The 230686-nt window shown below is 61.1% G+C and carries 197 protein-coding genes (2 of these 197 cut by a window edge); 102 read left to right on the top strand and 95 right to left on the bottom strand.

Annotated features, from left to right (window positions below):
* From KI611_RS17095 to KI611_RS17040, 12 genes are all read left to right on the top strand, one after another.
* On the top strand, positions 1–199 hold the end of the coding sequence (locus tag KI611_RS17095) for a hypothetical protein (protein ID WP_226416855.1). Its footprint begins 290 nt before the window's first position; only the last 199 of its 489 coding nucleotides appear in the window; its start codon lies beyond the left edge, outside the window; its stop codon occupies positions 197–199.
* Positions 200–379: 180 nt separating this feature from the next.
* Entirely contained in the window at positions 380–997 is a 618-nt protein-coding gene (locus KI611_RS17090) for a hypothetical protein (RefSeq protein WP_226416854.1), read from the top strand.
* A gap of 179 nt (positions 998–1176) precedes the next feature.
* Positions 1177–1923 carry an SAM-dependent methyltransferase gene (locus KI611_RS17085; RefSeq protein WP_226416853.1) on the top strand — a complete coding sequence of 249 codons (747 nt, stop codon included), beginning with the start codon at positions 1177–1179 and terminating at the stop codon, positions 1921–1923.
* A 574-nt stretch (positions 1924–2497) separates the two neighbouring features.
* Positions 2498–4003 carry an aromatic/alkene/methane monooxygenase hydroxylase/oxygenase subunit alpha gene (locus KI611_RS17080; RefSeq protein WP_226416852.1) on the top strand — a complete coding sequence of 502 codons (1506 nt, stop codon included), beginning with the start codon at positions 2498–2500 and terminating at the stop codon, positions 4001–4003.
* Between the two features lie 65 nt (positions 4004–4068).
* Positions 4069–4335, top strand: a complete 267-nt coding sequence (locus tag KI611_RS17075; RefSeq protein WP_226416851.1) for a toluene-4-monooxygenase system B family protein — start codon at positions 4069–4071, stop codon at positions 4333–4335.
* A gap of 43 nt (positions 4336–4378) precedes the next feature.
* The gene (locus KI611_RS17070; protein ID WP_226416850.1) at positions 4379–4714 is read left to right on the top strand and encodes a Rieske 2Fe-2S domain-containing protein; all 336 of its coding nucleotides are present in this window, start codon (positions 4379–4381) and stop codon (positions 4712–4714) included.
* 21 nt (positions 4715–4735) lie between these two features.
* On the top strand, positions 4736–5050 hold the full coding sequence (locus tag KI611_RS17065; protein ID WP_226416849.1) for an MmoB/DmpM family protein: 315 nt from the start codon (positions 4736–4738) through the stop codon (positions 5048–5050).
* 57 nt (positions 5051–5107) lie between these two features.
* Positions 5108–6094 carry an aromatic/alkene monooxygenase hydroxylase subunit beta gene (locus KI611_RS17060; protein WP_226416848.1) on the top strand — a complete coding sequence of 329 codons (987 nt, stop codon included), beginning with the start codon at positions 5108–5110 and terminating at the stop codon, positions 6092–6094.
* A gap of 70 nt (positions 6095–6164) precedes the next feature.
* Positions 6165–7181: a 2Fe-2S iron-sulfur cluster-binding protein gene (locus tag KI611_RS17055; protein WP_226416847.1), complete on the top strand. Its 1017-nt coding sequence runs from the start codon at positions 6165–6167 to the stop codon at positions 7179–7181.
* Positions 7182–7251: 70 nt separating this feature from the next.
* Positions 7252–8628 (top strand): OmpP1/FadL family transporter, encoded by a 1377-nt coding sequence (locus tag KI611_RS17050; protein ID WP_226416846.1) that lies wholly within the window; start codon positions 7252–7254, stop codon positions 8626–8628.
* A gap of 185 nt (positions 8629–8813) precedes the next feature.
* Positions 8814–11687, top strand: coding sequence for an ATP-binding protein (locus KI611_RS17045; RefSeq protein WP_226416845.1), 2874 nt, complete (start codon positions 8814–8816; stop codon positions 11685–11687).
* Positions 11684–12310 carry a response regulator transcription factor gene (locus KI611_RS17040; protein WP_226416844.1) on the top strand — a complete coding sequence of 209 codons (627 nt, stop codon included), beginning with the start codon at positions 11684–11686 and terminating at the stop codon, positions 12308–12310. Before KI611_RS17045 ends, KI611_RS17040 begins: the two co-directional genes overlap by 4 nt.
* Positions 12311–12673: 363 nt before the next feature.
* On the opposite strand, the gene KI611_RS17035 is transcribed toward KI611_RS17040, so the two are convergent.
* The 3 genes from KI611_RS17035 to KI611_RS17025 all read right to left on the bottom strand — a co-directional run bounded on the left by KI611_RS17035 (position 12674) and on the right by KI611_RS17025 (position 17666).
* Entirely contained in the window at positions 12674–14632 is a 1959-nt protein-coding gene (locus KI611_RS17035) for a formylglycine-generating enzyme family protein (protein WP_226416843.1), read from the bottom strand.
* A 445-nt stretch (positions 14633–15077) separates the two neighbouring features.
* Complete coding sequence (locus KI611_RS17030) at positions 15078–15980, bottom strand: LysR substrate-binding domain-containing protein (RefSeq protein ID WP_226416842.1); 903 nt, start codon at positions 15978–15980, stop codon at positions 15078–15080.
* 9 nt (positions 15981–15989) lie between these two features.
* Positions 15990–17666, bottom strand: coding sequence for a sigma 54-interacting transcriptional regulator (locus KI611_RS17025; protein ID WP_226416841.1), 1677 nt, complete (start codon positions 17664–17666; stop codon positions 15990–15992).
* A 337-nt stretch (positions 17667–18003) separates the two neighbouring features.
* Between KI611_RS17025 and KI611_RS17020 the strand changes: the two genes are divergently transcribed.
* From KI611_RS17020 to KI611_RS16990, 7 genes are all read left to right on the top strand, one after another.
* Complete coding sequence (locus KI611_RS17020) at positions 18004–18279, top strand: phenol hydroxylase subunit (protein WP_226416840.1); 276 nt, start codon at positions 18004–18006, stop codon at positions 18277–18279.
* Between the two features lie 38 nt (positions 18280–18317).
* The gene (locus tag KI611_RS17015; protein WP_226416839.1) at positions 18318–19307 is read left to right on the top strand and encodes an aromatic/alkene monooxygenase hydroxylase subunit beta; all 990 of its coding nucleotides are present in this window, start codon (positions 18318–18320) and stop codon (positions 19305–19307) included.
* A gap of 8 nt (positions 19308–19315) precedes the next feature.
* Entirely contained in the window at positions 19316–19585 is a 270-nt protein-coding gene (locus KI611_RS17010) for an MmoB/DmpM family protein (RefSeq protein ID WP_226416838.1), read from the top strand.
* 13 nt (positions 19586–19598) lie between these two features.
* The gene (locus tag KI611_RS17005) at positions 19599–21152 is read left to right on the top strand and encodes an aromatic/alkene/methane monooxygenase hydroxylase/oxygenase subunit alpha (RefSeq protein WP_226416837.1); all 1554 of its coding nucleotides are present in this window, start codon (positions 19599–19601) and stop codon (positions 21150–21152) included.
* 96 nt (positions 21153–21248) lie between these two features.
* On the top strand, positions 21249–21605 hold the full coding sequence (locus tag KI611_RS17000; RefSeq protein ID WP_226416836.1) for a phenol hydroxylase subunit P4: 357 nt from the start codon (positions 21249–21251) through the stop codon (positions 21603–21605).
* A gap of 12 nt (positions 21606–21617) precedes the next feature.
* Positions 21618–22679 (top strand): NADH:ubiquinone reductase (Na(+)-transporting) subunit F, encoded by a 1062-nt coding sequence (locus KI611_RS16995; protein WP_226416835.1) that lies wholly within the window; start codon positions 21618–21620, stop codon positions 22677–22679.
* A 93-nt stretch (positions 22680–22772) separates the two neighbouring features.
* Positions 22773–23108: a 2Fe-2S iron-sulfur cluster-binding protein gene (locus tag KI611_RS16990; protein ID WP_226416834.1), complete on the top strand. Its 336-nt coding sequence runs from the start codon at positions 22773–22775 to the stop codon at positions 23106–23108.
* Here the strand turns inward: KI611_RS16990 and KI611_RS16985 are convergent, their stop codons facing one another.
* Positions 23109–23837: a GntR family transcriptional regulator gene (locus tag KI611_RS16985; protein ID WP_226416833.1), complete on the bottom strand. Its 729-nt coding sequence runs from the start codon at positions 23835–23837 to the stop codon at positions 23109–23111.
* Positions 23838–24031: 194 nt separating this feature from the next.
* Between KI611_RS16985 and KI611_RS16980 the strand changes: the two genes are divergently transcribed.
* The 14 genes from KI611_RS16980 (at position 24032) to KI611_RS16915 (ending at position 39329) form a co-directional block, all read left to right on the top strand.
* On the top strand, positions 24032–24961 hold the full coding sequence (locus tag KI611_RS16980; protein WP_226416832.1) for a catechol 2,3-dioxygenase: 930 nt from the start codon (positions 24032–24034) through the stop codon (positions 24959–24961).
* A complete protein-coding gene (locus KI611_RS16975) occupies positions 24961–25383 on the top strand; it encodes a GlcG/HbpS family heme-binding protein (RefSeq protein WP_226416831.1) in 423 nt (140 codons plus the stop codon). The genes KI611_RS16980 and KI611_RS16975 overlap by 1 nt, the downstream gene beginning before the upstream one ends.
* 30 nt (positions 25384–25413) lie before the next feature.
* Positions 25414–26868, top strand: a complete 1455-nt coding sequence (locus KI611_RS16970; protein WP_226416830.1) for a 2-hydroxymuconic semialdehyde dehydrogenase — start codon at positions 25414–25416, stop codon at positions 26866–26868.
* A gap of 13 nt (positions 26869–26881) precedes the next feature.
* Complete coding sequence (locus tag KI611_RS16965; RefSeq protein WP_226416829.1) at positions 26882–27706, top strand: alpha/beta fold hydrolase; 825 nt, start codon at positions 26882–26884, stop codon at positions 27704–27706.
* A gap of 25 nt (positions 27707–27731) precedes the next feature.
* Positions 27732–28514, top strand: a complete 783-nt coding sequence (gene dmpE, locus KI611_RS16960) for a 2-oxopent-4-enoate hydratase (protein ID WP_226416828.1) — start codon at positions 27732–27734, stop codon at positions 28512–28514.
* A gap of 10 nt (positions 28515–28524) precedes the next feature.
* A complete protein-coding gene (locus KI611_RS16955) occupies positions 28525–29319 on the top strand; it encodes an SDR family NAD(P)-dependent oxidoreductase (RefSeq protein ID WP_226416827.1) in 795 nt (264 codons plus the stop codon).
* Between the two features lie 24 nt (positions 29320–29343).
* Complete coding sequence (locus KI611_RS16950) at positions 29344–30273, top strand: acetaldehyde dehydrogenase (acetylating) (RefSeq protein WP_226416826.1); 930 nt, start codon at positions 29344–29346, stop codon at positions 30271–30273.
* A gap of 12 nt (positions 30274–30285) precedes the next feature.
* Entirely contained in the window at positions 30286–31317 is a 1032-nt protein-coding gene (gene dmpG, locus KI611_RS16945) for a 4-hydroxy-2-oxovalerate aldolase (protein ID WP_226416825.1), read from the top strand.
* Positions 31314–32102 (top strand): 2-oxo-3-hexenedioate decarboxylase, encoded by a 789-nt coding sequence (gene dmpH, locus KI611_RS16940; protein ID WP_226416824.1) that lies wholly within the window; start codon positions 31314–31316, stop codon positions 32100–32102. Before dmpG ends, dmpH begins: the two co-directional genes overlap by 4 nt.
* Before the next feature lie 18 nt (positions 32103–32120).
* Positions 32121–32312: a 2-hydroxymuconate tautomerase gene (locus KI611_RS16935; RefSeq protein ID WP_226416823.1), complete on the top strand. Its 192-nt coding sequence runs from the start codon at positions 32121–32123 to the stop codon at positions 32310–32312.
* A 271-nt stretch (positions 32313–32583) separates the two neighbouring features.
* On the top strand, positions 32584–33543 hold the full coding sequence (locus tag KI611_RS16930) for a WD40/YVTN/BNR-like repeat-containing protein (RefSeq protein WP_226416822.1): 960 nt from the start codon (positions 32584–32586) through the stop codon (positions 33541–33543).
* Between the two features lie 21 nt (positions 33544–33564).
* Positions 33565–35955 (top strand): efflux RND transporter permease subunit, encoded by a 2391-nt coding sequence (locus tag KI611_RS16925; RefSeq protein ID WP_226416821.1) that lies wholly within the window; start codon positions 33565–33567, stop codon positions 35953–35955.
* Between the two features lie 70 nt (positions 35956–36025).
* Positions 36026–37993 (top strand): DUF1302 family protein, encoded by a 1968-nt coding sequence (locus KI611_RS16920; RefSeq protein ID WP_226416820.1) that lies wholly within the window; start codon positions 36026–36028, stop codon positions 37991–37993.
* Positions 37994–38015: 22 nt separating this feature from the next.
* Positions 38016–39329, top strand: a complete 1314-nt coding sequence (locus KI611_RS16915; RefSeq protein ID WP_226416819.1) for a DUF1329 domain-containing protein — start codon at positions 38016–38018, stop codon at positions 39327–39329.
* A 198-nt stretch (positions 39330–39527) separates the two neighbouring features.
* On the opposite strand, the gene KI611_RS16910 is transcribed toward KI611_RS16915, so the two are convergent.
* The 14 genes from KI611_RS16910 to KI611_RS16845 all read right to left on the bottom strand — a co-directional run bounded on the left by KI611_RS16910 (position 39528) and on the right by KI611_RS16845 (position 58266).
* On the bottom strand, positions 39528–41906 hold the full coding sequence (locus KI611_RS16910; protein WP_226416818.1) for an efflux RND transporter permease subunit: 2379 nt from the start codon (positions 41904–41906) through the stop codon (positions 39528–39530).
* Positions 41907–41911: 5 nt separating this feature from the next.
* Positions 41912–42928 (bottom strand): WD40/YVTN/BNR-like repeat-containing protein, encoded by a 1017-nt coding sequence (locus KI611_RS16905; RefSeq protein ID WP_226416817.1) that lies wholly within the window; start codon positions 42926–42928, stop codon positions 41912–41914.
* 80 nt (positions 42929–43008) lie between these two features.
* A complete protein-coding gene (locus tag KI611_RS16900) occupies positions 43009–44373 on the bottom strand; it encodes a DUF1329 domain-containing protein (RefSeq protein WP_226416816.1) in 1365 nt (454 codons plus the stop codon).
* Between the two features lie 23 nt (positions 44374–44396).
* Positions 44397–46103, bottom strand: coding sequence for a DUF1302 domain-containing protein (locus KI611_RS16895; RefSeq protein WP_226419939.1), 1707 nt, complete (start codon positions 46101–46103; stop codon positions 44397–44399).
* Between the two features lie 252 nt (positions 46104–46355).
* Positions 46356–46814 carry a hotdog fold thioesterase gene (locus tag KI611_RS16890; protein WP_226416815.1) on the bottom strand — a complete coding sequence of 153 codons (459 nt, stop codon included), beginning with the start codon at positions 46812–46814 and terminating at the stop codon, positions 46356–46358.
* Between the two features lie 21 nt (positions 46815–46835).
* Positions 46836–47981, bottom strand: a complete 1146-nt coding sequence (locus tag KI611_RS16885) for a thiolase family protein (RefSeq protein ID WP_226416814.1) — start codon at positions 47979–47981, stop codon at positions 46836–46838.
* Positions 47969–48454 (bottom strand): Zn-ribbon domain-containing OB-fold protein, encoded by a 486-nt coding sequence (locus KI611_RS16880; protein ID WP_226416813.1) that lies wholly within the window; start codon positions 48452–48454, stop codon positions 47969–47971. The genes KI611_RS16885 and KI611_RS16880 overlap by 13 nt, the downstream gene beginning before the upstream one ends.
* Positions 48454–50082 (bottom strand): AMP-binding protein, encoded by a 1629-nt coding sequence (locus KI611_RS16875; RefSeq protein ID WP_226416812.1) that lies wholly within the window; start codon positions 50080–50082, stop codon positions 48454–48456. The genes KI611_RS16880 and KI611_RS16875 overlap by 1 nt, the downstream gene beginning before the upstream one ends.
* 11 nt (positions 50083–50093) lie before the next feature.
* The gene (locus KI611_RS16870) at positions 50094–52166 is read right to left on the bottom strand and encodes a hydantoinase B/oxoprolinase family protein (RefSeq protein WP_226416811.1); all 2073 of its coding nucleotides are present in this window, start codon (positions 52164–52166) and stop codon (positions 50094–50096) included.
* Between the two features lie 21 nt (positions 52167–52187).
* A complete protein-coding gene (locus tag KI611_RS16865) occupies positions 52188–54326 on the bottom strand; it encodes a hydantoinase/oxoprolinase family protein (protein WP_226416810.1) in 2139 nt (712 codons plus the stop codon).
* Positions 54327–54388: 62 nt separating this feature from the next.
* A complete protein-coding gene (locus KI611_RS16860; RefSeq protein ID WP_226416809.1) occupies positions 54389–55234 on the bottom strand; it encodes a hypothetical protein in 846 nt (281 codons plus the stop codon).
* A 9-nt stretch (positions 55235–55243) separates the two neighbouring features.
* Positions 55244–55573 carry an acetone carboxylase subunit gamma gene (locus tag KI611_RS16855; RefSeq protein ID WP_226416808.1) on the bottom strand — a complete coding sequence of 110 codons (330 nt, stop codon included), beginning with the start codon at positions 55571–55573 and terminating at the stop codon, positions 55244–55246.
* Positions 55574–57598, bottom strand: a complete 2025-nt coding sequence (locus KI611_RS16850; protein ID WP_226416807.1) for a hydantoinase/oxoprolinase family protein — start codon at positions 57596–57598, stop codon at positions 55574–55576.
* Between the two features lie 41 nt (positions 57599–57639).
* Positions 57640–58266 (bottom strand): TetR/AcrR family transcriptional regulator, encoded by a 627-nt coding sequence (locus KI611_RS16845; protein ID WP_226416806.1) that lies wholly within the window; start codon positions 58264–58266, stop codon positions 57640–57642.
* A 355-nt stretch (positions 58267–58621) separates the two neighbouring features.
* Here KI611_RS16845 and KI611_RS16840 point away from each other — a divergent pair, with 355 nt between their 5' ends.
* Positions 58622–59398 carry an SDR family NAD(P)-dependent oxidoreductase gene (locus KI611_RS16840; RefSeq protein ID WP_226416805.1) on the top strand — a complete coding sequence of 259 codons (777 nt, stop codon included), beginning with the start codon at positions 58622–58624 and terminating at the stop codon, positions 59396–59398.
* A 379-nt stretch (positions 59399–59777) separates the two neighbouring features.
* On the opposite strand, the gene KI611_RS16835 is transcribed toward KI611_RS16840, so the two are convergent.
* The gene (locus KI611_RS16835; RefSeq protein ID WP_226416804.1) at positions 59778–61079 is read right to left on the bottom strand and encodes a hypothetical protein; all 1302 of its coding nucleotides are present in this window, start codon (positions 61077–61079) and stop codon (positions 59778–59780) included.
* Positions 61080–61443: 364 nt separating this feature from the next.
* Between KI611_RS16835 and KI611_RS16830 the strand changes: the two genes are divergently transcribed.
* Complete coding sequence (locus tag KI611_RS16830; RefSeq protein ID WP_226416803.1) at positions 61444–62550, top strand: hypothetical protein; 1107 nt, start codon at positions 61444–61446, stop codon at positions 62548–62550.
* Between the two features lie 211 nt (positions 62551–62761).
* Here KI611_RS16830 and KI611_RS16825 read toward each other — a convergent pair whose 3' ends face one another.
* The 4 genes from KI611_RS16825 to KI611_RS16810 form a co-directional block, all read right to left on the bottom strand.
* Entirely contained in the window at positions 62762–63859 is a 1098-nt protein-coding gene (locus tag KI611_RS16825) for an HNH endonuclease (RefSeq protein ID WP_226416802.1), read from the bottom strand.
* Positions 63860–63963: 104 nt separating this feature from the next.
* Positions 63964–65382, bottom strand: coding sequence for a hypothetical protein (locus KI611_RS16820; RefSeq protein WP_226416801.1), 1419 nt, complete (start codon positions 65380–65382; stop codon positions 63964–63966).
* Positions 65382–66536: a UvrD-helicase domain-containing protein gene (locus KI611_RS16815; protein WP_226416800.1), complete on the bottom strand. Its 1155-nt coding sequence runs from the start codon at positions 66534–66536 to the stop codon at positions 65382–65384. The genes KI611_RS16820 and KI611_RS16815 overlap by 1 nt, the downstream gene beginning before the upstream one ends.
* Positions 66537–66539: 3 nt before the next feature.
* A complete protein-coding gene (locus KI611_RS16810; RefSeq protein WP_226416799.1) occupies positions 66540–67961 on the bottom strand; it encodes a serine/threonine protein kinase in 1422 nt (473 codons plus the stop codon).
* A 325-nt stretch (positions 67962–68286) separates the two neighbouring features.
* Between KI611_RS16810 and KI611_RS16805 the strand changes: the two genes are divergently transcribed.
* The 5 genes from KI611_RS16805 (at position 68287) to KI611_RS16785 (ending at position 75571) form a co-directional block, all read left to right on the top strand.
* Entirely contained in the window at positions 68287–68433 is a 147-nt protein-coding gene (locus KI611_RS16805; protein WP_226416798.1) for a hypothetical protein, read from the top strand.
* A 244-nt stretch (positions 68434–68677) separates the two neighbouring features.
* Positions 68678–71065: a TerB N-terminal domain-containing protein gene (locus KI611_RS16800; RefSeq protein ID WP_226416797.1), complete on the top strand. Its 2388-nt coding sequence runs from the start codon at positions 68678–68680 to the stop codon at positions 71063–71065.
* Positions 71062–72357 carry an ATP-binding protein gene (locus KI611_RS16795; protein ID WP_226416796.1) on the top strand — a complete coding sequence of 432 codons (1296 nt, stop codon included), beginning with the start codon at positions 71062–71064 and terminating at the stop codon, positions 72355–72357. Before KI611_RS16800 ends, KI611_RS16795 begins: the two co-directional genes overlap by 4 nt.
* On the top strand, positions 72326–74557 hold the full coding sequence (locus KI611_RS16790; RefSeq protein WP_226416795.1) for a DEAD/DEAH box helicase: 2232 nt from the start codon (positions 72326–72328) through the stop codon (positions 74555–74557). Before KI611_RS16795 ends, KI611_RS16790 begins: the two co-directional genes overlap by 32 nt.
* 114 nt (positions 74558–74671) lie before the next feature.
* Positions 74672–75571, top strand: coding sequence for a hypothetical protein (locus KI611_RS16785; RefSeq protein WP_226416794.1), 900 nt, complete (start codon positions 74672–74674; stop codon positions 75569–75571).
* Positions 75572–75774: 203 nt separating this feature from the next.
* Here the strand turns inward: KI611_RS16785 and KI611_RS16780 are convergent, their stop codons facing one another.
* Positions 75775–76554, bottom strand: coding sequence for a C1 family peptidase (locus KI611_RS16780; RefSeq protein ID WP_226416793.1), 780 nt, complete (start codon positions 76552–76554; stop codon positions 75775–75777).
* A complete protein-coding gene (locus tag KI611_RS16775) occupies positions 76554–77891 on the bottom strand; it encodes a hypothetical protein (RefSeq protein ID WP_226416792.1) in 1338 nt (445 codons plus the stop codon). Before KI611_RS16775 ends, KI611_RS16780 begins: the two co-directional genes overlap by 1 nt.
* 486 nt (positions 77892–78377) lie before the next feature.
* On the opposite strand from KI611_RS16775, the gene KI611_RS22210 reads away from it, so the two are divergent.
* A complete protein-coding gene (locus KI611_RS22210; RefSeq protein ID WP_226416791.1) occupies positions 78378–80555 on the top strand; it encodes a zinc-ribbon domain-containing protein in 2178 nt (725 codons plus the stop codon).
* Positions 80556–80698: 143 nt separating this feature from the next.
* Here the strand turns inward: KI611_RS22210 and KI611_RS16765 are convergent, their stop codons facing one another.
* Genes KI611_RS16765 through KI611_RS16745 form a run of 5 tightly spaced genes read right to left on the bottom strand, consistent with a single transcriptional unit; the run spans position 80699 to position 86919 of the window.
* The gene (locus tag KI611_RS16765) at positions 80699–81196 is read right to left on the bottom strand and encodes a 3'-5' exoribonuclease (RefSeq protein ID WP_226416790.1); all 498 of its coding nucleotides are present in this window, start codon (positions 81194–81196) and stop codon (positions 80699–80701) included.
* 46 nt (positions 81197–81242) lie between these two features.
* A complete protein-coding gene (locus KI611_RS16760; RefSeq protein ID WP_226416789.1) occupies positions 81243–83207 on the bottom strand; it encodes a TniQ family protein in 1965 nt (654 codons plus the stop codon).
* A gap of 3 nt (positions 83208–83210) precedes the next feature.
* Positions 83211–84245, bottom strand: a complete 1035-nt coding sequence (locus KI611_RS16755) for a TniB family NTP-binding protein (RefSeq protein ID WP_226416788.1) — start codon at positions 84243–84245, stop codon at positions 83211–83213.
* 23 nt (positions 84246–84268) lie between these two features.
* Positions 84269–86260 (bottom strand): DDE-type integrase/transposase/recombinase, encoded by a 1992-nt coding sequence (locus tag KI611_RS16750; protein WP_226416787.1) that lies wholly within the window; start codon positions 86258–86260, stop codon positions 84269–84271.
* Between the two features lie 2 nt (positions 86261–86262).
* Positions 86263–86919 (bottom strand): TnsA endonuclease N-terminal domain-containing protein, encoded by a 657-nt coding sequence (locus KI611_RS16745; protein WP_226416786.1) that lies wholly within the window; start codon positions 86917–86919, stop codon positions 86263–86265.
* 472 nt (positions 86920–87391) lie between these two features.
* Between KI611_RS16745 and KI611_RS16740 the strand changes: the two genes are divergently transcribed.
* Complete coding sequence (locus KI611_RS16740) at positions 87392–88048, top strand: hypothetical protein (RefSeq protein ID WP_226416785.1); 657 nt, start codon at positions 87392–87394, stop codon at positions 88046–88048.
* Here KI611_RS16740 and KI611_RS22205 read toward each other — a convergent pair.
* The 5 genes from KI611_RS22205 to KI611_RS16715 all read right to left on the bottom strand — a co-directional run bounded on the left by KI611_RS22205 (position 88045) and on the right by KI611_RS16715 (position 95013).
* Positions 88045–88488: a DUF2971 domain-containing protein gene (locus KI611_RS22205; RefSeq protein WP_226419938.1), complete on the bottom strand. Its 444-nt coding sequence runs from the start codon at positions 88486–88488 to the stop codon at positions 88045–88047. The two genes, KI611_RS16740 and KI611_RS22205, sit on opposite strands and share 4 nt — an antisense overlap.
* 526 nt (positions 88489–89014) lie before the next feature.
* Entirely contained in the window at positions 89015–89467 is a 453-nt protein-coding gene (locus KI611_RS16730; RefSeq protein ID WP_226416784.1) for a hypothetical protein, read from the bottom strand.
* Positions 89468–89784: 317 nt separating this feature from the next.
* Positions 89785–90042 (bottom strand): hypothetical protein, encoded by a 258-nt coding sequence (locus KI611_RS16725; protein ID WP_226416783.1) that lies wholly within the window; start codon positions 90040–90042, stop codon positions 89785–89787.
* Between the two features lie 681 nt (positions 90043–90723).
* Positions 90724–93630, bottom strand: a complete 2907-nt coding sequence (locus KI611_RS16720; RefSeq protein ID WP_226416782.1) for an adenosylcobalamin-dependent ribonucleoside-diphosphate reductase — start codon at positions 93628–93630, stop codon at positions 90724–90726.
* Positions 93631–94035: 405 nt separating this feature from the next.
* Positions 94036–95013: a helix-turn-helix domain-containing protein gene (locus tag KI611_RS16715; RefSeq protein WP_226416781.1), complete on the bottom strand. Its 978-nt coding sequence runs from the start codon at positions 95011–95013 to the stop codon at positions 94036–94038.
* Positions 95014–95658: 645 nt separating this feature from the next.
* On the opposite strand from KI611_RS16715, the gene KI611_RS16710 reads away from it, so the two are divergent.
* From KI611_RS16710 to KI611_RS16660, 11 genes are all read left to right on the top strand, one after another.
* Positions 95659–96804 carry an amine dehydrogenase large subunit gene (locus KI611_RS16710; protein ID WP_226416780.1) on the top strand — a complete coding sequence of 382 codons (1146 nt, stop codon included), beginning with the start codon at positions 95659–95661 and terminating at the stop codon, positions 96802–96804.
* Positions 96804–97355, top strand: coding sequence for a MauE/DoxX family redox-associated membrane protein (locus KI611_RS16705; protein WP_226416779.1), 552 nt, complete (start codon positions 96804–96806; stop codon positions 97353–97355). The genes KI611_RS16710 and KI611_RS16705 overlap by 1 nt, the downstream gene beginning before the upstream one ends.
* 10 nt (positions 97356–97365) lie before the next feature.
* Complete coding sequence (gene mauD / locus KI611_RS16700) at positions 97366–97956, top strand: methylamine dehydrogenase accessory protein MauD (protein ID WP_226416778.1); 591 nt, start codon at positions 97366–97368, stop codon at positions 97954–97956.
* 27 nt (positions 97957–97983) lie between these two features.
* A complete protein-coding gene (locus tag KI611_RS16695) occupies positions 97984–98511 on the top strand; it encodes a methylamine dehydrogenase light chain (RefSeq protein WP_226416777.1) in 528 nt (175 codons plus the stop codon).
* 4 nt (positions 98512–98515) lie between these two features.
* A complete protein-coding gene (locus KI611_RS16690; protein ID WP_226416776.1) occupies positions 98516–98974 on the top strand; it encodes a c-type cytochrome in 459 nt (152 codons plus the stop codon).
* A gap of 3 nt (positions 98975–98977) precedes the next feature.
* Positions 98978–99409 (top strand): c-type cytochrome, encoded by a 432-nt coding sequence (locus tag KI611_RS16685; protein WP_226416775.1) that lies wholly within the window; start codon positions 98978–98980, stop codon positions 99407–99409.
* Positions 99410–99464: 55 nt separating this feature from the next.
* Positions 99465–100835, top strand: a complete 1371-nt coding sequence (locus tag KI611_RS16680) for a DUF1329 domain-containing protein (protein WP_226416774.1) — start codon at positions 99465–99467, stop codon at positions 100833–100835.
* 32 nt (positions 100836–100867) lie between these two features.
* A complete protein-coding gene (locus KI611_RS16675) occupies positions 100868–102649 on the top strand; it encodes a DUF1302 domain-containing protein (RefSeq protein ID WP_226416773.1) in 1782 nt (593 codons plus the stop codon).
* Between the two features lie 100 nt (positions 102650–102749).
* The gene (locus KI611_RS16670; RefSeq protein WP_226416772.1) at positions 102750–105122 is read left to right on the top strand and encodes an efflux RND transporter permease subunit; all 2373 of its coding nucleotides are present in this window, start codon (positions 102750–102752) and stop codon (positions 105120–105122) included.
* A 20-nt stretch (positions 105123–105142) separates the two neighbouring features.
* The gene (locus KI611_RS16665) at positions 105143–106108 is read left to right on the top strand and encodes a WD40/YVTN/BNR-like repeat-containing protein (RefSeq protein WP_226419937.1); all 966 of its coding nucleotides are present in this window, start codon (positions 105143–105145) and stop codon (positions 106106–106108) included.
* Between the two features lie 81 nt (positions 106109–106189).
* Positions 106190–107695 carry an aldehyde dehydrogenase family protein gene (locus tag KI611_RS16660; protein WP_226416771.1) on the top strand — a complete coding sequence of 502 codons (1506 nt, stop codon included), beginning with the start codon at positions 106190–106192 and terminating at the stop codon, positions 107693–107695.
* Positions 107696–107777: 82 nt separating this feature from the next.
* On the opposite strand, the gene KI611_RS16655 is transcribed toward KI611_RS16660, so the two are convergent.
* Positions 107778–108959: an acetate/propionate family kinase gene (locus KI611_RS16655; RefSeq protein WP_226416770.1), complete on the bottom strand. Its 1182-nt coding sequence runs from the start codon at positions 108957–108959 to the stop codon at positions 107778–107780.
* Between the two features lies 1 nt (position 108960).
* Positions 108961–110379, bottom strand: coding sequence for a bifunctional enoyl-CoA hydratase/phosphate acetyltransferase (locus tag KI611_RS16650; RefSeq protein ID WP_226416769.1), 1419 nt, complete (start codon positions 110377–110379; stop codon positions 108961–108963).
* A gap of 235 nt (positions 110380–110614) precedes the next feature.
* Between KI611_RS16650 and fabI the strand changes: the two genes are divergently transcribed.
* From fabI to KI611_RS16585, 13 genes are all read left to right on the top strand, one after another.
* Positions 110615–111424 carry an enoyl-ACP reductase FabI gene (gene fabI / locus KI611_RS16645; RefSeq protein ID WP_226416768.1) on the top strand — a complete coding sequence of 270 codons (810 nt, stop codon included), beginning with the start codon at positions 110615–110617 and terminating at the stop codon, positions 111422–111424.
* A 59-nt stretch (positions 111425–111483) separates the two neighbouring features.
* Complete coding sequence (locus KI611_RS16640; RefSeq protein ID WP_226416767.1) at positions 111484–112062, top strand: hypothetical protein; 579 nt, start codon at positions 111484–111486, stop codon at positions 112060–112062.
* Between the two features lie 3 nt (positions 112063–112065).
* On the top strand, positions 112066–112593 hold the full coding sequence (locus tag KI611_RS16635) for a hypothetical protein (protein ID WP_226416766.1): 528 nt from the start codon (positions 112066–112068) through the stop codon (positions 112591–112593).
* Between the two features lie 71 nt (positions 112594–112664).
* Complete coding sequence (locus KI611_RS16630) at positions 112665–114569, top strand: NAD(P)H-dependent oxidoreductase subunit E (protein WP_226416765.1); 1905 nt, start codon at positions 112665–112667, stop codon at positions 114567–114569.
* Positions 114566–115276 carry a 2Fe-2S iron-sulfur cluster-binding protein gene (locus KI611_RS16625; protein WP_226416764.1) on the top strand — a complete coding sequence of 237 codons (711 nt, stop codon included), beginning with the start codon at positions 114566–114568 and terminating at the stop codon, positions 115274–115276. Before KI611_RS16630 ends, KI611_RS16625 begins: the two co-directional genes overlap by 4 nt.
* Position 115277: 1 nt before the next feature.
* Entirely contained in the window at positions 115278–115829 is a 552-nt protein-coding gene (locus tag KI611_RS16620) for an NADP oxidoreductase (protein WP_226416763.1), read from the top strand.
* Positions 115830–115883: 54 nt separating this feature from the next.
* Positions 115884–117347, top strand: coding sequence for a Ni/Fe hydrogenase subunit alpha (locus KI611_RS16615; RefSeq protein ID WP_319002305.1), 1464 nt, complete (start codon positions 115884–115886; stop codon positions 117345–117347).
* Positions 117344–117868 (top strand): hydrogenase maturation protease, encoded by a 525-nt coding sequence (locus tag KI611_RS16610; protein WP_226416762.1) that lies wholly within the window; start codon positions 117344–117346, stop codon positions 117866–117868. Before KI611_RS16615 ends, KI611_RS16610 begins: the two co-directional genes overlap by 4 nt.
* A 72-nt stretch (positions 117869–117940) precedes the next feature.
* A complete protein-coding gene (locus KI611_RS16605) occupies positions 117941–118432 on the top strand; it encodes a hypothetical protein (protein ID WP_226416761.1) in 492 nt (163 codons plus the stop codon).
* Positions 118433–118525: 93 nt separating this feature from the next.
* Positions 118526–119512, top strand: coding sequence for an HlyD family secretion protein (locus KI611_RS16600; RefSeq protein ID WP_226416760.1), 987 nt, complete (start codon positions 118526–118528; stop codon positions 119510–119512).
* 6 nt (positions 119513–119518) lie between these two features.
* Entirely contained in the window at positions 119519–122290 is a 2772-nt protein-coding gene (rbbA, locus tag KI611_RS16595) for a ribosome-associated ATPase/putative transporter RbbA (RefSeq protein ID WP_226416759.1), read from the top strand.
* 1 nt (position 122291) lies between these two features.
* The gene (locus KI611_RS16590) at positions 122292–123425 is read left to right on the top strand and encodes an ABC transporter permease (protein WP_226416758.1); all 1134 of its coding nucleotides are present in this window, start codon (positions 122292–122294) and stop codon (positions 123423–123425) included.
* A gap of 100 nt (positions 123426–123525) precedes the next feature.
* Positions 123526–124230, top strand: a complete 705-nt coding sequence (locus tag KI611_RS16585; RefSeq protein WP_226416757.1) for a hypothetical protein — start codon at positions 123526–123528, stop codon at positions 124228–124230.
* A gap of 3 nt (positions 124231–124233) precedes the next feature.
* On the opposite strand, the gene KI611_RS16580 is transcribed toward KI611_RS16585, so the two are convergent.
* Both KI611_RS16580 and KI611_RS16575 read right to left on the bottom strand, forming a co-directional pair.
* The gene (locus KI611_RS16580) at positions 124234–127755 is read right to left on the bottom strand and encodes a response regulator (RefSeq protein WP_226416756.1); all 3522 of its coding nucleotides are present in this window, start codon (positions 127753–127755) and stop codon (positions 124234–124236) included.
* Positions 127756–127873: 118 nt separating this feature from the next.
* Complete coding sequence (locus tag KI611_RS16575) at positions 127874–128317, bottom strand: universal stress protein (protein WP_226416755.1); 444 nt, start codon at positions 128315–128317, stop codon at positions 127874–127876.
* 86 nt (positions 128318–128403) lie between these two features.
* Between KI611_RS16575 and KI611_RS16570 the strand changes: the two genes are divergently transcribed.
* The 8 genes from KI611_RS16570 to KI611_RS16535 all read left to right on the top strand — a co-directional run bounded on the left by KI611_RS16570 (position 128404) and on the right by KI611_RS16535 (position 135488).
* Complete coding sequence (locus KI611_RS16570; protein ID WP_226416754.1) at positions 128404–129816, top strand: MBL fold metallo-hydrolase RNA specificity domain-containing protein; 1413 nt, start codon at positions 128404–128406, stop codon at positions 129814–129816.
* A gap of 35 nt (positions 129817–129851) precedes the next feature.
* Positions 129852–131600 (top strand): PHA/PHB synthase family protein, encoded by a 1749-nt coding sequence (locus KI611_RS16565; RefSeq protein WP_226416753.1) that lies wholly within the window; start codon positions 129852–129854, stop codon positions 131598–131600.
* Between the two features lie 48 nt (positions 131601–131648).
* Entirely contained in the window at positions 131649–132284 is a 636-nt protein-coding gene (locus tag KI611_RS16560; RefSeq protein WP_226416752.1) for a chemotaxis protein, read from the top strand.
* Positions 132285–132293: 9 nt separating this feature from the next.
* Positions 132294–133034: an MBL fold metallo-hydrolase gene (locus KI611_RS16555; RefSeq protein ID WP_226416751.1), complete on the top strand. Its 741-nt coding sequence runs from the start codon at positions 132294–132296 to the stop codon at positions 133032–133034.
* Positions 133035–133116: 82 nt separating this feature from the next.
* A complete protein-coding gene (locus tag KI611_RS16550; RefSeq protein WP_226416750.1) occupies positions 133117–133563 on the top strand; it encodes a hemerythrin domain-containing protein in 447 nt (148 codons plus the stop codon).
* Positions 133560–133787, top strand: coding sequence for a DUF2249 domain-containing protein (locus KI611_RS16545; RefSeq protein WP_226416749.1), 228 nt, complete (start codon positions 133560–133562; stop codon positions 133785–133787). Before KI611_RS16550 ends, KI611_RS16545 begins: the two co-directional genes overlap by 4 nt.
* 13 nt (positions 133788–133800) lie before the next feature.
* Positions 133801–135111, top strand: a complete 1311-nt coding sequence (locus KI611_RS16540) for a hypothetical protein (RefSeq protein ID WP_226416748.1) — start codon at positions 133801–133803, stop codon at positions 135109–135111.
* Positions 135108–135488, top strand: a complete 381-nt coding sequence (locus KI611_RS16535; protein ID WP_226416747.1) for a SirB2 family protein — start codon at positions 135108–135110, stop codon at positions 135486–135488. Before KI611_RS16540 ends, KI611_RS16535 begins: the two co-directional genes overlap by 4 nt.
* Positions 135489–135511: 23 nt before the next feature.
* Here KI611_RS16535 and KI611_RS16530 read toward each other — a convergent pair whose 3' ends face one another.
* Together KI611_RS16530 and KI611_RS16525 are read right to left on the bottom strand one after the other, a co-directional pair.
* A complete protein-coding gene (locus KI611_RS16530; protein WP_226416746.1) occupies positions 135512–137161 on the bottom strand; it encodes a bifunctional diguanylate cyclase/phosphodiesterase in 1650 nt (549 codons plus the stop codon).
* 71 nt (positions 137162–137232) lie between these two features.
* Positions 137233–139173: a sigma-54-dependent Fis family transcriptional regulator gene (locus tag KI611_RS16525; protein ID WP_226416745.1), complete on the bottom strand. Its 1941-nt coding sequence runs from the start codon at positions 139171–139173 to the stop codon at positions 137233–137235.
* 255 nt (positions 139174–139428) lie between these two features.
* Here KI611_RS16525 and KI611_RS16520 point away from each other — a divergent pair, with 255 nt between their 5' ends.
* From KI611_RS16520 to KI611_RS16505, 4 genes are all read left to right on the top strand, one after another.
* On the top strand, positions 139429–140853 hold the full coding sequence (locus KI611_RS16520) for a DHA2 family efflux MFS transporter permease subunit (protein WP_226416744.1): 1425 nt from the start codon (positions 139429–139431) through the stop codon (positions 140851–140853).
* Between the two features lie 35 nt (positions 140854–140888).
* Positions 140889–141473 (top strand): TetR/AcrR family transcriptional regulator, encoded by a 585-nt coding sequence (locus KI611_RS16515; RefSeq protein ID WP_226416743.1) that lies wholly within the window; start codon positions 140889–140891, stop codon positions 141471–141473.
* A gap of 149 nt (positions 141474–141622) precedes the next feature.
* Positions 141623–142726 (top strand): alkene reductase, encoded by a 1104-nt coding sequence (locus KI611_RS16510; RefSeq protein WP_226416742.1) that lies wholly within the window; start codon positions 141623–141625, stop codon positions 142724–142726.
* A 90-nt stretch (positions 142727–142816) separates the two neighbouring features.
* A complete protein-coding gene (locus KI611_RS16505; protein ID WP_226416741.1) occupies positions 142817–143734 on the top strand; it encodes a DMT family transporter in 918 nt (305 codons plus the stop codon).
* On the opposite strand, the gene KI611_RS16500 is transcribed toward KI611_RS16505, so the two are convergent.
* The 5 genes from KI611_RS16500 to KI611_RS16480 all read right to left on the bottom strand — a co-directional run bounded on the left by KI611_RS16500 (position 143663) and on the right by KI611_RS16480 (position 148416).
* Entirely contained in the window at positions 143663–144313 is a 651-nt protein-coding gene (locus KI611_RS16500) for a low molecular weight protein-tyrosine-phosphatase (protein ID WP_226416740.1), read from the bottom strand. The genes KI611_RS16505 and KI611_RS16500 overlap by 72 nt on opposite strands.
* A gap of 33 nt (positions 144314–144346) precedes the next feature.
* On the bottom strand, positions 144347–144907 hold the full coding sequence (locus KI611_RS16495) for an HPP family protein (RefSeq protein WP_226416739.1): 561 nt from the start codon (positions 144905–144907) through the stop codon (positions 144347–144349).
* Positions 144904–145110: a hypothetical protein gene (locus tag KI611_RS16490; RefSeq protein WP_226416738.1), complete on the bottom strand. Its 207-nt coding sequence runs from the start codon at positions 145108–145110 to the stop codon at positions 144904–144906. Before KI611_RS16490 ends, KI611_RS16495 begins: the two co-directional genes overlap by 4 nt.
* Positions 145107–146594, bottom strand: a complete 1488-nt coding sequence (locus KI611_RS16485; protein WP_226416737.1) for a type IV pili methyl-accepting chemotaxis transducer N-terminal domain-containing protein — start codon at positions 146592–146594, stop codon at positions 145107–145109. The genes KI611_RS16490 and KI611_RS16485 overlap by 4 nt, the downstream gene beginning before the upstream one ends.
* A 91-nt stretch (positions 146595–146685) precedes the next feature.
* A complete protein-coding gene (locus KI611_RS16480; protein ID WP_319002304.1) occupies positions 146686–148416 on the bottom strand; it encodes a nitrite reductase in 1731 nt (576 codons plus the stop codon).
* Between the two features lie 295 nt (positions 148417–148711).
* On the opposite strand from KI611_RS16480, the gene KI611_RS16475 reads away from it, so the two are divergent.
* Positions 148712–149407: a Crp/Fnr family transcriptional regulator gene (locus KI611_RS16475; protein WP_226416736.1), complete on the top strand. Its 696-nt coding sequence runs from the start codon at positions 148712–148714 to the stop codon at positions 149405–149407.
* Between the two features lie 20 nt (positions 149408–149427).
* Here KI611_RS16475 and KI611_RS16470 read toward each other — a convergent pair whose 3' ends face one another.
* The 3 genes from KI611_RS16470 to KI611_RS16460 all read right to left on the bottom strand — a co-directional run bounded on the left by KI611_RS16470 (position 149428) and on the right by KI611_RS16460 (position 151991).
* Complete coding sequence (locus KI611_RS16470; protein ID WP_226416735.1) at positions 149428–150354, bottom strand: VTT domain-containing protein; 927 nt, start codon at positions 150352–150354, stop codon at positions 149428–149430.
* 85 nt (positions 150355–150439) lie between these two features.
* On the bottom strand, positions 150440–151324 hold the full coding sequence (locus KI611_RS16465) for a pirin family protein (RefSeq protein WP_226419934.1): 885 nt from the start codon (positions 151322–151324) through the stop codon (positions 150440–150442).
* 67 nt (positions 151325–151391) lie between these two features.
* Positions 151392–151991 (bottom strand): FMN-dependent NADH-azoreductase, encoded by a 600-nt coding sequence (locus KI611_RS16460; RefSeq protein ID WP_226416734.1) that lies wholly within the window; start codon positions 151989–151991, stop codon positions 151392–151394.
* Between the two features lie 139 nt (positions 151992–152130).
* On the opposite strand from KI611_RS16460, the gene KI611_RS16455 reads away from it, so the two are divergent.
* From KI611_RS16455 to KI611_RS16445, 3 genes are all read left to right on the top strand, one after another.
* Positions 152131–153033, top strand: coding sequence for a LysR family transcriptional regulator (locus KI611_RS16455; protein ID WP_226416733.1), 903 nt, complete (start codon positions 152131–152133; stop codon positions 153031–153033).
* Between the two features lie 109 nt (positions 153034–153142).
* On the top strand, positions 153143–153346 hold the full coding sequence (locus tag KI611_RS16450; protein WP_226416732.1) for a type II toxin-antitoxin system HicB family antitoxin: 204 nt from the start codon (positions 153143–153145) through the stop codon (positions 153344–153346).
* A gap of 210 nt (positions 153347–153556) precedes the next feature.
* The gene (locus tag KI611_RS16445) at positions 153557–155572 is read left to right on the top strand and encodes a methyl-accepting chemotaxis protein (protein WP_226416731.1); all 2016 of its coding nucleotides are present in this window, start codon (positions 153557–153559) and stop codon (positions 155570–155572) included.
* Positions 155573–155598: 26 nt separating this feature from the next.
* On the opposite strand, the gene KI611_RS16440 is transcribed toward KI611_RS16445, so the two are convergent.
* From KI611_RS16440 to fnr, 9 genes are all read right to left on the bottom strand, one after another.
* Complete coding sequence (locus tag KI611_RS16440) at positions 155599–156090, bottom strand: GFA family protein (protein ID WP_226416730.1); 492 nt, start codon at positions 156088–156090, stop codon at positions 155599–155601.
* Positions 156091–156092: 2 nt separating this feature from the next.
* Positions 156093–156536: a PaaI family thioesterase gene (locus KI611_RS16435; RefSeq protein WP_226416729.1), complete on the bottom strand. Its 444-nt coding sequence runs from the start codon at positions 156534–156536 to the stop codon at positions 156093–156095.
* A gap of 106 nt (positions 156537–156642) precedes the next feature.
* Positions 156643–158856, bottom strand: a complete 2214-nt coding sequence (locus KI611_RS16430) for an EAL domain-containing protein (protein ID WP_226416728.1) — start codon at positions 158854–158856, stop codon at positions 156643–156645.
* A 12-nt stretch (positions 158857–158868) separates the two neighbouring features.
* Positions 158869–161025 (bottom strand): PAS domain S-box protein, encoded by a 2157-nt coding sequence (locus tag KI611_RS16425; RefSeq protein WP_226416727.1) that lies wholly within the window; start codon positions 161023–161025, stop codon positions 158869–158871.
* A 180-nt stretch (positions 161026–161205) separates the two neighbouring features.
* On the bottom strand, positions 161206–161577 hold the full coding sequence (locus tag KI611_RS16420; protein ID WP_226416726.1) for a DUF779 domain-containing protein: 372 nt from the start codon (positions 161575–161577) through the stop codon (positions 161206–161208).
* A 94-nt stretch (positions 161578–161671) separates the two neighbouring features.
* Positions 161672–163192: an aldehyde dehydrogenase family protein gene (locus tag KI611_RS16415; RefSeq protein ID WP_226416725.1), complete on the bottom strand. Its 1521-nt coding sequence runs from the start codon at positions 163190–163192 to the stop codon at positions 161672–161674.
* Between the two features lie 317 nt (positions 163193–163509).
* A complete protein-coding gene (locus tag KI611_RS16410) occupies positions 163510–165354 on the bottom strand; it encodes a cache domain-containing protein (RefSeq protein WP_226416724.1) in 1845 nt (614 codons plus the stop codon).
* A 296-nt stretch (positions 165355–165650) separates the two neighbouring features.
* Complete coding sequence (locus KI611_RS16405) at positions 165651–166340, bottom strand: DUF3334 family protein (protein WP_226416723.1); 690 nt, start codon at positions 166338–166340, stop codon at positions 165651–165653.
* A 167-nt stretch (positions 166341–166507) separates the two neighbouring features.
* Positions 166508–167251, bottom strand: coding sequence for a fumarate/nitrate reduction transcriptional regulator Fnr (gene fnr, locus KI611_RS16400; RefSeq protein WP_226416722.1), 744 nt, complete (start codon positions 167249–167251; stop codon positions 166508–166510).
* A gap of 85 nt (positions 167252–167336) precedes the next feature.
* Here fnr and hemN point away from each other — a divergent pair, with 85 nt between their 5' ends.
* From hemN to KI611_RS16325, 15 genes are all read left to right on the top strand, one after another.
* Positions 167337–168740 (top strand): oxygen-independent coproporphyrinogen III oxidase, encoded by a 1404-nt coding sequence (gene hemN / locus KI611_RS16395; protein WP_226416721.1) that lies wholly within the window; start codon positions 167337–167339, stop codon positions 168738–168740.
* Between the two features lie 64 nt (positions 168741–168804).
* The gene (locus tag KI611_RS16390) at positions 168805–169476 is read left to right on the top strand and encodes a sulfite exporter TauE/SafE family protein (protein ID WP_226416720.1); all 672 of its coding nucleotides are present in this window, start codon (positions 168805–168807) and stop codon (positions 169474–169476) included.
* 13 nt (positions 169477–169489) lie between these two features.
* Positions 169490–169915: a universal stress protein gene (locus KI611_RS16385; RefSeq protein ID WP_226416719.1), complete on the top strand. Its 426-nt coding sequence runs from the start codon at positions 169490–169492 to the stop codon at positions 169913–169915.
* Positions 169912–172092, top strand: a complete 2181-nt coding sequence (locus KI611_RS16380) for a heavy metal translocating P-type ATPase (RefSeq protein ID WP_226416718.1) — start codon at positions 169912–169914, stop codon at positions 172090–172092. Before KI611_RS16385 ends, KI611_RS16380 begins: the two co-directional genes overlap by 4 nt.
* A 54-nt stretch (positions 172093–172146) precedes the next feature.
* A complete protein-coding gene (locus tag KI611_RS16375; protein ID WP_226416717.1) occupies positions 172147–173868 on the top strand; it encodes a putative bifunctional diguanylate cyclase/phosphodiesterase in 1722 nt (573 codons plus the stop codon).
* A gap of 2 nt (positions 173869–173870) precedes the next feature.
* The gene (locus tag KI611_RS16370; RefSeq protein WP_226416716.1) at positions 173871–174077 is read left to right on the top strand and encodes a heavy-metal-associated domain-containing protein; all 207 of its coding nucleotides are present in this window, start codon (positions 173871–173873) and stop codon (positions 174075–174077) included.
* Positions 174078–174099: 22 nt separating this feature from the next.
* Entirely contained in the window at positions 174100–175146 is a 1047-nt protein-coding gene (gene selD, locus KI611_RS16365) for a selenide, water dikinase SelD (RefSeq protein WP_226416715.1), read from the top strand.
* A 290-nt stretch (positions 175147–175436) separates the two neighbouring features.
* The gene (locus tag KI611_RS16360) at positions 175437–176063 is read left to right on the top strand and encodes a PepSY-associated TM helix domain-containing protein (RefSeq protein ID WP_226416714.1); all 627 of its coding nucleotides are present in this window, start codon (positions 175437–175439) and stop codon (positions 176061–176063) included.
* Positions 176064–176081: 18 nt separating this feature from the next.
* The gene (locus tag KI611_RS16355; RefSeq protein WP_226416713.1) at positions 176082–176597 is read left to right on the top strand and encodes a DUF2271 domain-containing protein; all 516 of its coding nucleotides are present in this window, start codon (positions 176082–176084) and stop codon (positions 176595–176597) included.
* Positions 176598–176615: 18 nt separating this feature from the next.
* The gene (locus KI611_RS16350) at positions 176616–177440 is read left to right on the top strand and encodes a DUF4198 domain-containing protein (protein WP_226416712.1); all 825 of its coding nucleotides are present in this window, start codon (positions 176616–176618) and stop codon (positions 177438–177440) included.
* A gap of 73 nt (positions 177441–177513) precedes the next feature.
* Positions 177514–178866: a sulfite reductase subunit alpha gene (locus KI611_RS16345; protein WP_226416711.1), complete on the top strand. Its 1353-nt coding sequence runs from the start codon at positions 177514–177516 to the stop codon at positions 178864–178866.
* A gap of 167 nt (positions 178867–179033) precedes the next feature.
* The gene (locus KI611_RS16340) at positions 179034–181316 is read left to right on the top strand and encodes a TonB-dependent receptor (RefSeq protein WP_226416710.1); all 2283 of its coding nucleotides are present in this window, start codon (positions 179034–179036) and stop codon (positions 181314–181316) included.
* A gap of 79 nt (positions 181317–181395) precedes the next feature.
* Positions 181396–182073 carry a Fe2+-dependent dioxygenase gene (locus KI611_RS16335; RefSeq protein WP_226416709.1) on the top strand — a complete coding sequence of 226 codons (678 nt, stop codon included), beginning with the start codon at positions 181396–181398 and terminating at the stop codon, positions 182071–182073.
* The gene (locus KI611_RS16330; RefSeq protein WP_226416708.1) at positions 182073–183188 is read left to right on the top strand and encodes an alpha-hydroxy acid oxidase; all 1116 of its coding nucleotides are present in this window, start codon (positions 182073–182075) and stop codon (positions 183186–183188) included. The genes KI611_RS16335 and KI611_RS16330 overlap by 1 nt, the downstream gene beginning before the upstream one ends.
* A 166-nt stretch (positions 183189–183354) precedes the next feature.
* The gene (locus KI611_RS16325) at positions 183355–185493 is read left to right on the top strand and encodes a TonB-dependent receptor plug domain-containing protein (RefSeq protein ID WP_226416707.1); all 2139 of its coding nucleotides are present in this window, start codon (positions 183355–183357) and stop codon (positions 185491–185493) included.
* Positions 185494–185559: 66 nt separating this feature from the next.
* On the opposite strand, the gene KI611_RS16320 is transcribed toward KI611_RS16325, so the two are convergent.
* Positions 185560–185763, bottom strand: coding sequence for a (2Fe-2S)-binding protein (locus KI611_RS16320; RefSeq protein WP_226416706.1), 204 nt, complete (start codon positions 185761–185763; stop codon positions 185560–185562).
* A gap of 304 nt (positions 185764–186067) precedes the next feature.
* On the opposite strand from KI611_RS16320, the gene KI611_RS16315 reads away from it, so the two are divergent.
* Genes KI611_RS16315 through KI611_RS16305 form a run of 3 tightly spaced genes read left to right on the top strand, consistent with a single transcriptional unit; the run spans position 186068 to position 191825 of the window.
* Positions 186068–189076, top strand: a complete 3009-nt coding sequence (locus KI611_RS16315) for a type VI secretion system Vgr family protein (RefSeq protein ID WP_226416705.1) — start codon at positions 186068–186070, stop codon at positions 189074–189076.
* Complete coding sequence (locus KI611_RS16310; protein WP_226416704.1) at positions 189073–190785, top strand: esterase/lipase family protein; 1713 nt, start codon at positions 189073–189075, stop codon at positions 190783–190785. Before KI611_RS16315 ends, KI611_RS16310 begins: the two co-directional genes overlap by 4 nt.
* On the top strand, positions 190782–191825 hold the full coding sequence (locus tag KI611_RS16305) for a T6SS immunity protein Tli4 family protein (protein WP_226416703.1): 1044 nt from the start codon (positions 190782–190784) through the stop codon (positions 191823–191825). The genes KI611_RS16310 and KI611_RS16305 overlap by 4 nt, the downstream gene beginning before the upstream one ends.
* A 114-nt stretch (positions 191826–191939) precedes the next feature.
* Here the strand turns inward: KI611_RS16305 and bfr (KI611_RS16300) are convergent, their stop codons facing one another.
* From bfr (KI611_RS16300) to KI611_RS16140, 33 genes are all read right to left on the bottom strand, one after another.
* Positions 191940–192422, bottom strand: coding sequence for a bacterioferritin (bfr, locus tag KI611_RS16300; RefSeq protein ID WP_226416702.1), 483 nt, complete (start codon positions 192420–192422; stop codon positions 191940–191942).
* A gap of 9 nt (positions 192423–192431) precedes the next feature.
* A complete protein-coding gene (gene bfr / locus KI611_RS16295; protein WP_226416701.1) occupies positions 192432–192917 on the bottom strand; it encodes a bacterioferritin in 486 nt (161 codons plus the stop codon).
* Positions 192918–192990: 73 nt separating this feature from the next.
* Positions 192991–193248 carry a ferrous iron transport protein A gene (locus KI611_RS16290; RefSeq protein ID WP_226416700.1) on the bottom strand — a complete coding sequence of 86 codons (258 nt, stop codon included), beginning with the start codon at positions 193246–193248 and terminating at the stop codon, positions 192991–192993.
* A 4-nt stretch (positions 193249–193252) separates the two neighbouring features.
* Positions 193253–195199, bottom strand: coding sequence for a ferrous iron transport protein B (gene feoB, locus KI611_RS16285; RefSeq protein ID WP_226416699.1), 1947 nt, complete (start codon positions 195197–195199; stop codon positions 193253–193255).
* A gap of 72 nt (positions 195200–195271) precedes the next feature.
* Positions 195272–196663 carry a 4Fe-4S binding protein gene (locus KI611_RS16280; RefSeq protein WP_226416698.1) on the bottom strand — a complete coding sequence of 464 codons (1392 nt, stop codon included), beginning with the start codon at positions 196661–196663 and terminating at the stop codon, positions 195272–195274.
* Positions 196656–197459, bottom strand: a complete 804-nt coding sequence (locus KI611_RS16275; RefSeq protein ID WP_226416697.1) for an FTR1 family iron permease — start codon at positions 197457–197459, stop codon at positions 196656–196658. Before KI611_RS16275 ends, KI611_RS16280 begins: the two co-directional genes overlap by 8 nt.
* A 77-nt stretch (positions 197460–197536) precedes the next feature.
* On the bottom strand, positions 197537–197881 hold the full coding sequence (locus tag KI611_RS16270; RefSeq protein WP_226416696.1) for a cupredoxin domain-containing protein: 345 nt from the start codon (positions 197879–197881) through the stop codon (positions 197537–197539).
* Positions 197882–197889: 8 nt separating this feature from the next.
* Positions 197890–199365 carry a carbohydrate porin gene (locus KI611_RS16265; RefSeq protein WP_226416695.1) on the bottom strand — a complete coding sequence of 492 codons (1476 nt, stop codon included), beginning with the start codon at positions 199363–199365 and terminating at the stop codon, positions 197890–197892.
* 2 nt (positions 199366–199367) lie between these two features.
* A complete protein-coding gene (locus KI611_RS16260) occupies positions 199368–199913 on the bottom strand; it encodes an iron transporter (RefSeq protein ID WP_226416694.1) in 546 nt (181 codons plus the stop codon).
* Between the two features lie 128 nt (positions 199914–200041).
* Positions 200042–200461 carry an ExbD/TolR family protein gene (locus tag KI611_RS16255; protein ID WP_226416693.1) on the bottom strand — a complete coding sequence of 140 codons (420 nt, stop codon included), beginning with the start codon at positions 200459–200461 and terminating at the stop codon, positions 200042–200044.
* Positions 200462–201205, bottom strand: coding sequence for a MotA/TolQ/ExbB proton channel family protein (locus KI611_RS16250; RefSeq protein WP_226416692.1), 744 nt, complete (start codon positions 201203–201205; stop codon positions 200462–200464). It lies immediately after the preceding gene.
* Between the two features lie 2 nt (positions 201206–201207).
* Positions 201208–201849, bottom strand: coding sequence for an energy transducer TonB (locus tag KI611_RS16245; RefSeq protein ID WP_226416691.1), 642 nt, complete (start codon positions 201847–201849; stop codon positions 201208–201210).
* A 104-nt stretch (positions 201850–201953) separates the two neighbouring features.
* Positions 201954–202130, bottom strand: coding sequence for a hemin uptake protein HemP (locus KI611_RS16240; protein ID WP_226416690.1), 177 nt, complete (start codon positions 202128–202130; stop codon positions 201954–201956).
* Positions 202131–202170: 40 nt separating this feature from the next.
* Positions 202171–203526 (bottom strand): DUF2325 domain-containing protein, encoded by a 1356-nt coding sequence (locus tag KI611_RS16235; protein ID WP_226416689.1) that lies wholly within the window; start codon positions 203524–203526, stop codon positions 202171–202173.
* Positions 203527–203604: 78 nt separating this feature from the next.
* Positions 203605–204081 (bottom strand): hypothetical protein, encoded by a 477-nt coding sequence (locus KI611_RS16230; protein WP_226416688.1) that lies wholly within the window; start codon positions 204079–204081, stop codon positions 203605–203607.
* Positions 204065–204280, bottom strand: coding sequence for a hypothetical protein (locus KI611_RS16225; protein WP_226416687.1), 216 nt, complete (start codon positions 204278–204280; stop codon positions 204065–204067). The genes KI611_RS16230 and KI611_RS16225 overlap by 17 nt, the downstream gene beginning before the upstream one ends.
* A gap of 255 nt (positions 204281–204535) precedes the next feature.
* Positions 204536–205747, bottom strand: coding sequence for an NnrS family protein (locus KI611_RS16220; protein WP_226416686.1), 1212 nt, complete (start codon positions 205745–205747; stop codon positions 204536–204538).
* Positions 205748–205782: 35 nt separating this feature from the next.
* Positions 205783–206571, bottom strand: a complete 789-nt coding sequence (locus tag KI611_RS16215) for an ABC transporter ATP-binding protein (RefSeq protein ID WP_226416685.1) — start codon at positions 206569–206571, stop codon at positions 205783–205785.
* The gene (locus KI611_RS16210) at positions 206541–207362 is read right to left on the bottom strand and encodes an ABC transporter permease (protein ID WP_226416684.1); all 822 of its coding nucleotides are present in this window, start codon (positions 207360–207362) and stop codon (positions 206541–206543) included. The genes KI611_RS16215 and KI611_RS16210 overlap by 31 nt, the downstream gene beginning before the upstream one ends.
* Positions 207359–208378, bottom strand: a complete 1020-nt coding sequence (locus tag KI611_RS16205; RefSeq protein ID WP_226416683.1) for an ABC transporter substrate-binding protein — start codon at positions 208376–208378, stop codon at positions 207359–207361. The genes KI611_RS16210 and KI611_RS16205 overlap by 4 nt, the downstream gene beginning before the upstream one ends.
* Positions 208378–210435, bottom strand: coding sequence for a TonB-dependent receptor (locus KI611_RS16200; protein ID WP_226416682.1), 2058 nt, complete (start codon positions 210433–210435; stop codon positions 208378–208380). The genes KI611_RS16205 and KI611_RS16200 overlap by 1 nt, the downstream gene beginning before the upstream one ends.
* Positions 210436–210659: 224 nt before the next feature.
* Positions 210660–212585 carry a TonB-dependent receptor plug domain-containing protein gene (locus KI611_RS16195; RefSeq protein ID WP_226416681.1) on the bottom strand — a complete coding sequence of 642 codons (1926 nt, stop codon included), beginning with the start codon at positions 212583–212585 and terminating at the stop codon, positions 210660–210662.
* Positions 212586–212795: 210 nt separating this feature from the next.
* Complete coding sequence (gene hemP, locus KI611_RS16190) at positions 212796–213014, bottom strand: hemin uptake protein HemP (protein WP_226416680.1); 219 nt, start codon at positions 213012–213014, stop codon at positions 212796–212798.
* Positions 213015–213036: 22 nt separating this feature from the next.
* On the bottom strand, positions 213037–213654 hold the full coding sequence (gene rpsD, locus KI611_RS16185; RefSeq protein WP_226416679.1) for a 30S ribosomal protein S4: 618 nt from the start codon (positions 213652–213654) through the stop codon (positions 213037–213039).
* Between the two features lie 21 nt (positions 213655–213675).
* Positions 213676–213927, bottom strand: a complete 252-nt coding sequence (locus KI611_RS16180) for a hypothetical protein (RefSeq protein WP_226416678.1) — start codon at positions 213925–213927, stop codon at positions 213676–213678.
* 18 nt (positions 213928–213945) lie between these two features.
* On the bottom strand, positions 213946–214275 hold the full coding sequence (locus tag KI611_RS16175; protein ID WP_226416677.1) for a DUF2149 domain-containing protein: 330 nt from the start codon (positions 214273–214275) through the stop codon (positions 213946–213948).
* On the bottom strand, positions 214272–214754 hold the full coding sequence (locus KI611_RS16170) for a MotA/TolQ/ExbB proton channel family protein (protein WP_226416676.1): 483 nt from the start codon (positions 214752–214754) through the stop codon (positions 214272–214274). Before KI611_RS16170 ends, KI611_RS16175 begins: the two co-directional genes overlap by 4 nt.
* A gap of 37 nt (positions 214755–214791) precedes the next feature.
* Positions 214792–215124 (bottom strand): hypothetical protein, encoded by a 333-nt coding sequence (locus KI611_RS16165; protein ID WP_226416675.1) that lies wholly within the window; start codon positions 215122–215124, stop codon positions 214792–214794.
* Positions 215121–219080 carry a cobaltochelatase subunit CobN gene (gene cobN / locus KI611_RS16160; protein ID WP_226416674.1) on the bottom strand — a complete coding sequence of 1320 codons (3960 nt, stop codon included), beginning with the start codon at positions 219078–219080 and terminating at the stop codon, positions 215121–215123. The genes KI611_RS16165 and cobN overlap by 4 nt, the downstream gene beginning before the upstream one ends.
* Positions 219081–219110: 30 nt before the next feature.
* Positions 219111–219368 carry a hypothetical protein gene (locus KI611_RS16155; RefSeq protein WP_226416673.1) on the bottom strand — a complete coding sequence of 86 codons (258 nt, stop codon included), beginning with the start codon at positions 219366–219368 and terminating at the stop codon, positions 219111–219113.
* Positions 219369–219460: 92 nt separating this feature from the next.
* The gene (locus KI611_RS16150) at positions 219461–220333 is read right to left on the bottom strand and encodes a ChaN family lipoprotein (RefSeq protein ID WP_226416672.1); all 873 of its coding nucleotides are present in this window, start codon (positions 220331–220333) and stop codon (positions 219461–219463) included.
* A 10-nt stretch (positions 220334–220343) separates the two neighbouring features.
* Entirely contained in the window at positions 220344–222599 is a 2256-nt protein-coding gene (locus KI611_RS16145) for a TonB-dependent hemoglobin/transferrin/lactoferrin family receptor (protein WP_226416671.1), read from the bottom strand.
* A 225-nt stretch (positions 222600–222824) separates the two neighbouring features.
* Positions 222825–224684, bottom strand: a complete 1860-nt coding sequence (locus KI611_RS16140; protein WP_226416670.1) for a DEAD/DEAH box helicase — start codon at positions 224682–224684, stop codon at positions 222825–222827.
* Positions 224685–225035: 351 nt separating this feature from the next.
* Between KI611_RS16140 and KI611_RS16135 the strand changes: the two genes are divergently transcribed.
* Positions 225036–227981: a response regulator gene (locus KI611_RS16135; RefSeq protein WP_226416669.1), complete on the top strand. Its 2946-nt coding sequence runs from the start codon at positions 225036–225038 to the stop codon at positions 227979–227981.
* On the opposite strand, the gene KI611_RS16130 is transcribed toward KI611_RS16135, so the two are convergent.
* Genes KI611_RS16130 through KI611_RS16120 form a run of 3 tightly spaced genes read right to left on the bottom strand, consistent with a single transcriptional unit; the run spans position 227886 to position 230107 of the window.
* Positions 227886–228704 carry a ferritin-like domain-containing protein gene (locus KI611_RS16130; protein ID WP_226416668.1) on the bottom strand — a complete coding sequence of 273 codons (819 nt, stop codon included), beginning with the start codon at positions 228702–228704 and terminating at the stop codon, positions 227886–227888. The genes KI611_RS16135 and KI611_RS16130 overlap by 96 nt on opposite strands.
* On the bottom strand, positions 228701–229747 hold the full coding sequence (locus tag KI611_RS16125; protein WP_226416667.1) for an aldo/keto reductase: 1047 nt from the start codon (positions 229745–229747) through the stop codon (positions 228701–228703). The genes KI611_RS16130 and KI611_RS16125 overlap by 4 nt, the downstream gene beginning before the upstream one ends.
* A gap of 27 nt (positions 229748–229774) precedes the next feature.
* Positions 229775–230107, bottom strand: coding sequence for a hypothetical protein (locus tag KI611_RS16120; RefSeq protein ID WP_226416666.1), 333 nt, complete (start codon positions 230105–230107; stop codon positions 229775–229777).
* Positions 230108–230212: 105 nt separating this feature from the next.
* On the opposite strand from KI611_RS16120, the gene KI611_RS16115 reads away from it, so the two are divergent.
* Positions 230213–230686 carry the 5' portion of a DUF47 domain-containing protein gene (locus KI611_RS16115; RefSeq protein WP_226416665.1) on the top strand. It continues 165 nt past the right edge of the window, so 474 of the gene's 639 nt are visible here — the first part of the coding sequence; it begins with the start codon at positions 230213–230215; the stop codon falls past the right edge of the window.

Below are 230686 nucleotides of genomic sequence, written 5' to 3'. Positions count from 1 at the left end.
TTGGATTGCTACCCCAAGCACAACTCAACGAGTGCCATTCGAGTTAAAGCCCGGCGTCGAATGGAGTGGCATGATTGAACAGAATGCAGAGTTGGAAACTTGGGCACATGATGGGTGGTTGTACGCAACTCTCTATCATTCGCACGATAAAAAACCAATACGTCACCGCATCGTCCTCGAAAAGCAGAAGACCGAATGATCAGTGTCGTTCTTTGTGTTTTTTGGCTCTCAAGAAACACCTCCCAAGTGATTGATTCAAATGACTGACTCAAGCGGGCTGTTCGGAAGCAACCAAACCCAAAGGGGTCAGAGTGATTTGGATTTTCAATTCACTCCAACCCCTTTGTCGCCTCTACGTTATGCCTCATAGGTACACGCCATGCGCCAAGCTGACATAGCTGTCATTCACCTCAAATCTATCCCTGCTGAGCTTTTTGCGGGCTTTGCCGAATCCGTTTCCTCTGAGAAGTTGAATCTTCAGATTCAGTCACGCGAAGATGGTGGTGCGTTTGCCGCCCTGGAGTGGCTTCTTCCCACGGCAGTTATCGTTTACATAGGTAAGTCGTATTTCGACGGCTTTCTGAAGGAAATGGGGAAAGATCATTACAGCCTACTGAAGGCTGGATTGAAGAAACTTCAAGCCAAGCTATTCGGGTCGTCTGCGCCCCAGATCACGTTGTTTGGTTCCGCCGGAAAGATATCTAAGGAGCAACCATATTCTCTTGTCTTCTCAATCGTCGCCGAAGCGGAGTCCGGCATCACGTTCAAGCTTCTCGTCCATGCCGACGTTTCAGAAGGGGAATACGAAGAGACTATTGCCGCGTTCTTGGAGTTCTTGGCTTCCTTCCATGCGAACTCGCTAGACGCGCCCATGGTCGAGAGCCTTAATGCGTCAAGGGTTGTCGGCCGCACGTTGCTACTTGCGTTCAACAGAGAAGCCAAGGCAATCGAACCAGTCGATCCCGTTCCCAAGAGAGGGCCACCAAATGAAGCATAAAACCAAAGGGTCAGAGTGATTTGGATTTCAATTTGCTCAGCTCCCTTTGTCGCCTTATTTTGGCGTTGCCTTCCGCATCCCGCCAAAGAGGAACTGAAAGCAAACTTTCTGAGAGAGTTTTTCTACACCTTCGTTAGGCCGTGACCGAATCTATCCACCTCGGTAAGGAAATTTTCACAATGGACATCCCCCGGATATTCAATATCACTGAGAGCGCTCACCGCATCCACAACCCGATCACACCCGAAAAGCTTGCCACTCTCGGCGCAGCGCTGCGTCTGGAATCGGGGGCGCGGGTGCTCGACTTCGGCAGCGGTTCGGGGGAGATGCTGTGCACCTGGGCACGCGATCACGGCGTCATCGGCACCGGCATCGACATGAGCCAGTTGTTCACCGAGCAAGCGAAACTCCGTGCTAAAGAACTCGGCGTCGCCGATCAAGTCAAGTTCATCCATGGCGATGCTACCGGCTACGTTTTTGACGAGAAGGTCAGTGTGGCCGCCTGTGTCGGTGCCACCTGGATTGCCGGTGGCGTCGCCGGCACTATCGAGCTTCTGGCGCGGAGCCTGCGCAGCGGCGGGATCATCCTCATCGGCGAGCCCTACTGGCGGCAGGTGCCGCCGACGGAAGAGGTTGCCAAGGGGTGTCTTGCCAACTCAGTCTCCGACTTTCTGATGCTTCCGGAACTTCTTGCGTCTTTCGGCCGCCTTGGCTGTGACGTCGTTGAAATGGTTCTGGCTGACCAAGACGGCTGGGACAGATACGAGGCGGCCAAATGGCTCACGATGCGTCGCTGGCTTGAAGCCAATCCCGACGACGAGTTGGTCGACGAGGTTCGCGCCCAACTGACCTCGGAACCCGAGCGCTACGCCGCTTACACGCGTGAATACCTGGGCTGGGGTGTGTTCGCGCTGATGCCGCGGTGAGGCGTTGGCGCATCCGGTAGATTGCCAACAGTTGGTGGCTCGGATGGGACTTCTGCTTCCGAACAGTCGGCTGGTCGATTAGCTGAGTATTTCTTCGACCGATTACCTTGGCCGATTTCCCAAAGAGGAAATTATTCAGCTGGATGATGCGCCGTCGCGGCTGGGTTTTTGGATTGAATTTCTCGGTCTGGCGCTGCTTGCTGTCAGCAAATTCTTGGTAACACAAACATGGCCGCGGCTACCTGACAAGGAGCGCGCTATTCGGCTTGTCCGCTCCATTTCAGCTTGATTCGCCGAGAACGTCCCGCCCTGTAGCCCCCGGGGAAATGCCCGAAGCCTGCACGATGATCAGTAAACCGACGGGTGTCGTCGCAATGCCTGGCTCCGGGCTGGGCGTCTAAACCAAAGTCTAATATCGACGCTCCGACATTCTCACTAATCTACGAACAACCAAAGTTTCTCGATATTTTTTCTGTCGAGTAGAGGTTGGCGACAGAGATCGCTCAGGGGGCTGCCAGCACTTAGTGGCCCAAGTAGTAGGGGAGGCTTTAGCCCCGTTCTGAAGGAGACATAAATGGCTTTATTGAATCGGATGGACTGGTATGACCTGGCCAGAACGACGAACTGGTCACCCAAGTACGTGACGGAAGACGAACTGTTTCCGCCGCTGATGTCGGGCGCTTTCGGCTTGCCGCAAAACGCCTGGGAAAAGTACGACGAGCCTTACAAGCAGACCTATCCGGAATATGTGAAAGTCCAGCGCGACAAGGATGCCGGGGCCTACTCGGTGAAGGCCGCCCTGGAACGTAGCCGCATTTTCGAAAACGCCGATCCGGGCTGGAAGTCGGTGATGAAGGCGCATTACGGCGCCATCGCCCGCGGCGAGTATGCCGCCGCCAGCGCCGAGGCCCGCATGATGCGCTTCTCCAAGGCGCCGGGGATGCGCAACATGTCCACGCTGGGTTGCCTGGACGAAGTCCGGCATGGCCAGATGCAGCTCTACTTCCCGCACGAGCACGTCGCCAAGGATCGCCAGATGGACTGGGCCTTCAAGGCCTACGACACCAACGAGTGGGCGATGATCGCGGCCCGCCATTTCTTCGACGACATCATGATGACGCGCGACGCGATCAGCGTTTCCATCATGCTGACCTTCAGCTTCGAGACCGGCTTCACCAACATGCAGTTCCTCGGCCTGGCAGCCGATGCCGCCGAGGCCGGCGACCATACTTTTGCCAACCTGATTTCCAGCATCCAGACCGACGAATCCCGGCACGCCCAGATCGGCGGCCCGGCGCTCAAGGTGCTGATCGAAAACGGCCAGAAGGCGGAAGCGCAGAAGCGCGTCGATATTGCCGTGTGGGGTGCCTGGAAGCTGTTCTCGGTGTTGACCGGCCCGATCATGGACTACTACACGCCGCTCGAGCACCGCAAGCAGTCGTTCAAGGAGTTCATGGAGGAATGGATCGTCGCCCAGTTCGAGCGCACCCTGACCGACATGGGCCTCGACCTGCCCTGGTACTGGGACATTTTCCTGAAAGACATCAGCCAGACCCACCACGGCATGCACCTGGGTTCCTATTTCTGGCGTCCGACGCTGTGGTGGAACCCGGCCGCCGGCGTCACGCCGGACGAGCGCGCCTGGCTCGAGGCAAAGTATCCCGGCTGGAACGAAACCTGGGGTGAGTGCTGGGATGTTTTCATCGACAACGTCGTCGACGGCAACATGGCCATGGCCTATCCGGAAACCCTGCCTTACGTCTGCAACATGTGCCAGTTGCCGATTCTCGGCACGCCGGGCAAAGGCTGGAACGTCAAGGACTACCCGCTCGAACACAACGGCCGCCTCTATCACTTCGGCTCCGAAGTGGATCGTTGGGTCTTCCAGCAGGAACCGGAGCGCTATGCCGGTCACCTCTCCATCGTCGACCGTTTCCTGGCCGGCATGATTCAGCCGATGAACCTGGAAGGCGCCCTCAACTACATGAACATAGCCCCGGGCGAGTGCGGCGACGATGCCCATAACTATGCCTGGGCCGAGATCTACCGTGCCCTGCGGGCGGCCAAGAAGGCCAGCTAAGCGTCGCGGCCATGCAAGTCGGCGCCTGCCGGCGCCGCTTCCCAAGAACATAGGAGATTGTAGAAATGGCGTTGTTTCCAATTACTTCCAACTTCGAAGGCGACTTCGTGCTGCAACTGGTTGCCGTCGACAGCGAGAACACCATGGACGAAGTGGCCGCCGCTGCCGCCGTGCATTCGGTCGGGCGGCGCGTCCGGGCGCGGCCGGGGCAGATCATGCGTGTCCGTCGGCAAGGGGCTGACGATTTTCTGCCCCGCACCATGCGGGTTTCCGAATCCGGCCTGAAGCCGACGGAAACCGTCGAGATCATCTGGGAGGCTCCGAAGCACTGAGTGCTTGCGGATGCGCTGCCGATAGAAAAGGACAGGAGCCGGAATGAGTTTCAAAAAAGTATGCACGCTCGACGACCTCTGGGAAGGGGAAATGGAGTCGTTCAACATCGAAGGCCAGGAAATTCTGCTGGTCTGTGCCGAAGGTGGCGACATCAAGGCGTTTCAGGGGATCTGTCCGCATCAGGACATCCCGCTGATTGAAGGCAAGTTCGATGGCCAGAAAATAATCTGCCGGGCGCACTTGTGGCAGTTCGATGCCTGCACGGGCAAGGGGATCAACCCTGACGACTGTGCACTGGCCGAGTATCCGGTCCGCATGGACGGCGACGATGTCCTGGTCGAAACGGAAGGCGTAGCGGCCCTGTTCGCCCATAGCTGAACAGAAAACAAGGAGAAAGCAATGAGCGTTACCAGTTCTGGGCAGGCCTATCACAACAATCTGGTCGGCCCGGTGATGCGGGCCGGCGACTTGGCCACGGCGATCATCGAGGCGGCAAAGCTCGACAACCCGGGCAAGGAAGTCTTTGTGGACGACAAGCGGGCCTACATCCGGATCCACACCGAACACGAGATGGTGCTGTACCGCGAAACCATCGAGGAAGAGTTGGGCCGTCCATTCAAGATGAACGATCTGGAAGTCGATCTGAGTTCCTTTGCGGGACAGATCGAAAGCGGTGACAACTCCATCCGCTTCTATTTTTCGAAGAAAGTCTAGGCCGCCCGGCAGCATCGCTCACCGGCCAGCCAATAGCAAAAAAACGAGGAGACAAGAATGTCCGAAACCCAAGTACTGAAGCCGCTCAAGACCTGGAGCCATCTCGCTGCCCGCCGCCGCAAGCCGAGCGAGTACGAGATCGTCAGCACCAACCTGCACTACAACGACAAGCGGCCCGACTCGCCGTATGAACTTGATCCCAACATGTTCATGAACACCTGGTACAAGAAGAACACTTTCGGTACCGCCCTCAAGCACCCGGACTGGAACGCCTTCCGCGATCCGGAGGAAGTGGTCTACCGCACCTACAACATGATGCAGGATGGCCAGGAAACGTACGTCTTCGGCCTCTTCGACCAGTTCAACCAGCGCGAACACGACACCGCCCTCGATCCGCGCTGGGCGGGTACCTTGGCGCGTTTCTACACGCCGTCCCGCTACCTGTTCCATACTGTTCAGATGGCCTCGGCCTATGTCGGCCAGGTCTCGCCGGCCAGCACGATTACCAACTGCAATTATTTCCAGATGGCCGACAGCTTCCGTTGGCTGAGCCACACCGCCTACCGCACCAAGGAGCTTTCAATCGCCTTTCCCGACAAGGGTTTCGCAGCAGATGAGCGCCTTTACTGGGAAAACGATCCGGTCTGGCAGGGCTTCCGCGAACTGATGGAGAAGGCGCTGACCGTCTGGGACTGGGGCGAGGCCATCGTCGTCATCAACCTGATCGCCAAGCCGGCGATCGACGAGGCGGTGTTGCGCAAACTGGGCGAATCCGCCCGGCACAACGGCGACACCCTGCTCGGACTGGTGACCGATGCCCAGCTGATCGATGCCGCCCGCCATCGCCGCTGGATTTCCGCGCTGGTCAGCATGGCGCTCGAAATCCCGGGCAACAAGGAACTGATCCAGGGCTGGATCGCCAAGTGGGAGCCGCTGGCCGACCGGGCCATCGATGACTACTGCACTGGCCTGCCGGACACTTCCGGCGGCGCTCAGGCGGCCAAGGCGGCAACGCGCGACTTCCGTCGTTCCCTCGGCTTGTAATCGTCCAGTAACCCGAAGTTTGGCCCGGGCCGGCAGGCCCTGGCCAAACTCGACCTAAATTTTGGCTGCCATGATCAAAACGATTATCCGCAACGAGAAAGACGGCGCCACCTGCGAGCAGCAGGATGGCGACACCATCCTGCGCGCGGCATTGCGGGCGGGCCAGGGGTTTTCCTACGAGTGCAATTCCGGCGGCTGCGGCGGCTGCAAGTTCGAGCTGATGGACGGCGAAATCGAGACGCTGTGGCCGGATGCGCCGGGGCTGACCGAGCGTGATCGCAAGCGCGGCCGCCACCTTGCCTGCCAATGCCGGGCACACGGTCCGGTGACGATCAAGGCGGCCACCGCCGCCGAATACCGGCCGAGGATCGTTCCCAAACGCCAGCGCGCCAGTCTGATCGGCATGCGGGATATCACGCACGACATCCGCGAGTTCCGTTTCCTCGCGAAAAGCGATGCCGACTTCCTGCCCGGCCAGTTCGCCATGCTGGATCTGCCCGGCCTTGCTTCCTCGCGGGCCTATTCCCTGGCCAATACGGCCAACGGGCAGCGCGAGTGGCATTTCCAGATCCGCCGCGTCCTGCACGGGCAAGGCACTCACACCCTTTTCGAAAAGCTGGCCGAAGGCGACGAAATCGGTCTCGATGGCCCCTATGGCGTGGCCTATCTGCGCACCGATTCGCCGCGCGACATCGTCTGCGTGGCGGGCGGCTCCGGCTTGGCGCCGATGCTTTCGATCGCTCGCGGCGCCGTTGAGGCTGGGCTGCTGGCTGACCGGAAACTGTATTTTTTCTACGGCGCCCGAACGCCACGCGACGTTTGCGGCGAAGAGATGTTGCGCACCCTCGCTGGTTTCGGCGACCGGATCATCTATGTCCCGGTGGTTTCGCTACCCGGCGACGACGGCGCCTGGAGTGGCGAAACCGGTTTCGTGCATGACGCGGTGGCGCATCGGCTGCCGGTCGAGTTGGCGAACTACGAGTTCTATTTCGCCGGGCCGCCACCGATGACGCAAGCCTTGCAGGAACTGCTGATGGTTGGCCATCGCGTGCCCTTCGAGCAGATTCATTTCGACCGCTTCTTTTGAAGCCGCTTTACCCAGCCGGCGCTGGAGAGTTCAAACGTTTCGCATGCCAACAACAGAGGAGATGACGGGGATGACCACAAGAAAAATCGTTGCATCGGCGCTGGTTTCGGCGCTGGCCGGTGGGGCGCAACTGGCCCAGGCGACCGATGTGTTCCGCCTGGAGGGTTACGGAGCCATATCGCGCGCCATGGGCGGCACGGCGGTGGCCCATGACGTCGGCCCGGCCGGCATGATGACCAATCCGGCAACGCTGTCGCTGATGGCGGACGGCGATCAGGCCATGCTCGGCCTGGATCTGGTGACGACGGATATCAAGGTCAAGAACAAGGCGACGGGCGAAAGCGTCTCCTCCGATACGCATGCCAATAACCGTGGCCCCTATCTGGCACCCGAGGCGGCGCTTACCAAACGGCTCGGCGCCTGGTCTTTCGGTGTCGGCGCTTTCGCTCAGGGCGGTCTGGGTACCGAATACGGCAATGGCAGCTTCTTGTCGCGCGCCGCCGGCGGTCTCGCTACCGGCCTCGACAATTCGAGCCGCTTGCTGGTGCTCAACATTCCTTTCGCGGCGAGTTTCCAGGTCACCGATAAACTGACCCTGGGCGGCAGCATCGATGCGATGTGGCAGGGCCTCAATCTCGACCTGCTGCTCGGTGCCGACCAGGTCGGCAGCCTGATCGGCGCCGGACGGGCCAGCGGTTCCCTGGTCGGTGCCCTGGGCGGCCTGCCGGACCTGCGCGGCGCCCACTTCAGCCTGACCAAGGACCAGTTCCTGGGCAGCGGTGTCGATGCCTGGGGCTATGGCGGCAAGTTGGGGATGCTTTATCGCGCCACTCCCGATACGACCTTGGGCGCTTCCTACACCTTCAAGAGCCGGATGGACGATATGGAGGGCCGGGCGACGCTGACGGCAATCGACGGTATCGCCGGTCAAATAGCCTTCAAGGGAAAAATCCAGATCAACGACTTCCAGATGCCCGCCCATGTCGACCTCGGCTTCAGCCACCACCTGACGCCGCAATGGACGGTCGCCGCCGACGTCTCGCGGGTCTTCTGGAGAGACGTGATGAAGGACATCAAAGTTGCTTTTACCGCCGACGCCGGGGGCGATATCAACATCCTCCTGCCCCAGGATTACAAGGACCAGACGATTGTCTCCCTGGGGGCTGCCTACCAGGTCAACGACAGCTTGACGGTCCGGGCCGGCGGACGTTTCGCCAGCCAGGCCTTGTCGTCATCCACGCTGTTTGCGGTGATACCGGCCACCCCGAGGAAACACCTGTCAGCCGGTTTGACCTATGCCTTCTCAAAGCAGAGCAAGCTTGATTTTGCCTATTCCCATGCATTCAAGGAGACGATGGACAACACCAGCCAGCCGAATACCTCTGCGCCGATCGAGGTTGCCCACGCGCAGAACAACGTAACCCTCAATTTCCGCTACAGCTTTTAACGGTTAACCATCCTCCGATGGCTTTTGGCGAGTTCCTGCTCGCCTTTTTTGCTTTCCGGAGTTTGCTCGTATAGTCGCAAAACAGGCCGCTACGGGATGTCCCGGCAGTCATGGATATTCATTTGGGCCGGCGGAACAAGGCACCAATTGGGCTTAATGGAGTGAGGATGACATCGGAATCGTGCTTGGCTGACAAGAAAATACAAGCCTCCGTCAAAGGAGTGGCCCTGGCTTCTGACGATACCGGCGAGGTTCGTCGGCAAAAGCTGGCCCGGATCATTCTTGACGCGATGTACCAGTTCCTCGGATTGCTCGACGTCGACGGTACGGTTCTCGAGATCAATCGCGCCGCCCTCGAAGGGGCCGGCATCTGTCTCGCTGATGTGATCGGCAAGCCGTTCTGGGAGGCGCGCTGGTGGGCGCTTTCCGAAGATGCGCGCAATCGGGTGCGGAGCATGGTGGAACAGGCGCGGCGTGGTGAATTCGTCCGTTGTGACATCGAGATTTTTGGTGACCTGCAGGGAAAGAAAACCATTTTTGTCGACTTTTCGCTGACGCCGATCCGCGATGACGAAGGGCGAGTCGCCTTTCTGCTTCCCGAAGGGCGGAATATCACCGAAAAAATCGCCATCGAGGCCGAACTGACGCGCAAGAATGGCGAATTGCAACTGGCCCTCGAAAAGCTGCGCGAAATCGACGGCTTCAAGACGAAATTTTTCGCCAATGTCAGCCACGAATTGCGGACTCCGCTGGCGCTGATCCTGGGGCCGGTCGATCAGCTTCTGCTCGAAGCCAAGGGGGCGAATGAGCGCGAGCGGTTCCGCCTGAAGACGATAAAGCGCAATGCGCAATCCCTCCTGCAGCAGGTCAATGATCTGCTCGACCTGGCGCGCATTGATGCGCAGCAGATGCCGCTGGCCTATGTCTGTGCCAACGTCGCCGCCTTGCTCCGGGACGTCGCCGCCAGTTTTGCCGCGGCCGCCGAGGAACGATCGATTTCTTTGCTGACCGAGGGGGCGAACGAGCTTTATGCCGATGTGGACCGCGCCAAGTTTGCGCGGATCCTGGCCAATCTGCTGTCCAATGCCTTCAAGTTCACCCCGGCCGGCGGACGTATCTGCTGCTCGATCGAACGGGTCGCCAATCGTCGATTCTTGCTGAGCGTGCAAGACAATGGCCCGGGCGTTCCGCCGCAAATGAAGGAGCATATTTTTTCCCGCTTTACGCAAGGCCAGGACGGGCTCTCGGGCAACGGCAGCGGATTGGGCCTGAACATCGTCAAGGAATTCGTCGAGCTGCACTCGGGAACGGTGGTCGCCCTCGATGCGCCAGGCGGGGGGGCGGTCTTCCAGGTGGAGATGCCGATGCGCGCCCCGAAAGGGGTATTCGTGCGCGAGAGCAATGAAGAGGAGCCGTTCTCCAACTACCGCAGCATCGACCTTCTCGAGCCGCAGAGCCAGCCGCTCCGCGATCACAAGCTGGGTAACAGCCGGATTCTCGTCGTCGAGGACAACCCCGATCTGCGCCATTTTCTCTATGACGTATTGATCGACGATTACAACGTTACGCTGGCGGCGAATGGCGCCATAGCGCTGGCATCGGCCCTTGAAGATCCCCCCGATCTGGTGATTACCGATCTGATGATGCCGCATTTCGACGGCGAGCAATTCGTTCGGGAACTGCGGGCCAGCGGCCGCTTCCCCAATCTTCCCGTGCTGGTTCTCTCGGCGCGGGCCGACGATGCGCTGCGCGAAACGCTGCTGGAAGACCTGGTCCAGGACTACCTGACGAAACCTTTCTCCCCGCAGGAACTGAGGGCGCGGGTCCGCAATCTGGTCATGGTCAAGCGCACCGTCGACCTTCTACAGAAGGAACTCAATTCGCAAGCCTCCGACGTTTGCGAATTGACGGCCGGGTTGGTGGCGAGTCGGAAATCATTGCAGGATGGTTTGGTCGCCTTGCAGATTTCGGAACGTCGCTGGCTGGGACTCTACAAAAACACGGCAGTCGGCATCGCGCTGGCTGACCGGGAAGGGCGGATATTGAAAGCCAATCCCGCCTTGCAGCAAATGCTCGGTTACGGCGAAGCCGACATCGTTGGCGTTTCGTTCATCGACATTACCGAAGAGTCCCAACGGGCGATGACCAAGCGCAATGTCCATGGCTTGTTCGACGGGGTGATCGACAACTATCACGTGCAGAAACGCTATGAAAAAAAGAATGGCGGATTGCTCTGGGCCAACGTCAGTGTTTCGCTGATTCCCGCCGTTGACCGGGAGGGACCGCGACTGGCGGTGATTGTTGAGGATGTCAGTTCGCGCAAGCAGGCGGAAAGTGCCCTTGCCGCGATACAAGCTGAGCTGGCGCGGGTTTCTCGTTTTACGACCATGGGGGAACTGGTCGCCTCGATCGCTCACGAAGTCAATCAACCGCTGTCCGCAATCGTCACCAATAGTCAGGCGGCCTTGCGCTGGCTGGCCCGGGATACGCCGGACCTGCATGAAGTCGTCGCGGCATTAAACCGGGTAAACCGGGATGCCAGTCTGGCTGGAGATGTCATCGCCCGTATTCGCAATTTTCTCAGCATGGGGGGGATCAAGCGCGAACCGGTCCAAGTCCGGCGCATTGTCGACGACCTGTTGCTGATGCTGCAAAGCGTGTTGCTGGAGTCCGGGGTTCAGGTCAAGGTTCGCATCGCGCCCGGCTTGCCGGAACTGCAGGCCGATCCAGTCCAGCTGCAGCAGGTCATGCTTAATCTGGTCATCAATGCGCTAGACGCGATGCGCGAGCAACTGCATCGCGATCGTATCTTGACTATTTCGGTGACGGCGGAAGCGCAGGAGGGGGTGCTTTTTTCGGTCAGCGATACCGGGCCGGGCATTTCGCCGAGCCTGGGAGGGAAGATATTCGATGCCCTGTTCTCAACCAAGAGCAATGGGCTCGGCATGGGATTGGCCATCAGTCGGTCGATCATCGAAAACCACGGGGGGCGATTGCGGCTGGAAGCGGCGGTTGGCACCGGGGCGAGTTTCATTTTTAACCTGCCGCTGAGCCAATGACAACCAACGCCCTTTCCTCAATTCCCACCGTCTATGTCGTTGATGACGACGCATCCATTCGCGAATCCTTGAGCAGTTTGCTTCGCTCAGCCGGCATGTCGGTGGAGGTATTTGCCTCCCCCTTCGATTTTCTCGCTTTAGACAAACTCAGTGACTTCTGCTGTGTCGTGTTGGACGTGCGTATGCCCGGCCTGGATGGGCTCGATCTGCAGGATAAAATCGTCGCGCTTGGCTGGGAGATCCCGATCATTTTCATCACCGGTCATGGCGATGTGCCGCAGGCGGTGCGCGCCATGAAGTCGGGGGCGATCGATTTCCTCAACAAACCGTTCGACGACACGGATCTGTTGAATGCCATCACCCTGGCCCTGTCGCGGGTGAGTGCAACCTCCCACGAACGGATGGAGCTGGCAAACCTGCGCCGGCGCTTTGACACCTTGACTCCGCGTGAAAAACAGATCATGTCCGCGGTTGCCGAAGGCAAACAGAACAAGCGCATTGCCTACGATCTATGCGTTACGGAAAGCACGGTAAAAGTCCATAAGCACAATGTGATGAGCAAGATGAACCTCCGGTCGATTGCCGAATTGACGCTGGCTATCCAGCGGCTGAAAAAACACTAGGATTCCGATATCGCTCGTGTCGCGGGGATCGTGCTGCTCGGGCAGCGCGCGAAATCACGTTGCGTTGACCGCTGAATCGCTTTGGCTGGAGCGGCTCCAATGTGCCCAAAAGAGACCTTCACCATTTCGGTGTTTCAATGGCGGGTTTCCGAGTCAAGCGGTCTGACACACAGGTGCTGATGAGAACATCTCGGTCTTTGCCGCACGCGAGCATGCGAGAGAAATCAATCAGCAATGCGCCTCTAAACCACTACTCAATGCCCGACTGTGATTATTGGTGGCTTTCGTCAACACAAAAGGAGGACACCCAACCGCCCGTTTGACGCAGAAGCAGACGCTCACCACCGCTTCAACCTAGTTAGTCTATGGAAGCATCCGGAAAAGCCTAAATCCAACATCTTCACCAGCACTAGCTTTCCCATAAAGATAAGAATCACTCACGCGAAGCGGATAATATTTGAAAGATCCACCTCGAACTATTCGTAAATCGCAATTATCTTTCCAGCAGTCATTTACCCACTCCCACACATTTCCACTCATGTCGTAGAGTCCAAAACTGTTAGGTTTCTTTTGCCCCACTGGACGAAGCTTAAATCGGCTATTGTCCTTGTACCAGGCCACTGCTTCTATACCATCTCCGCCACAGTAGTTGGTTTGCGTACCGCCATAACATGCATGCTCCCACTCGGCCTCCGTTGGTAAACGATAGTTTTTACCTGTAATTGCATTTAACCGAGAAATGAAAGTTTGGGTCTGCCTCCACGACAAATAAATTGCGGGCATATTGTCTCCATTTAAGCCATCCCTAGCATCACGGTTGTCCTTACCAATAATTAATTTCCACTCCGCTTGTGTAACTTCGTACTTTCCAATGGCGTAATTCTTACCCGGAATTGCAATCATTTCTGGGCAGCCAGGACAGTCACGAAAACTGGCAATAGCAGTTTGACCCATAGCACTAGATTTCTCTGCGTTAGTTTTCTGATCTATTGGTTGATCAATTTTTGAGCGTGAGTTATTTTGTAGCTGCCGGTTAAGGTCGGAAAGGTCGACTGAATAACTTTGTTGTCTGTTAATAGACCAGCCAATGTCCACGGGATCAGCCAAAACAATGTTGAGTCGGTCATCTGATAGAATTACCTGCCAGAGATCACCCCATCTGTTGCCAGATGCTACTTTTTCGACATCAGGAAGAAATATACGCAATGCTCCAAAAACCTCGCCCGAGTGCGAAAAATAATGAAGGAGAAGGGTGTCTTTATTTTCACGAGTAACTGTGTAAATTACTCGGTTTCCGCAGGATACAAGACTCGGGATCATCGGCGCTTTCGCCGACGAGGTTCCGGTATTCTGAAATGGGATCTCTTCGCCTGAACTTAGCAGAAGGCTAACCCCCGTAAGATTCCACGATCCATTCGCAGAATATGCACGAATTGGCGAAGTTTTCCGCACGATGTCCTTGCATTGATTCGCCAAATAGAGATTCCCAGTCCATGCGCCCTTGCCGGCAGAACGCTTCTCTGCTGAAGCCACTTCCGGTTCTGCCGAAAAAGACTCAATTCTTGCGTTTACGGTTTTGGCATTAACTCCTGCATCACTGATACGCTGTCTAGCGATTTCAAATTCCGGACTGGGTAAAGGTCGCACCGGGGGTGGCCGGCAGTCGTTTCCTCTGCGCTCGTATCGGTCACTTTCAAAGGTACCGTACCATTCGTCGTAATTTCTTGGAATCTTGGCTTGAAATCTACCACCAGACGAACCTTCGGCGCTTTGAATATCCCACTGAACCGCGCTCAGCGATGCGTGCCTATTTGAGTCAAGACTGACTTCCCTCAGTGAAAGATTAGCGTCTCGTAAAGCCGCAGGGGCCTGCGTGGCTGGGATCGGCACCCATTTCCCCAGCCATCCTTTTTGGTCATATTTTAGAAAAATATAGGGTAGTTCTGGGCAGCCATATTCCCCTTCTGTTTTCTTGTCTGGTCTTCCGTAGACCACGAGATATGGAATACCTTCAATAAATCCAAGTAATACCGGGTTGAAATACTGCTCACCCTGCCATTTGATAATCTCGCGAGTGTCCGGGTGTTCGAATTTGATCCAATGCTTATCAGGCCAACTCGCAAACAGTTTCGGACTTCCACCGTCGCCAGCAATAAATTGAAATGTTGCGCAAACTTCACGGCTTACATTAATTACCCTCCCGTCAAGCAGAAGAGCATCTTCAGTCCAGCTATCCGTTCGTGTACAAAATGCCGAGGCTTTTGTGGATAGTATTAGCAGCAGGCAAAAGATGGTGACACGGAAAACCCATTGATTTGCCAATTGCATACTCCAGGAAGTTACGAGTGGGAAAATATTGGATCAGGAAATTATGGCGACATCCAGTGGATACGGCAGCAATAGACATCTTCTCGTAGCTGATTGTATAGATTTGGCATTTTTTCGATAGCTACCGGCGCAGCTTAAAGAGAACAATCAAAATCCGATCAACAGCTAGGGGTCTGTGATGGAATGTTCATTCGCCAAAACCGAGCCTCAAGCTAAAGGTCATCTGGGCTATCCGGCAGGTTTCAGAGTGAATCGGCCACTTGAATGCCCCCCTATCGCAGGAAGTTACGTCTGCAATTGGCCGGCTGCCGTCTCATGACATTTCGCTGGTCTGCGAGTTGGCTTTCCCCGCTCTGATGTGGCCTGGCTTGACGGTCAACAGACTAAATATTCCGCGCATCGCGTGGCCGCGCCGAGCATGCAGCAGCCTCGATTATCCTCAATGCCGCCCCTCATTCCGTGACCGGAAATCCCGAATGGTCTGCAAAAACGCCTGCAGGATGGGCGAGGCGTCGTCGGTGCGGTAGATGCAGCTCAGGTCGATGACGGCATCGGGGGCGTTGGCCAGGCGGCGGTAGACGACGCCGGGGACGCTGAGGCTGGTGGCGGCTTCCGGGACCAGGCTGAGGCCGAAGCCGGCGGCGACCAGGGCGACGCTGGTTGGGGCGTCGCCGACTTCCTGGGCGACCTGCGGTTCGAAACCTTCGGCGGCGCACAGCGCCCAGATCTTGTCGATGAAGCTCGGGCGGGCGCCGCTCGGGAAGAGGATCAGCGGCTGGTTGGCCAGTTCCTTGAGCAGGATGGCCGGTTTGGCGGCGAGCGGGTGCCTTTCGCTGACGGCGACCATGATGCTTTCGATCATCACCAGTTCCGACGAGATATCGGGCAAGGGTGCCAGCATGCGGTTGAAGCCAACGCTGATGCGGTGCTGGCGCAAGGCTTCGATCTGTTCTTTCTTGGTCATCGTATGCAGCGCGATGCGCACGTTCGGGTGGCTGGCGCGGAAGGCGTGCAGGACTTTCGGGATGACGTCGAGTATGCCCGAGCCGAAGATACCGATATCCATCCGGCCCTGTTTGCCCTGGCCGGCCTCGCGGGCGCGTTCGCCGGCCTGTTCCATCAGGTCGCGGATGTTGCGGGCGTCGCGCAGGAAAGTCTCGCCGGCCTGGGTCAGCTCGACGCCGCGTGCCGTGCGCAGAAACAGCTGGGCACCGAATTCCTCCTCCAGTTGCTGGATCTGCCGGGTCAGCGGCGGCTGCGAGATGTGCAGGCGGGCGGCGGCGCGGCCGATGTTGAGTTCCTCGGCGACGGCGATGAAGTACTTGAGTTGGCGGAATTCCATGCCGCGCTCCTAGCCGCCGTCCTTCTTTTTCAGCCGGTATTGCAGCTGCGGCCGGGTGATGCCCAGCGTGCGCGCCGCGCTGGCCAGGTTGCCGTCGGCTCGCCGGACGGCTTCGTCGAGCAGGCGGCTTTCCAGGTCCTCGAGCGGAATGCCGCTGCCCAGGATGGCGTCGAGCAGGCTGGCGGTGTGGCTGGATTCGGGCTTGTTCTCCAGGTTGCCGGCCGGCGAGATCTGGCATTCCCAGTTGGCTACCTCGCCGACGTGGGTGAACAGGTGTTCGAGGTCGATCCAGCCGCCCGGCGGGGCGAGGATGACGCCGCGCTCGATCATGTTCTCCAGCTCGCGGATATTGCCCGGCCACTGATAGCGCTTGATCGCCTGCAGCGTTTTGTCGCTGACGCCGAGCAGCTTCTTTTCGTAGAGCGTGCAGAAGCGGGCGAGCATCGCTTCGACGAGCAGCGGGATGTCGGCGACCCGTTCGCGCAGCGCCGGAATCTGGATCGGGTAGACATTGAGCCGGTAGTAGAGGTCGGAGCGGAAACGTCCTTCCTTGACGGCATTCTGCAGATCGACATTGGTTGCCGCGACGACGCGGACGTTGATCTTGCGCACCCGGTCGTCACCCAGCCGTTCGATCTCGCCTTCCTGCAGCACGCGCAGCAGCTTGGCCTGGGCGGCGAGCGGCAGTTCGCCGATTTCGTCGAGAAAGATGGTGCCGCCGTCGGCCCGCTCGAACTTGCCGATGCGCGAAGTCTGGGCGCCGGTGAAGGCGCCTTTCTCTACGCCGAACAGTTCGGATTCGATCAGGTCGTTGGGCAACGCGGCGCAATTGATCGCGACGAACGGCCCTTGCTTGCGTTGGCTCAACTGGTGCAGGGTGCGCGCGAAGCGTTCCTTGCCGACGCCGGTTTCGCCGAGCAGCAGCACCGAAACCTGGGTGCCGGCGGCGCGCTGGACCAGGTCGTAAGCGTGCCGAAAACCGGTCGAATTGCCGACCAGGCTGGGCGTCGCCGTCTGCTGCGAGATGGTCGTGCGCAGGTAGTCGACCTGGTTACGCAACTCCAGCAGGTGGGTGAGCATCGAGTCGGATTCGAAGTAATTGGCGTGCTCGGCGGCGTCCTCCCATTCTTCCAGCGGCTTGCCGACGATGCGGCAGTTGTTGTGGCCGCAGGCGACGCACTCGACTTCCTTGAACAGGATGAAGCGGCCCATGAAGGCCGAGGTGTAGCCCGAGGCATAGCCGATCTGCGACCAGCAGACCGGTTCGTCCGACTGGCCGAACTCGCGGGTGTGCACTTCCTGTTCCCAGGAATTTTCCCAGAGAAATTCGCCGGCGAATTCGCCGCTCGCGAAGTCGGCTTTCAGATGGATCGGCGTGACGCGGACGACGCCTTCCAGCATGTGCAGTTGCGGCCCGGTGAAGAAAGCGTCGGTCAGCGACTGGCTGCCGCGGATGCGCTTGGCCAGTTCAGCATCGCGGACGCCGGCGGCGTAGCCCATGCGGGTCAGGACGCGCCGGGTGTGTTCCTTGCCGACCGAGCCGATCAGCTCCTTGCGCAAGGCGCCAAGGGCCGAGGTGTGCATCAGCACCATGCGGTGGTCGGCCAGCCAGATGGTGCCGTCCTTTTCGGAAAAGCGGACGAGCTCGCGCAGGTCGTTCGACGCCGGATACTGAATTGTCGTCATTTTGTCTCACTGTTTTATGTGCCGGCGTTGCTTGCCATCGTCCGGCTTTCTGGTCCGCCCATTCTACTGCCCATCGCCGCTACGTTGCTTTGCGAAATCTAGGCAGAAAATAAATTTATCGAGATTATTTGCTTGTTCGTAAATTTTAGCGGCAATTGATCAGTTGGTTAATTAGTAATGAATCGATTCATCAAATAGTAATTACCGGCGCCGCTGGCGGTTGTCGTGGAATTCATGTTTCTCAATAAAAACAGTTGCTTGGGCTGGTGGCACGCTCCTTGATTAAGGAATGTCCTCGACACCGTATCTGCGGGGTCGTCTTCAGGAGGAAGTCAGCATGGGACAACAGGAAACAAATCGGTCGGCCACCAATCTCGGCGCCATCCGGCGCTACGTCCGCGTTTGCCAGCGGCGCGCCGATGGCTTTGTCGAGTTCGAGTTCGCCATCGGCGATCCGGCGCTGGCTGTCGAGCTGATGCTTCCCGAAGCGGCTTTTCACGAGTTTTGCCTGACCAACGAAGTCATCGTGCTCGATCCCCTGCAGCCCGGTTCGGGCGACTGGGCGTCGCGCCTGAACGCGCTTTCGCGGCAGGAGATTTCAGACGCTGTTTGAACATCCCGGCAACGGGAATAAAAAAGAGGAGACATTACATGCAGATCGATCTGCGTACGGTGGCGATCAAGCCGCTGCGCAATACCTTCGACCACCTGGTGGAGCGTTTCGGCGACAAGCCGGCCAGCCGCTACCAGGAGGGCAGCTACAACATCCAGCAGGAACACATCTTCCACTACCGCCCGAGCTGGGATGCCGATCGGGTGCTGTTCGACAAGAAGCGCACCAAGATCCAGATGAAGGACTGGTACGCCTTGAAGGACCCGCGCCAGTTCTACTACGGCGCCTATACGATCACCCGGGCCCGGCAGCAGGAGGCCGCCGAGTCGAGCTTCGACATGATCGAGGAGCGCGGCCTGGCCGAGCTGATCCCGAACGAGCAGAAGCAGATCGCCCTCGATATCCTGTTGCCGCTGCGCCACGTCGAATGGGGCGGCAACATGGGCAATGCCTATATTTCCGCCTACGGCTACGGCACGGTGATGACCCAGGCCTGCCTCTACCACGCGATGGATCACCTCGGCGTCGCCCAGTACCTGACCCGCATCGGCCTCGTGCTCGACGGCCCGGATGCGCTCGACAAGGCCAAGGACGACTGGATGAGCGGCGCCCTGTGGCAGCCGATGCGCCGCCATGTCGAGAACCTGCTGGTGCTCGACGACTGGTTCGAGATTTTCGTCGCCCAGAACCTGGTCCTCGAAGGCCTCTCCTATCCGCTGTTCTACGACCACCTGGACAGCGAGTTCTCGGCCAACGGCGGCACGGCGATCTCGATGATGACCCGCTTCATGGGCGAGTGGGCCGGCGAAACCGCCAAGTGGATCGATGCCCAGATCAAGGTCGCCGCCGCCGAGTCGCCGGAAAACAAGGCCCTGCTCAGCGACTGGGTCAAACAGTACCGCGCCGTCACGCTCGACGCCCTGACGCCGCTCGCCAAGTGCGCCCTGGGCGACAAGGCGGCCGGCGTTCTCGAGGACGTCCTCACCGAATTCAACGCCCGCTGCGCCAAGCTCGGCCTGGCTGTCTAGGAGCCTACATGTCTACCGTTTTTATCGCCTTTCAAACCAACGAGGACACGCGTCCGATCGTTGAATCCATCCTCGCCGACAACCCGCACGCCAGCCTCGAAGAGCAGCCGGCCATGGTCAAGATCAATGCCGAAGACAAGCTGGTCATTCGTCGCGAATCCATCGAGGAGCGCATTGGCCGCCGTTTCGACCTGCAGGAACTGCAGGTCAACCTGATCACCATTTCCGGCCACCTGGACGAAGACGACGACACCTTCACCCTGGCCTGGGCAAACTGAGGAGTACACCGACATGGATATGCAAGCCACCAAGAAGAAACTGGGCCTCAAGGAAAAATACGCCCACATGACGCGCGGTCTGGATTGGGAAACCACCTACCAGCCGAAAGAAAAGGTATTCCCGCAAGCCACCTTCGAGGGCATCAAGGTGCATGACTGGGACAAGTGGGAAGACCCCTTCCGCCTGACCATGGACGCCTACTGGAAATACCAGGCCGAGAAGGAGCGCAAGCTGTACGCCGTGCTCGACGCCTTCGCCCAGAACAACGGCCACCTCGGCATTACCGATGCGCGCTACCTGAGCGCGGTCAAATTGTTTCTGACCGGCATTTCGCCGCTGGAATACATGGCCCACCGTGGTTTCGCTGCGGCCGGCCGCAATTTCCCTGGCGTCGGCCCGCGCGTTGCCTGCCTGATGCAGTCAATCGACGAAGTGCGTCATGCCCAGACCCAGATCCACGCCCTGTCGAACTACAACAAGTTCTACGAAGGCTTCCATGCTGGCGCAAGCCACCAGATCGAACGTCTCTGGTATTTGTCGGTACCCAAGTCCTTCTTCGATGATGCCTTCAGCGCCGGCCCCTTCGAATGGATGATCGCCATCGGCTTCAGCTTCGAATACGTGCTGACCAACCTGCTCTTCGTGCCCTTCATGTCCGGTGCCGCCTACAACGGCGACATGGCGACGGTGACCTTCGGTTTCTCGGCCCAGTCCGACGAAGCCCGCCACATGACGCTGGGTCTCGAGTGCATCAAGTTCATGCTCGAACAGGACCCGGACAACCTGCCCATCGTCCAGAAGTGGATCGACAAATGGGCCTGGCGCGGCATCCGCGTGCTGAGCCTGGTCTCCACGATGATGGACTACATGCTGCCGAAGCGCGTGATGAGCTGGAAGGAAGCCTGGGAGATCTACTTCGAGCAGAACGGCGGCGCGCTGTTCAACGACCTCGCCAAGTACGGCATCAAGGTGCCGGACTGCATCGCCCAATGCACGGTCGACAAGGAACATCAGTCGCACCAGCTGTGGCTGACCTTGTGCACCCACTCGCACGCCATGGGTCTGCACACCTGGCTGCCCGACGCCGAGGAGATGGACTGGTTGTCGGCCAAATACCCGAACACCTTCGACAAGTACTACCGTCCGCGTTTCGACGAGCTGCGCGAACGCGCCGACAAGGGCGAGCGCTTCTTCGCCAATACGCTGCCCATGCTGTGTCAGGTTTGCCAGATCCCGATGTTGTTCACGGAGCCGGACGACCCGACCAAGATTTGCTATCGCGAGTCGGAGTTCCAGGGCGAGAAGTACCACACCTGCTCGGACGGTTGTAAGCACATTTTCGACGACGAGCCGGAGAAGTACATCCAGGCCTGGTTGCCGGTATATCAGCTGTATCAGGGCAATTGCTGGCCGGAAGGCACCGATCCGACGGCCGAAGGTTTTAATCCGGTGGCCAAGTATCTCGAATGGTGCCACATCGACGCCAAGGACACCGGCGATTACGAAGGCTCGAGCGACCAGGAGAACTTTGCGGCCTGGCGTGGCGTGGCAACCCAGAACGTGTGAGGCGAGTTGCTAGTAGCTAGTTATTAGTTACTAGCAAAGCCAATGCAAACCCGCTAGCGAATAATGACTAGCGACTAACAACTATTGGAGACGAACATGGCTGTCACAGCCCTCTACGATTATCAATATCCTGCCGCAGATACTCAGGACAAATTTCATGGCAACCAACTGCTCTTCGTTGGTTGGGATGACCATTTCCTGTTTGTCGCGCCGCTCGCTTTTTCGGTGCCGCCGAGTACCAAGTTTTCCGATCTGGTCGAGAAGAACCTGACGTTTGCATACGGCCGTCACGCCGACTGGGCCAAGATCGATTTCAGCAAGGTGACTTGGCTCAAGTCCGGCAAGCCGTTCCAGCCGGATTTCAACAAGACGCTGGCCGAGCAGGGCATCAAGCACAAGGATGCGCTGCGCTTGCAAACCCCGGGCCTGAACGGCAACGGCACCTGTTTCTGAGCCGGGGGCGTCATGGCTTACGAACTGACCATTGAACCGCTCGGCCAGACCATTGAGGTCGAAGACGGGCAGACCATCCTCGACGCAGCGCTGCGGGCCGGCATCTACCTGCCGCACGCCTGCTGTCACGGCCTGTGCGCAACCTGCAAGGTGCAGGTGACGGACGGCGAGGTCGATCACGGGGAGGCGTCGACCTTTGCCCTGATGGACTTCGAACGCGAGGAAGGCAAATGCCTGGCCTGCTGCGCGCGTCTGGAATCCGACACGGTGATCGAAGCCGAGATCGAGGACGATCCCGACGCCGAAAACCTGCCGGTCGAGGATTACACCGGCGAAGTGGTCCGGATCGAAAGCCTGACGCCGACCATCAAGGGCATCTGGCTGAAGCTGGACCGGCCGATGCACTTCCAGGCCGGCCAGTACATCAACCTGGAGATCCCCGCCCTGGGCGGCCAGTCGCGGGCGTTTTCCCTGGCCAACGCGCCGCAGGCAGACAACATCGTCGAACTCAACGTCCGCATCGTGCCGGGCGGCCTGGTTACCACCTGGCTGCACGCCAATCTCGAGGTTGGCGAAACGCTGAAACTGACCGGGCCCTACGGCCGCTTCTTCGTGAAGAAATCGGCCAATCTGCCGCTCATCTTCATGGCCGGCGGCTCCGGTCTGTCTAGTCCGAAATCGATGATCGAGGACCTGCTGAACAACGACTGCGAACTGCCGATCACGCTGGTCTACGGCCAGCGCAATCGCGATGAGTTGTACTACCACGACGCCTTCACGGCCCTGGCCGACAAGTATCCGAATTTCTGCTACGTGCCGGCCCTCTCGCACGAAGCGGAAGGCTCGGGCTGGGACGGGGCGCGCGGTTTCGTGCATGAGGCGGCGAAGGCCCATTTCGGCAACGACTTCCGCGGCCACAAGGCCTACCTGTGCGGTCCGCCGGCAATGATCGAAGCCTGCATCTCGACCCTGATGCAGGGCCGGCTGTTCGAGCGCGACATCTACATGGAGAAATTCTTCTCCGCGGCCGATGCCTCGCAGCAGCTGAAAAGCCCGCTGTTTCGGAATATCTAGTCGGGAGTCGCTAGTAGTTAGTCGGCAGCAAAAACGAGGCACCGACAACCAGCTAGCGACTAATGACTAGCAACTAATAACTGGGTTCTAAAAATGATCTATTTCAACGTAGTCATCGAGGAAACCGGCGAGAGTTTTCGTTGCTCGCCGCAGGAGTCGCTGCTCGTCGGCATGGAACGGCTCGGCAAGAAGGGCATTCCGGTTGGTTGTCGGGGCGGTGGTTGCGGCGTCTGCAAGATCGAAATCACCGCCGGCAGTTTCCAGACGCGGGTCATGAGCCGGGAGTACGTCAGCCACGAGGATGAGGCAGCCGGGCGGTTGCTCGCCTGTCGGGTGATGCCGGCCAGTGATATCCGCCTGCGCGTCCTCGGCAAGATGAGCAAGAACGTCTGCCGGACGCCGCAGCCGGCGGCTGCGGCGCTGGCCTGATCAGGCGGCGCGCGGAGCGGTGGCGGGCGTCCCGTGCAGAAGTTCCTCGGGCAGCGCCTGGATCGAGCGGTAGGTCAGTTCGATGTGCTCGGCCATGATCGCGGCAGCCCGCTCGGCTTCGCGCGCCATCACCGCTTCGAACAGCGCTTCGTGTTCGGCGTGGACGTTGCGCGGGATCGGGTTGAAGGCCAGCGACAGATGACGATAACGGCCGGCCTGCTGGTAGAGGATGGAGAGGAAATGCTTGATCCAGCGCGACGGGCAGGCGGCGATCAGGACTTCGTGGAAGACCCGGTTGCGTTCTTCCCACTCCGCCTCGCCGGCCGCCTCGCCGAGTCGTTCCTCGGCCTTCGACAGGCGATGGAAGGCGACCATCAGTTCGCCCTCCCAGGCGTCGTCGCCGGCCGCGATCGATTGGCGCAGCGCTTCGCACTCGAGCATGACGCGGGTCCGGGTGATGTCGGCGAAATCGTCGAGCGATACCGGGGCGACGCGAAAGCCGCGCTGGCCCTGGCTGACCACCAGCGCGTCGGAGATGAGCAGGGAGAGCGCTTCGCGCAGCGTGCCGGCGCCGACGCCGTAGTCGTTCTTCAGGTGCTCGACGCGCAGCTTGGTACCCGGTCGCAGGCGGCACTCGATGATGTCCCGGCGCAGGGCCTGGTAGGCGGATTCGACCAGGGTCTTGGGTTCGGCGGCCTGGCCGTTGGCGGTAACGGTGTTCTTCTGCATGACGATCGGGTTTTGTGAAGTGGTTTGACCAGAGGAGGTAATTCTACCCGAGACGAAAAATTTTCACGATTTATTAAAATCTCGAGAATTTACGTTGACATCGAGATTGATTGTAAATATCGTTATGTTTAATCGGTTGCACAGATTCCGGATCTGATCAAACAGACCCGGCCAAAAATAAAGGAGACGAAAAAATGGCAATGACTGGAGTACTACGTCCGGGGCACGTGCAAATACGTGTTCTGGATCTCGAAGAAAGCATCAACTTTTACGCCAACGTGCTCGGCCTCGTCGAGACCGGGCGCGACGCGCAGGGCCGCGTCTATTTCAAGGCCTGGGACGAGCGCGACCACAACAGCGTGCTGATCCGCCAGGCCGATACCGCCGGCCTCGATTTCGTCGGCTTCAAGGTCGATAGCGTGGCGACGTTGAACAAGCTGGAAGCCGACCTCAAGGATTACGGCGTCAAGACCGAGCGCATCCCGGCTCGCGAGATGCTGGAAACCGGCGAACGCGTCCGCTTCCTGCTGCCCACCGGCCATACCTTCGAGCTGTATGCCGAGAAGACCGACATCGGCAACGGCCAGCCCTACATCAATCCGGAAGCCTGGATTCCGGCGGCCGAGCACGGCATCGCCCCGGTCCGCCTCGATCACCTGCTGTGCTACGGGCCGGACATCGAAAAGGCCCAGGCCATCCTGCAGGACGTGCTCGGTTTCTATCTGGTCGAGCACATCGAACTGGAGGACGGCAGCGGCGACCTGGCCATCTGGCTATCGACCTCGATCAAGGCGCACGACATCGCCTTCGTCCGCCATCCCGAGCCGGGCAAGCTGCACCACATTTCCTTCCTGCTCGATAGCTGGGAAAAGGTGCTGCGCGCCGCCGACCTGATGTCGATCAATCGCGTCTCCATTGATATCGGCCCGACCCGGCACGGCGTCACCCGCGGCACGACAATTTACGCCTTCGATCCGTCCGGCAACCGTTTCGAGACCTTCTGCGGCGGCTACCAGTCCTACCCGGACGGCAAGCCGATCAAGTGGACGATGGGCGATGTCGGGCGCGGGATTTTCTATCACGACCGCACGCTGAACGACAGCTTCCTGAGCGTGGTGACCTGATGCAGGTCGCCGCCACGCAACCCGGCATCACCGCGCAGGCCGCGGCTGCCGCCTGCGCGGCGGCGGTCGCCCACGCCGAGCAGAACTGCTGGAAGATCAATGTCGCCGTGGTCGATCGTGGCGGCAACCTGATGGCCTTCCTGCGCATGCCGGGTGCTTTCATCCACTCGATCGAGATCGCCATCGACAAGGCCTACACCTCGGCCAGCTTCGGCTTCCCGACCAAGGCCTGGATGGGCGCCATCGGCCACGACGACGGGATGAAATTCGGCTTCTCGGCACGGCCGCGACTGGTCGTCTTCGGTGGCGGCCTGCCGGTGGGCGAGGGCGACTGGCTCGGCGGCATCGGCGTCTCCGGTGCTTCCGAGGCCGAGGACGAGGAATGTGCAAGGGCCGGCTTGCGGGCCATCGGCCTGGCGTAAGAACAGCAAACCAAAAAAGGAAAATCAGCAATGAAGCAAATCCTCAACTTCATCAACGGCGAATTCGTTGCCACCGGCAAGCAGTTCGAGAAGCGCACGCCGCTCGACAATTCGGTGATCGGCCTGGTGCACGAAGCCGGCAAACGCGAAGTCGATGCCGCCGTCGCCGCCGCCCGCGCTGCCCTGGAAGGGCCGTGGGGCAAGATGACGGTGGTCGAACGGACCGACATCCTGAACAAGGTGGCCGACGAGATCACCCGTCGCTTCGACGAGTTCCTTGAAGCCGAGTGTGCCGACACCGGCAAGCCGAAGAGCCTTGCCAGCCACATCGACATTCCGCGCGGCGCGGCCAATTTCAAGATTTTCGCCGACGTCATCAAGAACGCGCCGACCGAGTTCTTCGAACTGGCGACGCCGGACGGCAAGGGCGCCATCAACTACGCCATGCGCCGCCCGGTCGGCGTGGTCGGCGTCGTCTGCCCGTGGAACCTGCCGCTGCTGCTGATGACCTGGAAGGTCGGCCCGGCGCTGGCCTGCGGTAATGCCGTGGTCGTCAAGCCGTCGGAAGAAACGCCGTCCACCGCGACGCTGCTCGGCGAAGTGATGAATGCCTGCGGCGTGCCGAAGGGCGTCTATAACGTCGTGCATGGCTTTGGCCCGAACTCGGCAGGCGAATTCCTGACCACCAACCAAGGCGTCAATGCCATCACCTTCACCGGCGAAACGCGCACCGGTGCGGCGATCATGAAGGCCGCCGCCGACGGCGCCCGCCCGGTATCGCTGGAAATGGGCGGCAAGAACCCGGCCATCGTCTTCGCCGATGCCGATCTCGACGTCGCCATCGAAGCCACGCTGCGTTCCTGCTTCTCCAACTGCGGCCAGGTCTGCCTCGGCACCGAGCGCGTCTATGTCGAGCGGCCGCTGTTCGACAAGTTCGTCGCCGCGCTGAAGGCCGGCGCCGAAAAGCTGAAGCTCGGCGTGCCCTCCGATCCGGCCAGCAACATGGGGCCGCTGGTCAGCCAGGAACACCGCGACAAGGTGCTCTCCTATTACAAAAAGGCAGTCGAGGAGGGCGCCACGGTCGTCACCGGCGGCGGCGTGCCCGACATGCCGGGCGAACTGGCCAACGGCGCCTGGGTGCAGCCGACCATCTGGACCGGCCTGGGTGACGATGCCGCGGTGGTGCGCGAGGAAATCTTCGGGCCCTGCACGACAGTGATGCCCTTCGACAGCGAGGAAGAAGTCGTCAAGCGCGCCAACAACACGAGCTACGGCCTGGCCGCCTCGGTCTACACCCAGGACGTCACCCGCGCCCACCGCGTCGCGGCGAAGATGGAAGTCGGCCTGGTCTGGGTCAACAGCTGGTTCCTGCGCGACCTGCGCACGCCGTTTGGCGGCGCCAAGCAGTCCGGTATCGGGCGCGAAGGCGGCGTCCATTCGCTTGAGTTCTACACCGAACTCAAGAACATTTGCATCAAGCTCTGAGGGCAATTTACCCATGACCACGACCAGCCCGGAAATCGGCCGCAACATCGTCGCCGCCGGCCTTGCCACCAACGTGCACGATCAGGGCACGGGGCAGCCGGTGATGCTGATCCACGGCTCCGGGCCGGGCGTCACGGCATGGGCCAACTGGCGTTTGGTGTTGCCGGACCTGGCTGTCTCGCGTCGGGTGATCGCGCCCGATATGCTGGGTTTTGGCTACACCGAACGGCCGGCCGGCGTTAGCTACTCGCTCGATGCCTGGGTGAATCACGCCGTTGGTGTGCTCGATGCGCTGGATATCGAGCAGACCGATCTGGTCGGCAACTCCTTCGGCGGCGCCATCGCGCTGGCCCTGGCCATCCGTCATCCGCAGCGGGTGCGCCGGCTGGTGCTGATGGGCAGCGTCGGCGTGCCGTTCGCCATCACGCCGGGACTGGATGCGGTCTGGGGTTACCAGCCGTCGCTGGCCGCCATGCGCGGCCTGCTCGACATTTTCGCCCACGACCGCAGCCTGGTCACCGACGAGCTGGCCGAACTGCGCTACCAGGCCAGCATCCGGCCGGGTTTCCAGGAATCCTTCGCGGCCATGTTCCCGGCCCCGCGCCAGCGCTGGGTCGATGCCATGGCCTGCAGCGAAGCGGATATCCGGGCCATCACGCACGACACGCTGATCGTCCACGGTCGCGACGACCTAGTCATCCCGCTCGCCAACTCGCTGACCCTGCACCACTGGATCAGCCGTTCGCAACTGCATGTTTTCGGGCAGTGCGGCCACTGGGCGCAGATCGAGCACAACCGCCGTTTCAATCAACTGGTCAGCAATTTCCTGGCCGAATAGAGAGCACAACAGAGGAAAAAGCGCGATGGAACAATCACAAATCAATGAACTGGGCGACGAGCTCTACGCAGCCCTCGCCAACTGCCGGACGATCAGCCCGCTGACCTCGCGCGGTTTCGAGATCACCGTCGAGGACGCCTATCACATCCAGCAGCGCATGCTGTCGCGTCGCCTGGAAAAGGGCGAGAAAGTCGTCGGCAAGAAAATCGGCGTGACCAGCAAGGCGGTGATGAACATGCTCGGCGTGCATCGTCCGGACTTCGGCTACCTGCTCGACGGCATGGTGTACAACGAAGGCGAGTCGATCCCGATGGATAAGCTGATCCAGCCCAAGGCCGAAGGCGAAATCGCCTTCCTGCTGAAAAAGGATCTGCTCGGGCCGGGCGTCACGGCGGCCGACGTGCTGGCGGCGACCGAAGGGGTGATGGCCTGCTTCGAGATCGTCGATTCGCGTATCCAGGACTGGAAGATCAAGATCCAGGATACCGTTGCCGACAATGCCTCCTGCGGCGTCTTCGTGCTCGGCGACAAGCTGGTGCCGATCGACCAGGTCGATCTGGCGCTGTGCGGCATGGTGCTCGAGAAGAACGGCGAGATCGTCGTCACCGGCGCCGGCGCCGCGACCATGGGCCACCCGGTCAACGCCATGGTCTGGCTGGCCAATACGCTGGGCAGCCTGGGCATTGCGCTGAAGGCCGGCGACATCGTGCTGTCCGGTGCGATGGGCGCCATGGTGCCGGTGGTCAAGGGCGACAGCCTGCGCGTCACGATCGGCGGCATCGGCGGCTGCTCGGTGAAGTTCGTCTAAGGCGCCGACCATGGATCTGCAAATTTCCGGCAAGCGCGCCCTGGTCAGCGGTTCGACCAAGGGCATCGGTTTCGCCATCGCCTGCGAACTGGCCCGCGAAGGGGCACGCGTCGTCGTCAACGGCCGTCAGCCGCAAGCCGTTGGCGAAGCCGTCGAACGCCTGCGCGGACTGGTCGCCGGTGCCGAAGTCGCAGGCGTTGCGGCCGACCTGTCCAACCCGGCTGGCATCGCTATCTTGACCGCCGCCGTGCCGCAGGTCGACATCCTGGTGAACAACCTCGGCATTTTCGATCCGGCGCCGTTCGCCGAGATTCCCGACAGCGAATGGCAGCGCTTCTTCGACACCAACGTGATGAGCGGTGTGCGTCTGGCGCGCCACTACCTGCCGGGCATGACGGCCGCCAACTGGGGGCGCATCGTCTTCATCTCCAGCGAATCCGGCATCAACACGCCGGGCGAGATGGTCCACTACGGCATGACCAAGTCGGCCCAGCTCGCAGTGTCGCGCGGTCTGGCGCAGAGCTGCGCCGGCACCGGCGTCACGGTCAATGCCGTATTGCCCGGCCCGACGCGCTCGGAAGGCGTCGGCGAATTCTTCGCCAAGCTGGCCGCCGAGCAGGGCATCCCCCTTGAAGAAATGGAGCGTCGTTTCTTCGCCGAAGGCCGCCCGACTTCCATCCTCAAACGCATGATCGATCCGGCCGAAGTCGCCGCGCTCGTCGCCTACGTGTGCAGCACCCGTGCTGCCGCGACCACCGGCGCCGCGCTGCGCGTCGAGGGCGGGATCGTTTCCACCATTTGTTGAACACTTTCCAACAAGGACTCCAACATGAGCAAGAAAATCAAATGCGCGCTGATCGGCCCGGGCAACATCGGGACCGATCTGCTCTACAAACTGAAGCGCAGCCCCTTCCTCGAACCGGCCTGGATGGTCGGCATCGACCCGGAATCGGAAGGCCTGAAACGGGCCGCCGAGCTCGGCCTGAAAGTCACCGCCGACGGCGTCGACGGCCTGCTGCCGCACGTCCTGGCCGACAACATCCAGATCGCCTTCGATGCGACTTCGGCTTACGTCCATGCCGAGAACAGCCGCAAGCTCAATGAGCTCGGCGTGCTGATGATCGACCTGACGCCGGCCGCCATCGGCCCCTACTGCGTGCCGCCGGTCAATCTCGTCGAGCATGTCGGCAAACGGGAAATGAACGTCAATATGGTCACCTGCGGCGGCCAGGCCACCATCCCGATGGTCGCTGCGGTGTCCCGCGTCCAGAAGGTGGCCTACGGCGAAATCGTCGCCACCGTCTCCTCGAAGAGCGCCGGTCCCGGCACCCGCAAGAACATCGACGAATTCACCCGGACCACTGCCGGGGCCGTCGAGAAAGTCGGCGGCGCCGCCAAGGGCAAGGCGATCATCATCATCAATCCGGCCGAACCGCCGCTGATCATGCGCGACACCGTGCATTGCCTGACCGAAACCGCCCCGGACCAGGCCGCCATCACCGAATCGATCCACGCGATGATCAAGGAAGTCCAGAAATACGTGCCGGGCTACCGCCTGGTCAACGGCCCGGTCTTCGACGGCAACCGCGTTTCGGTCTACCTCGAAGTACAGGGCCTTGGCGACTTCCTGCCGACCTACGCCGGCAATCTCGACATCATGACCGCCGCCGGCGCGCGGACGGCCGAGATGTTCGCCGAAGAAATGATCAAGGGCACGCTCAAGCTCGAGCCAATCAAAAACGCAAAAGCGGCAGCCTAAGGAGAATATGAAATGAGTTTGCGCGGCAAGAAAATCACCGTCCACGACATGACCCTGCGGGACGGCATGCACCCCAAGCGGCACCTGATGAGCCTCGACCAGATGATCGCCATCGCCACCGGCCTCGACGAAGCCGGTGTCCCGCTGATCGAAGTCACGCATGGCGACGGTCTGGGCGGCTCCTCGGTCAATTACGGCTTCCCGGCCCACACCGACGAGGAATACCTCGGCGCCGTCATCCCCCGGATGAAGCAGGCCAAGGTTTCGGCCCTGCTGCTGCCCGGCATCGGCACCGTCGACCACCTCAAGATGGCGCGCGACCTGGGTGTCAACACCATCCGCGTCGCCACCCACTGCACCGAAGCCGACGTTTCCGAGCAACACATCACGATGGCCCGCAAGCTGGAGATGGATACCGTCGGCTTCCTGATGATGGCCCACATGAACAGCGCCGAAGGCCTGGTCAAGCAGGCCAAGCTGATGGAAAGCTACGGCGCCAACTGCATCTACGTCACCGACTCGGCCGGCCATCTGCTGCCGGACGGCGTCAAGGAGCGCCTCGGCGCTGTGCGTGCGGCATTGAAGCCGGAAACCGAACTCGGTTTCCACGGCCACCACAATCTGGCGATGGGCATCGCCAACTCGATCGCTGCCATCGAAGTCGGCGCCAACCGCATCGACGCGGCGGCCGCCGGCCTCGGCGCGGGGGCAGGCAATACGCCGATGGAAGTCTTCATCGCCGTGTGCAGCCTGATGGGCATCGAAACCGGTGTCGATGTCGCCAAGATCACCGATGTCGCCGAAGACCTGGTCGTACCGATCATGGACTTCCCGATCCGCATCGACCGCGATGCGCTGACCCTCGGCTACGCCGGCGTCTACGGCTCCTTCCTGCTGTTCGCCAAGCGCGCCTCGGTGAAGTACGGCGTACCGGCCCGCGAAATTCTCGTCGAGCTGGGCCGCAGAGGCATGGTCGGCGGGCAGGAGGACATGATTGAAGACACCGCCATTACCATGGCTAGAGAACGGGGATTGATCGCATGAAACTCACCCAGCAAGTTATTGAGCAACTCGCCGAGCACCTCGAAAACGCCGAGTTGCAGGCGCATGACGTGGTGAAAATTACCGAGGCTCATCCCGAGATGGACTGGGATGACGCCTACGCCATCCAGGCCGAGATCCTGCGCCGCAAGCTGGCGCGCGGCAATCGCGTGGTCGGCCTGAAGTGCGGCCTGACCTCGCATGCCAAGATGAAGCAGATGGGCGTCGACACCCCGTGCTTCGGCTTCCTCGTTGATTATTTCAGCGTCGCCGACGGCGGCGAGATCAAGGTGGCCGAACTGGTCCATCCCAAGATCGAGCCGGAAATCGTCTTCGTGCTGAAAAAGGCCCTGAAGGGGCCTGGTTGCCACATCGGCAACGTGCTGGCAGCGACCGATTTCGTGATGCCCGGCCTCGAAATCATCGATTCGCGCTACCGCGACTTCAAGTTCGACCTGAAGAGCGTCATTGCCGACAACTGCTCGTCGTCGCGCTTCGTGCTCGGCGGCCAGGCGGTGCCGGTCGGCGAAGTCGACCTGCGCACGCTGGGTGTCGTCATGGAGAAGAACGGCGAAGCCGTGGCGATCGGCGCCGGGGCGGCCGTGCTCGGCCATCCGGCGGCGGCCATCGCGATGCTGGCCAACCATCTCGGGGCTCGCGGCGAAGAGATTCCGGCCGGCACGATGATTCTTTCCGGCGGCGTCACCGAAGCCGTCGCGGTGCAGGCCGGCGATCACGTCAATCTGCGGATCCAGGCGCTGGGCAGCGTCGGCGTGCGGTTCATTTAAATAGCGAAGGGAGACAGCATGCCATTTGCCCAGATCTACCTGATCGAAGGCCGCACCGAGGAGCAGAAGAAGGCGGTCATCGAGAAAGTCAGCGCCGCCCTGAGCGAAGCCGTCGGCGCGCCGCTGGAAAACGTTCGCGTCTGGATCCACGACGTGCCCAAGGCGCAATGGGGAATTGGCGGCAAGACCGCCAAGGACCTCGGGCGCTAGCGTCGCGTAAAGCCCGGCCGGGCTGAGCGGCCATCCCGAAAAGCAGGAAAAACCGCCCGTCAGGGCGGCGGGGCATTTTTTTGCCTGAAAAACCGTTGTTCATACCTGCAAGGTATTGATTGATATGGGAATTGGTATTGGACGGGGTTTCTCTCGGGAAGGCATAGTTCGCTTCAAGAAAAACAAGTAAATCAGTTTTCCTAATCGTAATTCTAGTGGGAAAACAAAAAGTACCGCCACAGGTACGAGACACCGGAGGAAGGGTATGAGCATGACCAGGAAAATTGCGTTGTTGCCGGTCTGGGGGGCACTTGCGGGTGGACTCCTGGCCGCTTGTTCGCCAGTGCCGGACATGTCCGGCATTGCCGCCGAACGCCAGCGTGCCGTGCATCGCTACGACATCGCCCAGGCGGTGGCGAGCAACGGCAAGGTCGTCGTGGTCGGCACCCAGGATGGTGCCGCGCTGGTTTCCGTCGATCAGGGCAAGAGCTGGCAGCGCCGCGCGCTCGGCAATGCGTCGCTGGTCGATATCGCGACTTGCGGCGACCAGGGCTTCGTTGCCGTCGATCATTACCACAAGGTGTGGTCGGCCGATGCCGACGGCGCCAACTGGCAATCGGTGCCGATCGAAGCGCCGCGCACGCCGCTGTCGGTGACCTGCGACAAGCAGGGCGGCTGGTGGGTCGCCGGCACCAACGCGGTGATCGCCGGCAGCAAGGACCGGGGCAAGACCTGGCAAAGCACCGATCTCGGTGAAGACACGCAGATCACCAGCCTGCAGTTTCTCGACGACCGGAACGCCATCGCGCTCGGCGAGTTCGGCCTGACGGTGTTTTCCGAGGACGGCGGGGCAAGCTGGAAGAAGGGCGCCAAGATTCCCGGCGATTTCTATCCCTACGCCGCCTTGTTCGCCAGCCGCAACGAAGGCTGGGTCAGCGGCATCGCCGGCCAGATGATGCATACGACGGATGGCGGCCGGAGCTGGCAGAAGCAGGTCAACGCGGCGCATGCCTCGCTCTACCGGCTGTTCCTGCATGACGGCGTGCCGGTCGGCGTCGGCTCGGGCGGCGTCATCGCCCGCCTCGACGGCGACACCTGGCGCGTCCTGCCCTATACCGATCCGCTGCCGGTCTTCCTTGGCGGCGGCGCTTCGCTGCCCGGCCAGTCGGCCGTCGTCATCGGCGGCCCCGGCGGTTTGCTGCGCGCCGTCAGCACCGTCGCCAAACAATAAGAGCCCGGAGAAAACCACGCCATGGTTAGCCAATTCCGCCACACCATCACCCATGCCCTGCATCGCGGCGAGGAATGGATTTTCCGCAATCCGAAGATCGTTCTGTCGCTGGTGCTCTTGATCACCTGCCTGTTCGGCGCGGCCCTGCCCAGCCTGCGGGTATTTACCGAATTCTCCGACCTGCTGCCGCAGAACCATCCCTACATCAAGGTTTACAACCGTCTGAAGGAAAATTTCGGCGGCGCCAACATGATCGTCATGTCGGTCGAGGTCGACAAGGGCTCCATCTTCAACGACGAAACCCTGAAGCTGATCCACGAAGCCACGCTGGGTGTGGACAACCTGCCCGGCGTCAATCACAACCTGGTGACCAGCCTGACCCACCGCACGGCGCGCAAGGTCTTCCTCGACGACCAGGGCGGCTTCGCTTCCGAGTCCTACTACGATCCGCTGCAGCCGACCCGGACGGTGGCCGAACTCGAGCAACTGAAAAACGACGTGATCGCCAACCCGACCATTTTCGGCCTGCTCGTTTCGCCGGACATGAAGGCGGCGCTGATCAAGGCGCAGCTCAACGAAGGCGACATCGACTATCCGGCGACCTTCGCCGCCTTGCAGAAGGTGCGAGCAAGCCTGGAAAAGCCGGGTCACCAGATCTACGTCACCGGCAATCCGGTGCTGACCGGCTGGGTCTATACCTACCTCAACCAGATCGTCGAGATCCTGGCGTGGACGCTGTTGTTGCTGTCGGCGCTGCTCATCCTCTATTTCCGCCGCTTCTACGGCATTGCGCTGCCGCTGCTCGGCATTGCGCTGTCGTCGATCTGGGGCCTGGGCTTCATGGCCTTCATGGGGATCAATCTCGAACCGTTGTCGCTGCCCATTCCCTTCCTCATCGCCGCCCGCGCCACCTCGCACGGCGTGCAGCTGGTGGTGCGCTACTACGAGGAACTGGCGATTGTCCATGACGGCCCGAAGGCCGCCCGCAATGCGCTCGACGCGCTGTTCCGGCCGGGTTCGCTGGCGATCATCGTCGATGCGCTGGGGATCGCCGTGCTGATGCTGGGCGCCGCGCCGTTCAATCACAAGCTCGGTCTGGCTGCCGGCTTCTGGGGCTTCTCGGTGATCTTCACGGTGCACTTCATGGTGCCGCTGGCTCTGACCATCCTGCCGGCCCCGAAAAAGCACGCCAACGGCAACGAGGGTATCCGCAACTTCCTCGGCAAGGCCATGGCGCTGACCGGCGGCACCGATGGCGGCGCGCGTTCGATCCTGATCCTGACGCTGATCGGGGCGATCGGCGGCATGTATTTCGTCAGCAAGGTGCAACTCGGCGAATCCGAGCCGGGCTCGCCGCTGCTCCACCTGAACCACGACTACAACGTGTCCACCAAGGCGATCAACACGCGCTTCCCGGGCTCCGAGGAACTGCACGTCGTGGCGCGTACCGACGTGCCGGGCGGCATCAAGCGGCCGGACGTGATGGCCGCCATCGAACGCTTTCAGGCGCACATGCTGAACGACCCGACGCTGGGCGGCACCAAGGCCATGCCGGGCGTCGTCCGCGTGGTCAACAAGCTGACCCACAACGACGATCCGCGCTGGATGCAACTGCCCGACACGGCCCGCGAAATCGGCGGCCTGATGTTCGCCTACATGGCTTCCAGCCCGATTCCCGGCGCCTTGAAGGAATTCGTCAATGCCGACGAGAGCGAAGCCAACATGGTCTTCTACTACAAGGACCACCAGGCCGGGACCATCAACCGCATCGTCGCGCTGGCCGAGGAGGGCATCAAGCAGATCGAGGCGGAAGTGCCCGGTCTGCACATCGAACTCGGCGGCGGCATCATCGGCGTCACGGCGGCCGGCAACCAGGCGCTGCATTCCGACCACATGATCATCATCCCGGCGGTCATGCTGCTCGCCTTCCTGATCGTGATGATCTACTACAGCTCCTTCCATGCCGGCTGGCTGATGGTGCTGCCGATGCTCTTCTCGACGCTGATGACCTACGCCTACATGGGGGCGCTCGACATCGGGATCAGCGTCAATACCGTGCCAGTGATCGCCGTCGGGGTCGGGGTCGGCATCGACTATGCGGTCTATTTCATGGACCGCATCCGCGAGGAATACGCCCACCTGCAGGACATCAAGAAGGCGGTGATCAATGCCGTCGCCACCACCGGCTATGCCGTCAGCTTCACCGCCGTGACGCTGATCGCCGGCGTCGTGATGTGGATCTTCATGTCCGACCTGCGCTTCCAGTCGGACGCCGCGATCCTTCTCTCCTTCATGCTCATCGTCAATGCGATCGCCGCCGTGCTGATCGTGCCGTCGTGGTGCGTCGTCTTCAAACCGAAGTTTGTGACGGCCGTCCATTACGACGAGGACGGGGTGCTCGAAAACGACTAACAAAACACTCCGGAAACCGGGGGGAACAGCAAAGCCATCCTTCTTGAACACACCAAGCGCTGGGGGAAACATGAGCGAGACAAAGCAATATCCAAAAATGCGGCTGAGCGTGCTGGGCATCGTCCTATGCACCAGCTTTGCCGGCCCGGTCCGGGCGGACGACTTGCCTTCGATGGGCGAGGATTCATCGCCCTGGCAGATCGACACGACTTACGAAAACCATACCGTGCGCCGGGAGAACGTCGGCCTGGCCAAGTTCCGCAACACCTTGCAGATGGAAGCGGACAAGCGGGTCGGTGACGGCTGGGGTATCCACGGTATCCTGCGCGGCAGCTGGGACGGTGTATACCGGATGAACAGCAACGAGTACGGCAAGAATGCCGGCGGTGCCGTGCAGCTGGAAAGCACCGGCGGGGGCGGCAGCGTTCCCTATGGCGGAGGCTTGGGCCATACCGCCGTTGCCGGCGCCTTCGGTCTGGTCAACAACAAGTTTGTCGACAGCTATCCGAACAGCCCGAACGAGGGCTTTCGCGTGCTCGGCGATCGCTGGCACCAGACCAACGGCGGTGTCGCCTTCGCCGTGCCGGTCCGGCCTTGCGATACCGACAACCGCGGTTGCCGCGACTTCGGCGGTTATGGCAACCAGAAGCTCAGCGAACTCGAAGCGCCCGAGTTCAACGACCGGCTCGACTTCGTCCGCGAGCTCTATGCCAAGAAGACCTTCAGTCTGGGTGATGGCAAGGATCTCTTCGTCAAGATCGGCAAGCAGCAGGTGGTCTGGGGGCGGACTGACCTGTTCCGGGTGCTCGACGTGATCAATCCGGTCGATTTCTCGCGCAACAATATCTACGACGAGTTGTCCGACATCCGCATTCCGATGTGGATCGCCCAGGCCGAGTACCGCATGGGGGCGAGCGACTCGATGCAGGATCGCAACTTCCAGTTGGTCTGGAACTTCGACAAGTTCCGCGCCAACAACCTCGGGCAGTGCGGCACGCCGAATGCGATCCTCGATGCCGGCTGTTTCTTCCGCGGCATGGCCAATCTCTGGGATAACGGCGGCACCGTCGCCAACTTCGCCGGCAACGGTACGCTGGCGACCAACTTCGGCGCGCACCAGATCGGTATCCGCAATGTCCATCTGCCGGACTGGTCGCTCGCCAATACCCAGCTTGGCGTCAAGTTTGAAGGCGTGACGGCGGGCGGGCTGTCGTTCTCTCTCAATGCCCTGACCTATCGTTCCCAGCTGCCGTCGCTGCATGCGATCAACGGGGCGGCCGGGGCGGTCAATCCCTTTACCGGAGGCAACGGCAATATTCCCGGCGTCGCGCCGGTCAGCGGCTTGATCGCCTTCGACATGCATTTTCCGCGGGTCAATCTGATCGGTGGTTCGATGGACTTCCAGCTGCCAGCGGTCGGCGCCTCGGTTCGTATGGAGGGCGCCTATACCAAGGGTGAGGAGTTCTCGAACACCGCACGCAGCGAGTTGTATTCGAAGAACGACGTGTTCCGCGCCGTCATCGGTGTCGATCGTCCGACCTTCATCCCCCTGATCAGCGAAACCTCGGCGACCCTGATATCCGGTCAGTTGTTCTACCAGCACATCTTCGACCACGAGTACCACCGAGCGGCCTTGGGCCCGGTCGGCATGCCCGACTGGAAGGACAACTTTATCGGCACGGTGTTGATCAAGGCCTTCCTGCGCAATGGTACGGTCAGCCCGCAACTGATCATTGCCCATGACTTCCGGGCCGTGGCAACGGCCGTGGCGCCACAACTGGAGTGGAACTACACCAACGACCTGAAACTGACCATCGGCGCCAATTACAAGATGGCCGAAGGGCGCGATCGCTGGAATTTCGACGATTGCCGTTCCTGCAATCCCTTTGCTCCCTTTACCAGCTACGACGGTAGCCAGGCGGTCGGCCAGTCCTGGGGCCTGGGTGGCATGGAGCCTCTCGGGCGTTTCCGGGCCGGCCCGATTGGTGCGGCCTTCAAGGAAAACGACCTGTTCGTCAAGCTGAACTACAAGTTCTGATTTAAAAAAGAGGAGACTAAACATGAAAAAACGTTTGATTGCATTGGTGCCGCTGCTTGCCGTCGGCATGGTCGGGGTGGCGCAGGCGGCCACCGAAGCGGATGTCGACAACTCGTTCAACCCCTACAAGGCGGGCATGCCGAGCTTTCCCGGCCTGACGGCGGGAACGGTGATCAACAAGAGCAACGTCGATCAGTTCAAGGACGTGCTGGGGGCGGGTGTCTACAAGCTGATCAAGGATGGCCTGTTTGAACTGAAGATTGGCGCAACGACTCAGTTCACCATCAACAAGGCCTACGTCGACGCGACCAGGGCCAATCTGAACAAGGCCAAGCTCGGCGCCAAGACCGGCGAACTGACCGGTTACGTAGCCGGCCGTCCGTTCCCGGAAGAGCCGGATGTCAAGGATCCGCACGCCGGCGACAAGCTGGCCTGGAATTACAAGTACGGGGTGAACTGGGGTGACGGGGCGATCATTTCCCCGTTCTACTGGAAGTACCGCAACATGCAGAGCGGCCAGGTGGAAAAGACCATCAAGTGGGACTTTCACTTCCTGAACTTCATGCATCGCACCAAGGATGCGCCGGTGCCGGAAATCACCCCGAATCCTTCGGGCATCTTCCGCGCCATCTATACCAAGGCACATGAGCCGGCCGACCTGAAGAATACCCAGTTGCTGATCCAGCGTTTCGAGGACGACAACAAGCTTGACGATGCCTATCTCTACCTCGGCTTCCAGCGCCGTGTCCGGCGTCTGGCGCAAGGCCAGGCGACCGACTCCTTCCTCGGTTCCGATCTGATGATCGAAGACTTCGAAGGCTACAACGGTCGCGTTTCCGACATGAAGTGGACCTACAAGGGCACCCGGAACGTGCTGCTGCCGATGTGGAACCATGATGAACTGAAGCTGGCGAGCGACATGCCGGCCGAAGCCGACGGCTACAAATACGTCGCCTTTGGCGGTCAGGGCGGTTGCTTCCACGAAGGAACCTGGCAGTTGCGCAAGGTTTACGTGCTCGAGGCGGCCCCGGTCAATGCCAATCATCCGGTCAGCAAGCGGGTCTTCTACATGGACGTGCAGCTCGGCAACCTGAACGGCGCCAACGAAATCTACGATCGCAAGGGCGAGCTATGGAAGGTCTTCATGGTCGGCAAGTCGCACGCCGACCGCCATCTGCCGGTCAACAAGGGGGCCGGCATCGGCATCGACGACGCCTTCTCGATGGTCGACCTGCAATCGAAACACTGCACCACCGGCCAGTTCAAGGGACAGGTCGATCCCAAGAAGAACCCGCCCGGACTCTTCCAGGTGCAAAACCTGCGCGGCGGCGACTGAGTCCCGACCATCTCCCACCCACCTCGGGTGACTGCGGTTGAGGGACCCCGTATGTCTCGGTCTCTCTCCTTCGGGGGGCGTAAGCCCCCCTTTTTTTGTTCACCAAAGACGGCTCGATCGATCCGCGAGGCGGCTCAGCAGGCCGCCGACGTCACCGGCGCCCCCGGGTGGCGATCTGTCCGGCGCGCCGACGATTCATCAAGACTTCCCGTTGCGCCAAAGAAACCCGGCCAGCGCGGGCGAGAGCACGATTGCCGCCAGGAGATTGACGACAAACATGAAGGCGAGCAGCAATCCCATGTCCGCCTGGAACTTCAGGTCGGAGAAGACCCAGGTGCCAACGCCAACAGCCATGGTCAAGGCCGTGAATACCGAGGCGGTTCCCCGTTGTTTCAGGGCATCGAGAAGCGCTGCCTGCAAACTTTTTCCCTCGTCATCCACCGCATGCTTGATCCGCTCGAAAAGGTAAATGCCGTAATCGACGCCGACCCCGACGCCCAGCGCGACCACCGGCAGCGTATTTACCTTCAATCCGATATCCAGCCAGGCCATGATGGCATTGCAGAAGACGGTGACGATCGCCAGCGGCAGGACGATGCACACCGTGATTCGAATTGAGCGGAAGGTCAGGAGGCACAACAGGCTGACCGAACCAAACAAGGCCAGATTCACCCACAAGTCGGCATCCGCCACCACTTCGTTGGTCGCCGCCATGATCCCTGCGCTACCGGTTGCCAGACGGAAACGGATACTGTCGTCGGTGAAGTTCTCCCGGTAACGTTTGATCTCGTCCACCACATGCGTCAGCGTGGTGGCCTGATGATCCTTCAGGTAAAGCAGGACCTGGGCGGTGTGGCAACCGAACAGGGCAAGATCCTTGTCCTTGGCGTTGGCATCGGTCATGTACTGGCCAAGCTGGGCACGGGTTTCCGGAATGCCATCCCATTTAATGTTTTCTTCGTTGTTGATCACATTCAGGGTTCGCACCGCGCCGCCCAGCCCTCGCACCGACTCGACCCCGGCCACCTGGCGCATGGCGAACTCGAAACGGTCAAGATGATCGACCATCGAGTATTCCAGACACGGCTCGCGCATGTTCCGGGGTTCAACGATGACCCCCAGCACATCGACACCGAGGGAGAAGTTCGCGGTAATGAACTCGGCATCCTGGTTATAGCGCGCCTCGGGGCGCAGTTCGGGAATGCCCTTGCCCAAATCGCCGACCTTCAGGTCGCGGGCGACCAGGGCGGCGCCCAGCAACAAGCCGAGGCCGCAGAGAATGGCTACCGTCGCCCATTTGCGCTGCACGACACAGCTCATCGCCCGCCACAGGCGGTCTGCCCCGGCCTCGTGGCCGGCATGGCTTGTTCCCCAGCTGCGACCGGCCTTCATGTACGACAACAGGATGGGCAGCAGCATCTTGTTGGTGGCGATCATGATCGACACGCCGATGGTGGCGGTGAAGACCAGATCCTGGACAATCTTGACCGGGACAAAGGCAATGGCCATGAAGCCCAGCGCATTGGCCAGCAAAGCAACGCTGCCCGGAATGAACAACTTGATGAAGCAATTGGTCGAGGCGGTCTGGCCATCGGCGCCCGTCATGACTTCCTGCTTCCAGGCGCTTGTCATCTGTACCGCGTGCGACACCCCGATGGCGAAAATCAGGAAGGGCAGCAGAATCGACAGCGGGTCGAGGGTCAATCCGACCAGCGGCATGATGCCGAGTAGCCAGACCACGGGAATCATCGCGGCGACCAGCGCCCAGGCGGTCAACATCCCGGAGCTGGAGTACCAGTAGAGCAACAGGGCCGTGACCAGGAAGGTCAGGGCGAAAAAGATGACGATACTGCCGGTGCCATTGACGATATCGCTGGTCGCCTTGGAAAAACCGATGATGTGAATGGCGACATCGTCGCCCTCCAGTTTGGCCCGGAGCTCTTCGAGCTTATTCCCGAAGTGATGGATGTTGAGGCTTTCCCCGGTTTCCGGGTCGGTTTCCATGAGCTCGGCCGAAATCATCGCCGACTTGAAATCGTTGGAGACGATCCGTCCAACCCAGTTGGACTTCGTGGTGTTTTCCTTGACCTTCTCGACCGCCAGGGGAGCCCCGTCGTAATCCGGCGCGATCAGCGGCCCGCCTTCGAAGCCGTTTTCGACGACCTGATAATGAACGACCTTGGGCGAGAAGATGGAAGTGACCGAAGCCCGTTCTACCCCGGGCAGATAAAACACCCCTTCATGTACGGACCGTAGCTTGGCCAGGAATTCCTTGGAGAAGATGTCTCCGTGCTTGTTGCTGACGGCGATCAATACCCGGTTTCCGCCGCCCAGTTCCTTCTGGTACTGCGTGAAGGTCTGGGTGTATTCATGGCCGAGCGGAATCATCTTGTTGAACTCGGCCTTCAATCCCAGGCGGCTAGCCGAGATGCCGAGCACCAGCGTGGTCAGGATGCCGATGAGCAAGAGGGGAAAGCGCTTGCTGAAGATCCAGAAGGCCACTGTGCCGATCAGGCCGGCCTGAAAATTCGTCCGGCGAAATGCCACCGTATCGATGCTTGGTTTTAGTTTGTCCATTCTCGTCACTTTTCCAGATCCTTCCACTGCATGTGCCGAATGCCGACATCCCCGAACAGGAGCAATTCGTCTTTTTGGCTTTCGACTATGCGCGATACGCTACGGCGATCCCGGGTATGCCTTGTCTCAACGGCCTGGCCATCGGCGGTGATCATGGCCAGAACGCCATCCTTGCCGCCGAGCAGCAGTCGCCCATCCCGCAACAGGGTTCCGGAGAAAAACGGCGACTTGGTACCGGACTCCAGTTCGCGCCAGTTCTGCCCCTGATCGAAAGAGCCGAGAATTTTTCCGCGCATGCCGTAGGCAATGAACACGCCGTTCGGCAGCGCCGCCACGCCGAAAAGCGAGCCGTGATAGGGCGACGGGACGATCTTCCAGGTCTTTCCCAAGTCGCTGGAGAGCGAAATCAATCCCGCCTCGCCGACCAGAACCAGAGATTGATCGCTCGCAGCTATCCCGTAGAAATGCTTGTCCATCTCCGCATCGAGGATGCTGCGTTGCTCCCATGTGCTCCCTCCGTCGCCTGATTCGAGCAAACTGGAATAGCCGCCAAAAGCCAATGTTCGGCCATCCGACAGCGCCAGCATGCCGAGCAGCGCTTCCTTCTGGCCAACGGGCACGGGCGACCGCGTCCAATTGTCGCCGCCATCGATGGACCGAAGGATCACCCCGCTGTGGCCTGCCGCAATCAGTACGCCTGCTCGCTGCACGATCACCGAGGTCAATGATTTTTCGCTTGCGGTCGGTCGCGCTGACCAGGTTTTCCCCTCGTCGTCAGAAACAAAAATCAGACTGCGTTCGCCCACCGCGACGATCCGTTTGCCGGAACGCACAGCATCGAGGATCGCCACCTTGTTGATGCCCGCTTTGGCTTTCAGGGCGAGCAGTGCCTGCGCCGCAGCTGGCTCGGCGGCAGCAGCCAGCTGCGGCTGGGCAAGCAGGGCCAGCGATGACAAGAGCAGAACAGTCCGGCGAATTCCAAATGAAATTCGACAGCCTGAGTTTCCGGCGTAATGGTGCATTTGACGTTTCCGAATCGGGGTGATGGATACAACGGGGGCGACTATGACTTCGCCCCCGGACAGGGATAAATAGTCTTTTGCTACTTCGTTCCCATGCGCTTCAACGCTTCGGCGCTGTGATCGGCCCAGCGGCTCTTGACGCCAAACTTGATCGGGCGCTTTTCCTCGTTGTCCATCCACTCTGCGATGTAAGCGCCGCTGTTCAAGTCGGCAATTGCCCAGGACTGGATGTAGGGAACAATGGCGTTGTAATACTGCATGGTGTAGACGTCATTCACCCGCCACAGTTGGCCGCGCGAATCGTAGGCATCGTCATGCAGCACGGTCCAGCTGTCTTCATCGACGTACCAGGTCCGCTTCGAGTAGATATGGCGCTGGTTGTCCCGCAGGCTGCCCTCGACGACCCAGACCCGGTGCTTCTCGAAACGCAGGTAGTCGGGATTGGGATGGTTCTTGGTCAATATCTGCTTGTACTTCAGGCTGCGATCGGCCAGCTTGTAGCTGTTGTAGGGAACGATGATTTCCTTCTTGCCGACCAGCTTGAAGTTGTAGGACACCAGCGAGCCAAAGAAGCCGTCGAACTGGTCCGCCGTCCGCAAGCCCTCCAGCGCATCGTCAAAGTAGTCATTGGGCGTTTCCGGCATCTTCCTGACCCGGCGCAAGCCGGCGTTGTAGAAGTAGAAATCGAGCGGGCGCGCCAGTGGATTCGAGTAGCTCTTGGCCACTCCGGCACGACCTTCCACCTGGGCCGGGGCGGTCTGAAAGAAGATGAACGAGCTGACCAGACCGGCCGGGACATTTTCCTTGTCAAGAAAATCGGTCGGCTGGGCCCAGATCATATGTGGCTTGTTGTAATAGAGGATGTTCCCGTCGGCGAGCACCGGAGCCGTTACCAGATCCCGCTCGACGCCGCCGCCACGATAGCGGTACAGATGATTCCACATGACCTGCCGACCGGTTTTCGGCGTCGGGAAAGGAATCACGCCGCATCCCGAGCAGGTGATTTCCTCGTCGCTCAGTTCGGCCGCGTTGCCGCCTTTTTTGATTGCATCGTAGATGTCGGGCGGGTAAGCCGCCGTGCGGTGCGTCGGATAGACGTTCATCTTGAAACTTGCATACTTCTTGAGCATCGCGTAATGCCCTTCGGTCAGCTTGTCCTTATGCTGATCGGCATTTGCCGCGGTAATCGTCACGACCGGTTTTTCGGCAGCAAACGGATCGATGTATCCCTTCCCGGCATCGAAGCCGGCCGGTGGCGTGGTTAGACCGCCGTTCCAGGCGGGAATGCTGCCATCTGCATTGCCCGCCTTTTCGGCGCCGACCGGCGTGAGATCCTTGCTCAAACGGGCAATCTCGTCCGGGGTCATCTTGGCGTGCGCGGTTCCCAATATCAGCAACGATGCAACGATGATGGAACGACTTAACCGCTTCGTATGATTTTTCATATTCATTCCTCCTCTGGTTGGTATCAGAACGTGTAGCCGAGGCTGAAGCCGTAGAAAGCGCGGTCCCGGCCATCGTCATATGTTGCATTCCTGTTGTAGCCGACATAAGAGGCTTCGGCCCAATAGGCCGCCCGCTCGAAGCGCAGCGAAAGACCGAGCATCCGGCGCTTCTCGTTGAGTTGGCCATCGACTGACCAGCCTTTCAAATCGTGCGCAAAATAGATCCCGGGTTTGACCGAAACGCCGATGTCGGTTGTGTAGTTGAGTTGGCCGTAGAGGCGATAGCCATAGGCGTTTTTCGTTGCATAGCCGTCGTTGCTGCATTGCCCGGGAACGGTCGACGGACAGATCGGGGCAAGATTGGCGCCGTAGTTGAAAGAGCGGCCGTAGCGCGTGGCGCCGGGCTGGTCGGGATCGTCGATGCTGGCGTGCTGATAGGCGAATTCGGCAATGAACATGCCGCCCGTTGCCCCCCACATTGGTGAAAGCAGCTTCAAGGTATTGACCAGAAACTGCGTCTGAGCCACCCGGTCATAGCCGCGCATGTAGGTGCCATCGGCCGCCCCGGCATACTTGCTGCCCAAGGGACCGAGACCGCTACCGACCGCGGCGTAGAACATATCCACCGCGCTGACCTGGACCGGCTGGTTGGGGGTGTGGCTCAACTCCATCCCCAAGGACCAGCCGCCTGGAATGTTGGTCGCGATGGTCGCGCCATAGCGCCGGACATCTTCCGGATATTCGAACATGTACTTCAGGTACTGCAATTGAGCCATGCCGTGAGTCGGGCTGGATGTGTAAGACGAAAAAATCGGAATGCCGGAATGAAGATTCATCGCATACAGGCCCACCTGGGTATCGACCGATTCGATGTTGTAGTGGGTTGCGAAGCCGTACTGCCCGGAATCCTTGGCCTTGCGGTTGCTACCGCGCTGCATGTAACCGACAGAACCATCGGGGAAGGCTATAGCCGGACCAAGGTTGGCGCTGGCGCCGCAACTGTTATCGACGCCGATGTCCGAGGTCGAGAAGAAGGTGCCGCAACCATCGACCACGAAAGGACGGAATTTCCATTCATAGAAGCCTTCGATGGACAGTGGTTGATCCCGGGGAGCCCAGCTGAAGTAAGCCGTTTCGACGGGGATCAGACCTTCCTTGACCTGGGCTCCCGGACGGCGGAGCGCCGGTATGTCGAGGGGACTCGTCTGGTTCAGCCCCTGAAAGAAAGTGGACTCGCCCCAGTTGAGGACTTGCTTGCCGACCCGTAGCGTCAAATCCGAATTGTTCAGGCGGAAGTTGCCGTAGGCGTAGGCATCGAGCAGCGATACCCCGGAGAACTGCGCTTCATTGACGAAGCCCTGGTCGCTCAGCGCCCCCCCGCCATATTGATTGACCGAACTGCCATGAGGGACGGTGTGGTTTTCCCAGTTCATGTCGTACCAGGCCTTGGCCCGGACCAGCGCCCCGTAGTTGTCCTTTTTCACTTCGAGGTCGGAGACCAGCTTGACCACCGACGAAACCTGGTCGCCTTTCTTGTAGTTCAGGTTTCCGTCGTCATTGGCCGAGGAGCCGGAAACCCCGCCGTAGGCCGGACCGATGAGCTCCTTCATCGGACTTGCCGCCCGCCATTGCGAGCCGTAGGAAATGTTGGTGGTGGAAATTATTTTTGTTCCATCCTCCAGCTCTGTCTGAAACCCAAGGGCATGGGCCGAAAACAGGGCGCCCGCCATCCATGGGATGGTTGACCGCGCGTGCCGATGGTAATTTTTTTTCGAATACTGCATCACGAACTCCTCCAGAAAATTTTTGAATGCCTCCTGCCGATTTGATGCTGTACTTCGCCCTCTGCTGCGTTGCTACAAGACCTCCTGCTCAACTGCCGATGCATTACTGCGGACTGCCTGGTTCTTGTTGTTGCCTACTTATCGAACGTTCGTTCTTTTTCAGGTCAAAAAATTTTCAACCGACTTGTGCCGACAGATTCATGGCGACAATGGGTCGGCAATCATCTGGCCCTTTACCGCGCGGCACTGCGCCTGGGCGACAGCCACCATCCGGCCGTCAGCGGCGCTAACGGTGATCTCGTAGGTCGCTGTCCGGCCGACCCGGGCGCTTTCCCGCGCTTCTGCCACGAGGGTTTCGCCCAGCGCGCCAGGGGTCAGGAAAACAATGTTCAGGGCCTGAGACAGGGCGTTCTGATTGTGTGAATTGCAGGCATAGGCACAGGCGGTGTCGGCCAGGGCAGAAGTGAAGCCGCCATGACAGATGTTGTGGCCGTTGATCATCTCCGCTGTAATCTGCATGGTGATCCGCGAATAGCCTGGCCGGATTTCATCCAGCCGCATGCCCAGGCGGTTTCCCACCTTGTCGAGGGAGGACATGAACCGGCCGACATTTCTGGCCAGTTCGTCGGGGTCCGGGTGTTTGCATTGCTGTGTCATGCCTTTTTTTCCTGTACAGAGTCAGACCGACAACACGATGGCGGTCATGGATTTGGTATCGGCAGCTTTGTCACCGCCCATGCAATGCGCGAGTCCTGTTCTTGCTCCGCTCACCTGGCGTTTTCCTGCCCGTCCCCGCAACTGCAGGCTCAGTTCAACAATCTGCTCGATACCGGTAGCGCCGACCGGATGGCCGCGCGATAACAAACCGCCGGAAACGTTGACTGGATGGGCGCCGCCCAGGGCCGCCGCGCCTGACTGGACAAACCGTCCGCCTTCTCCCGGCAGACATAGACCGAGGGCTTCGTAATGCATGATCTCGGCAATCGAGAAAGCGTCGTGGCATTCGACGACATCGAGATCGTCGGGGCCGATCCCGGCCTGCTCGTAGGCCGCCCGGGCGCCTTCGTAGTCGGTATGCCAACGGGCCAGATCCTGCGGGTTGGCATAGCCGCCGGTGCGCAAGACCGATGCCCGAACCCTGACGCGCGCATCGATCCGTCGCCCCAGCGCTTCGGAGCACAGGACGATGGCCGATGCGCCGTCGGCCATCGGACACGACTGGAGCCGCGTCAGTGGGTCGGCGATCAGCGGCGAGGCCAAGACCTCCTCGATGGTGACCGACTTGTTGAACTGGGCAATCGGATTCAACGCCGAATGCAGGCGGCTTTTGACCGACACCATCGCCATCTGCTCAAGCGTCGTGCCAAACTCCGTCATGTGGCGCCGTGCCCGCAGGGCGAAACTGGCCGGCGTTACCAGGCCGAGTAGCGTATCGATCTCGCTGTTTCCCGAACTAAGGAGGCCGATCTGCGGGACGCACATTTTTTCCGAGCCAATGACCATCGCGCAATCCACCTCGCCGGCGCGGATTGCCATGCAGGCCAGATAGAAGGCGGTGGAGCCCGAGGTACAGGCGTTCTCGACATTGATCACCGGGATGCTGGTCATGCCGAGATCGGCATAGACGTTCTGGCCGATGGTCAGGTCGCCGAAAAGTTTGCCGGCCAAGGCATTCGAAAAAACGCCCATCTGGATGTCCCGCGCTTGCAGCCCGGCATCCCTCAAGGCCCGCAGTCCAGCTTGGCTGCCCATCGACACCACGGATTGGTCAAGATGCTTGCCAAAGGGGATGTTGCCGGTCCCGGCGATCATTACTCCGCGCATGAGGCCTCCGTGCTGCCAGCGTCTTCCTGGCTCAGGCAGAACACCGGCCGCAGACAGGGCGTCGCCAACGCATTCTCGCCGAGCAGCATGGACTTGAGGGTCAGGCTGGCGCCGACCCGCAGATAAGGAATAGCCGCCGGGTCGAGCAGGGCGAAGACGCGCAGCGGCACGTCCTGCAGATCGACATAGCCGACCGCATAGGGTTCGGGCAGAGCAAACGGCGCCCTGGTGCGCACCACGGTGAAGCTGTAGAGGCGGCCGCGTTCCCCGAAGACCTGTCGTTGCAGCTTTCCGTAGCAGCCCGGACATTGCCCGGCGGTGGGGAAGAAATGCCGGTCACAGCTGGGGCAATAGCCGCCGACCAGGCCATGCCGTCCGGCATCGCCATCGAGGGCCTGAAACAGATCGGGAACAACCATTGGGGGCGGCTGATCAATCAACCGGTGGGCTGATGGCATGGTTTTGTCGATCATCAGACGGGTGCTCCCTGTCTGGCGACCGGCGTGCCGTGCCCGGCATCCTTTTCCCGATCCCAGGTATCGGCGGTAACGCCTTGGTCGCGAATGACGTACTTCTGGACTTTCTCGGTCGGCGTTCTGGGCAGGCCGGCAACGAAACGGACGTAGCGCGGCACCATGAATTTCGCCATCACCTGTTCGCAGTGAGCGATCAGCTCTTCCGCCGACAAACGCGCACCTTCGCGCAAAACCACCGTGATCATCACCTCGTCTTCACCGAGTTCCGATTTGACCGGCGTGGCGGCGGCTTCGAGGACCAGCGGATGGCTGGTCACCATGGTCTCGACTTCATAGGAGCTGATATTCTCGCCGCGGCGGCGAATCGCATCTTTCTTGCGGTCGACGAAGTGATAGAAGCCTTCGTCGTCCTGCAGCAAATAGTCGCCGGTATGGAACCAGAGACCTTGCCACGCTTCGACGGTCTTCTCCGGCATCCGGTAATACTCAAGGAGGGTTGTCCAGGGCTTTTTCGGTCTTACCAGCAATTCGCCCGGCACGCCCTCGGCTACCTCCTGTCCCTCGTCATCGACCACCATCACCTCGTAATCCGGGTGGGGCTTGCCACAGGTGCCGGGTTTGCAGGCTCCCGGGCGGCTCATCAGCGGCAGACCGATTTCGCTCATGCCGTAGCCTTCGATCAGCGAAACCCCGAAGCGCGCCTCGAATGCTTCATAGACCCCGGGCGTGGCGCCCGCGCCGAGCAACACCCGCAAGGAGTTTTCGCGGTCGTCCGGTTGCGGGTCGGCCTTGAGCAGGATCGAAAGAATGCTGCCGATGTAGTTGAATTCGGTGCACCGGTAGCGGGCGATATCGTCCCAGAACTGGCTGGCCGAAAAACGCTCGGCCAGCACCATGGTGGCGCCGGAATACAAGGCGGGCATGGTCGACAGCAACTTGGCATTGCCGTGAAACAGCGGCAATGCGTTGTACAGGCAGTCGTCCGGGCCGTAACCGGCGATTTCCGAAATTATCTCCGCCGTATGGATGGCGTAGTTCTGAGGAAGTACCGCGCCCTTGGACGGCCCGGTCGTTCCCGAAGTGAACATGATGCCGAGCGGATCGTTCCAATGGACGGATGCCGGCCGATAGTCTTCACCCCGGGCCACCAGGTCGGCGTAACGCTGCACCTCGATTCCGGGAAGTTCGGGCAAGGCCTCGTCCAGGTCGAGAACGACGACATGCCGCAAGCTGTCGAGATCCTTGCCGATGTCTTCGATGCAGGGCAGGAAAGACTTATCGACAATCAGCACGCTGCACTGCGCCTGGTTCAGCTGGTAGGACAACAGATAGCCGCGATGCGCGGTATTCAGCGCCACCTCAATAGCGCCGAGCTTGGCCAGACCGAACCACACGGCTAGAAACTCCGGCCGGTTGCCGAGCATCACGGCGACCCGGTCGCCCTTGGCCACGCCGATGTCCTGCAGCCCCTTGCTGACGCAGGACGCCATGCGATTCAGCCGTGCATAGCTGAATGCCTCATCCTTGAACCAGAAGAAGGTGGCCTCCTTCTGCAGTTCGGCCCGCCGCTCCAGTAGATGATGGATCGTACGTTCCGCTGGCGAGAACAGCTTTATTTGCCCCATCTCCGTTCTCCTCAGGCAGCCTTGCCGAGCTGGGCGGCGGGGTCCGGATAGGCGCCGTAGTAGCGCAGCACTTCCGGCTTCGGCCGCAACTCGGACCAGGTCTTGATGAATTCGGCGTAGGGCTTGCCGGCCCGCTTGCGCTCCTCTCTGGTCGCCAGGCGCAGGGCTTCGGTGCCGGCCTGGTCGATACGCAGGGTCTCCTTGTCGAAGGCCACTTTGTAGATGTTCGCCGCCGCCCAGGGGGTAACCAGATTGCGCTTGAGGTCTGCCGCCACCCTGGCCGGCTCACGCTCGAGGACATCACCATAGCCGGCCCCGCCGAGGACAGGGACGTAAAGCGTGTCGCCCTCGGCGAAGGCCTTCGGTGGCGAACTGACGTGACCCAGTGTTCGGTCCCCGGTTTCCACCGTGGCATTCTCGTAAAGCTCGCCCATATTGCGCGGCATATCCGAGTTGCCTTCGGCCAGCAGGGTTTTCATGTTGCTGCCATGGACGGACTGGACGAATACGGGGGGCGATGCCCGGCCGCCAAAAATGCCAAGCGTTGCCGGGAAGCGCGTGCCGAAACCCATGCCGCCGATGGCGACCCAGGGCACACCATGCACCATTACGCCATAGCCGACGCCGGAACCGCCGCGGAACTTGCCGTGGCCGTAGGAGGTATTGAAGAAATTGCGAAACAGATAAACGAAGGGACGATCGGCTTCCATCGACTCGATGTCGCCGCAGTCGCTCATGGTCGCAAAGAAGGCGCCGGCCGAATCGACGCCATCCATGTCCGGCCGGGCGCCGGCGCCGGTCGCATTGATTTCCGGCGTGATGTCGGCAATCGGCTCGCCCCATTGGTTGAAGCCGCCGAATGGCGTCACCGCGAACCCCGAGTACCAGCAGCCGACCGCCCGCAGCGGATCGATGGCGTACATCATGCGGGCGCCGCACATGAACATGCCCTGGGTGAAGGCCACCTGGGTCGCCGGCGCGTAGGAGACCGGCATGTCGCCCTTGGCATTGACGAAGGTGTCTTCCGGGAACTCCCACTCGATCGCTTCCAGCAGGCCGTTGTTGGCCGGCAGGTCATGGAAGAACCAGCCGCAGAAATAGACCATGGCCAGACCGATGATGCCCTGGAAGTAGCTGTTCACCGGGCGGTCGGGAATGGCCGGCGACGAGCCCTCGAAGCACAGCTTGATCTTGTCGCCCTTCTTGATCACCGTCAGATTGATCTTGAGCAGCGCGTCCTCGGGACCGGTGGTGTCCATGAAGCGCGGTTGCCGATAGACCCCGTCGTTGATCAGCGAGACCTTCTTGCGGGCTGCTTCGCCGGTCACCTGCAGCACCCGGCGTAGCGCGCCAACGTAGAAATCGGCCCCCTTCTCGACAATGATTTCCTTGACCCGACGCTCGGCGATGCGACAGGCGGCGAGACGGGCCTTGATGTCGAGCATCATGGTCCGTGGGTCGCGGGTCATGTTCGACAGCATGGCCAGCAGATCTTCCTTCAGGACAAAGTTCTCGCCGATCTTGATCGGCGGGACCAACAGACCTTCGTCATAGCGGGAGTGCGCCCCATTGACCATGCCGCCGGGTTCCGATCCACCGCATTCGCCGGTATGGACCGCGGCGCCGATAAAGCAGACCAGCTCGCCGTCCGCGAACACCGGGATGGCGAGGCCCATGTCGGCGTTGTGCACCCCGCCATAGAAGGGGTCGTTAAAGAAGAAGGAGTCGCCGTCATTCAGGCCGACCGATGGGTCGTCGCGCCAGTGTTTGACGATGTACTTGACGGGAATTTGCGAGAGTACGGCGTGGTGGTAGATGCCGGTGGCGCAGATGGCCAGATCGCCGCGCGCCGTGTAAATACCGAAAGCCACGTCGCCCCAGCGCATGGCGGTCGAGGCGCCGAGGCGCATGGTGGTTTCCTTGCCTTCCAGCGCGATCATGCTGGCTTTGTGCTGGAAGATTTCAAACTCCAGCCCCTCGATCAAGGCTTGGGCGTCCCGTTCCCGGTCGCTCATCGGTTCCGGGCGCAAGCGCTGGACGACTTCGAAATCGCGTCCATAGCGGAAAGTAGCAGGTGCATTCATTGTCTTTTCTCCAGTCGGGAATCAGCGGTTCTGCTGCAGGACGCCGTTGCGCCAGGCATCCATGGTGTAGGTCCAGCCGCGGTCGATGACATAGGTGGTTTCCGGGGCATCGATGAGGGCCGGTCCGTGGATGGTGTTTTCCGGTTGCAGCAGACGCCAGTCATAGACCGGCGTATCGACCAGACCCTGGGCCGGGTCGAAGCAAGCCGGGCGGGTGCCGAGGGCGGCGGCGGCGGGGGATGCCCCGGTTCCGACGCTTTGCTTGAAGGCGGCTTTTTCCTGGTTTACCGAAGCGGTCAGGTAGAAACCCTCGACGTTGATGCCGCCTACCGGGAAAGCTGCCTCCGGGGAGTAGATTTCCGAATAACGCTGGGTGAAGGCTTCGCATAGTTCCCGCGCGTCGTCCTCGCTGTGCAGCAACAGACGGGGCACCGGAATCTTGGTCAGGTTGTACTGGCTGCCATAGCGCATATCCAGTTCGAGGTGGAAATCCATCTGCTCTTCGCCAAAACCTTCCAGCTTCAGGTCGCGGATTGCCAGGCTCTTCAAGTCCTGGACAACCCGGTTGAAGGATTCCAGATCTTTCAGATAGGACTGTTTGTCCCAGTGGAAGAGCTTGAGCGAGCGCGAGACATCCCAGACCTGGCGGATCTCCATCGTCGACGCCCCGAAAGCGCCGAAGACCGAGGCCACGGCGGGGACGACGACGGTACGGGCGCCGATGTAGGGGGCAAAACCGCAGGCATGGGTGGCGCCGGCGCCGCCGCAGGCGAAGACGGCAAACTTGCGGGGATCATGGCCTTTGAGCGCCACTTCGTTGAAGACTTCCTGGCCCATGCGCGCATCGACCAGCCGGCGGATCCGGTAGGCCGCTTCGATGACGCTGATGCCGAGGGGCTTGGCGATCTTTTCGGCGATGACTTCGCGCGACAGTTCGACATCGAGATACATCTCGCCGGCCAGATAGTTGTCCGGATTGAGGTAACCGAGGACCAGGTCGGCATCGGTCACGGTGGGTTCCTGGCCGCCCTTGTCGTAGCAGGCCGGGCCGGGCATCGAGCCGGCGGATTGCGGACCGACTTCGACGGTCTTGCCCATCAGTTCGTTGATCCAGGCAATCGAGCCGCCGCCGGCACCGATCGACTTGACCTCGATGGCCGGAATGTTGGTGCGCCAGCGGTCGATCACCGGGATGAAGTCATGGGCGCGCAGTTCGCCATTGACGATGACGCCGATGTCGAAGGAAGTGCCACCCATGTCGGTGAAGACCACGTTGGGGTAGCCGGAGAGCGCGCCGACCGCGGCCGAGCCGTACATACCGGCGACCGGACCGGCATTGTGGGTGAGCACCGCCTTGGTACGGGAAACCTTCTTGGTCCCGCCGGTGTTGTGCACCAGGATCAGCGGCCGCTCGTAACCGCCATCGCGCAGCTCGTTGCCCAGGCGATTCAGGTTGTCGGCCATCAGCCCGTGAATGTAGGCATTGACCACCGTCGTCATGGTCCGGGTGTATTCGCCGGCCTTCGGCGAAATCTCGCTGGACAGGGTCACCGGCATGGCGCCGAGGTAATCCTCGGGGTATTCCTCCTCGATGATCTGCTTGATCATGCGCTCGTGCTCGGGATTGACGAAGGACCACATCAGGCTGACGACGAAGCCCATCGCCCCTTTGTCGACCAGGGCCTGCAGCTTGGCGAGGACGTCCTCACGGGAGAGCGGGCAGATGATTTTTCCGTTGCAATCGATACGCTCGCTGATCCCGGCGACCATGTCCGGATCGATCAGGGGGGCCGGCTTGGTGATCCGGGCCATGTCCTTGACCTCATGGAGCGGCAAGCCGTCGGCCCAGCTCCGGGAGCGCCCGATGAAGATGGTGTCCTCGAAGCCGGCCGTGGTGATCAGGGCCAGCTTGGGGCCGTTGCGCTCGATCAGGGCATTGGTGCCGACCGTCGTCGAATAGCGCAAGGCATGCACCTGGGACAGGTACTCCCGGCTGGCCAGTTCGGAGCGCTTGGCCAGTTCGCGCATGCCGCGCATGAAGCCGACCGACAGGTCGTAATGCGTGGTCGGTGTCTTGTAAACAATGATCTGCCCGTCGTCGCCGACCGAACAGAAATCGGTGAAGGTGCCGCCGATGTCGATCCCTACGTTGAATCCCATGTCTCGCTCCTTATAATTTTGGCAACTCAAACGCTCCGAGCTGCCTTGATATCGTTCGTCGATCAGGCCGCCAGGGCCTGTCCTGTCTTGCGTGCCAGCTCCAGATCGGTTTCCTGGTCAGGCGAGCACCAGTAGCCGGCAGGGTTCGATCGCGGCAGGGCGATTGCCTTGTCCGGGTCTGCCAGAGGCAGGCCCAGGCTTTGCCAGCCCTGACCGGCGGCTGCAGCGAGGGCCTCGGCCAGCGGGGGGTATCCCGTCGCCGCCTGACCGAGCAGCAGGTGATCCAGGCGCAGGGTGCGCAGGGCCTGGATCGTTACCGCCCCGTCGTCATAGCCGGCAACCCGCAGGCCGAGAGGAATGCCGAAATACTCGGTGACATTCTTCAGCGTGCTGCAGATCCGCCGATAGTCCGGCGTGGCCAGGAGGGCATCCGGCTCGCCCGACTCGTCGATGACGACCAGATCCGGCCGGCACTCGCAGGCCATTTCCAGCAGCTTCATCAGGCCGGGTTTGATGCGATCCAGGGATGCCCGGTCCAAGGGCCAGCCGAGACTGCGACAAATGCGCGCCGGTCCGGGCAGGGCGACCGCCAGCTCCCTTTCCGGGCGGACGGTTTCGGCCAGCCGGCGGATACATTCGAGCAAGGCAGCCAAGCTGTCGTGACGCCACGGTTCGTCGGGGATGGCGGAGAACGCCTCCAGGCAATGCTCGTTGAGAAACCCGACGGCCACGACCTTGGCCTCGACCAGCTTGGCAATGCGCGGCAGGGCGTTGGCCCAGCGCGTCGCATCGCCAAGCAGCGTCGGCACGTCGCAGCCTTCAACCTGGGCGGCGAGGGTTTCCAGAAACGGCAACCAGATCGCCCGCTCGGGAATCTCGCCCAGGGAAATTGTCCGAAAGTAACTCACCGGTTCTCCCTAGCGGACACCGTGGCGGGCCTTGAGCGCCGCGACGTCCAGTTCGATGTCATGGGTAATCGGGTGGCCGGGCGGGAGGTACTCGTTCTCCAGCGTGGTTCCGCAGCCCGGGCAATAGAATTCGAGAAGGCGGCAGAAATCCGGGTCCGGGGTGAAGGAGAAGGTCGACTCGGTCAGCGGCGGGTGCGCTGTCTCCATGGGAACCTCAGCGACCAGGCATCCGTGTTTGTAGTTGTTCGTTGCATCGGTCAACTCATGGCCGCAGGAATGGCAGTGCCATTTTTCGCGAGTCAGATCGATATCCAGATATTCGGTGATCCTGACCTTCATTTAATGCATCCTTTCGATCAGAGCGTTGTCGTAGCGATCCACCTTCAGCGACCAGCCTTGCGGGATCACCATGGTGGTTTGCCGGGATTCGACGATGACCGGCCCCGACACCTGGTGACCGTTGCCGAGCAGGTCCCGGTCATAAACATCAAGGGCAATGGCCGGGCCTTGGCGATGCAGGCTGACTTGGCGCTGGCCGCGCCGGGCGGCATGCACCGGCGCCTCGGCGGCCGGCACTTCGCGTGGCAGGTAATGGGCTACCGGCGCCTTGCCAAAGAGCCCCAGGGTGCACAGCGTCAGCGGCAAATCCCCGGCCGGGCCGAGCAAGGCCGTGGCTTTTTCGCGCACGGCCTGGAGTCCTTCAGGGCTATGGTGAAAATCGACCGGGGCCGCTATCTTGGCCTCGCTGCCGGCCGCCGAGCGGACGATCAACTCCAGCTCCCAGGTAATGCTGGCGGCGGAAAAACCTTCGCCGCGCATATCGGCCTCGGCCCGTTGGCGCAGTTCGCCGACGGCCTTGTCGACCAGAGACAGGTCGGCATGGCTGTGCAAAGGCAGATCCAGGCGCCGGTAGTAAAGGTGGCCGACATCCATCAGCGACGATGAATATGCCGAGAACACGGCGGAGAAGGGGGTGACGACCAGGGTCGAAATGCCAGAGGCATGGGCGATGGCGCAGCTATGCAGCGGACCGGCACCGCCATAGACGACCAGCAGCGGGTCGGGGTGCGGGCCCATGTCCTTGCGCAGGTCGCTGAGTTCGCGACCGACATCGGCCTCGACCGTTTCCTTGATCAACCAGGCGGCTTCCTCAACGGAAATCCCGAGTGGCTTGGCGACGTCCTGCTCAATCGCCGCGCTCGCTTTTTCGCGATCAAGTTTCTTGCTCCCACCCAGGAAATAGTCCGGATCGAGCCAGCCCAGCACGAGATTGGCATCCGTCACCGTCGCCCGCTTGCCACCCAGGCCGAAACAGGCCGGGCCGGGCAAGGCGCCGGCGGACTGCGGACCAACCCGCAAAACGCCATTGACCACCTCGGCTATCGACCCGCCGCCAGCGCCCAGGGCGCGAATAGCCAGCATCGGCAGGTTGCAACCGAAGCCTTCGACGTCCGGACGCAGCGCATAGCTCGGTTCGCCATCCACCACGAAGCCGATATCGAAGGAGGTGCCCCCCATGTCGCCCGACATGACGCAGCGCGCCCCGTAAAGCGCCCCGATTTCCTTGGCGCCCAGCAAGCCGGCGGCCGGCCCGGAGTTGTAGGTATTGATCGCCCGGGTTTTCGCCACACGGGCAACCGCACCGTTGTTGTGACCGATGAACAGGTGACCGCGATACTGCTGCCGCCGCAGATCTTCTCCCGCCTTGTAGAGCAGGCGGGTCAGCTTGCCGTGAATGTAGGCATTGAGCGATGCGGTATTGATGCGCTCCTGATAGCCGGGGCGCTGGACGATATCGCTGCTGAGGAATACCGGCACCGAACCGAGATAGTCGCGGGGATATTCCCGCTTGATGCTTTCCCGGACCACGCGCTCGTTCTCCGAATTGACGTCGGCGTGATTGAGCGCGATGACCAGGCAGCGGGCCCCCCGGTCAATCAGCGACTGCGCGGCGGCGAGGACCTGGTCTCGTTCCGGAACCCGATGAACGACACCCGCTTCGCTGGTTTCCTCGTTGACCGCCGCCACCATGCTGGCCTCGACCACGGGCCGCTTGCCATCGCCGGCATGGGTCGGGCACAGCCCTTCAAAACCGGCCGTGACAATCAGGCCGATCTTTGGACCATCGCGCTGGATGATCGAGTTGGTACCGATGGTGTTGGAAAACCGGATGATATCCGTGTCATAAAGAAAGTCGCCCAAAGGCACTGCGAAGGCCTTGGCGGATTCCTTGATGCATTCCATGAAACAAACGGTCAGATCGTGTGGCGTGGTGGGGGTTTTGACCGTCCGGAATTGATCACCCCGGGTGATGAAGCCATCGGTAAAAGTGCCGCCTGTATCGATATCGACTGTAAAGCCCATACACATTGTCTCCTTTATGATTTTTTTCGGGTTCAACTCGTTCAACTGCGTCCTGGCGGCACTCCTACTGCCCCGTAGAGGATGAAGGTGATCATTTCGTCATAGATTTGTTCGCTATCAAGCGGGCCATCCGGGCGATACCAGCGGAGTTGCCAATTCACGACGCCGAGGATGTTGAAGGCCAGAATCTTGGTGCTGCCGGTCTTCACCCACCCTTCCTGCTTCAGTTCATCGAGGATGCGTACGTAAATGCCGAGAATCCGTTTCTGGATTTCCTTGCTGGCCTTGTCGCCATCCACCGACATGCGATCGTGGCTGATCAGGAACATTTTTGATTCCTTGTGGTAATCGGCCGAAGCCACAAGGTGGGCCCGCAACAGGCGACGAAATCGTTCCAGGGCGTGACCGCCGCCAGCCAGGGCGGCTTCGAGTTTGCCCGGCAGAGCCTTGATCGAGTATTCAAGAATCTCCGACCAGAGGCCCTCCTTGTTCTGGAAGTAGTGATAGACCACCGAGACGCTCACCCCCAGCGTTTTGGCGATATCCCGAATCGAGGTTCCCTCGAAGCCATTCTCGGAAAAGAGATCCAAGGCAGCCTGCAAAAGCTCCTCTCGGCGCCCCGGCTTTTCCTTTTCCAGATCGACGGCACTTTCTTTGACGGTTCCCATATTTCACTTTCATACAAAAATTGTTTTCGCCCCGGCCTGACATCCAGCCTCGAGCACAAACCTTGACTGCCTAATTCCGACTAGAACAGTCGTTCTGTTTCGCATTCTATTTGACAAAACTTTCTTGTCAACACCAAAGCGTAAATATTTTGCAAGAAAACAAATTGCTTTCTAAGTCATTGTTTTAAATTGTTATTTAAAATTAAGCAAAAAATATTTCTGATGGATTTGAAAAAGAACGATTGTTCTATATACTTTTCGGTAAGTCACAATCTTGGGGCGAGCACAGGCCAACCCGGAGCGGATTGATCGTTCTGAAGGCCCATCCTTAAAACCAAAACAGAGGAGAAGTTAGATGAACAGAGTTGCTGGCAAGACCATCCTGATTACCGGTGCCGCCAATGGCTTGGGGCGCGAAACGGCAAAGCTCCTGGCTGCCGAAGGAGCTACCGTCTGGCTGACGGACATCGACGATGGCGGCGGCCGGGAGGTCGTTGCGGAGATCGCCGCAGCGGGCGGCAAGGCCGAATATCTGCATCACGACGTGAGTTCTCCCGAGGCCTGGGATGAGGTCTTTGCCACCATCAAGGGCCGGGCGAGCAAGCTGGATATTCTGGTCAACAATGCCGGCGGGGGAACCTACAACGACATCGAGACCGTCACCTTCGCAGAATGGCGGCGGATCATGTCGATCAACCTTGATGCCACCTTTCTTGGCACACAACTCGCCATCAAGTGGATGAAGACAACCGGCGGCGGCAGCATTGTCAATGTCAGCTCCGTGGCCGCCTTCTCCGGCGCGCCCAACCTGGCGGCATATTGCGCCGCCAAGGCAGGCATCCACATGCTATCCAAATCCGCCGCGGTGTATTCCGGGCAAAAGGGCTATCAGATTCGCGTTAACTCGATTCACCCGGGCTTGGTCGATACCAAGGCCGGCAGGGAAATGGCCATGTTGGCCACCGGCGCATCGGAAGAGCAGGCGATTGAGGCTTTCACCGCCCTCCATCCGATCGGCCGGATCGGCAAACCGATCGACATTGCCAACGGCATCCTCTACCTGGCATCCGATGAATCCAGCTTCGTCACCGGAACCCATCTGATCATTGACGGCGGCTTTACGGCCGTCTGATCAACGTGCCGGGAACGAGAGTTCGGACGCGCCACCCTCCCTTGGGAATGCCGTTGAAATAACGTGGAACGGTAGCGTCAAGCCCGTCCTGAAGTTTGTCTGGTTTGTCAGAGCAGAATTCTGCTCAAAAAAGAAGCCCCGGGATCGTTGATCCCGGGGCTTCTTGGTTTATCGCAACTCATGCTGTCACCCGCTTTTCGTGTGGGCACCACCTATAGACTGCAATTGCAATTCTCTACAAAACAACAGCTTGTCTTGGGCCCAGTACTCTAGGTCTGCAACTCCTAGCCCCCAAAGTTTGCAATAGCGTCTGTACTGGACACCATAGTCTGCAACAGCTTCGCCAAGCGCGCAGAAGTACATATGCCCGGTTTGCCACCTAGCCGCCATTTTGATTCTGGCGCGCAACAATTACCTCTACTAGGGCGGCGGCGCGATCAGGTATGACCTCGTGCGAACACTGGGGCCGGCTGCGAATGATGGACTGTAGTTCCACCGGAGAGACAAACTGGTAGCTGTTCTGAATGTCGTGGCCAATGCGGTCTTCCACTTCGTGTTTCAGAGCCAGCAAGACTGTCTTGCAGTGTCCGCAGATTCGCGTTGCACGTGCCCAGGCGCCTCGGCCCGAGGTTTCCGGCATGTTTGCCAGGACGTTTTGCTTATCGCCAATGTATACAACAGCGCTCTTGTCGCGGTTGCAGGTCGGGCAACGCCAGTTATCTGGTACAGAGTCCCACATGCGCGCTGAGCCTGGTGCCGAGCGGAGCAAGGCCACGTAATTCTGTGGCAGGGGTTTTCCGGACTTGGGTCGCGTCGTGCGCCATTTCGTGAGATTCGGTGCGGAAACCTTGGTCTTTGGGCCCAGCGCGCGTAGCGTTGTTTCGACACCGACCCATCGTTTGATCTCGCGGTCACCAAGCCTATAGCTGTCAGAGTCCAGGGTCGGCACAGGTGCCAGATTCGGAAATGACTCATGCCAGTGAGAATCGCTGGCAGCGGCGTGAGCGACTTGTTCGATTAAGGAAATTCGCAAACGGTAGGCTGGCTCAGCCTTGCGCCAAATGTCGGAAGCGATCGCGGCATTGATCTGATGCGGACGATGATTTCCGTACTGGATGAACTGATGCATCTGACCAATCGAGAAGGAGAATTCGCGAGGCACACCAGTCAGTTTCTTAGCCTCGCTGTCAGCGTGATTGCAGTCCTCGCAGATGAGGACCTCATCGTAGGCAGAAAACGCCCTTCCCATTCGTTCAACTAGACGCAGCCCCTCTTGTTGCGCGACCTGTGTGCCTCGTTCTACAAATGCGCGATTGAAAGCTTCCTCAAGCACCTGGCCCATGTGGTCGTGGTGAACCACCAGTTTGGCGAGAATCTGTCCCTTCTTCCCAATGCGAGATATTTGGAACTTAGAACGCCCGCAGCACGGGCATTTCCAATCTTGGTCGGTACCGATCCAGTTGCTGTTCATTTCAAACTGGGTCACGCCGTGATGGGCTTGGATACGCCTCGTAAGTGGCGAGTCGACGCCATCGATAGTAGTAATTTCGCCGAGTCTCACAGACTCAACAAGCAGATCAAGGGCTTCCTTTTGGAGGGCGGGTAAGCGCTCGAACTCGCGGTGAGTTTGCTCGGTAGCCCATGAGCCAAATTTGCTTGCTTTGAATTGGTCTGTGTTCATGCGTCTCTTCGCATACTGATGAGCTGAAAATACACTGCTTCACGAAAACGATAGGGTATGGCCTCTGTATCTTCCCCGGTTACATGCGAAATCAGGTTCTGCTGAGCACTGATTCGTATCCGACCTGAACGGCTCAAACGACCAGCACCTGCTATTAGTCGCCTTGGCCACCCAAAGGCAAGTAAGCGAGCGGAGTCGTTACCTGGCATCCCACTTCTTCAACGGATCGAATTGAACGCCTGCATTCTACGATTAGCCATATCCCACCTGCCATGGCTAGGGCAAACTACGATCATCAATTCGATAAACTAGTGAACACGCTGCTCTGCACAGGCAGCTCAAGATTGCGCCACAGGGAATTTAAATGATAACCATCTATCTCGATAGCCAGGATTTTTCTCATTTTTCGACCAAGCACAAGGACTATGCGAAGTATGCAGAACTCAAGGGGGAATTACTGCAACTGAAAAAAGCAGGCAAGGCACGCTTTGTTTTCAGTGACGTACACATCTACGAGGCGTACCCAAAGGACGGCAAGGCAACCGCAAATGGTCTTGAGCGAATTCGTACTGTAGCTGAATTCTGTGGTAGAGACAGCCTGCCGTCGTTCACTACGCTGTTAGAGCACGAAATTACAGTGGATCTCTGTAAAAGGCGTGGAGATCAGCCTCCTCCGCTCTCCACTAATTGGTTTCCTGATATTGGAATACGCAGCCAACCCCTGGATCGTCCTGAGCGAGGCAACCGCGCTGAAAGGCGTGGCTTGAATCGGACATTGCGCCGGAAAAAGAACATGGAAGCCGTAATGGCAGAGTTTCGCCAGACGTATCCCTTCCTTAAGGATACAGCGGTATTTTTGAAATACTACGGGCATCAAACGGAATGGGAGGATGTTGTCTGCATGGTTGAGGATAGTATTCAAGATATTGAGTCGTTCTCTTTATTCCTGACATCCAGTTCTGATAACGGATTAGATCTTCCGAACATACTTAGAAGCGGATATGAGTCTTATGTTAATGCGGTAACTGCGGTCAGGAGTGAAGTCGCATTGCGTGCCAGCGCCGCCCCGACTGGCGAACAAAAATCCGTGCTTACAGTTGAGATTAATCAGGAGTTGGATAGGCTGGTAAAGGAACTTCGCGGATCAATCGTTCCAAAATTGATGACCGATCTTAAAGATTTCGATCCAAATCGAGATGTGGTAACCGTCAGCGACACTATGCTTTCCTTTGATGCTCTCATCAGATACCTAGCGGAGCTCATTCGTAGATCTTCGCAGATCAGTACACCGCGCAAGCCCCTCGGTAGCGACCTTGCTGACGCATTTCACGTCACATACTTCCCTATTGTGGATGTATTTCGAACGGATGCGGCTGCTGCCGATGTGTTGGGGCGTCTGTATCCAGATCGCAAAGCAGACGTCATCGGAGATGTCTTTCAACTACCGACTCGGATCATGGCCACTACGTAACTTGCAGTGCGCTGGTCAGCTAGCCAATTCAGATTTTCCGAACTGGAGTGTCACGAAGTGGCCGTTGGCGATCTCAAGCAATTGGCTTGCTAAGGCCGTCGTCGCCGCTCGGTCACAGAGACTCGATGCTCTGATCCAGCTTGAAATCGGGTGACGCTGCAAGCCCCCCAATGGCCAGCTCGCGCGGCTGCGGGGGCAACGTCCGGGCCATTCAGCGCTGGAAGACGTTGTCGTGGTGGTATCTCAGATAAACGTCAACGCCCTTGGGAACGAAGCGCAGTGGCTGGGGCAATCCGAGCACTTCGCGATGGCGACCGTCCAACCGGGGGGAGAGGTGCATGTTTCCGTTGTCGTCAAAGGTGATAAGCCCCTTGTCGAAGAGCGCATCGAGGTTTGCCGACAACAAAAGCCCGTTGAGGCGATCGATCTTCTCCTTCGGCGTGGATGTTTTCCACGGCTTAATGTGTGAGGCGATGAGCAGTTCACGGCAATCGATCCCGCTGACCGCGCAAGCGCTGTTCCACACCCGCATGAGGTTCTCTCGAAACAGGCCCTGGCCTCGCCGTGCATTCGCTCGGATGAGCACGTCGGTAATCGGCTCCTCGCCATCGGGGCGGTCATCGGCGTCGAGGATATCCGTTGGCGCACTCTGCACCGCATCCGCGAGGCGCGCCCACTTTTCGGTTCGCTGATTCGGAGGAACAGAGTCGAGCACGCGACCAACGGTGGGCAGATCCCATTCCGTATAGCTGCCAAACATGCTCAGCAGCTTGCTCTTGCCGGTGATTACTTGTGCGTTGAGCGTAATCGGCGTATCGAGCCACCAATAGAAGTCGTCGGGGCAGATCCAGTTGGGGATCCAGTGCAAATCGCGTCGCCAACCCGTGAGGAAGCGGCGCAGGTTGCCGCCATATTGCTCTTGCACATTCTCGACTGCCCAAGCGTCCTCCCATAACTCGCCCAGGTGAAGCTCTTGAATGATCTCTTCGCGCTGCGCCTTATCGCGTTTTTGCGAGAGCCCGATCGCGTTACCTGCAATGCCGACGAGCTGCTGGACGCCATCATGTGAGACAGTCATAAAGACAAACGTCTGCCCCGCGTTTTCGTCGAGTGGTGCGGAGCCAATCTTTTCCGTGTGGAAGACTCGAAAATGCTCTCGGCCCCGCTTGAGCAGCAGTTGCGGCGAATTGTTCCACTCTTCGTGTCCATAGCCGCTCTCTCGTGGGTAACCACTTGTGGCGATCACGCCTGAGGGGCGTAGGTAGTGGTAGGTATTCCAGAGAATCGGTTTTTGGATGAACAGCGCCATTGCATTACTCTCATCTTTCCGAAATTGTTATTGGTGGCAGTCGCTTAGTATTGCAACGACCGTAGCCGATTAACCACCTTTTGCACTCACATGAACGGCTAAGGTTACTTCTCGGACGATTTTCGGGCGCGACTTTCTCTGCTGCGCTTTGGTTTTTGAGTTGTGGGCAATTCTTGCTCGACAAATAAGCCAAATTGTTTGTTTGCCTCTGGCACCTGCTTCTGCAGCAATTCTTGAGCCTGTCTAAGCATTTCCAACACCCGAGCAATCTCTTTGGTATTGTCTACGTTAGTAGGTTTAGCTGGCTCGGTTGGCGTTTTGGAAGCCTCGTTGCGCAGCTTGGCACCAAAATGATCTTCTAGTCTGAACTGGCAGATCACTCCAGGGAGTAATTCAATAGCCAATCCACTTGGGAAATTTCTGGGAAGCATGGAAAACGCCTCGGGTGAATCATACGTACGCGCAAGCCAATCATATTCGATCCAGCAAATGTCGGCTTGAACAGGTTCATCGAGGCGAAAGCATTGTCTCAATGTGCGTTCAACCCCCTTTACCTGTTGGCTCCATGCCTTATCCCAATACTGCTGGCCAACCATGCCAGCAAGTAGGCCATACCAAGGGAATGCATCAGGGAAGTCTTGTGCTACCGGTCCTAGTAATTGAATGTGGCTGGTTCCTCTTCCGGCTAATAGTGCAGCTACAGCAAAGCACAAAGCTGAATGGCTTCGGCTAATTCGATTATGTTTTGATTCCGCAAACAAATAATCAACTATCGAGTCAAATCCTTTAACCCGCTCCTCGGCCGAGTCGCTCAAAAGCAATTTATTGCTTTCGATTAATGCCAATACTTGAGGGGCGAGAATTTTTAATAGACCGAGAAGATAAGTAGCGAAATCGGATGATCCAATCGCTATACGTTCCACAGCAAATGCGGCAGACCAAATAGGCTTGAGTAGTGCTGTTGAGATGTTCTTGCGGCCAAAACGTGAGTTATTTTCCACAAAAGATAGGCGATCAGCACATTTATTTCTCAGCGTATCCCGATGTGGGTAGAGGAGAGTTGTACGCGCTATTGCAAAGGAAAAGCAAGCCGACGCTCTAGAAAGCGCAATAGTCGACACATCTTGATCGGAACTGACTTGCCCGAGCATTTCTCCCAACACTAATGATGACCATAAGGAATTTACTGGGCCGATCAGCTGTGAAGATGGTTGTTCAGAAGCAAGGTCCAACCAATCGTCGGTGGAGAGCACCCTACAAAATTGTGATAATGGAAACGCCTCTTCAGCGTACGTTGAAATCCATGCTAGGACTTCTTTTCTGGCCGATCCAACAAGCATTATGCTTGGAAAGGATGACTCAACAACCCCAGTCAGGTTCGCTATACCCAAGACAACATCCTTGGAGCTTGTAGCCAGAGGATTGGGTAGCGGAGAACCGGAAGGTTTCTCGATGCCCATCAGGATGGCCGGTAGCGATTGACGTTCTACTGGGTACCAATCGATCGTAATTGCAGTGCTCATTACAATAAGTCCGCAAGGGATGGTGGTGGGGTCTGCTTCGCAAATGCGGTTGCCACTGAACCGAGAATTTTGCCTGTATGGTACCCATCTAGAGCTGTCTTGGCTCTTGTAACGGCCATGAATATCAATTCTCGACGTACCTGAGGATACTTGAGTTCTTCGAGTCCGTAGAGATGTACGGCTCGGAATTCGGTTCCTTTTGCGGACTTGAATGGAAGTACATGGATGAGTTTTCCTGACTGAAACGAATGCTCAACTCCGTCTTCTGTGTGATAGGCAATAGATTTCGCTAATGGTGTTCGCTCGAATTTCTCTTGCAGTTCTGTCACCATGAATCGGCGAGGAACTAGGACTCCCAACCCCTCTCCGGGATAAGAGCGCAGTTGCAACTCCAAGGTCTTGTACATGGTTTCGAATTGAAGCTCACGACTGGCGCATTCATATAAGTTCGAACGAGATTTCAATTCTTCTTCATTGTATTGAGAGTTGGCACGTAGTTTTTGAGCATCCTCTGCAGGTTGCAGGGCTCGGTCTGCAACGTCTGCTACCGAGAGACCTATGCGGTAATGGTACTTTAATTCGGTCTTGATAAAGCCCAGAGGCTCAAGAGCATCAACGGTTTGGCCTGTCTCATAGATCATTTGCTTCGTATCGCCAGCTACCGTAATACGTTCTGAAAGTTGCATTAGCAGCTTGATTTCATCGAGTAGCAGATCTTGTACTTCATCGACTAAAACTGCGTCATATAGATTTTTCCCGCCGATTCTTTCGTTGGCAGTTTTCAAAATTTCCAGAAGTTGGTTTCTTTGGACGTCAAATGATGCATTTCTGTCGTAGCTCTTCATTAAATCAGGAGCATAGATGCCGCAATGAGTCAGAGCCCAAGATTTGAAGGTCTGAATTTGATCTGTACCAAGATACTTTCGTTCAGCGACGCCCGTGCGAATAAAATCCTGTAGCGCTCTTGTAAAGGTCAGCACTAAGACGTTTTTTAAACCATTCCCATAGATGTAGCGAGCTCTCATTACCAACAAATTCGTTTTTCCACATCCCGGGGGGCCAACCAAAAGGTGCTTGCCATCGGCATCGAATCCTACAAACCGTTTTTGGTCTGCGTCCATTTGTTCGAGTTTTGTCCACCAGCTATTTTGCATTTCTTACCTCTGATTTTGGTCTGGCTGCATCCAAGTTAACGAAACTAAGTCGGCTCCTTCAGAAATATTACCCGTCGCTGTAAGAGCGCTGTGCTTTATTAGAATTTCACTTACGGCATCAATCAGTAATTCAACTAACAGCACTTGACTGCTGCCATCCAGGTCATTCTCGCCAATGGCTTTACGCTTGCCACTGAGTTCAGTTCCATCGAGCTTAGCTGTCGCTATTGCTGCTAAATGTACCGACGCAAATTTTTCCCTTGTTCCTGATTCCCAGCTAAATTCAATAGCCAACGCAACTCCAAGAGGTTCGTCGGCTAACGATAAAACGATACTAGCTCGTCCTTCAGTAGTGGGAAGCTCTGAAATTCTTAACTGTGGTGAGTATTCGCTTACTAGTTTTTGGCGAAGCGATTGAATTAAATTTGCTGCGGAAGATTCACGAATACGGTGCAGCTCGTGAATACGTGTTTCATCGACAATTGCGCGATCAGTTCTTGCTCCACGAGCCGCTAATGTTCGTTTTAACTGATCTCTTGGCGATAAAGCTCCGCCTTTGAAGTCTGGCCAATCAACGATCTGTAAGCGAAGTGAACTGTCTTTCGTTAGACATCGTGCAGCCAAGGCTGCCCATTCTGCAACCTTGGGAGAAACGCCATCGAAATTTGCAGTTTCTCTCATGACTGACATTGCTAATGCATATTTATTGTCAGCTGCTACGGATTTTTCAAATAGTGGACGTTTGCACACTAAATCATGTAGGACGCCACCAACCTGATACAACGTGAGGGCTTTCCATAATTCCGCGGATGGCGGCTCTAGGCGGAAAAGATATTCTGGAGAGCTATATTGTGCAGTTGCGATGAATGGCCGTCGCTGACCATGGTCAGTGGCATCTGCTCTCTCTTCGTCGGTCGAGATTTCGCGAACAACACCTAAGTCCAGCAGTTTTAGTTGCGTGAAGTCTTCAGATACCAATATGTTTTCTGGTTTGATATCGCGGTGGACAAGCCCAAATTGTTCTAGAAAGAGTACTGCTTCGACTAATTGCGAAATTAATGAAGGTATGGATTCATCGGGGACCTTGCCGAGAACCTTCTTTAGTTCATGGCCGGCGAAATACTCCATTGTTAAAAAACATGTCCCAAGGTCTTCATCAACGGCAAGCGTATCGATCATGGAGGGGCAATGGTGCCCAATGAGTCGTTTTTGAAGACTCAAGCGATGTTGCTCTGCCTGGGCACCATCTGAGGCAAAAAATTTAGGATCGTATACCTTGAGTGCACGCACAACATTGGCTTGCTCTAACTTAAATACGACCGCAGATCCTCCGTCACCCAGTTGGGCGCTAATCTTCCCACCATCTCGTTGTGCAATGAATTCCTCTGCAAGAGTTCGGGCGTGTGCAATGTCATCAGCCTTCACGGAAAACCTCCTTGTTCGACTTCCCACTTTTTTGACCAAACACTCGTCCAAAGGTGATAACCGAATTAAATGAGTGTCGATTGCTGAAAGTTGTCAGCTATGCGGTTTTGATAGATTTAATCTTGAATTTTCGACTTTTGCTCTCATCGCTGCAATATGACGAAAGGCATGTCGATGGGTCTGTGGGTTCCTCCGTGGTGTGCCAAACGCCTAGTTGTGAAATCGCACTAAATTGATCGGCGACGCCTACATCAAGAACTGGGCACTCATCTAAGACAACCCGCTGCGTCCGCTGCTGGCGCCGGCCTATGATCTGGTGTCGACCGTGACCTACACCACTCACGACACTTCGGTGGCCTTCAACATAGCCGGGGTGAAGCTCTTCCGGGTCATTAAGCTCGACACCTTCGCCGAGTTGTTCAGCCGGATTGGTATCGTTGATCAGGTTCGGGAAGAGGTCATGGCAGATTAGCTCAGAAATGAGATTGAACGATCTGTCTGTGACTGCCGATGCCCATGTGGGTATCGGCGGTTTTTGTGTGGGTCGGGCTTCTTGCCTGAGGGAGCTCCAAAAAGCAGGACAACCCGATTGCGAATCGGTATTTTCAGATCGGTCTCTGTTAGAGCGATAATTATGAATATTGCCTAGTCATGCCAAGCGACATACGATCATGCCTGTGTGGAAGTGATAAGCTAATAGGAGGCGCGGACGCATCGTGGCGAAGAAGAGTTCAGCAGGGAGTGGATTGCTTGTAGGGGCGGCCCTCATCATCGGGCTCCTGGCCTCAGTCCCCAAAGAGATCTGGATCGGCCTCATTGTCTTGGCGATTGTCGTCTGGATCGTCCTGAAATTCACGAAAACCAAGGACACCGCCGTTCTGCCTAAGCCAGCGCCGGTTCAAGCCCGGACAACCACGCCTGCACGATCTGTTGCACCTCAAGCCGGAGCTTCCACCAACAGCGCCAAGCAATCCGAGGTATTTGCCACTGTTAGCCTTACCAGAACGTCTGGCAGCGATGAATACCGAATCCCGACGCCGCCGGCCGGTGCTCAGGCAAAAGCACGCTGGATCCCGGGTGGGGAAACCGTCACTGTCGCCGGAGTCACTATTCCGGGAGGAATGATCTATGTCGGCACCGGTCTGAAGTCGGGTTACTACGATGTCGATCCTGCCCTGATCAACCCGAGCCTCAAGGTCTCCACCGCTGATGTCGACATCAGTTTGGCGCTGACCGATTACTGGCCCAGCTACTCGAGCATTTCGCCGGATGCCCGAAAGGGCTATCTGCAGTGGCATTCCAGCGAACGCAATGCGCCGCAGGCCAACATCGGCTACGTCTTTCTCTTCTTCTATGGATTGGAACGCCGAGTCCTCTTGGATACGCAGACTGATCCTGTTGCCAAGGCGGATATCCCGGCCATTGCAGCCGAAGTTCAGGGGTTGTTGGATATCTACGGCGGCAATCACTCGTTCCGGAATTACGCGAGCCAATTCCTGAGCTATATAGTTTCCGACGGAGTCAGCGAAAGGTCGTATCTCGGACAGCCGCCAATCATCACGGAATACTCTTTTGTTCTTCCCTTGGCACTACGCGTTGGTCTCGGACAGCTGGCGGTCGACCAGAAGCCGGTACCCGCCGACTGGGCTTTGGCATGGGCACAGGCCGACCCGAACATCTCACGTCGGACGGCTGCGACCCGTTGCGCCGATCTGTTCGCCAGCTTGTTCAAGCAGAGGTACTCCGAGGTCTATGGCGAAGGCTTCATCCTCAAAGTTAATCGCACCAAGCTCAAGGTCGGCTACACACCGGCCTCGGCCGGTCTCCGCTCCTCCGATTTCACCCGCATGATCGCGGATTTACCTGACGTCTCAGCGGTGAAGACACCGGTCACTAAATTGCAGGAGTTGGTCAACGAATGCACGACCGCGCTCGATCCCTACAGCCGGTATATCGGCCGCCATCCCGACAAGGCGCAAGCGCTGGAGGGACTCCTGCAACTGCCTGCCGAACTCTGGCCGGCCCCCGTAAGGGCGGAACTCGATGATCTCAAAAAGCGAGTCGGTGATGGCCTGATTCTCATGAGCTTCGGCGAACTGTCCGGACGCTTGAAGAGCGCGGGTGGCTTGACGCGCGACAAGGTACTGGGCCTCGCCCGGGCGCTGGAGAGTCTTCACCTCGGCATGGAGCCAGACGTCTTGGCGGGCGCCAAGACACCGAAGGCAGAGGAAAAAGTCGCGTTGTTCGCCACCCACCCGGAGGATGGGGCAGTACGTACGGGGCCGGCCTATTCAGCGGCTGCGGTAACGCTCGACCTCGCCTGCGTGGCGGCGCTGGCCGATGGCGAGGCGTCGGCACACGAACTACTGCACATTTCGAAGCAGGTGGATTCCTGGGCGCATTTGAGCGAAGCGCACCGAAAACGCCTCAAAGCCCATCTACGGCTCGGAGTCGACCAGCCGGCCACCCTAGCGTCGCTCAAGAAAAAGCTGGAGCCTTTGCCGGCGGACGCCAAGCGCTCCATCGTCCGCTTCTTGGCGCATCTTACCCAGGCCGACGGCAAGGTCACTCCCGAGGAGGTGAAGTTCCTCGAGCGGGTCTACAAGATGCTGGGGATCGAAGCCCAACAGGTTTATTCCGACCTGCATGTCCAAGCTGCGACCGGGGCGTCCGTGGCTGCTCCAGCCATTGGTGCCTCCGTCGCACCGGCCGAGCCCCCGGGTTTTACTCTCGACGTCGAGCGTATTGCCCAGCTGCAGAAGGAAACAGAGGCGGTGTCCGCGCTGCTGGCGAATGTCTTTGCGGAGGAAGCGCCCGCCGAAGCGGCCGTCGACGAGGCTACATCGGCCGAAGATGCGCCCGAGATGGTGTCCGGGGTATTGGGCCTGGATCAAGACCATTCCGCCTTCCTGCGTCGATTGATTGGCCGGCACGTATGGTCCCGAGACGAGCTGGCCGACATGGCGGCCGACATGGAGTTGATGCTGGACGGAGCACTGGAGCATATCAACGAAACCATGCTGGATTCGTTCGAGGCGCCGCTTGCCGAAGGCGACGACCCCATCGAAATCAACCAAGAGCTTCTGGAGAAACTTCCCCTATGAGCACCATCCGCGCCAAAGACCGTGATGCCGTCATCCAATCCCTGAGAGCCGGCGTCGTGCCGCGCACGGGCCAGCACCTGATCCAGGTTGGTCGCGTCAAGGAGTTGGAGGCGCTGATGAAGGACGTGGAGCGCATCGCCGATAGTGGCTCCGGATTCCGGGTCGTCATCGGCGAGTATGGTTCCGGCAAGACCTTCTTCCTGAACCTCGTTCGCGCCATTGCGCTGGAGAAGAAGCTGGTCACGATGCACGCCGACCTCAATCCTGATCGCCGACTGCATGCCACCGGTGGCCAGGCACGCTCGCTCTACGCCGAGCTCACCAAAAACCTCGCCAGCCGCACCAAACCCGAGGGCGGTGCGCTGGCTGGCATCGTCGAAAAGTTCGTGGCGCAGGCGAAATCGGAGGCCAAGGCAGGCGGCATCACCACCGAGGCCGCAATCCGGCAACGGCTCGATCACCTGACCGAGATGGTCAATGGCTACGACTTTGCCGAAGTCATCGCCGCCTACTGCCGTGGCTTCGAAGAAGGTAACGAGCAACTCAAAGCCGACGCTATTCGCTGGCTGCGCGGCGAATTCACTACCAAGACCGATGCCCGGGCGGCGCTGGGCGTGCGGACCATCATCGACGATGCGTCCTTCTATGATCAGTTGAAGCTGCTGGCGCGCTTTGTCCGCCTGGCAGGCTACAGCGGCTTGATGGTCTGCCTCGATGAATTGGTCAATCTCTACAAGCTTTCGAACACTCAGGCCAGGAACTCCAATTACGAGCAGATCCTGCGCATCCTGAACGACTCACTGCAGGGCTCGGCCGAGGGCCTAGGGTTCGTGCTGGGGGGAACACCCGAGTTCCTCATGGACACGCGGCGCGGGCTCTACAGCTATGCCGCGCTGCAGTCCCGCTTGGCAGAAAACACCTTTGCTAAGGCCGGCATGGTTGACTATTCGGGTCCGGTGATGCGTTTGGCTAGTCTCACCCCGGAGGATTTCTTCGTCCTGCTGCAGAAACTGCGGCATGTCTATGCATCAGGTGAGGTCGCCCAATATCTCCTACCGGAGCCCGCCATTCCCGCCTTCATGGAGCATTGCGCCAAGCGGTTGGGAGATGCCTATTTCAGGACGCCGCGGACCACGATTACGGCCTTCATTAACCTATTGGCAGTACTCGAGCAGAACCCTGGCGCCGATTGGAAGGCACTCATTGGGGTTACTGAGGTGGTCGCTGACAGTGGCGGGACAGCCGACTTGGCGCTCGAGAATGATGACGAGTTCGCCAGCTTCCAGCTCTGATTCGCAAGGGTTCTCCCTGCTCGACGAGCGTATCCAACGCTGGATCTGGAGCGAAGGCTGGACCACGTTGCGGGATGCCCAGGAACAGGCGATTTCTGCCCTCATCGATGCCGACCGGGACGTGATTGTGGCAGCCGCTACGGCGGCAGGTAAAACAGAGGCGGCTTTTTTTCCGATTCTGACACATTTGCTGCGCGATGAGCCGGACATCGGCTCGGTCCTCTACATCAGCCCCCTGAAGGCATTGATCAACGACCAGTGGGGCCGGCTGAACAACCTGTGTGAGTCCTTAGAGGTGCCAGTCGTCGGTTGGCACGGCGATGTCGCGGCCAACCGCAAGCATCAATTTCTCAAGTATCCCCAGGGTATCCTGCTGATTACCCCGGAATCGCTCGAGGCCCTGTTCGTCATGCGCGGTTCGGCCATGCCCGGGCTTATGGCCGGGCTTCGATATATCGTGGTCGATGAGTTGCACGCCTTCATTGGATCGGAGCGTGGCAAGCAACTGCAGTCGTTGCTGCGTCGGGTCGAGCGGGTGGCGGGCCATCCAGTGCCTCGCGTGGGCTTGTCGGCCACCTTGGGTGACATGGGATTGGCAGCGAGCTTTCTGCGCCCGTCGGCCGGCGACAGAGTGCACTTGATCGTGTCCCAAAGCGGCGGCCAGGAACTGAAGATCTTGTTGAAAGGCTATACGGAAACACCGCCGCGGATCGAAAGCGAACCAGAGCTAGAGAATCCGGAGTTGGAAGACGTGGTGCCCGGCAGCGTGGTGGCGGTGGCGGCCCACCTCTACAAAGTGCTGCGCGCTTCGAACAACCTAGTGTTCCCCAACAGCCGGCGCTCGGTTGAGATTTACGCCGACTTGCTACGTCGTCACTGCGAACGGGAGAGCGTTCCCAATGAATTCTGGGCGCACCATGGCAGTTTGGCCAAGGATTATCGGGAGGAGGCGGAGCGGGCTTTGAAGGAAGGAACTCGCCCGGCGACGGCGATCTGCACGACGACCTTGGAGCTGGGAATCGATATCGGCTCGGTCAAGAGCATCTGCCAGGTCGGCCCGCCGCCGTCAGTCGCGAGCCTCCGGCAACGGCTCGGCCGATCGGGACGCCGAAAGGGAGAGCCTGCGATTCTCCGTAGCTACTGCATCGAACCTGCCCTGGGGCCGAAGTCCAGCATCTCGGATAGCCTGCGGGAAGGCTTGGTGCAATCGGTGGCCATGATCCGCTTGTTGATCGGCGGGTGGTTTGAACCCCCTCGGGTCGGCGGCATACATGGCTCAACCCTGGTCCAGCAAATACTCTCGATCATCGCTGAGCGTGGCGGTGCGCATGTCCGCGAACTATGGGGGACGTTGGCTGCTGAAGGGGGGGCGTTTGAGAGATTGTCGCGGGAAGATTTTCTTCTGCTATTGAAGCGTATGGGGGAACTGCGTCTTCTAATCCAGGACAGTTCCGGCCTTCTCCTGCATGGAGAGCTCGGTGAGAAGCTCGTCAATCACTACGAATTCTTTGCCGCATTCTCCAGCGATGAAGAGTTCCGCCTGGTCTGCGACGGCAAGGCGCTGGGCTCACTGCCCGTGAGCCGGCCTCTCGTGCCGGAACAGCGGATCATCTTTGCGGGCCGTCGTTGGCGGGTCTTGGAGGTGGACGGCGACAAGAAGCTCATTGTGGTCGCTCCGGACCAAGGTGGGGCGCCACCGGCCTTCGATGGCAGCGGAGCAATGGTGCATGACCGAGTCCGGCAGGAAATGCGGGCAGTCCTAGCGGCCGCTGATAAGGTGCCATTTCTCGATGAAGGAGCTCGGACGCTATTGGAGGAGGGGCAGAGCTATTATCAGCGTGCAGGACTGGATGCTAATCAAGCCTTGGAACAGGGTAACGAAGTTTGTCTGCTCACTTGGCGTGGCGACTGGGTTAATGACGCCTTGGGGTTGCTGCTCATTCGATCTGGTCTGCAGGCAAGCAACGAAGGGTTGGTGATTAACATCACGGGCAGTTCCAAGGGCCGCGTTCTGGATGCTCTGCGCGAAATCGCTGAACTAGAGAATATTGATCCTGATTTTCTGCTCACGGATGCCAAGAATATTCTGCGCGAAAAGTGGGATTGGGCGATGCCTGAGGCTATAGCGCGTCGCTCGTTTGCGTCGCTTTGTTTGGATTTTGTTGGCGCTAGGGATGTGGCACGCAGCATTGCGTGCTAGTGATTGCTTTCGTGATGCGCAACTCGACAGCAGACTGAGAGCGGATAATTCATAGCTCGGTCGAAAACACATAACTACCGAATCTAGCTACTCGCCGCATAGGAGGAAATCAACTTGGGTTTGACATACAAAAGCCGCACTATCGCTGACGCCAAAGTGTTGGATATCTTTGGTGTGCAGGGAGTCGGTTGTTACCAGCTCAACTTCAGTCTCGAATTTAATTTGCCGAATTGGGAACCTGCCGACGGGAAAGCAGTTCTGGGCAACCTGCGGGCGGACATCTCAGTCGGCGCTAATCGTGAAAATCTTAAGCGGATCGGCTATGCATTGCCTGAAACGCCTTTGCCGCTGGAGACAAAAGAGATTACCCAAAGGCAATGTATCCAATTTCTGCTTAATCTTAGCGAGCAGCAACTATTTGCTCTGGAGGCGCTTAGAAACGGCGGTGGTTTATATTTCCGCGTAACTGTCTCTGGCGAGGCGCGCGGAGAAAGAGATAGCCAGTGGGCTCGCGAGGATTTTTCTTATGAGGCCACTATCAGCGATTGGGCTCGGGTACTGCAGCAACTCGATTACGCGGATATCTTGGTTATCGGTGTTGAACTGCCAAAAGCGGAATTAGGACATAAATTGCGTCCCGTTACAGAACTTGTTCGGCACGCTCATGGGGATTTGCTGGGGGGGCGCTACGATAGCGTGGTAGCACGCTGCCGGCAGGCACTTGAGGGCGTTCGGAAGGTGCTTGGGCAGCAGGACAAGAGCTCAGGAGCGCTCGACAAATTCTGTAAGGCTGCCCGAAAAACCATGACAAAGCACGAGCGGGAATTGCTCGTGAGAGAGGCGGCATACCACTATGCTCATCTCGCGCACCATGTGGATCACGCTGGTGCACAGCAGTCATATAGCCGAGGCGACGCCATGTTTTTGCTTGCCGTGGCCTCGGCGGCCATATCGAGTGAAATCGCTGAAGCGTCAGCATATCCTCCACCGGTGGAGACGCACCAGGCTGAATAGCCGCTGTTGAAAAGCTTGAGAGGCTGAGTTAGCCCCGCTGCAGACACCTCGGTTGCCACGCGGCGGTCAGAGCAATGTCTCATCCTGGTCGAGCTGCGAAGAGAAGCACCTGTTTCACGCGGTCCCCATTTTCCGATCCGGAGAGCGCTTAAGGCGGTGCTCTGGCCTCTATATATCGTTTAAGGGAGGGGCTATCATGAACGCTAGAGGATCAGTTGCCAGCCACCCCGCTGATCCAGCAAGCCACCGGACCCGAATGCGATGCGGCCAAAGCCTGCATCCCCCCAGCGATTTCCGAAGCTATTGGCGATGATCCAGCAAGCTTGGGGCTGATCGTATCCGACGACGCATACGGTATGCAGCCGCGACTGTGGGGATTCCTGGTGGGAATAGATACGCCCCGCTGGAAGATTGACGAAAGCAGGATCGATGAACATGTCGGCCACGACGGGGCCATGGTTTGCGATCGCCAACATTGCATCGTTGGCGCCTGTAAGCCGAACGCGTTGTCGCACGGGGTACAGGTTTTTCGCGATGCACTGATTGGGGGGGAATGGGTAATCCCCCGGAAATCCATAGGCCACGCCATGCGCACAGACGGCATCAACAGCCTCGCGTGGACCGGCGCCAGTGGAGTAGTCACGCTCCAGTAAGCAGGTATGAATGAAGCCAGCCGACAACTGAATGCGCGTCCGCATCTTCAGATAGTGAAGCGCCTCGATAGCGGCGACCACAGCGAACGACGTACAAGTGTTGTAAGGGCCTTGATAGGCTGGTGGCGACAGCGCACCGCTGGTGCGCCAATCCACGACGGCGGTACCGGGAGCCCCCGGTGCATCAGCAAGCAGGCTGAAGAGGCGGGAACTACTGACCGGCAGTGCATCCGGAGGCGCCTGGAAACTTGGCAGCGCTCGGAGCAGCGCGTGCGGAACTTTGCTGGTCTTGACGTGCCACGCTTCGGACGCGGATTTTTTGGTGGCCATCAGAGCTTCCCCGCCTTGCTCATTGCGGCATTGAGTGCTGCTTCGGCCTCGATCTGCGCCCGTTGCGCATTCATCAAATCAGCCTGGGTCTTGAGCATGGCCATCTGTGAGGCATCGGTCAAGGTGGCCGCGGCGGTAACGAAGTCGGCCTCTGCCTTCAATGCGGCCGTTTTGGCTTGCAGCCGCTTGGTATCCCGCGTGCTCCAGGTGTCCTGCGCCGTAGCCGCCTGGGTCGCCAGATCCTTAAGGGCTGCCGTTGCGCCCGCAGCGGGTGCCGCTTTCTGGCTCGACCCCATGGATTTTACTAAGCCGTTCTCCGTCAGTTCGAACGCGCAATTGACGTTCGTGAACGAACCGCTGACACAGGGGAAGTAATAGACGGGTCCAAGTTGCAAGACTGCCCCGTCACTACGGGTGAGAGGAACATCGCTGGCGGTACAGGCCGCCCCCGCACAAACGTCCAGGCGCCCGGCGAGCGGCATACGGTACGGAAGCCCGAGATCCGGCTGAACGGCTGTCGGCGTTGCGGGTGAATCGGCCCGGCCGGTTGCACCCATTCCGCCGAGAGCCAGCGTTACGGCAAACTGCATCCGATTCTTCTCATCATCGTCCACGTTGCCCCAGCGCTTGAAGACTCCATCCGGCAGCGGGAATACCTGCGTCCAAGTGTTGCCATTCGGCGGCCAAACCAGGGTCTCGGTATAGGTGACGACCTTGAGGGCCTTGTCCAGCGCAGTGCTCTTATCCTTCAAATCCTCGTTGGCTAGGACCAGGCTGTCGTAGCGCTGGGACAAGAGCTTTTTGGTCGCTTCGTCGGCGTTGCCGGATGCGGCAGCGACCTTAGCCAAGAGATTCTTGATGTCGGTAGTAAGCGCATCGACCACAGCGGTAGCTGCGTTCACGCCAGGCTTCAGCTTCTTGATCTGGGCCAGCGCGTCGACGGTTTTGGCGTTGCAGGCCTCCGCCAGAGCTCCGCCGACTGGGGCGCCGCCAGCAGCAGCACTGATCGATATGGCTTTGACCACCGTCGCAGCGGCATTGGCAATCACCTCTGCAGTGTGATCTTCAACAGTGGCGTTGAGCGACGCTACGGCCCCCGAGGGATGGTAGGTCAGCTTGACGTCGCTCGTCTTGAACCAGCCGGCCAGACCGTTCGTGTCCAGAACAAATTGTTGGGCGGGATCGGGCGCACTTTCTGTGACCTTGACCTCGGCCTTCATTAACGCGGTCATGTTGGGTCCGCAGCCGGCAACCTGGCGGGTCACCTCGACGCGGTAGCGCGTATGCATCAGCGAGAAGGGAGCGCCGACGAAGGTTTTCGGATCCTTCGGATCCACTCGCGTTACCTTGAGGGCGGTGCCGCAGCCGGTGGCAACGAGGCAAGATGCTAGGAGTGCAGACGCTCGGATCATGATTCCTCCCTGGTGCTGTAAAAGCCGACTACGGGACGCTACAAGTCACTATGCGTAAGGCGTAAAACAATGGCGTGCGGCTGATTTTGATCCCAGTCAGAGAAAATGTAAATTGCATGTTGCCTGCCGCTCAGCACCCAATGGCCTCACCGCCTGTTGACGGTTGGAAAGCCGCCGTTCAATTCGTGCCCGTTGAATGACCGTTCTGGCCAAATTACTGTCTGTTACCCATAGCATCCGGCAGTTTGTCGCCTAAAGCGAACAGACCATTTCTGCGCTTCTTGGCCCAATTTGCGGCCAATGACAGGCGCAGAAATCTGAATTGGTATGTCCGTGGTACTCTGGCTTCTTTTGCAATCAAGAATCTCAAAGGCTTTGGCCAGCAAGCTAAACATGAAAGGTTGCTGAATTTTGAGCATATCTGATTCCAAAAAGGTACAAGAAACAAGTCCGCGACAAAAGAGAACGCCGCTAGAAAATCATAGCTTAGCGGCCGCCTATCCAGAAATTGTTGCTCGACATTGGTTGCCAGAAAATGGCGATCCGACACTGATTCATTCCGGTAGCGGAAAGGATTTGCTGTGGCGATGCCCTGAAGGGCATACCTTTCGGCGGGTCGTTTGGCGAATGATCAAGACCCAGCGTTGCAATATTTGTAATTCACTAGGCTATCAATCTGAGCGTGGGCGACTCTGCTGGCATAAGACGATGAATGGTGCAGTCACGCCTTGGAATGTCGGTGTCGGTTCAGATTTCAAGGCTTGGTGGCAGTGCCTAGAGCATCCGCATCATGAGTGGCGGACGACTGTCGCGGCTTTTCTGTCATCAAAGGGGTGCCCGTTTTGTACGCGAGATAGGGCTTCGCCGGAATACAACCTAACAACCGAATTTCCCGACGTTGGCAGGTCATGGCACCCTACCCGCAATGGCGATTTGCAGCCAATTGACTTGCTGCCGCGTTCCGATCGTGTGGTGTGGTGGCATTGTCCCGCGGGACATGAGTGGGACGCCCCGGTCAAAAAGCGCACGTCTGGTCATGGCTGCCCTTATTGTTCCAGACACCGTATAACCTCGGAAACGAGCCTGCAGACGACGCATCCAGAGCTTGCAACTGAATGGGATAGAAAAAAGAACGGCAGTCTCTCGCCAAAGGATTTCAGTGCAGGAAGCGATTGTATTGCGTGGTGGCGTTGTGCGTCCGATCCGTCACATTCCTGGTCTGCAAGGATTGCGAATCGAGCAATCCTTCAAACGGGGTGCCCGTATTGCGCCAATCGGCTTGCAGATGGCAGTAACAGCCTACAAGTACTCCGGCCAGATCTCGTTGCGGAGTGGGATGTGGAACGCAACTCAATCACTCCGGAAGACGTTGTTCCGGGAAGCAACCGGAATGTGTGGTGGCGGTGCAAACGTGGCCATCACTGGGCGGCTGCCGTAGCTGCACGAGCTTTGGTTGGAACGGGCTGTGCAAAATGTATGACACAGTCGTCGCTGATTGAAATTCGGCTTTTCTGTGAATTGCGCTTCTTTTTTCCTGACGCGGAGTGGATGTTCCGTGTCAATGGGATCGAGTGCGATATTTTCTTGCCGTCGCTTGGCGTTGCTGTTGAGTTTGACGGCAGATACTGGCACAAGGATCGTGAAAAGCACGATCTTGCAAAGAATACTCGCCTTGGTGTCCATGGGGTCAAAGTTCTACGAGTAAGGCAAGCCCCGCTTTCGCCAATCGGTCGGCATGATGTTGTAGTGAAGACATCTGCTAACCACGAGCAAATCGTTACGGCTACGCTTAATGCTTTGGCACACTCTGGCTTGGTTTTAGCCGATGAAATGGCCCAGGAGTTAGAGAATGCAGCGCGCTGCGGAGGCCTTCGGGCTGATTCGCAATTTCGTAGCCTCCGTTGTTATCTAAAAAAGCCAATTCCAAGCCGATCTTTAGCTTACCTATACCCGGAAATTGCGGCCGAATGGGATTTCGAGAGCAATGCGCCCCTGTTGCCAGAGATGTTTCTGCCAAATTCCGGCGAGCGTGTGATGTGGCAATGTTCCCGAAATCCTTTACATGTGTGGCGAACGCGCATCGCTCACCGAACCCAATCGGGTGCGGGTTGCCCATACTGTGCGGGGAACCTTCCTGACGCTAACAACAATCTCGCTACCGTCTATCCGGATTTGGCGCGCCAATGGCATCCTAAGATGAATGGCGACCTTGGTCCCGGCGAGGTTACGCCCCGTTCAACTAAGAAGGTCTGGTGGTTTTGTCCTGAGGACCCATCCCATGTTTATGAGGCATCCCCGTACAACCGAAGCAGAATACAAGGGTGCCCGTACTGTGCAAAGCGAAGACCGAGCCCTACGGATAATTTCGCGGTTGTTTACCCCAACCTCGCAGGTGAGTTTAATCTGACGAGCAACAATGGCCATCGGCCTGAGGACTATAGGCCCAGCAGCGGAGCTAAAATTTGGTGGCGATGCAACTCCTGTGGGACTGAATGGCAAGCAACTATCGCATCAAGAGTTAGGGGATGGAATGCCTGCCCGAAGTGTGCACCGAACGCTAGACCTGGGCAGCGTCGGCCTCGAAATTGAAAGTTAGGTACAGGAAAGTACCAGCCTCCGTTGCGGGATCTTGCGTATTGCTAGGCGGCAGGCTACCAGCACATTGCTGCCCTAATTTTCGCAACCGCCGAACGATAGCAAAGGCCGAATAGCACTTGTTGGCCAGGCTACCGTTAATAGCCTGACTCCGCGCGCAAGTAGGCGTTGCGGATCGCACGGGCGTCTGCCAACGCATGGTGCTGTTTCTCATCCGGATGGCGCAGGAAAAACGCCGCCATTTCGTCATTGAACAAACTGCGTTGCATGCCGTTTGTAAAGTTGCCTGGGGTTTTCTGAAATCGCCAGTTTCCAGGTATGGCTTTGCCGAGCGAGGCAAAGGTTTTGGTCAGGATCTTCTGATCCCAATCGGAATCGGCAATAAACAGAAAATCTCCGCCCACGTTGCTGAGCCAATCGTTTAGCGAGGAGACGAAATCGGCCGTTGAAGTCGGGGGCAAAGACAGCAGAGGCAGAACCGTTGCCTTCACAAATTCGTTGCAGTCGCTTTCTTCAAAATCCAAGAGCTCCGCGTAAAAATGGTCTCCCGATTGGGTGACAAAACCTGCTGAGATCAACGATGCAGAATCGCTCAGATCGGTGAACTCGCAGTCGTAGAAAAGTAGAGTGACCATTTACTGGGAAGGCGATATTGTCGAACGAAAAGTCCCTAGTGTGACCTCATGCGCAAGCATGCCCCCGCTCTATATTCATAGGCAATACGATGATTGACCCGAATAGTTGTTCGGCTTGTTCCCGGGGGGAGAAGGGCTGCGGACTAACGTTCGAACGATTGGGGCGCGGTACGTTGAGCAGATTGATGCCTTGATCGGTGAGGAGGCGCACCACGAGCTTAGAAGTACTGTTCAGGCGTTTTGCAATACTTTGACAAGACAAGTATTTCGCCCGAAATTCCTCTAGGCTTTGTGTTGTCACGTACAAGTTACGTCCACGATAACTGCCTTGTAATTCCCCCCAGGTAACCAACGTTGGACAAATTCTCGGGTCGCATTCGAGCACTTTCCCTACTATCAAGGCAGGGAGGGCGTAATGGATACTAACGTCTTCACGGAACGATTGAATCGATTGGCCATCGATTACGAGATCGCCAATGTTTTCCCCGAGTCGCCCAACAGGAATAAGAGTGCCATCCAGTATGTTGCGTAAGATTCGATATTTATTGTCGGGGCCGTAAATCCTCATCCGACAAAACGTTGCAAGCGTGATGAAGCTTGCCGGAACATCGGGGATTTTTTTGGGGGCACAAGCTAAAAAGTCCGCACGTAACTTGTTTAGATCAAAATAGTTGAACTGTTTGAAACGGGCGCTTAAATGGTCAACGTGGTAATAGCCGTCGTGACGCAGTCGCTCCAGCATACTTACAGAGATGCCGAGGTGTTTTGCTGCCTTATGTATATCTACGGCGCCGTCAGTAACCTTGTTAGGTAATTTGATGGGGGTTTTGTAGACGGACTGTCCGCTGATGAGCGTGTCTTGAAGCTCCAGACCGAGTTTGCCTTGTTCAGCCCAGCGACGAGCCGTAATGGGCCGCACACCAAGACGTCGGGCGAGTTCAACACGATTGACGACATTGGTTGGTGTTCCTGTCCCCTCGGTCTGTAGCCGGATTTGCGAGGGTGACAGTCCTTGCTCGCGCAACTCCCTCCATTTCTCCGGGGTCAGAAAAAAACGGGGGTCGGCACCGGGCGTGGGCCCGCAGGAGGGGCCGTACTGCCCGAATGCTGTGCGAAAGAACACTAACTTTTCTCTGGGAATACTTTTGGCCGTTACGACACTCCTGTAAAAAGAATCAAAGCGGCGTGCCAGTCCAGCGGTCGCTTGGTTCAGGGCGGAGTCGATGCCATATAGGAAGCAATGAAATTGCTTAGGCCAGCTTTGGAAAAAATCTGACAGGTGTACTAGGGTGTCTCGGTCGTACGTTGCGCTCTTGCCTCGCGATTTCTTTCCTGCGAGCGTATTGGTTACCTTGGTCAAGAGCTTCAGAAGATCGTTGATCCCCAGTTGCTGCAGGTCGCTCGCTGGCATCTGGCTCGGTGGCGTCGGGTTGGTCGGCAAACCATGCAACGTATCGTAGATGACCTGAAGCAGATCGATCGTGTGTTGCGGAAACAATGACTGTTCTGCGATTGTTATGCGATGTCCGCAGCGGCAGCGATCGAGCCCTTGGCGAAACCAGGTAAGTTTGCGCCGACAAACTGGACAGTGGTCTAGTAGGGCAATTCGGTGTTTCGGACAAGCCAGCATGATGCGCAGGTCCCACGCCGAGTCCACACTGCCATTCTCTGCAACACATTGTGGGCAGATTTTGGGGTGCTTAAGTAGAAGTTGGCTAACCATTTGGTGACGTCCCCCATTTGTCGGGGGAAGGCGATTACCGTCCGGGTAACTGTGCCATGCCTGATGCGCCAGTTCTTGAAGGGGACGGCCAATGATTTTCGACAACTTGTCGATTGGTAGCGAGCCACTGGTCATTTGCGCCGGAGTTATCCCCGCCAATGCAAAGATGTACCATGGAGTTTCGTATCCATTGGCTTCCGAAATACGTAGAACGTAGCCGAGCAACCCCTCCCGAGCTTTTGCGGGAGGGGTGTACACGAGCTGGCCATCGGGACAGGTCGTGTACATTGCTCAGATTCTCCCCGACAAGACTTCCGAGGCCTTCGGTTTACGTGTACGGCCGGAGGGTTCCCTTTGGGATGGCGGTTCCTGCTGGACTGTGCCGATAGTCCTGACCTGATGAATAATTTCCTCCGTCATCTCGCAACTGAAATCCCTTTGGAAGGGATCGAATCGAGGCTGCAACGCAGGGTCATTCTTGATCAGCGCTTCGTGATGCGCTGCGGACAGTTCCGGCAGGCCGATCGAATGGTTGTCAGCATCCAGTGCATTCCAAGTCACCTGCTTCAGCAGCTTGGTTAGGTAGCCAATCAATCCTCCGGTGGCGCAGTAAAAGCGAAAAACGATTTCTGGCGAATCTAGCTGAGGCCACTTGAAGACCGACAGGCTTTCCCCCATTCCCATCAAGATGCCGGAGAATTCTTCGCGGTCATCCTCATTCGTCCAGTCGAAGCGAGGAAGATGTATCGGCGTCATGAAACGGCCGGCCAACTGCTCGTTCTGCTCGATCACGGACAGGCATCTGGGCAGGCCCGTAACGATCAGCCCCAGCTTGGCATCATCGACCAAGACCTTAAGCCAATCGGCTACGTGATGCTGAACCTTACGGGTTGTTTTGTCGTAAAAGTGCTGGAATTCGTCCAGTGCCAGTATTACCGTTCCTGCCTGCTCAAGCAAAATCACCAGGCGAAGCGTTTTGGCGATTTCTGTCCCTTTATCGAAAGCCGGGTCGCCCAAATGGTATAGAAGCAGTTCGGCCAAACCCTTGACGGTTGGTTTGGACGGAACCTTGACGCGAAGGAACGGAACCTTTCTCCCATCGGCGGTCCGGAAGGGCGGATGACGACTTTCAAAGTGCTCCAGGGTGCGTGATTTACCTGTTCGGGATTCTCCAACAATGGCAAGGCCGACAGGGTCAGCGCATCTCTGCATTACCCGTAGGCATTGCTCGATACGGGCGATAGCCCGCTCGAACTGTGTGTGTGGAATCAGGATTCGGTCGACGAGATCGTCGAGATTTTCAGAGGTAACTGAAAAAGATGACATTTGAGCTCTCCTAAGGTGCGGGATTAAGCAGCGCTATCGGGGCGGCGCGGTTCAACCAATGCCTTGAAAGTTCGGGGCCGCTTGATTTTTGGCAGAGGGATAGTTGGAGTAGCTGGGGCTGGGGTATCCGGTGCCGCCGTGGTGCTGTTTTGAGATGACGGCGAAGTACCTTGGCGTTCTAGAAAACGGTGACTCCGATTTCGGCTGCGCCGAACCTTGCGGTTGAAGTCATCGAGAACCAGTTCAGTTATCCGGCGCTTAGCTTCGGCCAAGGCCTCGACATCCGTGCGCCCTTGCAGATTGCGCTTGGCAAACCTACGGCAGACCTTGTGCTGCCAAAGGGTCAATCCTCTGGCGTACTCAAGGTCGATGGCCGGCACTGGCAGATATATACTGGTATCGGGTACCAGCATATGGATTTCCCCTACGTTGTCGGCCTGGAAGCGCACGGTCACGTCAAGATTGTTCCCTAAGCGGCGAGAAACCAACTGCACCTCGGGTGAGTTGTAGAAGAGGCTATTGATCTCGATTCCCTTGTGCGTGAGGCGACGGGAATCGATGGCACCAAGCACTGCTTTGAGTTCGTTGGGATCGGCGGGAACCGGGATATCCAGACCGACCGTCTCGATCTTCCAGGCATGTGCAGGCGTATCGCCCAAGGTTTTGTGAGGGCGTTGGTGGTAGTGGTCTACGATCCAGACATGCAGGGTTTCCCGCAGGGTGCTCAAGGTCATCGTGGCGTTTTTTGCTGCGTCATAGTCGCCTTTCTCCAAAATGTTGGAAAAGGTCGTGCCGGGAACACCATGCGCAACGCCTCGATTCAAAGTGCCCAAGACACGCTCAACAGGCCCTTTGAACCACGGTTGCTTACGCGGGCAATACTGAATGGATATACCCAAAGTCAGGCAGGCTGTTTCAAGGCTTTCTCCGTGAAATTCAGCGCCGTTGTCGCATACCAGAGTATCCATGACGCCGAACATCTCCCATGTGCCCTCGACTGCCGGATACTTTTCCTTGAGGTTGCCTTTGGGCAGCATCGCATGCCGAAGGCAGCGGGCGACGGTGAGATGGCTGGGTGGGTCGAAGCTGAGGTCGAAGCCGAGAATGATGCGCGTATGAACATCGATGCAAAGCGTCAGCCATGGGCGGCCGAGGGGTAACATCGTCTCCTCGTCGACGACGAAGACATCTAATCGGGTGTGGTCGATTTCGACCCGCTCAAGGGGTAAAGACGTGCCCGGGGTTTTCCTGACCGACCGGAAATAGATGTCTGCAGCTCGCTTGCCATGGCGAGCGGCATATCGGTCATATGGAGGAATGGCGTTAATCAGACGTCTGACCTGACGCAGTTTAGGCATCGGTAATTGGCAGTCCTCAAGTCGGAGAACGTTCTCGCGCCTGACTTCGGTGATTGCATAGTCGAGGGTGTCCTGAATCGTTTTTCGCTCCTGGGTCATATAGACCTTGTCGATGGCTCCCTCCAGGATTTCAATCAGCTTGGCCGGGAGCCTGGCATCTCGATTGCCGGAGCGACAATATTGGTCAACTACGGAACGGATATCGTTGCCACCCGGTAGGTAGCGTTTCATCCATCGCCATACCGTTACGTAATGCGGTGGCTTTGCCGGCCATTTGATTTCTTTCCACTCGGCCTTGATGACTTCCTCGGCCATGGTTTGATTTGGTGTGGGGCCCAATTTGGTCAGCAAGGCCTCGACGTAATGTCGGCGGTATTTCGCTCGATTGCGCAGTTTTTCTGGCAGGCAGTTGAACTGGCTGATGGCGTTCTCACGCTGCTTTTTCTTGCTGATCGAGGGCTGCTCTTCGGGTGTTTCGACGAATCTGAACCGACCGTCCAGGTAGAGATTGAGCAGTTCGGCTTGTGGAAGCCGTTTCAGTTCTCCCGTGATCTTGTCCTCGAGTTGCCAGAGGCCGGCATCGATTTGCCGAAGGAAAATCCAGATGCGGCCATCCAGATAGGCTTCCATCCCTTTCATGAATTTTGCGCGGCTCATGATTACATCCTCCCCACGCTGATCAATGATTCCGGAAGAATCGGTCGCATCAGATCGATTCGAAGTCGCCCCTCGAGGATGAGCCGGCAGAGGGCTGAAAGTTTGCCCTTGTCGGTTGGGTGGCCGACGATCTCCTTCCAAGGGAGCGAAGCATGTTTTCTGAACAACTGCCGAAGCCACTCGAACCGAGTAAGCTCGACCTCGGTCCGCCCAAACCTGAGCAGAAATCTCAGATTGGACAAACGGAATGATCGATCACGAATTTCCGACTCGGTCCAAACCCGATAACCGTAGCCATGGCGCGCCAATGCGGGAATCAGATAGGCTGTCCGCGTTACGACCTCCATCGAATGCGCCTCACGGTCCGTCTTGATTTCGACAAATACTTGGCGGTTCGGATACGAGACAAGCACATCTGGGTAATGACGGAGCTTCTTGCCAATACCGTAATAGAGGGTCACTGGCTGCTCGTCGAATGAGACCACTTCGGCGGAAACATCTAGGAGCATGAAAGCATCTCGCTCGAGGGAGGATTCCCAGTAGTGCATTCGGCGACTTTTGAGGCCAGGATATTTGCCGGTGACACGGCTGTTGGAGCGAGATATAACGCGGCGGGCGCGTTCCTCTTCTGCAAATGCAATTTCAACTTGATAAGTCATGACGCTCTCCTTCATAGTTGCAAAACACGGAGAGACCGCGACAAATCGCAGGCGGAACTCCAGCGTGCCGACGTCTGAATGACATCAGCTATTGGATTCCCGAAGGTAAGCGACACCGGCAGAGAGGCGCTTGACTTGTCGCCTTCTGATCGTAGAATGAAGTCATCTGGTGTGCGAAACTAGATTTCTTCAAAAACGGCCTAGGCTCGGGAGAGCTTGGGCCGTTGTCGCTTTTGGCCCACGAAAGGGCCCCCTGTCATTGCGTCCTGTCTCTGTCTTTCTCCTTCTGATTTGGCCTAATGGGTGGCCATCCCTGTCTCACCAGAACGGTGGGACTAAAAACGATTCTCCCGGAAGGCTTTGGTTTTTCTAGTCATTGTCAAAATCTAGGAAAAAATTTGACTAATTTCAATATAACTGACTAATATAAAAGGAAAATTCCGACTATTGTCGGAGTGGATTTCCTATCAGAATGACGACCAGGCAACTCAAACACTATGTAGAGAATCCAAAAATCCGGTCGATGCGGGTCCGGAGTTGGTTTCATGCCGTCTCGCAGGCAAGCGGGCTGACCGTGGGGGAACTGGAGAGGGAGTTCCGGGAAGAAGGGAGTGCTCGGACGCCGCGTTCTTGTATTTGGAATAAATACAAGCGAGGAGAGGTTGTGCCTCGTAGTCGATACCAAGGGGACGGCCGGCCAAAGCTGGTCGAGCGTGTCGAGGCGCGTTACCCGGGAACGGAGAAGTGGTTGTTTTCGCCGCTTTGGCTTTTAGCCGATGTGGCGCCGATGGAGATGAGTGACCTTCGGCGGATCTACGAAGGGTTGCCGCCCAGGATTCGAGAGTACTTTATTCTTCCCCCATCGCTGGTGACCAAGGTTTTCTGGCGGTGCCCACTCCACAGCGAACAGCTATTAATGGAACTCCTCCGTTTCCATACTGTTGAGGATCTTGTGGCGGCCGTGGCGTTGATTCGGGAAGCAGAAATCATTCAAAGCCGGCCACTATTTCAATACTGGATCCTAGCAATTCAGAATCTCATGCGGCAGGTTGATTGGGGGGGATTACGAAACTCGATGATTCCGAGAGAACTCCGTGAGTATCTCCAGCGGCGATGGGCCATAGGCTAGGCGACACGGATCCGGCTCAGCTCGCCCTTTTGGTGTGTCATTCGGAAAAGAGATGCTGCTGGGTATTGTTTCCGGGTGATTGCACATATGGCCTCTGCGAACTTAGGTTTGGCTCGTGCTCCGAACGTTACTGATTCAATTTCCTCCGGACAGAAGACGTAATCTCCATGAGTGACGTCAGTTTCGTTGGGGCGCCGAGTTATGAGGCGCCACTCTTGTTCGTAGGACCACCCTGACTTTTTCGTATAGCAGACGGCTTCTATCGTTCTTCGCCGAAGTTCTTGCGAGTCTCCATATAGCAAGAAGTCCAAGCCAGATCCAACAATCGGTGCTTCCTCTGAGTAAGTCACTGGCTTGGCTACATGAAACGGGCTATCTTTCAACGAGGCCTTGAATCCGACAACGCAGCCACCGTGGTTGTCAGCATATGTGCCCCACATTACTTCATTGTGGAATGTGGACGTCAAACACAAGACACGCACGCTCCTGAGGTCTAAATCAAAGTGATCCCGGAGCCTTTGTTCGATGATTTCGTCTGCATCGGGTCGCTCAAAATCTTCGAAGAGGGTTAGCAGTTTGGCTTCCGCAATGCCTCTGTGGAGGGCTTCATTGATGCGGTTAAGAACCAAATGATTAGCTGGAGCCAAGCATGCTAGGTCAAGCGACTGTCTTCCGCTTGCGGCATCGATCAATACCAAGGGAAGGAGCCGATGGGATTCGCTAACCGTTGGCTCAAAACGTGGCATGCGTTGGAACTCTGCCAAGTCATTGAATACTGTTGGACTTGACCACCGCAACCGGCCACTCCTGAGAATAATTTCGGCCGTCGATGGGGTGGTGTACTTGTAGAAAACAGTGGGCTTCACGAGTAGCTAAATTTCGTTGTCTATTATCTGGTATGAGGGGCAGCTGTATAGGCGCAGTGAATCGCCCCGGCTTTTCGCGCAGGTCCGCTCAACTGAAAGGTTATAGGTCTTCGACATAGACCCGATACTTTCTAACAACGATTGCAGCAGGCAAGTCTCCATTGTCGGCAGATCTAAGCGTTACTTCCATTTCTGATGGGTATAGCGGATCGGAGACCTCAAGGGCAACGACTCGGTGTTCGGCCAATATGTCCTCATCAACGACATAGATGTACCCCGACGTTCTTTCCCCTTCGATGTCCCTGCTCGCGAACTCACGAGCTCGATCTTCCGATTTTGTAAATGAGATGAAGCAGCCCTCGTACAGTCCGGATTCGACGTGGTGTGCGCGCACGGCGTTGTTCTCCGATGGGTATCTGTCGAAAGGCCCCTCTCCTCTTTTGACCTTTCCATCTCGTCTAATCGAGATTTTGTGCAGTCTTCCATGTGGGCGAAGTCTTCCCTCGTTTAACTGGTCAAGCTCGTCGCAGACACCTCTGAATAGCAGGCCCATAGCGCTCGCGCCTAAGACGTATAGCGTTTGAATTCACCGGCCTTGCGCGACTTTATGTGCAAGGTCTGGTGGAATGATGGGGTGGGCCACTACCCTACTTGGCAACGTCGTTTCCTATCAGCTTCGCGAGGTGGTGAATTGCATCCACCGCCTCAGAACGAGTGTCGCGGGATACCTTTAGTGAGACACCCAACGAAGAATTGTCCGAGCGGGAAAGGAACTTCCCCTCGACAAATTGCTTACCGTCTTCTTCGCCGTAACCGTAAGTAAAGCAGATGGCCGGAGTGATATCGAATGTCGCCACAGCGGTCTCTCAATTAGATGATTTGCTCGCGGCCGAGCTTGATTTGCACTTCATTGAGGCGTTCCTTCCAGCCGCTCAACTCGCTTTCACTCTTGAACTCGCAAAGCGTATCTGGTTGTGCGTTGGTATATACCCTTTGGACGATTACCTTGCCCCCATTGGTTAGGACTTCGCTCGCGATTCGGAATATCTCGCTAACGATGTGGGTCTGTCCCATTGTTAGCGGATCGTTAATGTTGTCGTCGATGGAAATCGTGATGTCGATACTCATTGTGAATCTCCTCGGGGATTGCAGTATAGGCGATTTGTAAGAGCCCAACAGTTATTAAACTGACCCACAGGGTCCATATATGAATTGATATACATGCACCCATTATGCATACCAATTTCATTGCCCTGCAATGAAATTGGTTTTACTGTGTCCGTATAACAACTCCAATAATACGGACGTGAGGCCCGCTGGGATGACCACTATCAGGACAAATTTTCAATGCCCGCTTCTGGCCGAACTGAGACGAAAGCCCCTTGCCAGATATGCCGCTTAATACTGGTCATTAGCAGCAAGATATTCACGTGCTGGTCAACGGATTCCGGCCCGTGCGGTGAACTCAACCGGAATCTGCATAAAGCGGCGCGTTATGTTGAGTTGCACGCAAAACTAACCCACAGCCCTAGAGATTTGTATGGTTTTCTCCTTAACGGAAATATGGAGACGACCATTCCTTTCGGGGAGCTGTGTCTCCGATGGGGGTAAAGAAAAAGCGAGCGTTGATGACTCAACACTCGCTTTGAATTAAGTACCTAGGTTTTGCAAGCTTCCAACTGCCCCTCGGTTGCCGACTTTGGGGGCTTCGGATTGCAAACTATGGGGTCCCCGATTGCAATCTATGGAGTACGGATTGCAAACATTGGGGGTTCCCACATTTCGCGGGCGATGCGTCGTGCTTCCGGTTTAGCCGCAGCTACCCACCGCGCCGCAGGCGGTGCAGAAGTCGCAGCCATCCTTGCGGATCATCGTGTGGTTGCCGCATTCGCTGCACAGTTTGCCCTGGGTCGGGTGCACCTTGTTGCTGCTGCTGTCTTCCGGCGCTTCGAGGATGCCCATCTGCTGCAGCGGGAAGCCGGCTTCGTCGAGGATGCCGAGCATCGCGTAGCGGTGGATGATCAGCTGGGCGATGTAGGCGACGGTAGACGGATAGGTCTGCTGCTTGCGCGAACCCGGAACGAAGGCCATGAAGTCGCCGAACGGCTCGGAGTAGTCGAGCAGCTTGCGCAGCTTCATGCCGATCCAGGCCGGGTCGAGGACGCGCATGTCGAGCGACAGGAGCTTGGACAGGCCGTCGAGGGCGCGCGGGTAGTTGCCGGACAGCCACATCGAGTAGGGACGGGTGACGCCGTCCGGCAGCGTGATTTCCTTGAGGCCGAGGACGAAGTCTTCGCCGGTCGAGGCGTTGCTGACGTCCACCGTCCAGGACAGCGTGCCGTCGGTGCCGGTCTTCGGCTCCTTGGTGCTGAACAGGGCATCCTTCACCGGCGTCGGGCCTTCGTGCTGGAGCGCGCCGAGCTGCTCGCAACGCCAGCGGATGACCTGGGCCATGGCGGAAACGACGGACGGCATGCGCTTGCGCTCGCCGTGCGGCGGCATGTGCATGTCGAAGGCGTCGCCCGGCGTCTTGGCCAGCGCGTCGAGCTTCATTTCCAGCCAGCCGTGGTCGTTGGCGCGCATGTCCATCGACAGCGTCTTGGCGACGGCACCCAGACCGCGCGGTTCGGCCGGGCCGTTGGCCCAGACTTCGAAGGGCCAGGCGCGGCCTTCCGGTTCGACGTGGCCGACGAACAGCGCGAACTTGCCGATCGGTGAGTCGACCATGTAGGTCCAGCACAGGTTGCCTTCCGGCAGGTTCGGGCGGCCCGGCCAGCGCAGGCTGGCGAGCACCGGGGCCGGCAGGTTCTTGATCGACAGGCGGCGGTTGGCGTCGGAGACGAAATCCTGCGGCGACTTGGCGGCGTCGGCGGCGGCAGACTCGGCGGTGCTCGGTTCGGGCGTCGTGACGGAGAGCACGGAGCCGAGGATGCTGTTCGGACGGTAGGTGGCCAAGCCTTTGAGGCCAGATTTCCAGGCGCTCATGTAGAGGTCCTGGAAGTCTTCGTAGGGGTAGTCGCCGGGCACGTTGACCGTCTTCGAGATGGCGGTGTCGATGTACGGGGCGACGGCGGCGACCATGTCCTTGTGGGCCGCGGCAGAGATTTCCAGCGCCGTGACGAAGAAGTCCGGCAGCTTGCTGACGTCGCCGCCCTGGTGCTTGTACAGGCGCCAGGCGTAGTCCTCGACCGAGTACTCTTTCAGCGTGCCGTCCGGCATGCGCTTTTTGCGGGTGTAGGTCCAGGAGAAGGGCGGCTCGATGCCGTTCGAGGCATTGTCGGCGAAGGCCAGCGAAATGGTGCCGGTCGGCGCGATCGACAGCAGGTGCGAGTTGCGCAGGCCGTGCTTGCGGATTTCAGCCTTGATGTCGGTCGGCAGGCGCGAGGCGAAGTTGCCGCCGGACAGGTAGAGCTCGGCATTGAACAGCGGGAAGGCGCCGCGTTCCTTGGCCATCTCGACCGAGTACAGATAGGCGGTGTCGCGCATGTGCTCGGTAATGCGGGTCGCCATGGCACGGGCTTCCGGCTTGTCGTAGCGCAGGCGCAGCATGGCCAGCGCATCGCCCAGGCCGGTGAAGCCGAGGCCGATGCGGCGCTTGTTGGCGGCTTCCTGCTGCTGGCGTTCGAGCGGCCAGTGGGTGGCTTCCAGCACGTTGTCGAGCATCCGGGTCGAGACGCGGACGGCTTCGGCAAAACCGTCGAAGTCGAACTCGGCCTGCTCGGAGAAGGCGTGCGTCACGAACAGCGTGAGGTTGATCGAACCCAGGCAGCAGCAGCCATACGGCGGCAGCGGCTGTTCGGCGCAGGGGTTGGTCGCCTCGATGACTTCGCAGTAATTGAGGTTGTTGTCCTTGTTCATCCGGTCGAGGAACAGGATGCCCGGCTCGGCGTGGTCGTAGGTGGACTTCATCACCTGGTCCCACAGATCGCGGGCGCGCACCTTGCGGTAGGTCCACAAGCCGTCGTCGCGCTGGTAGGCGCCGGCCGACTTCATTTCGCCATTCGGTTCGGCGCGGTGGGTCAGTTCGACATCGGTGTCGGCATCGACGGCTTCCATGAAGGCGTCGGTGACGCCGATGGAAATGTTGAAGTTGGACAGGTCGCCCTTGTCCTTGGCGTGGATGAAGACTTCGATATCCGGATGGTCGCAGCGCAGCACGCCCATCTGGGCGCCACGGCGGGCACCGGCCGATTCGACGGTTTCACAGGAGCGGTCGAAGACCCGCATATAGGAGACCGGGCCGGAAGCGCGCGACTGGGTGCCCTTGACGCGGGCGCCTTGCGGCCGGATCGACGAGAAGTCGTAGCCGACGCCGCCGCCACGGCGCATCGTTTCAGCGGCCTGGGCCAGCGCGGTGTAGATGCCCGGCTTGCCGTCGGTGTCTTCGACGATGGAGTCGCCGACCGGCTGGACGAAGCAGTTGATCAGCGTCGCCTGCAGATCGGTACCGGCGGCGGAGTTGATCCGGCCGGCCGGAATGAAGCCGTTTTCCTGGGCCCACAGGAAGCGGTTTTCCCAGTGCGCCCGATCCTTCTCCTGCTCGACTTGTGCCAGTGCCCAGGCAACGCGCTTGCGCACGTCGTGAACATTGGTTTCCTTGCCTTTTGCGTATTTTTCGATCAGCACTTCGCCGGAGATTTCCTGCTCTTGCAGGGGGGCGAATTGCGGTGCGGCGGGGATGTCGGTCAGGGAGAGTTGTTCGGCTACCGGGCTCATATTTTGCTCCTCAGCATGGCATTGATAATCAGGCTAGTTAGTTTTTCGAATGACGAGCAATCTACTATATCTAGTAGGTCAATACAATCCGTTGACTAGATACGGGGTTCTGTGCCGTTGCGGCAAGCTCTCTGTCATGTCCCTGAAAAGCCTAAAAAAAACAAAGCTCCAGTGCGCCTGCGGCGCAAAAAAGAGAGAAAAAGTTAATTTTTCCGAGGTCGAAAAAAGCGCTCGCGGCTGGCTTTCGACGAGGCTGGCGAGCACCGTCGGCGAGCCGTCATTTCGGCTATGCGCTAGCCGGTTTTCCGTGGACAACGGAGTGCCAGAATTGGTTGCATCGCCAGTCCAATTGCTCGCGATCGGCCGGGAATTTCGGCCGCCGGGCAGGGCGCGGCCGGTGGCGACTCAGTGCCGGCAGTTGCGGGCGGTTTCCGAGGGCAATTCGCCGAACAGGGCGCGGTATTCCGCGGCAAAGCGCGGCAGATGCCAGAAACCCCATTTGCCGGCAATGTCGCGGATCTGGGTATGAGCCGGCAGCGGCTGGCGCAGATCCCGGCGCACGCCGTTCAGGCGCAACGAGCGCAGATAGTGCACCGGGTTGGTCGCCAGGGCATCCTGGAAGCAATAGTTGAGCATGCGCCGGCTGATATTCAGTTTCTGGCACAGATCGGCAACGGTAATCGGCTCGGCGGTGTGGGAGAGCGCGTAGTGGGTCGCTTCCTTGACCACCTGGCAGCGGCCGCGGAAAGAGCGGTTGGGCAGCGGCGCATGGCTTGAGGCGTGCAGCACTTCGGCCAGGTGGCCGATGATCGCCGAGCTCATGGCCCGTTGCACCTGCGGATAGCGCAACAGGGCTGGCTCGAAACTGGCCGGGTCGAAAATCGACAGCAGGCAATTGCGCAATTCGTCGAGCTGCCCCTGGGCGGTCACCATCACCGTCGGCGATTTCGGGAAAACGTGTCGCAACTGGTCCTGGGAATCGGGATTCATTGCCTCGAGCAGCGTCGCCTCGGGGATGGCGACGGCCACCACGTCAAAGCCCTCCGGCGTGGTCAGCGAGAACTCCTGGTCGCTGTGAAAGGTCAGCATCGAGTCGCGGGTCAGCACCTGTTTTGAAAACAGGCCGGTGCCGTTCATGCTGATCGGAATGCCGACGACAAAGCAACCGTCCCAGGAACTGCCGTGCTGCGATACCGAACGGTTGGTGGTTTCGCGAAAGATCTGCAAGCCCTTGAAGTGCAGGTCGACGACCTTGCCTTCGAAGTTGCCCGGTGACAGCTGGTCGTAAACCTGATCCCAGTCCTGCAGGGCTTCGGCGTGTTCATCTGAATCGCGCGTCGTGCGATTTTGAAATGAATAGCTTGAGGCGGCGGTTTGCGGCATACGCACACTCTTTCAGTCATCGGGCCCATGTGCCGCATCCGCTTTGCGGAATGGCAACTATGCCCTTAAGGATAGTCCAGATATTTCGTTTAGTGGAATCGATTTCGATTAGTGACAAAGTTTTTTTTCCGATTGCGGCTATCCGGCAACGCTACGCTGCGGATTTCGCCTCCCGGTTCTGTGTCGGATTGGTGCATCGCTGTGGCGCAATGCACCGTTTCAGACATTGCGGATCGAAAGAATATTTTCATTTATCGGCAATAAATCAACGGCTTGTCACTATTCGTGCAGCGGGTCGGCTTTGCGGCTTGTCCGACACCTGTTCTTTTCAGCACAAGCCATGCCAGTTTTTTCCGGGGCCGGCCGGTCGCCGCCGCTCGGCGGTGCACGAGCGGCGACGGGGCGCTGCCCGGCGCTTCGTTTTTCAAGCATGGCCAGGGCGCGCCGACTTTGCGCCAGGTCAATGTTTTGATCGGGAAAATGTCGACTTTTCCGATTTCGGATACTCGCCAGCCGCCGCTGAGTCTTTAAGTTCCGATTTCGGATAACGCCTCGTTGCCTCCAGCGACAACAATTTGACCCATCGGCCGGATCGTTTTTTCGATTCGGTAACGGTCCCGATTCGAGAACAAAAGGAGGTCGCTGGTGATACCCAAGAGAGCAGTTCTTTTTTCCCTGCTGGCAGCGCTGGGCGGTGCATTACCCGCCCATGCCGAGTTGCCGGTGGACGAAATCACCGTCGCCAAGCTGGCGCCGGCTCATCCCTATCGCCTGTACTACACCGACGTGGTGCTGCCGCACATGGCCGACGGCAAGCTGACGGTGATCGATGGGCGCACCCTGAAAGTCGAAGGCATTTTGTCCACCGGGCTGTTTGCCCAGACCACGCTGTCGCCGGATCGCAGCGAGATCTACGTGGTCACGACCTATTACAGCAAGCTGAACCGCGGCGAGCGGATCGAGGAAATCCTCGTCTATGACGCCAAGACCATGGTGCTCAAGGAAGAGATTCCCTACACCGCCCGCCACGCCCAGGCTCTGCCGTATCGCGGCACGCTGCGGACGACGGCCGACGGGCGTTTCATCATCGTCCAGAACGCCACGCCGGCGACCTCGGTCAGCATCGTCAACCGGCATACCGGCAAGCAGGTCGCCGAAGTCCAGACGCCCGGCTGCTACGTCGTCTACCCCGCCCAGACGGCCAATCGCTTCGCGACGCTGTGCGGCGACGGAACGATGCTCACCGTTTCGCTCGACAACGACGGCAACCCGGTCAGCAAGAAGAAGAGCGCGAAATTCTTCGACCCGGACGGCGACGCGCTGTTCGTCTCGGCCGCCCAGGAAGGCGATACCTACCATTTCGTCTCGTTCAAGGGCAACGCCGTCTCGGTCAATGTCGCCGGCGAAACGGCCGTGCCCGGCGCCTTCTGGTCGCTCGGCACGGCCGCCGAGGTGAAAAAGGGCTGGCGTCCCGGCGGCTATCAGCCGGTCGCTCTGCATCAGGCCAGCGGCACCTTGTATGTCGGCATGCACCCGAAAGGCTACGAAGGCAGTCACAAGGAAGCGGCGAAGGAAATCTGGGTCTATGACCTGGCTGCGAAAACCCGCGTCTCGCGCAGCAAGACCATCCCGGCCACCGGCCTGGTGGTCAGCCAGGGCGAGGCGCCGCGGCTGTTTGCCTTTGATACGGCGATCGCCGGGATTGCTGCTTTCGACGGCGGTCGCAAGCTGAAGCCGGTGCGCAGCGCGGCCGGCTTCGGCGACACGCCGACCCAGCTGGAAGTGCAGTGATGGAGGCCCTCCTCGCATTCATCGCCGACCCGGTGATCACCCGCGCTCTCGGGGCGACGCTCTCGGTCGTCCTGCTGGTCGGGGCCTGGCACAAGCTGAAGGATCCGGTCGTCTTCGCCGGCGCGGTCGACAACTATCGCCTGCTCCCCGAGCGTCTGACCCCGCTGGTCGCCGGGCTGCTGCCGCTGGTCGAACTGGCGGCCGGTGGCCTGTTGCTCTTCCCCGATACCGCCTTTATCGGCGGCCTGCTGGCGCTGGCCCTGCTGCTGGTCGTCACCTCGGCCGTCGGCATCAACCTGCTGCGTGGCCATACCCGCATCGATTGCGGCTGCGGCGGCCTGTCCGGCCAGCCGCTGTCGTGGGCGCTGGTCGTCCGCAACGGGCTGCTGATGGCGATGGTCGGGCTGGCCATGCAGGAAAGTGCCGGCCGGCCGCTGGTCTGGGCCGATTACCTGACGGTCGGCGGCGCGGTCCTTGCCCTGGTCGGAATCTACGTCTCTGCCAATCAATTGATGACCAACGCCCCGCTGGCGCTGGCCGTCCGCAAATAAAGGAAATGCCATGAACGAAGCACTGCTGGTCTCCAATGTCTTTCTCTGGGGTGTCGTCCTCGCCCTGGTCGTCGTCGTGCTCGCCCTGGCTCGCCAGATCGGCATCCTCTACGAACGCGTCGCCCCGATGGGCGCCCTGATGATGGATCAGGGACCGAAGGTCGGCGAAGTCGCCCCGGCTTTCACGCTCGATTCGATCGGGGGCGGCAAGCTGAGCGTCGGCGGCAACACCGGCCGCAGCCAGCTGCTCTTCTTCCTCTCGCCGACCTGTCCGGTGTGCAAGAAGCTGCTGCCGGTCCTCAAGTCGATCCAGGGCGCCGAAAAGGGCTGGCTCGACGTGGCGCTGGCCAGCGACGGCGATTTGCCGGAACACGCCGAGTTCTACCGCAAGGCCGATCTGAAGAGCTTCCCCTACGCCTTGTCCACCGATCTCGGCATGACCTACCGCATCGCCAAGCTGCCCTATGCGGTGCTGATCGGCGAAGACGGCCGCATTCGCGGCAAGGGCCTGGTCAATTCCCGCGAACAGCTGGAAAGCCTGTTCGCCGCCAAGGAGGCCGGTGTGGCCTCGATCCAGGAATTCATCGATCAGCGCGCCTGATCGACCCTCACCGCAAGGAGCAATAACGTGAAATGGCTAGATGATTTCTTTGAGCGCAAGACCCGTCGCGTCGCCCAGTCGGCCTCCCGGCGCAGCGCGCTGGTCAAGGTCGGCAAGCTCTTCGTCGGCACCGCCTTTATCCTGCCGGTGCTGCCTTTCGACCGGATGATGCCGACCGCCCAGGCCGGCGAGGCCAAGAAGGCGAGTGAGGACGACGAGAGCTGCGATTACTGGCGTTACTGCGCTCTCGACGGTTTCCTCTGCACCTGCTGCGGCGGCACCATTTCGAGCTGCCCGCCGGGCACCGAGGTGTCGAAGGTGACCTGGGTCGGCACCTGCCGCAATCCGGCCGACGGCAAGGATTACCTGATCAGCTACAACGACTGTTGCGGCGTCACGATGTGCGGCCGTTGCGGCTGCAACCGCAACGAGCGGGAGCGGCCGGGCTATCGCCTCGGGGTCCATAACGACATCAACTGGTGCATGGCCAACGGCAGCAACGCCTACCACTGTACCGTCGCCGCCATCGTCGGCGTTGGCGAGCAACGGGGCTAGAACCATGCGCCAACTGCTTGCTGCCACCCTCGTCAGCCTGGCCGCGGCTCCCTTGTGGGCCGACGACCAGGCGGGGGCCGGGCTGTATGCCACCCACTGCGTCGCCTGCCACCAGATCGGAGCGGTGGGGGCGCCTGGCATCGCGCCGCCGCTCGCCGGCAACATCGGCCGCCATGCCGGCAGCCCGGAAGGCCGGGCCTACCTGGCCCGCGTTCCGCTGACCGGCATGGTCGGCAGCATCACCGTCGATGGCGTGCGCTACACCGGCAACATGCCGTCCTTCGCCGCGCTGTCCGATGCCGAACTGGCCAGCGTGCTCGGCCACATCCTCAAGACCTACGAGGGCGTCGCCGATCTCGGCTGGCTGACGCCGGCCTTCGTGGCCAGCTCGCGCCAGACGCCGGGCACGCCGAATGAAACCCATAAACAGCGCAGCCGCCTGCCGGCTGCCGCAGGAGGCTAGGCCATGCGCAAACAGGCCTTGTTGTTCGTTTTCGCACTGCTCGCCGCGCAGGCCTGGGCGGCCGATGCCGGCTCGCCGCGCCTCAACTTCATGCTGCATTGCTCCGGCTGCCATGGCCAGGACGGCTCGGGCAGCCCGGGGGCCGGGGTGCCCAACATGCGCGGCGCGCTCGGTCATTTTCTCAAGGCCGAAGGCGGCCGGGAGTTCCTGATCCAGGTCCCGGGCACCGCGCATTCGGCGCTGAGCAACGGCGAAGTGGCCGAGTTGATGAACTGGATACTCAAGACTTTCAGCAAGGACGAGGTGCCGGCCAATACGGCGCCTTACACGATGCCGGAAGTGGCGCAGTTGCGGGCCAGTCCGCTGGCCGATGTGCCGGGTGTGCGCGCCGGAATCATCAAGTATTTGCAGGCGCAGGGAATCGCCATCGACTGATTCCGGTCGGTGAGCGTTGGGGTGATTGATGCATTTCGAGAAAAGGGAATCAAAAATGAGCAAGACCAACAGAGTGATGCCGATTTCCGCCCTGATCATCGGGTTGATCGGCTTTTCCGCCCAGGCTGGCGCGGCGGTCAGCGAGCCGGAAGCGGCGCAATTGGGCAAGGATCTGACGCCGGTCGGCGCCGAACGGGCCGGCAACAAGGACGGCAGTATTCCGAAATGGGAAGGCGGCCTGGCCAAGGGCAAGCACAAGCTGAGCGATCCCCGCGTCGATCCGTTCGCCGCCGACAAGCCGCTCTATTCGATCGAGGCAAGCAATGTCGACAAGTACAAGGACAAGCTCTCGGCCGGCCAGATCGAACTGATCAAGAACCGCAAGGGCTACCGGATGGATGTCTATCCGACGCATCGCAGCTGCGGCTATCCGGATTCGGTCTATGGTCAGACCAAGGTCAATGCGACCAGCGCCAAGCTGAGCGCCGACGGCAAGGACAACCTGGCCCAGGCGGTCGGCGGCGGCTTCCCCTTCGCCATCCCGAAAAACGGCGCCGAGGCGGTGTGGAACCATCGCCTGCGCTGGCAGGGTGAAGGCCGTTTCGAGTACTACCAGACCAATTTTATCAACCCGGACGGCAGTTTCTACGGTCTGGCCCAGGATCAGGTGGTGATGACCCCGTTCGCTTCGGCCAAGGCCAAGTCGATCGAGGATGTCGGCGGCGTCCAGATGAAGCTGCTCAATCTGGCCACCGCGCCGGCTTCGCGGACCGGCGAAATCATCCTGGCGCACTACTTCCTCGGCAAGTCGAACGATGCCTGGATGTATTTCCCCGGCCAGCGTCGCGTCCGCCGCCTGCCGGCCTTCGAGTACGACAACCCGATCCCGGGTTACGAAAACCTCGAAACGGCCGACCAGTACCCGATGTTCGCCGGGGCGCTCGACCGCTACGACTGGAAGCTGGTCGGCAAGCAGGAAATGGTCGTGCCGTACAACAGCTTCAAGCTGGTCGCCAAGCGCCCGATCAAGGAGATCTACGAGGGGCAATTCCCCAAGCGTGACCTGATGCGTTACGAGTTGCATCGCGTCTGGAAGGTCGAGGCGACGGTCAAGCAGGGCATGCGTCACATGTTCGCCAAGCGCACCTTCTACATCGACGAAGACACCTGGATGATTCTCGCCGCCGACCAGTACGACGCCCAGGGCAAGCTGTGGCGCGTCATGGAAGCCTCGCTCTATCCGGCCGTCGAGCTCGGTGCCTGTGTCAGCCAGGAATTCATGTCCTGGGATCTGACGGTCAATCGCTATATGGCCGAAAACGCCACCCAGGAAAGCAAGCCGACCGACTGGCTGGCCGGACAGGAAGGCCGCATTGACGCCAAGCGCTTCGAATCCGACGAGCTGCGTCGGGCCGGCGACCGCTGATCGTTCCAGCGCATAAATAAGAGGGGAATTTCATGCAGATCACGACATCCATCCGCCGCACTCCGGCGGCCCTGGCGATTGCCGCGCTTGGCCTGGGGTTGGCCAGCCCGGCCCAGGCCTTCAAGTTCGATCTCGCCAACGGCGTCAGCGGCAGCCTCGATTCGACGCTGAGCTTCGGCATCCAGCGCCGCATGCAATCGACGGACCGTTCGATCATCGGCAACGACTCCGGCGGCGGCTCGCCGATTTCCGGCGAAATGGGGCAACGGGTCAATGGCAATGCCGCGACGTCGGTTGGCGACTTCAACTACTCCAACATCGATGACGGCAACCTGAACTACAAGAAGGGCGACATCGTCTCCGCCGTCCTCAAGGGCACCCATGAACTGTCGTTGGGCGAGCGCGGCAACTGGGCGGCGCTCGGCCGGGTGACCTGGTCATCCGACTTCGCGGCCATCCATACCGACCGCACGCCGCTCGACGACGATGCCAAGAAGGCTCTGCGCCAGGATGTTTCGCTGCTCGACCTGTGGGTTTCCAAGGACTTCAACTGGGTCGGCAATTCGGCCAAGCTGAAGGTCGGCAATCAGGTGATCAACTGGGGCGAGGACATTTTCATCATGGGCGGGATCAACTCGATTCACGCCTTCGATGTCCGCAAGGCCCACATCCCCGGTACCCAGGTCAAGGAAATCCTGATTCCGGCGCCGATGATCTCGCTGAACACGGCGATCCTGCCCGGCGTCTCGATGGAAGGCTATTACCAGTTCGCCTGGAACAGCTTCAAGCTCGATCCGGCCGGCAGCTACTGGTCGACCGCCGACTTTCTCGGCAAGGGCGGCCGGCGCGGCGCCTACTATCCGTCCAGCCTGGGGGTCGGCGGCACCGGCGACTACGATCCGACGCGCGGCCGGACGCTCGATTCGATCAGCCAGGCCAATGGCGGCGCCGGGGTGGTGCCGACCGAACGCGAGAAGCCCAGCTCGGGCGGCCAGTACGGCCTCAACATGCGCTACAAGCCGGCCGGCGGCGATACCGAGTACGCGGCCTACTACATCCGCTACCACGACAAGCTGCCCTTCGTCGGCTTCAAGGTCAATGGCGCGGCCAACGTCCTGCAGCTGACCGCCGTCGAGCAGTACGGCCAGGATCTCGATCTGTTCGGCCTGTCGATGAATACCAAGGTCGGCGACTGGGCCTTCGGTGCAGAAGTCTCCTACCGGCCGAAGGACAGCGTGGCGATCGACCCGACGGTGCCGCTGGCCAGCGGCTCGAAATCGAAGCAGGAATACAACCTGGCGGCGCTCTCCAACAACTTCACGACGAATGCCTCAGCCAAGGGCTACGTCGGGGAGAAGAAGTTCCAGGCCCACACCACCGCCTTCACCTGGCTGCCCAATGAAATCACCCGCTTCCTCGGGGCGGCGGATGGTGCCTTCCTGTTCGAAGTGGCGGTGACGCATTACCCGGATCTCGACCTGTCCGGGGCGGTGCCTTACCTGCTCAACAACTACGCCATGCCGAACAAAACGTCCTGGGGTTATGTCGCCGAAGTCAGTCTGACCTACGCCAACGTCTTCGGCTCCGGCTGGACGGCGACGCCGATCGTCGACTTCTACCACGACGTCAAGGGCACCAGCCCGAACACCATCCCCTTCGTCGAAGGACGCAAGGCGGTGGCGTTGGGCGTGACCTTCGATTACCACAACCAGTGGAAGGTCGGGGTCGGCTACAGCACCTTCTTCGGAGGGGGCAACCTGAACGTGCTGCGCGATCGCGACGTGGCTACCGCAACCGTTTCCTACGCTTTCTGATTGGTACTACCGGGCGGTCCCGGTTCTTCCTAGACCCGAGGCCGCCCATCCTCTGCACCGTCATTTCGGCCTTGCAGTAGCTCATTAGAGGTTTAATTCGATGTCGAGCATCGTTGGTTTCGTAAAGCGCCTGGAGGATTTCTTCTTCCGTTATCGGGCAGCGACCCTGCTGGTTCTGCTGGTCCTCACCGTCGCCATGGGCGTCCTCGCCTCGCGCCTGCACATGTCGGCCGGTTTCGACAAGCAGTTGCCGATCGGCCATGAATACACCGATACCTTTTTCAAATACCGCACCCAGCTTTTCGGCTCCAACCGCATCATGGTTGTCGTCCGGGCCCGCGACGGCAACATCTGGACGCCGGCTTCGCTGAAGAAGCTGCACGAAGTCACCGAGGCCGTGCTCTATCTGCCGGGTGTCGACCGGCGTTCGGTGCAATCGCTGTGGACGCCGAATACCCGGGTTTATGAACTGACCGAGGAAGGCTTTCAGGCCGAAGACGTGATCGGCGGCACGGTGACGCCGGAGGCGCTCGACGCCGCCAAGATCGACGTCATCCGCGACCGGGCCGGGCGAGGCGGCTACACCGGCAGTCTGGTGGCCAACGACGGCAGCGCCGCGATGATCGTCGCCGACCTGCTGGAAGAAGATCCCGGGACGCACGAACAGCTCGATTACCTGGCGCTGGCTGACAAGCTGGAGAAGGACATTCGCGGCAAGCTGGAAACGCCCGAACACGAAATCGAGATCGTCGGCTTCGCCAAGCAGATCGGCGACATCGCCGATGGTGCCAAGGGCGTCGCCGGCTTTTTTGCGCTGGCCACGCTGCTCACCGCGCTGGCCGTCTATTGGTACTGCCGCTCGATCCTGCTGACGCTGTTGCCGATCTTCTGCTCGATGGTTTCCGTCGTCTGGCAGTTCGGCACGCTGACCCTGCTCGGCTTCGGTCTCGATCCGCTGGCCATCCTGGTCCCTTTCCTGGTCTTCGCCATCGGCGTCTCGCACGGCGTGCAACAGATCAACGCCATTTCCAAGGCGGTGGCGGCGGGGGCGGACTCCATTTCGGCCGCCCGCGAAAGCTTCTCCAGCCTGTTCATTCCCGGCACGCTGGCGCTGGTCACCGCTTTCGTCGGCTTCATCACGCTGGTCATGATCCCGATTCCGATGATCCGCGAACTCGGCATCGCCGCCTCGATCGGTGTCGGCTACAAGATCATCACCAATCTGATCATGCTGCCGGTCGCCGCTTCCTTCTTCCGTTTCTCGCAGAAATACGCGCTGCATCTGGAAGCCATCCAGAACAAGCGCGGCCTGCTGATCCAGCGTCTCGGCTTCATCGCCGACATCAACCACGCCCGCCTGGTCCTGGTTTCCGCCGTGATCCTGCTCGGCCTCGCCGTCTGGCAGAGCCACGGCCGGCACATCGGCGCGCTTCAGCCCGGCGCGCCCGAGCTGCGCCCCGAGTCGCGCTACAACCAGGACGTCGGCAACATCGTCAAGCGCTTCGATCTCGGCATGGACGTGCTGACCGTGGTCTTCGAGACGCCGAACGATTCCTGCAACAACTTTGAGGTACTCAACTACATCGACCAGTTCAGCCAATACATGGGGCAGGTGCCCGGCGTGCTGTCGGTGCAGTCGTTGTCCGGCCTGGCCAAATTCGCCAATGCCGGGCTCAACGAGGGCAACCCGAAGATGGCCGCGGTGCCGCGCGATACCAAGGCCCTGCAGGTCGCCATCGGCTATCTGCCGGAAGCCGGCGGCCTGTTCAACCGGGCATGCACGATGATGGCGGCCAATATCTACCTCGCCGACCACAAGGCCACGACCATCGAGCCGGCCATCCATGCGGTCAAGGATTTCCGCCTGCGCTACAACCCGGAATCGCTCGGCATGACGGTGCGCCTGGCTTCCGGCAACGTCGGCGTGCTCGCCGCGACGAACGAGGAGGTCGAGGCGCGCGAACTGCCGATGATGCTCTACGTCTATGCCGCGATCATCATTCTGGTGCTGCTCGCCTATCGCGACTGGCGGGCCATGCTGGCTTGCTGCCTGCCGCTGACGCTGGCCACCTTCCTCGGCTACTGGTTCATGAAGAGCCTGGATATCGGGCTGACCGTCGCGACCTTGCCGGTGATGGTGCTGGCCACCGGGATCGGCGTCGATTACGCCTTCTACATCTACAACCGCCTGCTGATCCATCTGGCGCGCGGTGAAGCCATGAAGGAGGCGCTCGAAGGCGCGCTGCGCGAAGTCGGCGTGGCGACCATCTTCACCGCCATCACGCTGTCGGTCGGCGTCGCCACCTGGAGCTTCTCGGAACTCAAGTTCCAGGCCGACATGGGCATCCTGCTGACCTTCATGTTCATGGTGAACATGCTGATGGCCATCACCGTGCTGCCGGCCTTCGCCGTCAAGCTCGACTACCGCTTTCCCCGGCGCGGCCCGGTCAAGGCGCCGGCCATCGGCCACTGAACGGAGTATCGATCGTGAAGATGAAATTCAACGCACTGCTGCTTTCCCTCGCCGCCGTTGTCGCGGTGCCGCTGGTCGCCGCCACCGGCGTCGGCCAGGCCCCGGCCGCCAGCTATTTCAGCAGCGCTCCGCACCTGATCAATCCCGAGAAGGCGCCGATCTATGCGGCGACGACGGCCGGCCAGCGCATCGTCGCGGTTGGCGACTACGGCCTGATCAACCTGTCGGACGACGGCAAGACTTTCCGTCAGGCCAAGGTGCCGACCCGGGCGCCGCTGACCTCGGTGTTCTTTGTCGATGAGCACCGCGGTTGGGCCGTCGGTCACGACGGGACGGTGCTCGGCAGCAGCGATGGCGGTGAAAGCTGGCAGGTGCTGCGCGAAATGCGCGGCCAGGATCAGGTATTGATGTCAGTCTGGTTCGAGAACGCCGAGCATGGGCTGGCCGTCGGCCAGTTCGGCCTGGCCCTGGAAACCCATGATGGCGGCAAGACCTGGACCGAGCGCAGCCTGGTTGCCGGCGAGGCCGGCGAAGGGCATCTGCTGCAACTGGTCCCGGTCGGCAACGGGGTGCTGCTGGTGGCCGGCGAAGCCGGCAGCATTCTTCGTTCGGTCGATGCCGGCGCCCACTGGGTCGCCATCCAGACCGACAACAAGGGTTCCTTCTGGACCGGCGCCGCGCTGGCCGACGGCAGCGTGCTGATGGCCGGCATGCGCGGCCACGTCTATCGCAGCGTCGATCACGGTGAGCATTGGGCGGAAGTGCCGAGCGGCACCCAGCAATCGCTGACCGGCATCAGCCAGCGCCCGGATGGCAGCGTGCGGATCGTCGGCCTGAGCGGCGCCTCATTGCTCAGCAAGGATGGCGGCCAGCATTTCTCGGCCAGCCTGCGCCCGGATCGCGCCGGGCTCACCGCCATTGCCCAGGCGGCCGGCGGCGACCTGCTATTCACCGCGCTGGGCGCCTTGTTCCGCGAATCGTTTTAGTTGTTGGGCGGCGGCCGCAGTCCTGGCGGAGTGCCCGTCAGGCCGGCTGCGCAAGATGTAAACCATAAAAGGAGACAAACAATGAAAGCAACCGAGAATCCACAAGTGAACAGCCGGACCCTTGAATTTCTGGCCCGGCAAAACCACGCCATGCTGATTGACGGCAAATGGGTCGCCGCCCGTTCGGGGCAGACCCTGGATGTCGTCAATCCGGCCAGCGAGGCGGTACTCGGTACCGTGCCGGCGGCCGGCGTCGAAGACGTCGACGCGGCGGTGCAGGCGGCGCGCCGGGCCTTCGTCGCGCCGGCCTGGGCCAAGATGCGTCCCGACCAGCGGCAGCGCCTGCTGCTGCGCTTGGCCGATCTGGTCGAGGAACACGCCAAGACGCTGGCCGAGATTGAATCGCTCGACAACGGCAAGTCGGTGCTGATCGCCGAGGCCGTCGACGTCGCGCTCGCCGCCAGCTATTTCCGCTACATGGCCGGCTGGGCGACCAAGATCGAGGGCAGTACGCTCGACGTGTCGATTCCCTTCGCGCCGCACAACGAGTTCGTCGGCTACACCCGCAAGGAGCCGGTCGGCGTCGTCGGCGCCATCGTCGCCTGGAACTTCCCGCTGCTGCTCGCCGCCTGGAAGCTCGGCCCGGCCCTCGCCACCGGTTGCACGGTGGTGCTCAAGCCGGCCGAGCAGACGCCGCTGTCGGCGCTTTACCTTGGCCAGTTGATCCAGGAAGCCGGCTATCCGGATGGGGTGGTCAATGTCGTCACCGGCGACGGGCCGTCGGCCGGCGCCCCGCTGACCCGCCACCCGGGCGTCAACAAGCTGACCTTCACCGGTTCGACCGAGATCGGCAAGCTGATCGGCAAGGCGGCGATGGATAACATGACCCGCATCACCCTCGAACTGGGCGGCAAGTCGCCGGTCATCGTCCTCGAAGACTGCGATCCCGCGGTTGCCGCGGCGGGCGCGGCGCAGGCCATCTACTTCAATCAGGGCCAGGTGTGCTGTGCCGGTTCGCGGCTCTACGTGCACAAGAAGAATTTCGAGCGCGTCGTCGCCGATCTGGCCGACCACGCCAATGCGCTGAAGATCGGCCACGGCCTCGACCCGCTGACCCAGCTCGGGCCGCTGGTCTCGCGCGAGCAGATGGAACGGGTCTGTTCCTACATCGACATCGGCCGCCAGCAGGGGGCGGAAGTGGTCGCCGGCGGTGGCCGTTCGGGCGATCTCGGTTACTTCGTCAAGCCGACGGTGCTGGCCAAGGTCGATCAGAAGGCCCGCATCGTCCAGGAGGAAATCTTCGGCCCGGTGGTCGTCGCCATGCCCTACGACGATCTCGACGAGGTGGCGGCGCTGGCCAACGACACGCCGTTCGGCCTGGGCGCCAGCATCTGGTCGAACGACCTGGCGCGGGTGCATCGGCTGATTCCCAAGATCAAGTCGGGCACCGTCTGGGTCAATTGCCACAACATGCTCGACCCGGCGCTGCCTTTCGGCGGCTACAAGCAGTCCGGCTTCGGCAAGGAGATGGGGCGCTCGGCGCTCGATGCCTATCTGGAACAGAAATCGGTGCTGATGATGGTCTGAGCGGCGGCGACGCCAACGAAAAAAGGCCCGGCGATTGCTCGTCGGGCCTTTTTTTTGCAGTGTCGCAACGGTGCCTTGGTCGTTACAGCGCGAGCAGCGTCTGGGCGTGGTGGGCCATCATCCATTCTTCGTTGGTCGGAATGACCAGCACATCGACGCTGCTGTTACCGGCGCTGATGAACAGGTCGTGCCGGGCGTTGGCTTCCGGATTCAGCCGGATGCCCAGCCACTCGGACTGCAGGCAGACGCGGCGCCGGACTTCGGCGGCGTGCTCGCCGATGCCGCCAGTGAATACCAGCGCGTCGATGCCGCCGGACGCAGCGGCCAGCGAGCCGAGTTCGCGGGCGATGCGGTAGCAGAACAGGTTGACCGCTTCCTCGGCTTCCGGCTTGTCGGAGGAAAGCAGCGTGCGCATGTCCTGACTGATACCGGACACCCCGAGCAGGCCGGATTCCTTGTAGAGCATCTTGGTCATGTCCTTGACGCTCAGCCCCTTGGTTTCCATCAGGTGCAGGACGACGCCGGGGTCGAGGTTGCCGACGCGGGTGCCCATCACCAGGCCATCGATGGTCGAGAAGCCAAGCGTCGTCGCGACGCATTTGCGATTGACCATAGCCGCCATGCTGGCGCCGTTGCCGAGGTGGGCGACGACGACGCGGCCGTCGGCACGTCGCGAATGCTGCGGCAGGGCGCGGGCGATGTACTCGTAGGACAGGCCGTGGAAACCGTAACGCCTGACGCCTTCGGCGGTGATCGAGCGGGGCAGGCCGAAAATCTGGGCGACATCCGGCTGGCTGCGGTGGAAGGCGGTGTCGAAGCAGGCGACCTGCGGCACCTTCGGCAGCAGCGTTTCCAGGGCGACAATGCCGGCGACGTTGTGCGGCTGGTGCAGCGGGGCGAGCGGGACATAGCTGGTCAGCCGGGTGAGTACATGCGGTGTGATGACGATGGGTTTCGAATAGTGCTCGCCGCCATGCACGACGCGATGGCCGACGGCGACGATTTCCCAGTCGGCGTGGCTGGCGGTGAACCACTTGAGCAGCGCGTCGAAAGCCTGGGTGTGGCTGACTTTCTCGCCGTCCAGCAACTGGTCGGCAATGTGCTCGCCGGCCTTGTTCTTGGCGACCATTTTGGTCGCCTCGGTGCCGATACCGTCAATCTGGCCGGACACTTCGGCTTCCGGAGAAATCGGGTGGGCGAGCGAAAAGAGGGCGAACTTGATGGACGAAGATCCGGCGTTGATCGTCAGAATGCCTTGTTTCATTTTAGGAAATTACCTTTTTACGGTTGGCGTGGGCGACCAGTGCGGCGATGACACAGGAGGCAGTGCGGGTTTCGGCCGTATCGGCGCGGCTGGTCAGGACGATGGGAACGCGCGTGCCGAGGACGATGCCGGCGGTCAGCGCGTTGGCGAGGTATTCGAGTTGCTTGGCGACCATATTGCCGGATTCGAGGTCGGGCACGACAAGAATTTCGGCATGGCCGGCCACCGCCGACTTGATGCCCTTGGTCTTGGCGGCGACGATCGAGACGGCGTTGTCGAAGGCCAGCGGGCCGTCCAGGATGCCGCCCTTGATCTGGCCGCGGTCGGCCATCTTGCACAGCGCGGCGGCATCGAGCGTGGACTGGATTTTCGGATTGACCGTTTCGACTGCCGAGAGGATGGCGACTTTCGGTTCGGGAATGCCGAGGATGTGGGCGAGGTCGATGGCGTTCTGGATGATGTCGACCTTCTCTTCCAGCGTCGGCGCGATATTGATTGCGGCGTCGGTAATCAACAGCGGGCGATGATAGGTCGGCACGTCCATCAAAAAGACGTGGCTGATCCGGCGGCTGGTGCGCAGGCCGTTGGCGCGCGAAACCACTTCGCCCATCAGCTCGTCGGTGTGCAGGCTGCCCTTCATCAGTGCTTCGGCGTCGCCGGTGCGCACCAGCGACACGGCGATGGCCGCCGAATCGTGGCTGTGGGCGGCATTGACGATGCGGATGCCGTGCAGGTCGATGCCGAATTCCTCGGCGACGGCGCGAATCTTCAATTCCGGGCCGACCAGGATGGGTTCGATGATGCCCTCGTGGAAAGCGATTACCGGACCTTTCAGCGATTCGCGGTCGCAAGGATGGGCGACCGCCGTCGGAATCGGTTCCAGGCCTTTGACCCGGGAGAGCAGGTGGGTATAGCGCTCATGCTTGTCGTCGATACGGATCGCCGGCATGTGGATTTCCTGCGTCCGCGACATCTTTTCCGTCGGGGCCAGCACTTCGACCGTGCCGCGAACAACCTGCAGGCCTTCCTGGTTGGTGCACACGCAGTCGAAGACGACATGCTTGTTGTGATCGAATTTTTGTTTGGCGGTCACCGTGATGGTCACCGTGTCGCCGATCGTCACCGGCCGGGCAAAGTGCAGCGTCTGGTCGACCAGGATGGTGCCGGGGCCGGGGAACTGGGTGGCGAGCACCGTCGAGATCAGCGAACCGCTCCACATGCCGTGGGCGATGACTTCGCGAAACATCCCGCTCTCGGAATAGGTCGCATCGGCCAGGCCGGGATTGAAGTCGCCGGTCAGCACGGCGAACAACTTGACATCTTCCGGCATCAGCGTCCGAACCAGGCTGGCCGAGTCGCCGATGCGGATTTCGTTGTAGGTCTTGTTTACCAGATGACGCTGCTCACTGCTCTCGTGCATGTTGTTACTCCCGAAAAACGTTGCGGGCTGGCTAGTCCAATTTGACTAACTGATAGTATAGTATGCTGCACTGCAGCAAACAATGCCGTTGATGTGACATGTCGATCAGAATAGCCCGTGGATATGGCTTGCCAACGGGGCGTGCGCTGCACCATCTGCTGATCGTTGTTGATTTATGGTCGTTGATGAACAGAGGGACGCAGCAAGGTCCCATCACTCGCTTAAGGAAAACAACATGAATACATTTACCGAACCGACCGCCGTTGCCCAAGGCAATCCGGCACTGCCGCTGGCCGGCAAAAAAGGTCTGATTACCGGCATTGCCAACGACAAGTCGATCGCCTTCGCGGTGGCCAAGGCCGTCCGTGCGCTGGGGGCCGACGTCGCGCTAACCTACCAGAACGACAAGACGGCAAAATATACCCAGCCACTGGCCGAATCGATTGGTGCCCGTCTTTTTGAAAAACTCGACGTCACGCAGCCGGGCAGCCTTGAAGCGGTGATCGAGAAGTGCGGCGCCGAATTCGGCCGGCTCGACTTCGCCATTCACTCGATGGCCTTCTGCGAAGCCGACGACCTGCACGGTCGCGTCATCGATACCTCCGAATCCGGTTTCGATGCGGCGATGAACATCTCCTGTCACAGTTTCCTGCGCATGGCCAAGGCGATTGAGCCGCTGATGACCGAAGGCGGTTCGCTGATCACCATGTCTTACCTCGGCGCCGAACGCGTCGTCCGCAATTACGGCGTGATGGGCATCATCAAGGCGGCCCTTGAGTCGGCGGTCCGCTATATGGCCTACGATCTCGGCCCCAAGGGCATCCGCGTTTTTGCCGTTTCGCCCGGCCCGATCATGACGCGCGCCGCCTCCGGCATCGCCCACTTCGACAAGCTGCTCGAATCCGATGCCGTCAAGGCGCCGCTCGGCCACACCGTGACCATCGAAGAAGTCGGCGCGCTGACCGCCTTCCTGTGCACCGCCGGCTCTTCCGGCATGACCGGGCAGACGATCTACGTCGATGCCGGGGCGCATATCGTCGCTTAAGCGGACAAGGGGAGGATGCATAATGAATCCTCCCGTTTTCACTAGCGACGGAGTCTCTGATGGAAATTAATTGCACCGAGCTTCTCCCCGATCCAGTCCCTGATCATCCGCTGCTCGCCGGCCGGAAAGAGATCGGTCGCGGCGAAAGCACCATCGTTCTTGACGGCGACGTCATCGATGGCCAGGAGCGCGTTTTCAAGGTGCTCTCCTCGCCGACCGACTACGCCTACTATACGGCGCCCGACCGGCCGACCGGCACGCATTTCCCCGTCGTCTATGCCGATCACGGGGTCGTCGGGCGGTCCAGTCGCGGTTTCCCGTTCCATATCGTCGAGGTCGAAAAGCTCTATCCGCTGCCAGGCAACGGCGATGCGGCCGAAGTGGCGACCAAACTGAGCGCCTCGTATTTCGATGCCTGCCTGATGTGGCGCAACCTGGCCCAGGACATGGGGCGCATCGCCTTGCACCATCTGGTCGTCACGCCGATGGGCTGGAGCGAAACGGTGCAGCAATCGCTCAAGGCTCTGGAAGGCTTCTCCGATGAATACGGTGCGTTGCCCGACCTGATCAAGGCGGACAACCTGATGATGCGCAAGGATGGAACACTGGTCTTCTCCGATCCGGTATTCATGGAATAAGCCATGCCGATCAGTCAGGTTTGTTATACCTCACGCTTGCGGGCCGAAGCGCTGGTTGCCAATGGGCATACCGCGGTGATCTCGATCACCGATCCGGGAACGCCCGATGCCCGGCTGGCCGTCGGTTTCAAGGATATTCTGCGGCTGTCGTTTTTCGACGCCGTGCCGGCTGACGAATACCTGCCGGCGCCGATGCTCGGCATGTTCGATCACCTGATGGCGCGGCGGATCGGCAGCTTTGTCAGCGAGCAGCATGCCGCTCCCGGCGATATCGTGGTCATCGTTCATTGCGAGTATGGCGTCAGCCGTTCGGCGGCGGTCGCGCTCTTTGTCGAGGCCTATGCGTCGGCGCCGTTGGTCGCCCGCGAGTTCGCCTATGACGCCAATCAATGGGTGGTCGATCAGTTATTGCGTCAGTACCCCGATCTGTATATCGAGATTCCCTCGCTAGCCGAAGTCGAGGAGCGCCGCGCCGAATTTCGCGCCGCCGCCATTCCCGCCGGCAACGGCGAAAACCTGATGGGCGGTTGATCTTCGACAACAGGCTGTAACGATTTGGTGCTACGCTTTCTCTCGTCATAAGTCTTTGTCGGGAGGTCGTCGTGGCACTGAACGATAGGCACGCAGAAGCAGTTGCCGGGATTGTCGACCGGGTGGTTACCCGTTACCGGCGCGATCCCACCTGTATGGTGCAGATCCTGCGCGAAGTGCAGGAAGCCTGCGACTGGATTTCCCCGGAAGCGATCGATCGCCTGCAGGCGACGCTGGGCGTCCCGCGCACCAAGATCGAGGGCGTCGCCGGGTTCTATTCCTTCCTCTATCTCCAGCCGCGCGGCAAGTACCGAATACTCTTTTCCGACAACATCACCGACCGCATGCATGGTAATCTGACGCTGATGGAGCGCCTGTGCAGCAGCTTGTGGATAGAGCCGGGCAAGGTTTCGGAAGATGGCCTGGTCAGCGTCGACAAGACATCGTGTACCGGCATGTGCGATCAGGGGCCGGCGCTGCTGGTCAATAACCTGGCGATAACCCGCTTGAGCGAAGCGCGCATCGACGAAATCGCCGAACTGGTGCGCAGCAATACCCCGCTGGCCGAATGGCCGGCCGATTATTTCACGGTCGAAGATCACATCCGCCTGCCGGATATCCTGCTCGGCTCGCAGATGGCGCCGGGCGATGCGCTGCGCGCGGCCCACGGGCGTGCGCCGAGCGACGGCCTGATGTCCTCCAACATGCGCTCCTGGCGCGAAGGATTGCCGACCGGTCTGGGTGGCCCGGCGGCGATGCTCGACGAAATCAAGCGGGCCAACCTGCGCGGTCGCGGTGGCGCCGGCTTTACCACCGGCCTGAAATGGGAGGCCTGTCGCAACGCCCCGTTGAAGTCCGGGCAACAGCGTTTTGTCGTCTGCAACGCCGATGAAGGCGAACCCGGCACTTTCAAGGACCGCGTGCTGCTGACTTCCTATGCCGATCTGGTTTTCGAAGGCATGACGGCGGCCGCCTACTCGGTCGGCGCCCGGCGGGGTTTTCTCTACTTGCGCGGCGAATACCGTTATCTGCTGGAACCGCTCAATGCCGTGCTCGAGCGCCGGCGCAAGGAGGGGCTGCTGGGGGCCGATATTCTCGGTATTCCGGGGGCCGATTTCGATATCGAGATTCACCTCGGGGCCGGCGCCTATGTTTGCGGCGAAGAATCGGCCCTGATCGAATCGCTGGAAGGCAAGCGCGGTACGCCGCGCAACCGGCCGCCGTTCCCGGTGACCAACGGTTATCTCGACCAGCCGACCATCGTCAATAACGTCGAAACCTTTGCCGCGGCGGCGCTCATCGCGCTGAAGGGGGGCGAGTGGTATGCCAGCATCGGGACCAAGCATTCGGCCGGCACCAAGGTCTTGTCGGTGTCCGGCGATTGCGAGCGGCCGGGACTCTACGAATACCCCTTCGGGGTCAGCATCCGCCAGGTTCTGGCCGACTGCGGCGCCCGGGATACGCAGGCCGTGCAGGTCAGCGGCCCGTCCGGCATCTGCGTCGGGCCGGCCGAATTCGACCGGACCATCGGCTTCGAGGATATTCCGACGGCCGGAGCCTTCACTATTTTCGACAACAGCCGCGACATGTTCGAAGTCGCCCGCAACTACGTGCACTTCTTCCAGCACGAAAGCTGCGGCTTCTGCACACCGTGTCGGGTCGGCACGGCGCTGCTCAAGAACCTGATGGACAAGCTGCACAATGGCTGCGGGTCGCCCTACGATTTCGCCGAAATCGAAAAAATGAACCAGTTGCTGCAATCGACCAGTCATTGCGGTCTCGGGCATACCGCCTGCAACCCGGTGCTCGACACCATCGAAAAATTCCGGCCGGCCTACGAAAAGCGCATGACGCGCAAGGACTTCGCGCCGGCCTTCGATCTTGACCAGGCGCTGGCGGCCGCCCGGCAGATGACCGGGCGCGACGATCCCGGGGCGCACATCATCGCTGAAGAATTTGGGGAGGGTTCGGCATGAGCCATACGTTCACACTGGATGGCAAGACCATTTCCTTCGAGGAAGGGCAGACCATCATGCAGGCCGCCACCAAGGCCGGGGTGTTCATTCCGCACCTGTGCTATCACCCGGAATTCAAGCCGCATGGCTCGTGCAAGCTATGCACCGTCAAGGTCAATGGCCGGCAGACGGCTTCCTGCACGATGCGGGCGATTGCCGGCATGGTGGTCGAAAGCGACACCCCGGAAATCAACGACGAACGACGGACGCTGACCCAGATGCTGTTCGTCGAAGGCAACCATTTCTGCCCGTCGTGCGAGAAGAGCGGCAACTGCCAGTTACAGGCCACGGCCTACCATCTGGGCATGATGTCGCCGCATTTCGATCACTTTTTCCCGGATCGACCGGTCGATGCCTCGCATCCCGAGGTGCTGCTCGATTTCAACCGCTGCATTCTCTGTTCGCTGTGCGTGCGGGCCAGCCGCGATGTCGATGGCAAGAATGTCTTTGCGCTGTCCGGGCGCGGCATCGATACGCACCTGATCGTTAACGCCAAATCCGGCCAACTGGCCGACACCAATTTCACCTTGCACGACAAGGCGGCGCAGGTCTGTCCGGTCGGGGTCATCCTGAAGAAGCGCGAGGGCTTTGCCGTGCCGATCGGCGAACGCAGCTACGACAAGCAGCCGATTTCGGCGACGGTCGAGGCCAAGCAGGAGGGCTATTGACATGACCGCGCCCAAGAAAAAGCTGAAAGTGGCGACGACCTCGCTGGCCGGCTGTTTCGGCTGTCACATGTCGCTCCTCGATATCGACGAACGGCTGTTCACGCTGCTCGAACACATCGAGTTCGACCGCTCGCCGCTGACCGACATCAAGGAGGTCAGTCCCGATTGCGATATCGGCATCATCGAAGGCGGCCTGTGCAATGCTGAGAACGTCCATGTGCTGCGCGACTTCCGCAAGAACTGCAAGATCCTGATCGCCCTCGGGGCCTGTGCGATCAATGGCGGCTTGCCGGCCCAGCGCAATCACCTGCCGCTGACGACCATCCTGGAAGAGGTCTATCACACCAGTCCGGGCGTATCGAACGGCATGATTCCGAATGACCCGGAGCTGCCTTTGCCGCTCGACCAGGTGCACCCGATCCATGAGGTCGTCAAGATCGATTACTTCATCCCCGGTTGCCCGCCTTCGGCCGAAGCGATCTGGAAAGTGCTGACCGATCTGCTGGCCGGCCGCGAGCCGGAACTCGGCCACGGCTTGATGCATTACGACTGAATCCAGGGCGTCTTTGTGTCCTCGACCGAAGACCTCATGGATTAGGAGATTTGAATGAGCTACCAACTGGAAACTGCCGAACATCCCGAAATGCTTCGCCGCGTGGCGATTGACCCCGTTTCGCGGGTCGAGGGCCACGGCAAGGTGACGATTCTGCTCGACGACCAGAACAAGGTGCATCAGGTGCGCCTGCATATCGTCGAGTTCCGCGGCTTTGAAAAATTCATCCAGGGCCGACCGTATTGGGAAGTGCCGGTGATGGTTCAGCGCCTGTGCGGCATTTGCCCGGTGTCGCATCATCTGGCCGCCTCCAAGGCGCTCGATATCATCGTCGGCGCCAAGAAGCTGACGCCGGCCGCCGAGAAGCTGCGTCGCCTGATGCATTACGGCCAGATGCTGCAGTCGCACGCGCTGCATTTCTTCCATCTCTGCTCGCCGGACCTGCTGTTCGGTTTCGACAGCGACGTCACCCGGCGCAATATCGTCGGCGTCGCTGCCGCCCATCCGGAAATCGCCAAGCGCGGCGTCCTGCTCCGCAAGTTCGGCCAGGAGGTGATCCGCGTCACTGCCGGCAAGCGGGTGCATGGCACCGGAGCGGTGCCGGGCGGCATGAACAAGTCGCTGACCATTGCCGAACGGGATGAACTGCTCAAGGACATCTATCACATCGTCGCCTGGTCGCGCGATGCGGTGCATCTGATCCAGAAGGTGCATACGCAGGATCCGGGTCTGTACAACAGTTTCGGCATCTTCCGCTCGAACTTCATGTCACTGGTCGGCCACAACGGCGATCTCGACTTCTACCACGGCACGCTGCGTGCCCGCGACGACAACGGCAAGCTGATTTTCGACGGTGTCGATTATCAGGAATACGACCGTTACATCGATGAAGAGGTCCGCTCGTGGAGCTACATGAAGTTCCCGTATTTCCGTTCGCTGGGCAAGGAGCACGGCTGGTACAAGGTTGGGCCGCTGGCCCGGGTGCAGAACTGCAACCAGATTTCGACGCCGTTCGCCGAGCACGAGCGCAAGGAATTCGTCGATTACGCCGGCGGTACGCCGATGCACGCGCCGCTGGCCTATCACTGGACGCGGATGATTGAGATGCTGCATGCGGCGGAAGTGATCAAGGAACTGCTGCATGACGACGATCTGCTGAGCAACGATCTGATGGTCGAAGGCGAACGACAGATGGAGGGCGTCGGCGTCATCGAGGCGCCGCGCGGCACCTTGTTTCACCACTACCGAGTCGATGAAAACGACCTGATCACGATGGCCAACCTGATCGTCTCGACGACCAATAACAATCAGGCGATGAACGAGGCTGTCCGCCATGTCGCGCGTCGCTACCTGCATGGCCACGAAGTGACGGAAGGCCTGCTCAATCACATCGAAGTCGCCATCCGCGCCTTCGATCCCTGCCTGTCCTGCGCCACGCACGCCCTGGGCAAGATGCCGCTGGCCGTCGAGCTGGTCGATGCGGAAGGGCTGTTGATTCACTCGCTGAGCCGCGCATGAGCGCGCCGGTCGTCGTCTTCGCCGTCGGTAACCCGAGTCGTGGCGACGACGCCATCGGGCCGGTGCTCTGCGGGCGATTGGCCTGCTGGCTCGAAGCGGCTGGCCTGGCGGCGCAGTTCGAACTGATCGAGGACTTCCAGTTGCAGATCGAACATGTCCTCGATCTGCAAGGCCGGCAACTGGCCATGTTCATCGATGCCGGGATCGACACCGGGGCGCCCTTTACCTTTCAGCGGATCGTCCCGGCCACCGGCATCGCCCACACCACGCACGAACTGCCACCGGAGGCCGTGCTCCAGGTGTTCCGCCAGACCGAAGAGGCCGACCCGCCGCCGGCCTTCACGCTGTGCATTCGCGGTGAGCAATTCGAACTGGGCGAGCCATTGACCGCTACGGCTGAAAATCGTCTCGAGCAGGCTTTCGGTTTGCTCGAACAACTCTGCCGCAACCCGGATCCGGCGTCCTGGGAGGCCATGGTGGTCAGTGCGCAGGAGGGCGTTCGCGTTGCCGAAATGGCCTGAACGCCAATTGAAATATCGGATTTTTTGGGTTGCTCGCTGATGATTTCCCGGTTGCAAAAATGTTTGATCCTGTTGGCGCTACTGCTCACGACGGCTTGCGCCAGTTACGATGGCCGCGGGCTGCAGCCCGGCGTGGCGAATGTCGCCGACGTGGTCGGTCAAATGGGCGAGCCGGCGATGCGCTGGCGGAACAGCGACGGTAGCGAGCAATTGGCTTTTCCCCGCGGTCCGGCCGGAACCCATACCTATATGGCGTTTTTTGCCCCGGATGGCCGGTTGCTGCGGATCGAAAACGTCCTTGAGTCGCGCCATTTTGGACAGATCGTCGCCGGCCGCGATGATCAGGCCGCCATCCTGCGCCTGCTTGGCCCGCCCAATCCGGCGTGGACCGCCTATTTCGAAGCACGCAACGAACTGGTCTGGGAGTGGCTGTTCTGCGATGACTGGAGCACCATGGCGCGCTTCGATGTGTTGTTCGACGGGACGTCCGGCATCGTTCGGACGACCTATCAACGGCCCGATCTGCGTGGCCCGGACAGCAGCGCACCATCCTGTGGCCGTTGACCGGCAGAGGTTCTGGCTGGTCGCTTGATCGATCGATGCCTATAATCCGACTCGGTAATGACCGATAGGTCAGTAAATAATTTGGAGCTCGATATGAGTCGTACTTCTCCTCGCAAGATTCTGCTGCTCGTCCTGGTTCTGGCGTGCGCCGCAGGCCTGGCCTTTTATCTGTATCTGCAGCGTCCGGCCGGCTTGCCGGCCGGCCTGGCATCCGGCAACGGCCGGCTGGAGGCGATCGAAGTTGATGTGGCGACCAAGATCGCCGGGCGGCTCAGCGAGCTTGTGCCGCGCGAGGGCGACATGGTTGAGGCCGGCGCCGTGGTCGCCCGGCTCGACGCCGACGACCTGCGCGCCCAGTTGCGGGCGACCGAAGCGCAGGTCGAGCAGGCGCGCCAGGCGGTCGATGAGACACGGTCCGGGGTGCGCAAGTCGGCGAGCGATGTGAGTCTGGCCGACAAGAGCCTGAAGCGTTCGGAAAACCTGGTTGGCCGCGGCTTCATTACGCGCGACAAGCTGGATCGCGACCAGACTGGCCTGGAGGGCGCCCGCGCCAGCATGGCCCAGGCCCGGAGCCGGGTCGGCGAAGCCGATGCGGCAGTCGTCGCGGCCGAAGCCAAGGTGGACAGTCTGAAGGTGACCTTGAACGATACCGCGCTGAAGGCACCGATCAATGGCCGTGTGCTCTATCGACTCGCCGAGCCGGGCGAGGTTCTGGCGGCCGGCGGCAAGGCCCTGACGCTGCTCGATCTTTCCGACATGTACATGACCATCTACCTGCCGACCGACAAGGCCGGTCAGGTGGCGCTCAACAGCGAAGCGCGCATCGTCCTCGATGCCCTGCCGGGGCAGGCGATTCCGGCCACCGTCAACTTCGTGGCGCCGAAGGCGCAATTTACGCCGCGCGAGGTCGAAACGCGGACTGAGCGCGAAAAACTGATGTTCCGCATCAAGGTCAAGGCCGATCCGGCCTGGCTGGCGGCGCATCGCGATCTGGCCAAGGGCGGCATGCCCGGCGTCGCCTACGTGCGGCTCGATGCCAACACGCCGTGGCCGGCCAACCTGCAGATCAGCGGAAAGTAAGTCGTCATGGACCGTACACCGGTCGCCCGCCTTGCCGGAGTCAGTCATCGCTACGCCGCCACGGTGGCGCTGGAAAATATCGAACTGAGCCTGCCGGCCGGCTGCATGGTCGGCCTGATCGGGCCGGATGGCGTCGGCAAGTCGTCATTGCTGGCGCTGGTTTCCGGGGCGCGGCTGATCCAGACCGGCACGGTCGAGGTGCTTGGCGGTGATATCGGCAACCGCCGCTTTCGCGCTTCGGTCCAGCCGTGCATTGCCTACATGCCGCAGGGACTGGGCAAGAACCTCTACCCGACGCTGTCGGTGTTCGAGAACGTCGATTTCTTCGGCCGTCTGTTCGGACAGGGCAAGCGCGAGCGCCAGCAACGCATCGCCGAGCTGCTCACCAGCACCGGCCTGGAGCCTTTCCGGGAGCGGCCGGCGGCCAAGCTGTCGGGCGGCATGAAACAGAAACTGGGTTTGTGCTGCGCGCTGATCCACGACCCCGACCTGCTGATTCTCGATGAGCCGACGACCGGCGTCGATCCGCTGTCGCGCCGCCAGTTCTGGGAGCTGATCGACAGCATCCGCGCCCGCCGGCCGGGCATGAGCGTGCTGGTGGCCACCGCCTACATGGAAGAGGCGGAGCGTTTCGACTGGCTGGTGGCGATGGATGGCGGCCAGGTGATCGGTACTGGCACGCCGGCCGAGTTGCGGGCGCAGACCGGGCAGCCAACGCTCGACGGGGCGTTTATCCAGTTGTTGCCGGAAGAACGTCGGCAGGCCCATCACGCGCTGGTCATTCCGCCGCGCGTTGGTGATGGCGGCAGCTACGCCATCGAAGCGGCCGGCCTATCGCAGCGCTTTGGCGATTTCACGGCAGTCGACCGGGTCAGTTTCAAGATCGAACCGGGCGAGATTTTTGGCTTTCTCGGCTCCAACGGCTGCGGCAAGACGACCACGATGAAGATGCTGACCGGCCTGCTGCCACCCAGCGAAGGCGAGGCCAAGCTGTTCGGCAAGGCGATCGATGCGCATGATCTGGAAACCCGCAAGCAGGTCGGCTACATGTCGCAGTCGTTCTCGCTGTACGGCGAGTTGACGGTTCGCGCCAATCTCGATCTGCACGCCCGGTTGTTCCACCTGCCGGATGCCCGGCGCGGTCCGCGGATTGCCGAACTGATGCAGCGTTTCGGCCTTGAACCCTACGCCGACAAGGCGGCCGCCGAATTGCCGCTGGGCATCCGCCAGCGCCTGTCGCTGGCCGTCGCGGTGGTCCATGAACCGAAGCTGCTGATTCTCGACGAACCGACTTCCGGCGTCGATCCGGTGGCGCGCGACGATTTCTGGGCGCTGCTCGTCGAATTGTCGCGCGGGCAGGGCGTCACCATCTTCATCTCGACTCATTTCATGAACGAAGCCGAGCGCTGCGACCGCATTTCGCTGATGCACGCCGGCAAGGTGCTGGCCAGCGACACGCCAGCCGGTCTCTGCGCCGCGCGCGGCGAAGCGACGCTCGAGGCGGCTTTCATCAGCTATCTGGAGGAGGCGACGGGCGTTGTGAAAGCGCTTCCCGCCGCCACCGGCGAAGTCCCGCACGGCCCCGAAGTTGCCGGTCGCGATAGTGCCCAGCCGGCCGTGCCGAGCGCCGCGCCGGCCAAACAGCAACCCAGCGCCTTCAGCCTGCGGCGTCTGCTCGGCTACTCCTACCGCGAGGCGCTCGAATTACGCCGCGATCCGATCCGGCTGGCGTTCGCGCTGATCGGCTCGGTGCTGTTGATGTTCGTCCTCGGTTTCGGCATTTCGCTCGACGTCGAGGGCTTGCGCTTCGCCGTGCTCGATCGCGACCAGTCGCCGGAAAGCCGGGCCTACATCGAGAATATTGCCGGGTCGCGCTATTTCCTCGAACAGGCGCCGATACTCGACGATGCCAATCTGGAAAAACGCATGCGCAGCGGCGAGTTGAGCCTGGCGGTCGATATTCCGGCCAATTTCGGCCGCGATCTGCGGCGCGGTCACTGGCCCGAAATCGGCATGCTGGTCGATGGCGCCATGCCTTATCGGGGCGAAACGGTACGCGGCTACGCCGAGGGCATGCACTTGCAGTACGTGCAGCAGCTGATTCGCGAGCAGACCGGCGTCACCGCCGGCTATCCGGCCAACATCGTCTCGCGCTACCGCTACAACCAGGACGTCAAGAGCATCTACGCCATGGTGCCGGCGGTGATTCCGATTTTGCTGATTTTCATCCCGGCCATCCTGATGGCGCTTGGCGTGGTCCGCGAGAAGGAACTCGGCTCGATCACCAACCTCTACGTGACGCCGGTGACGCGGCTGGAATTCCTGCTCGGCAAGCAATTGCCCTACGTCGTCGTCGCCTTGATCAGCTTCGCCTTGCTGCTCATCCAGTCGCAGATCATCTTTCACGTGCCGATCAAGGGCAGCCTGTTCGCCCTGTGTCTGGGCGCCGGCCTGTACGTCATCGCGACCACCGGGATCGGCTTGCTGATGTCGACTTTCACCAGCACGCAGATCGCTGCGCTGTTCGGCACGGCGATCCTGACCATTCTGCCGACCGTCAGTTTCTCCGGGCTGACGACGCCGGTCGGGGCGCTGGAAGGGGCGAGCTATTGGATCGGCCAGTTGTTCCCGGCCAGCTATTTCCTGATCATCAGCCGCGGTGCCTTTACCAAGGCCCTCGGCGTTTCCGACCTGATTCCGCAGTTCCTTGCGCTGGCCTGCTTCATCCCCGTGCTGACCGTGCTGTCGGTGGTGCTGCTCAAAAAGCAGGAGAAATAACATGCGCCTGCCCAGCCTCTCCAACATCTTCCGCCTCGGCCTCAAGGAGCTGAAAAGCCTGCGCGCCGACAAGACGTTGATGGTGCTGATCTGCTGGGCTTTCTCCGGCGCCATCTACACCGCGGCGACCGGCGTTTCGCAGGAGTTGCACAACGCCCCGATCGCCATCGTTGACGAGGACCAGTCGCCGCTCTCCAGTCGGCTCGTCGATGCCTTCTACCCGCCGTTCTTCCGCCAGCCGCAGATGATCTCGCTGGCCGAACTCGATGCCGGCATGGATGCCGGCCGCTACAATTTCACGCTGGTCATCCCGGCGCATTTTCAGCGCGACGTGCAGGCTGGCAAGGTGCCTGACGTCCAGCTCAATATCGACGCGACCATCATGTCGCAGGCCTTCATCGGCGCCACTTACATCAAGAGCATCGCGCTCGGCGAGGTCAATGAATACCTGACCGGTCGGCGCGACAGCGCCGCAACGCCGATCAAGCTGACCAGCCGGGTCCGCTTCAATCCCAACCTCAACGGTTTCTGGTTCGGCGGCGTCATGGAGGTGATCAACAACGTCACCATGCTGACCATCATCTTGGTCGGCGCCGCCTTCATCCGCGAGCGCGAGCACGGCACCATCGAACATTTGCTGGTCATGCCGCTGACCCCGCTCGAAATCATGATGGCCAAGATCTGGGCCAACGGGATGATCGTGCTGTGCGGCGTCACCTTCGCGCTGCTGGTGATGGTCCGCCAGGTGCTGGCCGTACCGATCGCCGGCTCGATCCCGCTGTTCCTGGCGGCGGCGGCGTGCTACCTGTTCGCTGCGGCCTCGATCGGCATCTTCCTTGGCACCCTGGCCCGCTCGATGCCGCAATTCGGCCTGCTCCTGATTCTCAGCATCCTGCCGCTGCTCATGCTGTCGGGCGGCGTCTCGCCGCGCGAGAGCATGCCGGAGATGGTGCAGAACATCATGCTCGCCGCGCCGACCACCTATTTTGTCCGGCTGGCCCAGGGGATACTCTACCGGGGCGCGGGAATCGACGGCATCTGGCAGGATTTGCTGGCCATGACGGCCATCGGCGCCTGCTTCTTCTTCGTCGCGCTGTTGCGTTTCCGCAAGGCGGTGACGCAGACCCAAGTCTGAGTCATATCAGGATTTGTTGATGTGCGTCATGGGCCGCGGCGCCGGCTGATTTCAATATGTCGCCTGTTTGCGTGCCCTCATGGCCGCATCCGATATCGCCATGATTCTTCTCCGAAAAGTACTTGCAGCAGCCACGGTTGCCGCCTTCTTTGCCCCGGTTCATGCCACCGAACCGGCCGATCGGCAGTTCGAGAGCCTGACGCAGGCCGATCCGCACGCCCTGGCCGGCAAGCCAATCGAAGTCGATGTCGATCTTGCGGCCAGTTCCGGTTTTTCCGTCGAGGTCGTCGGGCAGCGGGCTGAGGCCCTTTACCGGATGGCTTTCAACCAGATCGCCGAAGGCTGGAACTGGCGCCCGCTGGTCGATCCGGCGGTGGACGACTATTACCAGTACAAATTCCTGCCCCTCCAGTCGGTCGCGGTCGAGCGCGGCGAGTACGCCGGTGAAGACAAGATCGGCGTGATCCAGCAGATGAAGGTCAGCTGGCGTTACGACTATTTCCTCGCCTTCGCCAACCTCTACGATTTCTATCCGCGCAGCGTAGACGACGATGCCGGCTTCAGCGCCGATCTGCCGGCCGATGTCGTTGGCCATCTCGGCCTGCGCGCCCGGGCGCACCTGATCGAACCGGTACTCAGCGAAAGCACGACATTCTGGAAAGCGACCTACGGCAAGCCGACCGATTTCACGCTGAAAAAACGCTACCTGATCGGCGTCCTCGACGAGGTCGATTTCATCGATACAGCGAACGGCAAGGTGCTCTGCCGCATTCCGCCCGGCAGCAAGCACTGCTCCGGGCGCTGAGGCTCAACCGGCGGCGATCCGCTCGAGGGCCAGGCGCATTTCTTTTTCGCTGATCGGCTTCGAAAGGTAGTCGTTCATGCCGGCGGCCAGGCATTGCTCGCGGTCGCCCTGCATGGCATTGGCCGTGATGGCGATGACCGGAATGTTCGGGTCGCGCACGGCGGACGACTGGCGCAAGCGCCGGGTTGCCTCGAAGCCATCCATCACCGGCATCTGGCAATCCATCAACACGGCGTCGAAATCGGCGGCGGCCAGCGCGATCAGCGCCTGCTCACCGTTTTCGGCGATTTCGACGCGATGCCCCTGACGGGTCAGGATGGCGCTGGTTACCTTCTGGTTAATCCGGTTGTCCTCGACCAGCAGAAGCCGCAGGCTGCGCGGCAGGGCCGCCTCGTCCAGCGTGTGACGGGTGATCAACGCCGTCGGTTCGTTGCCGAAGCTGCCGTGGCGCAAGGCCGCCAGGCATTGGCGGATATGCCTTTCCTGCAGCGGCTTGGTCAGATAGGCATCGAACCCGGCTTGCTGCAAGCGTTCGGCATCGCCGCGCAGGGCGGCGGAGGTCAGCATCACGCAACGCGTCGCGTCGAGCCCGGGATCCTCGCGGACCAGCCGACCCATGGTTTCGCCGTCCATCCGGGGCATGTTCATATCGACCAGCGCAATCTCATAGGGGTCGCCTTCGCTGGCCGCCTGCCGCAAGCGGGCCAGGCCGGCCAGGCCATCCGCTTCCTGCTCGGCCCGGCAGCCCCAGGCGCTGAGCAGCGCGAAGAGCAGGCGCCGGTTGGTCTCGTTGTCATCGACCACGAGAACATGGCAATTCTTCAGCTCGCCTTCGGCCAGCACGGGGCCGGCCGGATTCGTTGAATCGCCCGGGGCGAGCGGCAAAGTGAACCAGAAAGTCGAACCGCTTCCGGGTTGGCTGCGCACCCCGATTTCGCCGCCCATCAGTTCGGTCAGTCGCCTGGAAATCGACAGCCCCAGGCCGGTTCCGCCAAAACGTCGGGTGATCGAGCTGTCGGCTTGGGCAAAAGGCGTGAACAGCCGTTCGACCTGCTCGGGCGGAATGCCGACGCCGGTATCGTGGATTTCGAACAGCAGCTTGGTCGACGTCAGTTCCTCGGCGATCACGCTGATCACGATTTCGACCTCGCCGGCCGGGGTGAACTTGATCGCGTTTCCGGCCAGATTGGTCAATATCTGCCGGATGCGGCCCGGATCGCCCTGCAGCATTTCCGGCACGGCCGGGGAAATCCGGTAGTGGAAGTCGAGTTCCTTCTCCCTGGCCTGGACGGCAAGCAGTTCGCAGGTCTGGCTGACGGTGTTGATCAGACTGAAATCGATTGCCTCGATATCCAGTCGCCCCGCTTCGATCTTGGAAAAATCGAGGATGTCGTTGATCACGCTCAACAGTGAATTGGCGCTGTTCTTGACGATTTCTGCAAACTCGCGCTGCTCGTCGTCGAGTTCGGTATAGAGCAGCAGATCGGTCATGCCGATCACACCGTTCATCGGCGTGCGGATTTCGTGACTCATGTTGGCGAGGAACTCGCTCTTCGCCCGGCTCGCCGCCTCGGCCCGCGCGGAGGCTTCCTGCCTGGCCTGAATGGCGTGTTCGTTGGCGATCGCCAGGGCAAACAGGTCGCCGATCTGTTGCAAGGCCTGGAGGCGGAGTTCCGAACGCGATGGGCGGGGCACGGTGTACAGGAAAAGTACCCCCAGACATTGTGCACCGACCTTGAGCGGCACGATGTAGTGGCCGTGATTGGTCATCTCCGGCCAGGCGTTTTCGTGCCGCTCGTCGCTGAAGCAGCCATCGGAAACCAGGAGCTTGCCGGATTCGGCGGCCCGGCCGCAGAGGCAGCGGCCAAGCGGCACACGCTGCTCGTCGGCGAGGAACCGGGCGGTGAATTCGCCGCTGGTCGTGCACATGCTCAGCGCGTCGGCGCCAGGTTCGAGCAGGAAAATTCCGCCCTTGCGCTCGACCGCCACGTCGCGCATCGCGAAAACCGCCTCGAGTGCCGCAGCGAAACGCTCTTTCAGTGGTCGCCCGGTTTCCTGCAGGATGCGGGCAATGGCGAATTTTGCTTCGGCGCCTTCCCGGGCATCGATTTCGGCTTCTTCCTGTGCCTTGCGCTTGGTGATGTTGGTGCAGGCGCCACGATAACCCTGGAATTGACCATCCTTGCCGAAGATGGGGACGCCGCTCAGACTGAGCCAGATGGTGCTGCCCGCCGGCCGGCGCAGGCGGTATTCGAAATGGTGGAAGGGGTGACGGGCCTCGAGGTCGGCAACGTGTGCGGCCAGTTCTGCCCGCTCGTCGGCGTCCTCGGCAACGATCAGGTCCCGGCGGTCCCGGCCGACCAGTTCGTCGGCATCGAAGCCGACCAGGCTGCTGGCATTGTCGGAAAAGAAGGAGAAGCGCAGTTCGGCATCCATTTCCCAGAACCACCAGTCGGAGCTGGTCGAAAAAATGTCGAGAAAGCGTTGTTCATTGGCCGCCAGCGACTCGTGCGCTACCTGCAGCTTCTTTTCCATGGCGTCCAGCCGGCGCGACAGGGCGAGAAAGAGCAGCATCGCCAGCCCGGCGGCGGCGAGAGTGGCGATCGCCAGTTGGCGAAGGCCGGTCTGCCGGCTCTCGGTGACATCGTTCAGGATTGCCATCGAGGCGGCCGGATGCATTTCGTAGTCGGCCAGCGGAATGATCTGCCCGGCCCAGGTCCGCTGGCCATTGCTGACCTCGAAAATGCGGCTGTCGCCGCTCAGGGCTTCCTCCCAGAATCTCGCGAGATCGGTTGGCAAGCTGTCGAGTGTCTGGGAGAGCAGGGCGATCTTGCCGTAATCGCTCCAGTTGCCGCTCAGCCCGAGTGCTTTCTTGCCGGCCAGGAATTTCTCCTCGCTGCTGTAGGCCTTGTCGACGGCAGTCAGTACGTCGAGATGGGTCAGGGCTTTGATCTGCCGGGCGAACCACTCGATTTCCATGCCCAGTTCGATGTAGCCGAGCAGCTTGCCTTCGTGCTCCCAGGGGATGACGTGGCGCAGCGTATAGGTCGATAGCGGGCCGAGCTCGAGGCCGGTCGCCGCCTTGCCGCCGAGCGCCACATCGTCGAGTGTCTTGCGCTTGATCAGATCGCCGTAGCGCGACGGTTCGTGGACCCGCAAGACGATGCGCTTGTCGGGTGCGATGAAGTACCAGTGGCTGATCCCGAAGTACTGCTGCATTCTGGCCAGGGCCGGCTGCGTCTCGGCGAGCAGGGCATCCCGGTCGCCGCGCTGCATGGCCTCGCGCAACTTGTCGTTGCGCTGCGTTTCCTCGGCAAACCAGGCCAGGCGCAAGGTGCTTTCAGTGCGCAGGTTATGCCAGATATCTTCAACCTGATGGCCGGCGGCCTGCAGATTGAGCGCTTCGCGGTTGGCCAGGTGGTTTTCGAAAACCAGCCCGAAAATGCCGACCAGCAGCAGTAATGCCAAACCAACCGGGGCCAGTATCTGATACTTGAGACGAAAATCCCCGGTGGACGGCTGCATGATTTGTTGCTGCGAACGATCAGGATAACGGACGGATGCGCCGTGATCGCCGGCTGGTCCGCTCTAGGTTCGCACCCCGTTGCCGGGGTGGCGGCCGCCCGCCAGGGCGGTGCGATGGTCAGCGATAGACCAGAACCGGTACCTTGCTGTGGGTCAGAACCTTGTTGGTTTCGCTGCCGAGCAAAAAGCCGCTGATCCCGCGGCGGCCGTGCGAGGCCATGAAAATGAGGTCGCAGCCGCACTTCTCGGCAGCTTCGATGATCGCTTCGTAGGGAATGTCGCTGGTTGCCGAGGTGGTGCTGCATTCGACCCCGGCGGCGGTGCACATCGCCTGCACTTCGCCGAGATACTGGGCAGCCTGCTGTTCGGCCAGTTCGGCGAATTTCTCCGGCGTCGTCGGGTCGATCAGGGCGCCCTCGCCGAAATAGGCGATCGGGTATTCCGGCTTGGCAAAAAAGACGGTTACCCGGGCTCCCACATCCTTGGCGAAAGCCACTGCAGATTTTGCGGTGGCTTGCGAAAGTTCGGAACCGTCGGTCGGGACAAGAATGTGTTTGAACATGGTAGTCTATCTCCTGAAACTGTCTGCTGGCGTTGCATTCCGCCTACTTGAGGATCATGCTACGCCAAGTCAGGAGGAAATAAAACATGCGACTCGGTTTTCTCGGTGCGGCCGGAGAAGTGACGGGATCCTGCACTTTGGTGGAAACGGGGGATACCCGGTTTCTGGTCGATTGCGGCATGTTTCAGGGCGGTGCGGAAGCCCGCTCGAAGAATTTGCATGCCCTGAATTTCGGTTTCGATGTCCGGAAAATCGACTTCGTCTTGCTGACCCATGCCCATATCGACCACTCCGGCCTGCTGCCGCGTCTGGCCATGCTCGGCTACAAGGGACCGATCTACACCACTCCGGCGACCATCGATCTGCTCGAAGTGTTGCTGCCGGACAGTGCGCACATCCAGGAAAAGGAAGCCGAGTGGCAATTGCGTCATCGCCACCGGCGCGGCAAGGACGAGCGCGGTGTGCCGGCGCCCCTGTACACGGTGGTCCAGGCGTTGGCCTCGCTCAGTCTGTTGCGGCCGGTGGCTTACGGCGAAATCCTTCAGCCGGCGGCGACGGTCAAGGTCTGCTTCCACGATGCCGGCCACATTCTCGGCTCATCGTGGCTGGAAGTGACGGTCAGCGGCGAGGGCCGGCCGCGCAAACTGGTGTTTTCCGGTGATCTCGGCATGCCGCAGCGGCCGGTGCTCAATGACCCGGAAAAGGTCATCGCGCAAGCCGATGTGCTGCTCATCGAATCGACCTACGGCGATCGCCTGCATCGTGGCTTGTCCGAGACCGAGGACGAAATCGTCGATGCTTTCGGGCGAACCTGGGCGACGCACGGCAATCTGGTGATCCCGGCCTTCGCCGTCGGGCGTACCCAGGAAATCATCTACATGCTGGCCGATCTGGTGCGGCGCCAGCGCCTTTCTCCGCTCAAGGTCTATGTCGATTCGCCGATGGCCAACGCGGCGACGCAGATCACGCTGGCCCATCCGGAACTGCTCGATCCCGAAACGCGCGAGCTGATCGCCTGGATGAAGAAGCACCCGGAGAAAATGAAACTCGAGTTTGTCGCCGATGTCGAGCGCTCGAAGGCGATCAACGAAATTCGCAGCGGCGCCGTGATCATTTCGGCCAGCGGTATGTGCGAGGCGGGACGGATCAAGTACCACCTGCGCGAAAACCTGCCGCGCAGCGAGTGCAGCATCCTGATCGCCGGTTTTCAGGCGGCCGGCACGCTGGGCCGGCGCCTGGTCGACAAGGCGCGGCTGGTCAATATCTTCAGTCAGCCGGTCCCGGTCAGGGCGCGCATCTATACCGTCGGCGGCCTCTCGGCGCATGCCGATCAGGCGGCGCTCCTCAACTGGCTGCGCGGTTTTCACCAGCCGCCCGGGCGGACCTTTGTCGTGCATGGCGAAGCCGGCGCATCGGCCAATTTTGCCCAGGCCATCGAAGCGCAATTGGGGTGGTCCGACGTGCGATTGCCGGCACCCGGCGAGTCCGTCACGCTGTAAGATACAAAGAACAATTCAGTCAAGAGGTGATCCTGATGTCCGGTAACTCGTCTGTTCGAAATAATGTCATTGATATAAGCGATTTAAGTCCGCTGGAATCGGCCGGCAATGCCATCAGCAAGGCGGTCGATCCGTATGGCGTGACGACATCGCTGCTCCAGGCCCACATGGCCTGGATGATGCATCCGCAGGAGTTGTCGCGGGCCGTTCACGCGCTGTCCGGCGACCTCTTCGCGCTGCAGTCGCATGTCCTGCGGCGGGCCATGGGCATCGCCTCCGAGGACGTCATCAAGCCGAATGCCGACGACGCCCGCTTCGCCAACCCGGTGTGGACCGATTCGGCGAGCTGGGACATTGTCAAGGAATGGTACCTGGCCTTCACTCACCGCCTTGAAGACATGTTTTTCGAGACCCCCGGGCTGTCCGACAAGGAACGCCGGCGTTCCGCCTTCTGGTTGCGCAACTGGCTGAACATGGTGGCGCCGACCAACTTTTTCGGCCTCAATCCGGCGGCGATGGAACGCTGTGTCGCGACCAATGGCGAGAGCCTGAAGAAGGGCTGGGAAAACTTCCAGCGCGACGTCAAAGCCAAGAATATCCTGATGGTCGAGCCGGATGCCTTCGTGGTCGGCAAGGATCTGGCGACGACGTCGGGCAAGGTGGTGTTCCGCAACCGGCTGGTCGAACTGATCCATTACACGCCGACCACCGACAAGGTGCGGGCGATGCCGATCGTGATCACCACGCCGTGGATCAACAAGTTCTATATCCTCGATCTGACTTCCCGCAAGAGCCTGGTCAAGTACCTGACCGACCAGGGTTACTCGGTGTTCATCACCAGTTGGAAGAACCCGGGCGAGGATCTGGCCGATGTCCGCCTCGACGACTACCTGCTCGAAGGGATCAGCGAAGCGGTGCGGGTCGCCTGCGAATTCTGCAAGGTGCCGCAGGTGCATCTGGTCGGCTACTGCATCGGTGGCACGCTGGCCAGCATCTACATGGCCTGGGCCAACAAGCGCTATGGCGCCGACAAGATGCCGGTCGCCCACTGGACGCTGTTTACCACGCTGACCGATTTCGCCCATCCGGGCGACATCGATGTGTTCATCGACGACGCGTGCATCGGTGCGCTGGAAGAGTCGATGGCCAAGAAGGGTTACCTCGACGGCACTGAAATGGCCAGCTCCTTCCGCATGCTGCGCTCGAACAACCTGATCTGGAATTACTGGGTGCATAGCTACCTGCTCGGCGAACCCTTGCCGCCGTTCGACGTCTTGTTCTGGAACGTCGATTCGACGCGCATGCCGCAGGCCATGCATTCCTACTACCTGCGCGAGATGTACCTGCACAACAACCTGATCAAGCGCGACAAGCTGACCATCGCCGGCGAATCGATCGACCTCGATCTGATCACTCAGCCGCTCTACGCGGTGACCGCGGAGGACGATCACATCGCCCCGTGGAAACAGTGTTACCGCATCCGCAAGCAGGTCAATGTCAAGGCGCCGGTGCGCTTCGTCCTGTCGACTTCCGGGCACATTCTCGGCATCGTCAATCCGCCGGTCAATCCGCCCAAGCGCGCCTACTGGATCGCCGAACCGGAGCGCAACGAGCATTGGGAACACTGGTTCGACCGCGCCGAGAAAAAGCCCGGCACCTGGTGGGAGGACTGGACACGCTGGCTGGGCGAACGGACCGGGGATCTGGTCGAGGCCTACCCGGTCAGCAACCGCAAATTCCCGGCCCTGGCTGAGGCGCCCGGGACCTATGTCCTGGAAAAATAGGCCGGATTGTCTGCCGCCGCTCGCCGACCGCGCCAGGCGGGCGGGGCGATGACCACCGCCCTGGCGATTGCGGCAGCCCCGGTGCCGCAGGCCGGGGTCGATCTGCTTCGCATCGTGCAGATCAACGAGGAGATCAAGCGGGTGGTCGGGGTCTCCTTCAAGATCAACATCATGGCGCTCAACGCCATTTTCCTTGCCAAGCGGGCGGGCACGGCGGCGCGCGGTTTCGGCGTGCTGTCCAATGAGTTGCGGGTGTTCTCGCAGAATCTGCGCTGCTGCATGCAAACCCTGACCGGCCTGATTCACGGCTGCGTCAATGAAGTCTCGCTGGTCCTGCAGGACAACCGCCTGGCTCGCCTGCTCGGTGAGACGGCAAAACTGGCCCCGCAACAGGCGACGCTGGCCGGCGTGATGGCGCGGCGCAGCCGGCAAAGCGAGCAACATCTCGAGCAGCTGTTCCGCTTGCGCCGCCAGCTCGAGCGAGCCCTCGAAGAGGTCTTCCAGATGGTCGAACTAGGGGGCGTGCTGGCCAAGTCGGCCAAAATCGAAGCCGCCTATGGCCAGAGTTTTGCACCGTCGCTGGCGCAGGTTTCCGGGGAGTTCGACGGCGTCGTCGAGGAGATCCGTGGCTCGCTCGAGTCCTTGCGCCGCTCGCCGTTTTTTGCCGGAAATCGGGATCGATAGAGAAGCGCCGTGAAAACAACCAAGACAATTTTTCAGGATGGCGATCACAAATGGGTGGCGATCGTCCGCGACCCGCAGAAGCCGAACCATCTGATCGATACCAATGAGTATCTGGTGACCCATGGCGGCCGGGGACTGGTTCTCGATCCGGGCGGTGCCGAGATATTTCCCGCCGTCTTTTCGGCGCTCTCGGCCGAATTCGATCCGTCGGCGCTGGCCGGCGTCTTCGCCTCGCACCAGGACCCGGATTGCTGCTCCTCGCTGGCCCTCTGGTTGGAGTTCAACCCGGCCATGCGCTGCTACGTCAGCTGGATGTGGAGCGGTTTCCTGCCGCACTTCGGCGGTTCCGCCGAGACCTTCATTCCGATTCCCGATCAGGGCCTCGACATTCCGCTCGACGGCCTGATGCTGCAAGCCATTCCCGCCCATTACCTGCACTCATCGGGTAATTTTCACCTGTACGATAAGCAGGCGAAAATCCTGTTTTCTGGCGACGTCGGCGCGGCGCTGCTGCCGCCGGGCATGGATGGCCTGTTCGTCGAGGATTTCGATGCCCATATCGGCCATGCCGAAGGTTTCCACAAACGCTGGATGGGCTCCAACGAAGCCAAGCGCGACTGGTGCGAACGCGTCTCGCAGCTCGATATCGACCTGCTCTGCCCGCAGCACGGCGCGATTTATCGCGGCGCCGATGTTCAGCGCTTCATCAACTGGTTCGACGAGTTGCCCGTCGGAATCCTTAGTCGCTGATTTTTCGCGATTTGACGGCGGTCAAGGTGATTTCGAGGTGGCAGCGTCGAGAATGGTCACACCTAACCGCCGTGAGTAAGCCATGACCAGTATCCGCACTTTCATGACAGATGATCATCGTCGCTGCGACGATCTATTTGCCGAAACCGAGCTGGCGATAGCCCAGAAAAACCCGGACGCGGCACGCGCCGCCTTCGGCCACTTCCGGTCGGCGATCCTGGCGCATTTCGATAGCGAGGAGAAGACCCTTTTTCCGACGTTCGAAGCGAAGATGGGCAGCAGCCTGGGGCCGACCCAGGTCATGCGCATGGAACACGCCCAGATGCGTTCGCTGCTCGATGAAGCGGTCGGCGCGCTGGAGTCGGGCAACGCCGACGACTATTTCGGGCTGGCTGAAACATTGCTGATCATGATGCAGCAGCACAACATGAAGGAGGAGAACATCCTCTATCCGATGTGCGACGAGCATTTATCAGGCGAATTGCCGGCCATCCTTGAACGCCTCGAAACCGAGTTAGCTGAATCATGAGCCATCCGAAAACCCCGCACGTCGTCGATGCCCGCTATCTGGAACCGCCGGAGCCCTTCGTCCAGACCATGGAAATGCTCGATACCCTGCAGCCCGGCGAGAAAATGCTGCTGCTGCTGTTTCGCGAGCCGCATCCGCTGTACAAGGTGCTCCGCCAGAACGGCCATCAATACGAAACCGAGCTGACGGCCGACGGCACCTTCGAGATCCTGATCTCGCGCTGAAGATCGGCCGACGATGCAGGCCTTGCTGGCTTTTGAAAACGCGCCGCCGTTCGCGGCGCCGTTGCGCTTCTTTCTGACGGCGCCGCTGTTTGCCGTCCTCGCCGGTCTGCTGGTCGCCGTGGTCGGCCCGGACATCTTCGCCTCGCGGTGGACGCCGGATGGGTTGGCGGCGACCCACCTGATCACCCTCGGCTTCATGCTGCAGATCATGCTCGGCGCGTTGATCCAGATCCTGCCGGTGGTTGCCGGGGCCAATCTGGCGCGGCCGCTGGGCGTCGCGGTCGTCGTCAATATCGGGCTGAGCGGCGGCGTGCTGCTGTTGGCCGGCGGCTTCCATTTCGGCTGGCCGGCGGTGCTGACGGCGGCCGCCTTGCTGCTTGGCCTGACCATTCTGCTCTATCTGGCGGTGACGCTGCGGGCGCTGAGCGGCGTTCCGTCGACCAGCCCGACGATTCGCGGCCTCAAGCTGGCGCTCGGCGGACTGGCGGTGGTCGTCAGCCTGGGCATGCTGCTGGCCCTGGGCCTGGCCAATGGCTGGCGGCTGCCGCTGGTCGCCTTGACCGATCTGCATGCCGCCTGGGGCCTCGGCGGCTGGGCCGGCGTGCTGCTGGCGGCCATGGCCTATGTCGTGGTGCCGATGTTTCAGTTGACGGCAGGCTACCCGGCCCGGCCGAGCTGGCTGTTCCCGCCGCTGATGTGCAGTGCGCTGCTGCTGTGGAGCCTTGCGGTGCTGGTCGACTGGCCGTGGCTGGTCCGTTTCAGCCAGTTGGGCGTGGCCTCGGCCGGCCTCGTCTTCGCCGTGCTGACCCTGCGCCTGCAACTCAAGCGACGGCGGGCGCGCGCCGATGCCACCAGCCGCTACTGGCAACTCGGTCTGGCGGCGAGCATTCTCGCGCTGCTCATGCTATCGACTGCGGCAATTTTCCCGGCCCTTGCCGAACTGCCGGGCTGGCCGCTGGTTTTCGGCATTCTGCTGGTGCTGGGCGGCTTCCTGTCTTTCATCATCGGCATGCTGTACAAGATCGTTCCCTTTCTCGCCTGGTTGCATCTGCAGAGTGCGACGCAGAGCAAGATGCCGGCTCCGACGATGAACAAGATCCTCGGCGAGCCGGCCATGCAGCGCCAAATGAAAGCCTATGTGCTGGCCTTGCTCCTGCTCGTCGCGGCGGCTTTCCGGCCTGACTGGCTGGCCCGGCCGGCCGGCCTGGCCTTTGCCATCGCCGCCGGCTGGTTGTGGTGGAATCTATTCAGCGCTATCCGCCGCTACCGCTGGCATAGCGCCGACATCGCGGAAAAACTGGCAGCGAAACTGGCGGCCGTATGAGCTATCTGGCGCTGAAACATCTGCATGTCAGCTGCGTCATCCTCAGTGGCCTCGGCTTTTGCCTGCGCGGCTGGTGGATGCTTGCCGGCTCGCCATGGCTCAAGCACCGCCTGGCCAGGGTGCTGCCGCATATCGTCGATACGCTGCTGCTCGGCAGCGCGCTGGCGATGGCCTGGCTGAGCGGGCAGTATCCTTTTGTCGATGGCTGGCTGACCGCCAAGCTCTGCGGTCTGGTCGCCTATGTCCTGCTCGGCAGCATGGCGCTGAAGCGCGGCAAGACGCTGGCCAGTCGCCGCCGGTTTTTCCTGCTGGCCGTCCTGGCCTATGCCTACATCGTCAGCGTGGCGCTCACCCGGAATCCCTGGCCCTGGTTGTAGCCGGCGCTTGATCGGCCCGGGGGCTAGGCCGGGGTCTCGGCGAACAGGCGAAAGGCATTGCGTCCGGCCCGTTTCGCCTGATACATCGCGATGTCGGCCTTTTTCATCATTTCCGCCGCGTCGTCGGTGTCGCTGCCGGCCCGCACGGCGATGCCGATACTGGCCGTAACCGCGAAGCTGTGCTGGCCGACCTGCATCGGGCGCTGGATGGCGGCGATGAATTTTCCGGCGACGACCGCGGCATCGCCCGGTGCGGTAATTTCCGGCAGGACGATGATGAATTCGTCGCCTCCGGCGCGCGCCACCATGTCGCATTTGCGGACGCTGGCGCTCAGGCGCTTGCCGACTTCGATCAGCAGCTGATCGCCGACGTCATGGCCGAGCGTGTCGTTGATCTGCTTGAAACGGTCGAGATCGAGGAACATCACGGCGAGCGGCCGCTGGGTGCGTTTCGCCTGGGCGATGGCGCGCCACAGCCGGTCCTGGAGCATGCGCCGGTTCGGCAGGCCGGTCAGGGTGTCGAAGTGCGCCAGCTTGCTGGCCAGCTCCTCGGCATTTTTCAGATCGGAAATGTCCCGATTGCTGACCCGCCGGCCCCGTGACCGGCCGTCGCTGGTCGTCACGGCACGGCAACCGTGGGCAATCCAGCGGATTTCACCGTCCTTGCGGACGATCCGGAAATTGACCTCGCACTCGACCTGGGTGTGCGCGTCTTCCAGGTGTTGCGCGAATCCCGCCTGATCGTCGGCAAAGACAATCCGCTGGATCAGGCTCGGATCGGCAATGAATTCAGCCTGGGAATAGCCGGTGACGCGCAGGCAGGATGGGCTGACGTAGAGGATTTCCCGACTCGGCCCCTCCCAGTATTCCCAGTTGTAGGCGTGGTCGGCAATTGTCCGGAAACGCTCCTCGCTCTCCTGGTAGGCCATTTCCTGCAGGACGGCCGGGGTCACATCCTGCAAGGTGCCGAGCGAGCGGGCCGGCAGTTCGGTGCCTTCGGCCGGAAATTCGGAGCGCTGGTGGATGTATTTGATCCGTCCATCCGGGAACAGCAGACGGTGACGAATCTCGTAGGCGTGGCGGTAGGTCAGGGACGAGCGGTAAGCCCGCTTGACCTCGTCGCGGTCGTCCGGGTGCAGGCGGGCCAGGAAGGCGTCCTTGGACGCGCCGATTTCGGGATCAATCTCCAGTATCCGGAAAAGCTCATCGGACCAGATCAACTCGTTGTTTTGCCGGTCGAGAATCCAGCTGCCGATATGGGCAACGCTCTGCGCCTCCTTGAGCGCCGCTTCGCTGAGTTTCAGGCGGCGTTCGGCCAATTGCTGGGTCGTCACATCCTGCATGACGGCGATGCTGCCGGTGATCTCGCCCTGCGCATCGCGCTGGCAATTGGCCGATAGCAGCACATCGAGCAGGCGCCCGTCCTTGGCGACCAGGCGATAGGGAATGTCGGTGCATGCCCCGCTGGCGAAAAATGCCGGCAAAACGGTATCGATGGCGTAGCGCCGCGAATCTTCGCTGAGGAAATCCGCGGACTTCCGGCCGATCACCTCGGCGCGCGCGTAGCCCAGCGTATCCAGCCATTTCTGGCTGACCGCAACGATGGTTCCCGTCGTGTCGATCGAGTGCATCATCGCGGGCACGTTGTCGAACAAGTTCTGGCTGGCGGACATCAGGATTCCGGGGGCTTCCGTCGATTGGTCGAGGCTCATCGTGGTGTAACGGGCGTAGCGAAGGCTGTGGCTCAGAGTTTACCCAGCTTGCGGTACAGCGTGTTGCGGCTGATCCCCAGTTGGCGAGCGGCCGCCGAGATGTTGCCGCCGGCCGATTCCAGCGTGCGCCAGGCGGCGTCGCGGCCGATTGCCTCGAGGCTGCCGGTCGCGCTCGCCGGTGCCGGCGGGGCGGCCTCGAACAGCTCTTCCGGCAGGTGGCTTTCGTCGATCAGCGTTGTCCCGTTGTCGAGCAGCGCAATGGCCACCCGGATGACGTTGAACAACTGGCGGATGTTGCCCGGCCAGGCGTATTTTTCGATGGCCAGCAGGGCGCCTTCGCTGAATTGGACCGGGGCCGACTGGCCGGCTTCGGCGGCCGCCAGCTTGCCGACCAGTTGCCGCAGGTCGGTGCGCTCGCGGAGGGCCGGTAGCGTGACGCACAGCCCGTTCAGGCGGTAGTAAAGATCCTCGCGGAAGGCGCCGCGCGCCACTTCCTCGCGCAGGCGGCGGTGGGTGGCGCAGACCAGCGAAATGTCGACCTGGATGGCCCGCGTACTGCCGAGCGGCGTCACGCAACGCTCCTGCAGTACGCGCAGCAACCGGGCCTGCAGATTGAGCGGCATGTCGCCGATTTCATCGAGGAACAGCGTCCCGCCATGCGCCTGCTGGATCTTGCCCGGAGCGCCTTCCTTGCGGGCGCCGGTAAAGGCGCCGCCGGCATAGCCGAACAGCTCGGATTCGATCAGGTTTTCCGGAATCGAGGCGCAGTTCAGCGCGACGAACGGCCCGGCCTGGCGCGGGCCGCTGTTGTGAAAGCCCTTGGCGAACAGTTCCTTGCCGGCGCCGGATTCGCCCTGGATCAGAATCGGGATGTCGCGGCCAAGAATCCGCCGGGCCCGGTCGATTGCCGCCTGCAGGCGCTCATCGCCGGTGTTCAGCGAATCGAGCGTGATGGCCGGGGTCGGTGTCGCGGCTGCCGGGCGGGGGCTGCGCTCGGCCGGCGGTTCGTCGTAAACGCGGCCGGCCATGCTGGCTGGCGGCAACTGGCCCCGCAGCTGCAGGCTGAGCACCTTGCCGTTCACCGACAATTCGCCAATCGCCTGCGGTTTGTGGCGCAGGCGATCGATCAGCGTGGCCAGGCTGTTTTCAAAGACCAGCGAAAAATCGCGGCGCACCGCATCGACCTGGCGAATGCCGAGAATGTCGAGGCCGGCCCGGTTCATCGCCAGAATCTGCCCGTCCGGCGAAACGGCGGCCAGTCCTTCCTTCGGGCTGCCGAGGTAGTCGGCGCGGCCATGAAAGCAGACGAGGATGTCGCCGGCGTGCAGGCATTCGAACAGGCGCTTTTCGACGAGCAGCGAGGACAGGCGAACCAGGCCCAGGGTGTGCCGTTGCTGACTGCGGTAGTCGCCGGAAATGTCGAGGACGCCGATCAGCCGGCCATCCGGTCCGAAGATCGGGCTGGCGCAGCAGGTCAGGAAGGCGTTGTTTTCAAAGAAATGCTCGGCGCCGAGCACCGCGGTGGGCGCTTCTTCGGCCAGCGCGGTGCCGATCGCGTTGGTGCCGCGCTGGTTTTCGTCCCATGAGGCGCCGGCCGACAGCGCGATGCGTCCGGCACGGTCGACGAAGTCGGGATCGCCGACGGTTTCCAGCAGCAGACCATTGGCATCGGCCAGGATGACCATGCTGCCCGATTCGCGGATCTGTTCGTAGACGTGCTCCATGATCGGCCGGCCCTGGAGCAGCAGGTAGCGATTCCGCTCCTGCTCGGTTTTCAGGGCCAGCCGGTCGAGCGATTCGCGGCCCGCGATGGCATGGCTCTCGCTCAGTCCGAACCGCTGGCAGCGCTCCCAGGAACGGACGATCAGCGCGTCGACCAGGCCTTCCGGCCGTTCACCGCGGGTAAAGAACAGCTGCCTGGCTTGTTGCAGTTGCTGGCCGTGCACATCGGCCATGAAATGTAGTTGTCCCATCTCTCCTCCGGGGGCATTGCGTGTTTCTTGTTGTTTTGTTGTTTACTGGCGAAGCACCTCCCCATTCTAGTAGCAATGCGCCAGGCGCTGCAGGGGAAAATGGGGGGCCAGGCATGCCGCCTGCCAAACCGGGTGACGGACCGGCAAATTGCCGGCGCTCGGCCATGCCTGCGCCAATCGTTGTCGCGGTGCGCGGCGATTCATGCTAATTATCGGGTTGTCCATTCATTTTCCTTTTCCGACGGCTTCTCCCCCATGTCCCATTCGCCTCTTTCTCCTTCGCGCGACCGGTTGATCGAACGCTTCGGCAGCCGCTACAAATGGCTGGTCTTGGTGGTGGTGGCCCTCGGCACGGTGGCCGCGGTGTTGTCGACGACCAGTTTCAACGTGGCGATCCCGGCCCTGGTCAGTCATTTCGGGCTGGGCCAGGAACGGGTGCAGTGGGCGATCACCGGCTTCATGGGGGCGATGACGCTGGCCATGCTGCCGACGCCCTGGCTGCTCGACCGTTTCGGCTTTCGCCGCTGCTTCCTGACGGCGATTCTGGTCTTGGCCGGGGCGAGCATCGCTGGCAGTCTGTCCGGCAGTTTTTCCTTCCTGGTCTTCGCCCGCATCGTTCAGGGGGCGGCGGCCGGCCTGTTGCAACCCTTGGGCGCCCTGGCCGTCATGCGGCTGTTTCCGGCCGACAGCCAGGGCCGGGCTTCCGGCCTGCTGAGCTTCGGCATCGTGCTGGCCCCGGCCGTCGCTCCGGCCCTGGGCGGCATGCTGCTCGATCATTTCGGCTGGCAGGCGATCTTCCTGATCAACCTGCCGTTTTGCCTGGTCGCCGGCATTGCCGGCCTGTTCCTGATGCCGCGGGCGACCGAACTCAAGTTCGGGGTCTTCGACTGGTTCGGCGTCGCGGTCCTCAGTCTGGCCACCGTGTGCACCGTCGAAGGGGTGGCCAGCCTGCATCACAGCGGCCTGAGCAATCCATGGACCGGGCTGCAGTTCGCCATCGCGCTGTTCGCCCTGGCGCTGTTCGTGCGGCATGCCCGGCGCAGCAAAAACCCCATCGTCAGCCTGGCACTCTTCGCCGATCGGCCGTTCGCCATGGGCAGCCTGGTTTCCTTCGCCTACGGCTTTGGCTTGTATGCCTCGACCTATCTGATCCCGGTTTTTCTCCAGAGCGCGCTCGGTTTCTCGGCGACACACGCCGGCCTGGCCCTGCTGCCGGCCGGGATCGCCCTGGCCATCTGCATTCCGCTCGCCGGTCGTCTGGCCGACCGGCATCAGCCGCAGGCCCTGACGATGGGGGGCCTGGTCCTGTTCGGCATCTCCTTCGTGCTGTTTGCGCTATTCGGCACCCACATCAGCTATCTCGAGCTGGTTGCCGTCACCGTGCTCGGCCGCGTCGGCCTGGCCTTGATCCTGCCATCGCTCAGTCTGGCCGCCCTGCGCGGCATGGAGGTGCATCAGCTCGGTCAGTCGTCGATGGTGATCAGTTACGCGCGCCAACTCGGTGGGGTCATCGGCGTCGCCATCGCGGCGGTCTTTGTCGAGTGGCGGCAGAGCGTCTATGGCGTCACCGAGAGCGGCATCGCCCGCGCTTTTTCGCAAAGCTTCCTACTCCTCGCCATCACCTTTGCTTTTGCACTGGCGGCGGCGAGCTTGATGAAGCGCCGGGAAAAAAATCACTAGACGACTGGTCTAATTGATCGTATTCTGGCGCCATCATGAATATTCGCCACGACGACACGCGCCAGCACATCCTCGATACCGGCTACCGGATCATCGCCGGGAAGGGTTTTTCCGGCGTCGGCCTGAATGAGATCCTGCAGACAGCCGGTGTGCCCAAAGGCTCGTTCTATCACTACTTCAAGTCCAAGGAGCAGTACGGGCAAGCGCTGCTGGAGAGCTATTTCGCGGCCTATCTGGCCGGCATCGATGCCTTGTTGCAGTCGCCCGGCCTGTCGGCCCGCGAGCGGCTGATGTGTTATTGGGAGCGGTGGATGCAAGCGCAGTGCGCCGATTGCGAAGAGCAGAAATGCCTGGTCGTCAAACTCGGCGCCGAAGTCGCCGACTTGTCGGACGCCATGCGCATCACGCTGCGCGACGGCACCGATCAGATCGTGGCGCGGCTGGCCGGCTGCATCGAAGCTGGCGTCGCCGATGCCTCGCTGCCCGCTCTCGAGCCGCAGGCGACGGCGCAGATGCTCTACCAACTGTGGTTGGGGGCGAGTCTGCTGACCAAGCTGCACCGCAACCGCGAACCGATGCAGAACGCCATGACCGTGACACTGAAAATGCTGGCCGGCTGATCGGTTAGCGATGCCCGATGGCCGCGGTTTGCGCGGTCAATTTTTTAAACCGGAACCAGACGACCGGTCTAATTGTCTGGTTCCGGGGTTGCTGATCCTCGCTGCTTATGCGGCATTCGTTGAACAATTCTATCGAAGGAGTACCGCTCATGACTTCCCTGTTCGATCCCATCCAGATCGGCGACATTCAGCTCGCCAACCGCATCGTCATGGCACCGCTGACGCGCAATCGCGCCAGCGCAGGCCAGGTCGCCGCGCCGCTGACCGCCGAGTATTACCGGCAACGGGCGACGGCCGGCCTGATCGTTAGCGAAGCCAGCCAGATCAGCCCGCTGGCCCAGGGCTACCTCGATACCCCGGGCATCCACACGCCGGCCCAGCTGGCCGGCTGGCGCCAGGTCACCGACGCGGTACATGCCGCCGGCGGGAAGATCGTCATCCAGCTCTGGCATGTCGGGCGGATCTCGCATGTCTCGCTGTTGCCCGGCGGTGCCGCCCCGGTATCGTCAACCAATCGCCAGGCCAAGGCCAAGACCTTTACCGCCAACGGTTTTGTCGATGTTTCCCCGCCGCGCGCCCTACGCGACGACGAATTGCCCGGCCTGATCGCCGATTATCGCCAGGCCGCGCGCAATGCCATCGACGCCGGCTTCGATGGCGTCGAGGTGCATGCCGCCAACGGCTATCTGCTCGAACAGTTCCTGCGCGACAGCATCAACGACCGCAGCGGCCCTTATGGCGGCAGTATCGCCAATCGCAGCCGGCTGCTGCTTGAAGTGATGCAGGCCGTCACCGCCGAAATCGGCGGCGGGCGTACCGGCATTCGCCTGAGTCCGCTGACGACGGTCAACGATGCGGCGCGCGACAGCGATCCGCAGGCCCTCTTCAACCATGTCGTCGAACAGCTGGCGCCGCTTGGCCTGGCCTTCATTCACGTCATCGAGGGTGAAACCGGCGGCGCCCGCTTCCCGGCCGATGCCCAGCCGGCCTTCGATTACGCCGCATTGCAGCGCCGCTTCCCGGGGGCGTGGATGATCAATAACGGTATCGACCGCAGCGCCGGACTGGCCGCGGTGGCCAACGGCGAGGCCGATCTGGTGGCTTTCGGCCGGCCGTTCATCAGCAACCCGGATCTCGTCCGCCGGTTGCGCGACGATGCGCCGCTCAACGAGCTGCGGGCCGACAAGCTATACGGCGGCGGGGCCGAGGGCTACACCGATTATCCGGTGCTGGCCGACGTCGTCGCAGCATGATCTGAGGGGGGCGCTAGCCCCCCATCCGGCGGGAGTTGAACAGTCAGCATCCTGCGATTTTTTGACGCTTTTCAGCAGGATCATTGCCCGATGTCTTCCTTCCGCCGTTGGCTGCCGCCGCTCGCGCTTGTCGTACTCTCCGTGACCTGGGGCTATACCTGGGTGCTTGCCAAGCAGGGGCTGGTCTATGCGCCGCCCTTCGCCTTTGCCGCCGAGCGCTGCGTCGGCGGGGCCCTGGCCTTGTTGCTGGCGCTCAAGCTGATGGGCCGGCCGATCCGTCTGGTCGCGCCGGGCCTGACGCTGGCCATCGGCCTGACCCAGGTCGCCGGTTTCATGGCGCTGCAGACCTGGGCCCTGGTCGAAGGCGGCCCGGGCAAGACGGCGGTGCTGATCTTCACCATGCCGATCTGGACGCTGTTGATGGCTTGGCCGATCCTCGGCGAGCGGATCCGCGGCCAGCAGTGGCTGGCCGCCTTGAGCACGCTGACCGGCCTGCTCCTGATCATCGAACCGTGGGACATGCACTCCAGCCTGTTTAGCAAGTTCCTCGGGGTGATGGCGGCTATCTGCTGGGCTACCGGAACCATTCTGGTCAAGCGGCTGCGCTCCCGGCACCAGGTCGATCTGCTCGCCCTGACCAGCTGGCAGATGCTGATCGGGGCGGTACCGCTAATCATATTGGCGGCGCTGGTCCCGGAACGGGCTACCGACTGGTCGGGTTCCTATATTGGCATTCTGGTTTTCATGTCGGTGGCCAGCACGGCACTGTGCTGGTGGTTGTGGATCTACATCCTCGACCGCGTGCCGGCCTGGGAAGCCAGTCTGTCGGTACTCGGCACGCCGGTGGTGGCGATCCTTTCCTCCCGGCTGACCTTCGGCGAAGCCTTCAAAAGCCTCGAGGTCGCCGGCATCGTGCTGATCGGCAGCGGCCTGGCCCTACTGTCGCTGATCGGCTGGGCGGCCAGCCGGCGCAATCCGGTCAAGCGGCCGCTCGCCGCCGTCGACTGAACGAGCTTGCCCCGGCCGGCCTTCCGCTAACGTCTCGCCTGACGCGGGCGGGCCGCCGGCTTGTTGCTCAGCCCCGGCCAACTTGGCTTTGCCATACTCGATTACCCCGGCGCAGGCATCTTCGATCATCGCCAGCATGTGATCGAAGTTCTCGCCGAGCGTCACCAGGGGATCGGGGACTTCTTCTTCGACGAAATTTCGGGCGAATTCCATCAGCAGGTGGATCCGGCCCTGCTGCTCCTCCGTGGCGATGCGCCGCAGGTTGTACAGATTGCCCTTGTCCATCGCCAGGATCAGGTCGAAGTAGTCAAAATCCTGCCAGCCGATTTTTCGCGCCCGCATGCTGGACAGGTCGTAGCCGCGTTCCCGGGTGCGCTGCTGGGTGCGCCCGTCGCAGCTTTCGCCGACGCGGTAGCCGTGCGTGCCGGCCGAGTCCACTTCGATTTTTCCCTGCAGTTGGTGTTGCTGGATCAGGCGCCGGAGCACCGCCTCGGCCGTTGGCGAGCGGCAGACATTGCCCATGCAGACACAGAGGATACGGTAAGGCCGGTTCATGATCGATGGCAGGATTGATTTCAAATCAATAATCGCACGGATGCCTTGGTGCCTGGCCTAAAACCAGATTTCCGGGTAACGCCGGGAGCGGGGAAGGTTGTTGATCAGCAGCGCGACGATCAGCATGATCAACGGTCCGAGCGTCGCCGGAACGAGCACATACCAGAAACTGAGCTGATGAATGTCGGCCGAGCCGATGACCGCGATCAGGGCGGTGGCGCCGCCCGGCGGGTGCAGCGTGCGCGTCGCGTGCATCAGGGCGATGGCCGTCGCCACCGCCAGGGCGGCGGCGAGCCAGGGGGCGAAATAAAGGCACTTCCAGCAGATGACGCCGGTCAGGGCCGAGATGATATGGCCGCCGAGCAGGTTGCGCGGCTGGGCCAGCGGGCTGCGCACGGCGCCGAACAGCAGCACCGCCGACGCCCCGAAGGAACCGATCATCAGCACCAGGTCGCCGTCGGCAAAAAAAACCTGACCGAGTCCGGCCAGGCTGCCGATGCCGACAAAAGCGCCGATCCACGACAGCAGGATTTCTTCATTGCTGACGCGCGGCGGGCTGCCCCGTGTCGTCCCGCGCATCTTCTGCCAATAGTCACGCCAACGGTTTTCAAGTTTCATGCGGTGGGGCCGCTTGCCGCTTCGTCATCCTGCAGGGCTTGCAGCCGGGCCAGGGCGTGGCGCCAGGCGAGGTGGTAAACCGTCCGAAAATCCTCGGTACTGATGTCGATGTAGCCGGAAATGTGGCTCAGCGCATCGAGGATGTCCTCGTCGGAAAGCTCCAGTTCGAGCGCCTGTTCGATTTCGCTTTTGTTCGGGGTCATTTGCTCAGCCTTTCGTAGAGTTTCACCGCCGTATCGACCAGCCGGAGCAGACGGTCGCCTTCGGTAATCACCGACTGGGCGTGCTTCGCCTTGTGGCCATGCGCCAGGTCGGGCTGCAGGGCGCGCATGAATTTATGCCATTGGCCGGCCACCTCGCGTAGCTGGGCCGCCAGTTCGGGAAGGTTTTGCCCACCGCGCTGCAATTCATCGAGGTTGCGCTCGAATTCCCGGCATGACGCCGCGGCGTGCTGCGGGACGGCGGCGGCATCTCCGACCTGTTCCTGAAACAGGAAAAACTTGCCGATCCGTTGCGAAAGCATGCGGTTCCGCCCGGCGATATTGACGTAGCGGGCTTCCGGCGTGCCGGCCAGTTGCTCGGCCTGGACGACCAGCGCATCGGTGGCGCGTAACATGGCTTCGCTCAGGGCCAGAACCTGCTCGCCGTCGGATGGCTGCGCTTCCGCCGCCAACAGGGCCTGGCGATAGCCGGGCCAGATTTCCGCGACCGCCGCCAGGCGTTCGCCGACCTCTCCGGGCTGGCCGAGTTTCGCCAGCCGCTCGAGGTTGCGCGCGAATTCCAGCTCCAGTTGCCGCAGTTTGACCCGGCCCCGGGCCGGCGCAATATCGAAAGCAATCTGGGCCCAGGCGATGCTCAAACGTTGCGACAACATCCGCAGCCGGCCGCATGAATTGATCAGGGCGCCGAAGGACAGACTCTTGCCGGGCTGCGCGCCATCGGTGCGGGGTTTGCGGGAGAAGTTGAGGCGTTGGGTCGAATTGCCGATTTCGGTGTCGAGGAGGGCAGCATTCTGGATGTGTACGTTGCGTCCCTCGACCACGACGAAGCCGCTGTCGCTCAGTTGCCGCAGGTTGCGCGAGAAGGATTCCGGGGTCATGCCGATGCGCCCGGCGATCATCTTCTTGCTGGCTTTCAGCGTGACGGTCGTCTCGCCGGCCAGCCGGGCCCGGTCGCCGGCCTGTTCGAGCAGGTAATCGAGGACGCGCTGGGTGCCGGTCAGGCCGTAATGATGGCCGGTCACATCGAACTCGACGGCGCACTGACGCTCGGCCAGCGCCTGGATGACGCGCCAGCTGAGATCGAGGCTGCGCTGGATCAGCCCACGCAATTTGTGGATGTCGATGGCGACGATGACGCAGGGCGTGATAACCGTGCAGCAGGAAGCGTAGTGGGCGGCGCCGAACAGCTCGCCGAGACTGAGCATTTGCGGCGACTGGACCAGTTCGATGATTTTCTTCGTCGCGCCGGCCAGCGTCGTCGAGCGCTTGACGCTGCCGCTGAACAGCACATGCGCTTCGCGAACCGGCTCGCCGGCCCGATAGAGAACGTGACCGGCCGGCAGTTCGAGCAGCCGGCTGGCGGCGATCAGTTCGTCGAAATGCAGCCGGGCCAAGCCGGAAAACAGCGGGTTGCGCGCCAGCAGGTCGCGTTGCGCCCAGTGGGAATCTCTGAAGCGGGCACTCAATTGACTCTGACCTCGTGGCTTCCTGGCAAAGCGACATGCTAAGCAAAACGGGCAGGGGGCAGAACCCCCTACCTTTTGTCTAGATACAGCGTTAATAGACGTCGTGCTGGGTGTTATAGACGTTGAACTTGCCGGTCGGCGTGACCAGTTTCGGATCGCGGATGACGGCTTTCAGCTTGCGCGTCTTGTCATCGACGACGACGATCGCCGATTCCTGGTCCTTGCCGTTCCACACCGAGAACCAGACTTCGTCGCCGGCCTTGTTGTACTCCGGCTGGACGACCCGCTTCGGGCCGGCCTTGATGCCGGACCAGTCGCTGATCGGGATCAGCTGGCTGCCTTTTTCCAGGTGCTCGATGTCCCAGACGGCAACCGCCTGGCTGACGCCCGGTTCGGGATTGAGCGTCGTGTCGACCCACAGGTTCTTCGACTTCGGATGCGTTTTCAGGAACAGCGACCCGCCGCCCAGGCCCTGCAGCGTGCGCACGACCTTCCAGGCGTTGTCCGGATGCTTCTCCGGATCGGTGCCGATCAGCGAAATCGTTTCGTCGCCGAGGTGGCCGGTCGCCCAGACCGGGCCGAACTGCGGATCGACGAAATTGGCGCCCCGCCCCGGATGCGGCGTCTTGCCGACCTCGACCAGCTTGGTCAGCTTGCCTTCCTTGGTGTCGATGACGGCGATCTTGTTCGAGGCGTTGGCCGCATCCATGAAGTAGCGGTGGGTCGATTCGAAACCGCCGTCATGCAGGAAAGGGGCGGCTTCGATCATCTTGATCTTGAGGTTGCTCAGGTCGCGGTAATCGACCGAGTACACCATGCCGGTTTCCTTCACATTGACGAAAAATTCCGGATTGAAGTGCGAGGAAACGATGGCGGCGACGCGCGGCTCCGGATGGTAGGCCTGGGTGCCGACGGTCATGCCGCGGGTCGACACGATCTTGCGCGGCTTCAGCGTGTCACCGTCCATGATCACGAACTGCGGCGGCCAGTAGGTGCCGGCGATCGCGTACTTGTCCTCGTAACCCTTGGCCTTCGAGCTTTCGACCGAGCGCGCTTCCATGCCGACCTTGATTTCGGCGACGGTGTCCGGCTTTTCCATCCACAGGTCGATCAGGTTGATCTTGGCATCGCGACCGATCACGAACAGGTAGCGCCCGGAGGCCGACATCCGCGAAATATGCACGGCGTAGCCGGTGTTGAGGATGCTGACGATCTTCTTGCTGTCGCCGTCGATCAGCGCAATCTCGCCGGCATCGCGCAGCGTCACCGAGAACAGGTTGTCGAGATTGAGCTTGTTCATTTTCTTCTTCGGCCGCTGGTCGACCGGCACGATCACCTTCCACGACGCTTCCATTTCCTTCAGGCCGTACTCCGGCGGGGCCGGCGGCGTCTGCTGGATGTAGCGGGCCATCAGATCGACTTCATCGTCGCTGAGCACGCCGGAGGTCCCCCAGTTCGGCATGCCGCCGGCCGAGCCGTACTTGATGAAGACTTTCAGATAGTCGAGGCCCTTGTCGAGCGTGATGTCCGGGGTCAGCGCCTTGCCGGTCGCGCCCTTGCGCAATACGCCGTGACAGCCGGCGCAGCGTTCGAAAAAGATGCGCTTGGCCTTGTCGAACTCGGCCTCGCTCATTTTCGGCGCCAGCGGGTTGATGTCCTGGTGCATCGGGATGTTGGCCAGCGGCGAGCCGCCGGCCGTCTGATAGTCGCGCAGCGTGCCATCGCCATGGGCGGCCGGCGCCTGCGCGAAGGCGAACTGAACAGCCAGGGCCAGGGCCGGCAAGGCGGCTAGACGGTAACGCTTGAAATTATTTGAATTCATCACTCCCTTTTCCTCATTGAAATGGACTGCGGCGGGGCACTCTCGCAAGCCCGGCGATTTGCGCTTTGATCGGAATCAAGAGAGGGCCGGGCGACGCATCCAGGCGGCCTGCGCGGCCGGCCGGACTTGATGATGATCAAGCCATGCCGTCTGGCCATCCGATTCGGCCTTGCTGGTCCGGCCGGCGGGTTGCCGGCCGTGATATGAGAAGCGGGTATTCGCTAGCCATTAGTAACTAGGTCTAATTGCTTATAATCGCGCAACAAATCACTTACAAATACGTGGAGACCTATACATGCGGGACCATCAAGCGATCAGTATCGAAAGTCTGCTCAGCCATGTTCCACTGTTCGACGGACTGGCGCCCGAGGAAATCACCCGCCTTGCCAAATGCACCCAGGAAGTCCGGGCAGAGAAGGGAGAAATGCTCTTCCACCGGGGCGACCCGTGCAGCGGATTCCATGTTCTGGTGTACGGCCAGGTCAAGCTGGGGTTCACCTCGGCGCAGGGCAACGAGAAGGTCGTCGAGATCGTGCAGGAAGGGCAGAGCTTTGGCGAGGCGATCATGTTCATGGACAAGCCGTACATCGTTTTTGCCCAGGCGCTCAAGGACTCGCTGCTGCTGCATGTGCCGAAGGCGGTGATTTTCGAGGAACTGGAGCGCGACCATGGCTTCGCCCGCAAGATGCTGGCCGGTCTGGCGATGCGCCTGCACCAGTTGATGACCGATGTCGAAGCGTATTCATTGCATTCCGGCAAGCAGCGCATCATCGGTTACCTGATCGGCGAGCTCGACGAGAAGCATCTGACGGCCAGCGATGTCGTGCTTGAACTGCCGATCAGCAAAGGGGTCATTGCCTCGCGGCTGAATCTGACCCAGGAACATTTTTCCCGCATTTTGCACGAGCTGTCGGAACTCGGCCTGATTGTCGTCGAAGGCAAGAAAATCCGGATCCCGAACGTCGCCCGGCTCAATCTGCACCAGCTCTGAGCCGGCCGATCGCCGAATCCTCAGGGATTGACGTTCGCCGTAGCCAGCCAGGCTTCGTAGCCGCCCTTCAGCGGGCGCACCGTCTGGTAGTCCGCGTCGAGCAGGCGGCGCGCCGCCTGAATCGCGCCGGCATCTTCCGGACAGGCGCAGAGCGTGACGATCAACTGGTCTTTCGGCCAGTCGCCGACCGCATCCAGCAGGCGGTCATGCTCGGCCAGCGTGGCGCCGGCGATGGCGCCGCTTTCGGCGACCATCGCCGGGCCGCGCAGATCGAGCAGAAGCAGCGGACGTTGCGCAGCCTGTGCCGCAAGCAGTTCATCCGGCGTGATGTGCGGTACCGCCGCCAGTTTCCGGAAGCGGTATTTCTGCCACAGCTTCCAGCCCAGCCAGATGGCGACGATGCCGAGTAGCACCAGCAGCGCCCCGCCCGACTGGCGGTCGAGAACGCCAACTAGGCTATGTACTTCCTGACGGAGCAGCCAGCCGGCGGCCAGCGCGGCGCCCGCCCACAGCGCGGCGCCGGCTGCCGCGGCGAGCAGGAAACCGAGTAGCCCCATGCGCAATGCGCCGGCAATCGGTGGCGCCACCGTCGAAAAGCCGGGGATGAACTTGGCGACGACCAGCGAGCCGAGCCCCCAGCGGACGAAGCGGGCTTCGGTCTGGTTGACGCAGGAGCCGGGGTTGATCGACAGCCGGCACAGGCCGGCCAGCACTCGATAGCCAAAGGCCCGTCCGGCCAGATACCACATCCAGTCGGCGAGCACCGAGGCGACGATGGCGGCGGCCAGGATGTTGGCCAGCTGGCTTGGACTGGCGGCCAGACTGCCAGCCAGCAGCAGGGTCGGGACGGCCGGTACCGGCAGCCCGGCCTGCTGCAGCAGGACATTGAGAAAAACGACCCAGACCGCATCGCGCTGCAGAGATTCGCTGATCTGGGAGAGGTCCATCACGTCGCCTTTCGCTTGTCTTCAGGTTGGCCGGCACCCGGCCAAGGGCCAATTCCCCGATACGACCGGCGGGCGGCGACTTGGTTCACAGCGATTGGACGACGGCCGCCTCGAATTTGCCGGCCTGATAGTCGCGCAGGGTCTGCTGGATTTCCTCGGCATTATTCATCACAAACGGGCCGTACTGGGCAATCGGCTCATTCAGCGGCTGCCCGGCAATGATCAGCAGGCGGGCTTCTTCCGCCGCTTCAATGCTCACCGCGGTACCGCCGTTATTGGCCAGAATGGCCATCTGACGGTCGTTGACGACGGTGCCGGCGATACTGACCTGGCCGCGGTAGGTATAGGTGAAGGCATTGTGCCCGGCCGGGATGGCCTGCACGAAACGGCTGCCGGCCGGCATATGGACGTCGAGGTAGAGCGGTTCGGTGACCGGCCGCTGCACGGCGCCGGCCAGCTGCTGGCTGGAACCGGCGATGACGCGCACCCGAACGCCATCGGCATTGACCAATTCCGGGATGGCGGCCGAGGGAATGTCGCGATAGTTCGGCGCGCTCATCTTGTCTTTGGCCGGCAGGTTGAGCCAGAGCTGGAAGCCCTCCATCAGGCCTGCTTCCTGTTCCGGCAGTTCGGAATGGATCAGGCCGCTGCCGGTCGTCATCCACTGGGCGCCGCCCGGTCCGAGCAGGCCCTGGTTGCCGGCGCTGTCGTGATGGCGCATGCGGCCGGCGATCATGTAGGTGATCGTTTCGAAGCCGCGGTGCGGATGGTCGGGGAAGCCGCCGATATAGTCATCCGGATTCTCGTTGCGGAAGGCGTCGAGCATCAGGAAGGGATCGAGCCGGCGCTGCAGCTGCTGCGTCAGCACCCGGGTCAGGCGTACGCCGGCCCCATCCGAGGTCTGAACCCCGTGAACGAGGCGCTCGACGGTTCGCCTGGCGGAACTGGTCTTGATGGAATCGGAATTCATGATGCGCTGCTCCTCGGGAAAGAAGGAGGCCATGCCGGTCAGGGCTGCCTCCTGGTGGCCATGTTGTTTAGGCAAGAATCGCTTCAATCCGTGCCTCGGCTTCGGCAAAAGCTTTGCCGGCCGATTCGGCACCCATTGCCAGGCCTTCGGCGTAGATGAATTCGATATCGGTCATGCCGAGGAAGCCGAGCACGTTCTTCAGGTACGGCACCTGGGAGTCGGCCGGCGTATCGCGATAGAGGCCGCCGCGGGCCAGCGCGACATAGACCTTCTTGCCGGTGACCAGGCCTTCCGGACCGTTGGCGGTGTAGCGGAAGGTGACGCCGGCGCGGGCGATGGCATCGATCCAGGTCTTCAGTTGAACCGGGATGCCGAAGTTGTACATCGGCACGCCGAGCACGATGGCATCGACCGACTGCAGCTGGGCGATCAGCGCGTCATCGAGGGCGACACGCGCCGCCTGTTCCGGCGTGCGCTGCTCGGCCGGCGTGAACAGGGCGCCGAGCGCCGGTTCGTCGAGGACCGGGTGCGGGTTGCTGGCCAGGTCGCGCAGTTCGACGCTGGCGTCCGGGTTTTGCGCCAGCAGGCGAGCCGTCACGGCATCGGCTAGACGGGTCGAGTTGGCACCGGCAGAACGGGCGCTGGCATTGATTTGCAGGATTTTCATGATGTTTTCTCCAGGAAGGTCAGGGTGAGGAGGCCGGTAATTGCTGCAGCCATGAAACGAATTCTATTGATCAATTTGGTGGGCCGGAAGCCGTTCAAATGGGTATTATTGTTCCGTAAATGGAATAGTGAGATAACGGATGAGTCTGGATGCCAACGATCTGATCCTCTTTGCCCGCGTTATCGAGACGGGCAGCTTTTCGCGCGCCGCCGAGCGCACCGGCCTGCCGAAATCGACGCTGTCGCGGCGCATCACCGGGCTCGAGACAAAACTCGGCGAGCGCCTGCTGACGCGCAGCACGCGGCGCCTGGCGATCACCGAGTTCGGCGAGCGGATCCTCGACCACGCCAAGCGACTGCTCGAGGAAACCGAAGCCGCATCGGCCATGGCGCTGCATCGGCAAGACACGCCGCGCGGCGTATTGCGGGTTTCCCTGCCGCCGGATTTCGGCGAACTGGATTTGACGCCGATGCTGCTGCAGTTCGCCGCCGACTACCCGGAAGTGCGCCTCGAACTCGATCTGTCGCCGCGCCGGGTCGATCTGCTCGCCGAACGTTTCGATCTTGCCGTGCGCGCCGCCACGCGTTTGCCCGACGATGCCACGCTGGTCGCCCGCAAGCTCTGCGATCTGCAGAACGGGCTGTACGCCAGCCCGGCCTACCTGGCGCGCTATGGCGTGCCGGCGACGCCCGGCGCACTGCTCGATCACGTCGGCCTGCGCCTGATCGGCGGCAACGGTGAAGCCGTGCCCTGGCGTCTGACCTGCGGCACGGAACACTGGGAGGGGCTGCCCAACGGGCCGCTGGCCGCCAACTCGCCGGGCCTGCAGCGCGACCTGGCGGCGCATGGGATGGGGATCGTCGGCCTGGCCGATCGCTTCGTCGTCAAATGGGTCGAGCAGGGCCTGCTCAAGCGCGTCCTGCCGGAATGGGCGCTGCCCACCGTGACGATCTGGTGCGTCACCCCCGGTCGCCGTCTGTTGCCGGCGCGCACCCTGGCGTTCATGGACATGCTGCGCTCGGCGCTGGCGAGGGGCAACTAGGCGATCAATCGGCGTCTTTTGGCGGCAACGCCTTGCTGGCTGGTTTGGCCTTCAACGATAATCCGGTTTTTCAGCTACCCGGTGCTCAGTCAGGTACCAACCACTCCCCATGAACGAAGAACCGACCCCCTACAAAATCAAATACGAGGTTTATCCGGAAGACGGCCTGTTCGTCGCCCGTTGCCTGGAGCTTGACGTGGCCAGCGACGGCGCGACCGACGAGGAAGCCGTAGCCAACCTGCGCGAGGCGATCGAGCTGTACTTCGAGCGGAACGCCGAGGCTTTGCCACAGCAGAACGACGAGGAGGCTTAGTCGTCGGAGACGTTCGGCGCAACGACCGGGGCAACGCCCGGGCGGCGTTTTAGACAGATGGCCGGCTGCACCCGGCCATGATCGGCAATTCTCAAGTATTTATTATATTTGACACTTTTGCCTTAAATCGCATATGATCTTACTTAGGTCATAGATATGCGTTTTGTCCGGTTGCGGGCAGTTTTCGGTGTTCTTCGTGCAGGAGGAATCATGGTCGATCGTCAATCCATACGTTTTCGCGTTGCCATTATTGTTGCGCTGGCTATCGTCATTTCATTGGGCTGTTTTGCCCTCTTTCTTGACTCGGAAACCCGCCGAATCAATGAACGCGATGAAACCGCCAAGCTGAAAAGCACCAATCAGCTGGTTCTCAACATGATCGCCCAGACCGATGCCACGCTGCGCCAGCAGGCCGAGAATTGGTCGCGCCTGTTTACCGCGACGCTGGCCGGAACTTATGTTCTCGAGAGCGGCGATACGCCGGTACTCAAGCTGAACGGGGCGGCGCTGAACGGTAATACCAGGGAAGTCGATAGCTTCACCCAGCTGAGCAACGGCAATGTCGCCACCGTTTTTGCCCGCAAAGGCGATGACTTTGTCCGGATTGCCTCATCGGTCAAAAAGGAAGATGGCAGTCGCGCCCTCGGTACGCCGTTGGGCAAGCAGCATCCGGCGTATTCGATGATTCGCGCGGGCAACTCCTACATCGGCTGGGCCAACCTGTTTGGCCGCAATTACATGACCAAGTATTCGCCGATCAAGGATGCCAAGGGTGAGGTTGTTGGCCTGTTTTCCGTCGGGACGGACATCACGAGTTCGCTGGCCGATTTGAAGAAGACTGTCCATCAGGTCAAGCTGGGCGAGACGGGTTATGTCTTCGTGCTCAATGCCAAGGAAGGTCCGGCGGCCGGTGAGTTGTTGATCCACCCGGTGCAGGAAGGAAAGAACATCATCGGCTCGGTGGATGGCGATGGCCGTTCCTTCATCAAGGAAATCATCGAGAAGCGCAATGGCGTCTTGCGTTATCCGTGGCTCAACAAGGAGTCCGGCGAAACCCGGGCGCGGGACAAGATCGTGGTTTTCAATGACTTGAAAGAGCTCGACTGGATCGTTGTTTCCGGCAGCTATGCCGAAGAGATTTTCAGTCTGGCCACCCATGTCCGGAACATCATGCTGGTGGCGATTGTCGTGCTGACCATCTTGCTGCTCGGCGTGCTGAGCTTCTTCCTGAACCGCATCGTGATCAAGCCGCTGGCCGAACTGGTTGTCAGTTCGCGCCGGGTGGCCGAAGGCGATCTGACGGTCAAGCTGGCGACACCGCGCCAGGACGAGGTCGGCAAGGTAATGAATGCCATGCACCAGATGGCGGAAAAGCTCAGCGGGGTGATCGGTAGCGTCCGGGCCGCGGCGGATACCATCAACACCGCCTCGCAGAACATGTCGACGACGGCGGCCGAAATCAGCATTGCCACCGAACGCCAGGCCCAGTCGACGGCAGCGTCGGCCGCCGCGCTGGAAGAGGTGACGGTAAGCATCACCGAAGTGTCGAAACTGGCCAAGGATACCGAACTGAGTTCGGAGCGCACCTCGTCGCTCACCAACCAGAGCGTGACGGCGATTCACCAGGCGGTCGCCGATATCGAGTCGATGGCCAATGACGTTCATGCCTCGTCCGATCAGGTCAGCCGCTTGCTGATCCGTTCCGAGGAAGTTGGCGGGATTGCCAACGTGATTCGCGATATTGCCGACCAGACCAATCTGCTCGCCCTCAATGCCGCAATCGAAGCGGCGCGGGCCGGCGAAACCGGGCGCGGCTTTGCCGTGGTGGCCGACGAAGTCCGCAAGCTGGCCGAACGGACCGCCAAGGCGACGCAAGAAATTGCCGCCGAGATCAAGCAGATCCAGGACGATACGCGCTTGACGGTCGAGGATATGCAGGCCGTGACGCCAAAAATCCAGAGCGGCCTGAACAAGGTCAACGAGGTGGCCGGCATGCTCGAAAGCATTGCCGACGAAGCCGGCCAGTCGCGCGGCCGGGCGGTCGAAGTCGCCGATGCGACGCGCGAACAGGCCATCGCCGCCAACGATATCGCGGGCAGCGTCGAGCAGGTCGCCCAGATGACCGAAGAGACCAATGTAACCATCCACAGCAACGCCGAAAACGCCGCCCAGTTGCAGAGAATGGCCGCCGAATTGCGCGATCAGGTCGCCTACTTCAAGCTCTGAATAGCTTCGCCGAGCGGGCGGTAGGCCTACTGCCCGCTCGCAGACTGGTCGCTGTCTTCCGAAAATTCGACATGGGCGATCCAGTTCCGCGTCCGGCGCGCCAGGCGCGCCGCTTCGCTTTCGCCTTCGAAACTCACCGAGGCGTGCTGCAGTTGCACGGAGTCGACATCGTCAAAGGTATTGGTGTTGACCGCTGCGTAGACGCGCCCCTCAATGTCGCTGGTAACCAGCGGAACAACGCCACACCGGCTGCAGATATGGAATTGCGCGGTCTTTGTCGCGAAGGCGTACTTGGCATGGTGCGCCGGTTCTTTGACCCTCACCTTGAGCGCGGCGGAAGAAAGCGTTGCCCAGACGGCGCCATGCTTGGTGCAGAAAGAACAGGTACAGGCCCGCGCCGGCATCTCTCTATCGGCCGCCTGGCAGATCAGGGTGAAGCTGATATTCCGGCAGTGACAGCTGCCCTTGATCTGCCTCGGCGACCTGTCCGGCTTCTGTGGTTCGGCACGGCAGACCAAGGCTACTTTTCCGCCTTGCCGTGCATGACCATGATCGTTTGCTGCATCAGGGCACAGAGGTTCTCTTTGCCATCCTTGACGGCGAAAACTTCCGCCTTGGTGACGATCAGGGTCCGACCGGAGCGGACGACCTGGCCGCGGGCGATCAGCTTTTCGCCGTCGGCGGGGGCGACCAGGTTCATCTTGAACTCCACGGTCAGCACCGAGGCGCTTGCCGGAACCATGGTCATTGCGGCGTAACCGGCCGATGAGTCGGCAATCATGCCGACCACGCCGCCATGAACGAAGCCGTGTTGTTGCTCGATGCCATCCCAGTGCGGGACATGAATTTCGGTACGGCCGTGTTCGACAACCGGCAATGTGGCGCGAATCAGGTGCATGGCGCTCTGCTTGTCGAAGCTGGCGGCGACATTTGCGGCAAAGTCGGGATTGGCGATGTGAGTCATCAATTGTCTCCTGTGTATGAGTTATGAATCGACTCTATAGGGAGGTTGACGTTTACGTCAATTTCAATCGGGTCGTTTTGACCAGGTGACTGCTTGCCAAACGAAACTAGGCCTGATGCTGCTCCAGCCACGCCGACAACGCCTCTTTTTCCAGCGGGCGGGCAAACAGCCAGCCTTGGCCTTCGTCGCAGCCGAGGCGGCAGAGTATTTCCCGTTGCGCCTCGTTTTCGACGCCTTCGGCGGTGATCTGCATGCCCTGGCTGTGCCCGAGGCCGATCACCATGCGGGCGATGCTGTCATCGCTTTCGATTTCCTGGATGAAGCTACGGTCGATCTTCAGACGGTGCGCCGGCAGTTTGCGCAGGACGCTCAAGGAGGAGAAGCCGGTACCGAAGTCATCGATGGCGATCTTGACGCCGAGGGCGACAATCTCGCCGAGCAGTTGCTGGATCAGCGCGAGGTCTTCGGCGGCCATCGACTCGGTTATTTCGAGTTCGACCTGTGCCGGCGGGACTGCCGCGTCGCTCAGCGCACTGCGCAGCACATCGACGAAATCGGGTTCGCGCAGTTGGGCTTGCGAGACGTTGATCGCCATGGTCAGGCCGAGATGGCCGGCGGCGCGCAGGCGTGCCAGCTTGTTGCAGGCGGTGCGCAGCACGAAGGTGCCGATGGCGACCATCATGCCCGATTGTTCGGCCAGCGGAATGAAGCGGTCGGGCGGCACCAACTGACCGTCCAGCCGACGCCAGCGGAGCAGGGCTTCCATGCCGCTCGGCCGGCCATCGGCCAGGTTCAGCTTGGGTTGGTACACCATAAAGAACAGGTGCGATTCGAAGGCTTCATGCAGCCCGCTGAGCAGGCGCATGCGTTCGCGGGCGTCCTGGCCCATCGACTGCGAAAAATAGCTGCTGCTGCCGCGCTGGCGGATTTTCGCCTGCTTCAGTGCAACGTGGGCATCCTTCAACAGTTCGGGACTGTTGCGCTGCATGTCGCCGAGCCGGACCAGGCCGATCGTTGCGCTGATGCGCAGGCGTTCGCCCATGACCCGAAAGGCCTCGGTGAAGACTTCCTGCAGATGCTCGGGTTGCACTTCGCTGGCGGGGCCGAGCACGCCAAAGATGTCGCTACCCAGTCGGGCGATGCCGCTTCGCGGCAATTTCGCCTGCAGCCGCTCGGCCACGGCGTGCAGCATGGCGTCGCCAAATTCATGGCTCAAGGTGTCGTTGATGATCGAGAAATCATCGATGTCGATGACCGCCAGCGTCGACCCGGCGCGATCCAGTTCCGGGTCGGCCAGTTGTTCGAGCAGGCGGTTGAGATTGGGGATGCGCAGCATCGGATCGACAAACGCCTGATCGACCAGCCGACCGTAGAGCAGCACGTTCTCGAAGCCGACCGCCATGCTGGCGCAAAAGACTTCGAGCAAATGCCGGTCGAGGTCTTCCAGCTTGCGTGCGATGCGGACGTAGGCGGCCAGCCCGCGCCCCCCTTCGGTGGCGAAATAGAGCAGCAGGTCGGGTTCGTAGATGCTGCGTTTTTCCTTCAGGCATTGTTCGAGCGCCTGCTGCACGGCAGGGTCTTGCAGTTCATGCAGCGGACAGGGAACCTGGCTACTGAATTGGCCGGCGGCCGCGATGATGCGGGCCGGCTCGTCGCTGTTTTCCAGACCGGCCTGGGCGCAGATCAGGCCTTCCGGCTCGATATTGAGCAAGGCGCAAAGCTGGCTGACGACGCCTTGCGCCAGCATCTTCATGCCATGCAGCTTGGTCAGCTCGGTGCTGGCCTTGACCACCAGTTCGAGGCCGCGCCGCATCGCTTCGTGGGCCCGCATCTGCTGGTAGGCGCGGATGGCGGTGGTCAGACTGGTGAATAGCCGGACCCGGGTCAGTTCCGACTTGGTCTTGTAGTCGTTGATATCGTAGCTGCGTATCGTCTCCAACTCCGGGGCGTAGCCGGGCTGGCCGGTGCGCAGGATGATCCGCAAGGCGCTCCGCTTGAGCTTCTCGCGGACGTAGTAGACCACTTTCAGGCCGGCATCTTCCGACTCCATCACCACATCGAGCAGCACGACGGCGAACCCGTCGTCGGCCGCCACCAGTTCGCAGGCCTGCTGCCCGGAGTGGGCGTGGACCAGTTCGAGCGAACGCCCCTCGATGCTCAGACCGCGCAGGGCGAGTTCGGTGGCGGTATGCACATCCTTGTCGTCATCGACGACGAGAATTTTCCAGCTACTGCTGCTGCGCTCTTCAACCAGCGCTTCGCTGTCGTCTTCGATGTCCATCAGCGGGTCATCGAGGGAAATCGGGGAGTCGCTATTCATGGCAATACTCTTTCAGGCAATGCGTTGAGGCGTTCGGCTGGCGGCTGGGTCGGCGCTTGTGCTGGTCGGGGCATGCAGCGGCAGTTCGATGATGACGGTGGCGCCGTGGCCGAATTGGCTTTCGATGCGCACGCTGCCGCCGAGCAGTTCGGTAATCAGCGAGTAGACGATGTGCAGACCGAGTCCGGAGCCGCCTCGGCCGAGCTTGGTCGTGAAGAAGGGGTCGAAGATGCGCGGCAAATGTTTGGGATCGATGCCGATGCCGTCGTCGCTCACCCGGATGCCGACCCGGTCGTTGGCCTGCCGGCGAGCGGAAATGATCATGTTGCCGCTGTCGCGCCCTTCAAAGGCATGGATCACGGCGTTGTTGACGATGTTCATCAGGACCTGGGTCAGCGGGCCGGGGTAGCTGTCCATGCGAATCCCCGAGCCGATATCTTCGCTCAGCGTGACGTGGCTCCGGCGCAGCATCGGACTCAGTGTCAGTTGCAGTTCGTGCAGCACCTCGGCGAGTTCGAAGGGGCGGCGCTGGTAGCTCGACTGGTCGACCGCCACTTGCTTGAAGCTGCTGATCAATTCGGCGGCGCGTTGCAGGTTGCGCTCGATGACCAGCGTCGACTCGCGGCAGTCGCCGACAAAGCGATCCAGTACCGAGCGGCGCAGGCCCTCCGCGATGGCGGCTTCGAAAGCCTGGCACTGATCGCTCATCGTGCTGGCGACCATCACCGCGTTGCCGATCGGCGTGTTCAGTTCGTGCGCCACGCCGGCGACCAGGGAACCCAGTCCGGCCAGCTTCTCGGAACGCACCAGATCGTCCTGGGTGCGCCGCAAATCGGCGATGGCATTTTGCAAGGAATGCGTTCTTTCCTCGACGCGGCTTTCCAGCGTCTGGTTGAGCGCTTCCAGTTCGGCCTGCGCAACCCGTCGCTCGGTGATGTCGTAAAAACTGGCCAGCATGCTGTCGCCGATCAGCGCATTGCCGATCAGGACGCTGCGGTCTTCACCGTTCTTGCAGCGTACCTTGGCTTCGATCGGCTTCATTTCGCTGCCATCGCGCAGCATCTTGGCCAGGCTGCTTTCCCAGATGCCTTTTATTTCGGCCCGATAGGCCGGGTCGGGGTAGGCCAGGCAACCCCAGTGCACGATATCGGGCACGTCTTCCAGCTCGTAGCCGAATAGTTGCGAGAACTGGTGGCTGATTGCGCCGACGCGGCCATCCGGTGTGAACAGAGCGAGCGGTATCGGCGATTGCTCGAACAACTGGCGGAAACGCAGTTCGCTTTCCTGCAAGGCCAGGGCAGCTCGGTTGGTCTCGGTCACGTCGCGGAGCACCGAAATGTAGCGCGTGCGCCCGGTCAAGCCGGCGCGCTGGTTGCTCATCGCCGGATTGAGGGTGACTTCGGAGGTGACCAGACGACCATCGGCTCGGCGGTGGTTCCAGAGAAAACGTTGCATCCGGCCGGCCATTGCTTCGTCCATCAGATGCTTGGCATGTTCCGCTGACTTCTCGCCATCAGCCTGATGTTCCGGCGACAGCTCGGCCGGGTGTTTGCCGATCAGGCTGGCGCGCGGCAGGCCGTAGAGATGCTCGGCCGCCTGGTTGCATTCGATGATCCGGTAATCCTCGACGAGCATCATCGCATCGTTCGAGCTTTCAACCATTTCGCGGAATTCCCGGAGCTGGGCAGTGGCCTCCTGCAGCGCCTGGTCGACCTGGCGTTGCGCCGTGACGTCCTGGTAATTGATGACTATCCAGGTCTGGCCTTCGATATCGATGCGGCGAGCCCAGATGATGACCTGGCGGATCGAGCCATCGGCATGGCGCAATTCGCTTTCGATGCTCTGGATGCATTTCGATTGGTTCGCCAGAAGCAGCAGATTGCGACGTTTTTCCGGGTCTACCCATAAATTGAAGCTCAGGCTGCTTTTTCCCTGAACCTGCTGCTCAGGGTAGCCGAATGCTTCGCACCAAGCCTGGTTCCAGAAAGACTTCAAAGCCCGATCGTCACCTTCGAGAATCGAACACGACATCGGCAGCGGTGCGCTGTCGAACAGCGTGACAAAGCTATTCTCGCCTTCGGCGAGGTAATCCCGGATGCGTCCGCCGCCTTCGCCAAGCAGCCGGCCGGGTGGGGCTTTAGCATTTTTTGGTGATTCGGATGCAGTCATTTAACAGATTGCCGAATTTAATATTATTGCCAGTTTCGCATTATGACCTTGACGCCGCAAGTGTTTTTTCCAGGGGGCCGGATATCTGGAACGAGTTTGTCCTGGTGGGCCGCAAGACCCCGGGCCCGACGTTTTATTGGGAATCCCCGGACTGGCGGCCGGGGATCCTTTCTTGGCCGATCAGACGAGGCCGGCGGCCTGCAGTTCGGCCCATTCTTCGTTGCTGAAGAGCCGTGAGCGGGTGTGGAAAGCCTTGCCGGTCGAACCTTCGAGCGAGAAGGTGCCACCCTGGCCGGCGATGACATCGATGATCAGTTGGGTGTGCTTCCAGTATTCGTACTGTGAGGCACTGATGTAGAAAGGGACGCCGCCGATGTCGCCGAGGTGGACGTCGTAGGGGCCGATGGTCAGGTCGGTGGGCAGGTAGCAGTTGGCGGCGCTGTTGTCGCAACAGCCGCCCGACTGATGGAAAAGCAGCGCCGGCCCGTATTGCTGCTTAAGGACCTCGATCAGTTCGAGCGCGGCTGGAGTGGCGATGACGCGGTCTGCCATGTGAATCTCCTCAAACGGGTGGTGCGGAAAAAAGGGGGCGGTTTCCCGCCCCCTGAACTTGCCCGCAATCGGGCGAGAGGAGCCGATACCGCGTTTAGAAGAAGCCGAGCCGGCTTTCGCTGTAGCTGACCAGCAGGTTCTTGGTTTGCTGATAGTGGTCGAGCATCACCTTGTGAGTCTCGCGGCCGATGCCGGATTCCTTGTAGCCGCCGAACGCGGCGTGCGCCGGGTAGGCGTGGTAGCAGTTGGTCCACACGCGACCGGCCTGGATGGCCCGGCCCATGCGGTAGGCGACGTTACCATTACGGCTCCAGACGCCGGCGCCGAGGCCGTACAGCGTGTCGTTGGCGATCGCCAGGGCCTCGGCTTCGTCCTTGAAGGTGGTCACTGCGAGGACCGGCCCGAAGATTTCTTCCTGAAAGATGCGCATTTTGTTGTGGCCCTTGAACAGCGTCGGCTGGATGTAGAAGCCGCCTTCCAGATCGCCGCCGAGATGCGCCCGGGCGCCGCCGATCAGGCACTCGGCGCCTTCCTGCTTGCCGAGTTCGAGATAGGTCTGGATCTTGGTCATCTGTTCCTGCGACGCCTGGGCGCCCATCATGCATTCGGTGTCGAGCGGGCTGCCCTGCTTGATGGCGGCGACGCGCTTCAGTACGCGCTCCATGAACTTGTCGTAGATCGACTCCTGGATCAGCGCCCGCGACGGGCAGGTGCACACTTCGCCCTGGTTGAAGGCGAACAGCACCAAACCTTCGATGGCCTTGTCGAGGAAGCCATCGTCCTTGTCCATGATGTCGGCGAAGAAGACGTTGGGCGACTTGCCGCCGAGTTCGAGCGTCGCCGGAATCAGGTTGTTGGCGGCGGCCTGGGCGATGACGCGGCCGGTCGAGGTCGAGCCGGTGAAGGCGATCTTGGCGATCCGCTTGCTGGTGGCGAGCGGCATGCCGGCTTCCCGGCCGAAACCGTTGACGATGTTGAGGACGCCCGGCGGCAGCAGGTCGGCGATCAGTTCGGCGAGGATCAGGATGGAGATCGGGGTCGATTCGGCTGGCTTCAGGACCACGCAGTTGCCGGCGCCGATGGCCGGGGCGAGCTTCCAGGCGGCCATCAGGATGGGGAAATTCCACGGGATGATCTGGCCGACGACGCCGAGCGGCTCGTGGAAGTGGTAGGCAGCAGTGAATTCGTCGATCTCGGAAATGCCGCCTTCCTGGGCGCGCAGGCAGCCGGCGAAGTAGCGGAAGTGGTCGACGGTCAACGGAATGTCGGCATTCAGCGTTTCGCGGATCGGCTTGCCGTTATCGACGGTTTCGGCATAGGCCAGCAGTTCGAGGTTGGCTTCGATGCGGTCGGCGATCTTCAGCAGGATGTTCGAGCGTTCGGCCGGCGAGGTCTTGCCCCAGGTCGGGAAAGCGGCGTGGGCGGCATCGAGGGCCAGTTCGATATCCTCGGCGGTGGAGCGGGCGGCCATCGTGTAAGGCTTGCCGCTGATCGGCGTGACGACGCTGAAGTACTCGCCCTTGACCGGGGCAACCCATTTGCCGCCGATGAAATTGTCGTACTTGGCCTGGTAGGCAATCTTGGCTCCGGCAGCACCGGGGAATGCATAAATCATGTTTGTCTCCTGTTTCTGGATATGAGTTGCGAGCGATCGATTCAAGGGCGGCAGGCCGTGTTGCTGAAATCCTCGTCCTGCCGCGACTCGTGCCAGTACAGGTGCACGCCGTGTGCCAGCCGCCGCCAGGGCGGGGTGGCTTGGCGAAAATTGCGTTAAATCAGTGGCTTGAGATGTGCTTTGTGACTGACCGGGGATTCGCTAGGGAACCCGTGCTGATCATATTTTCAGCAACTGTTCAAATTTGGAGCAGGGGGTTGTTGGCGAGGCATTTGCCTCGTCACAGAAGCCGGTTGGTCGAACCGGCTTCGTTTATTTCAGGCCATCGTCTCGGCGACGGCAGCGGGGGCGGTAACGCCGGGGCGGGCATTCGGCTGAACGCAGGGAATCTCGATGCGGAAACAAGTGCCGACGCCGACTTCGCTGACCACCGCGAGTTTTCCATGGTGTTTCTGGACGATGCTGTAAGCCAGCGAGAGGCCAAGCCCGGTGCCCTTGCCAATCGCCTTGGTGGTGAAGAAGGGATCGAATATCCGTTTGATGTTTTCCGGCGAAATGCCCTTGCCGGTATCGGCTATTTCGATCCAGACATCGGCCTCGGTCGAGCCGGTGCGGATGGTGATCGTCCCGTGCGACTCGATCGCCTGGGCGGCGTTGCCCAGCAGAATCACGAATACCTGGTTCAGTTGCGAACCGAGACATTCGACGCGTGGCAGCCCGCCATATTCCTTGACGATATCGGCCTTGCCCTTGATCTCGTTCGCGAGGATACCCAAGGTGTTGTCAAGACCATCCTCGAGATTGACTGCGGCCCAGTCTGAGCTGTCTATCCGGGAAAAGTCCTTGAGGTTCTGAACAATTTTCGTGACCCGCTCTATCCCTTGGCGCGACTCGCCGAGCAAGACGCCAATGTCCTTGCGGAGAAATCCGAGATCGGCTTGCTTCTTCAGGGCGGCAATGACCGAGTTGATTTCGGGCTGGCTGGCCAGCAGCGGGTCAGCTTTTTCGTAGGCCTGGATGATGCCCAGCAAGTCGTCGATATATTCTTTCAATGTCCCCAGATTGGAACTGACAAAACCAATCGGGTTGTTGATCTCATGGGCGACGCCAGCCGCCAGCTGGCCAATCGAGGCCATTTTTTCCGATTGCAGGAGCTGGTTCTGGGCATCTTCGAGCTGCTTGTTCAAGGCTCGGACGTGCTCGAAGTTTTCCTGCAATATCGTTTCCTGACGTTTGCGTTCGTTCAGTTCGGCATCCAGTTTGATATTTGCTTCACGCAGGCTGGCGGTGCGACTGGATACTTCTTCCTCGAGGACTTCCTGGTGTCTGAGCAGCGCCCGATCACGGGTCTGAATATGATCAAGCATTTGATTGAAATTGCTGGCCAGTTCGGCAATTTCGCTGCGTCCCTCGACCGGCACCCGTTGGTCAAGATCGGCATTGCTCTTGGCGATGCCATGCATGGTCTGCATCGTAGCTTGTAGCGGCCGGGTAATGCTGCGCGCGATCAGGCTGGTCAGCAGCAGCAAGGCCGTACTCATCCCGAGTAGCAGCAACAGATTGAGGGTTGCCCGGGCGCGCACCGCAGCATCGATGTCGTCGATATAAATACCGGAGCCGATGATCCAGCCCCAGGGGGCAAATTCCTTGACGTAGGAAAGTTTGGGAAAGCCTTGCTGGGCAAGGCCTCCGCCCGGTTGGACCTTGGGCCATAAATAGGTGACGTAGCCGTGGCCGGTTTGTCCCACCACTTCGGCGACTGCTTGCAGAACGTTTTTCTTCCCGTCGGTAGAGACAAACGGCCCATCCGAACCGCTGCGCAGACTGGTGACGCAGTTGAACTTCTCGTCGAGCAGGGGTTGGCCATCGAGCTCCGGCATCAGCGGATGCATGACCATCCGGGCCGGCGTCTGGTTATCGTTGATCCAGAAATATTCCTCGCCGTTGTAGCGCATGCCCTTGATAGTACTGATCGCCGCCGCTTGGGCCGCCTCCCGGCTCAGGATGCCGTTCTGCTGCAGATCGCGATAGTGAGCCACGACGCCATAAGCGCTCTCTACGACTTGCCGGATGGTGGCCTCTTTTTCCTGGCGCAGCGTTTGTTTCAGCATCAGCACGTCAATCGTGATGCCGAGCACGGTACCGCCAATGAAAATAAGCACGATGCTCCATATCCGGTTGCGGACACTAAGTCGATTCAATGGAGCGAACATGGTCTCTCTCCCTGCCAAGCTCTGGCATGTGACGCCAGGAAACTGACAATTTTTCTCTGCCCGGGCATGGAGCGCGGTAATTTTTATATGACTAAAGTAGTATCCTCTTAACTTCCGCGGTCGACAACAGGCGGCGCGAAAAACAGCGCCGATGCAGGAAAAACATGTGGCCGTTCAGGCCGGGCGGGGGAGGTAGTTGTTTCGCCTGCCCGCTGTAAAGAGCAACAGCGGGCAGGTTGCCGGCTTTACATGCCGAGCGACTTGAGCAGGTCGTCGTGTTCGTTCGTCGGCGCCTGTTGCGGCTCAGGCTGGGGCGCCGGCTGCGCGTTGGCCTGAGCGATCAGGTCATCCGGGTCCGGAGCCTCGTTGGCCTCGAAGTCGAACAACTTGATGAACTCGGTCCGGTCAATCGCCAGTTCGAGATAGAAAATGTTGTTGTGGCCGGTGTAGAAGGTGACGCGGCGGGCTTCGGGTTTGTCGAGATTGGTGTCTACGCTCAACATCACCTGCTTGTTGAGGACCAGCATTTTCGGCTGATTCTGCGTGATATGAGTCTGCAGCTCACGCGCCACCTTGCCGGTGAAGTCGCCGACGATCTGGTTCATCAGCTCGCCCATGACATTGCTCACTTCATCCGAGGTGTGGGAACTGGCCAGATCGTCCTTCGACATGCCCATGCTCAGCATGTAGCTCTCGTACAACTCCATCGCGGCTTGGGCCGAGAAGTTGATGACCACCAGGCCGGAGAAGCCGCCGTCGAACAGGACGAAGCAGCCGATATCCGGCTTCAGGCAGGTCTTGGTGATGCGCTGGACCATGCCGGAGAAGTGGATCTGGCTTTGGGTGGCGACGGTCAGGACGCGGGTCACCGAGTTGCACAAACTGAGCAATATGTCTTCGGTGCCGAATACGACGGAGCTTTCTGGCGTGTTCATGATTCTGAAATGGCCCTGCGGTAGGAGAATGGCGTATGTATAGCATAGCTCCCGGCCTCTTTGCCCGATATCAGCAACTTGCCGTCGTTTGACCGTTTCCTCGAGAGGCGGCCTCGGCCGCGTCGCGCCAGCCCGCCCGGCTCGCTTCTGGAGCCGGACGAAACCGCTTAGTGGCGGTGATTCATCAGGGCCTTCAGGCCGTTGACGTTGAGAATCCGGATGTGCTTCTGCTGAACCGCAATATGACCTTCTTCCTGAAAACGGGAAAAAGCCCGGGACACGGTTTCCAGCTTCAAACCGAGATAGCTGCCGATTTCCTCGCGCGTCATGCGCAGATAGAACTCGGCATGCGAGAAGCCGCGTGCCGTGAAGCGCTGGGACAGGTTGAGCAGGAAGGCGGCGAGACGCTCTTCGGCGCGCATCGTACCGAGCAGCATCATCACGCCATGGTCGCGGACGATTTCGCGACTCATCACCTTGTGAAAATGATGCTGCAGATTCTGGATTTCCCGCGACAGGCTTTCCAGGCGCGAGAAGGGGATTGAGCAGATCTCGCTGTCTTCGAGCGCGATGGCGTTGCAAGTATGGAATTCGGTGCTGATTCCGTCGAGGCCGAGCAGCTCGCCGGCCATCTGGAAGCCGGTGACCTGGTCGCGGCCATCTTCGAGCAGCACGTCGGTCTTGAAGAAGCCGCTGCGAATGGCGTAGATGCTGTCAAAAGTAGCCCCGGCGCGGTAAAGATGGTCGCCGCGCTTGATGCGGCGGCGCGTCGAAACGAGGTCGTCGAGACGCTCAAGTTCTTCAAGGTTAAGACCATACGGCAAGCACAGCTCGCGCAGGTTACAATTCGAACAAGCCGTCTTGATGACGGACAATGAAATATCTTGATTCAGTGGGACTGTTTGAGGCATTGGCAACCTGCGTTAGCTTGATCCATGTCAACCGCTAAATTGCTCCATCCGAACATAATCCAGCCAACTATTGGTGGCATGTCCCATGAATTTCGCAACTGAAAATCTCGTCTTCGATCCTCAGATCATTCGCCGTTTCGACGTAAACGGCCCTCGCTACACGTCTTATCCGACGGCCGACCGTTTCGTCGAGGCTTTCGACTCGGACGCCGCCAAACTCTGGCTCGGCAAGCGCAACATCGGCGGCATCAGCCGTCCGCTGTCATTATACTTCCACATCCCCTTCTGCAACACTATTTGCTATTACTGCGCCTGTAACAAGATCATTACCAAGGATCACGGGCGCAGCGCCAAATACCTGAAGTATCTGGCCAAGGAGCTGGCCTTGCAGAGCGCCAGCCTGGAAGGCCGGGATGGCGAGCACGAAGTCATTCAGCTGCATTGGGGCGGCGGTACGCCGACTTTCCTGTCGCATGACGAAATGCGCCAGCTGATGGCCGAGACGCGCAAGCATTTCAAGCTGCTCGACGGTGGCGAATATTCGATCGAAGTCGATCCGCGCAAGGTCGATTACGAAACCGTGGCATTGCTCGGCGAACTCGGTTTCAACCGGATGAGCGTCGGCGTGCAGGATTTCGATGAGGTCGTCCAGGTCGCCGTCAACCGGGTGCAGAGCGAAGAAGAAACCTTCAACGTGATCAAGGCGGCACGGGCCAATGGCTTCAAGTCGATCTCGGTCGACCTGATCTACGGCTTGCCGCACCAGACGGTGATGGGCTTCAACCGCACGCTGGAACGCGTGCTGGCGATGGATCCGGAGCGCCTGTCGATCTACAACTATGCGCACATGCCGAGCCTGTTCAAGCCGCAGCGCCGGATCGCCGAACCCGATCTGCCGTCGGCCGATGCCAAGCTGCAGATTCTCGCGCTGGCCATCAAGAAGCTGACCGAAGCCGGTTATGTCTTCATCGGCATGGATCACTTCGCCAAGCCGGACGACGAACTTGCCGTGGCCCAGCGGCAGGGGCGGCTGCACCGCAATTTCCAGGGCTATTCGACCTACGCCGACTGCGACATGCTGTCCTTCGGCATTTCGTCGATCAGCAAGGTCGGCCCGACCTACAGCCAGAACGTCAAGACCCTGGACGAGTATTACGACCGGCTGGATGCCAAAATGCTGCCGGTGTTCCGCGGCATCGAACTGACTGCCGACGACATCCTGCGTCGTTCGATCATTCAGGCACTGATGTGCCATTTCGAACTGTCGATCGAAAGTATCGAGAGTTCGCATCTGATCGATTTCCATGAGTACTTCGCCGCCGAACTCGACGACATGAAGGAAATGGAACGGGCCGGTCTGCTCAAGATCGAACGCGAATGGATCACGGTCCTGCCGCCGGGGCGCATGCTGGTTCGCATCATCTCGATGGTCTTCGACCGCTATCTGCGGGCCGATCGCCAGCGGACGCGCTACTCCAAGGTGATCTAACCGTCGTGGTGGGGCATCGGCGTGCAGGTTAAACTGCACGCTTTTGCCTTTTCCATGTCGCACAATGCCTGATTCCGCTTTTCTCGCCCTGTTTGTTGTCGGTCTGCTTGGCGGCACCCATTGTGTCGGCATGTGCGGTGGCATCGTCGGCGCGTTGTCGATGGGCGCACCGGCACGCTGGTCCATGCTTTTTGCCTACAACGCCGGACGGATCATTTCCTACGCGACGGCCGGTGCCGTTGCCGGGGCGCTTGGCGCGGCCAGTCTGGGGCTCGAAGGCCAGGTGCCGGTGCGCCTGATCCTCTATTTTCTGGCCAACCTGATGTTGATCGCGCTTGGCCTCTATCTGCTCGGCGTAACGCGTGCGCTGGCGTTCACCGAACGGGCCGGTCAGCATCTCTGGCGTCGTCTCCAGCCTTTGACCAAGCGCTTCCTGCCGGCCAGGAGTTTCGCCCAAGCCTTTCCGCTCGGTCTGTTGTGGGGCTGGCTGCCTTGCGGCCTGGTTTACAGCGCGCTGGCCAGTTCCCTGACTGCCGGATCAGCCGGTCGCGGTGCCTTGTTGATGCTGGCTTTCGGTCTCGGGACCTTGCCAAATCTTCTGCTGGCGGGCATCTTGTTTGCTCGATTGAACGAATTCGTGCGTCGCCCGGCGGTGCGGATGGTTTCCGGCTTGTTGGTGCTTGGCTTTGGCTTTTATGGGCTGTTCGGATTGATGCGCTTGCTGGGCTGGATTTAGGACGGGAGTCACGATGAAAATTTTGTTGCCGGTTGATGGTTCGGATTGCGCATTGCGCGCGGTCGATCAGCTGATTGCCCATTGCGCATGGTTCCGCGAGGTGCCGGAAATTCACCTGCTGCATGTCCATGCGCCGATTCCGATTGGCCGCGTGCAGGCCCATATTGGTCCGGAAACGCTGCATGCCTACTACCGTGAGGAAAGTCAGGAGCAATTGCTCGCCGCCCAGAAAAAACTGGATACCGCGGGGCTTTTCCACACGACGCACATCCATGTCGGGCAGCCGGCGGAAGTGATCGCCAAAGTCTCGGATGAGCTTGGTTGCGAGCTGATCGTCATGGGAACGCATGGCCGTAGCGGCGTGACGGAGCTGGTCATGGGTTCGGTGGCCAATCGGGTGCTGCATCTGACGAAAATCCCGGTGCTGCTGGTCAAATGAGCGAGAACGACAGCCGGGTCGTCGAGTTTTCGATCGGGGGTATGACCTGTGCCGCCTGCTCGGCGCGTCTGGAAAAAGTCCTCAACCGGCAGCCGGGGATGCAGGCCAACGTCAATCTGGCCGCCGAGCGCGCCCGGGTGCGGCTGGCTGATACGGCCGACGAGGCGGCGGTGATCGCCGCCGTGGCCAAGGCCGGCTTCTCGGCCGAGGTGGTCGACAGTCAGACCCGGGCGCGTGAGAAGGCCGAAAAACTGGTGGTTTACCGCAGGGAAATCCGCCGCTTCTGGATTTCGGTGGCGCTGACCTTGCCGCTGGTCGGGCAGATGTTGTTCATGTTCGGCGAGCATGGTCATTTGAACGAATTGCCGCGCTGGCTGCAACTGGCCCTGGCCACCCCGGTGCAGTTCTGGATCGGCTGGCGTTTCTACGATGGCGCCTACAAGTCGTTGCGGGGCGGCGGGGCCAACATGGATGTGTTGGTTGCCCTCGGGACCAGCATGGCCTGGGGATTCTCGACCGTGGTCACGCTGTTGGCGCTCGATCAGCATGTCTATTTCGAAGGTGGGGCAGCCGTCATTACCCTGGTGCTGCTCGGCAAACTGCTGGAAGCGCGGGCCAAGGCCCGGACATCGGAGGCCATCGAGTCGCTGATCCGTCTGCAACCGAAGACGGCGCGTGTTGAACGTGACGGCCAGTGGGTGGAAATGCCGGTCGATGCCTTAATGCCGGGCGATGTCTTTCTCGTTCGTCCGGGCGAGAGCGTGCCGGTCGATGGCGAAGTGATCGATGGCGAGTCGAGCGTGGACGAAGCGATGCTGACCGGCGAGAGCATGCCGGTCGCCAAGCGCGCCGGCGACAAGCTTTTCGCCGCAACGGCCAACGGGCAAGGGGCGCTGCGTTGTCGGGCCAGCGGGGTCGGCGAACATACCTTGCTGGCCGGCATCATCCGGCTGGTCGGCGAGGCGCAGGGCTCGAAAGCGCCGGTGCAGCGGCTGGCCGACCGGATTTCGGCGATTTTCGTGCCGGTGGTGTGCGTCATTGCGCTGGGCACCTTTGTCAGCTGGTGGCTGTATTCCGGGCTGTTGGCCGAGGCGCTGATCAATGCCGTCGCCGTGCTGGTCATCGCCTGTCCGTGTGCTCTTGGCCTAGCGACGCCGACGGCGATCATGGTCGGGACCGGGCAGGGGGCGCGGGCCGGCATCCTGGTCAAGAATGCCGAGGCGCTGGAGCGCGCCGAGCATATAAAGGTGCTGGCGCTCGACAAGACCGGCACCTTGACCTGCGGCAAACCGCAGGTGACCGACGTCGTGGCGCGGGGCACTGGCGAGGCCGATGTCTTGCGCTGGGCGGCGGCACTCGAACAGAATTCCGAGCACCCATTGGCCAGGGCCATCGTTGCCAAGGCAGTTGCCCAAGGGGGCGTGGTCGACAGCGCGACAGTGCAGAATTTCAAGGCGCTGCCGGGGCATGGCGTGCACGGCGAAGTAGACGGGCGTTCGTTGCGTCTTGGCTCGCCTGACTGGCTTGGCGCCGCCGCCGATCCGGCGGTACTCGCCTTGCAGCAGTCGGGGAAAACCGTCGTCGTGCTGGCCGAGGCGGAGCAGGTGCTGGCCCTGATCGCCATTGCCGACGCGCTGCGGCCAAGCTCGCGAGCAGCCGTGGCGCGCTTGCGCGAACGGGGCATCCGGGTGGTCATGCTGACCGGCGACAATGCGGCGACTGCTGCGGCGATTGCCGCGGAGGCCGGCATCGCCGAGTTTCGCGCCGGCATTCTGCCCGGCGACAAGGCGGCGGCTGTGGCCGAGCTGAAAGCCGGCGGTGGTCTGGTGGCGATGGTTGGCGACGGCATCAACGATGCGCCGGCGCTCGCCGCCGCCGATGTCAGCTTCGCCATTGGGGCTGGCTCCGATGCGGCGATCGAGGCGGCCGACCTGACCTTGATCCGCAACGACCTGCACGGTGTCGCCGACGCCATCGACCTTTCCACGGCAACCCTCGGCAAGATCCGGCAAAATCTTTTCTTTGCCTTCATCTACAATGTGCTCGGCATACCGCTTGCCGCACTGGGTTTTCTCAACCCGGTCTTCGCCGGCGCGGCAATGGCGATGAGTTCGGTTTCCGTCGTGACGAATTCGCTGCTGCTCAAGCGTTGGCGGCCCGCCGTTCCACGGAAGTGACAGAAAGAGATTGGTGAAGGCTAGATGACCGCAGGGGTCAGGGAGAAATATTTGGTGCAGGCTGACTCGGGTCGGAAGGCCAGCGCGCCGGGCGGTGCTTCGGAAAACGAGGAGCTGTTCCGGGCCACCATGGAGGCCGCGCAGGTCGGTATATTCGTTCTGCAGGATCGTCTCTTCAAGTACGTCAATCCCTTCATGCTCAAGTTGTTTGGCTATACGGTCGAGGAAATGGTTGATCGCTTGGGGCCGCTTGACCTGATCTCTCCCGATGAGCATCCCTTTGTCCTGCAGCAGATGGACGAGCGCATTTCCGGGGTGCGCGGCCAGTCTTACGAGCTGACTGCGGTGCGCAAGGATGGCTCGGTATTCCCGGTCACCATTCTCGGCTCGCCCTCGGTTTTCCATGGCCGGCCGGCCTCGGTCGGGACGGTGGTCGATATTTCGGTGCAGAAGGCGGCGGAACTGAAAGTGCGCGAACTGGCCGAGTTCGACCCCTTGTCCGGATTGCCCAATCGCCGTTTGCTGCGTGACCGGGTGATGCAATCGCTGGCCGTTGCCGAGCGTGAAACGTCGGCTGTCGCGTTGATGTTTCTCGATCTCGACCACTTCAAGCGGATCAACGATTCGCTCGGCCACAGTGTCGGCGACGAATTGCTCTGTGCGGTTGCCCAACGGTTGTCGGCGGCGGTGCGCCGGGTCGATACCCTGGCCCGCCTTGGTGGCGACGAATTCGTGCTCGCCATGCCCGGCATCCAGGCTGCGGCGGCCGCCGATGTGGCTCGGCGTTTGCTGGGCGAGTGCGGATTGCCGTTTGTCGTCGCCGGGCACGAACTGACGGTGACGCCGTCGATCGGCATCAGCATTTTTCCGCAGGACGGCAAGGATATCGATACGCTGCTGCGCAATGCCGATACGGCGATGTACAAGGCCAAGGAGTTGGGGCGTAACACCTTCCAGTTTTATGCCGCCGAGATGAATACGGCGACGCTCGAACGACTGTTGATGGAGAGCAATCTGCGGCGGGCGCTCAAACAGGATGAACTGGTCCTGCATTACCAGCCGCTGGTCTGCTTGCAGAGCGGCTTGATCGTTGGTGTCGAGGCGCTGATTCGCTGGCAGCATCCGGATCTCGGGATGATCATGCCGGATCGCTTCATCCATGTTGCGGAAGAGAGCGGCCTGATCAACCCGATCGGCGACTGGGTACTTGGCGAGGCATGCCGACAGGCCCAAGCCTGGATCGAAGCCGGGCTGCCGGCGGTGGTCATGGCGGTCAACGTCGCGCCGGTCCAGTTTCGTCAGGCCGGTTTCGTCGAGGCGGTGGCTGGCGGGCTGGCCGCCTCCGGACTCGATGCCAGTCTGCTTGAACTGGAAGTGACCGAGCGGACGGTGATGCACGATGCCGACGTCAATATCGGGACGCTGTCGGCGCTGCACCGGATGGGCGTCGAGTTGTCGCTCGACGATTTCGGAACCGGTTATTCGTCGCTGGCTTATCTGAAACGTTTTCCGGTCGGCAAATTGAAGATCGACCGCTCGTTCATCCGCGATCTTGAAGTCGATCCGGACGATCAGGCGATTGCCTCGACCATTGTCAGCATGGGCCGCAACTTGCGGTTGACGGTGCTGGCCGAGGGCGTTGAAACTGCCGAACAGTTGCGGCTGTTGCGCAACATGGGGTGCGACATGGCCCAGGGTTTCTTCTTCAGCCGGGCCTTGCCGGCGGCTGAGATTTTTGAATTGCTGCGGGCGCAGCCGTTCCTGTACCAGGAGTAGGCATGGAAAATACCGTAATCAAAGTGGGTGGCATGAGCTGTCAGGGGTGTGTCAAGAACATCACCGGCGTGCTGAGCGGGCTGGCCGGCGTTGCCTCGGCCGAGGTCTCGCTGGAGGCGGCCGAAGCCAAAGTGGCTTTCGATCCCCAGACGGTGACGCGGGCAGAACTGCTGGCGGCCATCGAAGACGCCGGCTTCGACGCCGAATAACCGAATACTGAAGAGAACAGTCGTGGCCGAAGAAACAATCAGACTTACCCAGCTTTCCCATGGTGGCGGATGTGGCTGCAAGATCGCCCCCGCCGTCCTTGAAAAGATCCTTGCCGGCATGACGCCGGGCATCGTCCCGCCGCAACTGCTGGTCGGTACCGAAACCAGCGACGACGCGGCGGTCTACCAGATCAATCCGCAGCAGGCGATTGTCGCGACGACCGACTTTTTCATGCCGATCGTCGACGACCCTTACGATTTTGGCCGGATCGCCGCGACCAACGCGATTTCCGATGTCTATGCGATGGGCGGTACGCCCCTGTTTGCCCTGGCGCTGGTCGGCATGCCGGTCAAGGTGCTGCCGCTGGAAACCATCGCCAAAATTCTCGAAGGTGGGGCAGCGGTTTGCCAGGCGGCCGGGATACCGATTGCCGGCGGTCACACCATCGATTCGGTCGAGCCGATCTATGGACTGGTGGCTATCGGTCTGGTCAATCCGGCCCATCTGAAACGCAATTCCGGCGCCCGGCCGGGCGACAAGCTGATTCTCGGCAAGGCCCTAGGGGTCGGGGTGTATAGCGCCGCGCTGAAGAAGGATGCGCTGCGCGACAGCGATTACGAAGCGATGATCGCCAGCACCACCCAGCTCAACACCCCCGGGCCGGTACTGGCCTGTCTCGATGGTGTGCATGCGGTGACCGACGTTACCGGTTTCGGCCTGCTCGGGCATCTGCTGGAAGTCTGCAAGGGCAGCCAGGTGCGCGGCACGGTGCGCTTTGCCGATCTGCCGCTGCTCGCCCGGGCCCGCGAGTTCGTCGAGGCCGGCCATGTCACCGGCGCCTCGGCGCGCAACTGGGACAGTTACGGCGCCGGTGTCCATCTGGCCTCCGGGATTGATGACGTGGCCAAGGCCCTGCTGACCGATCCGCAAACCTCCGGCGGCCTGCTCGTTTCCTGTACCCCGGAAACCGTCACCGAGGTGCTGTCGGTCTTCCTGCAGCAGGGCTTTTCACATGTTTCGGTGATTGGCGAAATCGGCGAAGGGGCGCCGGGAGTCGACGTGATCTGAAACTTGAATCGGCCCGGTTGCGCCAGCCTGGAGGGCTGGTGCGACAAGGTGCCTTCAGTCAGGTGTTGATCCGCTTGATTGAGAATGGTTATCAGTTATAATTCGGTCAGCCAGCCGATTTTCCCAAGGCATGCCGGGGTTGTTGTCAATCCCGGTACTGTTTTCCGGGGCGCCAGCCAAACTTTCAATGACAAGTTGCCATGGCCCCCAAATTCTCCTTTCGTTCCCTTTGTCCTGTCACGTCTGCTGCCCGCGTAGCCTCGCCTGCGCCGGGTGGGAGTTCGCCCGAATTGGCGGCAGGATTGCGCCGGGCGGCATGGCTGAAGACGCTATTGAAGCTGCACTGGATCAGTTCCGCCATCTGCCTGCTCGGCATCGTTCTGTTCAGCGTCACCGGGATCACGCTGAATCACGCCGGGCAGATCGAAGCTAGCCCGGTTACCGTTCAGCAAAAGCGCAGCCTGCCGGCCAATCATCTGGATATTCTGCAGCAGATCAGCCGTGCTCCGTCGGCGCAGCCGCGAGTACTGCCGGTCGACATTGCCCGTTGGCTGGCGCTCAATTTCAAGGTTGATGTCACCGATGCCGGAAGCGAATGGGCGGACGACGAAATCTACTTCCCTCTGCCGCGCCCCGGCGGCGATGCCTGGCTGCGTATCGGTCTGGCTGACGGCGAAGTCGAACATGAAGCTACCGACCGGGGCTGGATTTCCTGGCTCAACGACCTGCACAAGGGGCGGCATACCGGTGGGGCATGGAGCCTGTTCATCGATGTTTTCGCGGCCGGCTGCCTGATCTTTTCGCTCAGCGGTCTGCTCATCCTCAAGATGCATGCCGCACAGCGGCTGTCCACCTGGCCGCTGGTCGGCTTGGGGGTCCTCATTCCGGCGCTCCTCGCGCTGTTGTTCATTCATTGACTATCACAGGAAGTGCCCATGAAATGTTCTCGCCTACTGTTGCTGGCATTGGCCTGTGCCGCCACGCCAGGGATTGCCGCCGAACTCTCGGTGAAGATAGAAATTCCCCAGTTGGCGGTGGCCGAATACCATCGCCCATACATCGCGATGTGGCTGGAGAAGAGCGATACGGCGCAGGTGACGCAGCTGGCTGTCTGGTACGACCAGAAAAAGCGCGATAACGGCGGCACCAAATGGCTGAAGGATTTGCGTCAATGGTGGCGGAAGGGCGGGCGAGAGATGGACGTGCCGCTCGATGCGGTGACCAGCGCGACGCGCACCCCCGGTATCCACACGCTGACCTATTCGACAGGCAAGGCGCCGATCGACAAGCTGGTCGCTGGCGACTACACCCTGCTCGTCGAAGCGGCGCGCGAAGGCGGTGGCCGGGAAGTCGTTCGCCTGCCGGTCGCCTGGCCACCCAGGGAGGCGCGTACAGCCTCCGGCAAGGGGCTTGAGGAACTGGGCAACGTCACCGTTCAACTAAAACCCTGATTCTCGGGAGAACTACTCATGAAATCGCTCAAGCTGACGCTTCTCACCGCCCTGCTGATCGCCTCGATCCCTGCCGCCCACGCCCATCGCCAATGGCTGCTGCCCTCGACCACCCAGGCCGAAGGCAATGGGCCCTGGGTGACCGTCGATGCGGCTGTTTCGGAGAGCCTGTTCGACATCGATACCAATGCCCTCAGCCTGAACAGTCTGAGCATCACCGGCCCCGACGGCGAAGCCCTGAGCCCGGCGCAGACCTCGACCGGCAAGCTGCGCAGCAGCGTCGACCTGAAACTTGCCACGCCGGGTACCTACCGGATCGCGCTGGTCTCCGAAAACGCCATGGCAAGTTACAAGCAGAATGGTGAAATGAAGCGTTGGCGGGGCAATTCGACCGAGTTGAAGAGGGAAATCCCGGCCGACGCCGAGGAACTGATGGTGACCAGGACGCTGGGCCGGCTGGAAACCTACGTCACCGCCGGAAAGCCCAACGCGACAGTGATCAAGCCGATCGGCTCGGGCCTCGAACTGCTGCCGCTCAGCCATCCCAACGACTACCTGGCTGGCCAGTCGGCGCGTTTCCGTTTCTTGCTCGATGGCCAGCCAGTGGCCAACCTAAGTGTGGCGATTGTTCCGGGCGGCGTGCGCTATCGCGGCATTCTCAGGGAAGTGGCAGTCACCACCGACGCCAATGGTGAATTTTCGGTGACCTGGCCGATGGCCCAGATGTACTGGATCAACGCCAGTTATCCGCCGCGCGTGCAGTTGCCTGAAGGCCAGCCGCGGCCGGCGCCGGCCGCCTTGCGCTACAACTACGGCGGGACCTTTGAGGTGCTGCCGCAATGAGTTTGCCGCTTGCTTGTCGTTGCCGGTCATGCCGAAGCGCGGGCCGGGCTGATCTGCGAACCGTCACCTAGGCATGGGGGTAACGCTGGAGCCTGCCCGCTGGCTGGCGGCGGGTTTCCTCAGTCTGGCCTACATCGGCCTGTGTCTCTGGTATGGCCGCCGGGCGGCGGGTTGTTCGAGTACGCAGGCCGCGGCGGCTGAGGGGCAATCCTGGACGGTGGCCTATGCGAGCCAGACTGGCACCGCCGAAGCCTTGGCCCGACAGACCGCGCAGGCATTGCAGAGGGCATCACTGACGGTGCGCTGTTGTCCGCTGAATGAGCTGAATGGCCAGCAACTGGCGGCTGGCGGCCGCTTCCTGCTTGTCGTCAGCACGGCCGGGCAAGGCGAGGCGCCGGACAACGGGGCGGGCTTCGCGGAAATGCTGGAGGCTGACGACCACGCCCTGAGCGGGGTGGACTTTGCCGTGCTGGCCCTGGGCGACCGCGATTATCCGGATTTCTGCGGCTTCGGCCGGCGCCTTGAGGCGCGTCTGGTGGCGCGCGGCGCGCGGCGTTGTTTCGAGCGCATCGACATGCATCGTGCCGAGCCGGAGGCGCTCGCCAACTGGCAAGGCCGCTTGGCGCAACTGGCCGGCGCCGATGAGTTCGCGGACTTGCCGGATGACCAATTTTCGCCTTGGCGGTTGGTCGAGCGCCGGCATCTCAATCCCGGCAGTCCCGGCGACGGCGTTTATCTACTGAGTTTTGAAGCCATCAGGCAAGCGTTGCCGCGGTGGGAGTCGGGGGATCTGGCGCAGATCCTCGCGCCGGCGGAACCGGGATGCCCGCGCAACTATTCGATTGCCTCCCTGCCTGACGAGGGCGGTCTGCAATTGCTGGTTCGTCTGCGCCGGAACAATGACGGTACGCCGGGCATCGCTTCCGGATGGCTGACGCAGGATCTGGCCCCTGGCGAGGAAGTTGCCCTGCGATTGCGGCCGCATTATCCGTTCCGTCTCAACGGGAATCGCGCCGGGCCGCTGATCTGCATCGGCAGCGGGGTGGGGCTCGCCGGCCTGCGCGGCCACCTTGCCGGGCGCATTGCCGCGGGCGTGAAGGAGAACTGGCTGCTGTTCGGCGAGCGCAGCCGGGCGCATGATTTTTATCAGCAGGGCGAACTGGAGCGCTGGCTTGCCGCCGGTCAACTGGACCGTCTCGATACCGTCTTTTCCCGGGACGGCGAAGCTTTTCGCTATGTGCAGGAATGCTTGGTGGCCCATGCCGAGCTGTTCCGAAGCCGGGTTGCCCGGGGGGCGGCAGTCTATGTCTGCGGTAGCCGGGCGGGCATGGGCGATGGCGTGGACCGGGCGATTCGCGAGATCCTGGGCGCCGACGGCTATCAGTGTCTGGTACAGGGCGGGCGTTACTGCCGGGATCTGTTCTAGCCATCCGCTTACAGACTGAGCGGTTTTGTTACGAACTGTTGCATATGCGGATGAGAACCATTATCATGTGAAACACAAATCTAGCCAGCCATCCGCGAGTCAAGACCAGTTTCGGTCCTGATGGAACGCCAGCCAAATCCAGTTAATACCCAACAAGGAAAAGGCTCATGGCGCACATTCGTAGTCGCAAACACTCGCACGCTTCACATTTGCTGGCCCTGGTTGCCGCGGCCCTGCCGGCCGCCGGCAACGCTCAGGAGAGCGAGACCTCCTTGCCGGCAATGACCGTCAAGGCCGCTGCCGACGTGCCGTACAAGGCCGACAACGCCGCATCGACCAAATTCACCGCGCCGCTGCTTGACACGCCGAAGACGGTGACGGTGATCACCCAGGAAGTCCTCAAGCAAACCAATGCCGCGTCGCTGCAAGAGGCGCTGCGCACGACGCCGGGGATCACCTTCGGGATGGGCGAAGGCGGTACACCGGAAGGCGATAGCCCGGTCATTCGCGGCTTCAGTGCCCAGGCCAATACCTTCATCGACGGTCTGCGCGATCCGAGTTCGCAGTCGCGCAACATGTTCGCCATCGAGCAGATCGATATTTCGAAGGGCGCTGATTCGGCGTTCAGCGGTGGCGGCGCGGTCGGCGGCAGCATCAACCTGACGACCAAGAATGCCCGCCTGGGCAGTTTCAACGAAGCCTCGATCGGCCTGGGGACCGACAAATACGTTCGCGCCACGGCCGACCTGAATCAACAGCTGACCGACAATGCCGCGGTCCGGATCAATCTGCTCAAGGAAACCGGCGATGTGGCCGGCCGCAATGAAGTGGATTACGACCATCTCGGCGTCAATATCTCCGCGGCGCTCGGCCTGGGCGGCCCGACCCGGGCGACGGTCGGTTTCTACCACTATGAAACCGATGACATGCCGGACTATGGGCATCCCTACAACAACCCTTATGCCGCGACCAATCCGCGCTCGGTGTTCAATGGCGACGGCGGTCCGCTCAAGGTCGATCGCGACAACTTCTACGGCCTGACATCCCGCGATTTTCGCAAGACGGAAGTCGATAGCGGCACCCTGAAAATCGAGCACGACATCAACAGCAAGTGGACCATCCGCAATGCGACGCGCTTTACCAAGTCGCTGAACGATTACGTGGTAACCAATCCCGGCGATTCCAACGGGCTCAACATCTCCAATACCAGCACCGGGACCGACGGCCTTGCCGGAACGGCCATTCGACCGGGTTATCTGAATCGCAGCTCGAAGAATCGCCACTCAACGACCGAGGCTTTCGTCAATGCCACCGAACTTACCGGTGAATTCTTTACCGGCAGCGTCAAGCACAATATCGCAACCGGTTTCGAGCTGAGCCGTACCGAAACCGACAACCGCGGCTATCTGGTGACCGGTGCCAACATCGCCGGTCTGCAGGTCGCTGGTGCGCCGCTTGCCAGCATTTCCAATCCCGATCCGAACGCCGCCTGGAACGGCAATATCAGCCGTACGTCGGTCGGGGCGAAGATCGATACGACGAGCCGCGGCATCTACCTGTTCGATACCGCGACTCTGAGCAAGCAATGGCTGCTCAACCTGGGCCTGCGTTACGACCATTTCAGCAGTCGTTCGGACGGCTATTCGACGACGGGCTACACGGCGGGCAGCACGACCACCGTCTACGTCCCGGTCAATCTGCGCAGCGACAGCGGTTTTGCCAGCTATCAGGCCGGGCTGATCTACAAGCCCCTGGAAAACGGCAGTATTTACCTGAACTATGCGACCGCCGCCAATCCTTCCGGGGTAAGCGCCAGTGATGGCACGGACAACCTGGCGGTGACCAATCAGGATCTGGAACCGGAAAAAGTCAGGAACATCGAGCTGGGTACCAAGTGGAACCTGCTCGGCAACAAGCTTTCGCTGACCGCCGCGGTCTTCAAACTCGACAAGACCAATGCCAAGGTGGCGATCGATGCCAATACCTGGGCCACCGTCGGCAAGCAGGAAACCGAGGGCTACGAACTCGGCTTCGCCGGCGCATTGACCGACAAGTGGCAGGTCTTCGGCGGTTATACCCATCTGAAGAGCGAGCTGGTCGAAGTCGGCCCGCTGGCCGCCAACCAGGTCAACAAGGGCAAGCAGTTCCCGAACACGCCGGAAGACAGCTTCAGCCTGTGGAGTTCCTACAAGGTCCTGCCCAAGCTGACGCTGGGGGGCGGCGCCTATTACGTCTCGAAGGTCTACGGCAACACGGCCAACACCAAGTGGGTGCCTGAATACTGGCGCTACGATGCGATGGCCAGCTATGAAGTTGCCAGGAATTTCAGCCTGCGTCTGAATATCCAGAACCTGACCGACAAGACCTACTACGACCGCGCCTACACCACCCACATGGTCAGCGTGGCTCCGGGGCGCCAGGCGATCATGACCGCCAACTTCAAGTTCTAACCGGAGTTCACCGACCCGCCCGTCAATCGGGCGGGTTTTTCACGTTTACGGGGTTTGCCCGTTCTTAGGAGCTTTTGCCATGATGCTGCACATTCCGGAACTGCTGACGCGCGAGGAGGTGGCCGAATGCCGCCGGCTAATGGCAGCCGCCGAGTGGGTCGATGGACTGGCCACCGCCGGTGCCCAATCGGCCCAATGCAAGCGCAACCGGCAACTGCCGGAAGGCACGGCGACCATTGCCCGGCTGCGGGAAATCATGGTGACGGCACTGATGAAGAACAAATTGTTCTTTTCCGCAGTACTGCCCAAACAGATCTTGCCGCCCTATTTCAATCATTACGAAGGGGGCGGCTATTACGGCAATCACATCGACAACGCCATCCGATACGCCCACGGCAGCAGCGAGGGTGTGCGCACCGATGTTTCGACCACCATTTTCCTGGCCGATCCCGAGGAATACGAAGGCGGCGAGCTGATCGTCGAAGACACCTACGGCAGCCACGAAGTCAAACTGCCGGCCGGGGATGCCATCGTCTATCCATCAACCAGCCTGCACCGGGTCGAGCCGGTCACCAAGGGCGCCCGGATCGGGTCTTTTCTCTGGACGCAGAGCCTGGTGCGGACGGCCTGGCAGCGCGCCATGCTGTTCGAGCTCGACATGAACATTCTGAAGCTGCGCAGCCAGCTCGGCGATACGCCCGAGGTGGTGGCGCTGACCGGGCACTATCACAAGCTGTTGCAGCAATGGGCGGAGTGATGCCGTCTGCGGATCAGCCCCCGCTGCCGCCCGTCGACCGCATTCCGTCCGATGTCGTCGCGGCCGATGATTATCGGCAGGCGGCCCGCCGGCATCTCGATGACAACGCCTGGGCCTACCTGCAGGGCGGGGCGGCCGACGAACTGACGCTCGATGATAACGTCGAGGCATTTCGCCAGATCCGCCTGCTGCCCCAGCCGCTCAATGATGTCCGGGGCGGGCACACTCGCCTGAGGCTGTTCGGCCGCGACTATGCCCACCCGATCTTGCTGGCGCCGGTCGCCTATCAACGGCTCTTTCATCCGGCCGGCGAAATGGCCACGGTGCTCGGGGCCGGGGCGATGCAGGCGGGCATGGTGGTGAGCAGCCTGGCGACCTGCCGGCTCGAGGAGATCGCGGCCCAGGCCGAGGCGCCGCTGTGGTTCCAGCTCTACTGGCAAGGCAGCCGGGCAGCCTCGCTCGAACTGGTGCGGCGGGCCGAAGCGGCCGGCTACGCGGTGCTCGTGCTGACCGTCGATGCCGCCGTGTTCGGCGTGCGCAACCGCGAGCAGAGGGCCGATTTCGCGCTGCCTGCCGGGATCTCTGCGGTCAATCTGGCGGCCGCGGCAAACGCCGGGTTACCCGGTACGTCCGGGGCGAATGTCTTCGATCGCCTGATGACGACGGCGCCGCATTGGGACGATGTGGCCTGGCTGGTCGAGCACAGCCGCTTGCCGGTGGTGCTCAAGGGCATCCTCCACCCGCAGGATGCGCGGCGGGCGGTCGACGCTGGTGTCCAGGGCATCGTGGTCTCCAACCACGGCGGCCGGACGCTCGATACGACGCCGGCCAGCATCGACATTTTGCCGGCCATCAAGACCGTGGTCGGCGCCGATTTCCCGCTTCTGCTCGACGGCGGCATCCGGCGGGGCAGCGACATTTTCAAGGCTCTCGCGCTGGGCGCCTCGGCCGTTCTGGTCGGCCGCCCCTATGTGCACGCGCTGGCCACCGCCGGTGCGCTCGGTGTGGCGCATCTGCTGCGCCTGCTCCGCGAGGAACTGGAAATCACCATGGCGCTGTGCGGCGCCCGGGACCTGGCCGCGCTAGACGCGCAGTTCCTGCTCAATCCGCCGTAGTCGGGGCGCTGGCCCGCGGCGCCCATTTACACATTTGTTACCTTTGGCGGCAGCGAAAACAGGCGGTGTTTTGAGAAAATCCGGCGGCGCCCATGTCGGGCCCATCCCGATCAAGCCAGCCGCCGCCAGCCAGGGTATTGTCGTTCAATCCCCAGGAGCACTCAGCATGAGTATTCGTGCGTATAAAGATATTGGCGGCCTCATCGGCACCAGCCTGGCCCTGCTGGGCGCCGGCGGAGCACTCGCCCAGGACGCGGTGTTGTCGGAAGTGCTGGTTTCCGCCAAGTCGGAAGCCCAGGAAATCCGCCGCAATGCCTCGGCCGGCAAGCTGGTTTTCGACCGCGAGGAACTCGATACCCTCGATGCGGCGAGCGTCGGCGAACTGCTGCGCAAGCTGCCGGGCACCGGCATGTTTACTGACATGGACAGCGGGCCGCGTGGCCGTGGCCGTGGGCCGGACCGCAACATGCCGCAGATCCTCGTCGATGGCCAGCCGTTGCCGGGCGGCGACCGCAACCCGGCAACCGCGCTGCGCCTCCCTGTCGAGATGATCGAGCGCGTCGAGATCATCCGCAACAGCACGGCGGAATTCCCGGTACTCAATCCGGCCGGCGTGATCAACCTGGTCATGCGCGATGTGCCGCCCAAGGCGACGCGTGGGCTGAAGGTCGGCGTCGGCGCGGTCGGCGATGATCCCCAGTTTCGCCTCGAAGGGCAGTACGGCGAGCCGGACGGCGATTCGGGCTACCTGCTGTCCGGGGCCATCAACCGGCGGCCCGCTTCTGGCAAGCGCGAACTCGATGCGACAACTTACGGCGGCGGTATGTCGAACGGTCAGATCAGCGAATACTCGACGACGACCGGCAACGATACCAACATCACATTGTCGCCGCGGTTTTCCTGGAAATTCGCCGGTAACCAGCGGTTCACGCTGAGCCCTTTCTTCTCGCACACCGAAGATGAGCGGACGACCAAGGTTGCGCGCAGCACCAATGGGGTGTCGAGTAGCGATAACGAACGTGACGAAACCCGGCGGACGATGGGAAGGCTGGGTAGCGAATGGCGTCTGAGCGCCACCCAAGGGGCCGAGACGACGGCCAAATTCACCGTCCAGGGCGAGTCCGAAGCGGCCGACAAGCGTTCCGGAAAGTACGATTCGACCGGCGCGATGACCTCCTCGATTGCCGACCGCAGCGAACGGACCGAGACCGAATGGATCGGCGATTTGCGCACCAAGCACCTGTTCTTCGATGCCCACGTGGTGACGGTGGCCGGAGAGCTGCGCGGCAAGTCGAGCGAGGACACGCAACGGCGCAGCGGCAGCCAGACTTCTTCCAATGTCGCCACTCTCAAGGAAAACCGCCAGGTCGTCTGGGGGCAGGACGAATGGCAGATCTCCGAACGTCATCTGATGACGCCGGGGCTGCGCTGGACCTACCTGCAGACGCAGATCGACGACAGTAGTTCGGGGGAAATCGACCGCAAGTTCCGCGCCCTCGATCCCTCATTGCATTACCTGTGGCAGCTCACCGACCAGTGGAACCTGCGCGCCAGCATCGCCCGCAACAGCCGTGTGCCGTTCTCGCGCGAACTGCTGCCGGTGACGCGCCTGTCCAGCGGCACCAACTCGTCGAGCAACGCGGATCGCGGCGGCAACCCCAACCTCGCTCCCGAACGCCTGCGCAGCATCGAAGCCGGCGTCGAATATTTCCTCGACCAGCGGGCCGGGACGGTCGGACTGTCGGTTTTTCATCGCCAGGTGCAGAACTACACGCAGCGTTTGACCGAGCAGGAATCCGGCCGCTGGGTCGAACGTCCGTACAACGTCGGCGAGGCGGAATTGCGTGGCCTAGTCTTCGACTTCAAGAGCAAGATGATCGCACTCGGCTTGCCGGCGCTGACCGTGCGTGGCAACGCCGCCTACACCGATACCCGGATGCTGGACAAGGTCGAGGGCCTGGGCGCCGGCGAGGGGCCGCGCAAGAGTGCCAATGTCGGGGCAGACTACGAAATTTCTTCGCTGCGTCTGACCCTCGGCGGGAATTTCAACTACGTTTCCGCCCTCGATCGCGAGAGCAGCGCAACCGTCAAGCAGTTGCAGGGGGCGCGCCGGCAACTGGATCTGTATGCGCTGTACAAGATCGACCGGCAGGTCGCCTTGCGATTCTCGGCCCAGAACGTGACCAAGGAGGCGCGTCGCAACTACCTGACCGAGACCGACGGCAGCGGTGCCTTGTTGCGAACTGAAGATGGTTTCACGCCGGGGATGGCGAGCTATATGCTGACGCTCGAAGCGAAGTGGTAAAGGGCGGCAATCGGCGCGCGTAAAAAAGGGGGCAGCAGCCCCCTGATCGTCCATCCGATACGGTATTCAAGCCGCCTTGCGCATCACCTTGCCCGGCTTGCCCAGATCGGCGTGGGCTTCCTGCAGGCATTCGTGGGCGCACGAGGCACATCGTCCGCAATCGCGCGTTACCCCGAGATCGCGCCGCAAGTCCCTGAGCGTGCGCGCGCCACCTTCGGCGGCCTCGCGAATCTGGCGGTCGGTAACGGCCTGACAAACACAGACATACATGGATCGACTCCCTGGAGAAGGGTGGGCGTTCAAATGCGAACAGTTCCTATTTTATATAGATGAGAATGACTGTCAATAGCATCTCGGATTAATAACTGCGATTTATCCGACAGCCCTGAAAGTCCTGTCGGGGCTACTGACGGTGGCGGCGCAGCGAGGGGGCATCGCTGTCTGAGCGACGATCATGCCAACGGCAAAAAAATCAACGTCATTCAGCCAAATTGCGTAAAATGCCCGGCTACGCAATTGTCATTGATTGATGGCGTTTCGTTCTGTCAAACCTCAACTTTCAGGCGCTGACCTCATGCTCGAACCATTCACCTCCGAGACCCGTCTCTACAGCCTGACCTGGCGTGACGAAGCCGGGCCGGAGCTGCCGGTTGAAGCCTGGTGGGGCCAGGAAAGTCTCTCGGCCGGTTTTGAATACGGCATCGATCTGCTATCGACCGACGTCCATCTCGAACTCAAGCGCTTTATCGGTCGCGCCGTCAGCCTCGTCACCCGGCTTTCCGATGGCAGCACCAGCCCGCGCAGCGGCTACGTCCGCGCCGCCCTCAAGCTTGGTTCCGACGGCGGCTTCACCCGCTACCGCCTGATCGTCATACCCTGGCTGTGGTTGCTCAGCCGCGGCCGGCACAACCGGGTTTTCCAGAACTGCACGGTGATCGATATCGTCGAAGCCGTCTTCGCCGACTATGCCGACATCGCCGGCTGGCAGTGGTCCGACGATGTCGCACCGTTCATGGCCGACACACGGTCGCGCAGCTACTGCGTCCAGTACAACGAATCCGACTACGCCTTCGTCTCCCGCGTGCTCGCTGAAGAAGGCCTCGGCTGGGCAGCTGAAGAAGATCCAGCGGCACCCGGCGGCCATCGCATCCGCCTCTTCGCCGACAGCCAGCGTTTCCCGGAAGACGTGCTGTCGCAATCGGCTAACGGAGGCCAGGGCATCCGTTATCACCGGGCCGACTCGCAGGAAGATCAGGACGTCATCCTCGCCTTTGGCGAACACCGTCGACTCTTCAGCACCCTCGCCACCCAGCTCGGCTACGACTACAAAGCCAAGCGCAGCATCAGCACCAGCGTACCGACCGCCCAGACATACGGCAGCCCGCGCGCCCCGGTCCTCGAATCCTACGACGACAGCGGACTCTACGCCTTCGCCAACAGCGGCGAAGCAGAACGTTATGGCCGGCTTGCCATGGAAGCCCTCGAAGCCCGCTACCAGACCTGGCTCGGCCGGGGTACCGTGCGCAGCCTGCGCCCCGGCACCCGCCTCGACCTGCTCGGCCTGCCGAGCCAACCCGACGCCCCGAACGACGGCCCCGCCGGCTACGTCATCACCGAGGTCACCCACCTCGGCATCAACAACCTCACCGGCCAGTCCATCAGCGCCATCGCCAGCCGTCTCGGGCAAAGCCAACTGATCGACGACCCCCGCGCCCTGGCCACCGGCGACCTCATCGAGCCGCTGCGCGCCCCGGCGCGGCTGCCGGCCGAACTCCTCGAGCTGGCCAGCGAACGCGGCTACGCCAACCGCTTCGCCGCACTGCGCAACAAGACCCCGTGGCGCCCCCGTTTAGTAGACGACACCGGTGCCCGCCTCAACCCCCGGCCGACCGCGCCAGGACCGATGAGCGCCCTGGTCGTCGGGCCGAACGGCGAAACCGCCGCCAATGGCAGCGACGAGTTGTGGTGCGACGCCCTCGGTCGCGTCAAGATCCGCTTCCACTGGCAACAAGCCGAAGCATCAGATGACAGGGATTCCTGCTGGATCCGCGTCCTCAGCCGACAGGCCGGCCCGGGCATGGGCTGGCAATGGCTGCCGCGGATCGGTCAGGAAGTCCTTGTCGACTTCCTCGGTGGCGACATCGACCGCCCCTACCTGATGGGCGCCCTCTACAACGGCCAAGGCGAAGGCGGTATCGCCGCCACGCCGGGCGGTACTTCAGGCGAAAGCGACACCTCGGTCTTTGAACAAGCCAGCGACCAGCGCACCAGCGGCCAGGGCAACCTCGCCGGCGGCAACAGTCCGGCCTGGCACGGCGCCGCCGAAAGCAGCCACAACCATCCGTCCGCCCTGACCGGCTTCAAGAGCAAGGAATTCGGCGGTGCCGGTTTCAACCAGCTGGTCATGGACGACACCGACAACCAGCAACGCATCCAGCTCAAATCGACGCAACACAGCAGCGAACTCAACCTCGGCCATCTGGTTCACCAGGCCGATAACTACCGTGGCAGCTTCCGCGGCACCGGCACCGAACTCCGAACCGACGCCTACGGCGCGCTGCGCGCCGGCCGCGGTTTGATCATGAGCACCTGGCCCCATGGCACACCCGGCACCCCGGCCGGCGACATGGCCCCGGCCATGGCGCTGCTCAAACAAGCCGACACCCTGGCCCAAACCCTCAGCCAAGCCGCCGGCACTCACCAGACCGTCAAGCTCGCCAGCGCCATCGGCAGCATCGGGCAAAACAAAAGCACCATCGACGACAGCGCCGCACCGCTCAAGGCCCTGCACAAAGTGGCGAGCGGCATGGCGGACGCCAAGGATCAGAACGCCGCGCTCAGCGACGCCGACGCCAAGAACACCGCCACCGGCCAAAACAAAGTCCCCCACCTCACCGACCCGGCCATCATCCAGGCCGCCAAAGGCGACTTCGCCAGCGTCGCCGGCCAGAACCTGCAATATGCCAACGGCGAAACCACCACCTTCGAAAGCGGCGAAGACAGCAACTTCGCCATCGCCGGCAAGACCCGCATCCACAGCGGCCAGGCCATCGGCCTCTTGGCCGGGGCGATCAAGGCCGGCGACGGCAACACCGGCATCAAGCTAATCGCCGCCAAGGACGACCTCGAGCTGCAGGCGCAAAGCGACGAAATGAAGTTCCTGGCCAAGAAGGAGATGAAGCTGGTCAGTGCTAACGCGAATATTGACTTCGCGGCGGCGAAGAAGATCCACCTCGCAGTGGCCGGTGGGGCGAGCATCACGATTGATGGCGGGATTACGGTGCAGTGCCCGGGGACGATTACCGTGCATGCGAGCAAGAAGAGTTTTAGCGGACCGGAGAGCTCTCCTTTTGCCTTGCCAGAGATGCCTCGCGAGTCGATGTTGTTCGACGAAAAATTTCAGTTAACCGATACAGTGGGCGATCCACTAGCCAATATGCGACTAGAAATCATCAAGCCGGATGGCACCAAGACCCCTGTTGTTACCGATGCCCAAGGCATGATTCCGCTTCAGCAAGGCTTCAATATTGAAAAACTGACGATCCGTGTCCTTGGTCGAATTAGTAGTGGAGGTGCTCAATGAACGCTGTGCCGCCAAAGACTGAGCGCAATCAGTCAGCGCAAGTCGACAAGTCAGGGAAACCGACATTCGAGTGGACGCTTACCGGCTCGTCTTTGACCGATACGGTTCGCCTCATTGCTGGGCCATTCAATGTGCTTCCGGTTATTTTTGTGCCGGGCATCATGGGTTCTAATTTGAAAGCTAAAGCTGGCGGCACGCCAGTTTGGCGACTTGATACCGGCGTAGGCGGAATTCCTTGGGGGATGCTGAAAGGTTTTGCCACGAAAGGCTCGGGACCGCGACAAAAACTACTTCACCCTGATCGTACTGTGGTTGATGACAGGGGGAAACTACCCAAGAATGGAAAATATTCGCAGTCGACCTACCGGGAGCGAGGTTGGGGCGAAGTTGGCGAAGGTTCTTACCATCAGTATCTTTTGTGGCTTGATGATCAACTTAACCCTGCAGAACGTAATCCGGCCTTGTGGCAAGAGTATTTCCAGGCCGAGGCAACAATATCGGCGCCATCGAAAGCTGGTGACAAACCCAAGCTATTTCCCGGCATCAAAATGGGGATGCCGGACGAGCCCTTCGGTGCAGAGAAGGCGCCGTTTCAGTCCATCACGACCGACGATCTGATGGCCCGTGCCAAGTTCTTGATGCCAGTTTATGCCTGCGGCTACAACTGGCTGGACAGTAACGCTATGGCCGCACTACGTTTGCAGGATCGCATCCTTAAACTGATCAAGAGCTACAACAAAGGTCAATACCGCTGTGATCAGGTTGTATTGGTCACTCATTCGATGGGGGGGCTGGTGGCCAGGGCTTGTGCACAACTTGATGATATGGCGGGAAAAATTGCCGGTGTTGTGCATGGTGTGATGCCTACGACCGGTGCAGCAGTCGCTTACAGGCGTTGCAAGGTCGGAATGCGAGATGAGGATTTTGGGGCCGGTCTGGTCATCGGCAGTACCGGCCAAGAGGTTACAGCCGTCTTTGCTCAGGCTCCCGGCGCGTTGCAACTACTGCCATCGCAAACCTACGCATCGGAGTGGCTAAAAGTTCTCGACGACAAAGGGCAAAACCAACTCAGCCTGCCCAAAGGCGGAGAGTCGTCTTACAGCGCCATTTATCGAGAGCGAAAACAATGGTGGGGATTAGTTAACGAAGCTTGGCTGTCTCCGAGCGAAGGAGCACCGATTGAATGGATGGATTTTGAAGTCAACATTGCCGATGCTGAAAGATTTCATCAAGATTTGATCGCCAAATTTCATCCAGCAACCTACGTTTTCTATGGTGCCGACAAGAAACAGAAGAGTTTTGAGAAAGTGACCTGGCGCATGCGCCAAGGGATTGCCCCAGATAAACGGCAACGACAAAGCCCAAAAGACGTCACAGGACTCGGGCATGGTGCACTACGTGAAGAAGGTGGCACTCCCGCCTATGTCGGCGGAAAAACAGAAGTCATTCCATCCTTCGGTATGGGAATGGCTAGCACTTACGAGAGCAGCTATTGGGAACTGCATTGTGAACTGCAGGATGGTGCGGGCGATGGGACCGTTCCATGCAGTTCCGGTGCTTCGCCTCTGGCACAAGGTGGCGGGAGTATCCGGCAGCAGTTCAAATTAGCTGGTTTTGGTCACGAACCCGCCTATCACGACTTGAAGGCCCAGCACACCACCTTGTATGCCATCAATAAACTGGCAGGCATTGCAAAACGCCCAGCATGATGCGCCAGCTTTCCAGGAAAACCATCGTGATTATTGCGACCTTGATGGTCGCAATTTTGAGTTACCTATACTTTGTTCAGGAAAAAATTGTGAGCGATCCCGCAACTTTGCCGCCAATGCGCACCCACTGTGTAGGACGCTATTTGATTGATCTGCCTGAAGACTTTGCGCTTACCATCGGCAGCGAACTTCAGCTTTACTATGGGCTAGGCAAGGATTTTGAGCGGGTCCAGATTGAGCTTTCTCGACTAAATGGCGAAAAGCCGACATTTCAGCAACTAGTCCGGCAAAGAGTTGGAGAGTTGCAGGCGATGCCAAACGCAAAGTCTCAGTCTCGAAACATGCTGGCCGAACTCAAAGCAATCGACGAAACCATGACGCTTGTGAGTGCATATAAAAGTCCTAGCCTGCTTGAATCTTTCAGGTTGCATCTGTTTGCCCAACGGGGCGAAGCCGTAGTCCGCTACGAGAATTTTAAGTACCACGTATCGGAAAAACCCATTGAATATTTTGAGCGTCAATTACTCAAAGTTGCACAGGAAACCACCTACACTCCGGCATCAACGGGTGCTCAAGGCGGTACTTGTATGGGTACCACCACCATCAATGCAGGTCAGAATGGAGAGGTTTTTACGCTAGCCTTTCGCAGCAAGGCACACTCTGACGTCCTCATCACCATTGACATGAACTCGCTCCCGGAAAAGGGGGATGGTGGCTTACTGAAGCGGGTGGATGGCAAGGCAGATATGCTGACGAAGCTCGGTGTCAGTTCAACTACTTTACGCCGTGGAAAAACCACTATCAGCGGACGCCCTGCCGAAGAATTACTTGATCAAGGCAAAGATAACGACAAGATCGTTAGATTGTTTTCAGCTGAAACGCTCATTACGGAACCGTCAACCCTGGTCAAGCCAGTTCTTGCTGTAAGTATGTCTATGGGCGGGCAAATCGATGGTGGGCCCTACGTCGACGCTTCTCTATCGAGGGATGAAGCACTCGCATGGTGGGATGCCATCATCAGCAGTATCCGAATGCGCTAATCCGTCGATGCCTGTTGATAGCGAGTCATCGCCGCATCTTCCGACTCGCGCAGACGTTAAAAAGCCACGGCATAAAACCGTGGCTTTTTGATTTGTTCGGCAACCCGTGGAAGGTCAGTCGCCGCCTGGTTCCATGTGGGCCTGCAGGTAGTTCGGCAGGGTTACGTTTTCGATCAGGCTTTGCTGGGTTTCCAGCCAGTCGATGGCTTCTTCGCTGTGTTCGAGCAGGTCTTCGAGCAGGTCGCGGCTGACGTAGTCCTGTAGTTCCTCGCACAGGGCGATCGATTCGATCAGTAGCGGGCGCTGGATTTCACGCTCATATTTGAGGTCGCCGGCCAGGCATTCGACGACGTTTTCGCCGATCAGCAGCTTGCCGAGGTTCTGCAGGTTGGGCAGGCCTTCGAGGAAGAGGACGCGTTCGATGACTTCGTCGGCTTCCTTCATGACGCGGATCGACTGCTTGTACTGATAGTCGTTGAGTTTTTCCAGGCCCCAATTGCGGAACATCCGGGCGTGCAGGAAATACTGGTTGATCGAGGTCAGTTCGTTCTTCAGCACCTTGTTCAGGGCTTCGATGACTTTCTTGTCGCCTTTCATGCTCGCTCCTTAAGCTGGGCTGCCAGAGCCCATCTGGCTCTGCTGGTAGTTCGGCAAACCGACCAGTTCGATCAGCTTGAGCTGCTTTTCGAGGAAGTAGGCGTGGTCCATTTCGGTATCTTCGAGCTGCACGCCGAGCATGTCGCGGGTTACGTAATCCTGGGCCTTTTCACAGGCCGCCATGGCTTTCTTCAGTTCGCCATCCACCTTGTATTCGACGGCGAGGTCGGATTTCAGCATTTCCGGCACGTTCTTGCCGATCTTCAGGCCGTCACGCTTGCTGAGGTCCGGCTTACCTTCGAGGAACAGGATGCGCTGGATCAGTGCCCGGGCGTGCTGGCGTTCGTGGTCGGATTCGTGAATCGACTTCTGGGCCAACTCGTTGAGACCCATGTCGGCGTACATCTCGCCATGGATCAGGTACTGATCGACGGCGGTCAATTCGCCGGCCAGCAGGCCGTTGAGGATGTCGATGATTTTCTTGTCGCCCTTCATGGTGTTTCTCCGGAGTTCGTTGGAAACTGGCGGCTGGCTGGCGAAAAGCGGCTGGCTTGCCTCGGCGCCAATTCTAGGCGTTGGTTGTGTCCTTTTCCACCCAGATGTGACGTGCGACAGCATGTTCAAGGGCCAGTTCAACTTCATCGGCAAGGATCACCGTCATCGGCCGCTGCTGCAGCACCTTGAGCGGGCGATTCTCGGCCAGGCCGTAGGCGGTTAGTTGCTCGCGCTGGAGCGGGTCGATTTCCTCGCCGAAGGCCGCCAGACGGACTTCCGTGCCGGGCGGGATGAAGGCGAGGGGCAGGCGGGCTTCATGTTTCGGGCTCATGGGGTTACCAAACGGCGCGCAGCAGCAGGTTGAACAGACCGCCGATCAGGAAGGCGAAGGGGACGATCACGGCGACCATGGCGAGCGCAGTTTTGGCGCCCTGTTCCTTGACCATCATCATCAGGCTGGCAAAGCAGGGGATGAACAGCGTGATGGTGATCATGCCGACCACCGCCTGGATCGGGCTCAGCGTGTGGGCCATGGCGAACAGCCCGGTGGCGCCGAAGTCGCGGCGCAGGAAGCCCATCACGAAGGCGGCGGAGGCTTCCGGCGGCAGGCCGAGCCAGCCGCTGACCAGCGGTTCGCCGGCGCGGATGATGGCGGGCAGGGCGCCGGTCTTGTCGAGGGCGTACATGATGAAGGTGCCAAGCAGGAACAGCGGGATGACTTCGATCAGGTACCACTTCAGGCGGCCGCCGGTTTTTTTCAGCACATTGCCGAGGCTGGGCAGGCGCATTGGCGGCAGTTCGGTGACGAGCGGGATGCGTCGGCCGGGAATCAGCTTGGCGGCGAGGAAGCCAGCGAGCAGCAGGATACCGAGCATGGCCAGGGCCCAGATCAGCAGGGCGGTGAAGGATACGCCGCCGAGCATGCCAAGGACGACGCCGAGTTGGGCCGAACAGGGAATGGCTAGGGCGAGCAGGAAGATGGTGATCATCCGTTCGCGTGGGCTGTGCAGGATGCGCGTCGTCAGCGTCGCCATCGTCACGCAGCCGAGGCCAAGGACCATCGGCAATACGGCGCGGCCGTTGAGGCCGATCAGCGCGAACAGCCGGTTGGCGATCACCGTCAGGCGCGGCAGGTAGCCGGAATCTTCGAGCACGCCGAAGGCCAGGAAGAAGGTCGTGACGATGGGCAGGATCAGGGCCAGCGCGTAGGTCATGCCCATGGTCCATAGCCCGTACTGGCCGACCAGCAATTCCGAGATCCACGGCACATTGACCGTGCTATCGACGAAATGGGTGAAGGCCGGATTCAGGATGCCTTCGAACAGGTCTTCTTCGAGCAGGCCGACCAGAGTTGTCGCGCCGAAGACGCCGACGAACTGGTAAACCAGATAGAGCACGCCGAGCAGAATCGGAACGCCCCAGAGCGGATCGACGACGTAATGGCCGATCCGCTGCGAGAGCAGCGGGCTGCTCTTGGCGGCGCGCTGGATGGCGCTGGTGGCCAGAGTGTCGGCCGCTTCGGTGCGTTCGCGGGCGAGCAGCGTCGGCAGCTTGCCGGTGACTCGCGCATCGGCCTGCTGGCGCAGTGCCGCCAGTTCGGCGAAAGATTCGCCAGCTTGCTCGGCCAGCCAGACGGCGACTTCCGCATCGCCGCCGAGAAAGAGAATGGCCAGGCCGCGCGCCGCCAGACGCGGATGCGGGGCGAGGCGGCTGATCGCCACGGTGGTGGCGATGATCGCGCTTTCGATTTCCGCGTCGTAGCGCAGCAGTGGTTGCGGCGGCAGCGCGTGCTGCAGGCTGCTGGTCAGCTCGCCGACCCCTTCGCCGCCGGTCGCCACGGTGGCCAGCACCGGGATGCCGAGTTCTTCGGCCAGGGCCGGGATGTCGACGGTGACGCCGCGCGCCGTCGCTTCGTCATGCATGTTGAGGGCGAGCACCATCGGCACGCCGAGTTCGGCGAGCAGCGCGGTCAGGGTCAGGGTCCGGCGCAAATTCTTGGCATCGCCGACCTGCACCAGGCAGCGGGTGTTTTCGCGGAGCAGGGCGCGCATCGTCGCCCGTTCGTCATCGCTGCGCGATGGCAGCGACAGCACGCCGGGCGTGTCGAGCAGCATCGCCTGACGGTCGAAGCGGGTGCTGGCCCGGGTGACCTCGACGGTGGTACCGGGATAGTTGGAAACGTTGACGTAGGCGCCGGTCAGTCGGTGAAAGAGGACCGACTTGCCGACATTGGGGTGGCCAACGAGCAGGATGGCGTTGGCAGTGGAAACAGTGGCGTTCACGTTGATTCGGACATTCAGGTTAGGCGGGCGGCCGGGAAACCCCCGGCCGGCCCCAACTTTACGACGGATTGCTCACCAGATGAAGAAAACCAGCGTCCACACCGTGGCCATCAGGCCGACCGGGAAGAGCATGGTCAGCCCAGCCGCGGCCCGGCGCGGTAGGCTGGCGCTGGCTAATTGAACCAGGCGCAGGGCGAGCCACAGGCTGGCCAGACAGCCGGTGCCGAGTAGGCCGATCCGGAAATAAGGCAGCCAGCCCAGCCACAGATGCTCGGCCTTGAGGTGCGTGACGGTCAGCATCGACAGGCCGAGAATGACGCTCGCCCCGGCCAGCGGCGTCAGGGCCAGGGCAAAGCGCTGCCAGCTGAGGGACGCGGTTCTGACCAGACGGGCGGCGAGCAGCGGGCCGGCGAGCAGCAGGCTGCCCAGCACGAAGCCGCCGCCAAGCAGATAGCCGAGGATCAATACGCCGTCCAGCCAGGTGAACAGGTCGCTGGCTTCCGGGTAGTGGGTGAGCAGCCACCACGGCACGTCGTTGTCGAGCAGCAGGAAGTGATCGTGCTCGACCAGCCATTCGGCCAGCGCCAGCTTGGCGTTGAGCAGCCAGGGGCTGAGCGTCCATTGGAAGGCGGCGGTGGCGACGCCGAGCACGCCGTAGAGCAGCGTCAAGGCATCCGGCGTGCGGGCCGGCGCCTCGAGATCGAGGACCTCGGCGAAGGGCGAGCGGGCGCTGTAGGTCACGGCGTCGCGCTGGCCGGCGCAACGGCCGCAGGAATGGCATTCGGAAGCGCTGGTCATGCGCCGGACATCGAGCAGCGGGGCGCAGTTCACCGGCTCGAAGTCGCCCTCGTGCCGGTCCCAGGCGGCGCGGTCGACCTTGTAGTGCAGCGGGGCGATCTTGGCCAGCACGGCGAAGACGCCCGAGGCCGGGCAGAGGTAGCGGCACCAGATGCGCTTTTCGCGGCCGTAGAGCAGGCCGATGCCGAGCGCTGCGACGGTCGAGCCGCCGAGCACCAGCAGCGCGGCTTGCGGGTATTCATAGACGCTGACCAACTGGCCGTAGACGGTGGTGGTGACGAAGGCGACGAAGGGCCAGCCGGTCCACTTCAGCCAGCCGGGCAGGGCCTTGCCGCGGCCGTACTGGCTGACCCATTCGGAGAGCGCGCCTTCCGGGCAGAACAGGCCGCACCAGACGCGGCCCATGGTCACCGTGGCGATCATCACGCCCGGCCACCACAGGCCCCAGAAACAGAACTGGGCGAACAGCCGCAGGTTGTCCCAGATATGGGCGTTTTCCGGCGGTAGCGGCAGGAAGGCAGGGATGATGACCATCGCCGCGTAGAGCACGATGACGACCCATTGGGTGGCAATGATCGGCCGGCGGTTCCGGCGCAGGAACAGGCCGATTTTCTCGACCCGATTGCGGGGCTGGCTGGCATGGAAGTGCACAACGTGTTCAGCCATGTGACGTTCTCCGCCAGGCCAGCAGCACGACGCCCCAGTAGCCGGCCCAGGCGAGCACGGAGGAGAGCGCCGGGCGGGCGCGGTAGCCGGAAAAATCGGCGAGCAGTTTGCCGGCCTTGGTGGTGTCATCGATCAGCATCGACGTATCCCAGACCGGATCGATCAGCGGCGGCAGCCAGCCGGCCCCGATCAGGCGGTCGACGGCGGCGATCAGCAGGGCGGAGGCGAGGATCAGCAGCAGGATCGACGAGAGGCGGAGCAACAGGCCGATGTTCAGCCGGGCCAGGCTCTTTGCCGCCAGCCAGGCGGTGGCGCCGGCCCCGGCAAAGCCGGCCAGAGCACCGAGCAGCAGGGCGTTGAGATCGCCTTCCTGGGCCATGCCGTAGAGGAAGATCACCGTCTCGGCGCCTTCGCGGGCGACCGCCAGCGCGGCAACGATGGCAACGCCGAGGTAGCCGGAGCGTTCGGCGGCGGCCGTCAGGTCGGCGTGCAGCCGGGCTTTCATCTGCCGGCCATGCCGGCGCATCCACAGCACCATCTGGGTAATCAGGCCGGCGGCGACGAAGAGCGTCGCCGTCTGGAAGATTTCCAGCGCCTCGCCGGTCAGTTCATCCTGCACCGTTAGCAAGGCCCAGCCGAGCAGCAGCGCGAGAACGACGCCAGCCGCCAGGCCGCCGAACAATGCCCGGCGCCCGGCCCCGCTGTCGTCGTTGGCTTTCAGCCAGGCGTAGAGAATGCCGGCGATCAGGAAAGCTTCGAGGCTTTCCCGCCAGACTACGAAAAAGGCGTTTCCCATTTTAGTTGTTAGCCATTAGATGTTGGTTGTTAGCGGTGGGTAGTTGTTGCTAGTAACTAGCTACTAGCGACTAATACCTACTTGGCGACAATTCGGCCCTGGCCGGTTTCCGGGTGGAAATCGTCAAAGAACTTGTAGCTGCCCGGTTTCATCGGGAAAAAAACGAGGTTGCGGGTGACGCCGGGGGCGAGCACCAGCTCCTTTTTCAATTCCAGGCTCTCGAATTCCGCGGCTCCCGGCCCCTCGTTCTTCACCTCCAGCCGGAAGCGGGTGTTGGCCGGCACTTCCAGCGTTTCGGGAATGAGTCGGCCATCCTTCATCAGCAACTTGAAGGTCGGCAGGTCGTCGGCGATTGCCGCGCTCGACGCCGTCAGAAGGCAAAGAACCAGGCTGAAAGCCGCGGAATGGAGAGCGTGTTTCATGGGTTTCCTCAGTAAGCGATATTGGCGCGCAGGGCGAAGACCTTGACCGCCTTGGCATCCCCGTTACCGCCACCGTTGGTGACGTACTGGAAGTCCGGCGACAGCTCGAACTGCGGCGACAGGCGGTAGCGGTAATAGATTTCGGAGACCTGTTCGGCGCCCTGCGGCGTGAAGGTGTAGGCCATTTGCGTCTGGTTGTCGTCCAGCCAGGTTGTCGCCGTGCTGGTCCGATAGCCTTTGCCGGACTGCAGCCAGGCTCCGGCGACGCCGATAGTGTCGGCGGCTCGGCCCCAGTAGCTGCCGGAGAACTCGGCGCCGGCAGTGACCGCCTGGTTGAACGGCAATTCGCCCTTGACCAGCTTGCCGTAGCGGGCGAACAGCCTGATGCCGTCGCCGATCCGCTGGTCGACCGAGGCGCCGACGCCGGTGTGCTTGTTCAGCGTGCCGTCGTAATCGACGCCCTGGCTGCGGTTCCAGCCATAGAGCCGGTAGTTGCCGGTCAGGCCGCCGAACAGCTTCAACTGCTTCTCGGCCTGCACCATCAGCAACGGCGAGGTCAGGCTGCGCTGGTAGTTGGCGCCGCGTTCGCCGGTGCCGAAGACTCCGGCCGACAGGCGCCACGGCTGGGTCTTGTCGACATAGTTGAGATACGACGCGACAAAGCCGGGCTGGAAGCCATTGGCATCGACGCCGACTTCGCCGGCCGCATCGAGCAGCGGGTTATGGACGAAGACGGAATTGAGGAACTGCTTCGATTCGTCGCCGGCCGCCGCGTTCTGATCGAAGAAGCCGAAGATGTCCATCTTGCCGAAGGTGACTTCCAGCGTTTCCCGCGAGTAGGGCTTGAAGCCCAGGAAGGGCAGCGGAATCGCCGCCTGGTACCAGGCCTGGCCGAGGATGGTGACCGAGTCGTCCGGGCTGGCGCCCGAGGCGCGGAAGGCCAGCGCATTGGGGGCGCTGGCGAAGTGGCCGAGCTTGGCGAAGGCGGCATTGAGGCCGAGACCCTGACCCATGCGCAGGTGGGCGAACAGCTTGTGTTCGATGTCGCCGACCGGGGCCAGCGGCAATTCGATGGAAACGTCGGCCCGGTAGTTGAGCTGGCTGCTGCCACCGTCGACATCCTTGGGCAGGCCCTGGGCGTGCTGGCCGACCGTGGCCAGCGAAGCGCCGACCTTGATGCCTTCCAGGCCCTCGGCGATTTTCGCGGCCTTCTTCATCTCCAGCGCGTCTTTTTCGACGGCCTTCAGGCGTACCGTCAATTCCGGCTCGTACTGCGAGAGCCGCGGGCTGTCGAGTCCTTCATTGACCCGCTGGTTTTCCCCCTTCAGCGCCTGTACTTCCTTTTCCAGATCGGCGTTGCGGGCTTCCAGTTTTTCCAGGCGGGCGGCCAGCTTTTCGAGCAGCGCGGCATCAGCCGGCGCGGCCAGGACGGGCAGGGCCAGCCCCGCCGCGACGAGCGCGGCGCTAAGTTTGGCGAGGCGCATGATCAGTAGCCGCCTTTTTTGCCGATGCCGACGTAGGTGAATTCGTATTCGACTTCAAACGGCTTGAACCACGGACGGACGCCGGTGGCGCGGTCGGTATGGCGGCCGAAGTGGGCGTGATGGTTTTCGGACGGCGGCAGGATGGTGTATTTCACCTTGTACTTGCCCGGGCCGGCCAGCTTGACGTTGTCGCCGTAGTGCGGGCCGTCGTTGGCGACCATCGGCATGAAATCGCCGGCCACCTTGTAGTCGCCGCCAATTTTGGAGACCTCGAACTTGACCATCAGGTAAGGCATCCAGGCGCCTTCCTCAAAACCGTTCGGGTTGTTGGCCAGGGCGTGAATGTCGGCTTCGAGGTGGATGTCGGACTCGCTCGCCTTCTTCATCATGCCTTCCGGTTCCATTTCAACCGGTTGCAGATAGACGGCGGCGATCTCCATGCCGGCGCGATGTTGCGGCACGCCGATCGGATATTCGAGGGCGAGCGCCGGGGTAGCCAGAGCGGCGGACAGCACGAGAGCAGAGAGGATGTGTTTCGGGGACAACATGGCAGGACTCCTGAAAAGTCTCTGGCTGGCTGACCTTGAAGCTGGCTTCCCGAGAGGGCTGGCTGGCGTTCTGGCTGGCTGGCTTGAGGGATATGGTTGAAGCGAAAGTTGAGAAAAACGGTTGGCGGCTATTCGTTACCGGGCTGAGTGACGAAACCGATCTTGGTCAGGCCGGCGCGGCGGGCGGCACTCATCGTCTCGGCCACCGACTCGTAGCGGGTTGCCTTGTCGGCCTTGAGGTGCATCTCGACGTTGGCATCCTGGACGACGGCGTCGTGGAACTTCTGTTCCAGCGCCGTGCGGTCAACCGCTTCGGAACCGATAAAAACCGCGTTGTCGGCAGTGATCGCCACCTGCAGCGTCAGCGGCTTTTCCGGCGTCGGCGTGCTCGCGGCGCGCGGCAGCTCGACCTTGACCGAGTGCGTCATCAGCGGTGCGGTGATGATGAAGATGATCAGCAGCACCAGCATCACGTCGACCAGCGGCGTCATGTTGATCTCTGCCGTCGGCATCTGATGGTTCTGCGCGTTGAAGCTACCCATCGACATTTAGGCCACCTCCGTCGCGGCACGGGCGCGCATCGGATGGATCTGGGCGCTGTTGGCGACGAACGGCTTGCCGACCGTGAAGAAGGCATGCAGGTCGTGGGCGAAGGCGTCGAGATCGGCCAGGATGACGCGGTTGGCGCGGGTGAAGGCGTTGTAGGCGAAGACCGCAGGCAGCGCGACGGCGAGGCCGGCGGCGGTCATGATCAGCGCCTCGCCAACCGGGCCGGCGACCTTTTCCAGGGCGGCCTGGCCGGAAATGCCGATGGCGACCAGCGCGTGGTAAATGCCCCAGACGGTGCCGAACAGCCCGACGAAGGGGGCGGTGGCGCCGGTCGTGGCGAGCAGCGTCAGGCCGTTTTCCATGCTCGCCTGGGTGCTCGACAGTTGCTGGCGCAAGGCCCGTTCCATCTGCTCGGCCGGGTCGAAACGCGAGGCCAGGCGGCCGGTGACCGCTTCGCAGTCGTGATTGCAGCAATTGGCTTGCTCGGCGAGCTGGGCGTAGGGGCTGACCGGGTCGGCGGCGCGCAGACGCTCGATCCCTTCGGCGACGCTGCTCGCCACCCAGAAAGCGCTCATGGCGCGGGCGGCGCGGCGCATCGTCCACCAGTCCGAGGTCTTGGCCAGGATCAGATACCAGCTGGCGATCGACATCAGGGCGAGGATGACGGCGACGGTATGGGAAATGGCGTCGCCGCTCGCCCACAAGTGGGCGAAGCCGAAGGCGTTCGGGGTTGTTTCCTGCATTTTCATTGCTCCAATTTAAAAATGATGGGGACCAGCACCCAGCTTTGCATCGCCACGTCGCCGCGTTTGGCCGGGATGAAATGCCAGGAACGAACCGTCCTTTGCGCCGATTCATCGAGCCGCGCGCTCCCCGACGAGGTCCGGATCTCAACGCTGTCGGCCATGCCCTGCGGATTGACCGAAACGCGCAGGATCACCTTGCCTTCTTCGCCCATGCGCCGCGACAGCGGGGGGTAGGCCGGTGACGGATTGCGCAGGTAGTCGGCGTCGAAGCGCGCCTGGCTGACCGGCGCGGCGGCAGCAGCGGCGGGGGCGGGCGGGGCCGGTTTGGTTTCCGGCGGAGCGGCAACCGGCGCGGCGGGCGCCGGTACGTTGCTGGTGGTCGCCTCGATTCGCGGTGCCGGGGTTTTCGGCGTCGGCTTTTGGCGTACCGGCTCGGGCTTGACCACCGGCAACGGCTTGGCTTCCGGCTTTTTCGGCGGTTCGGCGGGCAACAGATCGACGACCATGGGCATTTCCATGATCTGCGGCACGACGGTCTTGGCCGCCAGGATCAGCAGAAAAACCGCAAGGTGGGCACCGATGACGATGCCGAGCAGGCCGGAGCGCTGCGTCGAAGAGGGGCGGGAAAGGGCGTAGCTCATAACTTTCATTTCTCCGGTTCGTTGCGCATCCAGTCCGAAAAAACCCTTGGCTTGCTGGCGTTGGCTAGCTGGCTACGGGAACGAGAGATTTACAACGAGAGAAACTATTTGGTCAGGATCAACTTGTTTTCGCGGGTGACGCGCAGCAGGTAGCGCTGACCGGCATGTTCGATTTCAACCGCACTCTGGCCGCGCAGGATCTTCTCGCTCTCCAGGCATAGCCGGGTGGGCTGGTTGTCGGTGGCGGGTGGAATGGGAGAGGCTTTGGGCGGTGTGTTCATTGTAATTCCACATGCAAACGAGAATGACTCGCATTATTTGTTAATTGAGAATTGCTGTCAATTGGGTATCCACAACTTCTTCGGGGGTTTTGTCGAATGTGTTGCTAGCGGGCGACAGACATACCGTGCTGACGACTTTGCCGAAGCTGGAAACGCCCGGTCCTTTCAGGAAAACGCATTGCTTGCCGCTGCGTTTGCACTGTTCCTTGACCCGCCAGTAAGCGTTATGGCTGATGCAGCCTGCCTGGCAGATGACCAGGTCGGCGGCCGACAAGGCCGCGTCGATGCGATGCAGGTTTTCTTCCAGCCCACCGTCGTGATGCAGAAAACGGCCGCCGCGTTGTTCGACGATCTGACGATAGGCGTCTACCGAGCCGGAACGCCCGCCGACGCACAGGATGCACTTGCCGGACAGGCGGCTCGCCGGCGCCTCGGCGGCTGGTGTCGGAGCACCGGCCGGCGCGTCGCCCGTGGCGCGCAGATGGCGGATCGTCTCTTCGGCGTGACGGGCCAGGCCGCGTTGCCGTTGTAGCGTGTCGTCGAGTTCCGCGCTGCGGGCGGCCAGCGCGATGGCTCTGGCTTCGGCGTCGCTGGCGCGGCGGGCCAATGCTTGCCGGTCCTTCAGATCGGGTAAGCTCTGGCGCAGGACGTCGAGCTGGCCCATCAGGTTGGCCGCACAGGCCTCCTTGCTGGCCAGCTCGCTGCGCAGTTCGGCCATCCGCCGGTCGAGCAACTGCGTTTCCCGGGTCTTTTCCGTTCGCAGGATTTCCAGCGTCCGCCGTGCTTCGTCGCGTTCCCGGCGGAGCTGGCTGTTGTCGGCGCTCAGGCGCTTCAGCGTGGTCAGATCAGCCCGGGCGCCGCTGCCGATCTGGTGCTGGATCATGTGAATGTCGGCATAGATTTCCTGCTCCAGCTGGGCATCGCAGGCCGGGTGCGTCCAGCTCGCCCAGAGCGCGCCGGGGATCTCGGTGCCGGCGCCGGCGGCTTCCCGCCACAGCCGCCGCAGGCTTTCGCCATCCTTGCTGGCGGCAAAGCGCCGGATGGTCATCGCAAAGCGCTTCTCCATGTTCTTGTGCAGCAGTTCGGCCAGTTGGCTGCGCGTTTCGCAGCCGCCGACCGCCGTCGTGTGCAACACGAAATCGGTTGTTTCGCGCGGGAAGTACATGACCTTGGCCATCAGGCTGCGCAGCTCATCGACGCCGAAACAGACACCGATCACCGGGCAGTGAAACTTGTGCGGAATCTCCCACAGCTTGCGCCGCCGCGAACCGCTCGCGACGAAAGTCGGCGCCTCGGCCAGCGGGCCCATGCGCAGCGAGCCGGGGAAGGTGTCATTGCCGGGCGCCTGGGCGGCGCTAAAAGTGCCTCCGGCGACGTGATAGGGGAAAGTGGACATTCTGGACTCCTGGCGGAAGAGGCTCTGGCTGGCCGGGAGTCCGGTTGGCTGGCGAAAATGATTGAGTGGGTGGCGGGTTCAGTTCGGCAATTCGCTGGTCGCCGTTCGCAACCGGCCGAGCGCCGAATCGCGTTCCCTGGCCAGCAGTTCGCACTCGCGGTGGGCGGCGCACAGCGTCTTGTCGAGATACCAGACGCGGGTGGCGGCAGCCGTCAGTTGTTCGTTGGCTTCGCGCAGGGCCATCAATTGCTGGGCGAGGCTGGTGATCGCCAAGCCGGATTCGTATTCGGCCAGACGTTTCTGCAGTTGCCCGTTCAATTCGCCGAGTCGGTAAATTTCGTTGGTCTGGTCAACGACCTTGCGGGCGGTGAGCGTGGCGTTCCGGCGTTGCGTCCGGCGCGACTCGCGCAGCGCTTTTCGCAGTGCGGCGTTTTCGGCCGCCAGCCGTGCGACATCCGGCTCGAGGTCGCGGGGCAAATCGGCGAGCGGCGGGTCGCGTTGCGGGTCGCCATCGTCGCGTTCGAGCAGCGAACGGTCTTCAAGCGGGGCCAGCATGTCTGATCTCCGTTTGCGACGCGCCGAGCAGGCGGGCACTGGCGCGTTCGCAGAGCTCGCGCGTCTGCGCATCGAGGCCGCGTTCCTCGCTCAGGCAGTCGAGCAACCGCGCCGCGTTGAGGGCCGATTGCGAACAACCGGTTTCATGATGCAGCAGAACCAGACTGAGTGCGCCTTCGCACATTTTGTCGTATGACATGCTTACCTCCCGATGATTTAAAGCGGAACACCGACCGATAGCACCCAGAAGAGCAGGATGCCGGCGAACGAGACATGGGCGATCAGGCTGCGCATAGGATATCCGGATAGATGAGAACAATTCCTATCTTACGGGTATTTTTGGTTTTGTAAATAGGAATAATTGCTATTTGGACGGCGCGCGTTCAGCAGGTCGCTGGCGCGTCGGATACCGCGTTCGGCGAGCTTGCTGTAGCGATTGGCCAGGTCTTGCCGTTCAGCGCAGATCGACAGGCTCGTCGCAGCCTTGTCCGCCATCCGGGCGCGGTCCGCAGAGAACCCGCCAGGAGTAGGCCAGGTAAATGCCCCAACCCGCCATCCAGAGTGTCGCTGCGGTGTGGAGCAGTGGGGTGGAGGCCGATGCGAAAGCCGCCAGGCCGGCCGCGACCCGCGTCAGGGCGGCGCCGAGCAGCAGCGCGCTGGCGGCGGGTAGCCAGCGCCGGTGATCCAGCCTGTAGCCGCTGTGCATGCGCCCGGCGACGGCCATGACGATCAGGATCGACAGGCCGACTGCACCGACCAGCAGCAGGTGGTGGCCGGCGCTGCTCAGGTTGCCGCCGGCCAGCAGGCCGAGGCCGATGGTGGCGTAGCCGAGAGCCATGCACCAATAGACCAGATAGGGGATGATCACCCAGCGCTGGAACAGCGCCCGTCCAACGTGCCAGTCGTTGAGCAGATTGAAGATGCCGGCGGCAGCGGCCAGTGCCAGCCAGCCGCTGACGCGGTTGCCGGGAAGGAGGAATTCGGCGGCGCTATAAAGGCCGATGGCGAATATGGCAAGATTGCGCCGGGGCGGCCGGGCGAGATAGGGCGCAGCGATACCGCCCTGGGCTTCGAGCACGTCATTGACCAGCCGCATCGAGATGCGCGACAAGGCAACGATGATCAGGATCATCAGCAGGCCGACCGCCAGAAACAGCCAGGCCAGCGCATCGCCATGACCGAACAGGGCGAGGTAGAAACCGGCGTGGACGGCAATGAGCGCGACCAGGGCATGGAAGAAGGCGAGATGGCGGCGGCTTGGGTCGCGCCACAGCGGACCGGCAATCTGCTTGATCAGCAGGAGCAGGAAACCGAGGTCGCAGAGTGCGGCCGGGATGATGCCGATCCAGCCGGCCAGCAGATAGGCGATGCGCCCGCCGAACCAGAGGGTGAGCAGGATCTGGACTGTGCTTCGGGCGACCGGCGGGGCGCCGGTGAATTCGATGATGGCGGTGAGCAGGAAGCCGGCAATCGAGGCGGCGGCAAAACCGAAGATCAATTCATGGGCATGCCAGACAATCGGGCCGCCGGGCAGGTCGGGTAGCGCCAACAGGCCGCTCAGGGCGCCCAGCCAGCAGGCCATGGCGAGCAGGGCGTGTCCGCCAGTGAGCAGGAAGAAGGGGCGGAAGGGGCAGAGCCAGATGCTTCCATTCAGCATTTTGGTCATGGCGGCCCGCCACGGAAGGCCATTCTTGGCTGCGTTCAAGGGCAAAGGAGAGCCTCTTTTGATGCTCGCTTTTCGTCCGGCAGCCCGAAGGCGGCGCGGATGTCCGGCCACTGGATGAAGTCGGCGGTACGGGCGAATACCCAGCGTTCGTCGCGCTCGGCGACCGGCGTTTCGATGCGGTGCGCGGCAACGATACGGCCGGGCGCGCCGGCCATGACCAGGATGCGGTCGGCCAGCCGAATGGCTTCCATCAGGTCATGGGTGATCATCAGCACGGCGCTGGCGTGGGCGGCGCGCGCGCTGGCCAGCAGATCGTAAAGTTCACTCTTCAGGCCGATGTCGAGTGCCGAGAAAGCCTCATCGAGCAACAGCAGGTCAGGCTGCATGGCAAAGGCGCGGGCCAGGGCGGCGCGGCTTTGCATGCCGCCGGAGAGCGCACTGGGGAATTTGGCGAGATCGTCGATGGTCAGTCCCATCTTCAACGCCAGCTGCGTCGCACCGGCTTTGCGCTGTACGGAATTCATGCCCTGGGCCTTGAGGCCGAGCGCGATATTGTCGAGGGTTCGCTTCCAGGGCAGCAGGCGCGGCTGCTGGAACATCATCGCCGGCCGGGCGAAGCGATTGGCAATGCGGCCTTCCCACGGGGTCAGCAGGCCGGCAGCCAGGTTGAGCAGGGTCGTCTTGCCGCAGCCGGACGGCCCGACGAGGGCTACCGCTTCGCCGGCCTGGACGGTCAGTTCGATATCTTCGAGAACGCGCTGATAGCCGAAGCGATGGTTCAGCGCCGTGATGCTCAGTTGCTTGATGATGCCAACTCCCGCCATGACTCGACCTTGCGTTTGATCGGCTCCAGCAACAGATACTCGATGGCCAGCAGCGTGCCGACCAGGGCGACGATCCAGGCCATCGAGGCCGCCGTGTCGAGATGGCTGCGCGATACGGCGAGCGCTGCGCCGATGCCGTCCTCGGTCGATAGCAGCTCGGCCATCACGACTATCTTCCACGACATGCCGAGTGCCGCGATCCAGGCCGGGAAGAGGTAGGAAACGACGTGCGGCAGATAGACGTCGGTCAGCTTCATCCAGGTCGACAGCCCGAAGATCTGCGCCACTTCCTTCAATTGGCCGTCCAGGGTGCGTGTGCCCTGCATGGCGCCGACAAAGATGATCGAGAAGCAGGCGATGAACACGGTGAAGATCGGTGTGCCGTCGCCGGCCCCGAACCACAGCAGGGCGAGGATCAGCCAGGCGATCGGCGGCATGCCGACGAGCACGGTGATGATCGGTCGCGCCATCATCGAAGCCGTCATCGAGACGCCGGCGGCCAGGCCGAGCAGGCTGCCGATGATGACCGATAGCCCGAAGCCGAGCAGGGCGCGGCGCGCGGTGACGAGAATTTCAGGCCCGGCCGAGCCATCCTCAAACAGCCGGGCCAGGGTCGCCAGCGCTTCAAGAGGGGAGGGCAGGATCAGCGCGCCGAGGCCTTGGGCAACGAACTCCCAGACGGCCAGGAAAATGCCCAGACTGGCGAGCGAACCCCAACCGCTCCATAGATAGCTGCCGGTTGCGGCGGCCCATGCCAGCGGCTGCAGGCGAGGCAGGCTGCGGTTCTTCACGGCGCCTTGCCGAGGCCGTAGAAGCCATCGTCCGGCAACTTGCCACCGACCAGGGCTGGATTCCTGGCATACAGCTGGCCGAAGAAAAATTCCAGTTCTGGCCTGGCCGCTGCGGCCGCGACGTGGCGTGTCTGGCTGACGGCCAGCGAGTCGGCGACGGCTTCCGGAGTCAGCAGGTCAATGCGCTTGGCGACCATTTCGCCGCACTTCAGCATGTTTTTCTGGCACCAGAGCAAGGATTGTTCATAGGCGGCCATTACCCTGGCCTGCAGCTTTTCATCCGCCAAGGCCTGGCCGATGACGGCGATGCCGGCCTGCGGGATGCGCGTTTCGCGCTTGAACAGGCGGCCCCATTCCTGCTGCAGGTCGGTGCTGCGGTAAAGGTCCGGGGCGATGATGCTGACCGGGAAGGACTTGGTTTTCCGCAGCGCCATCGAGACCGCCGGCTCGGCGAGCAGGGCGTGGTCCACGCGGCGGGTAACCAGCAACTGCATGGCGTCGAGGGGCGATCCGACATAGCGCAGCTTGAAATCCTTCTTCGCATCCAGCCCCTGTTTCTCGGCGAGCAGACCGAAAACGATGTCCGGCATGTCGGCCCGGAAAGGCATGGCGATTTCCTTGCCGCGGAAATCGGCCAGCGTCTTGGCCTCCTTGTCGCGCGACACCATCCACAGCACCCCCCAGGTCGACACGTTGAGCAACTTGAGGCTGACGCCCCGGTTGTACAGATTGGCGGCGACGTTGGTCGGCATGGCAATGAAATCGGCCTTGCCGCCCAGCGCCAGCACGCGCAACTGGTCGGGGTCCTTCCAGGTGTGGAATTCGATGCGCTCGGCGACATCCTGCAGGGCGCCGCTTTCGATCATGTGGATGAGCGGCGTCGACACCGCCGCAGCCGGGCCGGCCAGCACCAGTTTCGGCAGGCGCTCGACGGCCGCCAGGGGCGGGCTGACCAGGCCGGCCAGGAGCGCGGCGGCGCCGATCAGGCGGGCCAGTAGGCGACGGCAGCCCGGCATCAGAAGCTCCCGCGCCAGGCGAGTTGAACGCTGCGGCCCGGGGCCTTGATCTCGGCGCCGGAAACGCCTTCGGTCAGGTGCTCGTGATAGGTCTTGTCGGCCAGGTTCTTGATGGCGAAACGCAGGCTGTTGCGCTTGTCGATCTGCCAGGTGGCGCCGAGGTCGGCCGTGACGAAGCCGGCGGTGGCATTTTCGGCACCGCGCGTGAATTGCGTTGCGACGCGCGCCTGACGGTCCACCAGGCGCAGCGTGAAGTCGGCCTTGACGGCGGGCATGACGCGACCCAGCCAGCCGAGCGAGATTTCATCGGCCGGCATCTGGAACAACGGCTCGTTGAGGTCGTCGTTGTCGCCGCGGACGCGCGAATAGCCGGCGCTCAACCACTGCCCGTTGACGAACTGCCACCGGGCATGCGCTTCGAGGCCCTTGATTGTGGCGCTGCCGAGGTTGATGGTCTTCTTGCAGTTGGCGGCGTTGGCAGCGCCGCAGGCCGCCGTGGCGGCGCTGCCGCTGAGGATCTGGCCGGTGATGTAGTTGTCGATCTGGTTGTGATAGGCGGTCACGCCATAGTCGATCACCGCATTCGCACCCTTGATGCCGAGTTCGAACTGGTCGGCCTTTTCGGCCTCGACTTCCGGGCTGCCGGCGTAGTAATAGCCGTCGCCGCGCAGGCCGGACTCGTAACGCTCGCGCATGCCCGGCGCGCGGAAGGCGCGGGCGTAGTTGGCGTAGGGGCGGAACAGCGGCGTCACTTCATAGATCGCACCGAAGCTGCCGGAAATGGCGCTGTCCGAAGCGTCGAGCCCGGTCTTGCGGGCGCCGTTGTTCATGCTGTCGGCGTCGCTCTTCACCGTGTCGTAGCGCAACCCGGCCAGCAGATTGAGTTTGCCGAAGCGCATATCGTCTTGGGCATAGAAACCGAGTGCCTCGATGCGGGCGTTCTGGAAAGGGTTGTTGGCGCTCAGCGTGGTGAATGGTGCGCCGCTGGCCATGTAGCGATCCGGGTTGCCGGACATCTCCCAGGCATTGAGACCGAACGAGACAAGATGCTGCGGATGGAGCAGCCAGTCGGCCTTGGCATCCAGGCCATTGGTCTCGAAGGTGACGCTGTTGGTGACGATGTCGCGGTTCAGTTTGTTGGCCCAGGAATAAATGCTGCGTTCCATCTCCTGACGGTAAACCCGCAGATCGAGGTTTAGTGGCGTGTCGCCAGTCCCTTTGCGGCTATAACCGAGTTCCAGCAAGCGCCGTTCCTGCTCCGGCGAATGAACGGTGGTGCTGCCGACCAGCGGACTGGCATGCGGCCGGCTCGAACCGGGATACCAGACATCCTCGTCCTTGTGCTGCTGCAGCGACAGGCGCAGTTGCTGCTGGGCATCGATGCGGAAACGGTACTGGCCGATGAAGGCGTTCGAGTCGTAGCCGGTGCGGCCAACCTTGCCGTCCGGCGATCGGTAGTCATCGATGCGGGCCAGCGAGGCCCCGAGCATCAGCGCGTGGTCGCCGGTGCTGGCGTTGATTACGGCCGTGCCGCGCATGCCCTGGCTGGCGCTGTCGTAACTGGCGCCAGCTTCGACGCCCAGGCCGGAAACGAATTTCGCCTGCGGCAGCAGGACGTTGATCGCGCCGCCCAGTGCGCCGGTGCCGTAGAGTACCGAAGCGCCGCCCTTGACCACTTCAACCCGTTCGGCCAGGCCGAGGGTCATGAAGGAGGCGATGGCCCCGGCCGGCTGCGCCGAATTGAAACGCATGCCATCGACCAGCAGCACCGTGCTTTCCTTGCCGAGGCCGCGAATCACCGGATTCTGCCCCTGGGCGCTGTCGTTCGAAATGGCGATGCCCGGTTCGCCACGCAATGCGTCGCCGACATTGCCGGCGCCCCGGCGGGTGATTTCTTCCCGGTCGAGCGTCGTCGTCGACAGCGGTGTTTCAAGATCGGTGGTGGAATAGCCCTTGGCGGTCACGTTTACCGCAGAAAGTGAGCTTTCCTCGGCATTGGCTGCGGAAAATGCGATCAGCAGGGCAATCGCGACAGGGCTGAGACGAGGCAAGTCCATGAATCACTCCAGTAGGTACGGCTGGCTGGCGTTGGCTGGCTTGCCTGATGCATGTTAATTAGAAAACGCTTATATTATATCAAATGAGAATGATTATTAATTTGATCGAAGTCAGGTTTCTCGCGGCTCGTTGCTTGCGGGCGATTGCCCGAAACCGGTAAAAGCCGGTGAAAAAAATGCCCGGATACGCCGGAGCGTATTCGGGCATCGGTCGATCGCCGGGTTCAGAAGTCGGCGCGCAAGGTGACGTAGAGGTTGCGGCCCAGCTCGGCATAGCCGAAGTTCGGCGATTTGTCGGCCAGCCGTACATCGGTCAGGTTATTGACGCCGGCGCGCAGGCTGAAGATCTTGTCGAAACGCTTGCCGACACTGGCGTTCCACAGCGAGTAGGCGGGCAGATCGCCAGCGCTGCTGGTTTGCCGACCGTAATATTCGACGGCGCCGCGGCTGCTCCAGCCCTGGCCGATGCTCCAGTCGACGGTGGCGGCCAGCATGACGCCGGGTCGGTCGTTCAGTTCCGTGCCGGTGCTTTCGTCCTTGGTCTTGAGCAGCGTCAGATTGGTGTTCCACAACAGCGCGCTGTTGATGTTCCAGCTGAAGCCGGTTTCCAGTCCGCTGATCGTCGCCTTGTCCACGTTGTCGTAAAGATAGGTACGGCGTACGCCGACGGTCTTGATCTGGCGGTAGGTGATCAGATCATCAACCCTGGTGTGGAACAGCGTGGCACGCAGGTTCAGCGGGCCGCGCTTCCAGTCGGCACCGATTTCCAGCGAGTCGGATTTCTCCGGCTGGATATCGCCATTGCCGAGGAAGGTGTGCGGCCCTTCGGCGCCGACATAGCTCGGCGAAATCTGCTTCAGCGTCGGTGCCTTGAAGGCGTGGCCGTAGCCACCCTTGATGATCAGTTCCGGGCTGGCTTCCCAGACCAGATAGGCGCGCGGGCTGGCTTCGAAACCGAAGATCTCGTGTTCATCGCCGCGTACGCCGGCCGTCAGCATCAGGCTCTGGCCCAGAGCAATCTCGTCCTGGACGAACAGCGCCTTGTGCGTCGCGCTGTCCTTGCCGCCGATCAGACCACTGTTCTTCAGCGTTTCCGTCCGGTATTCGCCGCCGACCGTGACGGTCTGGCCACCGAGCTTGAGCGCGGCAAAGGCATCGACCACCTCGTCGCTCATGTTCTGCGGCCGGGTGGCGCTGACGCCGTTGGTCCGCGTGTTGGTGATGTCGATCTCGCTGCGGTAGGCGCGGACCTGGCTGCGCCAGCTGCCGAACTCGCCCTTCCAGGCGATGCTGGCCTGCGATTTTTCGATGTCGTAACGGTTCTCGTAAGTCTTGGTCGAGCTGACGTCGTCGTAGGTGCGGACCTCGTCACCCTTGCTCCACTGCACGTCGAGGCTTTGCGCTTCGGTCAGCTTGATCGTGCCGCCCAGGCCGGCGGTACGTGTCCTGTTGCCTTCAATCTCCGAATAGCGGCGGTCATCCTTGTTTTCGACCGCCGCCCGCCGGGTCGCCTCGCCATTGACCCGCAAAGTGATGCGTTCGCCGAGCGGCCCGGCGGCAAAGACCGAACCCTGGCTGCCCTGGCCGCCGTCAGTGTCGGCGTCGAACAGGGTCGAGCCGGACAGCATCAGCGAGCCGATCCATTTGTCTTTCGGCTGGCGGGTGATCAGATTGATCACGCCGCCCAGCGCCTCCGAGCCATACAGCGTCGACATCGGGCCGCGAATGATCTCGACCCGCTCGATGGCCGAGATCGGCAGCCAGCCGTATTGGTAGTCGGAATGGCCGACCACGTCGTCCGAGGGCGATATCCGCCGGCCGTCGATCAATGTCAGCGTGTGCTTGCCTTCCAGCCCTCGCAGGGCCAGCGTCTTGCGGCCGCCGACCTGCCGTGGCGAGAGCGTGATGCCGGGGCTGCCGCGCACTGCATCGAGCAGGTCGGTCGCATTGCGGGTTTCCAGCTCTTCGCGGGTGATCACGGTTACCGAGGCCGGTGCCGTGCGCGTTTCATGTTCCGACAGGGTGGCGCTGACGACGGTGTCCTTGAGCGTCGTTTCGGCCGCGCTGCCTGGTAGCGCAAAGCCGCCAAGTACGGTAATGACGGCCAGCGTGGTGGTCCGCAGCTTGAAACGGGAATGAGGGTATTGCATGAAGCCTCCATGAATTGCGGGAAATGGCTGGCTTCCTGCACTTCAGGTGGCTGGCGGGGAAATGGCGCAGATCGGGCCGGCGGGAATCGGCTGGCCGGAGTCCGGGCGGGGACAAAGGAAACGCGAACAATTCTAGCTAATGAGAATTGTTCGCGTTTGATTCCGGTCAAATTTGCTCGATTTATTTCCTGAACGACCAGCAAAGGCCGCTTACTTGGTCAGAATCAGTTTGCCGAGTCCGGTGATCCGCAGACTGTAGCGTTCGCCGCGGTGCAGGATGGTCACTTCGTTCTGCGCGCCGAACAGTTCATGGCTGTTGAAGTGCTTCAGGGCAACGGCTTGCTCCGGAAGGCCGCCGGGTATTTGGCCGGCCGGGTTGTGCTGGCGGCCGAGAAAGGGTGCCCGAATGCCGTGTTTGCTGGTATGCATGAAAAACTCTCCTGATCGACGCTTACATCCGGGTGGCGTAGTACTCGACGATGCGCTGCAGGTCGAGCGGGAAGGGGGCGGCATCGGCGTCGGGCAAATGGCTCAGGTGCGCGGTTTGCGTTGCGCCGTCGAGGGCGATCCATTCCGGGCGTTCAAGGGCTGGTGCTTCGAGCGAGGCGCGAATCGGTGCCAGTTTGCGGCCCTCGTCGGTTGGGCCGAAGGCGTCGCCAACCCGCAGGCGGATTGACGGAATGGTGACGCGCCGGCCGTTCAGCGCGATATGGCCATGGCTGACCAGCTGCCGGGCGGCCGGGATGGTCGGTGCGAAGCCGGCGCGGAAGACCAGGTTGTCGAGGCGGCGTTCGAGCAACTCGACCAGTTTGTCGCCGGTGGCGCCGCGATCCTTCTTGGCATCGACGACGACGCGGCGCAACTGGCGTTCGGTCAAGCCGTAGTTGTAACGCAGCTTCTGCTTTTCCATCAGTTGCTGGCCGAATTCGGATTTGCGCCCGCCCAGTTTGCGGGCGCCATGCTGGCCCGGTGGCTGCGGGCGTTCCTGCATCGATTTGCGGGACAGTCCGGGCAGGTCGACGCCGAGAGCGCGCAGGACTTTGAGACGGGGGCCGGTGTAACGGGACATGGGTTCTCCTTGTAGTAGTGATCAGTGGGTCAGCTGACCGATTTCGGTCAACGGATAGCAATTGATGGCAATCGACTTCGGATGGCAGTGCGCGGCATCCCAGCCGGCGCCGACTTCCTGCAAGGTGCTTTTCAGATAGGGATCAAGGCCCCGTTGATCGAGCGCGGCATGCAGGTGGGTACGCAGGGCGGCCAGCTTGTTGGCGGTGGTGCCGCGCAGGGCGGATGAGGAGAGCAGGTTGATGATCGCCGCCAGGCGCAGTTCGATGCTCATGTCGTCGGTCTCCATGGCTTACTCTGCGCTCTGGCCTTCGGGTACGTAAACCATCGAGCCATCCTTCATCTTGTAGGCAACGCCGGCCTTTTCGCCGTCGCCGCTGCCGATGTTGCCGTTGGCCTTGTATTTCTCGATCTTCTCGCCCTTCTTGATCATCACTTCCATGGTCGGCTTGCCGGGGTCGGTGATGACCGTGATGTCCTGCTTGTTGAACGGGTTGATCAGCGGGTTCTGGGCGACGGTGATGAGCAGCGCGGCGATGATGACCAGGAAGATGTCGATCAGATTGACCACCGACAGGATCGGGTCTTCGGTTTCCGGTTCGTGCAGCAGTTTCAGGCTCATGCCACGGCTCCGCGCAACGCTTCGATTTCGAGCATTTCCTCGGCCAGCCAGCGGCGCCGGACATTGACCACCCAGTAGGTGATCGAAGCGGCGATCAGGGCCAGGATGACCGCCGAGAAGGCAATCGTCAGGTTGTCGGAAACCTTGGCCAGATTGCCGTCGGACAGCGATTTAAGGGCCGGCCCCATGGGAATCATCGTCGCCACCAGACCGAGCATCGGCGTCACGCGGCTGGCGATGCGCGGGTTCTCGAGTGCCTTGTGGGCGAGCAGGTCAAGCTGGTCGGCGCTGAGCGTCGGGTTGTTGCGGAAATTGGCGACCAGCGGCCGGCCCCGGCCGCGCTTGCGATAAAGCGCCAGCAGCAGAAATTCGCCGAGCACCCAGAAGGCGTAGATGAAGAGGCCGGCAATCAGGGCCAGCGTCGGCAGCAGAAAGAGCTGCGAGATCTGGTACATGGTCAGTTCGACTAGGTTGGGCATGATGACTCCGTATTGAAAAGTGGATGGGATGAGGGGCTTACCATTTGTCTTCCAGCGAGACCATCAGGGTCCGCTGGCCGCGTTCCGCGCTGCCCAACTGCCAGTTGTCGGCGCCCTGGCGGGCCTCGGCGAGGCGCTCGGTGTCGGCGCGTAACAGGTTTTGTGCTTCGCAACGCAAATTCGGCTGCGGCGTCAGGCGGCGGACCAGATAGAGGTTGAGCAGGGTGCGCGCCTTTTGCCGGGTGCTCAGTTCGTCGCCGATGGCGCTGCTTGCCGTGACGGTCACTTCCTGCAGCGTCCGGGTTGCTTCGGCGTTGACCAGCAGCGGGGCGAACAGGGCGGCGAGCAGCGGGTAGCGGGCCGGCTTCACAGGCCACCGCCGCGCGCCTGACGCCGGGCCGCCGCCAGGCCTCCACCCAGCGTCGCCAGCAGCAGTAGCGTGCCGCCAAACAGGGCGAGGGGAGCGGGCGGCAGCGGCGGCGCGTTCTCGACTTTTTCCAGCACCATGCCCTGCACCGGCGGGGGCGGCACCGGCGCTGCCGGTGGCGTCACCAGGTCGGCAGCGCCTTGTGGCCGGGTTGGCGAGGGGGCGGCGGGCAGCACGGCAGCCAGCCCGAAACCGGGAGCGACGAATTTTTCAAAAGCGGCATTGTCGCTATGCACGGCGTGGCGTTTGGCCAGTTCGCGATAACGCTCCTTCAGTTCGGCTACCGTCTTGGCATCCGCCTGCCAGTAACCCTGGCGGGCCATTTCCAGCATTTTTTCCATGGTCTGGGCGAGCGCGTGCGGGTTGTTCTGCTCGAACCACTGCTTCAGGCCGAGCTTGTGCTTGTCGCGGACGTAGACATCGACGAACTCCTGCCATTGGTCGTCGCGGACGATTTCGCGCGAGACGGTAGTCCACCCGGTGAAGTTGTTGACCGAGTCGAGCACCTGCAGCGTCCCGGAATAACCTTCATCGATCAGCCCCTTGATGTAGCCGGGGTGGAAGTTGCGGGTGGCGAGTTCCTTGGCGAGGAACTGGGCGGCGCCTTCGACCTTGCCGGCGCCGCTGCCGCGCAGGTTGGAGATGTAGAGTTCCGGTGCCTTGCCGTCGAGTTGACGCACCGCCGCGCCGATGCCGCCGAGGTACTGGAAGGGATCGTCGGTGGTCAGCATGCCGTAGAGGTTGGAAGTACGCGACAGCACGGCGCCTTCGGTGCCTTTCAGGTGTTCGGCGTAGAGATTGATGTTGCCGCCCTTGCCATTACTGCCGGCGATGCCCTTGCTGCCCCAGCTCGATTCGTCGGTGCCATAGGCGAACTGCATCTTCGACAGGTAGAGGTTGGCCAGTTTGCGGTCGCCCTCAGCCTTGTTCTTCCAGGTGTCGGTAGCGAGCGCCGCGTCGTCCAGCCCGGTGCCGTAGCGGCCGGATTCGGAGGAGAAGATGCGCGTTTCCGAGGCTTTCTTGGCCGCCGCTTCCGGTATCCCTTGCTTGACCAGACGGGCGGCGATGGCAAGGCTGTTGGCGTACATCGGGTTATCGGCTTCGGCGGCGCGGGCGGCCAGTTCGACGGCCTTGGCCAACTGTTTCATGGCATTCGGGAAGTGGTCGCGATAAAGGCCGGTGGCCGACAGCACGACATCGACGCGCGGCCGCTGCAACTGGTCGCGCGGCACCAGCCTGACGTCGATGACCCGGCCGCCGCTATCCCACACCGGTTCGACGCCCATCGCCCACAGCGCCTGCGCTTCGAGCAGGCCCTGGTGGCGCATGGTTTCGACCGACCATAGCGAAAAGGCGAGCTTCTTCGGTGCCTGGCCGGCCTTGGCGCGGTGTGCGGCGATCAGCGCTTCGGCGGCTTCCTTGCCGGCTGCCCAGGCTTGCTGGGTCGGCACCCGCGACGGATCGAAGCCGTACAGGTTGCGCCCGGTCGGCAGCGCATCCGGATTCTTCATCGGGTCGCCGCCATAGGAAGTCGGCCGATGCTGGCCGGCCAGCGCCGAGAGCAGGCCAGCCATTTCGCCGGCAGCGCCGAGGTCGGCGTACCAGCGCTGGCCCTGGGCCAGTTGCTCGGCCAGCTCGGCATCCGCCGGCGCCTTGCCGTCGGCCAGATAGCCGGCAAGCAGTTTCCACGGCGCCGAATCGGCCAGCTTTTCGTAGTCGCCGACGAAGGTTTCGTCGAGATCGTCTTCCTTGACCCCGGCGGCGCGGGCGGCGGCTTCCCAGTAGGGCTTGCCGAGCATCAGCAGCACGGTGCCGAGGCGATGCTTTTCCAGCGGCGGCGTGCCGAAGGTGTGCAGGCCGAGCGGCTGGGCGGTCTGAGCCAGTTCGTGCAGGTGGTCGTGCAACAGGCTGATGAAGGCGGGAAATTCCGAGCCGATCCGCGCATCGCTCCATCCCATGTCCTGGTCGATGCGCTCCGCTTTGACCCGTTTTTTCAGGTCGGCCGCCAGCTTTTCCTTGACCGAGCCGTCGTCCTGGGCCAGCCAGGCGTGCAGCAGGTCGTGGATCTGCGTCAGCGTGTCGTGCAGGCCGGCCGGCGCGAAGGGTGGGGTCTGGTGGCTGACGGTGACGGCGCGGCCGCGGCGTTTGGTCTGCAGCGCTTCGCCGATGTTGTCGACGATATAGGGATAGACCACCGGCACGTCGCCGACGGCGAGCATCGGGTAGTCCGACATCGCCAGGCCGCGCTCCTTGCCGGGCAGCCATTCCTGCGAACCGTGCGTGCCGTAATGGACGATGGCGTCGGCCTTGAAGCCGGCGCGCGCCCACAGGTACTGGGCCATGTAGAAGTGGGAGGGGACGGCCTTGGTCGAATGGTAGAGGGCCTTTTCCTTTTCTTCCGAGCGTTCGCCGCGCGGTGCCTGCGGCGTGAAGATGACCTTGCCGGCAGCAAAGCGCGGGATGACGAAGACCGCTTCGCCGCGGTCGACGATGACCATGGCCGATTTTTCCGGGGCGCCCCAGCGTTCGTTCAGTTCGTTGCGCACGGCGGGCGGCAATCCGTCCAGCCAGGCGCGGTAGGTTTTGACCGGCAGGCGTTCGGCCAGGCCGTCGCGCAACAGCGACGGCAGTTCGCCATCGCGGTAGAAGGGCGCCAGCAGGCGCTGCAGGTTGTTGACCAGCACGGTTTCCTCGTCGGCCGGCGTCGCATAGCCGGCCGCCTGCATCGCCTTCAGGGTGGCGACGGCGCTGCGCGTGACGTTGAGGTAGGAGGCCGAAAGGTTCTTTTCGCCCGGCGGGTAGTTCCAGTAGAAGACGGCGATTTTCTTGTCGGCATTGGCCAGCCGTTGCAGGCGTACCAGATTGAGCGCCTTGCTGGTGACCGCGGCGGTCTGTTCGCTGATGACATGGGTTTCACCGTCCGGCTTGCGCGTCGTGTTGGTGACCACGGCATCGATGATCCCGGCGTATTCTCCCTGCGCCAGGTAGAAGGGCACGTCGATCAGCGGCAGGCCCTGCGGGTCGGCCCGCCAGACTGCTTCGTCGCCCTTGCGGTAAGCCAGCGCCTGGATCACCGGGATGCCGAGCCTGGCCAGCTCGCTGCGTCGGCCTTCCGGGTCGAGCACGATCTGGGTGTTGATCACCGCGTCGGCCACCACTTTGCCGCCGACCGTCAGCATCGCCTCGTGCGGGCCGAGAACGCCGGCGTAATAGGGCAGCGCAATGGCGCCGGCGGCCTCGATGCGGGCGATCATGTCGTCGATGAAGGCGGTCTGCTCGGCGCCGATGTAGATCTGATGGAAGGCGATGGCGATCGTCGGCGGCCGTTTGGCGAGATCGACGCCTTTCCAGCGGAAATAGTCGGCCGGCGTCGCGAACACGGCATTCGGCGCTTTCGGGTGGTAGATCGCCGCATCCGGAAAGATGAAGGGCGGCGCGATGCCGGTGGTGGACTGGCCGCGCCGATGGGCGGCCAGGGTCTTGAAGAAGCCTTCGTAATTGGCTCGGCCGCCGTTGGTGTAATAGGCGTGCAGGCGCTCGGCGACGGCCTTGGGGAAGCCCTCGGCGAGCGGCCCGCTGTCGCGCATCCAGATATTCGGCAGCTTGAGCCCGGGCAGCACCTTGGCCAGCTTGCCCTTGACGGCCTCCTGCATGTGGCTGCGGGCGGCATCGAAGAGCACGATGTCGTGACCCTTGAACAGGCTGTCGATCTGGTCGGCCGGCAGCTGCTCGGCAAAATGGGCCGCGACCTTGAAGCCGTGGGCGGCGCCGATTTCGGCAATCGGCCGGAACTTGGCCGGCGGCACCGGCGAGGTGGCGATGATGAGGATCGATTCGGCGGGTGCGGCAGCGGCGAAAAGCAGGGCGGCGGCGAGCAGAAGGAGGCGTAGCTGGGGCATTCTTTACCTGGCTGGCGAGCGATTGATGAGTCAGTGAAAGACGGCGGTTTGACCGGCGGGGTCGGTCTCGTCGGCAATGGCATAGTAGAGCTGCGCCCAATCCTGTTCGAGGCGCCGGCCAAGCTGCTTCAGCAGCGGGGCCATCTGCTCGTCCGGATAACGTTGCAGCAACGCGAGTTCCCGGCGAATCAGCTGGGCCTGCTGCGGACAACCGAGGCAGGAAAAGCGGGTCATCAGCGCGAGCAGCGAACAGAGCAGTGCGGTGGCATCGGGTAAGTTGGCGGACATGCGGGCACTCCGGGGGAAATGCCGACAACCGGATGGCTTGGTTGTCGGCGTTAAGAAAAAGATCGATCAGCGGTGACCGGCGAAGCGCCCGTTCAGGCCGCCGGTCGCTTGAAGTCGGCGCAGGGGTCGGCCCGGCTGGCTGCCTCGGTGATCCACAGGTAGTCGTAAGGCGTGGCTTGCTCGTCCGGCGCGGTTGCCGCACCTTCTTCGAGAAAGGCGACAGCGATCAGCCGGCGGTTCGGGCGATGCTGGCGGAGCAGGCGCGGTACGCCGTAGTCGCTGCGGATGTGGCCATTGCCGGCGAGCAATACGGCGGGTCGGCCGACCGCGATACTCAGCGCGCCGAACATCGCCGCATCGCGGGTCTGCTGGGCCAGCCGCAAGCCGGGAATCATCGCCGCCGGAACCTGGGCGCAATGGCTGCGCAGCAGTTCGGCATCGAGGCTTGCCTGGCTTGCCGCTGCCAGCGGACTGCCGGCGACGACTTCGCTCAGCTCGGTCGGGATCGCCCCGCCGCCATCGCGGACGACGGCCCGGGCGGTGGCCCGCGGAATATTGCCGCCGGCCAGCGGCAGGCCGCGCTCCCGGATGGCCGCAAAGAGCGGCCCGTGCAGCGGCCAGCGCCAGGCCTTGGCGTCGAAGCCGGCATCCTCCAGGCTGTTCAGCAGCGCGCCGCTCGGCGCCATCTGCTTGCCCACCTGGAGATGCTCGGCAACGACCGTGGTGGTTTCCGGCAATGCGGCGAGCAGTTCGCCGCGCCGTTGGTGGTGCAGCGGGTTGTCGTGCAGTTCGCCCAGGAGCAGGAAATCGCTGTCGGCGATCACCTTGATCAGGGCTTCCCGGCTCAACGTCTGGCCAGTGCGGACATCGATGATGCGCTCGCCGGCCACTGCGCTCGGGCCGGCCAGCAGGGCGGCCCAGAGCAGGGCGACGAGGTGACGTTGCGGCGAAGCAGGTTTATCCACCGTTCCGTCCTCAGAACTGGTACTTCAGGCTAACCGAGGCGTTGCGCCCGGGCTGGCTGTAGGCGTCGATCTGGGCGTAGGCCGGCGACTGGTTGCGGACATCGGCCCAGAGAAAATACTTGCGGTCGAACAGGTTGAAGACCCCGGCGTTCAGCGTCAGGTTCTTGCTGAACTGGTAGTAGGCATTCAGGTCGACAATGGCGAAGCTGCCGCTGTTGTAATACAGCGCGCTGTCCGGATTGTTCTTCTTGCGTTCGACGGCGGTCAGCAGCAACTGGCCGCCATAGCGCTGACTATTGTCGTAGCGCAGACCGAGTACCAGCTTGTCCGGATCGATCGTTGCCAAGGGCGTTTCGCTACCGTCCTGCTCGGAATTGCCGGTGACGTGCGCGTAGCTGGCTGAAGCGCTCCAATCGCGATGGAAGGCCCATTCGCCGCGCAGTTCATAGCCATGGATATCGACGTTGCTGAGATTGACCGTCTTGAAGACATCGGGGGTTGGCGCCGGGTTCGACTCGACCAGCACGTTGCTGGCAATGAAGTTCTTGTACTTGCCGCGGAAGGCACTGGCGCTGTAACGCACGGCATGGCTGCGGCCGCGGATGCCGAGTTCGATCGAGTCGCTGGTTTCCGGTTTCAGATCGGGATTGCCAAGCGAAGTGTAGGGGTCCGCTGCCGTCAGGTTGGTGACGCCCCCATTAACCTGGGTCGGCGTCGGGGCGCGGAAACCGTGCGAATACTGGGCAAACAGGTTGGCCAGCGGGTCGAGTTTCCAGATCACGCCGAACTTGGGCGACACTTCCCGACCGTCGAGCTTGGCCGGTTCCGTGGCGTTGCTGAGGCGATAGAGGTTGTCGGCCTTGGGGCTCAACTTGAAACTGTCAAAGCGCAGCCCGGGAATCAGACTGAACGGCCCGACGCCGATCTCATCCTGAACGAAGGCCCCGAACAGCGTGTAGTCGGTGTCCGGAAAACTCTTGTTGGTGACAAAGGCGGTGGCGGCACTGTTATAGCCATCCTTCAGCGACGTCACTTCAGTGGTGCTCGCGTCCACGCCGTAGACGATGCGATGGGTGATTTTTTCGCCGAGATTGCTTTCGAGTTGCAGGCTGCCGCCGATCACTTCTTCGCCATAGAGGGTGTCGCGCCAGCGCGAGCGGCCCCAGGAACTGGCCGTGCTCTTCTCTTCCAGGCCCCATTGCCGATTCTCGGATTTCTGCGTGTACAGGCTGGCGACGGCATGCTGGAACCAGGCGTTATCGGCATTGCTGTAGTCGTAATCAAGCTTGAACAGCCGGCGGGTGATGTCCTCGCGCAAGGCGACGTTGGTCAGGCCGGCGGCGGCGTAGGCGTCGCCGAGGAAACTGAGTGCCGTCGTATCGACCTTGCGATCAAGATTTTCTGCGGTCAGCTTGAAGCGGTGGTTGCGGTTCGGCTTGATCACCACCTTGCCGAGTACGTATTGCGACTGGGTGTCCTGTGGATTGGGCGTGGTGCGGTTGACGTTGTTCGAGTCGTTGTCGCCCTTGTTGTCGCTTTCATGGCCGCGCCGGATGCTGGCCAGCAGCATGGCTTCGACGGTGTCGTCGGCGTAGGCGAAGGAAGGGACGGTCATCCAGCTGTCGTCGACCGATGAGTATCCGAGTTTGAGCGCTGTCTGGGTCGGCTTGCCGAGCGTCAGCAGGTCGCTCGGGTCCTTGGTCAGGAAGGTCACGGCACCGGCCAGGCCATCGCTGCCGAACTGGGTAGATGACGGGCCGCGCAGGATTTCGACGCGTTTGTAGGCTTCGATATCGATATAGTCGCCGCGTCCGGCCGCGTAGGGGCCGCTCGAATAGCTGGCCGGCAGACGGACGCCGTCGACCTGCAGCAGCACCTGATTGCCTTCGAGGCCGCGAATGTTGATGCCTTCGTTGCCGCTCCGCCCCGTTGCGCGAAAAACGCCGGAGGCACGGTTCGGCTCGGCCCGGACGGAAACGCCGGCTTCGTAGCGCAGCAGATCCTTGAGGTCCGCAGCCTGTTCCTTTTCGATGCGCTCGTCCGAAATGGTGGTGATGGTATTGGCGACGTCGTGGACGTCTTGTTCGGTCCGCGTCGCCGAGACAACGACTTCCGTCAGCAGGCCACCGCCGGTCTTGTCGTTGCGGGCAATCAGCATTTCCGGTTCGGCCAAGCCGGCCGGGGCGAAGCCGGCGCAGATCAGGCCGACAAAAACTGAAAGACAACGGCGTTTGAGAACGCCGGATGCGATGCTGGCATGCGCCATGGAAACCCCCAGAATTGATAGATATCTGGCGAGCTGCCTAGGTATGACCCGATCGGTGGCTGGCTAACGATGTGATGTGCGCGACCGTCGCGGGTGTTATTGTTCTGGCTACGGTTGGCAATGAGAACTATTATCAATTGAATTCTAGCGTCTGTCAATTGATCGGCCAGACGAAAAAAAGCCACGGTCGATGCCGTGGCTTTTTGCATGCTGCTGACGGTTTGCTTAGTGTTCGGCGCGTTTCTTGAACTTGCGCTCGCCATCGAACTTGCGCTCGCTGTCGAATTTCCGTTCGCCACCGCTGCCGCCATCCGGACGGCCTTCGTCAGGGCGCAGATTGATCGGTACGCCACGGACACGGGTGCGCTTCAGGGCGTTGTCGGCTTCCTTCGGCATGCCGGCCGGCAGTTCGACGGTGCTCGACTCGTCGTAAAGGGCGATGCGGCCGATGAAACGGCTTTCGATGCCGGCTTCGTTGGCGATGGCGCCGACGATGTCCTTGACCTGCACGCCATGGTCACGGCCGACGTCGATGCGGTAACGCACCATGTCGCCGGTCGGGGCCGCGGTGCGGCGGGGTTTGTCCTCGAAGCGCGGCCGTTCGCCACGCTCTTCAAAGCGCGGCTTTTCACCCCGTTCCTCGAAACGCGGCCGCTCGCCACCCTCGGTACGCGGCTTGCGTTCGCGGTCGGCGAAAGCGCTCGGGCGGCGGCTGTCAAAAGCCGGCGCGGCGCGGGCCGGTGACGGATCCTCGCCGCCGATCTGCAACGGCTTGCCTTCCTGCGCCATCATGCACAGGGCGGCAGCGACTTCCTCGGCGCCAACATCCTGCTCGGCGGAAATCTGCGAGACGATATTGGAGAAGAAATCGAGGCCTTCGGCGTTCAATACCTCGGCAACCTTTTCCTTGAAGCCGGCGACGCGCTTGTTGGTGACATCGGCCCGGCTGGGCAGCGTCAGCGGGGCGATCGGTGAGCGGGTGGCGCGCTCGATGGTACGCAGCATGCGGATTTCACGCGGTGCGACGAACAGGATGGCGTTGCCGGCGCGGCCGGCGCGGCCGGTGCGGCCGATGCGGTGCACGTAGGCTTCGGTATCGTAGGGAATGTCGTAGTTCACGACGTGGCTGACGCGCGGCACGTCGATGCCGCGCGCGGCCACATCAGTGGCGATGACGATGTCGAGGGCGCCGGACTTCAATTGCTCGATGACGCGTTCGCGCATCTGCTGGTTGAGGTCGCCGTTCAGCGCTGCTGCAGCGTAGCCGCGGGCGGCCAGCTTGTCGGCCAGTTCGACGGTGGCGTTCTTGGTACGGACGAAGATGATGGCGGCGTCGAAGTCTTCTTCAACTTCGAGGATGCGGGTCAGCGCATCCAGCTTGTGCATGCCGCTGACCTGCCAGTACACCTGGCGGATCGCCGCGACGGTGGCTGTGGCCGACTTGATCTTGATTTCGCGCGGCTCGACCAGATACTTTTGCGCGACACGCCGGATCTGTTCCGGCATGGTGGCCGAGAACAGCGCCGTCTGGTGGGTCGCCGGGGTGCGTTCGAGAATCCATTCGACGTCGTCAATGAAGCCCATGCGCAGCATTTCGTCGGCTTCGTCGAGAACCAGCGTCTTCAGATGCTCGAGATTGAGCGTCTTGCGCTCCAGGTGGTCCATGACGCGACCCGGAGTGCCGACGATGATGTGGGCGCCACGCGACAGTTGCTTGAGCTGGATGGTGTAGCTCTGACCGCCGTAGATCGGCAGGACATGGAAGCCGGGCAGGTTCTTGGCGTAGCTTTGCAGCGCTTCGGCAACCTGGATGGCCAGTTCGCGGGTCGGCGTCAGGACCAGGGCTTGCGGCTTGGTCAGCTTGACGTCGATCTGTTCCATCATCGGCAGCGCGAAAGCGGCGGTCTTGCCGGTGCCGGTTTGCGCCTGACCGATCAGGTCGCGACCTTGCAGCAGGACGGGGATGCATTCGGCCTGAATGGGGGAGGGCGATTCGTAACCGATATCGGCCAGTGTCTTGAGTAGTGACGGGCTTAAGCCGAGATCGGCAAAGCTCTGAGCAGTTGTAGACTCAGTTGATGACATGCTGTTTCCTTTCATCGTCGCTGTTGGGCTTTGTTATGGCTTGCGACGGATTGGCCCGATGGTCGGGCGGCCTGAGTTCCCCGATGCAGCCGTACCGGGGGCGAGTCAATGTGGTGAATCCTGCAAACGAGAAAAACGGTGGCTGCTCAGAAGACCTGCGGGCGATGCATCAACGCATTGATTGTATTAGTTTACTCTATTTTTGCCCTGCCGAGAACCCGGTCTTGTGCTGATTTGCCTCAGCGGGAGCTTTGGCGCATCATTTCAGCATAGAAAAATTACACCTCCTGACCGGGCGTACCGGCCTTCAGCGAGGTCAGGCTGGGGGGCGTCATCCTGCAATACGGCGGTTTGAAAAAATTATTCACCAAGCCTTTTGCCATTGGCTCGCTGAAGTTGCGACTATGGGCCTTGGTCCTGCTGCCCTTGGCGGCGCTGCCGGTACTCGGGGTGATTTTGCTGTTTTTCGGCAACGCGTATTCCGACCGCCTGCTGCTGAACAAGGTACACGGCGATTTGGCGATGGCCCGCGCCCATCTGCAGCATATCGAGAACGAGGCGATGCTTTCGGCCCGCAGTCTGGCGAATTCGCGGCGGATTCGCGGCTTGCTCAAGGGCGATGTCGACGATGTGGCGCTGCCCGACGTGCTGGCCTCCCGCCAGGAAAACATCGGTTTTGACTTTCTCGCCATTCTCGATCCGCTGGGGGGCGTGCTGGCAGCTAGCGAAAGCCAGGTCGCCGGCGATCCCTATGTCGATCTGCCGATCATTCGCGACGCCTTGCTTAGCGGCAAGGCGCTGGCCGGGCTGGAGGTGCTGACGCCCGACAAAATGCTGCGCCTGTCCGGAAAATTGCCCAGCCAGGCGCATATCCGTCTGGTCGATACGCCGCACGCCACCCCCAGTTTGCGGACCGACGAATTGCGCGGCTTGATGGTCGTTACGGCCGTGCCGATGCGGGACGAAGCGGGGAAGATCATCGCGACGGTGGTTGGCGGGTTTCTGCTGAACCGCCACGAAAAGTTTATCGACTATGTCGCCGAGATCGTCTCGGCCAGCGGCTTGCGGCAGCTCGGGGCGGGCGGCATGGTGACGCTCTTTCTCGACGATGTGCGGATTGCCACCAGCGTCCGGCTGCCCGGAGGCGAGCGGGCGATTGGCACGCGCGTTTCGCAGGAGGTGAAGGAGGCAGTGGTGGACCGGGGCGAGACCTGGTTGCGCCGCGCCTTCGTCGTCGATCACTGGGCGCTGACCGGTTACGAGCCGGTCGTCGACTACAGCGGCCGGAGCATTGGTGCCCTTTATGTCGGTATTCCCGAAGCGCCGTTTGCGGCTTTCCGCTGGCAGGCCTTCGGGATTCTTGTTTTTTCGTTGGCGGTTGCCGTTGCGCTGGCCACCGGGGCGGCCTGGTGGCTGGCTCGTGGCGTACTCCATCCGCTGGCCCGCCTGGAGTCGGCGATGCGCTCGGTAAGCGAGGGCCGGATGCAGACCCGGGTCGGCGAGATGCCGGGTGACGATGAACTGGTCCGCCTCGGCCATTTGTTCGATCAGTTGCTCGATACGATCGGCGAGCAGACCACGGCGCTGCGGCAATGGGCCGGCGAGCTGGATCAGAAGGTGGCGCAGCGCACGCACGATCTGGCCGAAGCCAACGACGCCCTGGCCATGGCTCGCGACGTGGCGGAGCGGGCCAATCTTTCGAAGAGCTCATTCCTGGCCAATATGAGCCATGAAATCCGCACGCCGATGAACGCCATCGTCGGTCTGACCCACTTGCTGCGCAAGGAGCTTTCCGATACCCGGCACATCGAGCGGCTGGAGAAGATTGACGGTGCCGCCAGCCACTTGCTGTCGATCATTAACGACGTGCTGGATATTTCCAAGATCGAGGCCGGCAAGCTGCACTTGGAGTACGCCCGTTTCGAGCTGGACAAGGTGTTCGACGCAGTGTGCGGCATGATCGCCGAGCGGACCAGTGCCAAGGGCATCGAGCTGGTGCGGGACGTCGCGCCGGAACTGGCTGGCACCTTCCATGGCGATCAGTTGCGGCTCGGGCAGATTCTGCTCAACTTCGCCAGTAATGCCATCAAATTCACCGAGCATGGGGCGATCATCATCCGTGCCCGCATCGTCGAGGACCGGGGCGATCAGCTTGTGGTGCGCTTCGAGGTCAGCGATACCGGGGTCGGCATTCCGGCGGAAGCCATTCCCCGCCTGTTTTCGGCCTTCGAGCAGGCGGATAGTTCGACCACCCGGAAATATGGCGGAACCGGTCTCGGGCTAGCCATCAGCCGGCGTCTGGCCAACATGATGGGGGGGCAAATCGGGGTCGATAGCGAGCCGGGCAAAGGCAGCGTGTTCTGGTTTACCGCCTGCCTCGGCTGTGACCGGAGCCGTCAGGCGGTCCGGCCAGTCTTGCCGGCGCTGGCCGGGCAGCGGGCACTGGTTGTTGATGACCACCCGGTGGCTCGTCAGGTGCTGGCCGATATGCTGGCCCGGCTGGGTCTGCGGGTCGATCAGGCGGCGACGGGCGAAGTCGGCCTGGCGTGCATCGCCGAAGGCGACCGCGATGGCGATCCCTTTGAGGTCGTCTGCTGCGACTGGCGGATGCCGGGGCTGGATGGATTCCAGATGGCGCTTCGCCTGGGGACGATGGTTTTGCAGCATCGGCCGGCCTACCTGCTGGCGGTCGCTTACGACCATGAAATGGATGGCGAGCGCTGGGCGGCCGCCGGCTTCCATGCCGCGATCGCCAAACCCGTTGCACCGGTCCGCCTCTACGACACTCTGAACGGTCTGTTGCAGCCGAATTCTCCGGCCGCGGTGGTCGGGCCGGCGGCGGTCGAGCGCTTGCTGCTTGAGCGGCATGCCGGACAGCGCGTTCTGCTGGCCGAAGATAACGAGATCAATCGCGAGGTGGCGCAGGAGCTTCTGGAAGCCGTCGAATTGCAGCTCGATGTCGTCGAAGATGGCAGTCAGGCCCTGGCCAAAGTCGCCGCCGGCCATTACGACCTGATCCTGATGGATGTGCAGATGCCGGTGATGGACGGCCTCGAGGCGACGCGGCAGATTCGCCAACTGCCGGGTGGGAGGGAGCTGCCGATTCTGGCCTTGACCGCCAATGCCTACGAGGAAGATGTCGCCATCTGCCTGGCTGCCGGCATGGATGCCCATGTCGCCAAGCCGGTCAATCCGGATCTGCTATATGCCGCGCTGCTCGCCTGGTTGCCGGCCCGTCAGCAGGGCAGTCAGTTCGCCGGAGGAAAAGCCGGCAGCCAGGCGCGCCTGCCGATTTAACGGGGCCTGCGGCCAGGGCGCCTGGTACTCGGCGATCAGCTGGCGATAGGTGCTTTCCGGTTCCCGCCCGCGTTCGGCGCAGAGGTGGCGAAACCAGGTGTCGCCGAGGCCGACATGACCGATTTCGTCATGCAGGATGATGTCGAGCACCCGGGCGCTCGCCGTATCGCCGCAAGCCTCGAGCTTTTTCTGAATCGGCGGTGTCGCATCCAGGCCGCGCGCTTCGAGCAGTCGGGGAACCAGGGCCATGCGGGCGAGGACATCATGCCCGGTGCGCTCGGCCATTGCCGATAGCCCGCCATGCGCTGGGAAATCGCCGTATTCGTGACCAAGCGCCCGCAGGCGTTCGCGCAGGATGGTGAAGTGATGGGCTTCTTCTGCTGCGACGCCGATCCAGTCGGCGTAATAACGGGCCGGCAGACCGCGAAAACGGGCGGCATGATCGAGTGCCAGATTGATCGCCGTAAATTCGATATGAACGATGGCATGCAGCAGGCTGGCGCGCCCTTCGGTGGTTTGCGGGCTGCGCTGGCGTAACTGGGTGTGCGGCACCAGTTGCGGTTGCGCCGGGCGGCCGACGCTTAGCGCGACCGGGGCATCGTCCAGGTGGTCGAGCTTGCCAGCCTGCCAGTCGGCCTCGAGGGCGGCCGTCAGGGCCAGCTTTTGCTCGATTGCACTGCAGGCCAGCGCCTCGGCCAGCGCCGGAAAGAGGGGAGAGGTCATGGGGCCGGGTTGGTGTAGCGCAGATGAATGGCGTCGATCGCGGCGAGCAGTTCGGCCGGCATTGGCGTTTGCGTTGCCGGCAGCGTTTCCTTGAGCTGGGTGAGCGACGAGGCGCCGATGATGGTGCTGGCGACGAACCAGCGCGAGCGGACAAAGCCAAGGGCGAGCTGGGTCGGGGTCAAGCCGTGCTGGTGAGCCAGCTCGGCATAGGTGCGGGTTGCCGGCAGTACGTTGGGCTTGGTGTAACGCTGACCGAAACTCGGCCACTGGCTCAGGCGGCCGGTGGCCGCCGGGTCGTTCAGATACTTGCCGGTCAGGTGGCCGAAGGCCAGCGGCGAGTAGGCGAGCAGGCCGACCCGTTCGCGGTGGCAGACTTCCGCCAGGCCGGTTTCGAAAGTCCGGTTGAGCAGATGGTAGGAATTCTGCGTCGTGACGATGCGTGGCAGACCGAGTTCGTCGGCCAGTTTGGCAAACTGCATGATGCCCCACGGGTGTTCGTTGGAAACGCCGACGTAACGAATCTTGCCTTCCTTGACCAGTTCGCCGAGTGCCTCCAGTTGTTCGCGGATCGATGTGCCTGCGCGCTCATTCTCCGGCTCGAACTGCCATTGGCCGAACATCGGCTGGTTGCGTTCCGGCCAATGCAGTTGATAAAGGTCCACGTAGTCGGTTTGCAGGCGGCGCAGCGAGCCTTCGATAGCCGCCCGGATATTGGCCCGGTCCATGGCGGTCGGGCCGTTGCGGATCCACGACAGGTTGCGCGCCGGTCCGGCGACCTTGGTGGCCAGCAGGATCCGGTCGCGCTGCTGGCCGGCCAGCCAGCGGCCGACGATGCTTTCCGAGGCGCCGCAGGTTTCGGCGCGTGGCGGTACGGCGTACATCTCGGCGGTGTCGATGAAGTTGATGCCGGCGGCCAGCGCGTAGTCGAGCTGGGCATGAGCGTCGGCTTCAGCGGTCTGTTCGCCGAAGGTCATGGTGCCCAGGCAAACTTCCGGGACGACCAGATCGCTGGTGCCGAGTTGGCGTTTTTGGAACGGGGTCATCGCATATCTCCAGATAAAGGCAAGAAATCAGGGGCGGCCGCAGAGTACGCCATAGATCAATACGTGGCGCTTGAGTAGCGGATCGAAACCGGCCGGGACAATCGCCAGGTGGTGATCGGCCGGCGGTGGGCAATGAATCTGGACCCAGGCACCGGCGGCGGCATGGGCCTCCGCGAAGGTGGCGAACAGGCCCTGCAACTCGGCCGAGCGAACCGGCAGGAAGTTTCCGGAAACCCGGTCGAGCAGGGTATCGGTGTCGAGGCATTGCACGGCATAGCCGGCCGGCTGGCGCGGCAGCGGCAAGGCCTCGAGAAGAAAGGGGTCGCCGAAAATGTCGGCCGGCAGGTTGTTGCGCATCATGCGCCATTTTAGCGGCAAGCTCGCTTGGCAAGGCGGCTGGCGCGTGGGGGCATTGGTCGTGCGTGGTAGAATGCTCGGCTGTCACAATAACTTCACAGGACTGTCATGTTCGGTCGCTTGATGCCCAGGGAGGGCAAGTATTTCGATCTTTTCAACGCGCACGCCGAGTTGATTGTGCAGGGCGGCAAGGCGTTGTCGGGGTTGATCGAGGCGCTGGTCGATGCGCCGGAGCATGCTGAAAAGCACGCGGACGATATCGACGTGATAGAGCGCAAGGCGGATGAAATTACTCACAGCACGCTGGCGCAGTTGCATACCTCATTCATTACGCCCTTTGATCGCGACGAGATTCATCAGCTGATCAATGGCATGGACGACATCCTTGACATCATCCAGGATGTTGCCGAATCGATGGCCCTCTACGACGTTCATAGCGTGCCGGCCGAAGCCAAGCTGCTGGCCGATGTCACCGAGCGTTGCTGTCGGTGCGTGCAGGCGGCCGTCAAGCTGCTGCACAGCATGGAAAATGCGCCGGCCATTCTGAAACATTGCCACGAGATCACCGATCTCGAATCCGAC

Source organism: Dechloromonas denitrificans, from assembly GCF_020510685.1.
In the GTDB taxonomy this organism is placed as follows: domain Bacteria; phylum Pseudomonadota; class Gammaproteobacteria; order Burkholderiales; family Rhodocyclaceae; genus Azonexus; species Azonexus denitrificans_A.
Note: the sequence above shows the minus strand (reverse complement) of the source record. Positions and strands in the feature narration are given on the sequence as shown.

Coding starts and splice junctions, on each gene's coding strand:
- KI611_RS17090 (WP_226416854.1), top strand. CDS start 380: ATGCGCCAAGCTGACATAGCTGTCATTCACCTCAAATCTATCCCTGCT.
- KI611_RS17085 (WP_226416853.1), top strand. CDS start 1,177: ATGGACATCCCCCGGATATTCAATATCACTGAGAGCGCTCACCGCATC.
- KI611_RS17080 (WP_226416852.1), top strand. CDS start 2,498: ATGGCTTTATTGAATCGGATGGACTGGTATGACCTGGCCAGAACGACG.
- KI611_RS17075 (WP_226416851.1), top strand. CDS start 4,069: ATGGCGTTGTTTCCAATTACTTCCAACTTCGAAGGCGACTTCGTGCTG.
- KI611_RS17070 (WP_226416850.1), top strand. CDS start 4,379: ATGAGTTTCAAAAAAGTATGCACGCTCGACGACCTCTGGGAAGGGGAA.
- KI611_RS17065 (WP_226416849.1), top strand. CDS start 4,736: ATGAGCGTTACCAGTTCTGGGCAGGCCTATCACAACAATCTGGTCGGC.
- KI611_RS17060 (WP_226416848.1), top strand. CDS start 5,108: ATGTCCGAAACCCAAGTACTGAAGCCGCTCAAGACCTGGAGCCATCTC.
- KI611_RS17055 (WP_226416847.1), top strand. CDS start 6,165: ATGATCAAAACGATTATCCGCAACGAGAAAGACGGCGCCACCTGCGAG.
- KI611_RS17050 (WP_226416846.1), top strand. CDS start 7,252: ATGACCACAAGAAAAATCGTTGCATCGGCGCTGGTTTCGGCGCTGGCC.
- KI611_RS17040 (WP_226416844.1), top strand. CDS start 11,684: ATGACAACCAACGCCCTTTCCTCAATTCCCACCGTCTATGTCGTTGAT.
- KI611_RS17030 (WP_226416842.1), bottom strand. CDS start 15,980: ATGGAATTCCGCCAACTCAAGTACTTCATCGCCGTCGCCGAGGAACTC.
- KI611_RS17025 (WP_226416841.1), bottom strand. CDS start 17,666: ATGACGACAATTCAGTATCCGGCGTCGAACGACCTGCGCGAGCTCGTC.
- KI611_RS17020 (WP_226416840.1), top strand. CDS start 18,004: ATGGGACAACAGGAAACAAATCGGTCGGCCACCAATCTCGGCGCCATC.
- KI611_RS17015 (WP_226416839.1), top strand. CDS start 18,318: ATGCAGATCGATCTGCGTACGGTGGCGATCAAGCCGCTGCGCAATACC.
- KI611_RS17010 (WP_226416838.1), top strand. CDS start 19,316: ATGTCTACCGTTTTTATCGCCTTTCAAACCAACGAGGACACGCGTCCG.
- KI611_RS17005 (WP_226416837.1), top strand. CDS start 19,599: ATGGATATGCAAGCCACCAAGAAGAAACTGGGCCTCAAGGAAAAATAC.
- KI611_RS17000 (WP_226416836.1), top strand. CDS start 21,249: ATGGCTGTCACAGCCCTCTACGATTATCAATATCCTGCCGCAGATACT.
- KI611_RS16995 (WP_226416835.1), top strand. CDS start 21,618: ATGGCTTACGAACTGACCATTGAACCGCTCGGCCAGACCATTGAGGTC.
- KI611_RS16990 (WP_226416834.1), top strand. CDS start 22,773: ATGATCTATTTCAACGTAGTCATCGAGGAAACCGGCGAGAGTTTTCGT.
- KI611_RS16985 (WP_226416833.1), bottom strand. CDS start 23,837: ATGCAGAAGAACACCGTTACCGCCAACGGCCAGGCCGCCGAACCCAAG.
- KI611_RS16980 (WP_226416832.1), top strand. CDS start 24,032: ATGGCAATGACTGGAGTACTACGTCCGGGGCACGTGCAAATACGTGTT.
- KI611_RS16975 (WP_226416831.1), top strand. CDS start 24,961: ATGCAGGTCGCCGCCACGCAACCCGGCATCACCGCGCAGGCCGCGGCT.
- KI611_RS16970 (WP_226416830.1), top strand. CDS start 25,414: ATGAAGCAAATCCTCAACTTCATCAACGGCGAATTCGTTGCCACCGGC.
- KI611_RS16965 (WP_226416829.1), top strand. CDS start 26,882: ATGACCACGACCAGCCCGGAAATCGGCCGCAACATCGTCGCCGCCGGC.
- dmpE (WP_226416828.1), top strand. CDS start 27,732: ATGGAACAATCACAAATCAATGAACTGGGCGACGAGCTCTACGCAGCC.
- KI611_RS16955 (WP_226416827.1), top strand. CDS start 28,525: ATGGATCTGCAAATTTCCGGCAAGCGCGCCCTGGTCAGCGGTTCGACC.
- KI611_RS16950 (WP_226416826.1), top strand. CDS start 29,344: ATGAGCAAGAAAATCAAATGCGCGCTGATCGGCCCGGGCAACATCGGG.
- dmpG (WP_226416825.1), top strand. CDS start 30,286: ATGAGTTTGCGCGGCAAGAAAATCACCGTCCACGACATGACCCTGCGG.
- dmpH (WP_226416824.1), top strand. CDS start 31,314: ATGAAACTCACCCAGCAAGTTATTGAGCAACTCGCCGAGCACCTCGAA.
- KI611_RS16935 (WP_226416823.1), top strand. CDS start 32,121: ATGCCATTTGCCCAGATCTACCTGATCGAAGGCCGCACCGAGGAGCAG.
- KI611_RS16930 (WP_226416822.1), top strand. CDS start 32,584: ATGACCAGGAAAATTGCGTTGTTGCCGGTCTGGGGGGCACTTGCGGGT.
- KI611_RS16925 (WP_226416821.1), top strand. CDS start 33,565: ATGGTTAGCCAATTCCGCCACACCATCACCCATGCCCTGCATCGCGGC.
- KI611_RS16920 (WP_226416820.1), top strand. CDS start 36,026: ATGAGCGAGACAAAGCAATATCCAAAAATGCGGCTGAGCGTGCTGGGC.
- KI611_RS16915 (WP_226416819.1), top strand. CDS start 38,016: ATGAAAAAACGTTTGATTGCATTGGTGCCGCTGCTTGCCGTCGGCATG.
- KI611_RS16910 (WP_226416818.1), bottom strand. CDS start 41,906: ATGGACAAACTAAAACCAAGCATCGATACGGTGGCATTTCGCCGGACG.
- KI611_RS16905 (WP_226416817.1), bottom strand. CDS start 42,928: ATGCACCATTACGCCGGAAACTCAGGCTGTCGAATTTCATTTGGAATT.
- KI611_RS16900 (WP_226416816.1), bottom strand. CDS start 44,373: ATGAAAAATCATACGAAGCGGTTAAGTCGTTCCATCATCGTTGCATCG.
- KI611_RS16895 (WP_226419939.1), bottom strand. CDS start 46,103: ATGGCGGGCGCCCTGTTTTCGGCCCATGCCCTTGGGTTTCAGACAGAG.
- KI611_RS16890 (WP_226416815.1), bottom strand. CDS start 46,814: ATGACACAGCAATGCAAACACCCGGACCCCGACGAACTGGCCAGAAAT.
- KI611_RS16885 (WP_226416814.1), bottom strand. CDS start 47,981: ATGCGCGGAGTAATGATCGCCGGGACCGGCAACATCCCCTTTGGCAAG.
- KI611_RS16880 (WP_226416813.1), bottom strand. CDS start 48,454: ATGATCGACAAAACCATGCCATCAGCCCACCGGTTGATTGATCAGCCG.
- KI611_RS16875 (WP_226416812.1), bottom strand. CDS start 50,082: ATGGGGCAAATAAAGCTGTTCTCGCCAGCGGAACGTACGATCCATCAT.
- KI611_RS16870 (WP_226416811.1), bottom strand. CDS start 52,166: ATGAATGCACCTGCTACTTTCCGCTATGGACGCGATTTCGAAGTCGTC.
- KI611_RS16865 (WP_226416810.1), bottom strand. CDS start 54,326: ATGGGATTCAACGTAGGGATCGACATCGGCGGCACCTTCACCGATTTC.
- KI611_RS16855 (WP_226416808.1), bottom strand. CDS start 55,573: ATGAAGGTCAGGATCACCGAATATCTGGATATCGATCTGACTCGCGAA.
- KI611_RS16850 (WP_226416807.1), bottom strand. CDS start 57,598: ATGGGCTTTACAGTCGATATCGATACAGGCGGCACTTTTACCGATGGC.
- KI611_RS16845 (WP_226416806.1), bottom strand. CDS start 58,266: ATGGGAACCGTCAAAGAAAGTGCCGTCGATCTGGAAAAGGAAAAGCCG.
- KI611_RS16840 (WP_226416805.1), top strand. CDS start 58,622: ATGAACAGAGTTGCTGGCAAGACCATCCTGATTACCGGTGCCGCCAAT.
- KI611_RS16835 (WP_226416804.1), bottom strand. CDS start 61,079: ATGAACACAGACCAATTCAAAGCAAGCAAATTTGGCTCATGGGCTACC.
- KI611_RS16830 (WP_226416803.1), top strand. CDS start 61,444: ATGATAACCATCTATCTCGATAGCCAGGATTTTTCTCATTTTTCGACC.
- KI611_RS16825 (WP_226416802.1), bottom strand. CDS start 63,859: ATGGCGCTGTTCATCCAAAAACCGATTCTCTGGAATACCTACCACTAC.
- KI611_RS16820 (WP_226416801.1), bottom strand. CDS start 65,382: ATGAGCACTGCAATTACGATCGATTGGTACCCAGTAGAACGTCAATCG.
- KI611_RS16815 (WP_226416800.1), bottom strand. CDS start 66,536: ATGCAAAATAGCTGGTGGACAAAACTCGAACAAATGGACGCAGACCAA.
- KI611_RS16795 (WP_226416796.1), top strand. CDS start 71,062: ATGAGCACCATCCGCGCCAAAGACCGTGATGCCGTCATCCAATCCCTG.
- KI611_RS16790 (WP_226416795.1), top strand. CDS start 72,326: ATGATGACGAGTTCGCCAGCTTCCAGCTCTGATTCGCAAGGGTTCTCC.
- KI611_RS16780 (WP_226416793.1), bottom strand. CDS start 76,554: ATGGCCACCAAAAAATCCGCGTCCGAAGCGTGGCACGTCAAGACCAGC.
- KI611_RS16765 (WP_226416790.1), bottom strand. CDS start 81,196: ATGGTCACTCTACTTTTCTACGACTGCGAGTTCACCGATCTGAGCGAT.
- KI611_RS16760 (WP_226416789.1), bottom strand. CDS start 83,207: ATGTACACGACCTGTCCCGATGGCCAGCTCGTGTACACCCCTCCCGCA.
- KI611_RS16755 (WP_226416788.1), bottom strand. CDS start 84,245: ATGTCATCTTTTTCAGTTACCTCTGAAAATCTCGACGATCTCGTCGAC.
- KI611_RS16750 (WP_226416787.1), bottom strand. CDS start 86,260: ATGAGCCGCGCAAAATTCATGAAAGGGATGGAAGCCTATCTGGATGGC.
- KI611_RS16745 (WP_226416786.1), bottom strand. CDS start 86,919: ATGACTTATCAAGTTGAAATTGCATTTGCAGAAGAGGAACGCGCCCGC.
- KI611_RS16740 (WP_226416785.1), top strand. CDS start 87,392: ATGACGACCAGGCAACTCAAACACTATGTAGAGAATCCAAAAATCCGG.
- KI611_RS22205 (WP_226419938.1), bottom strand. CDS start 88,488: ATGTGGGGCACATATGCTGACAACCACGGTGGCTGCGTTGTCGGATTC.
- KI611_RS16730 (WP_226416784.1), bottom strand. CDS start 89,467: ATGGGCCTGCTATTCAGAGGTGTCTGCGACGAGCTTGACCAGTTAAAC.
- KI611_RS16725 (WP_226416783.1), bottom strand. CDS start 90,042: ATGAGTATCGACATCACGATTTCCATCGACGACAACATTAACGATCCG.
- KI611_RS16720 (WP_226416782.1), bottom strand. CDS start 93,630: ATGAGCCCGGTAGCCGAACAACTCTCCCTGACCGACATCCCCGCCGCA.
- KI611_RS16715 (WP_226416781.1), bottom strand. CDS start 95,013: ATGCCGCAAACCGCCGCCTCAAGCTATTCATTTCAAAATCGCACGACG.
- KI611_RS16705 (WP_226416779.1), top strand. CDS start 96,804: ATGGAGGCCCTCCTCGCATTCATCGCCGACCCGGTGATCACCCGCGCT.
- mauD (WP_226416778.1), top strand. CDS start 97,366: ATGAACGAAGCACTGCTGGTCTCCAATGTCTTTCTCTGGGGTGTCGTC.
- KI611_RS16690 (WP_226416776.1), top strand. CDS start 98,516: ATGCGCCAACTGCTTGCTGCCACCCTCGTCAGCCTGGCCGCGGCTCCC.
- KI611_RS16685 (WP_226416775.1), top strand. CDS start 98,978: ATGCGCAAACAGGCCTTGTTGTTCGTTTTCGCACTGCTCGCCGCGCAG.
- KI611_RS16680 (WP_226416774.1), top strand. CDS start 99,465: ATGAGCAAGACCAACAGAGTGATGCCGATTTCCGCCCTGATCATCGGG.
- KI611_RS16675 (WP_226416773.1), top strand. CDS start 100,868: ATGCAGATCACGACATCCATCCGCCGCACTCCGGCGGCCCTGGCGATT.
- KI611_RS16670 (WP_226416772.1), top strand. CDS start 102,750: ATGTCGAGCATCGTTGGTTTCGTAAAGCGCCTGGAGGATTTCTTCTTC.
- KI611_RS16665 (WP_226419937.1), top strand. CDS start 105,143: ATGAAATTCAACGCACTGCTGCTTTCCCTCGCCGCCGTTGTCGCGGTG.
- KI611_RS16660 (WP_226416771.1), top strand. CDS start 106,190: ATGAAAGCAACCGAGAATCCACAAGTGAACAGCCGGACCCTTGAATTT.
- KI611_RS16655 (WP_226416770.1), bottom strand. CDS start 108,959: ATGAAACAAGGCATTCTGACGATCAACGCCGGATCTTCGTCCATCAAG.
- KI611_RS16650 (WP_226416769.1), bottom strand. CDS start 110,379: ATGCACGAGAGCAGTGAGCAGCGTCATCTGGTAAACAAGACCTACAAC.
- fabI (WP_226416768.1), top strand. CDS start 110,615: ATGAATACATTTACCGAACCGACCGCCGTTGCCCAAGGCAATCCGGCA.
- KI611_RS16640 (WP_226416767.1), top strand. CDS start 111,484: ATGGAAATTAATTGCACCGAGCTTCTCCCCGATCCAGTCCCTGATCAT.
- KI611_RS16635 (WP_226416766.1), top strand. CDS start 112,066: ATGCCGATCAGTCAGGTTTGTTATACCTCACGCTTGCGGGCCGAAGCG.
- KI611_RS16625 (WP_226416764.1), top strand. CDS start 114,566: ATGAGCCATACGTTCACACTGGATGGCAAGACCATTTCCTTCGAGGAA.
- KI611_RS16620 (WP_226416763.1), top strand. CDS start 115,278: ATGACCGCGCCCAAGAAAAAGCTGAAAGTGGCGACGACCTCGCTGGCC.
- KI611_RS16615 (WP_319002305.1), top strand. CDS start 115,884: ATGAGCTACCAACTGGAAACTGCCGAACATCCCGAAATGCTTCGCCGC.
- KI611_RS16610 (WP_226416762.1), top strand. CDS start 117,344: ATGAGCGCGCCGGTCGTCGTCTTCGCCGTCGGTAACCCGAGTCGTGGC.
- KI611_RS16600 (WP_226416760.1), top strand. CDS start 118,526: ATGAGTCGTACTTCTCCTCGCAAGATTCTGCTGCTCGTCCTGGTTCTG.
- rbbA (WP_226416759.1), top strand. CDS start 119,519: ATGGACCGTACACCGGTCGCCCGCCTTGCCGGAGTCAGTCATCGCTAC.
- KI611_RS16590 (WP_226416758.1), top strand. CDS start 122,292: ATGCGCCTGCCCAGCCTCTCCAACATCTTCCGCCTCGGCCTCAAGGAG.
- KI611_RS16585 (WP_226416757.1), top strand. CDS start 123,526: ATGATTCTTCTCCGAAAAGTACTTGCAGCAGCCACGGTTGCCGCCTTC.
- KI611_RS16580 (WP_226416756.1), bottom strand. CDS start 127,755: ATGCAGCCGTCCACCGGGGATTTTCGTCTCAAGTATCAGATACTGGCC.
- KI611_RS16575 (WP_226416755.1), bottom strand. CDS start 128,317: ATGTTCAAACACATTCTTGTCCCGACCGACGGTTCCGAACTTTCGCAA.
- KI611_RS16570 (WP_226416754.1), top strand. CDS start 128,404: ATGCGACTCGGTTTTCTCGGTGCGGCCGGAGAAGTGACGGGATCCTGC.
- KI611_RS16565 (WP_226416753.1), top strand. CDS start 129,852: ATGTCCGGTAACTCGTCTGTTCGAAATAATGTCATTGATATAAGCGAT.
- KI611_RS16560 (WP_226416752.1), top strand. CDS start 131,649: ATGACCACCGCCCTGGCGATTGCGGCAGCCCCGGTGCCGCAGGCCGGG.
- KI611_RS16550 (WP_226416750.1), top strand. CDS start 133,117: ATGACCAGTATCCGCACTTTCATGACAGATGATCATCGTCGCTGCGAC.
- KI611_RS16545 (WP_226416749.1), top strand. CDS start 133,560: ATGAGCCATCCGAAAACCCCGCACGTCGTCGATGCCCGCTATCTGGAA.
- KI611_RS16540 (WP_226416748.1), top strand. CDS start 133,801: ATGCAGGCCTTGCTGGCTTTTGAAAACGCGCCGCCGTTCGCGGCGCCG.
- KI611_RS16535 (WP_226416747.1), top strand. CDS start 135,108: ATGAGCTATCTGGCGCTGAAACATCTGCATGTCAGCTGCGTCATCCTC.
- KI611_RS16530 (WP_226416746.1), bottom strand. CDS start 137,161: ATGTCCGCCAGCCAGAACTTGTTCGACAACGTGCCCGCGATGATGCAC.
- KI611_RS16525 (WP_226416745.1), bottom strand. CDS start 139,173: ATGGGACAACTACATTTCATGGCCGATGTGCACGGCCAGCAACTGCAA.
- KI611_RS16520 (WP_226416744.1), top strand. CDS start 139,429: ATGTCCCATTCGCCTCTTTCTCCTTCGCGCGACCGGTTGATCGAACGC.
- KI611_RS16515 (WP_226416743.1), top strand. CDS start 140,889: ATGAATATTCGCCACGACGACACGCGCCAGCACATCCTCGATACCGGC.
- KI611_RS16510 (WP_226416742.1), top strand. CDS start 141,623: ATGACTTCCCTGTTCGATCCCATCCAGATCGGCGACATTCAGCTCGCC.
- KI611_RS16505 (WP_226416741.1), top strand. CDS start 142,817: ATGTCTTCCTTCCGCCGTTGGCTGCCGCCGCTCGCGCTTGTCGTACTC.
- KI611_RS16495 (WP_226416739.1), bottom strand. CDS start 144,907: ATGAAACTTGAAAACCGTTGGCGTGACTATTGGCAGAAGATGCGCGGG.
- KI611_RS16490 (WP_226416738.1), bottom strand. CDS start 145,110: ATGACCCCGAACAAAAGCGAAATCGAACAGGCGCTCGAACTGGAGCTT.
- KI611_RS16480 (WP_319002304.1), bottom strand. CDS start 148,416: ATGAATTCAAATAATTTCAAGCGTTACCGTCTAGCCGCCTTGCCGGCC.
- KI611_RS16475 (WP_226416736.1), top strand. CDS start 148,712: ATGCGGGACCATCAAGCGATCAGTATCGAAAGTCTGCTCAGCCATGTT.
- KI611_RS16470 (WP_226416735.1), bottom strand. CDS start 150,354: ATGGACCTCTCCCAGATCAGCGAATCTCTGCAGCGCGATGCGGTCTGG.
- KI611_RS16465 (WP_226419934.1), bottom strand. CDS start 151,324: ATGAATTCCGATTCCATCAAGACCAGTTCCGCCAGGCGAACCGTCGAG.
- KI611_RS16460 (WP_226416734.1), bottom strand. CDS start 151,991: ATGAAAATCCTGCAAATCAATGCCAGCGCCCGTTCTGCCGGTGCCAAC.
- KI611_RS16455 (WP_226416733.1), top strand. CDS start 152,131: ATGAGTCTGGATGCCAACGATCTGATCCTCTTTGCCCGCGTTATCGAG.
- KI611_RS16450 (WP_226416732.1), top strand. CDS start 153,143: ATGAACGAAGAACCGACCCCCTACAAAATCAAATACGAGGTTTATCCG.
- KI611_RS16445 (WP_226416731.1), top strand. CDS start 153,557: ATGGTCGATCGTCAATCCATACGTTTTCGCGTTGCCATTATTGTTGCG.
- KI611_RS16435 (WP_226416729.1), bottom strand. CDS start 156,536: ATGACTCACATCGCCAATCCCGACTTTGCCGCAAATGTCGCCGCCAGC.
- KI611_RS16430 (WP_226416728.1), bottom strand. CDS start 158,856: ATGAATAGCGACTCCCCGATTTCCCTCGATGACCCGCTGATGGACATC.
- KI611_RS16425 (WP_226416727.1), bottom strand. CDS start 161,025: ATGACTGCATCCGAATCACCAAAAAATGCTAAAGCCCCACCCGGCCGG.
- KI611_RS16420 (WP_226416726.1), bottom strand. CDS start 161,577: ATGGCAGACCGCGTCATCGCCACTCCAGCCGCGCTCGAACTGATCGAG.
- KI611_RS16415 (WP_226416725.1), bottom strand. CDS start 163,192: ATGATTTATGCATTCCCCGGTGCTGCCGGAGCCAAGATTGCCTACCAG.
- KI611_RS16405 (WP_226416723.1), bottom strand. CDS start 166,340: ATGAACACGCCAGAAAGCTCCGTCGTATTCGGCACCGAAGACATATTG.
- fnr (WP_226416722.1), bottom strand. CDS start 167,251: ATGCCTCAAACAGTCCCACTGAATCAAGATATTTCATTGTCCGTCATC.
- hemN (WP_226416721.1), top strand. CDS start 167,337: ATGAATTTCGCAACTGAAAATCTCGTCTTCGATCCTCAGATCATTCGC.
- KI611_RS16390 (WP_226416720.1), top strand. CDS start 168,805: ATGCCTGATTCCGCTTTTCTCGCCCTGTTTGTTGTCGGTCTGCTTGGC.
- KI611_RS16385 (WP_226416719.1), top strand. CDS start 169,490: ATGAAAATTTTGTTGCCGGTTGATGGTTCGGATTGCGCATTGCGCGCG.
- KI611_RS16380 (WP_226416718.1), top strand. CDS start 169,912: ATGAGCGAGAACGACAGCCGGGTCGTCGAGTTTTCGATCGGGGGTATG.
- KI611_RS16370 (WP_226416716.1), top strand. CDS start 173,871: ATGGAAAATACCGTAATCAAAGTGGGTGGCATGAGCTGTCAGGGGTGT.
- KI611_RS16355 (WP_226416713.1), top strand. CDS start 176,082: ATGAAATGTTCTCGCCTACTGTTGCTGGCATTGGCCTGTGCCGCCACG.
- KI611_RS16350 (WP_226416712.1), top strand. CDS start 176,616: ATGAAATCGCTCAAGCTGACGCTTCTCACCGCCCTGCTGATCGCCTCG.
- KI611_RS16345 (WP_226416711.1), top strand. CDS start 177,514: ATGGGGGTAACGCTGGAGCCTGCCCGCTGGCTGGCGGCGGGTTTCCTC.
- KI611_RS16340 (WP_226416710.1), top strand. CDS start 179,034: ATGGCGCACATTCGTAGTCGCAAACACTCGCACGCTTCACATTTGCTG.
- KI611_RS16335 (WP_226416709.1), top strand. CDS start 181,396: ATGATGCTGCACATTCCGGAACTGCTGACGCGCGAGGAGGTGGCCGAA.
- KI611_RS16330 (WP_226416708.1), top strand. CDS start 182,073: ATGCCGTCTGCGGATCAGCCCCCGCTGCCGCCCGTCGACCGCATTCCG.
- KI611_RS16325 (WP_226416707.1), top strand. CDS start 183,355: ATGAGTATTCGTGCGTATAAAGATATTGGCGGCCTCATCGGCACCAGC.
- KI611_RS16320 (WP_226416706.1), bottom strand. CDS start 185,763: ATGTATGTCTGTGTTTGTCAGGCCGTTACCGACCGCCAGATTCGCGAG.
- KI611_RS16315 (WP_226416705.1), top strand. CDS start 186,068: ATGCTCGAACCATTCACCTCCGAGACCCGTCTCTACAGCCTGACCTGG.
- KI611_RS16310 (WP_226416704.1), top strand. CDS start 189,073: ATGAACGCTGTGCCGCCAAAGACTGAGCGCAATCAGTCAGCGCAAGTC.
- KI611_RS16305 (WP_226416703.1), top strand. CDS start 190,782: ATGATGCGCCAGCTTTCCAGGAAAACCATCGTGATTATTGCGACCTTG.
- bfr (WP_226416702.1), bottom strand. CDS start 192,422: ATGAAAGGCGACAAGAAAGTCATCGAAGCCCTGAACAAGGTGCTGAAG.
- bfr (WP_226416701.1), bottom strand. CDS start 192,917: ATGAAGGGCGACAAGAAAATCATCGACATCCTCAACGGCCTGCTGGCC.
- KI611_RS16290 (WP_226416700.1), bottom strand. CDS start 193,248: ATGAGCCCGAAACATGAAGCCCGCCTGCCCCTCGCCTTCATCCCGCCC.
- KI611_RS16280 (WP_226416698.1), bottom strand. CDS start 196,663: ATGGCTGAACACGTTGTGCACTTCCATGCCAGCCAGCCCCGCAATCGG.
- KI611_RS16275 (WP_226416697.1), bottom strand. CDS start 197,459: ATGGGAAACGCCTTTTTCGTAGTCTGGCGGGAAAGCCTCGAAGCTTTC.
- KI611_RS16270 (WP_226416696.1), bottom strand. CDS start 197,881: ATGAAACACGCTCTCCATTCCGCGGCTTTCAGCCTGGTTCTTTGCCTT.
- KI611_RS16265 (WP_226416695.1), bottom strand. CDS start 199,365: ATGCGCCTCGCCAAACTTAGCGCCGCGCTCGTCGCGGCGGGGCTGGCC.
- KI611_RS16260 (WP_226416694.1), bottom strand. CDS start 199,913: ATGTTGTCCCCGAAACACATCCTCTCTGCTCTCGTGCTGTCCGCCGCT.
- KI611_RS16255 (WP_226416693.1), bottom strand. CDS start 200,461: ATGTCGATGGGTAGCTTCAACGCGCAGAACCATCAGATGCCGACGGCA.
- KI611_RS16250 (WP_226416692.1), bottom strand. CDS start 201,205: ATGCAGGAAACAACCCCGAACGCCTTCGGCTTCGCCCACTTGTGGGCG.
- KI611_RS16245 (WP_226416691.1), bottom strand. CDS start 201,849: ATGAGCTACGCCCTTTCCCGCCCCTCTTCGACGCAGCGCTCCGGCCTG.
- KI611_RS16240 (WP_226416690.1), bottom strand. CDS start 202,130: ATGAACACACCGCCCAAAGCCTCTCCCATTCCACCCGCCACCGACAAC.
- KI611_RS16235 (WP_226416689.1), bottom strand. CDS start 203,526: ATGTCCACTTTCCCCTATCACGTCGCCGGAGGCACTTTTAGCGCCGCC.
- KI611_RS16230 (WP_226416688.1), bottom strand. CDS start 204,081: ATGCTGGCCCCGCTTGAAGACCGTTCGCTGCTCGAACGCGACGATGGC.
- KI611_RS16225 (WP_226416687.1), bottom strand. CDS start 204,280: ATGTCATACGACAAAATGTGCGAAGGCGCACTCAGTCTGGTTCTGCTG.
- KI611_RS16220 (WP_226416686.1), bottom strand. CDS start 205,747: ATGACCAAAATGCTGAATGGAAGCATCTGGCTCTGCCCCTTCCGCCCC.
- KI611_RS16215 (WP_226416685.1), bottom strand. CDS start 206,571: ATGGCGGGAGTTGGCATCATCAAGCAACTGAGCATCACGGCGCTGAAC.
- KI611_RS16205 (WP_226416683.1), bottom strand. CDS start 208,378: ATGCCGGGCTGCCGTCGCCTACTGGCCCGCCTGATCGGCGCCGCCGCG.
- KI611_RS16200 (WP_226416682.1), bottom strand. CDS start 210,435: ATGGACTTGCCTCGTCTCAGCCCTGTCGCGATTGCCCTGCTGATCGCA.
- KI611_RS16195 (WP_226416681.1), bottom strand. CDS start 212,585: ATGCAATACCCTCATTCCCGTTTCAAGCTGCGGACCACCACGCTGGCC.
- hemP (WP_226416680.1), bottom strand. CDS start 213,014: ATGCATACCAGCAAACACGGCATTCGGGCACCCTTTCTCGGCCGCCAG.
- rpsD (WP_226416679.1), bottom strand. CDS start 213,654: ATGTCCCGTTACACCGGCCCCCGTCTCAAAGTCCTGCGCGCTCTCGGC.
- KI611_RS16180 (WP_226416678.1), bottom strand. CDS start 213,927: ATGAGCATCGAACTGCGCCTGGCGGCGATCATCAACCTGCTCTCCTCA.
- KI611_RS16175 (WP_226416677.1), bottom strand. CDS start 214,275: ATGAGCCTGAAACTGCTGCACGAACCGGAAACCGAAGACCCGATCCTG.
- KI611_RS16170 (WP_226416676.1), bottom strand. CDS start 214,754: ATGCCCAACCTAGTCGAACTGACCATGTACCAGATCTCGCAGCTCTTT.
- cobN (WP_226416674.1), bottom strand. CDS start 219,080: ATGCCCCAGCTACGCCTCCTTCTGCTCGCCGCCGCCCTGCTTTTCGCC.
- KI611_RS16155 (WP_226416673.1), bottom strand. CDS start 219,368: ATGTCCGCCAACTTACCCGATGCCACCGCACTGCTCTGTTCGCTGCTC.
- KI611_RS16145 (WP_226416671.1), bottom strand. CDS start 222,599: ATGGCGCATGCCAGCATCGCATCCGGCGTTCTCAAACGCCGTTGTCTT.
- KI611_RS16140 (WP_226416670.1), bottom strand. CDS start 224,684: ATGTCATCAACTGAGTCTACAACTGCTCAGAGCTTTGCCGATCTCGGC.
- KI611_RS16130 (WP_226416668.1), bottom strand. CDS start 228,704: ATGACCTCTCCCCTCTTTCCGGCGCTGGCCGAGGCGCTGGCCTGCAGT.
- KI611_RS16125 (WP_226416667.1), bottom strand. CDS start 229,747: ATGACCCCGTTCCAAAAACGCCAACTCGGCACCAGCGATCTGGTCGTC.
- KI611_RS16120 (WP_226416666.1), bottom strand. CDS start 230,107: ATGATGCGCAACAACCTGCCGGCCGACATTTTCGGCGACCCCTTTCTT.